Below are 229,703 nucleotides of genomic sequence, written 5' to 3' on the forward strand. Positions count from 1 at the left end.
ATCCGGCGGATAACCGATGCCCTCCGCAAGATTCGCCGGATCGAAGCCGGAGGTATCACACGTCTCGTCCGCTTCGATCGCGGTGATCACGATCGTTCCGAGCCGTACGGCTTCCCGGCTGTCCTCATCCGGCCACCGGATCGTGACATCCTGCGTCGGGTCATCGGGACGGCCGAGCAGCGCCATCAGGCTGAACCGGATATCGCGCGTCGCGATCCTTGCTTTGAGATCGTCGTGCAGGACGTCGGCCGAGATCGTCCTGGCCTTGCCCTCGATCGTCGCAAGCTCGCCGCCGACCGGGACGACCTTGAATTTGATGAACTGCGTCTCGCCCTTCGAATTCGTTGCGGGGAAGGCATGGACGGCCCAGTAGGTCGTGCCGGCAAAACTTGGGGGAGGCGGATGCGCGGCGATGTAGTTCGCCTGACGCAGCGTTTCGGGATTGGCGGTGGAGAAGGTCTTGATCTTCTCCAGGTCCGGCCTGCCGTCGCGACCAGGCATGCGCGAGGTGAGGAATGCCAGCATTTGATCGAGCGTCCTCGCATAATGAACCGGAGCGCTCTGTGTGAGGATGTCGGAGCGATGCTCGTCGTTGCCGAGCCTGAAGCTGAAGCCGCGCAGTGTGAGATCCTTGGTCTCGGATTCGCGAGGACCGCCGTCCACCGAAAAGCGCGCCAGCACGCGCGATGGTGTTGTGAAGCTCCGCGACTTCGTGACCTCGTCGGCCCGATCCGAAGGGATGTAGGTCCCGCGGACGCAGCGGCCTTTGGCAAAGCTCGCGCGTGCCTTGGGTGGATTGCCCAGAACGGCTTTCTGAGCCTCGACAATGGAGGCGGGGGTGGCGGTGCCGCTCGGGAACAGGGACATGGCTTGGTCTTGGATTTGCTACCCTCAACCGTTAGCGGCGTGGATGCTTCGCCGCTCCAGAGCGATTGCTGTGCTTGCAGCGCGATTGCTGTCATCTTGCGCGGTCCAAGGCACTGAACGCGGCGTCGGCGGATCGCCGGCGATGGAATATCTCAGCAAAATTAATGGCTTGAGTTAAAAACTTTCCACGGCCCATGATGGATCGGGGCGGGTGCTAAGGCGGCGTGTGCACGGGCAGCAAAGTCCATTGAAAGCACGGCCGGTCGTTCTTCGGAGTGATCCGTCATCCGCTGAGGCGTGGGCAACCTCGGAGGGGGGCAGTGCCAACCGTCCTGCACCAATGAGACGTGCCTCGGACTGCAATCCGAGCCTGAGCGGGCGCCGACGATTGACAGCCAATTATTACATGTCTAAAAATATGCAAATCCATATAATTCATGAGATGCCTGAATGGACACGCATCCGCTCAAGCTCAAGGTCAGATCGTATGCCGCGGAGACGCCGTTCATACGGAGCCTTGTGTTTGGCGTGGAGGACGGCGTCGCGCCAGGATGGCAGGCGGGTGCACACGTCCGCGTAGCGCTCCCGAATGGAGGCGACCGGCCGTACTCGCTGATGGCTTTGCCGGGCCTTCCCGAGGGTACGCTGGCGCTTGGGGTGCTGCGCGAGGAGGTTTCGACCGGCGGCTCGCAGTTCATGCACGCGCTGAAGATCGGCGATGTCGTGAAGGCAACGGCGCCGGTCAACAATTTTCATCTGCATGAGGGAGCGGCGCCCGCGCTGCTGTTCGCCGGCGGCATCGGTGTCACGCCGATCCTGTCGATGGCGGCGAATCTCGCGGCCCGAGGAAGCCCGTATCGCTTGCACTATGCGGGCCGCACGCAAGGCCTGCTCGCGTTCCTGCCGCACCTGCAGGAGATATGCGCCAAGGGGCTATCCATTCACTACGACAGCGACGAGTCCCGTCTGGACATTGCAGCGGCGCTCGGCGATGTCGCCGCAAACGCCCATATCTACGTCTGCGGCCCCGCCGGCATGATCGAAGCGGTGAAGGCGGCTGCGCTCGGCAGGGGCATTCCGGCAGACCGCATCCACTACGAACTCTTCAAGGCCGAGCAATCGTCCTCGCCCGACTTGCCGTTCGAGGTCGAGCTCAAATCGACCGGGCAGGTCGTCAGCGTCGCGGCAGGTCAGACCATCATCCAGGCGCTGGAGGCCGCGGGTCTCGACGTGCTCTACGACTGCCAGCGCGGCGATTGCGGCATCTGCCAGTGCGGCGTGATCGAAGGGGTGCCCGACCATCGCGACGTCATCCTCAGCGACGACGAGAGGGCGTCCAACAAGGTCATGCAGATCTGCGTGTCACGCGCGAAGTCGGAACGTCTGGTGCTGGATCTCTAGGGGAGGCGAGGGACGTCATGGCGAAATACGGACAGAATGCCGGCGCGATCGCGGCGCTGGTGCGCGAGGCCGAGGTGCACCGCGACGTCTATGTCGACGCCGAGATCTTCGAGCTCGAGATGGAGCACCTGTTCCCGAACAGCTGGATCTATGTCGGGCACGCGAGCCAGTTGGGAAAGCCCGGCGATTTCATCACCGCCAATATCGGCCGTCAGCCGGTGCTGGCGAGCCGCCACACCGACGGCTCCATCCACGTCTTCTACAACCGCTGTCCGCACAAGGGTGTGAAGATCGCCTCCGAGCCCTGCGGCAACACCGGAAAGTTCTTCCGCTGCCCCTATCACGCCTGGTCGTTCAAGACCGACGGCTCGCTGCTCGCGATCCCCCTGAAGAAGGGCTACGAGGGCACCGGCTTTGGCGACACGCAAGCGAATGAGGGGCTGTCGAAGGTCAGGAACGTCGTGATCTATCGCGACTTCATCTTCGCCCGCCTGAGCGACGACGGCGTGTCCTTCGAGGATTATTTCGGCGAGAGCCTCTCGACCATCGACAACATGGTCGACCGCTCGCCGGAGGGGAAGCTCGCAGTCCAGGCGACGCCGATCCGCTACATGCACACCTGCAATTGGAAGATGCTGGTCGAGAACCAGACCGACACCTGCCATCCGATGGTGGCGCATGAGAGCTCGGCCGGCACCGCGGTCAAGGTCTGGAAGCGCGAGCAGGGCTCCTCCACGGAGACACCGATGGCGGTGCAGCTCTACGGTCCCTTCATGAGCCCGTACGAGTTCTACGAGCAGAGCGGCATCAGGATCTGGCCGAACGGCCATGGCCATACCGGCGTCGCCAACTCCATCCATTCCAACTATTCGGACATCGAAGGCTATGTCGGCCAGATGGTCGCGGCCTATGGCGAGGAGCGGGCGCACGAGATCCTCGGCGAGGTCAGGCACAACACCGTGTATTTCCCGAACATCATGGTCAAGGGCGCCGTGCAGATCCTGCGCAATTTCATCCCGATTGCGGTCGACAAGACGCTGGTCGAAAGCTGGGTCTATCGCCTGGTCGGCGCGCCGGACAAGCTCTACGAGCGGGCGCTGATGTACAACCGCTTCATCAACGCGCCGACCTCGATCGTCGGGCACGACGATCTCGAAATGTACGAGCGGGCGCAGGAAGGGCTGAAGTCCAACGGCAATCAATGGGTCAATCTGCGGCGGCTCTACGAGAGCGATGAAGAGCAGGGCGTCACGGTCGTGATCAACGGCACGTCCGAGCGGCAGATGCGAAACCAGTTCCACGCCTGGGCGAAATTCATGACCATGGACATGGACAAGCGTGTCGAGGCCGCGGAATGATCGACGAGAAGGCCATCACCGACTTCATCTATCTGGAAGCCGAGTTGCTCGACACGATGCAGTGGCAGGCCTGGCTTGATCTGTTTCACCCGGAGGGTCGCTACTGGATGCCGCTCGAATGGCAGCAGCAGGATCCGGTGCTCCAGCCCTCGTTGATGTACGAGGATCTGCTGCTCCTGAAGGTGCGCGTCGAGCGGCTGGCCGGCGAGCGGACCTTCAGCCAGAAGCCGAAGAGCCGTTGCCATCATCTTCTCCAGGCACCGCGGATCGTGGCGTGCGACCCGGCTGCAGGCGTCTACAAGGCGCGAACGTCCTATATCTATACCGAGACCCGCGGTGATCTGCTGGAGCGCTATTCGGGATGGGCGTCGCACGAATTCGTAGAGGTCGGCGATGCCCTGAAGATCAAGCTCAAGCGGGTCGATCTCGTCAATTTCGACGCGCCGTTCGGCAACATCCAGCTTTTCATGTGAGTACGCCTTGACCGCTGCGACCACAGTCTACGCCCGCTTTCGCGAGACCGCCCTTCGCCGGGAGGAGGCAGGCTTCCTCAATGTGCTGCCGGAGACCGCCGATATCTATGGCATCGCGGCAGGCGAGATTTCCTACCGGGCCATGCTCGATCGGGTCGAGCGCTGGCGCTCGGCCTTTGCAAGCCGTGGCTATGGCGAGGGCCACAGGGTCGGGCTGCTGCTCCAGAACCGGCCGGTGTTCGTCGAGCTGTGGTTCGCGTTCAACGGGCTCGGCGTCTCCGTGGTGCCGATCAATCCCGATTTGCGGCTCAGCGAGCTCGAATACATCATTGCGCATTCCGAGATGAATGCGGCGTTCGTCCTCGCCGAGCGGCGCGACGAGGTCGAGACCGCGGCGCGCCAGGCCGGCCGGCCGATCCCGGTCGTGACTGATCAGGACGACGTTCCCGTACCCTTCGGAGCTGCGCGGCCTTCGACCGCTGGAAACGAGGCGAGCGAATGCGCGCTGCTTTACACGTCTGGAACCACGGGACAGCCCAAGGGCTGCGTGCTCACCAACACATATTTCCTGCATTCCGGAAACTGGTATCGCGATGTCGGCGAGCTGATCGATCTCAAGCCCGACTGTGAGCGCATGATCACGCCGCTGCCGCTGTTTCACATGAATGCGATGGCGGTGTCGCTGATGGCGATGCTGTCGGTCGGCGGCAGCCTCACCATGCTCGATCGCTTCCATCCGCGCACCTGGTGGGCGTCCGTCCGTGACAGCCGCGCGACCTGTCTGCACTATCTCGGCGTGATGCCCTCGATGCTGATGAGTGCGCCGCAATCGGAGCAGGATCGCGCGCACACCGTACGCTTCGGCTTCGGCGCCGGCGTCGACAAGCTCCTGCATGCGCCGTTCGAGGAGCGCTTCGGCTTTCCGCTGCTGGAGGCCTGGGCGATGACCGAGACGGGAAGCGGCGGCGTCATCGCCGCCAATGTCGAGCCGCGCAAGATCGGCACGAGCTGTTTCGGACGCCCGGCCCCCGAGGTCGACATTCGTATCGTCGACGAGAGCGGCAACGACGCGCCGGTCGGGACGCCGGGCGAGCTCCTGGTGCGGCGCGCAGGCGCGGACCCGCGTTACGGTTTCTTCCGTGAGTACCTGAAGAACGAGCCCGCCACCGCCGAGGCGTGGGCCGGCGGGTGGCTGCACACCGGCGATATCGTGTCGCGCGATGCGGACGGCGACCTCCATTTCGTCGACCGCAAGAAGAACGTGATCCGCCGTTCCGGCGAGAACATTGCCGCAGTCGAGGTCGAGTCCGTCCTCAACCGCCATCCTGCGATCCGGCAGGCCGCGGTCGCCGCGACGCCCGATCAGGTGCGCGGCGACGAGGTTGCGGCGGTCATCATCGCCGAGGAGGCCGGTGCCGACCGCGCGCTCGCCGACGAGATCGTGCGCTGGAGCCTGGAGCAGATGGCCTATTACAAGGCGCCGGGCTGGATCTGTTTCGTCGACAGCCTGCCGCTGACTGCGACGGAGAAGATCCAGCGCGGCGGCCTGAAGGACTTCGTCGCCAGGCTAATGTCTGACGGTGCGTTCTTTGACCTTCGCGACCTCAAGCGGCGGCAGGTTTGATCATGAGCAAGATCCGCACCACACTCATCACCGGCGGCAATTCGGGGATCGGCGAGGCGCTGGCGAAGAAGCTTGTCGAGAGCGGGCAGCGCGTGGTCTCGGTCGGGCTGGAGAAGCCGGACTGGACGCATGATCTGCTCGCGGCCTATCGCGCTGATCTCGCCGATATTGAGGAGACACGCGCGATCGCGCAGGAGATCTGCCGCGATCACGCCGTCGATCGCCTCGTGCACAATGCCGGCGTGATCCTGCCGAACCTGCTGCCCGATGCGAAGCCGGAAGACATTTTGATGCTGGCGCAGCTGCACCTGGGCGCGCCGATGCTGCTGACCCAGGCGGCGCTGGAGGGGATGCGTGCGCGCCGCTTCGGCCGCATCGTGTTCGTCAGCTCGCGGGCCGCGATGGGCGCTGCGACGCGGTCGGCCTATTCCGCGACCAAGGCCGGCGTGCATGGCATGGCGCGGACCTGGGCGCTGGAGCTCGCCGCGAGCGGTATCACCGTGAATGTCGTCGCACCAGGGCCGATCCTGACCGACAATTTCTGGGGCATCATTCCCAAGGGCTCCGAGCAGCAGGAGCGGATGGCGCGCAACGTGCCGGTCGGGCGGCTCGGCTCGCGCGAGGATGTCGCGCACGCGATCAGTTTCTTCCTCGACGAGCGCTCGGACTTCGTTACCGGCCAGGTGCTCTATGTCTGCGGCGGCACCAGCCTGGTCGGCCTTGGGCCGTAGAGCATGATCCAGACCCGAAGGGCCGCGTTAGCGCAAAGTGTGAAGCGGTTTTCCGAAAAGATCATGCTCCAAACAAACAGAGTCAGATCTGGTTCTGGCGGATATTCTCGACCATCTTGGCCAGCACGCGCGCGCAGACCTCGATGTCGTCGGGCTCGATGCCTTCGATCAGCTTGTCGTAGTTGCTCGCCATGATCGGCCAGATCTTGCGCAGCAGCGCCTCGCCGTCCGGCGTCAGACCCACGACGCGGCGGCGCTGGTCTTCCTCCGCGATCTCGCGCTTGACGAGGCCCGATGACACCATGGACTCGACCATGCGGCTCGCGGTGGATTGCTCGGTCACCGCGAGAACGGCGACCTCGTTGACGGTGAGGGTCTTGTAGATGAACAGGACCGACAGCGTCCGGAACACGACATTGTTGATGCCGTGGTCGCTCAGGTCGCGGTTCTGATCGAGATTCCAGCGATTGGCGAGCCGGTTGAACAGATACGGGATGTAGGTTTGCAGCTGGTCCCTCGTCCTCGGCGGACCCGACTTCCATCTGCTCTTGGATTCTCTGGCCATTATCTCTTGCGACTTTGCTTCTTGCTCTCGGTATGAAGTTTTGAAGAAAGGGATTTCAGTACGGACAGCGCACCGTCCAGCTCCCGGGCCGAAACATTCTCGAGCCGTTTGCCGAGATGCTTCTTGTGAACATCGGCTGCTCTCCTGAACAGCGCCTCGCCCTTCGGCGTCAGGCGCACGATGAAGGACCGCCGGTCCTCGCTCGACATTTCCCTGCTGATGAGGTCGTCCGCGAGAAGGCGCTGCACCAGCCCCGAGACATTGCCGCCGGTGACTTTCAGATTTTGCGACAGCTGCCCGAGCGCGAGGCCATCCCGGTAGCGATCGAGCTGGGCCAGCACGTCGAATTTTGCGAGCGACAGGCCGAACTCGGAGTTCAGCATCGAATTCAGGGACGCGAACAGCTCGCCATGCAGCGACAGCAATTGGAGCCAGAGCCGGGTTTCGATCTGCCCAGGGACGGGAACAATGTTCTCTTTGAGTGCTGCCGGCATTGCATGACCATCGAGTACAAGGTGTCTCGTCGATTGGAGGGATTATCGCGGGTCTTTCGCTCCGATTAACAATTTGAGAATCGTAGTCAAGTCGCCTGATCCTGACGTCTTGTGGGTCGAACGGCAATCCACTCCCGCGTCGCCCTCCGATGGAATCATGCAAAAGTCTTGATGGTCTGGATCACGCCGTCGAGCTCCTTGCCGGCGCTGTCCTTCAGCGCGGCCTCCCGCAGGCGGCGCGCCCAATCGGCGGCATCCTCGCGTCGTTCGACCAGCTTGATCGCCGCCAGTGTCCTGTCGAATTTCGACAGCCCGCGGCTGTGGGTATCGGAATAGCCCTTCACGAGGCGTCGGCATTGCAGGATCTCGACACCGAGCTGGTAGTTGGCGGCGACCGCGTCGGTTGCGGCCTTGAGCCATCCGTCCCGATGCGCGGTCTCGACGGCGTGACGCAGCGAGCGGCGTCGCAGGCCGCGTAGCCCGGCCACGACGTAGAGCGTCAGGAACCAGGGCAGCGAGTAGGTCCGCACCCGGCGTCCCCGGTTGACGCGGCGATCGAGCCAGCCGAGGAGGCGCGGCCGCGCGCCGAGCCAGCGGCTGAAGCCCGCGGGCAGCACGCCCATGACCTCCTCCATGCGCGGATGCATGAACTCGGTGGTCTGGAGCACCTGTCCCTCGGACATCTCGAGCTCGCTCTCGATGCGCGCGCGGCGACCGGCGCGTGTCTTCAGGTCGGCCACGCGGATGACGTCGTCATAGGTCATGGCGTTGGCGAGATACTTCGCCGCCACCTCCGTGAAGGCATAGGCGCGCGCACCACCGCCGGCGCTTCTGTCGGCCGTGTGCAGCGTCCTGAGAATGTCGAGATACTCGGCGCCATAGGCGACGTCCTGGAAGTCGACGACCTTCCTGAGGCCCGCGCGGGCCATGGTGAGCGCAGGCTCGGGCAGCTCCTGCTTCAATCTGGCGATGAGCCGGGCAAGATCTGGATCGGGCATTGCGGGAGAGGGGACGTGATCGGCCTGTTTGGCTTGCGCAGGCGCAGCGGCGTCGGCAGGACCGGTCTTGACCCGGTCAAACGCGGCCTCAAACGTCTCCACGCTAGCCTTGGCGCCTTTCCCACCTGCGCGGATCACATCGAGATAGCTATCGCGGCTGAACGGCAGCACACCGGCCGCCGCGAGCGCACCGAACATCGCGGCCGAGATGACGCTGCCATGCGCGATCGCCAGCGCGTTCAGATCGAAGATGATCTCGGTCTTGGCGGCAACCCCGATGGCGCCGGTGACGGCGCCGCCGTCGGCGATGCCGTTGCCCGGTGCGATCTTCTCGCCGATCGCAAACGACCGGTGGTTCGACGCGATCAACGTGGTGCGATCCGGCGTCACGAGGCCGCGCAGGATCGATCGGCCGGCCTCCATGAACTCCGCCGCCATCACCACGTCGACGTCGCCGGGCGTCGGCATCAACGACAGGATCGGCTTGCGGCCGTCGAGCGGCGGCATCGTCTCGATATAGTAGATCGTGGCGCCGGTGCGCTGGGCGACGCCGGGCACCGAGGTCGATTGCGCGACCCAGCCATGGTTCTCGGCCAGCTGAACGATCCAGTCGGTCAGCACGCCGCCACCCTGGCCACCCATCGCGACGATCGCGATGGAGATCGGCCGCTCGGTTGCCTCGCCGCCGGCGGGGAGGGCCAGCCGGACCGTCTCGTCTCTCATGCCAACGCCTCGAGCGCCGGACGCCGGCGATCACGCCGCCGTTGCAACCAGCCGATCACGGCCATCGCTATCTTGGATTTGAACCTGTCCCAGCCGGTCGGATTGTGAATGACGTCCGCGCGATAGAACGAGGGACAGAGCACGGCGGCCTCGGAGACCTCGCCGCAATTGCCGCAGCCGACGCAGGAATTGTCGATCGCCGCAACGGGGTCGTCGCGCAAGGGGTCGTCCAGCTGCTTCACCGACAGCGACGGGCAGCCCGAGAGCCGAATGCACGCATGGTCGCCGGTGCACACGTCCTCATCGACGCCGAAGCGTTCCTTGACGATGCGCACTCCGTCCTTGATCGCCTTGTTCATCTGCGGCTTCACGCGGCGCTGCTTGTTCAGCATGCATTCGGAGGACGCGACGATGACCTTGGGGCCTTCCTCCTTGGTCGTCAGCGCTTCCTTCAGCGTGTCACGCATCTTGCCGACATCATAGGTGCGGTCGAGCTGACGCACCCACTGGCCGCCGATGCCCTTCACGGCCTTGACGATCGAATTGTTGGTGTCGCGCCGCTTGTTGGTCGCGCGCGAGGAAAGGATGTCCTGACCGCCGGTCGCCGAGGTGTAGTAATTGTCGACGATGACGAAAACGCCGTCGTGCTTGTTGAACACGGCATTGCCGATGCCGCTGGTCAGTCCGTTGTGCCAGAAGCCGCCGTCGCCCATCACCGCGATCGAGCGTTTGTCGGCCTTGACGTTGAAGGCCGAGGTCGAGGCCGGGCCAAGGCCGAAGCCCATGGTGGTCGCGCCGATATTGAAGGGCGGCAGGATCGAGAACAGATGGCAGCCGATGTCGGCCGAGACATGATGCTGGCCGAGCTCCTCCTCGACGAGCTTCATGGCGGCGAAGATCGGCCGCTCCGGGCAGCCGGTGCAGAGCCCGGGCGGGCGCGCCGGCACGACCTGCTTCAGCTTCTCGACTGCGGGGTGATTGAGCACGGGAACGGCGTCCGGCGCCGGCGGCCGGTTGCCGAGCAGCCGCGGCTCGGTCTTCTCCAGGAAGTCCCTGACGCCGCCGAGCAGAACCTGCGCGGTGTAGTCGCCGCCCATCGGCAGCACGTCCTTGCCATGGATGCGCGCCTGGATGTCCCTGCGGCGCAGCACGGTGTTGATCGCCTGCTCCAGATATTCCGGCTGGCCTTCCTCGACGATCAGGACGGCGTCCTTGTCGACGCAGAACTCCGCGACCTCGGTGTCGATCACGGGGTAGGTGACGTTCATGACGTAGAGCGGGACCTGCGTGTTGCCGTAGGCATCCGACAGCCCGAGATATTGAAGCGCGCGGATCACGTTGTTGTACATGCCGCCCTGCATGATGATGCCGACCTTGCCCTGCTTCGGCCCCATCCATTCATTCAGCTTGTTGTCCCGGATGAAGCCGATCGCGGCGGGCATCCGCGTCTTGATCTTCTCCTGCTCGTGCTCATAGGCCGCCGGCGGCAGCACGATGCGGTTGACGTCGCGCCTGGGGTTGTTGAGCGCATCCTTAATGGTGTGCGCCGGCTTGACGTTGTCCTTGCAGGCGAAGCTGCCGTGCATGTGGCAGGCGCGGACGCGAACCTCGAGCATCACGGGCGTGTTCGAGAATTCCGAGAGCTCAAAGCCCTTCTCGATCAGATTGACGATGCATTCATGATCGGGGCGCGGGTCCAGCAGCCACATCTGCGATTTCATCGCGAAGGCGTGGGTCCGCTCCTGCATGATGGAGGAGCCTTCGCCGTAGTCCTCGCCGACGATGATCATGGTGCCGCCGGTGACGCCGCCCGAGGCGAGATTGGCGAGCGCGTCGGAGGCGACGTTGGTGCCGACCGTCGACTTCCACGCGACCGCGCCGCGCAGGGGATACATCACCGAGGCCGACAGCATCGCCGCCGCGGCCGCTTCGTTGGCGGAGCTCTGGAACACGACGCCGAGATCGTCGAGCACGTCCTTGGCGTCGGCGAGCACGTCCATCAGGTGCGAGATCGGTGAGCCCTGGTAGCCGCCGACATAGGCGACGCCGGATTGCAGCAGCGCCTTGGTGATGGCGAGGATGCCTTCGCCGCGGAACGTATCGCCATCGCCGAGCCGGAGATCCTCGACTTCGCGAGCAAAAGACCGTTCAGCCATTGCACCCTCCAGAAATATGCGATAGCATACGTTTACATGTGAAGTAAGTCAACGCCGCGCCATGCTATCACGCTTGCGGACCTCTGCTCCGGCAAGGCGATCATGAGCCAGCGACAGGGTAGGGCCAATGCTGAAGCTGCCTCGCTTTAGAGCTGCCGCCGTCCAGGCTTCACCTGTCTATCTCAACCCGGGCGCGACGGCCGACAAGGCGGCTTCACTGGTCCGTGAAGCCGCAGCCAATGGCGCGAAGCTCGTCGCGTTCCCCGAAGTGTTCGTTCCCGGCTATCCCTACTGGAACTGGATCACCGATCCCGTCACCGGCAGCGCATGGTTCGAGAAGCTCGCCAAGGCATCGGTGCTGGTGCCGGGTCCGGAGGTCGATGTCGTCAGGAAAGCCGCGCGCGATACCGGATGCCACGTCGTGCTCGGCGTGAACGAGCGCAGCCCGGTGTCGCTGGGCGCGATCTACAATACCCTGGTTTTCATCGGGCCGGACGGCGCGGTGCTTGGCAAGCACCGCAAGCTGGTGCCGACCTGGGCGGAGAAACTGACCTGGACCGGCGGTGACGGATCGAGCCTGCGCGTCTATGATACCGAGATCGGGCGTCTCGGCGGGCTCGCCTGCGGCGAGAACACCAACACGCTCGCGCGCTTTGCGCTGTTGGGTCAGGGTGAGCTCGTGCATGTCGCCAGCTACATCTCGCTTCCGGTCGCGCCCCCCGACTACGACATGGCGGAGGCGATCAAGTTGCGCGCGATCGCCCATTCCTTTGAGGGCAAGATTTTTACGATCGTCTCCTGCTCGACCGTGTCGGAGGAGATCATCACGGCGATGGAAACGGTCGTCCCCGACGCGCGTGCGCGCCTGCAGCGGAAGTCGAGCGCGTTCTCCGGAATTATCGGACCTGACGGCCGCGTGGTCGGCGATCCCCTGATCGACGACGAAGGCATCGTGTACGCCGACATCGATCTCGACCGCTGCATCCAGCCGAAGCAGATGCATGACATCGTCGGGCACTACAACCGGTTCGATATATTCGATTTGCGGGTCAACCGTCGCCCTCTGGCGCCGCTGGACCTCGCGGACAGTGAGGTCGATGCCGCGGGGCAGGGCGGCTTCACGCCGATCCCGCTGAGATCGGAATAATGGGGGACACGCTGACTTGAAGCATGCTGCTAATATATCCACACCGTCGTGGCCGGGCTTGTCCCGGCCATCCACGACCTTTCGTGCGGCACAAAGAACGTGGATGCCCGGGACAAGCCCGGGCATGACGAGCTTGGTCACCATGTTCTAGCTGAAGCTACAAATCAGGACTTGGAGGATAGGATGCGCGAGAACGTCGTCGGCCGGGCCAATGTCGAAGATACCCCCGAGCTCAAGGCCTATTACAAGGACCTCGAAAAGTACGAAGCCGGCGCGCTGTGGACGGTCGCCAACAAGATCGAGCCGTGGGCGCCGCAATCGGCGTCCGTTCCCGTGCTCTGGCGCTACAACGATCTGCGCGAGCATGTGCTGCGCTCGGTCGAGCTGGTCTCGCCGGAGAAGGCGGGGCGGCGGGTGATCTACCTCAACAATCCCGGCCGCCGCGATGTGTCGGCCGCGGTCGGCTGGCTCTATTCGGGATTGCAGGTGATGCATCCCGGCGAAGTCGCAACCGCGCACGCGCACTCGGCTTCAGCCCTGCGCTTCATCATGGAAGGGGCGGGTGCCTACACCATCGTCGATGGGCACAAGATGACGCTGGGGGCGCGGGATTTCGTGCTCACGCCGAACGGCACCTGGCACGAGCATGGCGTCGAAGGCAACGGCTCGGTGTGCATCTGGCAGGACGGCCTGGACATCCCGCTGGTCAACGCGCTGGAGGCGAATTTTTTCGCGGTCCATCCCAAGGTGCAGCAGGAAGACTCCGGCTATCCCGTGGACGACATGACCAAGACCTGGGGCAATCCCGGGCTTCGGCCGGCGGATTCGAAATGGTCGAAGGGCTATTCCCCGATGTTCAAATACGAGTGGGAGCCGACCTACGAGTCCTTGCGCAAATACGCCGCCGCGACCGACGGTTCGCCCTATGACGGCATTCTCATGAACTACGTCAATCCGATCTCCGGCGGACACGTGATGCAGACGATCGGCGCGAGCATGCAGCTGCTGCGGCCGGGCGAGAAGACCAAATCGCACCGGCACACCGGCAGCTTCATCTACCAGGTCGCCAAGGGGCGCGGTTATTCGATCATCGCCGGCAAGCGCTTCGAGTGGCAGGAGCGGGACATTTTCTGCGTTCCCTCCTGGGCCTGGCATGAGCACGGCAATGCCTCGGGCAGCGAGGACGCCTGCCTGTTCTGCTTCAACGATCTGCCCGTCATCGAGAGTCTCGGCTTCTACCGGGAAGAGGCCTATGGCGACAACGCCGGCCATCAGCCGGTTGCCGCCTGACGTCCCCCGCAGAATTCAACCGAAAGAGCCGGATAAAGCTTCATGCGCCTAGTTACCTACACCTTGGGCTCCAGCGGTGCCCGCCTCGGGGTTCTCGTTGACGGATTGGTCGTGGACGTCGAGCACCTCGGTGCGTCGCATGGCTTTGCATGGCCGAGCGACATGCTGTCGTTCATCGACAACAGCGTGACATTGCTGCCGGCGCTCAGGGAATGCCTGGACAATGCCAATGGACGCTTGCCGGCCGGCGCCGCCGTTCCAGTCGAGGATGTGAAGCTGCAGGCCCCGATTCCGCGGCCCCGCAAGAACATCTTTGGCATCGGGCTGAACTACCGCGCGCATGTGGCGGAGTCCGCCAAGAGCCTGGACACGGACAAGGATCTGCCGAAGCAGCCGGTCGTGTTCTCCAAGCCGCCGACGTCGGTGATCGGCCCCGGCGGCGCGATCCAGCACAATGCGAAGATGACGCAGCAGCTCGACTGGGAAGTCGAGCTCGCCGTCATCATCGGCAAGACCGCGACCCGCATCGCGACCGACAAGGCGATGGACCACGTCTTCGGCTATTCGGTGATGATCGACATCTCCGCGCGAGACAATCGCCGCGCCGGGCAGTGGATCTTCTCCAAGGGCATGGACACCTACGCGCCGCTCGGCCCCTGCATCGTGACTGCGGACGAAATTCCCGACCCGCATGACCTCCGGCTGTGGCTGACCAAGAACGGGGTCATGAAGCAGGACTCCAACACCAAATACATGATCTTCGACATTCCGGTCCTGATATCGGATATTTCATCGGGCATGACGCTGGAGCCGGGCGACATCATCGCAACGGGAACGCCGGAAGGCGTCGGCGCCGGCATGAGCCCGCAGGAATGGCTGTGGCCGGGCGACGTGGTGGAAGCGGGGATCGACGGCGTCGGTGTCATCAGGCATCCGGTCGTTGCGATCTGATGACGTCGTTCTCGTTCGATCGCGAGCTCAGGTTCGGAGACTGCGATCCCTCGGGGATCGCGTACTTCCCGTCCTACCTGAACATCCTCAACGGCGTCGTCGAGGACTTCTGGGCGAGGATCGGCTTTCCATGGCCGGAATTGATCACGGTCCGGAAGATCGGGACGCCCACGGTGCATCTGTCCTGCGACTTTTCCCGGCCATCGATGTTCGGCGATCGCCTGACGTTCAACTTGCATATCGGCCGCGTCGGCGGATCGTCGCTCCATCTGGAGCATGTCGTCTCGGGCGCGAACGGCATGCGCTGGCGCGCGCGCCAGATCCTGGCCGCGACGTCGCTGGTGGATCACCATGCGATCCCGTGGCCGGATGACATTCGCGCCGCGCTGATGGCGCATGTGAGCGCGGGCGAGGGCGCTGAGGCAACGCCCGCATGATCTCGCTGTTCATGACATTCTCCGATCCGGCAGGCGGACGGCGAATCCATCCCGACGAGGTTGACGCCGTGGCGGAGCTGGTCGAATCGATCCCTGACATGACCGAGGGCTTGCTCTTCACGACGCTCGAACAGTCGGTCGATCATCCCTACAAGGCCGATGGCTCCGGCCCGGTGTTTGCGTTTCAACTCCGGTTTCCGGACCTGCTTGCCTGCGAGGCGGCGATGGACCGCGGCGGCATCCTTGCCGGTCTCGCGACGGGGGCCGGACTAGCGGGCCTCACCGGCTTGGACGTCACGCACCAGGTCATGCTGACGCGCGCGTTTCCCGTCGACGTCGCCGAACATCCGGCAGGCACGACCACTCCGTGCAGCTACCTCGTGCACTATCCCGGCCCGGCGGAGGACATGAACGCCTGGAACCTGCATTATCTCGAGCATCATCCGTCGATCATGCGAACCTTCCCTGATGTTCGCCAGATCGAGATCTACACCCGGATCGATTGGGTCGACCGGCTGCCGTCGCAGCGCGTCGAGCACATGCAGCGCAACAAGCTGGTGTTCGACAGCCCGCAAGCCCTCGCGCACGCGCTCGGCTCCGACGTGATCAAGCGCATGCGCGCGGACTTCGTCCAGTTCCCGCCATTCGCAGGCGGCAACAAGCATTTCCCGATGCTGACGCGGGTGGTTAGGTCTAGGCCTCAGAGAGCCGCCTGACGACGACCCGATTGCACTGCGGCTTCGGGCCAAAAGCCCCATCCCCGCCAAATGCGGTTTGTCCTTATCGGGCCTCCGGGCGGCGTCCGAGACCGTATCGCGTCGTATCAGCGCCGACATCCTGATGCTAGATTTCACAACGGCGGGGAGCACCTGCTTCCTGCTTCAGACCGAACAGGAGGACGACATGCCTGATAGCGTCTACAAGGTCATTGAACTGATCGGTACCAGCAGCGACTCATGGGAGAAGGCGGCCGCCAATGCTGTCCAGCAAGCCGCAAAATCTCTCCGAGATCTTCGCATTGCAGAGGTCGTCAAACTCGATGTGCAACTGGATGAGAAGGGAAACGTAGAGGCCTATCGCGCCAAGCTCAACGTCTCGTTCAAATTCGAGGGTACCTGAGCCTCGGCACCTCGCCCCCGCTTGCGGGGCGAGGTTGGCTCACTGGAGAAAGGCGCGCGGCCATCCGGGAAGCAGCGCCGTGGTCCAACTGGGGGCCGGTATGCTTTGATGCGTGGGGCGGGAACTGCAACGCTTGGTGACCTCATGTACATCGTCATTCGCAAGTACACCAAGGTTCGTTCGGTTGCGGACGCCGCTCGCCGCGCCAAGAGCGGCGTCGGTCAGATCCTGAGGCAAACGCACGGATTCAGATCTTACTACGTGCTGGATGGGGGCGACGGCGTCGGTGTCGCTGTGATGATATTCGAGGACCGCGAAAGCGCCAATGCAGCGAACGCCAGGATAATGGAGTTTATTCAGGCAAGTCTGCATGACCTCGATCTCGGGGATCCCGAAATCACTGCCGGCGAAGTGTTGGTAAATATAGAGCCTGATGCGTCCTCGGCATGAAGTATTCGTAAACGCCGCCAGTTGTGTCGGGTGCCGTCTCCTGCCGCTGCTGTCGATCTGATCGCCGTCGCGTAGGAGCGATCGCGCCTTGGACATCCGGATGTCGTCGGTCAGGAATATTCGACTGCGCATCCTTTTCGAGGAGTAACAACAACATGAGGCAACACGATTTCGAAGCATTTTTCATCACAGCGACCGTCTGGACGCCGCTCGTAGCTACGGGCACCGCGATGCCGCCCCGAGATCCTGATGAAGACGAGGAGGACGACGAAGACGACGAAGACGACGAAGACGAGGATGAAGCCGACGAACCGGCAGTCGTACGCGAGCCGGATGAAGACTAGGCCGTGAACCTATAAAATCGGCCGACGATGCGGCGAGGGGCAAATCCGGTTTGCCCCTGTAGGGACCCAGTGCGTGCGGCAGTGCAATATGTCGCGATGGGCCCACGAGACGACTTTGAAGCACCGTCGACCGTCGTGACGCGGCTCTCCACTGCAGACTTTCAACGTACTGCTTCCCTGCACGCCAAAACCTGATCCGACACTTCCGATTCAAGCCGGCGCCCGGGACGCACAGGCCCATCCGCACTGCCTCAATTGCACACTTCCATCAGTGCATGCGATCTGCCGTCGCCGGACGGCGTGCCCGCGCCGCCCTGGGCGAGCCTGCACCCGGGTCGAACCGGCCGGCATCCCGCAGCGTTGCAAACCATCTGGCCGGTGGCCTGCGGTCTGGCCGGAGCGGACTCGACCTGCTTGCGCTGCTCGTCCCGCCGCTTGGCGTCCTCACGCGCGGTTGCCGGTTTCTTCTCCGGGGTCTTTTCGCATTCATTGTCATCGTTGACGCGGAAGCCGACCCGGCAGGTGATCTTGACGCATTGGTCGACGTCGGCCTTGAAGCCATGTTCGCAGACCAGCGGGCAGACTCGGCCCTGCCTGGCCTTGATCGCGTCGAGGACGTCGAGATTGGCGAGCTTGGCGTCGAACCTGGTCCCTGCATTCTTGTTGAACGCCGTCAGCGACCGCTGCGAGGCTGCGTTCCATTCGCCCTCCGCGGCTGCCGAGAGACAGCCCACGCGGCGCAGCTCCAGTTGCACCAGCTTTGTCACCTCCTGGGGCGATAGCACGGGCTGACTGGGGGGCGACGCGAACGCGGCGACGGCCTGAGGGCTGTCGGCGGGCTTGTCGACGGCTTGCTTGTCGGTCGTCTTGTCTGCGACGGCTTTGGCCTCGGCCGCCGCCTTGTCGGCAGCGAGCTTGTCGGCCAGCGCCTTCTCCGCGGCCTGCTTGTCCGCGGCCGCTTTCGCGGCGGCGGCTTCGGCGTCCTTACGTCGCTGCTCGGCCGCGGCCGCCTTGGCGTCCTCGGCCTGTTTTGCCTTCTCGGCGGCCAGCCGAGCACCCTCCGCCGCTTTCGCCGCCGCGGCCGCCTTCTGTTGCTCCGCAGCCCTGGCACGCTCGGCCGCAAGCCGCGACTTCTCTTCTTCAGCCTGCCGGGCCTTGTCAGCCGCAGCGACGCGCGCGTCCTCGGCGGCGAGCCGTTTTAACTGTCCCTGCGCGAGGCTGGCGTAAAAGCCATCAGGGTATTGCGCGAGGAAGGCGGTCCAGACGTCGCGCGTTCCGATCTGCAGCGCCAGCTCATAGTCGCGGCGGACCGCATCCTGTGGGCTTGCCTGCGGCCCCGTAACGGTCGGCTTTGCCGGGATCAGTGCCACGTCCTCGCCACCGAGCGAGCCGTAGACGTAGGGCTCCTGCCTGTAGCTCGTGGTCTTCAGGACGTCATCGCGCACGAACCCGAACGCCTTGCGCAAGTCGAGACCGGGGGTCGGCAACCGCTCGACGAGCGCTGCCGCGAACGGGCTGTTTTTGGAATCTCCGTCCGAAGCCGTCGACCCCGCTTTCGCGGCAAAAGCGATCATCGTGTTCGGGCTCGTCGGCTCGACCTTGGCAAGGCCGCGTCCGATCGCGCGCGCCGCGACTGTGCGTTTCATGGTCTTGGCGAAGGGATTGTCGCGGCAGGCGTCAAGGATGACGAGCCGAAGCTGCTTGGCGGGCTCGACGGACGCCAGCACACGGTCGAGCGCAAATGCCTCGTCATAGACGTCTGTATCGACCTCGAGAACAGCATCGGTCGGGATGAGGTAGTTGTTGCCGTCGAGCTCGATGCCGTGGCCGGCGTAGTAGATCACGGCGATCTCGGCATCCCGCGTCCTAATGCCAAACTCTCGCAGCGCCTTGCGCATCTCGGGAGCACTGAGATCGACTTTGACGTCCACGCTGTCGAACCCGGCCCTCCTCAGCATGCCGCCGACTAGGGCGGCGTCGTTCGCGGGATTGGTGAGCCTCGCGACGCTCTTGTAGGCGGAGTTGCCAATCACCAGCGCGACGCGGCGCTCGGCATGGGCCGAACCGCAGGTAAGCCACAGGAAAAAGACCAATGAAAAAAAACGAAACGCTCCCATCGTAGCCCCGAATAACATGTGTGCAGCGTATGCAGAGACTGCAAAAAGGCAAGTATAGGCTCTGTGACATTGGTCACTCTGGATTTCGGCATGACGGCTTTGGGGTCATTTTCGAAAGTTTGGGCAGGATGGTCGGTTGGTTGATGTCCGCTTCCGCCCATAAGCGCCGCAGCGGGGGGCTGAGCCAGGGAGCGTTGCGCTCGGCCAGGCCGCCGTGATTCAAACTCCGAAACTGGGACTCGAATCATGCGCTACGAACTCGCCGACTATGAATGGACTGCCATTAAGCCGATGCTGCCGAACAAGCCGCGTGGCGTTCCTCGGGTAAGCGACCGTCGTGTCCTCAACGGAATCTTCTGGGTCTTGCGATCAGGGTAATGGTCTGCCGGTGCGGCTGGCGTTGAGTCCCGGGGAGGCCCACGACGTTCGGCTTGCCGGAAAATTTCTGTCTCGTCTGAAATCCGGGTCAATGCTGCTTGCCGACCGTGGCTATGATGCTGACTGGATTAGGGAGCTTGCCATGAGTAAGGGCGCGTGGGCCAACATCCCGCCGAGAAGCAATCGCAGCGATCCAATCTGCTTCAGCCCATGTCTCTACCGCGCTCGCAATCTTGTCGAGCGGTTCTTCAACAGGATCAAACAATGTCGTCGGGTGGCGACCCGCTACGACAGGCTTGCCGCCAACTACGTTGCGTTCGTTCAACTCGCGTCAATCAGACTATGGCTGCGTCTTTATGAGTCCATGAGTCCGCGTCGTAGGCCGTGAACCCATAAAGCGAGGAGGACCGGTGCTGCATGATGCCGAGTATTCGACGAGCCTTGTGCATATCGTGTCAGAGCGATAGCAGTGGGTGTGGAAATCTCGCTCCTGCGAATTAAGGCACTTGAGCCAACGTAAGGACGCTCAATCATGCTCACTGTCTATGGCGAAGGTCGTGGGTTCCGGGTCGTTTGGCTGCTCGAGGAATTGGGAGTGGCTTATCGGCTGCGCCCGGTCGATCTGTTCGCTGTCGAGAATGATCCCGATTTTCTTGCGATCAACCCCGCCGGCTTTATCCCGGCGCTGCAGGACGGCGAGATGATCATGGTCGAGTCGATCGCGATCCTCGAATACCTGCTCGCCCGCCACGGCCCGAGCCCGCTCGCCGTCGCCCCGGATGATCCGGCTTTCGCCGCCTATCTGCAATTCCTCCATTTGGGAGAGGCTGGGCTCGCTGGACCAATGAACGCCGTCATCGTCGGCCGCGCATTCGCCCCCGAAGCGGAACGAAACGCCCGGGTCACATGCTGGTCACTGGAGACCTTTCATAGCCGGCTGGGATTGGTCATCCAGCGTCTCGCAAGTCGTCCATTTCTCGCCGGAGACCGGTTCACTGCTGCTGACATTTCAGTGAGCTACGCTCTCCTGCTTGGTCTGCGAACTGGCAACTATACCCCGGGTTTAGTCGAGCGTGCCTATCTCGCCCGCACGACGACACGCCCCGCCTACGCCCGAGCGATGGAAATCTGCCAAGCCACCAAAGCCTGGGCGGAGCGATCACCGGCGTTGTAGAGCCAAGTCGTGACTCCATAGAAGGGATTCCCACGAGCGGCCTGGACTAGCCAGTGCCGGCCAGTCCGCGCTATAATCTCGCATGGGCTGGGATGCGAAAGACGTAGCGCTGCTCAAAAGGCTCTGGGCCGCAGGACAGAGCGCGGCACAGATTGCGCGCCGTCTCGGGTATAGCCGTAACGCGGTCTGCGGGATGCTAACCCGTTCGGGCTTGAAGCGTGGCCACAAGCCGCCAACAGCAAGACCCAAGATCAGGCCGCCCCCGAAGCCAAGGCCGGCGTCGTCGGCCGCCTTCGTACGTCGAGTAGAGAAGAAGGTGTCGCGGAGCACCGCAGAGAAGCAGCAGCCCAAGGAATTGAGCAAGCAGCAGCTGTACGCCATTCTAGCTGAGGCGGTCAGGAACACTGGCTAAGAGCTAACCACGAAGGGCGTTACGCTCCGCGTCCTACTGCAGCGTGCGCTTGAAGAAGACGACGATGTCGTGATTGAAGCGCTCATGAAACGCAGCGCGGTCGAAGCCCGGCTTGCTTGTGCAGATTGCCGGCCTGCGGGTTGCCAGTTCCGCAGAGCACGGCTTCAGAAAGTCGTAGTGCCCGGCGTCAGCCACGACGTGCGTCTCGGGTGGCGTCGGCAAAGCGAGCCGAACGGCTTCCGCATAATAGGGGTGTGGTAGCACTTGATCATCCTCGGCCCGCCAGAGCTGCACCGGCTGGCGGACCGCCGCCAGACCGTTGGTCCCGAAGGCAAAACCGAGAGCGGGCGCGGCGGAGACCACCGCCTTGATTCGCGGATCGTGGGTCCAGACGATATCGGTATCCGGCAGCAACGGGTGCTCTTCCATGATCTGACAATCTTCGAAGGCGGGATGCGCCTTGCAGTGACTCGGAAGGGTCCGAAGGTCCGGCTCGCCGCCGGCGGCCGCTAGCACCGTCAAGCCGCCAGCCGAGAAGCCGAACGCGCCAACGCGATTGGCGTCGAGGCGCCCGTGGTCGCTCCACGCGCCCAGCATGTAATCCGTGAGCAGCTTCAGTTGCCGTGGCCGTTCCCAGATTGCGGTAGGACGGCTTTGGTCGCGCCAGCTATCGCCATTGTGCGTAAGAGCGGCGACGACGAACCCTGCATTGGCCAGGGCCGTGGCGGTGTCGAGGTGCCCGGCATAGGAGCCTCCGTGACCGTGCGATATGACCACCAGCGGCAGACCGGCGCCCTCAACCGGCGCGTCGCGGGCGATCATCTGTTGGTCGGTCTCGACCGCCTCCAGCTTCGGGGTCATCGTGGTCGGATACCAGACGCCCACTTCGATAGGTGGGCCTTGCGGATCGTCGATGCTGAAATGCCGGAACCCGACCGCGGCGTCGGCCGGGCCGGCGGTGACTGCGATGAGTACGGCGAAAAAATATGTAATCGTGTAGCGCATGGGAACCTCTCGGCGAGTGGGACGCCAAGGATCCAGCAAACGGCACAGGCCTGCGCCAGCAATTGTTCGCCAACGGGCGAATGGGTTCGCCGGCGGGCAAACCGCCACTATAATGACCTTATGAGTGAAGCGCGCCGGAGTGACTTTCTGCGGGATTGGGCCGTTGACCTCGCGATCGCGAGCGTCTGCGCCATCTTTTTCGGCCTGATCGGACCGTTTGGTAGCTATCTGAACGGACCGACCTGGCAGCGCGTAGTGTTTCAACTCGCCTGCTTCTTACCCGGAATCCTCCTTTTCGGATCGCTCATCCGGGTGGTCCTGCGGCTCCGCCTGAACCCGGCAATGACCTGGATGTCGATCTTCCTCGGCGTCGTCATCCTGAACGCGCCATTCCAGATCTGGGTCGTGTCGATCGCCGTATCGATATGGCCCTTCCTGAAAATCTTGCGACCGCTCGATTGGTACTTGCAGGGGCTGATCACCGCCTTGCCGATTGTGCTGGGTTTCACCCTTCTCATGCAGGCCCGGTTACATCGCCGGCAACAGGCCAAGGAAGCCGGCGAAGCGCCGCCAACTGCTTTCGGGCTACTCGGTGCGCCACCTTCCGCGGTGCTTTGCCTGCAGATGGAGGACCACTATGTACGCGTCCATACCGCCGGCAACTCTCGCCTTGTCCTGGCAACGCTCAACCAGGCGATGATGGCGCTCGAAAATGCCGATGGCCTGCAGGTACATCGCTCCTGGTGGGTCGCGAGGAAGGCGGTTGTGCGGGCCGTTACCGAGGGCCGCAATCTGCGACTGCAACTCGCCAATGGAATCACGGCCCCCGTAGCCCGGTCAGCCGTCGCCATCGTGCGGGAGGCGGGCTGGTTGACGAACGAGAGTTCGACGGGGGGCCGCAGCACCGAAACAGAAATATTGCCCCTATGACGGAGGCCATGTCCGTTGTGGGGTCAAACGCTGACGGTCGGCGCCAGCGTGGCAAGGTCGGTTAAGGGCCAATAACGGAAGTGAGCGGCTACACTGCTTTGATCGCAGATGCGTGATCGGGCGGAGGCGAGAGTTGCGGTCAACCACGTGTCCGACCACATTAACGCCGTCGAGCCCGCAGCATGTCCAAAGGTGACGCCCGCGTGACTTTATTTGGCCGAAATCAGGAATTGACATCTCGGCCGACGCCGTCCGGCGAAAGTAGCTCCAACAAATACGGAGCCGCCGGGCTGCAAGCCTCATCCGCCACGCGAGGTTGGTCAAATCTCAAGGCAGAGCTTCGCAGCCACCGCGGTACGGTTGCCTGGAATAGGCCCCAGCCCGATGCCGAGATCTGCGTCGATGTGCGCGGTAGTCGGTCCGTTGTCACGCGTCGGCTGGACGGGGCCATGGACTCGACCATTTCCGAACGCGGCACGATCTGGTTTCGTCCGGCCGGCGTGTAGGAAGGCCTGATCGACATGTCTGAGCCGGTGCCTGCGATTTTGCACCTTTACTTGCCGCCCAGTTTGTTCTTGTCGCATGATTTGGGTGAAGGGTTCGACGCGACGGCGATCGATTCACTCCGCCACAAGGGCGGCTTCCGCGATCCACTGCTTGCCGAGATTGCCTTTGCCATCATGCTCGAACTGGAACACGAGACTTCCGCGGGCAGGCTGCTCGCCGAAACCCTGGCGTTGAGCCTGGTGGCAAGATTGATCCAGAACCACGCCGCGTCGCGGTCCGGCCTGGTCACGCCGGCCGCAGGGGAGGGGCTCGACCGACGCAGATTGACGCGAGTGCTCGACTATATCGAAGCCAATTTGGAGGGCGATCTGACGGTAGCGCGGCTGGCCTCGGTTGCCTGCCTGAGCGAGTTTTATTTCGCGCGCGCGTTCAAGGCCGCCATCGGCAAATCGCCGCATCGGCATGTCAGTGCAAAGCGCCTCGAACGCGCCAAGGATCTGCTCTGCGATGCGGACCGGGCCTTGGTCGATATCGCCCTCGCGCTCAGGTTTTCGTGCCAGGCCAATTTCACCCGCGCGTTCCGGCAAGCCACGGGCCAGACGCCGGCGCAATATCGGCGAAATCTGCTGGCCTGACTTTGTTACCGATGTAACGATCTGCATCCACCAACGGCAGGAAATGACAATAGCTGAGCAGGCGATGCAAAGCGGCATTGCCTCGATCAGGGTAACTGTTCGCCCATCCATGCACTTTGCGTGAAGGAGAGCGAATATGACTTCCGAACGGAAGGTTGCCATCATTACCGGAGCATCGCGCGGTATTGGCGGGGGATTGCTCGAGGCCTACCGTGATATCGGCTATCACGTCGTTGCCAGTTCTCGTTCGATCGGCAGGAGCGACGATCCGTCGATGCTCGCGGTCGATGGCGATATCGCCAGCGCAAAGACGACCGATCGCATCGTGGAACTGGCCATCGAGCGCTTCGGACGGATCGATACGCTCATCAACAATGCCGGCCTGTTCATTGCGAAGCCCTTTACCGAGTATTCTGAGGCCGACTTCGCCACGATGGTCGGGGTCAATCTCGCGGGCTTTTTCAATCTGACGCAGCGGGTGGCGGCGAAGATGTTGCTCGCAGGCTCGGGCCACATCGTCAATATCACGGCCACGATCGCCGAGCAGCCGATGGCGTCCCTGGCGGCGGCGCTCGCGGCGCTAACCAAAGGCGGGCTCAACGCGATCACCCGCTCGCTCGCGATCGAGTACGCAAGCCGGAATATCCGCGTGAATGCCATATCGCCCGGTGCGATCGCGACCCCAATGCATGCGCCGGAGGCGCATGGCTTCCTCGCAAGCTTGCAGCCGATGGGCCGCATGGGCGAGATCCAGGAGGTCGTCGACGCCGTGATGTATCTCGAGCGAGCGGCTTTCGTCACCGGCGAGATCATGCATGTCGATGGCGGCGCGTCCGCCGGCCACTGGTAGGAGGTGTGCGATGTGGTCTAACCGACGTCTTGTTGAATTGTTCAAGATCGAGCATCCGATTGTGCTGGCACCGATGGCCGGATTGGGCACGGTAGACCTTGCCGCCGCGGTCTCGAATGCCGGCGGCATGGGCTCGATCGGCTGCTCTGTCTTGACGCCTGAGCTCATCGCAAAGACCGTTGCCGAGCTACGGCGACTGACGAAGAAACCAATCAATCTCAACTTCTTCTGCCACGATGCGGCAAAGGCGGACGCCGCTCGCGAGCGTGCCTGGCATGAGAAGCTTTCGTCGTATCATCGCGAACTGGGCATCGACCCCGCAACGGTTGCACCGCGCCTCGATCTCGCTCCGTTCGGCGATGCCGCGTCCGCCGTAGTCGAACAGGTCCGGCCGGAGGTGGTAAGCTTTCATTTCGGTTTGCCCGAGCCCGGATTGGTCGATCGGGTCAAGGCAGCCGGCTGCAAGGTGATCTCATCGGCGACGACAGTTGACGAAGCATGCTGGCTCGAAAAGCATGGTGCCGATGCGATCATCGCTCAGGGGTACGAAGCCGGAGGACATCGAGGCTTGTTCCTCGATTCTGACAGCGAGCGCGCGATAGCCTCACAGGCCGGCACGTTCGCCCTTGTGCCACAAGTCGCTGACGCCGTCAGCGTGCCCGTGATCGCAGCCGGCGGGATCGGGGATGGGCGAGGGATCGCAGCGGCGTTCGCACTCGGGGCCGCCGGCGTGCAGGTTGGAACCGCCTTTCTGCTTTGTGCCGAGTCGGCAACGCCCCCGCTCCATCGCGAGGCCCTGCGAAATGCGCGGTTGAACCAGACTGTCGTGACAAACGTGTTCTCCGGGCGACCGGCGAGGGTTCTGGTCAATCGCCTTGTCGCCGAGATCGGTCCCTGGTCGGACGCGGCGCCGGACTTTCCGCTGCCCATGGGCGAACTGTCGCCGCTGCGTGCTGCGGCTGAGCAGAATGGAAGCTCCGATTTCTCGCCACTCTGGTCAGGTCAGGCGGCGGCGCTTGCCCGCGAGATGCCTGCCAAAATGTTGATGGACATCCTCGTGCGGGAAGCCACCAAGTCTGGAGGCAGCTGATGTCCGGCTTTAGGATACCAACCAAAGTCCGAATTGGGTCGAAGTCCGGCGTGGTTCGCTGCGGATCGGCGCGCCGGGATGACCCTGCGAAGCTGACCTGACGTCGAGGAGCGCTGTCGGTAGGGATGGGCCAGCAGCGGACATTGCGGCTGGCTTTCGGCCACCGTTCGAACGCCCGGCCGGTCTGCTTTGGGGACGCGCTAGACGCGCGGGCGCGGTAGCGAGGTCGGGCCGAATCGATTGTCGCCGGGCCGTCCGGGAAATGCACTCAGGATTGCCGCCAATAAAAGGTAAGGAAGCCAATACGGAATGCTGAGCGCGTGGACGAGGAGAGGAATTGCGAGGATTGTGAGCGCCCACCAACCCGAGATGTTGAAGTCATGTAGTCGCTTCACAAAGATTGCAGCGAGCGGCCAGAGCGAGATAAAGAGGACAGCCGGGACGATGGGCCAGTCGAGCGGAGGGTTGACGCTATAGTATTGGGGTCCTGAATCAGTGAGCTTCCTCGCAATGCGCACGACGAGCATGTCGACTAGCACAAGTCCCAAAAGTCCCAATCGAAATTCCTGCGGACCGATGCGCCCTTTCATGGATAAGAAATACCAAATGAAAGCTGAATGCATGCGCCTCCGAGATCATCCTGTCCGATAGCTGTAGTGCAACGCTTAAGCAGCATAGGCTATTCAGCCCAACACTATCCCAATAGATAACCTAAAATTGTGTGCACGGGCGGACAATCGCCGACAGTCACAACAGGATCAGCTTGGGTCGATTAAGGGCCAGGAGCGGGCATGGTGGATGGCTGGAACTGGACGCCGTCCGTCCGGGATCGAGGTTACGAGCTCAGGCGACCAGCACGGCTGATCCTTCCTGCTCATCGTTCACTCCTATTTCTACGCACGCATCTGAAACCGACATGGTTGGTCGAGGTATCGACAGCTTCGGCATGACGAGCCGCGGGCCGGTCGCCACGGCAGTTGTGAGCTCTCGTGTCGCGCCACCTTTGGCCTCCGCATGGGTACCAGTTCGCTTGTAAGGCGGGGTTCGTCGTTTCCGAGCGATTGCGGCTGCGGCATGAATCAATCTCTCTCAGTTGTATTGACCGAAACCCGAAAGTGGGGCCCTAGGGCTGCCGCGCGCTAACCGGATAGTTCGACGGCCCCTTGCCCACTGCCCAGATCAACGTTTAAGCTGATTTCCTGGAGCGGTTCCCTGATCTGATGCTGAGATTTTCTTAGGATTACTCAACCGGCGGGCAAGCCGTGATGGCGGAGCAAAGCCTACGAGCCGTCTATGAGTCGAACGGGTGGGAGATCGATCTTACCCAGCGTGAGTTGCGGTCCCGAGGTGTTTCCGTTCCGATCGGGAACCGTGCATTCGAGATTCTGGAGATTCTGGTTCAGTCGGGCGGCGAGCTTGTCAACAAGCGCGACCTTATAGATCAGGTGTGGCCGGTTGCGACGGTCGAAGAAAACACGCTCCAGATTCATATATCCGCCATTCGCAAGGCGCTCGGCGCAGATCGCGAGTTGTTGAAGACGGTGTCCGGCCGCGGCTATCACCTGCGCGGCATCTGGACCATGCGGCCAGCAACCGGACGGGGACATCCACTCTACCTAAAGGAAAATGCGTCGGCGCAGCCGTTAGCGTCGACCAACCTGCCGCAGCCCGTTTCGGCGTTGATCGGCCGTACCGCCGAGGTCGAGAAAATCTCGAAGCTCGTCCGTGCCGGCCGGCTCGTCACCCTGACTGGGGCGGGGGGGATCGGCAAGACACGGCTCGCGCTCGCGGTCGCCCGTGAACTGCTGCCGCATTTTCCAGAGGGCGTGTGGCTGGTCGAGTTCTCGCCGCTCGCTGATCCCAGTCTGGTTCCCATAGCGCTCGCTGCCGCGATCGGGCTCAAGTTCGGTGGAGGTGAAATTTCGACGCAGCGCGTGGCGCTGGCACTGGCAGCGCGGCGCTTGTTGGTGGTGTTGGACACCTGCGAGCATGTGATCGACGCCGCAGCGAGGATGGCTGAGGGCGTGCTGCGAGCCGGATCCTCGGCTCAGATCATCGCAACCAGCCGCGAGCCGCTCCGGGCCGAGGGAGAGCAGGTCTACTGGGTGCAGCCGCTCTCGATTCCGACGGAGGACGCGGACGATCTCCTGGAATACGGCGCCGTCAGACTATTCATCGAACGTGCACGAGCAACCGGGCCAGGGGCGGTTCTGGATGGCCATCGGGCAAAGATGATCGCGGCGATCTGCCGGCGTCTTGATGGCATACCGCTCGCGATTGAAATGGCGGCGGCACGTGTCACGGCACTCGGTGTCGAAGAACTCGCCGCTCACCTTGACGATCGCTTTCAGCTGCTGACCGGAGGGCGGACGGCGCTGCCGCGGCACCAAACTCTGCGGGCGACCTTCGATTGGAGCTACGAGCTACTGACTGAGCCTGAGCTGGTGCTCCTCCGCCGGCTCGCGGTCTTCGCCGGCGCCATCGACCTGGAGGCGATCTGCGCGGTGGTAACGGGCGCCGGGATCGCTTTGCCGGACGTGGTCGATGGAATTTCCAGCCTGGTTTCGAAGTCGCTGGTTGTGGCGGAAATCGATGCCACCACGGCGCGCTACCGCTTATTGGATACGACCCATACGTATGCCCTCGAAAAGCTTGGCGAGAGCGGGGAACGGGAACGGCTCGCGCGCCGCCATGCCGAATATTACCGGGACTTGTTCGAGCGCACTGAAGCGGAGCTGGAGATGCGCCCCACAGTCGACTGGATGGGCGACTACGGACGGCACATCGACAACCTGCGCGCAGCGCTGGGTTGGGCCTTTTCACCCAGCGGTGACGTGCAGGTTGGCGCGGGGCTGACCGCGGCCGCAGTGCCCCTGTGCGTCCATTCGTCGTTGCTGGAGGAATGCCGCGGCCGCGTGGAGCGGGCGATCGCCGCCCTTGGGGCTGCCGTCAATGGCGACGCGCGCCTCGAGATGAAGCTGCATACCGCGCTCGGTACGACCCTGATATTTGTCACCGACGCGAAAATTCCCGCGCTCGGCGAAGCCTGGACAAAAGCGCTGGAGCTTGCAGAGAGGCTTGACGATGTCGAGCACCAATTGCGGTCGCTGTTAGGCCTGTCGTTCTTTCACCGGGTTGCCGGCCGACTTCGCGCCTCCTTGACCGCCGCGCAACGATTCTGTGCCCTTGCGGCAAGCCGGTCAAATTCCAACGATCGGCTGATTGGTGAGCGATTGATCGGCATCTCGCAGCAATGCCTCGGCGATCAACCGAGCGCGCGGTATCACCTCGAACGCATGCTCGCGCACTATGTTCCTCCCGTCCAAACGTCGCGGATCAGCCGTTTCCGGAGCAACCAGCGGGTGACCGCCGGCGCCTTTCTGGGCCGGACTCTATGGCTGCAGGGATTTCCGGATCGCGCAATGCGCGTCACCGAAACATACCTGCACGAGGCAGCTGCCAGCAGACACGTCAACTCGGTGTGTTACATCGTCGCCAACGCAGCATGCCCGATCGCGCTGTGGAGCGGCCATATGGATGTCGCAGACCATTACGTGACCAGGCTGATCGACCTTTCGACCAGGCATTCGCTGATGCGCTATGTTGCCTTTGCCCGCAGCCATCAAGGACTGCTTGCGATCAAGCGCGGAGATACCGCCGGCGGATTGCCGCTGCTGCGGTCAGGCATCGACGAACTCGGCGACGAAGTCAACGCATCGCATCGCTATTTCCTGTTCGTTGGTGAGATGGCGGAAGGCTTGGGGCGCGTCGGGCAAGTGGGCGAAGGACTTTCGGTGGTGCACGATGCGATCGCGCGCGCAGAAGAGACCGAAGAACGCTTGAGCATCGCCGAGCTGCTGCGCATCAAGGGCGAACTGCTGCTGTTGCAAGGTGCGCCCGGTGCTGCGGCAACGGCCGAGGATCAGTTTTACCTGGCGATGAAGTCGGCGTGCCTGCAAGGCGCTCTGTCCTGGGAACTACGCGGCGCCACAAGCTTGGCACAGTTGCTTCGCGATCAGGGCCGACCGGCTGAAGCGAAGGCGCTGCTACAACCGATTTATGACCGGTTTACCGAAGGCCTCGACACCGCCGACCTTAAGCGAGCAAAAGGTCTCTTGCGTCATCTCAGTTAAGCCAATCTCCGTTCTTTGGGGAGCGCAGGTCGGCGTCAGCGCCAGGCCCAGCATGCTCACTCCCATCAGAAGGGGACAACGACAACCGAGCGGCGCAACGTCCGCTTTGCCCCCGAAAGACGACAGTGAAGCCGGCATTGTCGTATGTCGGCTGCGGGCCGAAAGTCGACTTCAGCGACCTTCTTCGGCAGATTCAAGGCAACATGCGGGCTAATGCTCCGCAGCAGACAGGCGCTGCCATTGGACCCAGTCCGGCCGCGGATTTTAGGACGAAGGCGTGGGTCACTAGACGTGATCGCCCCGTCCGCCGAAAATAGAGCAGCTATGGTGTGAAACGCGGGTCGGTTGAGAGCGCCGATCGAGCGAGCACATCCCTTGGCGCGCTTAACAGCTCGCTTACATTTCCCTCACTGGCGGCTTATTCTTGGGGTTTCAGAGGTGGCTCCTGAGAGGGAATGCAGCTTGCGGTTTCTTTTTGAGGATTACGCATTGGATACCGACAGGCGCGAGCTGCAGCGCGCAACGGACGTGGTTGTTGTCGCACCCCAAGTGTTCGATCTGCTTGAATACCTGATCCGAAACAGAGAGCGCGTCGTCAGCAAGGACGACCTCATCAACGCCATTTGGAAGGGGCGCATCGTCGCGGATGCTGCTCTGACGACTCGCCTGAATGCCGCCCGGAGCGCAATCGGCGACACGGGCGAGAAACAGCAGTTGATCAAGACATTGCCGCGCAAAGGTTTTCGCTTCGTTGGAGCAGTGCAGGAAGCCCGGAGGCCCGCAAACGAGACGGTTGGCTCAGCCGAGCGAATCGGCGACACGCCGCCGCGTCTATCCATCGTCGTGCTACCCTTCGCGAACCTGAGCGGTGATCGTGAGCAGGACTATTTCGTGGATGGTATAACCGAGAGTTTGACTACGGACTTGTCGCGCATCAGTGGTTCATTTGTAATCGCGCAGAACAGCGCCGTCTCATACAAGGGTAGAGCAGTCGATGTAGGGCAAATCGGCCGCGAGTTAAACGTTCGCTATGTGCTGGAAGGCTCAGTGCAACGCAGCGGCAAGCGGCTTCGGATGAACGTGCAATTGATCGATGCCAAGAGCGGCCAGCATCTTTGGGCCGAGCGCTTCGAGAAGCCTGTCGTCGACCTGTTCGACATGCAGGACGAAATCGTATCGAGGCTCGCCAATACACTAGGTGCCCAGCTCATCGAGGCCGAGGCGCGCCGAGCCGAGCGTACGCCGCATCCCGACGCGATGGACTTGTATTTCCAAGGCCGGGCCTGGTTGATGAAGGGGATTAGCCTTGAATGCGTGACGCAAGCGCGGAGCTTCTTCGAACGCTCTCTGGAGTTCGACCCCGGCAACGTCGAAGCAATGATCGGCCTGGCAAGTGTTGATACGACAATTGCAGCCAGCTTTACGACGGATGATGGGCCTGCGCGGCTTGCAGCGGCCGAGGCGATGGCGAATAGGGCATTGTCCATCAGGCCCAACCGCACTTCGGCCCACTTGGCTCGGGGTTGGGTCCAGGTCTTTACGAACCGGGCCGCCCAAGGCATCCGTGAATTCGAGCATGCGTTGGCGCTGGAGTCGAATAGGGCCAACGCTCATGCTGCCCTTGGTTTTGCCAAATTCTATATGGGGCGCGGTGCCGAGACCGAAGGCCATATACTCGAGGCTCTACGTCTCTCCCCTCGCGACATTGAAGCCTACCAGTGGACGTGTTTTGTGGGCGTGGCCAAGTTGCAGCTTGGCTCGGACGTCGAAGCCGTCAGTTGGCTACGACGAAGCACTGAGGCGAACCGCAACTTTCCTCTCGCTCATGTGTTGCTCGCCGCTGCGTTGGGCCTGGCCGGCGCGCTCGATGAGGCGCGAACTGCTGCAAGAACAGGACTTGCGCTCAACTCAGGTTTCACCATCCGTCGCTTTCTCGCTGCTCAACAAAGCGACAACTTGATTTTCCTTGCTGGGGTCGAGCGCGTCTGTGAAGGCCTGCGCCTCGCTGGCGCGCCGGAAGGGTGATGAGCGATTCGGGTCGGAAGTCGACTTCAGCGCGCTTCTGCCCTACGTCGTCTTTGGGTCAAGGTGCGAAGAATTCGGCCTGAGCAAAACTAGACCGCTTCCACCCACGAAGCGGACCTCAACAAGACGGTTCGCCACTTCGCTGACGGGCCAGCAGCGGTGCATAGGGCGCCGGAGGGCGATGCCCCAGGGTCGGCACCGGCTGATCTGTGCTAGGCTTCTTCAACACATGGTCGGTTTTGGCGGAGGCGATTGTGAGGCGACGTGAGTTCATCGCGCTCCTCGGCGGCGCGGCGGCAATCCGACCACTCGGCGCGCATGCGGAGCGTCCGCCAGAGCGCATCCTCTATTTCACATACTCCGCCGGCTACCGGCATGATGTCATACCGCTTTCTAAGGTAATCCTGACCCAGCTCGGAAGCAATTCGGGTGTCTTTGAAGTCACTGCAACGGAAGACACGTCTGAATTTTCTACCGAAAACCTCGAGCGCTACGCAGCGGTGATGTTCTACACGTCAGGAGAACTTCCGATGAGCGACGCGCAAAAGAGAGCTCTTCTCAACTTTGTGCGTTCCGGCCGCGGGTTCCTTGGCGTTCATTCGGCGACGGACACATTCTACACTTGGCCGGACTATCTCGATCTGGTCGGCGGCTACTTTAATGGTCATCCCTGGCATCAGGCCGTGAAGATCGAGGTGGTTGATCCTGGCGATCCCCTGGTGGCTTTTCTCGGGAATTCGTTGCAAGTCGAGGACGAGATCTACCAAATCAGCGACTTCGACTATCGTGGATCACGCGTGCTCCTGCGCCTCGACCCAAACTCGGTGGACCTTGGCAAGACCGGCGTACATCAACGATTCTATGGCTGGCCTCTCATCTGGACCCGCTTCTATGGCGAAGGACGAGTATTTTATTCGGCGCTAGGCCACGAGCCGTCAGTTTGGCAGGACGCCCGCTACCAGCGAATCCTCACGAACGCTATCCTCTGGTGTATGCGAAGGTCGCCCTAGTATGGCGCCGCGGCACTTCGCATTTGCGCCACCGCCGGATTGGTTGGCTGGTGTCCGTGCCAGAGGTTCGGACCGTCCTGGTCTGCGACTTCCGCTCCGGGTCAAATTGCGAAGAACTCAGAGTGAGCAAGATCGGTCCGCTCCACCCCACCAAGCGGACCTCGATGAAAGGTGTCGTCACTTCGCTGATGGGCCATAACCGGTCGTGAGCAGCCGCGGCAACTCTGGGTCGTTATTCGATCACCTCGTCGGCGCGGGCGAGCAGCATGTCGGGCACCGTAAGACCGAGTGTCTTTGCAGTCCTTAGATTGATGACGAGGTCGAGCCGGGTCGGGAACTCAAAGGGTAGATCGGCCACGGGGGTGCCTTTGAGTACCTTGTACACGTAGGTCGCCGCGCGGTAATTGCATGCCCGAAGATCAATTCCATAGCTGATGAGCCCGCCCGCATCCACGAGTTCGCGGTATCCATAAAGGGTCGGGAGCCGAGTTGCCGCTGCGGCAGCGGCGATCTGAGCCCGATCCAAGAGTAAGAAGTTCGCCTGCAGAACGATGACGACGTCAACGCGCTCCGCTTCAAACCTTCTGAACGTGGGTTCTACATCCTCGGTTCTCTGAACATCCGCACCGACGATCTTGATTTCAAGTTTCGCGGCGGTGGCGTTGATTTCGTCCCACTGCGGAGCTGCTTTGATGTCGCTCGTGTCATTTACAATTCCAACTTTTTGCGCGCCGGGAACGATTTGCCGCGCGATCTCAAGCTGCTTTGCAGGCAGCCCACGCACGTAGGGCATGATGCCGGTCAGGTTGCCAGTTGGACGGCGAAGATCGTTTTCCGACAATCCAAACGCGGTCAGGTTTCCCAACGCTGCAACAACGATCGGGATGGTTGATGTTGCCTGCTTGGCGGCAAGCGCATTGGCGCTGGCGGCGGCAAATATGACATCGGGGCTGAGCTGAACCACCTCCCTCGCTACCTCCGGTAACTTCTCGGTAGACGCGGCAAGTCGGAACGCTATGTCGAAATCGCGCTCCTCGATGTATCCGAGTTCTTGCAGCCCCCTCAAGAACGATGGCCAGGCTCCGTAACCTTTGCGCTGAGCTGGCGTACCCGATCCAAATGTGCCGATAACGGGCCGTTTCCTCGGAGTCTGGGCTCGTGCGACATACGGCCACGCAATCGCTGCGCCGCCAAATAGCGTGACGAACTCGCGCCGTCTCATGTGTCCACTCCGGGCCCAGGAGAGGGAGACTTGTCGCGACAAATCATAGCACGCTGCGAGGGGCGGGGCTACTTTCATGACGTCTGTTGGGTAGCTGTTGAGGTCTGTCTCGGGTCAAAATGCGAAGAGCTCAGAGTGAGCAAAGTCAGTCCGCTCTACCCCACCAAGGTCAGCTATGGGCCAGAAGCGGAAGTCAGTTCGCGAAGAGCTTCAGCCAGACTCGGCTCCGACCTTGAGAGGGCTGTTCTGACGTGCTTGATAAAATGGGCGTATTTTCTGCTGCTCTGGTCGCCGTCTATAGCGACCACTGGACGCCGGTTGCGGCGATTCGGCGGATCCTGCTCCGGATGAAATCCTGGTTGAACTACGTGCTTTGGGGATAGCCCTGTGATCCGCGGCGTGCCGAGCAACTTGAACGGTGATCGCATGGAGATGGTAGCATTCGTTCGTCGACCGGGATGGGGTCTGCTTTTCGGCGCGCTCGCCGTAATGGCATGGCCAGCGATGGCGTGCGCCCAGACGCCGTCCGCATCGACGGCTGACAACACCGGCCTCGACTTCTTCCGTCCACCGCCGAACCTGTTCCAGTTGCAGTACGAATACCGGACGGCCCCCGGAAGCACCCGCGACGTCACGACCGACACGCTCAACCTCCGCTACGACCACGCGTTCTATCTGTCCCCGACATGGACGGTGGTGACGCGGACCGATCTGCCACTGCTCGCCAGGAACACAATCAACTCGAGTAATCCCAACGGCGACTACCTGTACGGCATCGGCGACGCCGATATTCAGGCCGCGGTCATCCACGACCTCGACACGCGCTGGGCGGTCGGCTTCGGCCTGCGGCTGATCGCGCCGACCGGTGCGGATCCTCTTGGATCGGGGAAGTGGCGCACGATGCCGATCGTGGGCTTCCGCATGGCGCTGCCCGAGATCAGCAAGTCGAGCTATTTCGAGCCGATCTTTCGCTACGACGTCAGCGTGGCCGGCGATCCGACCAGGCGGAACATCAGCAACCTGCAATTCGGTCCTACCTTGAATATCGGACTTCCGGAGCGCTGGTTCGTGACCTTCTTCCCGAGCCAGGATATCCGTTACAATTTCGGCGACCCGATCACAGGACAAACCGGGCGCTTGTTCCTGCCGTTCGACGTGCGGGTTGGAAAGAAGATCTCCGATCAGATCGCAGCCTCCGTCGAGGTCGGTGTTCCCATCGTCAAGGACTACCCCGTCTACAACTTCAAGGGCCAGTTTCGCCTCAACGTCACATGGTAATTCTGAGCCGTTAAGTCTTCGTCGCGGCGGAGTCCGCTTCGGGTCACAAGCCGACATCAAGCAGATGGCCACGATAGGTCTGCCATCAGTCAATAGCGGTCCTCGGCGAGGCCGGACGTAATATGCACTTTGTGCCAAAATGCGGATTCAAGATGGAGCGCAACTGATGTTCGATTTGTCGCGCCAATTAGAGCATGATTGATTAGCCTTTGCTGTGGCCCAAGATGTGGGCGCGCAAGCGGCGCCATTTCATCGGGTGATGGTATGCTCCACCGTTCCCAATTGTCGCGGGCGGGCTTTAGCTTGCTGATCCCCTCGTAACTTTGATGTCCGAGTTGGCGATGGAAGCCATCGGCCATCCATGGGCAGCGACGATGGCATTGTGCCACTGTTTTGCCCGACGGATCAAGTTGAGTTCGTAAAATCCGTAAGTGCCGGCGATCAAGCCATTGATATCGCTGTCACCGGCTACTGTGCATGGGGTTGTTTTCGAGTATTTTTGTTGTGCGGCTCGCCGGGCCTGATCCGGACCGGCGCTAGTGTCCACCGAGATAGGCCGTGATCAGCCGGGGATCGTGGATGAGATCCTTGGCCGGGCCCGACTGCACGACCTCGCCAGTCTCGAGCACATAGCCGTAATCGGCCGTCTCGAGCGCGGCGCGGGCGTTCTGCTCGACCAGCAGGATGGACACGCCGAGATCGCGCAGCGACGCGATGGTGCGAAAGATCTCGCGCACGATCAGCGGCGCGAGGCCGAGGCTCGGCTCGTCCAGCATGAGCAGTTTCGGCTTGGCCATCAGTGCGCGGCCGAGCGCGAGCATCTGGCGCTCGCCGCCGGAGAGCGTGCCTGCCGCCTGGCGCTGCCGCTCCTTCAGGCGGGGGAAGCGATCATAGACCTCGTCCAGTGTCTTCTGGACGCCCGAGCGGTCGCGCAGGCTGTAGGAGCCGAGCAGGAGATTGTCGGCGACCGTCATGTCGGAGAACAGCTCGCGCTTCTCCGGCACGAGGCACAGCCGGCGCTCGACGCGATCTTCGACCGACATCCTGCCGATGTCGTGACCCTGGAAGACCATGCGGCCGCGCGAGGCCAGCAGGCCGATGGCCGCCATCAGCAGCGTGGTCTTGCCTGCACCGTTCGGGCCGATGACGGTGACGATCTGACCTTCCTCGACCGACAGCGACACGTTGCGGACCGCTTCGACATTGTCGTAGCAGACCGTCACATCCGTCATGGACAGCATCTCGCTCACGCGACGCCTCCGAGATAGGCTTCCTGGACCCGTTCGTCGCTGCGGATCGCGGCTGGCGCGCCTTCGCAGAGTTTTGAGCCGAAATCGAGCACCACGATGCGGTCGACCAGCGACATCACGAACTCCATGTCATGCTCGACGATCAGGATCGTCAGATGGTCCGCCCGCAGAGAGCGAAGCAGTTCTGCGAGCCGCAGCTTCTCCTGACGGCGAAGGCCGGCGGCCGGCTCGTCCAGCACCAGCAGCGCCGGGTCGGCGGCGAGCGCACGTGCGATCTCAAGGATGCGCTGGTTGCCGAGCGGCAGATTGCCTGCGAGCTCGAACGGCTTGTCGCCAAGCCCGACGCGTTCGAGCTTCATCATGGCCTCGTGCCGGGCGCTGGCCTCCTCGCGCTGGTTGAAGCGGAAGGCGCCGGCGAGCAGGCCGCTGCGCGTGCGGGCATAGGTGCCGAGCATCACGTTTTCCAGCAGGCTCATGCGCGGCCTCAGCTTCACATGCTGGAAGGTTCGCGCGACGCCGGCCTTGGCGATGCGGGACTGCGCGTCATGCGTGATCGGGCGGCCCGCAAAGACGATCTCACCCTTGTTGACCCGGAGCGCTCCGGTCAGGCAGTTGAACATCGTGCTCTTGCCGGCGCCGTTGGGGCCGATGACGGCAAGGATTTCGCCGGCGCGGACCTCGAAGCTGACATTGTTGACGGCGACGAGGCCGCCGAACCGGCGCTCGACACCATCCACTTTCAGAAGCAGCTCCCCGGGCGTCGGTTGCGCGCGACGGGGCAGGGGCGGCGCCGGTTCAGGTCGCTCGCGCCTCGCCTTGGGCAGATAGCGGGCGACGAAGGGAACGATGCCCTGCCGGGCCCATTGCAGGAACAGGATGAACAGTGCGGAGAAGGCGACGATCTCGAGCTGGCCGGAGGCACCCTTGGCGATCAGCGGCAGATAGTCCTGTACGCTGTTCTTGAGCAGCGTGACGACCGCGGCCCCCACGACGCCGCCGAGAAGGCTGCCGGCGCCGCCGACCATCGACATCATCAGATATTCGATGCCCATGCCGGCATCGAACGGACCCGGGCTGATGAAGCGGCTCATATGCGCATAGAGCCAGCCGGAGAGCGAGGCCAGGAAGGCCGCGATCACGAAGGTCACGAGCTTGATGCGGAAAGCGTTGATGCCGAGGCTCTCGACCAGCGTATTGCCGCCGCGGAGCGCGCGCATGGCGCGGCCGAGCCGGGAGTCCAGCAGGTTGTAGCCGAGGAAGAGCACCGCGGCGACGATGCCCCAGATCAGGAAATAGATCTGGGCGCTCGTGACCAGCGCAATCGAACCAAAGCTGATCGGCGGGATCGACGAGATGCCGTTGAAGCGGCCGAGCCCCTCGACATTGCCGAACAGGAAGCCGATCGCGAGGCCCCAGGCGACGGTCGAGAGCGACAGGAAATGGCCCTGAAGCCGCAGGGTGACGACGCCGAGAACCGTTGCGACGCCGCAGGTCAGCACCACGCCGAACAGGAGGCCGAGCCACGGGGAGTACCCGTTCAACGCAGAGACCCACGCGGTTGCATAGGCCGCGACGCCGACGAACGCCGCCTGTCCGAACGACACGATGCCGCCGACGCCGGTGAGGAGTGCAAGACCAATGGCGACCAGCGAATAGATGCCGATATAGTTCATCAGCGTGATGCTGAACGGACTGAGCACGAAGGGAGCCACCGCGAGACACAGCACGGCGAGGATGGCGGCAAGCTGAATGTGGAGGCGCGTCATTCCTCGATCTCCTCCTCGGAATGCAGCGAGGCGAGGGATCGCCAGATCAGGATCGGGATCAGCAGCGAAAAGACGATGACGTCCTTGAGCGCGCTGCTCTCGAAGGAGGCGAAGCTTTCGAGGATGCCGACGCCGACGGCGCCGATCGCCGCACCGGGATAGCTGGTCATGCCGCCGACGATGGCGCCGACAAAGGCCTTGAGGCCGATCAGGAAGCCGGAATCGTAGAACACGGTGTTCACCGGCGCGATCAGGATTCCCGACACGCCGGCCATCAGCGACCCCAGCAGATAGGCGATCGTGCCGGCGCGTGCGGGGCGTATTCCCATCAGCCGGGAGCCGGTCCGGTTCACGGCCGTGGCGCGCAGCGATTTTCCGACCAGCGTGAAGTCGAAGAAGAGGTAGAGCAGGCCGCTGAAAACGAGTGCCGCGATCACGATCAGCATGGTCTGGCCCGAGATCAGCACGCCCGCGAACTCGGTCGAGAGCGAGGTCAGCGGCTCGGTTCGAACGCCTTCGGGCCCGAAGAACAACAGGCCAAGGCCGACCAGCGCGAAATGCAGCGCCACGGACACCGTCAGCAACAGCAGCACGGTGCCGTCAGCGATGGGACGGAAGACGATCCGGTCCAGAAGCGGGGAGATCGGCGTGATCAGCATCAGCGCCAGCACGAGCCTGACGGCAAGCGGCGGGTCCAGGCGCATGACAAGCCAGGCTGCACCGACCACGGCGAGCGGAAGCAGGAGATAGAAGGACAGCGCGCGGGGCAGCAGCCGGAGTTCGCCGGAGCGCACCAGCGAGATGATCTCGATCAGGGTCGCAAGACAGGCCAGGATCACGACCAGCGCTCCCGTGCCCGGAAAGCGCTTCGCGTCGAGGGCAGCCAGCGTCAGCGCGGTGAAGGCCGCGATGTCGCCGAAGGGAATGAAGATGACCCGCGTCACCGTGAAGATCAGGACGGTCCCGATCGCCACCAGGGCGTAGACGGCCCCGGTGGCGATCCCGTCGATCGCGAGAATGGCTGCAATGTCGCTCGTCATTGAGACGTCGTTGCTCCCTGTGATGCCGGGGCCATTGATCCGGTTATGGCGCGTACTTCCAGGCGCCGCCGGTCAGGCGCACCACGACGAGCGAGCGCTCGTCGACGCCGGTGACCGCACCGGGCTTGAAATTGTAGATAGCATGCACGCCCGGCAGCTCCTTGGTGCTGAGGATCGCGTCCCGCAGCGCCGTGCGGAATTCCGCCGTTCCGGGCTTGGCGGTCTTCAGCGCGCGCTCGGCAGCGTTAGCGAAAATCAGCCAGGCGTCGAAGGAATAGGCGGAGAAGCCGTCGGTGGTCGGGATGTTATGGGTCTTCTGGTAGACGCTGCGGAAATCCAGCGCAATCTTCTTGGCGAAGTGCTCGTCGGGCAGCTGCTCGGCGACGATCACGGGACCCGCGGAGACCTGAATGCCTTCGGCCGCCTTGCCGCCGACGTTGACGAAGTCCGGATTGACGAGTGCAACGGTGCCGTAGGTGTTGCCCTTGAAGCCCCGCTCGGCGAGCGTGAGAAGGGGCAGCGCGCCTTGCGTACCCGAGCCGCCGTCCAGCACGGCGTCGGGACGTGCGGCCATCACCTTGAGAATCTGCGCGGTGACCGAGGTGTCGGTGCGGGCATAGCGCTCGTTGGTCTGAATCTTGATGTCGCCAGCGGCTTCGGCGGCCTTGGCGCCGTTGTAGACGAGGTCGCCCCAGGCGTCGGAGAAGCCGACATAGCCGATGTTCTTCATGCCGTCGCGCTTCATGCGATCGGCGACGATCTTGACGAGGAGAGAGGCCGGCTGCGGCACCGACACCACCCACTGCTCCGGCGTGTCCGGCAGCTTGCCGATCGGCGAGACCGCGATCATCGGCACTTTCAGTTCGCTCGCCACCGCCGCCATGGCGATGGTCGAGGGCGCGGTGGCCGTGCCGATCAGGAGGTCCACCTTCTCTTCTTCCACCAGCTTGCGCGCATTGCGGGTCGCGGCCGACGGGTCGGAGCCGTCGTCGAGCTGGATCAGACGAATGGTCTCGCCGTTGATGGTCTTCTTGTATTCATAGGCGGCATTGATGCCGCGCCCATAGGGGATTCCGATCGACGAGCCGTTGCCGCTTAGCGAGGTGACGAAGCCGATGGTGATGTCGGCCTGCGCAGCCGGCGCTGCGAAGAGTCCGGCGACAAGTGCGAGTAGGCTCAGAGTCTTGCGCATACGCGTTCTCCTCCGTTGGTGCTGGATAGGAATGCCTCGAAGCTGCCGTGCGGGGACCCCGAACGACGAATGAACCGATTGAAAGCATTGCTGCAGCGCCGAAACCCGGGCGCGACCGAAGAGGGTTTGCTCGGCCGGATCTCAGCGGCCATGGCGCTGGTTGCCGCTCGAACGACAGGCCCATCGGCAGATGCGGGCGGGACTTTCCCGAAGCAACGAAAGGCCGTTGGCCCGGCCGCGATGCGCGGTCGGCGATGCTGTTGCTGCCGGCTGTTCGAGCACGGCGACTGTCCACACGATCGAGTCTCTCAAAATCGGTGCCCTGCAACATCATTGTCATGGCCACCGGTCACTGACCGGCGAGGAATTACTTAAAGCCTAAAGTATTGTTGGTGGAGCCGTCAACACGTGTCACGGCTCTGTCAGAAAAAATGTTGTTGCATACAATTTCGCCAGAGTGCGGCGCCTCAGTGCCGATCGAGCGTACAAAATGGCCGGGCTCCCCTTGCGGTGGCGGTGGCCGTCGGCGGCGACGCCGAGCGCATTTGACGCGTGAATTAGTTTATGATTGAAATATATTTATCGGCCGTCGACGACCGATCCTCCGATCACCGCCTGAGGAGAAGGACGATGCGCATCTTCTGGCAGAGCTTCGTTGATGCGAGCGTGAACGCGCCCTACATGGCGCGGCTGTCGGAATACCTCAACAACATCGCCGCATCGGGCACGACAGTTCACGTCGAGGGCATTTCGCCGCCCGACCGGGAGTTCGGACGGCTCGCGGAATTGCGCTGCGCCGTCCAGGCGATCGACAACGGCATCGCAGCCGAGGAGGGCGGGTTCGACGCCTTCGTGATGGGACATTTCCAGGATCCCGGACTCTACGAGTTGCGTTCGACGCTCGACATTCCCGTGATCGGGACCGGCGAGGCGACGTTGCTGGCGGCCTCTCAGCTCGGCCGGAGACTCGGCCTTGTGACGCTCGATCCCGTCTTCGAGGTCTGGCACTACGAGCAGGCCGAGCGTTATGGCCTCGGCGATCGCGTGGTCCATGTGACCGGCCTTGGCTGCAAGCCGGCGGATTTCGCGGATGCCTTTGACGGAGATCAGGCCGCGCAAGCCCGCATGATCAAGGACTTTGTCGCCTGCGCACGTCCGCTGGTCGAGCACGGCGCCGATGTCGTGATCCCCGCCGGTGTGCTGCCGGGCCTTCTGATCGGAAGGGAGCATGGCCTGAAGGTCGGGCACGCGCCGGTGGTCAATTGCGCGGCGGTGGCGCTGAAAAGTGCCGAGATGTGGGTGCAGCTCCGGCAGCTCAATGGCACCGAGCCCAGCCGCGGGCCGAGCTTCAAGCGGGCCAGCGCCCAGGCGCGCGACGATTTCCGCGCACTGCTTGCTCGCAACAGCCGCTAGGACTGGAGAATGAATGATGATGACTCCCGAAAAGATCCTGTACGAGACCGAGGTGACGGCGACCGGCGGCCGGGACGGCAAGGCCGCCAGCGCCGACGGCCTGTTGTCGGTATCGCTGTCCGTGCCGAAATCGCTGGGCGGTCCCGGGGGCGAGGGCACTAATCCCGAACAGCTCTTTGCGGCCGGCTACGCCGCGTGCTTTCTCGGTGCGGTCAAGCTTGTCGCGCGCACCCGGAAGGTCGTCCCATCCGCTGAGCCGTCAGTGACCGCGAAGGTTGCGATGGGTCCGGTTCCCGTCGGATATGCGCTCGCCGTCGAACTGAAGGTCGATCTGCCCGGCGTCGAGACATCAGTGGCCGAGGAGGTCGTCGCGGGCGCGCATGAGCGCTGCCCCTATTCGAACGCAACCCGCGGCAATATTGCCGTGAGGCTGACGGTCATCTGAGACAGTGAACGAGGCGGGCGGTTGGTGACCAATACCTTGCGCACACCGTACGACGGCGTCGTGATTGCGGCGCCCGTCACGATTCCCTATGTGCGCTACTCCATCGAGAGTGCGCAGTGGTGGATCGGGCGGGCACTGAGTACGCTCGTTGCGCAGGCCGGCATCAAGGCTTCCGACATCGACGGTCTGTGCGTCTCCAGCTTCACCATGGGCACCGACAGCGGGATCGGGCTGACGCAGCATTTCGGGCTCTGCGTGCGATGGCTGGATACGATTCCGCTCGGTGGCGCCAGCGCCATCGCAGGCTTGCGAAAGGCGGCGCGCGCGGTTCAGGCGCGCGACGCCGACATCGTGGCGTGCATCGCCGGCGATACCAACCATGTCGATTCCTTCCGGCTGACGCTGGAGAACTTTTCGCGGTTCAACCAGGACGCCGTCTATCCCTACGGTGCGGGCGGCGCCAATGCGAGCTTCGCGCTGATTGCCCGCAACTACATGCGGACCTTCGGCGTCACGCGTGAGGATGTCGGCAGGATCGCCGTGGCCCAGCGCGCCAATGCCCTGCGCAACCCGCATGCGCTGATGAAGACGCCGCTGACGATGGAGCAATATCTGGCGGCCCGGCCGATCTCCGATCCCATCCATCTCTTCGATTGCGTGATGCCATGCGCCGGCGCCGAGGCCTTCCTGGTGATGCGGGATGAGACCGCGGCTTCGCTCGGGCTGACAGCCGCACGGCTGCTTTCGACGATCGAGCGGCACAATGCCTTTGCCGACGATCCGATGCAGGTCCGCGGCGGCTGGGCAATGGACGTCGGCGAGCTCTATGCGATGGCCGGCGTGAAGCCCGACGATCTCGATATCGTGCAGACCTATGACGACTACCCCGTCATCACGATGATGCAGTTCGAGGATCTCGGATTCTGCAACAAGGGGGAGGGGGCCGAGTTCGTGCGCCAGCACGATCTCACCATCGACGGCGACTTTCCCCACAATACGTCGGGCGGACAGCTCTCGGCCGGACAGGCCGGCGCCGCCGGCGCCTATCTCGGTCTCGTCGAGGGACTTCGACAGGTTCTCGGGACTGCAGGCCCCACCCAGGTCGGGAATGCGAGCCTCGCCTTGGCCTCGGGGTTCGGTATGATCAACTATGACCGTGGTCTCGCCTCGGGCGCCGCGATCTTTGCAGGGCCGTCGCGATGATAGAGCCGATCAAGCCGCCCCGGCGCAAAAACCCGCTGCTGCGGACGCGGCTGCCTGCTTCGCCGCCGCGACCGCGCAGCAGGACGTCGCATGGGTTCACGCGGGCAGCCGCCGAGGGCCGCTTCATGCTGCAACGCTGTGACGCCTGCGGTTCTTTTGCTTATCCGGCGCGGGAGGCCTGTCCGTCTTGCCTGTCGGCCGGCCTCGCATTCGTCGCCGCGCCGCGTCGGGGCATGCTGCTTGCCGAGACGACGGCACGCGTGCCGAGCGATGTCTATTTCCGCGAACGGGCGCCGTGGCGGATCGGCCTCGTCAAGATGGATTGCGGTCCGACGATTGTCTCGCATCTTCATGCCGACTGCGTGGAGGGCGCAGCGGTCCGCATGTCGTTTCAACTCGACAAGAGCGGCCAGGCAGTGGCCTTTGCCCATCCCGAGGGGGAGACTCCCAATATGGCCGACGACAAGCAATGGCGGGAAATGACGGCCGATCCGAAATTCCGGCGGGTGCTGGTCACCAACGGTCGGAGCGTGATCGGTCAGGAGGCCGTCGCCGCCTTGAAGGCCGCGGGCGCCAAGACGGTGTTCGTCGGCGTTGCCGAACCGTGGCGGCCTTTCGCCGGCGAGCAGCTGCTGCGCGGTCAGGACGGAATCGAGATCGTGACCCTTGACACCGCCGACGAGAAATCTGCTGCCGATCTCGCGGCCGACATCGGCGGCAAGGTCGATATCCTCGTCAACACGACGGAATATGTGCGGCCGGGCGGCCTGCTCGACCGCAGGGGCACGAGCATCGCGCGCGACGAGATCGACCAGGCCTATCTCGGCTTCATCAACCTCGCGCAGGCCTTCGGCCCCGCCATGCGGATGCGGGGCGCCGATGGCATCAACAACAGTGCCGCGTGGGTCAACATTCTCTCGGTCCATGCGCTGGCGAACTGGCCTGCCTTTGGCGCCTACTCGGCCTCGCAAGCGGCGTGCCTGTCGCTCTCGCACTGCCTCCGCGCCGAGCTCAGGCCCGGCGGCGTCAGGGTGATGAATCTGTTCACCGGGCCCGTCGACACCGAGTGGTTCCAGACCGTACCGCCGCCGAAGGTCGCGCCGCGCGCAATCGCGCAGGCGATCGTGTCGGGGCTGAGAGGCGGGCTCGAGGAGATGTATGTGGGAGATGTCGCCGAAGAGATCCGGCAACGTCTCGCGGCCAATCCGAAAGCGCTCGAGCGCGAGCTCGACAGGTGAGATCGGGATTTCAACCAAGCCGGAGGACGTGACGATGCAGAGCAATAATCTCCTGGAGCTGGCGGGTGCGATTTCTTCCGGCGCGGTGCGCGTCGTCGATCTGACATTTACGCTCAGTCCGGATTTTCCGGTCATCGTGCTGCCGCCCGAGTTCGGCCAGGCCGCGCCGGTCCGTATCCAGGAAATCTCGCGATACGATGGTCGCGGCCCGGCCTGGTACTGGAACAACGTCACGTTCGGCGAACACACCGGCACGCATTTCGACGCGCCGATCCACTGGTTCACCGGCAAGAACCTGCCGAACAATGCCGTCGACACCATGCCGGCCAAGGACATGATCGCGCCGGCCTGTGTGATCGACTGCTCCGCGCAGGCGGCGCAGGATCCCGATTTCCTGCTGACGGTCCCGCTCGTCGAGGCCTGGGAAGCAAAGCACGGCCGGATCCCCGAGCGGAACTGGGTGCTGCTCAGGACCGACTGGTCGAAGAAGGGCTGGCGCGACTATTCCAATCTCAGGGATGACGGTGCACACACGCCGGGCCCCAACGCGGCCGTCATGAAGTGGCTGGTGGAAGAGCGCGGCGTCATCGGGTTCGGCACCGAGACCATCGGCACGGATGCGGGGCAGGCCGGTCATTTCGAGCCGCCTTATCCAGCGCATCATTTCCTGCACGGCGCCGGCCGCTACGGCCTGCAATGCCTGTGCAACCTGGATCAGCTTCCGGCCACCGGGGCGGTCATCGTGGCCTCGCCGCTGAAGATCCAGAACGGCTCCGGCAGTCCGCTTCGCGTCATCGCGCTGGTTGCGTCAGCCTGAATCCAATCCATGGCGCTTGCCAATCGGAACAAGACATCCTCACGAAAGACAGGTGCCATGAACTTGATCAAGAGCCTGCTGGCTTCCACTGCATTGCTTCTCGCCGTCCCGCAACTTGCGCAGGCCGAGATCCTCGTCGGCTTCGTCACCGGTCTCAGCGGGCCGGTATCTTCGATCGGCATCCCGAATGCGAAGGGCATCGCCGCGGGAGAGGCCTATGTCGGTGAGATCGGCGGCGAGAAGGTCCGCGTCATCCAACTCGACGACGCTTCCGATGCCACCGCCTCGGCGCGCAACGCTCGCAAGCTCGTCGAGCAGGAGAAGGTCGATATCCTGATCGGGACGTCGGGTGCGCCGCAGACCCTGGCGATGGCGACCGCCGCGATTGAGATGAAAGTGCCGATGATCGCGGTGTCACCGATCGCGCCGGTGCCGCCGGGCGACGGCGGCCCCTGGGTCGTCCAGACGCCGCAGCCGACGCCGCTTCTCGTGCAAGGCATCGTCGACCACATGAAGGCGAAGGGCCTGAAGACCGTCGCGTTCATCGGCTTCTCCGATGCGTTCGGCGACCTCATGTACAACTCGCTCGAGCAGAGTGTGAAGACGACCGACATCAAGATCATTGCCAACGAACGCTACGCCAGATCGGATTCTTCGGTCACGGCTCAGGTGCTGCGCGCACTCGCCGCACGTCCCGACGCCATCATGCTCGGCGGCACTGGAACGCCCGGCGCGCTGCCGGTCATCGCCTTGTCCGAGCGCGGATATAAAGGGCCGCTATACGGCAATCATGGGCTGATCAGCGCCGATTTCCTGCGTCTCGCCGGCAAGGCCGCCAACGGCATCATCTGCCCGACTGGACCCGTGACCGCGGCGGAGCAGCTTCCGTCCAGCAATCCGATCCAGAAGGTGGCCCTGGATTTTCGCTCTGCCTTCGAGAAGGCGAACGGCGAGGCGCCGACGGATTCATTCTCGTCCTATTCCTTCGACGGCTGGCTCGTCTTCGCCGATGCCGCCAAGCGCGCGATGGCAACCGGTGCCAAGCCCGGTTCGCCGGAATTCCGCACCGCGCTTCGTCAGGCACTGTTCACGACCAAGGAGGTCGTCGGGACGCAGGGCGTCTATACCTATACGCCGGCGGATCGGCACGGCGTCGACGATCGCTCGCGCGTCCTGGTCCAGATCGAGAACGGCAAATACAAGCTGTTGCCCTGAGACGGGAGCATGATCGTGACGGAGAACGCGCCGGTGAATATCAGCGACGCGGTCGGCCGGGAGAACGTGACGCCGGCCTGGGCGTGTGCAGTGACGTCGTTTCCGCCGTCGGACCGCATCCTCTCAACGATCCTCACGCGGCAGGCCGAGCGCTACGGCGAGCGCGTGCTGCTTGTCGCTGGTGAGACGCGCTGGAGCTTTGCGCAGACCGCGGCGATCGCGGCTGCGTCGGCCCAGGCGCTCGTCGACGCCGGGATCAGGCCGGGCGATCGGGTTGCGCTGATGTGTTCGAACCGTCCGGAGTTCCTGCAGGTCTATCTCGGCTGTGCATGGCTTGGCGCCATCGCGGTCCCGATCAATACCGCGCTACGCGGCTTCCAGCTCTCCCACATCTTCCGAAACTCGCGTCCTGCGCTCCTCGTCGTCGAGGCTCAGTTCGTCGACGCGATCGAGAGTGTCGAGGCGGGTGTCGAGCTGCCGCCCCGGACCTGGATCGTCGGAGCTGCCGCCGGTGCGATCGATGCCGGGCTTTCCTCGGTACCGTTGCCGGCGCTGGGAGCCGCGGCCCCGGCGGGTGCCGTGCGTCCTGGCGATACCGTTGCGATCCTCTACACGTCGGGCACGACGGGGCCAGCGAAGGGTGTGTGCTGTCCGCAGGCACAGCTGTTCTGGTGGGGCATTTATTCGGCGCGGGCGCTTGGCATCCGCGAGGGCGATGTGCTGTTCACGACATTGCCGCTGTTCCACACAAACGCGCTCAATGCGTTCTATCAGGCGCTCCTGAACGGCTGCACCTACGTGTTGGAGCCGAAATTCTCCGCCTCCGGCTTCTGGGCCGCCGCGCAACGACACAATGCGACGGTCGGCTATCTGCTCGGCGCGATGGCCTCGATGCTGCTGGCGCAGCCGAAGAATGCGAACGATTCGGCGCATCGTCTTCGCGTCGCGCTTGGCGGCGGCGTGCCGCCACAAATCCACAGTCCGTTCCTTCAGCGGTTTGGCGTGCCGCTGGTCGATGGCTACGGGTCGACCGAGACCAACTTCGTGTTCGCGGGCACGATCCCGTCGGATCGTCCGGGAACGATGGGCTATCTGGCCGACGGAATCGAGGCACGGATCGTCGATGAAAACGATTCAGCGCTTCCTGACGGACAGGCCGGCGAGCTCGTGCTTCGCGCCGGAGAACCCTTTGCGTTCGCCGCCGGCTATTTCGGCATGCCGGAGAAGACGGTCGAGGCCTGGCGGAATCTGTGGTTCCACTCAGGCGATCGGGTCGTTCGGGATGCTGACGGCCATTATCGCTTCATCGACCGTATGAAGGATTCGATCCGCAGGCGTGGCGAGAACGTATCCTCGTGGGAGGTCGAGCAGACCATCCAGTCCCATCCCGCGGTCGCCGCCTGCGCGATCTACCCGCTGCCGTCCGAGTTGGGAGAGGACGAGGTTGCGGCTGCGATCCTGCTGGAGCCGGGCCAATCGCTGGATCCCGTCGACATCGTCAGGCATTGCGAGGGCCAGATCGCCTATTTCGCCATCCCGCGCTATGTGCGCATTCTGAGCCAGATGCCGTTGACTGAGAACGGCAAGATCAAGAAGGGCGTGCTGCGTGAGGCGGGCGTCACCGCGGATACGTGGGATCGCGAGGCGGCCGGAGTGAGGTTGCGACGCTGACGTCGCGTCTCTTCAGGGTTTTTGCAGGGCGTCCTTGACGGCGCCCTTGAGGTCGTCGAGTTCGCCGATCAATCCGTCGAACCGGTCCGCCGGGAAATCCGCTAGCAGCTCGGCAAGCCACGCGCCGTGGCTTTTGGCCATTCGCCTGAAGGTCTTGCGGCCTTCGACCGTCATGCAGACAATCTGCACGCGGCGGTCGAGGTTCGACGGCGTGCGCGTGATGTATCCGTCCTCGACCAGGCGGTCCACGATCGGCGTGAGGTTCCCGGCCGAGACCATCAGGCGCTTGGGCAGCTCTCCCAGCACAAGCCCGCTCGGTTCGCGGTCGAGCTGAGCGAGCACATCGAAGCGGGGCATCGTGAAATCGAACTCGTCGCGAAACCGGCGCCGCAGCTCGCCTTCGATCAGGGTCGTGCAGGCGAGCAGCCGGAGCCAGACCCGCGTTTGAGCCCTATACTCGGCGTCCTGATCCGTCCCATTCTTCGAAACAGGCGTGGACTCCTTCGCGAGTGCCAATCGAATCTCCCGGGCTTGGTGGCCTGACGAAAGCCGGCGCAGCTGTCCATGGTCACTGGCAAGATAGTTCGTGCCAAAAGTAAATTCAAGGCCGCGCCCCAGCGGCTCGGAATCGGTGCTGCCGTGTGTCCAATTTACAATGAATCGACAGATCGACGCCGCAAAGACGAGCCCGGCCGAGGTCTTTTCAGAACTGCCTTGACAAGATGTGCGCCGAAGAAATATTTTATGCTTAAAATAATTTGGGTGAAAGCTCGGCACACGGCGCGACGCGCGAAAGCGAGGGATCATGCGCATAGTCTGTATCGGCGGCGGCCCGGCCGGTCTCTATCTGGGCCTGCTGATGAAGCGCCGGCACCCGGAGCACGTCATCACGGTCGTCGAGCGCAACAAGCCCTACGATACGTTCGGCTGGGGCGTCGTGTTCTCGGATGCCATGATGTCCGCGATGCGCCTTGCCGACCCCGAAAGCGCGGCCGAGATCGAGGACGCCTTCAATCACTGGGACGACATCGAGCTCGTCTTCAAGGGGACGCGCCAGCGCACGACGGGCCATGGCTTCATCGGTATCGGGCGCAAGCATCTGCTCAATATTCTTCAGCGGCGCTGCGAGGCGCTGGGCGTCGAGCTCGTCTTCGAGCGCGAGGTCGAGTCCGATCTCGAATTTCCCGATGCCGACCTGATCGTCGCCTGTGACGGCGTCAATTCCAGGATCCGCGCTCGCTATGCCGAGCAATTCCAGCCCGACATGGTGATCCGGCCCAACCGCTTCATCTGGCTCGGCACCAAGAAGGCGTTCGACGCCTTTACATTCGATTTTCAGAGAACCGAGCACGGCTGGTTTCAGGCCCACATCTACAAATTCGATGCCGAGACCTCGACCTTCATCGTCGAGACCACGGAAGAAGCCTACCAGGCCCACGGGCTCGACAAGCTCGATCAGCAGGGCTCGATCGAGTTTTGCGAAAAGATCTTTGCCGAGACGCTCGATGGCGCGAAGCTCCTGACCAACGCCCGCCATCTGCGCGGCTCGGCCTGGCTCAATTTCAGCCGCCTGATCTGCGGCAAATGGAGCGTGTTCAACGGCAAGTCTCATGTCGTGCTGATGGGGGATGCCGCGCACACCGCGCATTTCGCCATCGGATCGGGCACCAAGCTCGCGCTCGACGACGCCATCGAGCTCGCCAACCAGTTCGATCGCCATGGCCACGGTCGCTCCGGCATCGAAACCGTGCTGGACGCGTACGAGGAGGTGCGCCGCGTCGATGTCGCGCGCATCCAGAACGCTGCACGCAACGCCATGGAATGGTTCGAGGTGGTTGGCCGGCGCTATGCCGACACGCTCGAGCCGCCGCAATTCTTCTATTCGATGCTGACGCGCTCGCAGCGCATCAGCCACGAGAACCTTCGGCTGCGGGATCGTGCCTGGCTCGAAGGCTTCGAGCGCTGGTTCGCCGCGCGGTCGGGTATCGCGATCAAGGATGGCGAGCGGGTGCCGCCACCGATGCTGACACCGCACCGTGTGCGGGGACTGGCCCTTGCGAACCGGATCATGGTCTCGCCGATGGCGATGTATTCGGCGCAGGACGGGCTCATCAACGACTTCCACGTCGCCCATCTCGGCGCGCGTGCCATGGGCGGCGCCGCGCTGGTCTTTGCCGAGATGACCTGCGTCTCGCCGGATGCGCGGATCACGCCGGGCTGCCTCGGGCTCTGGAACGATGCGCAAGCGGCGCAATGGCGCCGCCTGGTCGAACTCGTCCATGGCGTCGGGCATGCCAAGGTGGGGATTCAGCTCGGTCACGCCGGCCGCAAGGGCTCAACCAGGGTGCCCTGGGAAGGGATCGATCAACCCCTTGAATCTGGAGAGTGGCCGCTGATCTCGGCCTCGGCGTTGCCGTATCTGCCCCACAGCCAGCTGCCGCGGGCGATGGACCGCGGCGACATGGACCGCGTGCGTGACGATTTTGTCGCCGCGACACATCGTGCCGCTGCCGCCGGCGTCGAATGGCTCGAACTCCATTGCGCGCACGGTTATCTGCTGTCGAGCTTCCTCTCGCCCTTGACCAATCGGCGTACGGACGAATACGGCGGCAGCCATGAAAACCGCGCGCGCTTTCCGCTGGAGGTGTTCGAGGCGATGCGCGCAGCGTGGCCGTCCGATCGGCCGATGTCGGTGCGCCTGTCCTGCCATGACTGGACCGACGGCGGCAACATTCCTGCCGACGCGGCGATCTTCGCTGCGATGTTCAAGGAGGCCGGAGCGGATCTGATCGATTGTTCGTCGGGGCAGGTCTGGAAGGACGAGCGGCCGATCTATGGACGCCTGTTCCAGACGCCGTTCGCCGACTTGATCCGCAACGAGGTCGGCATCGAGACCATCGCAGTCGGTGCGATCTCCGAGGCCGATCACGCCAATTCGATTCTCGCGGCCGGCCGCGCCGATCTCTGCGCCATCGCGCGGCCGCATCTTGCCGACCCGGCCTGGACGCTGCACGAAGCCGCGCGCATCGGCATCACCAAGGTCGAGTGGCCGAAGCAGTATCTGTCCGCCAAGGGACAATACGAAACCAATCTGGCGCGCGCGGCGGCTGCGGCCGGGCAATGAGCGGAGGAGGGTTCAGATGAACTCCACGGCGAAAGTGATCCGGCGCGAATGGCTCGACTGGCCGTTTTTCGAGCCGCGTCATCATTCGGTCGGCGAGGCACTCGACCGCTTCGTGCAGTCGGGGGCTCTCGACACAATCGATCACACTGATGTCGATGACGCCTGCCGCAAGCTCGTGCGCGCGATGGGCGAGGCGGGGGTGCTCGATTGCGCCGTCGCGGCGCCCGACGGCGATGCGACGACGATCGATTCCCGCTCGATCTGCCTGTCGCGGGAGTCGCTAGCCTATGCCGATGGTCTCGCCGATTTCGCCTTCGCCATGCAGGGACTGGGCTCCGGCGCAATCGCGCTCGGCGGCTCGGCGGACCTGCGCAAGGCCGTGCTGCCGAAAGTTCGCGCCGGCGAATGGCTGGCGGCCTTCGCGCTGTCCGAGAAGGAGGCGGGATCGGACGTCGCGGCGATGTCCTGCATGGCGCGGGCCGACGGCAATGACTACGTCATCGACGGCGAGAAGACCTGGATCTCCAACGGCGGTATTGCCGACGTCTACACGCTGTTTGCGCGAACGGGCGAGGCGCCGGGCGCCCGCGGCATCTCGGCCTTTGTCGTCTTCCCGGATGATCCCGGCTTCAGCATCGCCGACCGCATCGACGTCATCGCGCCGCATCCGCTGGCGACGCTGCGCTTTACCAATTGCCGGATTCCGGCGAGCCGTCGCCTCGGCGCGCCGGGCGGCGGGTTCAAGCTCGCGATGCAGACCCTCGATATCTTCCGCGCGTCTGTAGCCGCCGCGGCCCTTGGCTTTGCGCGGCGTGCACTGGACGAAGCGCTGTCGCATGCGCGCAGCCGGCATATGTTCGGTGCGACGCTGGGGGATCTGCAATTGACCCAGGCCGCGCTCGGCGACATGGCGACGGAGACTGACGCCGCCGCGCTCCTGACCTACCGCGCGGCCTGGCGCCGCGACGTCCAGAAGCTTCCCACGACGCGCGAAGCTGCGATGGCGAAGCTGACAGCAACCGAGACCGCGCAGCGCGTCATCGACCGCGCTGTCCAGATGTTCGGCGGCCGCGGCGTGCGCAAGGGTGAGATCGTCGAAAGCCTCTACCGCGAAATCCGCGCGCTGCGCATCTACGAGGGCGCGACCGAGGTCCAGAAACTGATTGTCGCGCGCGATCTCTTGAAGCCGCGCTGAGAGGATTGAGAGCTCCGCATGAGTACGATGAGAAAGTCAGAAGGCCCCGCGGCGAGCGGTCTGCAAGTGCTTCAGCCCGGCGGCTGGCCGCAGCCGAAGGGGTACGCGAACGGCATGATGGCCGAAGGACGTCTCGTTGTGACGGGTGGTGTCGTCGGCTGGGACGTCGCCGGGCAGTTTGCCGATGGATTTGTCGCGCAGGTTCGGCAGACGCTCGAAAACATCGTTGCGATCCTGGCGGAGGGCGGCGCCCGGCCGGACCATCTCGTGCGCCTGACATGGTATGTCGTCGACATGGATGAATACACCACGAATCTGAAGGCGCTCGGCAAGGCCTATCGCGAGGTGGTCGGCACCCACTACCCCAGCATGGCGCTCGTGCAGGTGGTGCGCTTGGTCGAGCCATCCGCGCGCGTCGAGATCGAAGCGACTGCCGTCGTCCCGCGCTGACGAGGGCATGCGCGAAGGTGCTGCCGCCCATCGCGCGGGCTCATGGGCCGCTACGCGACCGGAATGAACGCATATCCTTGCTCTTCTTCGACCACTCTGCCGATGCCTGGTCGACCTAGGTGAGCGCCGGCCAGCCACGTCTGCGCATTTGCTGCATCCTGGAGCAACTTGATCCGGCTAGCCCGCGCCATGGCTTCGTCATCGTCATATGCCCAGGTAAGCTCCGGACGGGAAAACTGTGCGGCGGGAACGTGGATAAGGTCGCCGCAGAATAAGACATCGTCCTCGTCAGTGTTGAGGAGATAACCCATATGGCCGCGAGCATGCCCAGGTATATCCACCGCCAGTAAATGATCGGCCAGCCGATCTCCTCCGTTAACTGGGGCAAGGAGCGAACGAAACTGCTCCAGCACCGGCTCGGCAAGAAACTCCTCAACGGCGTCTTCCCCTATCACAATCTTCCTCAGGCCATTAAACGCGCGTTGCCCGTCAGGCATCAGGAGACCATTGATGTGGTCGCCATGAGCATGAGTGAGGGCGATCATCGTGACCGATGACGCGTCGATGCCTGCCTCCGCCATCGCCTCCACGAGGTGACCCATGGACGGGTCCCAACTCGCGCACGCTCCACAATCGATCAAGACGCGATCCATGCCGGAGCGATCGAATAGGAAGCAGTTGACTGATAATCGAACCAGCGAAGCGTCCCGCTGAGGCGGTTCGGTCTGTCTGCCTACTTTGTCGCTTGGATATTTGAGGGATTCGGCGGGGAGGTCCACATATCCATCAGAGAGTGACCAAATCCTCCATGATCCCGACGCGCAGCCCAAGGTGTTGGCGCTTTGTGACAGAGCTTTCACGGACAACCTGACAAGCGTTTGATTCATTCTCTCAAAACGACACCGAAGCCGTCAGATTTTCGAAGTCATCACTTTCTGAGCGATCTTCCAAGTTCCGTCGACCTTCAAGCACGACAACATGTCGGTGAAGTAGCGCGGCGAAATTTGCAATTTCAGCTTCAAAAGCGCGAGCTCTCCCTCAACGTCAATTGAGAGGATCTGATCTTGGCGCTCCAGGCCCTGCTGTTTCGGAGCTTTCAAATTGCGGACAGCTGCCAGCCACGTCGCAATTGGCGTCACGCTCACGTTGCCGTCGTCGCCGACCTTGGTCACGGAACTCGAGGGATGGAATATAGACGCGAATTTGTCGGCATCCATCTCATAGGCACTGTCCAAATAGGTCTGCGCCAGGGAGCGCAAGGCACGATTATCGGTATCCATAGGCCTGTTATCCATAACGCTTGGAACGGGAAGAAACTGCGCGTGGCTGGAAAGTTTCGTCTCCGGCCGAAACCTGCAGAAGGTTGCCTCAAGTCTTCCTTGCTGACCGAACCTAGGACAAAGTATCTTATGAGGGTAGGCGTGTTGAATAACATGGGCTTATGAGGAATATTCATAAATTATGAGAAACGAGCTGAACGAACTCGCCACGTTTGCAATCGTCGCCAGAGAGCGAAGCTTTACGCGGGCTGCGGCAAAGATTGGTGTATCTCAGTCTGCCCTGAGCCACACGATCCGGGGACTTGAGCAACGGCTCGAGCTGCAGCTTCTTGCTCGAACGACCAAGAGTGTCGCGCCGACCGCCGCAGGGGCAGCTCTCTTGAAGGAATTGTCTCCGGCACTCGAGCAGATTGCTCGTGCCATCAACGAAGCCCGAAACGTTCGGCACCGGCCTGCAGGGCGGCTTCGAATTGTAATGTCCCGGTCGGCGGCCGTGATGGTATTGTTGCCGCGGCTCACGGCATTCGCGGAAGCCTACCCCGATATCGTTCTTGACGTTGTTACCGTCACTGGCCCCGTCGACCTCGTTGCGGGTGAGTTCGACGCCGGGATTCAACTTGGCGAGTACATTCAGAAAGACATGATCGCGGTGCGGGTCACCCAGGAATTGCGATTGGCGGTGGTCGGATCGCCTGGCTATTTTTCATCACGAAGCATTCCTCGGAAGCCCAAGGATCTAAATGACCATCGATGCATAAGCCTGCGTCTTCCGGGTGGTCCATACAGATGGGAATTCGAGAAGGGACGAAAGGCGGTCACGGTCGGCGTGAATGGCCCGCTCATCATCGATGATACCCACCTAGTGATTCAGGCGGCACTCGCCGGCGCCGGCCTGGGACTCGCATTCGAAGAGCAGGTCGCAGAGCATGTTGCGAAACGCCGCCTTGTTCGCGTGCTGGAAGATTGGACGCCGCCAATTCCCGGCTTCTTCATGTATTACCCCAGTCGTCAGCATCAGCCGGCTGCGCTGTCTGCACTAACGAACGCGCTACGAGCCTCCTAACCATAGTTGGACGCGACGATGGCGACAACGACCGTCGTGATCTTTCAGGCGGCTTGCCTCGGGCTTTTGCGGTGGCTTAGGTACCGAACGGCCAATTTGATGAAATTGCGCACGACCATCGACGTCTCATCCTCTCGGAACACCAAAAACACATCGGCCGAGGGTGGTGAAGGTCTGATGGGCCGGAATACAATGTCGGCCGTCGTGAAGCGCGCAATGGACTGGGGCACCAGTGCCACGCCGAAGCCCGCCACGATCAGGCTCGGAATCGACTGGGCGTCGACGACCTGCTGGGATACCCGCGGCAAAAAGCCGGCATCGACGCAGCATTTCTGGATGTAGCGTGCGAACTCGGAGCTATTGGGGTCGAGGACGATGTGATCCTCCGATGCTAGTTCGCTAAGCGCAACCCGCTTGCGCCCGGCCAACGGGTGCGCGTGCGGCAGTGCGAGGACCACCTCTTCCCGCCAAGCAAGCTTGCTGGTCAGGCCGTGTTCGGTCGGAACGCTGCGAATGAGACAAATGTTGGTCGTGCGGTTGAGGAGTGCTGCGATCTGCAATGCAGGCGCCTGCTCATGCACCGTGGTTTTCACCGACGGAGCAACCTTTCGGTAGGCGGCAAGCAGCTCCGCCAACCGACCGCGCAGGATGGAGCCGGTCGCACCAACGTCAAGCGTGCCGATAAGGCCAGCGCCGATCGACTGAACTTCGTCTTCCGCGAGCTTGATTTGCTGGAGAATGGCGCGACCTCGGCCCAGCAGGGCTTCACCGGCCTTAGTCAGTTCGACCCTGCGGCTGGTCCTGTGGAGGAGCTGCGTCTTGAGCTCGGCTTCCAGCGTCTGGATGTGCTGGCTCAGCGGTGGCTGGGAAAGGTTCAGTCGCCGAGCGGCGAGGGTGAAGCTGCGCTCTTCGGCGACGGCGATGAAATATCGGAGCTGGCGGAGATCCATTTGGAAAACCTATCAATCGTGTCGTTCTATATATTGGACTTGAGATCCGCGATGGTCAACGAATGCCCGACGGAGCCCTCTGCGAGCCGGGCGCGGTCCGCGATCACGGCAAGCGCGCTCCTTTGTGCGTACGACGACACGTCACCACCAAACAACAAGATAGGCGGAGGCCTGAAGGCCCACCAAGCCGCGCCAGTCGAAGACCAGCCAAGCGAGGAAAAGCCGTGCCCAAGATCTTCAAGTCACTCTTCTTCCAGGTAGTCATCGCGCTAATTCTGGGCATCGCCCTCGGCGTGGCTAATCCCGACCTCGCCCTTCAGATGAAGCCGCTCGGTGACGGCTTCATCAAGCTGATCAAGATGCTGGTGCCTGTGATCGTGTTCTGCGTCGTCGTGCACGGTATCGCCGCGGCGGGAGACCTGTCGAAGGTTGGAAGGGTTGGCATCCGCTCCCTCCTGTATTTCGAGATCGTCACCACCGTCGCACTGGTGTTCGGCATTGGGCTTGCCTACTATTTCGAGCCGGGCGCAGGAATGAACATCGACCCGAAGACGCTCGACGCCAAGGTCCTTAGCGGGTTCAGCCAGTCCGCGGCTCAGGTCGCGGGAGGCGGCGTCTCCGAATTCCTGATGAAGCTCATCCCCTCGACGATCGTGGGGGCCTTCAGCTCCGGCGACGTCCTGCAGGTGCTGATCGTCTCGATCATGTTCGGCTGCGCCGTGTCCTTGTGCGGCGAGCGAGCGAAGCCGGTCGTCGAGTTTATCGAGCGCGTGAACGAGATCATCTTCAAGATGATGAATTTCGTCGTCCGGCTCGCGCCGCTCGGCGTCTTCGGTGCGATCGCCTTCACCGTCGGCAAGTACGGTGTTGGTTCGCTCAAGCAACTAGGTGGGCTCGTCGGCCTGTTCTACCTAGCCGTGGTCCTGTTTGTGATCGTGGTGCTCGGCGCAATCATGCGACTGTCCGGCTTCAGCCTGTTCAAGTTGCTCGCCTACTTGCGCGAAGAGTTGATGATCGTTCTCGGCACCGCCGCAGGTGACAGCGTTCTGCCGCAAACCATGCGAAAGCTCGAGCAGCTCGGCATCAAGCGGTCGACGGTCGGTCTGGTCATACCGACCGGATACTCGTTCAATCTGGACGCGTTCTCCATCTACTTGACGCTGGCCGCAGTCTTCATCGCACAGGCGACCAACACGCCGCTTGCGACAGGCGATCTCTTGGCCATCCTTGGCATCGCGTTGCTCACCTCGAAGGGCGCGCACGGCGTTCCGGGCTCGGCCATCGTCGTGCTCGCCGCGACGCTTGCCGCTATCCCGGCTATTCCGGCGATTGGTCTTGTGCTCATCCTGTCGGTCGACTGGTTCATCGGCATTGCCCGCGCCCTCGGCAATTATGTCGGAAACTGCGTCGCCACCGTCGTCGTCGCGTCCTGGGAAGGCGACATCGACAGGGCAAAGGCGCACCGTATCCTGAACGGCGAGACTGATCCCTCAAGTGAGGGGCTGGTCGATGCCGTCGGCGGAGATGAGCCCGTCCCGAGTGCACAGACGGCGTGAAACGCGAGTGTTCGTTGGAATGTAGCGATGCTGACGCTTTCGATTGAGCCTCTAACGAGGAAGGCATTTGCGCCGTTTGGCGATGTCGTCGATACGGATGGGTTGACACCCCTGCTGATCAACGAAGGCTATGCCCGGCGCTTCAACGATCTCGCCACTATCGATGTCACCGCGGAAGGCGGACAGATCAACATCAGTTGGTTTGTCGCCTCCACCCGGCCTGCGCCGATCGCGATCCGGCTGATGGAGCGCCATCCGCTTGGAAGTCAATTGTTCATGCCCTTGAACCGAAAGGACTGGCTGATCGTCGTCTGCACGGATCCGCATATCGCCTCGACCTATCGGGGCTTCGCTGCAACGGGACACCAGGGCGTGAACTATGCCCGCAACTGCTGGCACCATCCGCTGCTTGTTCTGGAAGACTCCAGTCCGTTCTTCGTCGTCGACCGGAAGGGCGGGGGCAACAATCTTGAGGAATATTGGCTGGAAAAGATGATGCAGCTCGATCTTGCGCCGGACAACGTTCTCGGAAAATGAGGCGCGGCAAGCAGAGCCGCGCAATGACATACCACACGGGAAACCTATAGAGGCCACGACGATGACATCGCGAACCTATTACGTGCCGCAGGGCGGCCATCCGGCCCAGACGGAGCTCTTGAGCGGCCGGGCGGTCTTCACGAACGCATATGCGGTCATACCCGGAGGTGTGCAGCGCGATATCGTCGTCAGCCATCTGCCACATTGGGATAACACGCGTGTCTGGGTGCTGGCGCGACCGCTCTCCGGATTCGCCGAGACATTTTCCCATTATCTTATGGAGGTGGCACCGGGTGGGGGAAGCGAGTTGCCGGAGCCGGACAAGGATGCCGAAGGCGCGCTGTTCGTCGCGGGTGGCAAATTGAGCCTCGAGGTGGCGGACAAGGAGCGGGAGCTGCGGCCCGGGGGCTTTGCCTATCTTCCGCCCGGCCGCGGCTGGAGCATTCGCAATCGCAGCTCGAGCCCAGCTCATTTTCATTGGATCCGCAAGCTGTATCAGGGCGTACCGGGCCTTGCTCACCCCGACATCATCGTGACCAACGAGGACTCGGTCGCACCGACGCTAATGCCAGATGCGGATGGGAGATGGAGGACCACACGCTTCATCGATCCGGCCGATATCCGATATGACATGCACATCAATATTGTCACGTTCGAGCCGGGCGCATCGATTCCCTTCACAGAGACCCATGTCATGGAGCACGGTCTTTACGTTTTGGAGGGCAAGGCCGTCTACCGGCTCAACCAGGACTGGGTCGAGGTCGAGGCAGGAGATTTTATGTGGCTGCGGGCGTTCTGTCCGCAGGCGTGCTACGCCGGGGGCCCAGGTCGGTTCCGTTATCTCCTCTATAAGGATGTCAATCGACACATGGATCTGCGGCCCTTCACGGCAGCGTCGGTTCGGCGTTGACGCAGCGACGTCGGGATCGATCTTTTGGAGGCGCTTTTTGGCGAGCTATCGCGGACGGATCATCCGGACGATGCTGATAATTGCACAAAAGCTCGGGGTTACATCGGCTCGATGCCGATCTTCTTGATGACCGCGGCCCATTTCGTCGTTTCCGATGTCATGAAATCCTTCAGGCCTTGTGGGTCCATCACCATGGGCTCGGCGCCTTGCTCGACGAAGAGGGCGCGCACCTTCGGATCGTTCACGGCTTCCGCCATTGCCGCATAGAGCCTGTCGAGCACGGCCTTGCCTGTGCTCGCGGGCGCGAGCAGAGCAAGCCAAGCGGCGCTCTCGTAATTCTTGAGGCCCGCCTCCGCCGCGGTCGGCACATCCGGCAGCGCGGTCATGCGCTTGTCGCTGGCCACCGCGAGCGGGCGTGCATCGCCGCTCTTGATCAGGCTGATGACGTTCGGCAAGAGCTGGAAGCCAAGCGGGACCTGGCCCGCGATGAAGTCCGGCGTGTAGGCGGCGATATTGCGATAGGGAACGTGCGTGATCTCGGTGCCCGTGAGCTGCTCGAAATAGGCGGCCGCCAGATGCTGCGACGAGCCGACGCCGACCGTTCCGTAGTTCAGCTCCCGCGGATGCGCCTTGGCATAGTCGATCAGCTCGTTCAGCGATTTCGGTGGCAGCCTCGAATTGATCACGATGACATTCGGCAGCGTCGCGAACAGGCCGATCGGGACGAGATCCTTCTGCGGATCGTAGGGCAGCTCCTTGTACAGCGATTTGTTCGCGGCCAGCGGGCCGGAGGTGCTCATAAGCAGCGTGTAGCCGTCGGGTGCTGCATGCGCCGCAGCCGCGGTGCCGATGTTGCCGCCGGCGCCGGGGCGGTTGTCGACCACGAAGGCCTGCCCGAGTGACATGGACATGCGGTTGAGCAGGATGCGGGTGATGACGTCGCTGGCGCTGCCGCCGGCGAAGGGCACAAGCACCTGGACCGGGCGGGTCGGATAGTCTTGCGCGTTTGCATGCCGCAATCCCGTTGCTGCGAGCAGGGCGCCACCACCGAGCGAGAGCAGCGATCTCCGGTCAGGACGAAATCCCTCGCTCTGCTGGTGAGCGCCATCTGTGATCTTGCTGCGACCGAACCGTGCCATCTCGGACTGAATCTCCCGACTGTGTCTTGTTCTGCGAGCCCAGGGAGCGTCCGTGACGGGAGTCGTCGGGGATGAGCGCCAGGTCGCGTTTTTCTGCGCCTGGACCGTAGTTAGCAGGCCGCTACGACCGTCATGCCTGCACGTCTCAAAACTTACCAACCCGTCTCATTTTGCAGTGGGCGCGACATCTTGTCCGAGCAAGAATTCTGCACTCAAGAGATCGCTTTCCGCCGCGTCTTGCTGCGCGCCTTGCGGGGCGATGAGGTTGTGCTGCCAATGAAAGGCTCCACAAACTCTCTCGCCACGGCGGCCGCTTGCGCAAGATCGTGGCTGATGACGTCGAGCACCGCCTTGGCCGCGACCGACACCGCTCGCCGCGGGTGATGCACCCAGGCAATCGAGCGCACGATCCGTTGCTGGTCGAAGCGATGCGCCCGGATGGCGCCGCTCGCGAGCGATTGCCGGAGCGCGATGGTCGGCAGCACCGTTGCGAAGTCGGTGGTCGCGATCACGTCGCAGAGCGCGGGCAGGGTGTCGAGCTCGAGCCGTGGCCGCAGGTCGACGCCGACGGCGGCGGCGTGCTCGTCCAGGATCAGCCGCAGGCCGTGGCGCTTCGAGGGCAGCACCAGATCGAAATTCGCGATGTGATCGAACCGCAGCTTTGCGGGTGGCTTGATCGGACCGTCCTTGCGGCAGGCGAACACCATCTCCTCGTCCATGACATGATGTGCGGCGAGCGGCGTCTTCCGGCGCGGCACGTTGATCAGCGCGAAATCGAGCTGGCCTGTGTTGACCCAGTCGACCAGCGTCTCGGTATAGCCCTCGCAGACGGACAGCGTGATATCGGGATAACGACTGGCGACCGTCGCGGACGAACTGGCCATAGTGCTCTGCGCCACCGACGTGATGAGCCCGACCGAGACCCGCCCCGAAATGCGCCCGCCCAGCTGCGCCATCTCCTGCCGCGCGTGCTCGGCGTCGCGCACGATCGGAGCGGTCAGCCGCACCAGCGCCTCGCCGGCGCTGGTCAGATTCATGCCATGGACGCTGCGGTCGAACAGCTTCTGGCCGAGCTCGGCCTCGAGCTTGGCGATCTGCATGCTCAGCGCCGGCTGCACGATGTTGAGCTGACGCGCGGCGCGGGTGACGTTCTTTTCCTCCGCCAGGCACAGGAAATATTGCATCTGCCTGAGTTCCACGGGGCCTGTCCTTCGTTCTTGCTCGCGGACATCATCACAGGTGATGGATGATATAATCAATCATTATTTGTAGTGATGGGTGGGATTGCCTAGTCTCGTGGCGGACCGCGGGGCCTCGAGGGTCGGGCCGTCTGGGAGCGAAATCAGACATATGCAGGACGCCACACCCAAACGGATGATCATCGGCATTTCCGGCGCCTCCGGCGTCACCTATGGCGTGCGCCTGCTGCAGCTCCTGCGCAATGCCGGCGTCGAGACGCATCTGGTGATGTCGAAGACGGCCGAGCTGACCTTTGCCTATGAGACCGATTTGAAGATCGCGGCGGTGAGGGAGCTCGCCAATGTCTGCCATGCGATCGACGACATGGCCTCGGCGATTTCGAGCGGCTCGTTCCGCACCGCCGGCATGATCGTGGCGCCGTGCTCGATGCGCTCGATGTCCGAGATCGCCTCGGGCGTGACCACGACGCTGCTCGCCCGCGCTGCCGACGTCGTGCTCAAGGAGCGCCGACGCCTGGTGCTGATGGTGCGCGAGACGCCGCTGCACACCGGGCATCTCAGGACGATGACGGCCCTGTCGGAGATGGGCGCGATCATCGCCCCGCCCGTGCCGGCCTTCTACGCAAAACCCGAGAACCTCGACGACATGGTCGAGCACACCGTCGGCCGTGTGCTCGACCTGTTCGACATCGATATCGGCGTTGTGCGCCGCTGGGGCGAGGACGGGGCGCTCAAGCGCCGCTCGCCGCCGCTGCGCAAGATCGCGCCTTGACTTAGAGACCAAGGAAAGATCCGTCATATGCGAATGGAAAATGTTGCGAGGAGAGGCGCGAACGCGCCCGCCGATCTGCGCGCCTGGCTCGCGTTTCTCGCCGAGCGCGGCAAGCTCGCGATCGCCCGCGAGGGCATCGGGTTGGCCGACGAGCTCGCCGCCGTCGCCAAGCGGCTGGAGCGCGATAGCGCGGTGCTGTTTCCGCGTCCCGACGGACATGAGATCCCGGTCGTCGCCAACCTCTTTGCCGGCCGCGACTGGGTCGCCGATTCCATCGGCGTCACCGAGGACCAGTTGCTGCCACGGTTCCTGGCTGCCGCAAGCCATCCGCTGCCGACGCATGAGGTCGCGAGCGGACCGGTGCAGGACGTCGTCCACGAGGACGTCGACCTGCTGCGCCAGCTTCCGGTGCCCAAGCACAATGAGCGCGACAGCGGGCCCTACATCACGGCCGGCCTGCTGATCGCGCGCAACCCGAAGACCGGTGTACAGAACGTCTCGATCCACCGCTGCCAGATCAGCAGCAAGAACCGCATCGGCGTGCTGCTGCTGCCGCGGCACACCTTCTCCTACTACCGCCTCGCGGAAGAGCTGGGCCAGGCGCTGGAGATCGCGATCGTGATCGGCGCCCATCCCGCCTTGATGCTGGCATCCCAGGCGATCGCCGCGCTTGACGAGGACGAGATGGCGATTGCGGGGGCGCTGCTCGGAGCGCCCGTCGACGTCGTGAAGTGTCGCACCAATTCAGTCCGCGTGCCCGCCCACGCGGAGATCGTCATCGAGGGACGCATTCTTCAGGGCGTGCGCGAGCCGGAAGGTCCGTTCGGCGAATTCCCCCAATATTATGGTCCGCGCGCCGATCGCGAGGTGATCGAGGTCGACGCGATCACGCATCGTGCGAAACCGATCTTCCATACCATCGTGGGCGGCGGTTTCGAGCACCTGATCCTCGGCGGCGTGCCGCGCGAGGCGACGCTGCTCCAGCATCTGCGCCGCAGTTTTCCTGGCGTGATCGACGTTCGCCTGACGCGCGGCGGCACCTGCCGCTACCACCTCGCGATCAAGATCGACAAGGCCAACGACGGCGAGCCCAAGAACATCATGATGTGCGCCTTCGGCGCCCATTACGACATCAAGCAGGTGGTCGTGGTGGACAAGGACGTCGACATCTCCTCGTCCGAGGAAATCGAATGGGCGGTGGCGACGCGCTTCCAGGCCGACCGCGACCTCATGGTCGTCGCCGGCGCGCTCGGCTCGAAGCTCGATCCGACCACCGACAACGGCATCAGCGCCAAGATGGGTCTCGATGCGACCGCGCCGGTCAGCGCGCCCGAGCTCGCCTTCAAGCGCATTCGCGTCAAGGGCGAGGAGGAGGTCGATCTCGCCACCGCCTTGCAGGCCGAGCCCGGCGCTGCCGTCGCGCGGTTTCTTTCGGAGACGTGCGCATGAGCGGATTACCGCTCGGAAGCAACTTGCGTCGGTTTGCGCCATTGGAATATGAAGCGGGTGCTGCTTATGGTGCCGCGCCAATGAAGCAATCATTTTGCAGCGCAACGCTGCCGGGAGGAAGGAACTGATGTCGACGGCCCTGCGCATCGCTCATGGCGCTTTCGGCAGGGTCGCTCTGCTCGACATGGACCGTTCGCTGGTCCGCCACGCCCATCATCACTGCCACGTCCTGCTCAAGGTCGAGGGCGCAGACACCCAGTTTCTGGTCGGCGAACAGGTCACGCCGCTGACGGATACGGCCGCCGTCCTCGTCGACGGCTGGAAGCCGCACGCCTATGTGCACGACGCCAACCGTCCGCGCACGCTGATCATGGCGCTCTATATCGAGCCGGAATGGCTGAAGGAGTTCCGTCCCGGCTGGGCGGCCAGCGGTGCGCCGGGCTTCTTCGAGCGGCCGTCGGGCGAGGTGTCGCCGCGCATCCGTCAGCTCACGCTGCATCTGGCGGCCGAAATGATGGCGAATCCGGATGCGGTGCGGACCCACGAGCAGACGCTCTCGGATCTCATGATCGCGGTGATCGAGCGCTTCACGCCCTGGCGCAGCTTCCCGACCTCGATCCGCGGCATGAGCGCGGTGAGTTGCGATTGGCGCATCCGCCGCGCGATGGATGCGATGCGTGTGCACGATTCCTATGCCAACGTCGATCAGTTCGTGAAGGGCGCAGGCCTCTCGCGCGCGCAGTTCTTCCGCCTGTTCGAGACCTCGCTCGGCGTCTCGCCAAAGCTCTATCTCAACGTCGTCCGTATGGAGCGCGCGCTCGATGCTGTCATGCGCGAGGACACCCCGCTCGGCGAGCTCAGCGAGCGCTTTGGCTTTCCGGAGCCGGCGCATTTCACGCGTTTCTTCCGGGATCATGCCGGCGTCAGTCCGCGCGAGTTTCGCAACGTCTCGCGTCTCGCGGGTTGAGTCTTGCAGGCTGATATTGCGCTGCACGCTCTCGAATGAGACGATTTGGTAAGTCGTGAGAGCGGGCGGTATGGCCCGCGCCCCCTCTGTCCTGACAAACGTCATCGTCGCGTCAAAGAACGCGTCGGGAGGTATGCCGGGACATGTTGCAGGCGGTCAAATCCGCAAATCCGGGAAGTGGCGACGAGCCGTGGGTCGGGCGTTCGATCGAGCGCGTCGAGGATGCCGCACTGCTCAGCGGCCGCGGCCGCTTCATCGACGATCTCGGTGTCCAGCCCGGCACGCTACACGCGACGATCTTGCGCTCGCCGCATGCGCATGCCGATATTCTTTCGATCGACGTTGAAGCCGCGAAGCGTCTGCCGGGCGTTGCCGCGGTTTTGACCGGCAGCGACGTCAAGGCCGTCACGACGAGCCTCGTCGTCGGCGTGAAGGCGCCGGTGGAGTGTTGGCCGATCGCGATGGACCGCGTGCGCTATGTCGGCGAACCGGTCGCTCTGGTCGTCGCAGCTGACCGTGCGCGCGCCGAGGATGCGGCCGAGCTGATCAACGTCGAATATCGCCCGCGGGCTGCTGTCGTCGATCCGCTCGGGACGCTCGTATCAGGCGCGCCGGTACTGCACGAAGGCTTTCCCGGCAATCTCGCCAGTGACCGCCATTTCCGCTACGGCGATCCTGAAAAGGCCTTTGAGGAGGCGCCGCATCGCTTCTCGATCGACATCCGCTATCCCCGCAATTCCTGCACGCCGATCGAGACCTATGGCGTCGTCGCCTCGCACGATGCCGGCGAGGATGCCTATGAGGTTCTCGCCAATTTCCAAGGGCCGTTCAGTATCCACACGGTGATTGCGCGCGCGCTGAAAGTGCCGGGCAACCGGCTGCGGCTGCGTACGCCGCCGGATTCCGGCGGCAGCTTTGGCGTCAAGCAGGGCGTGTTTCCCTACATCGTGCTGATCGCCGCCGCCGCGCGCGTCACGGGCCGGCCGGTGAAGTGGATCGAGGACCGGCTCGAGCATCTCACCGCGTCGGTGTCAGCGACCAATCGCGCGACCACGTTGTCGGCGGCGGTCGCGGCGGACGGAAAGATCCTCGCGCTCGATTGGGACCAGGTCGAGGATTGCGGCGCTCATCTGCGCGCGCCCGAGCCCGCCACGCTCTATCGCATGCACGGCAATCTGACCGGCGCCTACGACATCCGCCATGTCAACATCCGCAACCGCGTCGTCGTCACCAACAAGACACCGACCGGTCTCAACCGGGGCTTTGGTGGCCCGCAGGTCTATTTCGCACTGGAGCGCCTGGTGCAGCGGATCGCGATCGGCCTCGGCCTCGATCCGCTCGATGTCATCAAGCGCAATCTGATCGACGCCAGCGCGTTTCCCTATCGCACGGCGACCGGTGCCTTGCTCGATTCCGGCAACTACCAGGAAGCCGTCGCGCTCGCAGTCGAGCAGGGCAGGCTCGCTGAGCTCAAGGCGAAGCGGGACGAGGCGCGAGCGCAGGGGCGCCTCTACGGGATCGGCTTCACCGCGGTGGTCGAGCCCAGCGTCTCCAACATGGGCTACATCACGACCGTGCTGACGGCGGCCGAGCGCCGCAAGGCAGGTCCCAAGAACGGCGCGCAGGCAACCGCGACCGTCGGCCTTGATCCGGTCGGCAGCGTCACGGTCCACGTCGCCTCGGTGCCGCAGGGGCAGGGTCATCGCACGGTGCTGTCGCAGGTCGTCGCCGACGTCTTCGGGCTTCAGCCCAGGGATATCCGCGTCAACACCGAGATCGACACCGCCAAGGACGCCTGGTCGATCGCGTCGGGCAATTACGCCAGCCGTTTTGCGGCGGCGGTGGCGGGCACCGCGAAGATCGCCGCCGAGCGCGTCGCCGGCAGGCTCGCCCGCATCGCCGCCAGCCAGTTGAACGTCGAAGCCGCCGACATCGTGTTTGCAAAAGGTTTCGTCGCCTCCAGGCACAATCCGGAGAACCGGATTGCGTTCTCGCGTGTCGCCGCCCTCAGCCATTGGTCGCCGGGCTCGCTGCCTGACGATGCCGGCCAGACCATTCGCGAGACTGTGTTCTGGACGCCGCCGGAGCTCATGCCGCCTGATGATGAGGACCGCATCAACTCCTCGCTCTGCCACGGCTTCATCTTCGACTTCTGCGGTGTCGAGATCGATCCGACGACGCTGGAGACGCGGATCGATCGCTACGTCACCATGCACGATTGCGGCACCATTTTGCATCCCGGCATGGTCAACGGCCAGATCCGTGGCGGCTTCACGCAGGCGCTCGGCGCCGCGCTCTTCGAGGAATATGCCTACGCCGAGGACGGCAGCTTCCTGACGGGAACGCTCGCCGATTATCTGCTGCCGACCACGACAGAGGTGCCGGAGCCGCAGATCATCCACATGGAGACGCCGTCGCCGTTCACGCCACTCGGCGCCAAGGGCGTCGGCGAAGGCAATTGCATGTCGACGCCGGCCTGCATCGCCAATGCGGTCGCGGATGCGCTCGGCGTTGCCGACATCACGCTGCCGCTGGTGCCGGCACGGCTTGCAGAGCTGGTGCGCGGTGCCGAACCGCCGCCTCCAGCCGGCGGCGCGATTGCTACGCCAGCGCGTGAAGGTGACCGGCGATTGCGCGGTGAGGGCGCGGCTTCGGTGAAGGGCGCGCCCGAGCAGGTCTGGGCGATGCTGCTCGATCCCGCCACGCTGCAATCCGTCATTCCTGGCTGCCAGCGCGTCGACAAGATCACCGACACGCATTTCCGCGCCGACGTCACGCTCGGCATTGGCCCGGTCAGCGGGCGTTATCGCGCCGATGTCGAGCTGTTCGATCTAGATCCGCCACGCGCGGTCACCCTGCGTGGGGGCGCCACCGGCGCGCTCGGCTTCGGCAATGCCGAGGGACGTATCACGCTCGCGCCCGACGGCAACGGCGGCACAAAGCTGACCTACAGCTACGACGCCGCGATCGGCGGCAAGGTGGCGAGCATCGGCGGTCGCCTGCTCGACGGCGCCACGCGCGTCATCATCGGCCAGTTCTTCACCGCACTGGCCCGCAAGGCTGGCGGTGGTGGTGCGGAGGGCGGCTTCTCGCTGTTCGCGCTGCTGGCAAAGGTGGCGAGCCTGTTCGGGGGGCGCCGATGAAACCGCCCGCATTCGACTATCTCCGTGCCGAGACCGTCGGCGACGTCCTCGAAGGCCTCGCGCAGCAGGGCGGCGATGCCCGTGTGCTCGCTGGCGGGCAATCGCTGATGGCGATGCTCAACATGCGCCTCGCCAAGCCAAAGCTGCTGATCGACATCATGCGCCTTAAGGAGCTGCGCCAGATCGGGCGGAAGGGCGATGCCGTCACCATCGGCGCCGGTGTACGCCAGGCTGATCTCCTGGCGTGGCCTGACCTTGCCGCGGCGCTGCCGCTGGTCGCGCTGGCGCTGCCATGGGTCGGGCACATGCAGACCCGCAGCCGCGGCACGATCTGCGGCTCGCTCGCGCATGCCGATCCCAGCGCCGAGATGCCGCTGACGCTGGTTGCGCTCGGCGGCGAAGTGGTCTTGCGCAGTGCCAAACGCCGCCGCCGTGTGTCAGCAAAAGACTTCTTTGCCGGCATGATGCTGACCGCGCGGGCGGACGATGAGCTGATCGAGGGCATCTCGCTCCCGGTGGCCCGTGAAGGCCGCTTCGCCTTTCGCGAGGTCGCACGCCGTCATGGCGATTTCGCCATCGTCGCCTGCGCCGCGATGAAGACGCCGACGGGCGTGCGTCTCGCCGTTGGCGGCGTCGCCGACGTTCCGACCGCGCGCGACTGGCCGCGGCTGGAGGGCAGCGCGCTCGACGATGCCCTCAATGCTTTCGCCTACGAGCTTGGTGCCCGCGACGACGTCCATGCCACCGCGCGCTACCGGCGCGACCTCGTGCGCATGATCGGTCGCGATCTGATCGGCGAGGTGCTGCAATGACGCGTCTCAAGGCTGATCGGCGCCATGCCGTCCGTTTCTCGCTGAACGGCAAGCCGGTCGAGGGCGAAGCCGAGCCGCGCATGCTGCTGTCCGACTTCCTGCGCCACCAGCTGGGCGCGACCGGCACCCATGTCGGCTGCGAGCACGGTGTCTGCGGCGCCTGCACTGTTGTCGTCGACGGCATGCTGACGCGGTCGTGCCTCACGCTGGCCGCGCAGGTCGATGGCTGCGAGCTCAGGACCGTCGAAGGCCTTGCGCCATCGGCGGACCGGCTCGGCGTGCTGCAGCAGGCGTTCCGCCGCAACCACGCGCTCCAATGCGGCTTCTGCACCGCCGGCATCTTGATGTCGCTCGACCACTACCTCGCCAGGAACCCGGCGCCGACCGAAGGGGAGATCCGCGACCTCCTCAGCGGGCATATCTGCCGCTGCACCGGCTACACACCGATCATCCAGGCGGCGCTCGAAGCCGCCGCCGAACTCGCTTCATCCAAAAAAGAGACGTCCGATGCTTGATCTCGCCAGCAGCTTCATCGCCAGCGCCGCGCGCGATCCCCATGCGATTGCGGTTGTCGACGGCGATCTCCGCCTGACCTACCGCCAATGGTACGGCAAGATCTCCGCACTGGTGGCATCGTTCGACCGCCTCGGCCTCAAGCCCGGCGATCACGTCGTCACGTTGCTGCAAAACCGCTGGGAAGCCGCGACGCTGCACTGGGCCTGCCAGTTCGCAGGGCTCGTGATCACGCCGATCAACTGGCGCGCCAAGGCCGACGAGCTCGATTACTGCATCGAGAACGCCGAGGCTTGTGCGATCGTCTATCAGGATATCTCTGCGGAGACGGTGCAGGGCTCGGGGTTGGCAGGCAAGCTGCTGCGCGTGTCCGTCGATCCCGGGACTGGGGAGGCCACCAGCTTTGCCGATCTGATCAAGGACAGCACGCCGGACGCCGAGCCGCGCGTCGGCATCGATGCCTGGTCGATCATGCTCTACACGTCAGGCACGACCTCGCGGCCGAAGGGCGTGCCGCGGCGGCATCGGGCCGAACGTGCTGCCGCGATCGCTCATGTCGCGCAAAATCTCTACGGCCGCGGCGAGCGCACGCTCGGCGTGATGCCGCTCTACCACACCATGGGCGTCCGCTCGCTGCTGGCGATGTCGCTGATCGGCGGAACCTTCATCTGCCTGCCTCGCTATGACAGCCGTCAGGCCTTGGCGCTGATCGAGAAGGAGGAGATCACCAACCTCTACCTGGTGCCGACGCTCTATCATGACCTCGTTCATCACGAGGCCTTCGCCAAAACCGATGTATCCAGCGTGCGCAAGCTCGGCTTTGCCGGCGCTTCGATGACAGACGGCCTTCTCAAGAAGCTGAACGAGGCGTTCAAGCCGGAGCTGTTCGTCAATCACTACGGCAGCTCGGAGATCTACACCTTTACGATCGACCAGAATGCCACGGCCAAGCCCGGCTCGGCCGGCAAGGCCGGGCTGAACCAGCACGTCAAGGTCGTGCGCATCGGCGCGAAGTCGGTCGCGGAGCTTGCTGCGGTCGGCGAGGAGGGCGAGATCATCGCGACGCTCGCCGGCGACGAGGCCTTCGAGGGCTACTGGCGCCGCCCCGAGGCCGACGCCAAGTCGCTGCGCGAGGGCTGGTACTTTACCGGCGATACCGGTTTCGTCGATCCCGACGGCGATCTGTTCGTCACCGGCCGGGTCGACGACATGATCATCACCGGCGGCGAGAACGTCTCGCCGGTCGAGATCGAGAGCTGCCTGTCGCTGCATCCCGCCGTTGACGAGGTCGCGGTGGTCGGCGTCGCCGACGACAAGTGGGGCAAGGTCGTCGCCGCCTTCGTCAAGCGCAATCGCCCTGTGTCGGACGTCGAGCTGGAGCAGTTCTGCCGGACCACGGGCCTTGCCAATTTCAAGCGGCCTCGGCGCTACGTTTTCGTCGACGCCATTCCCAAATCGCCGGTCGGCAAATTGCTGCGGCGACTGCTCGTCGCCGGTGAATACGAAGCCGAGCGCCTGCCGCCGTCAGACGCCGCCTGATCATCAATCATCAACAGAAGGAAGCACAGATGCCGTCACCCTATACATTTTCCGATCCCCGGCTTGCCAAGCTCGACGGGTTCAAGGTCGAGATCGACGAGGCGCATGAGCGCGCCGACATCATCCTGGGCCGTCCACCCTACAACGTCGTGGCGATGCCGCAGCGGGACCAGCTGCGGCTGACCTTCGAGACGCTCGACGAGGATCCGCGTGTCCGCGTGATCGTGGTGCGCGGCGAGGGTGAGCATTTCTCCAGCGGCGGCAATATCGGCGGCTTCATGGAGGCGAGCCCCGAGCACGTCTCCAAGCTCGCCTGGAACATCGCCGCGCCCGCGCGCTGCGCCAAGCCCGTGATCGTTGCCAACCGCGGCTATTGCTTCGGCGTCGGCTTCGAGCTGTCGCTGGCCTGCGACTTCCGCATCGCCTCCGAGACCACCCAATATGCGTTGCCGGAACAGAAGCTCGGCCAGATCCCGGGCTCGGGCGGCTCGGCCCGCCTGCAGAAGATGGTCGGCATCACCCGCACCAAGGACATCGTGATGCGTTCCAAGCGCATCTCGGCCAAGCAGGCCTATGACTGGGGCATCGCCACCGAATGCGTGCCGGATGCCGAGCTGGAGAAGGCGACCGACAAGCTGGTCGACGAGCTCCGCACCTTCTCGCCGCTGGCGCAGCGCACGGCGAAGAAGCTCCTCAACGACACCGAGGATTCGACGCTCGCCATCGCGATCGAGCTCGAAGGCCATTGCTACAGCCGCCTTCGCCAATCCGAAGACTTCAAGGAAGGCGTCGAAGCCTTCAACGCCAAGCGTCCGCCGAAATTCACCGGCCGCTGATACGCGACAGAACCGCCGCGGTTCGCAATGACGCGAACCGCGGCTCTATCAAAACGGGGGAGGTAAAACAACATGGCTGAGATGGATATGCCGGTCGCGGGCGCGCAGGCGTCGGCGGATAACAAGCAGATGGTCAATGCGATCATCGCATCGGTGCTCGGATGGGCGCTCGATTTGTTCGATTTGTTCATTCTGCTCTACGTGGCGCCGGTCGTCGGCGCGCTGTTCTTTCCGTCAAGCAATGCGGCGCTGTCGCTCGCCGCGGTCTACGGCTCGTTCGCCGTGACGCTGCTAATGCGGCCGCTCGGCTCGGCGGTGTTCGGGCACTATGCGGACGTGCACGGCCGCAAGCAGGCCATGCTGATCGCCATCATCGGCGTTGGCATCAGCACGGCAGCCTTCGGCCTGCTGCCGACCATCGCCCAGGTTGGAATTCTCGCGCCGATCATCTTCCTGATCCTGCGCCTGGTGCAGGGCATCTTCGTCGGCGGCGTGGTGGCCTCTACGCACACCATCGGCACGGAATCGGTGCCGGCGCAGTGGCGCGGCGCGATGTCGGGCCTGGTCGGCGGCGGTGGCGCCGGCATCGGTGCGCTGCTCGCGTCCTTCATCTTCCTGATCACGTCCTCGATCTTCCCCGGCGATGCCTTCGCGGTATGGGGCTGGCGCTTCATGTTCTTCTCGGGGCTGCTGAGCTCGCTGCTCGGCTGGTTCATCTTCCGCAACCTCGAGGAGTCGCCTTACTTCAAGGAGCTCAAGCGCCAGCAGGGTAACAAGCAGGCCAAGGTCTCGAAGGCGCCGGTCAAGGACGTGTTCTCCGGCGAATATCGTGGCGTGCTGCTGGTCAACCTTCTCATCACCTTCGGCGGTGGTGCCGGCTATTACCTGACCTCGGGCTATCTGCCGAGCTTCCTGAAGGTCATCAACGCGGTCCCGAACCAGACCTCGTCGCTGATTCTGATGGGGGCTAGCGTCTCGGCGTTCTTCTCGGCCGTGCTGGTCGGCGCGCTGAGCGACCGCATCGGCCGCAAGAAGACGTTCCTGCTGATCGGTGTGCTGGCGGCCGTGTTGTTGCCGCTGTGCTACCTCAATCTCGCGGCGACCAAGGACACGACGCAAATCACGCTCTATGCGCTCGCCATCGCCTTCATCGGCAATGCCGGCTATGCGCCGGTGCTGATCTTCCTCAACGAGCGTTTCCCGACCGCGTTGCGCGCGAGCGGCACGGGCCTGTCCTGGAACATCGGCTTTGCGCTGGGCGGCATGATGCCGACCTTCGTCTCGCTGGTGAGCGGCAGCCCCGCGGAGATCCCGATGTCGCTGGCCTACTTCGCGGTCGGCGTGTTCGTGATCTATCTGATTGGTGCGGTCGTCATTCCCGAGACCAAGGGTGACTTCCGCTGAGCCAAATCGGCGCGGCCGCATTCGTGGTCGCGCCGATCCATCGAATTGCGCGATGAGACGGGAATGGATGGGCTGCATTTCGACGACGTGATCGTCGGTGGCGGGTCGGCGGGCTGCGTGCTCGCCAATCGGCTTTCCGCAGACGGAAGCCGCCGTGTGCTTCTGATCGAAGCCGGGATGGACACGCCGCCCGAGGCGACGCCGCCGGAAATCCTCGACAGCTATCCGATGACGCTGTTCTTCGGCGACAAATACATCTGGCCGGGCCTGTCAGCGGCCGCCGGCCGCAATGCCGAGGGCAAGCCGGTCGTCCGCGCCTACGAGCAGGGCCGGGTGATGGGCGGCGGATCCAGCATCAACGTGCAATCGGCCAATCGCGGCCTGCCGCGCGATTATGACGAGTGGCGCGATCTCGGCGCGCGCGGCTGGGGCTGGGCGGATGTGCTGCCGTACTTCCTCAAGCTCGAAACGGACCTGGATTTCGACGGCCCGCTGCATGGCAAGCACGGCCCGATCCCGATCCGCCGCATCGCGCGCGAGGCAATGCCGCCGTTTGGCCACGCCGTCGGCGAAGCGTTGTCGGCGACAGGCCTGCCGTTCCGAAAGGACCAGAACGGCGAGTTCGAGGACGGCATCTTTCCGCCAGCCTTCTCCAATCGCAACGACCGGCGCGTCTCGACCGCAGCCGGATATCTCGACGCAGCAACGCGCGCGCGGCCGAACCTGACCATCTGGGCGGACAGCGAGGTCGAACAACTCCAGCTCGATGGCCGCCGCGCGACGGGCGTGGTGGTCGCGCGGGGTGGTCATAAGCTCACCATTGGCGCCGGCCGCGTCATTCTCACCGCAGGCGCGGTGCAATCGCCGACGATCCTGATGCGGGCGGGCATCGGCCCGGGCGCGGCGCTGCGAGCGCTGGGCATTCCCGTGGCGATCGATCTCCCCGGCGTCGGCAGCAATCTGCGCGATCATCCCGCGTTGACCTTCTGTCAATATTTGTCGCGGCGGTTGCGGTTGCCGCTTGCCCGGCGGCGTCCCAATTTCGCGGCGATGCGCTTCTCGTCCGAACATCCCGGCTGCGACGCCTCCGACATGTACATCACGGCCTCGGCGCGCGGCGGGTGGCATGCGCTGGGCACGCGGCTTGGTCTCTACTTTCTCTGGTGCAACCGGCCGAATTCGAGCGGCTCGCTCACGTTGGCGAGCCGCGACCCGAAAACCTATCCTGTTGTCGATTTCAACCTGCTGTCCGACCGACGCGATCTCGAACGGATGGTCGCGGCCGTCCGGCTGCTCGCAAAGCTTGTCGTTCATCCCGCGCTCAACCCGGAGGCGGACGATTTCTTCCCGGCCTCCTTTTCTCCGCGTATCAAGCGGCTGAGCCGGTACGGCACCGTCAATCGCATCGTTGCGTCCATCCTCGGGCCGATGCTCGACATTCCTGCGGGCCTCAGGGCGCTTCTGATCCGGCTCGTGCTGCTCAACGGCACGGCCTTCCAAGCGACGCTTGCCGACGACCGTGCCCTCGAAGCCTTCGTACGGCAAAGCGTGTTCGGAGTCTGGCATCCAGTGGGGACATGCCGCGTGGGCGATCCCGCCGACCGGATGGCGGTGGTCGATCCCGGGGGCAGAGTGATCGGCAGTGAGAACATTTTTGTGGCGGATGCCTCGATCATGCCGCGGCTGCCGACGGCCAATACCAACATCCCCGTGATCATGGCGGCCGAGAAGATCAGCGATGCCCTGCTGTCGCGAAATTAGGCTTTGTGCTGCGCCAGCGCGGAAACGCCCTCCTGCGTTAAGTATTCGAGTTCCACGAGGTCACCCCATTGGATTCGACTCCTGAACAGGAAGCGTCGCGACGACCGACTGCGGCATCGAGCGGCTCACGTTAGACCAGGCTCGATCTTCGCTGCTGCTAGCCGAAAGTGGCCCGTGATGGATTGGAGCAAGGGTTAGATTGTCTCAATCAGCTAAAGGGCGGCCTGTGCATGACGTGTGCACCGCGAGATCAAGAAAAATCTTGCGCAGGCCGACGTGAGCAGGCGTTTTGAAGCAGGCGGGTTGGTGGCGGAAAGCGCAGCTTCTTTGTACTCACGCAGCTAACTACGACCTATTCGATCAATGACTCGACGTCCTGGGATGAGACCAACTGGCTCTTAATCAGCGAGTCCCAGGTTCGAGCCTTGGCCGCGTCGCGCGCGAGCCTCGCAGAGGCGCCAGGGCTCCAGAGACAAATCCTTTTGTCTTGCCGAAGCGCGTCGTCCTCTTGTTGCAAGACACCCGTCATCTTTGAAAGGACTATCTTGCCTCAAACGCCTAGCATATCCGGACCGTTGCCATCCTGAACTGCGTGACATGAACACTCCCCGAATTGAAAGCCAGCGCGCCTCCACCAGCGTGCGATCGCCGATCATCGTCAATCAGCTTGGCCCGGACATTCGTGCCGCGCTGGTCGATCACTGGTCGCGTCCGCTGATCATCGACCATCCCGCCGACCGCGCGCCGTGGGAGGTTGCCCCCGAGGCGGACGTGCTGCTGACACGGCCGCTGGCCGGATGGCACAAGGCGCCTGCGGACAAGCCGGCCGGCTGGCCGGTCGGGCTGCGCTGGATCCAAACCGCTTCGACTGGCGTGGATTTCTTTCCGGCATGGCTGCTCGACGGTCCCGTGGTCACGGTCGGCCGCGGCATCTCGGCCGATCCGATCGCGGAATATGTGCTTGCGGCGATCCTCGGTTTCGAAAAGCGCATCCATGACATCCGGCCACGCAACCGCGAGCAATGGAAGATCACGCAGCTGGGCTCGCTCAGCGGCAAGACGATCGGCATTGCGGGCTTCGGCGCCATCGGCCGCGCCGTCGCCGAGCGGGTCAAGCCGTTCGGCGTCAACATCAGGGTTCTGCGACGGTCGGCCTGGCCATATGTCCTTCCAGGCATCCAGCCGGTCGACGGCATCGAGCAACTGGTCGAGGTCTCGGATCATCTCGTCCTTGCTCTGCCGGCGACGACGAAGACGGCGCACCTGATCAATTCCGACGTGCTGGCACGCGCCAAAAAATCGCTGCACCTGATCAACGTGGCGCGCGGCCGTATCGTCAATCAGAACGCCCTGTTGCAGGCGCTCGACGCGGGGCGGATTGCCGGCGCCACGCTCGATGTCACGGATCCGGAGCCGCCGTTGGATGGCGATCCGATCTATGACCATCCCAAGGTCATCCTGACCCCGCATGTTTCTTGGACGGGAGGAGCGGACATCAAGCGGCTGGCCGATAAGACGCTGGTCAACCTCGACGCCTACGCCCATGGCGTGGCGCTGGCCGACGTCTTCGACAAGACTCTCGAATACTAAAAAGGAAAGGCAACAATGAACAAGGTCGTCGAGAAGCCCAAGAAGTACTCTCTGGTCGAGCGCACGCCGGCCGCGACGTTCGAGGAGGAGCGGCTGCACCGCAAACAGCGGCTTGCCGCGACATTCCGCCTGTTCTCGCGCTATGGCTTCGATCAGGGTCTCGCAGGGCATGTCACCGTGCGCGATCCGGAGTTCCCCGAGCGGTTCTGGATCAATCCGCTGTCGAAGCATTTCAGTCAGATCAAGGTCTCCGACCTTCAACTCGTCGACCATGACGGCAACATCCTGATCGGCGACAAGCCGATCAACCAGGCCGGCTTCGTCATTCATTCGGCGATCCATGCGGCGCATCCGGAAGTGATCGCCGCCGCCCACACCCATTCGACTTACGGCAAGGCCTGGTCGGCGCTCGGACGCCTGCTCGATCCGCTGACCCAGGACTCCTGCGCCTTCTACGAGGACCACGTGCTGTTCGATCCGTTCTCCGGCGTCGTGCTGGAGACGGAAGAGGGCCGCAAGATCGCGCAGGCGCTGGGATCGAAGAAGGCGGCCATCTTGCAGAACCACGGCCTGCTCACGGTCGGACCGACCATCGAGGCTGCCGCCTGGTGGTACATCGCCATGGACAATGCTGCGCGCGCCCAGCTGCTTGCGGAAGCCGCCGGAACGCCAAAGCCGATCCCGCACGAGATCGCCAGCCTGACCTCGCGGCAGGTCGGTACGCACAAGGGCGGTTATTTCAGCTTCCAGCCCCTGTGGGACTGGATCACCGAGGCCGAGCCGGACCTGTTCAACTAGGATCATGGCCTCCGGGCGGGGCAGTTGCCCGGCTCGCCGGAATTGCGTCACGCCGTGACATCGTGAGATATAGCGGCAGGCGGCTTGTCACGCTTGTGCAGGCTGCCGCAGCAACGGTGAGGAGCAGGGCGACATGGTCAATGGTCTGCCGAGCGAAGTTGAAGTCATCACATTGTTCGTCGATGACATTGCGTCGTCGAAAGCGTTTTACGCCAAGGTTTTCACATCCGAGACGGTCTGGGAGGATGCGGTTTCATCCGTGCTTCGATTTGGTAGGCTCCTGGTCAATCTTCTCGACGCGTCTCAGGCACCGCCGCTTGTCGAGCCTCTGCGTGTCGCGCAGTCCTCCGCAGGGGCGCGCGCACTCCTGACGATCAGGGTCGTCGACGTCGATCAGGTCTGCTCGGCCCTGCGGGAGATTGGCGTCGATCTGCTCAATGGCCCGATCGACCGTCCGTGGGGGCGACGAACTGCGTCCTTTGCCGACCCCTCAGGCCATGTCTGGGAGATCGCGCAGGTGATTGAGCCGAAATAGCAGCCTGCTGCCGGCCCGCCGATCGCTACAGCGTCCTGCAGACGCGATTGCCCAGTTCGATGAACCAGCGCAACGCCGGATTGGCCATGGCGCGGCGCGTGTGGAGAAGGTCGATGGTGAATGGCTCCACATCGTAGGGAATCGGAACGACAGATACGCCGGCGGCTGTCGCGAAGCGGCGCGCGACGCGCTCGGCCATGGTTGCCACGAGATCGGTGCCGGCGACGGCGAACGGCACCGCGACGACATGGGCGAGCGTGATCGCGGTCCGGCGCTTGCGTCCGTGCCGGCTCAGCATCGTGTCGATTGCGCCGGGAAGCCCGTCGCCGCCGGCGGAGGAGAACAGCACGTGCGGAAGCCGCGTGTAATCGTCCTTGGTGAGACGGGCTTTCAGTTTGGCGCGTTTGGCGTCGCGAATGCAGACGAAGCTCTCCGTGAAAAGCGTGGATCGGATGATGCGCGGGGAAGCGGGAAGATGGCCACCTATCAGCGCGTCGACATCGCCGTGTTCCAGGCTTGCGACACTCGCGGCCGGATCAATGATGGGGCGCACCACGAGATCGATACCAGGCGCCTCCCGCCGCAACGCCTCAACCAGTCGCGGCACCACGACGAGGTCGCCATAGTCGGTCGCCGCAATAGACAGGCGATGGCGGGCTGTTGCCGGATTGAAGGCTGAAGTGGGTTCGAGCACGCCCCGGATCTGCCCCAGAGCGTCCCTGATCGGCCGCGCCAGCGCCAGCGCCTTCGCCGTCGGCTGCATGGCGGAGGCCGACCGCACGAAAAGCTCATCGCCAAACAGCGCGCGCAGCCGCGTCAGCGTGCTGCTCATGGAAGGTTGTGCCAGGCCGATGCGTTGGCCGGCGCGGGTCACGTGGCGTTCCTCCATCAGCGCCTCGAAGGCGACCAGGAGGTTGAGGTCGACGGAAGCCAAATTCATTTGAGCGATGATAGATATGGTAATAATCGATTTCAAGGATGATGCGGGGTGTGGTCTCCTGGCGGAGACGACATCATTGGGCGCGGCGCATGCGATCCTCACTCCTGCACTTCATCCCGCGCGGACCGACATTGCTGGCGCTTGGCGTCCTGCTTGGACTGGCTTTTCCGGCTCTTGCGGACCTCGCGCGCCCCCTGATGCCAGCCACGATCTTCCTGATCGTGCTGGGAACGCTGTTGCGGATCGACAGTCAGGCCGTCGTCGCAACGCTGCGACGGCCATCGCTTTCCGTGCTCTTGCCGGCCGTCGTCATGGTGGCCTGTCCGCTCGTGATCGGTGTTGCCGGTCGCGCCTTGAACCTTGGTTCGGAGATCGCGCTTGCAGCCGTGCTCGCCGTCTCGGCGCCGCCATCGAGCGGAACGGCAGCGGTGGCGCGCATGCTCGGGCTCGACGGGGCGGTGCCGCTCGTGGTGACGGTGTTGTCCATGGTGCTGGCTCCGGTCACCGTGCCGTTTCTCGCAGGCTGGTTCGGCGGACTTGAGATCAGCGCGCTCGAGCTCGCGCTTCGCCTGGCACTGTTGATCGGCGGCGCCGAAGGAGTGGCTTTCCTGGTTCGCCGGCATGCAGCCCCGGTGCTGGCGGCCCATGGCGGGATGGTCGACGGGATCATCGTCGCGGCGCTCCTCGTCTTTGCGGTGGCGACGATGGCTGACATTCGCGCGCAGATCGCGGCGGATGTGCAGGCCGCCACGCTCTGCCTCGGGCTTGCTTTCGCTTGCAATATCGCCCTTCAAGCAGCTGGTGTCATGCTGCTGCCGGGCAATTTGGGCCAGCGGCTGACCGTCGGGCTCATTCTCGGCAATCGCAATGTCGGCCTGGTCTGGTCGGCGCTGGGTGCTGCCGCCTCGCCACGCATGGCTCTATACTTCGCGGCGACGCAATTTCCGATCTACCTCCTGCCGCGCCTGATCGAGACAATGATCGGCCGGGACACAAGAAAGGCCAAGCCGTGACCACGCCCCGTCTTACCCGCGAACATGCCTTGCATTTTGCCAACATCGCGCTCGGCCATGTCGGGCGCGAATATCCCAATAACGTTGACCACGCGCTGGCTGAAGCGGCGGATGCCCGCACGCCGAGCCAATTGCATCCGATCTTCTATGGCAGCTATGACTGGCATTCCTGCGTCCACAGCTACTGGATGCTGGCGCGACTGCTGCGCCGGTTTCCCGATTTCGCGGCGGCGGCTGACATTCGCGCCCTCTTCGACGCGCAGTTCGTGTCCGACAAGGTTGCTGCTGAGTGCGCCTATTTTGCTCGTCCAACCGCTCGCGGCTTCAAGCGGCCATATGGCTGGGCCTGGCTCCTGAAGCTCGCGACTGAACTGGCGCTCCACCCTGACGATCGCTGGAGCCGCAATCTCGCGCCGCTGGCCGAAATCATCGCGCAACGCTTTCGCGACTTCCTGCCGTTGGCGTTCTATCCCGTACGCGTCGGCACCCATTTCAATACGGCGTTTGGCCTGCGGATGGCGGCAGACTACGCCGGCATCAAAAAGGATGAAGCGCTCGCCAGCTTGCTGCACGAGACTGGCCAGCGCTGGTATGGTGAGGACAGCAACTGCCCCGCCTGGGGTGAGCCGAGCGGCGACGACTTCCAGTCCTCGGCTCTTGTCGAGGCCGAATGCATGCGGCGCCTGTTGCCTCCGGACGCGTTCCTGCCCTGGTTCGATCGCTTTCTGCCGCGGCTGGTCGAACGACAGCCGGCAACGCTGTTCAAGCCTGCGACGGTCACCGATCGCACCGACGGCAAGATCGCTCATCTCGACGGACTCAATCTCAGCCGCGCCTGGTGCTGGCGTTCTCTCGGCGACGCCTTGCCGGCAGGCGACCCCCGCCGCGTCGTTGCTCATGAAACGGCGCGCGAGCATCTGGCCGCAGGCCTCCCCTATATCGCCGGTCACTACATGGGAGAGCACTGGCTCGCGAGCTTTGCCGTGCTTGCACTTGATGATGAGAACTGAGCGGGCAGGGGCCTTCCGCGGCTTCCTCGATCTGCGGTCATGATCAACCGAAGGCGCGCGTGCGCATGTGTGCGACATCGTCGCCACCCGACGGGATCGACGCCAGCAGCGACCTCGTATAGGGCTGCTGAGGGTTGTCGAAGATGTCGGCGACGGTCCCGTGTTCGACGATGCGTCCCCGATGCATCACGGAGATGGTGTGGGCGAGCTGACGCACCAGCGCCAGGTCATGAGACACGAACACGTAGGTCAGGCCCAGATTAGCCTGTAGCGAGAGCAGGACTTCGACGATGCCGGCCTGGACGCTGACGTCGAGCGCGGAGGTGGGTTCGTCGAGCACGATCACGTCGGGCTTGAGCACCAGCGACCGGGCGATGGCCACGCGCTGGCGCTGGCCACCTGACAGGGCTCCGGGCTTGCGGGAGAGCAGGTGCTCGCCAAGTCCGACATCGGCCAACGCTTCGCGGACGCGCTCATCCCGTTCCTTTCGCGTTCCGATCTTGAATCGGTCGAGCAGCTCGCGCACGAGCCGCTCGATCGTCCAGGTCGGATCGAGCGAAGTGAAGGGGTTCTGGTAGACCAACTGAAGGTGGCGCCACACCGTCCGCAGTGCCTCGGGCGAGCGGCCGGTGATTTGTTCGCCTGCGACCGAGATGCTCCCGGTGTCGGGTCCCTCCAGTCCAAGCAGCAGCCGGACCGTCGTGGTCTTGCCCGAGCCCGACTCGCCGACCAGCGCGTGCGTGGTGCCGGCAGGGACGCTGAACGACAAATCGTCGACGGCCGTCATCGCCTTGCCGTCGACTGTGAAGGTCTTCGTGACGGCGCTGACCTCGATCTTCGGTGCCTGGCCGGTCTTGAGGGAACGGAAGCCGGTGTCGCGCAGTGCGGCGTAACGGTCGGGGTTGAGGGCCGGGACATCCGCGCGCAGCTTCTTTGCGTAGGCCGACGCCGGCGAGGAGAAGACGGAAGCGGTCCGGCCAGCCTCCTGGATGACGCCGTCCTTGAGCACCACGAGCGAGTCCGCTCGCTCGGCGGCGATCGCAAGGTCGTGCGTGATGAGCAGCAGGCTGATCTTGAGATCGTGCTGCAGCCGCGTGAGCAGGTCGAGGATCCGCTTCTGGATCGTGACGTCGAGCGCGGAGGTCGGCTCGTCCGCGACCAGTAGTGCCGGCCGTGGCAGGATCGCAAGGCCGATCAGCACGCGCTGGAGCATGCCGCCGGACAGCTGGTGCGGGTAGGAGTCGTAGACACGCAGGGGGTTGTCGAGCCCAACCTGGGCGAGCGTCTCCAGGATGAGCTGCTTGCGGATCGCCTTGTCGGGCTCGTCGAGCAGCGCAGCCGCCTCCTGCGCCTGGGCACCGATTGTCCGCACCGGGTTGAGTGAGTTGGCAGGGTCCTGCGGGACGAACCCGATGGCTCGTCCCCGCAGCGGCCGGAAGCCGCGCTCGGAAATCCCCAGCACCTCCTGGCCGTCGAACGCGACGCGGCCGGTGGCGTGCCCGCCGCTGGGGAGCAGCCGCAGCACCGCGCGGGCGATCGTCGACTTGCCGGACCCGGACTCCCCGATGAGGGCGAGGCTCTCGCCGCGGCCGAGTTCAAAGCTCACGTTGGTCACGACCTCGTGCGGCCCGTAGGAGACCGACAGGCCGTCGACCCGGAGCTGCGGAATCGACCGCAGCGGCGTCGGCGCGACGCGCTCGGCGCGGGTGAACCTGGCGGTCAGTCTGTCTTGCGGAGCCATCGGCTGATCCTGTTTGCGGAGAGGACGGTCGCGATCGTGACGAAGGCGGGGGCGTACACCAGCCACGGCCATTTGAGGTAGTCCTTGCCGATCGAGATCAGCAGGCCCCAGTCGGAGGCGGGCGGCGGATCGCCGTAGCCGAGGAAAGCAAGGCTGGCGATCACCAGGATGGACAGGCCGAACTGCAGCACCGCGAGCGGGAGCACCGAGCGAGATGCATTCGGCAGCACGTGCCGCAACAGAATGTGCCAGCGCGAGCCGCCCATCAGGAACGACGCCTCGACGAAAACGGCCTGTCGGGTCTTGATCACTTCCGAGCGCATCACCCGCGCGAACACGGCGACCGCCGAGACGCCGGTCGCAACCGCAGCGTTCGTGGTGTCGAAACCGATCGCGGTGACGACGATGACCGCCAGCAGGAAGTTCGGGATCGCCAGCAGCACATCCACCAGGCGGGCAAGCACGACGTCTATCCAGCCGCCGAGGAAGCCGGCCAGGAGGCCGATGAGCCCGCCGGCAACCGCGGCGATGACGACCGCGATGAGCGCGCTCGTCACCGAGGAGGCCGTGCCATAGACGACCCGGGTAAAGAGGTCGCGGCCGAGGTGATCGGTGCCGAACCAGTGTGCTGCGCGGGGGCTGAGCAGCTTGTCAGCGGGGACACCGCTGACGGGATCATGACTCGTGAACAAGCTTGGCGCGAGCGACCAGGCGATTACGATCGCGATGACCGCGAATGCGAGCGCGACGGTCGGCGGCACCCGAAGGGCTGTCAGCCGGCTGATCGCCGCGACGCGCGAGGCAGGCGAGACGGAGGCGACAGTCATGGCGTCACCGCCTGGGAAAGATTTGTGGAGCTCTCGTCGGCGGTGGTCGGGCGGACCTTGCGACCGCTGATCAGCTTCACGCGCGGGTCTAGCAGCGGGTAGACGAGGTCGGCGATCAGGTTGACGAGCACGAACACCACTGCCGCCAGCGAGACGACCGCTTGCAGGACTGGCAGGTCCTGCGTGCTCACCGAACGCTGCACCAGGCTGCCGATACCGGTCCGTCCGAATACGGTCTCGGTGATCAGCGAACCGCCGAGCAGTTCGCCGATGCCAAGTGCGATGACGGTGATGACCGGGAGCGAAGACGGCTTGAGCAGGTGCTTGGCAAAGAGGCGCATCTGCCCGAGCCCACGGCTGCGCGCAACGGCGGCGTATTCCTGCTCGGACTCGTTGTCGAGGTTCGCGATCAGCACCTCGGTGATCCGTGCGGAGATGGGGATGCCGAGCGCGACCGCGGCGAAGAAGGTCGCCCAGAAACTGTCCGGCGCGATCACGCGAAAGAACCCAAGCTGGAAGCCGAAGATGTGGATCAGCACCAGGCCGATCACGAAGTTCGGCACCGACAGGAACAACGATGGGAAGCCACGCAGCCAGCCCTGGCCGAACCGGTTCGGAAGGAACTGGGTGCCGTAGGCGATCGTAGCCGCCAGCAGCAGCGCGATGGCGAAAGCTGCGGATGCAAGGATCAGTGTCGAAGGGAGAACCTCGGCGATCAGGGTTGTCACAGGCCGGTTGGATCGCATCGACAGGCCGAGGTCGCCGGTCACGAAGTTGGACAAGGACGCCCAGAGCTGGATCGGAATCGGCCGGTCCAGGCCTTGGGCAGCGATGATCTCCTTGATCTGATCCTCGCTGAATCCATTCTGCGGGTCGCGCAGCACGTTGGTGATGGGGTCACCAGGCAGAATACTGACGACGACGAAGGTGAAGACGTAAGCCAGCAGGATAACGACGACGGCCTGGGCGAAGCGCTTCGCGGCATAGGACAGGTAGGCGCTTCTCATGCCGGTCGCCTCCTCACGCTGCTTGTTTGCACTGCGGATTACTCGCCGATCGTTGCCGTGTAATAGCTGGCGTAGGCGATGCCGTTGTAGACCTCCCCCTTGAGCTTCGGGGACTGCACGTAGATCCGCTGGACGATCTGCGTGCGCGGTATGAAATAGCCCTGCTCGAGAACGTAGGTCTGCAACTCGTCGAGCAGCGGATTGCGAATGTCGAAAGAGGCAGCGCCGGCGATCTTGTCGCGCAGTTCATTGAGCTTCTTGTCGCTGTCGTCGAGATTGAACCAGTTCTCGCCGTTATTGGCGTCGGTGAGGATGCTGGCCACCGTGCCGGCGTCGATGAAGCTGCGCGTCACCTCGTAGGCCGGCACGGCCGGGCCGCCGAACCGGACCTTCTCGCCGAACGTCACGACGTCGTAGGCGCGAATGGTGACCTTCCAGCCAAGCTTGCCGAGTTGCTGGGCGATGAGCTCGTCGATCGACTTTGCCGTCGCAAGATAGGGGTTGGAGTGGAGCGTGAGCGACAGCTGCCTGCCGTCCTTGGTCCGGATGCCGCCAGCACCCTTGATCCAGCCGGCTTCGTCGAGAAGCTTCTCCGCCTTGCCGGGGTTGTAGGCCAGGAGCTCGCTATGGTCGGTTGCACCCGGCACGTTGCTCTGGATGAAGGACGTCGCCGGCTTCCAGTCAGGCGTATAGACGGTGTCGATGATCTCCTTCCGGTTGATGCCGGCTTGAAGAGCCTGGCGCACTTTCACGTCATTGTACGGCTCCAGCTTGGTGTTGATCGCGAGGCCGTTGACGAAACCGAGATAGCGCGGGGTCGCGACCGTGAAGCCCGCTTCCTTGAGCGATTTCAGTTCCTGCGGTGAGGGGCTGTAGGCGACATCGGCCTGTCCCGACTGGACAGCGGCGACCCGCAGCGACGGCTCGGTCACGAGTTTGTAGGTGATCGAGTTGAGGTAGGCCGGACCGGTGTGGCCGACGGCTGCCGGCCCCCAATTGTAGTCCTTGCGCTTGACCAGCTTGACGAAGTCGCCCTCTTTCCAGGAAGCGACCACATACGGGCCGCTGCCGGATGTCTTGGCCAGATCAGCCTGCTGCGCGGCGGGCTGCGCGATCGTCTTCGGGGAGATGAGGATCGAGCCGTGATAGCCGAGAGTCGGGATAAACCCGAGCGTCGGCGCCTTGAAGACAACCTTCACGGTAGTTGCATCGACCGCCTCGGCGTGGTCGTAAGTCTTCGGGAAGAGGCCAATCGGATTGATCCCCTCGTTCCGCCGGCCGGCGTGCCAGATGTCGAGATTGGCGACCACGGCTGACGCGTCGAGCGGTGTTCCGTCGGAGAAGGTCACACCCTTCTTGAGGTGCAGGGTGAACTGTGTGGCCTCGCCGTTCTGCTCCCAGCTTTCGGCGATCCAGGGGCTGACCTTGCCGTCAGCATCGACATAGACGAGCTTGTCGGTCACGTGGCCCCAGATGTGGCCCTGGAAGCTGGAGATCGCACTGTTGTTCGGAATCCAGGTGCTGCCGAGCGAGTCGATGAGGAAAGTGATGTCGCCGCCGTTCGGTGGAGCGCCGGCACTTCGCGCCGGAGAGAGGCCCGCCATTGCCGTCACGGCGACGGCTGTTACCACGGAGGTCGCGACCAACAGCCGACGTCGGGTGAGCAAGAGCGAAAAGAAGCGCGCAGACATGGATGGCCCCTGATGATTGGTGGCGTCGGTCGGAGCACCCATTCATAGAGATGCTTGGGCACGGTCGACATTTCTGCGTAGGAGAGGCGAAACGAACGGACCTGGCCATTCCAAATTTAGCTGGAGATGGACAACAAATGCCTCGGGATCGGGGCGATGTGAGTGACGATTATCTTGTTGTCAGCGCGAACGCACTCGACCGAGGTCGTCTTGCGGCCAAATATCCGTCGATTGCCGCTCTTGGTCGCATGTCAATTCGAGTCCGGCGTCGAAACGATCTTCTCGAGCTCGTCAACTCTCGCGGTGTGTCACCGGCTTGAAAGGACATTCCGCAAGACCCCGCGCGGAGTAGAGTGGCATTGATGCCGGCGCGCGAAGAATGAATTTTTCTACCATCGAAATGCGCGCTGCAGTCTGCGGAAGGTCCAGTGAGACGGAGCAAGCCAGTGATATAGCCTACGATTGCTCGGCGGTCCGCGATATACAGCCGACCACCGCGCTCACGGGGGCTGGTGATGATGCCGCGGTCTTTCGCAAAGGATGCGCGCCAGCGCTGTCCAAGCGAGATCGGCTTTTCGCGGCGTGTTCGAGTACTTGTCTCGCCAGCTCTTGAACTCGCCACGGATCCGTCGGTCGGCGAGGGCAGCGATCGGCAGGTCGCCAGATTCGTCTTCGATCAGCTTACGTATCGCGGCGGGTCTCTTCTCTGCCGGAGCGCGCGACAGGGCGCGGCGCCGCAAGGCATGAATTCGGGGCTGCTGTAGATGCCGTTGGAGTCCGCTTTTGGGGTAAGACCGGAAGTGGCGTTTCGGGGCCGTCGGGGCAGCTTTTGACCCAAAGCCGACATTCAACGTCTGGAGTGATTTCCAGCTTCTGTCTGATCTTCGGATGCTAGGCGGGGAAGTCGCGGAACTCCTTGACGAGATTGAACGGAATTTTCCACCCGGCGCCGCCCCCGCGCATGAGCATCTTGATGTCTTCCGCCCTGTTTTCTTTTCCGGTTTTCGGATCGGTCTCCAGCGTGTGTCCTTGGCTGTCCCAAGGTTTGCTCGCGCTCTTCGAGTAGTAGCCGAGAAAATGGCCGGATTCATGGGCAGACGTGTTAGGCCCGCGTTGCGAGCTGATGAAGGCAAGGTCCAGCCCTCGAGCAAACGAGCCATTGGCGGGGCCGCCATTGGACCAAACCTTATCGACGCAGAAAATGGTTAGATGGGCGCCCTGAACTTTGTGCTTGACGAAGAAGCCCTTCAGTTTTTCGACGTCGATCACTTCGGGAAAGCTCGCTAGGCTCGCATCCTTCATGCCAGTCGCATTGGCGATCTCCTGTTTGACGGCAGCCTGCGAGCCGTCGATGACCAGCCAGTCGCTTGGCACCCTCTCGAAGCGGATGTTGGCCTGCGGCCTCCATATATTGTTCATCGTCAGCAGTTCATCTTGCTCGCTGCAGGGCTTCTTGGCGTGAAACGCCGGAGCGCCGCCACCCCCCGGAACCATGACATTGCGGAACGCCACCTTGATCTTGATTTCCGGCAGCACGACGACATGGAGCTTGGCTTCGATCTTCCGGCCAGCCGACCGGGCGACCACCTCCAGGCCGGGAAAGCCGATCGGCTTGATCCGGCCATTGATTTCGAAAAACCGTGCATCGCCATTGAAGGTGGCGGGAAGTGATGCCGCCCTGAGCTGCGGATCGATATCGGGTTTGGAGAAGGTGTCTTTGGCCTGCATTACGCGTCTAAGGGTATCGGCGCCATCGATCTCCTTGATCCCGAGGGCATGGGCGTTGGAATCGACTTTGAGCTTTCTTCCGGGATCGATCAGCGCCACGATGCCGGAGCCGCCGAACGGCACCACCATGCCCGGCGGGCTGCGGCGCTCATCGATGCCGGAGCGGCGGAAAACCTCTTGAAAGGCGGCCATGTCTGGTTCTCCTGTCTTAGTTCGGTCCGTCAACGCGAAATTTTGCGCGCGGAAATGGAAATGAGAGCCTCGTTCGGCGGCGGGAACACAATCTGGCCGGCCCCCGCGGCGAGATGCAGAAAATTTCGGTGGCGAAGTTTCATGGCCAGTCCCTCCGCAACAATTGGGCACGGACGACAATAGGCGTAGCCTACTCCGCTTTCCGGAGAACGCGGAAGGCCAATCAATGCCTGCTAGTGGCCTTTAGCTGACCTCCTGCGCGATGCTGCGCATCGCCCCGGGACTGCTGAGGGCGCCCGCACCTCGCCTTTGAACTTCCCCGACCGCTCACGTCACTACTAGTCATAGCCGTGGTGGGAGCCGACGCTCTCTCCGGTGCTCAGCTTTGGGCAGGCCACGCCAACAGCGGGAGAAATTGCCATGGGACGCGCGCCGCAGCCACTGCCGCAATACACCCCGCCGGGCCCGGTGGAACAGATGCCGAATATGGCGACGCAACCGCAGTGCTCGCCGCTTGCCAAGGTTCACAGCGCCGCCGTCTTTCCCTACGTGGCCAATGAAGTCGCGACGTCCCGCACCGAGGTCGGCCATCTCGGCGTGGACGTCAGTCTGGTCCCGCCGGCCGGCATCTGCCAATATCTCATCATCTGGGATTTCGGCGTCGACTGGCGGCATCTCAAGAACATCGCCAAGCGCGATCCGCTGTTGGCAGCGCAACTCATCCGATTCGAGACCGACAAGTCGTTGCAGTTCCAGATCGTCGGATACAGCGACAGCACCGGCGGCGAACGGAACAACGTCTTCCTGCGCACGGGCCGGGCCAAGAACGTCTTTCACCTGTTCGGCCCAAGCGCCCGCTCGCGCGTCTTCTCCGTCAAGCCCGCTTCACTCTACGAGTATCTGAAGGACAACACGACCGTGATGAACAGGGCCGCCAATCGCGCTGTGGTCGTCGAAATCTTCGGCGGCGGCGGCGGGACGATCTAGCCACCTTCCACAACGCGAACGGAGGGTCGGGCGGCTCCTATTAGTGCAGTACAGCGTTTCAGCGCTTGCGGGGCCTAGCCGGACCACTATTGCTCGACCACGCAAGGGAGGTAGGTCATGCCACTGACCGAAGGCGACGTCCTGGACACACTCAGTGACTCGGTAGCGCTTGGCATCGAGTTCTACGTCGACAAGATCCATATCAAGGGCGAATACTTGACGACAGTCCGCGATCACATTCGTGCCGGCAATATATTGGTGAAGGGCGGCACTCAGGATCTCGCCTTCTACGATCAAGCTACGGATGTTCTGTTGACGCAAAAGAAGTCGCCGCCCGCAAATGATAGCGATCGGGCGCTGCTCCTGCATGAGTGCGTCCACGCCATGATCGACGTCTATGATCCTGACGGCGCTGTTACGCGCCACATGGGCGAACTGGCGGCCTACCTCACTCAAACCACATATAGCGTTCGCAAGAATCCGTCGTCTAACCGCAACGGCACGGCCCCCTGGGACAAATTCTGGGGCGACCTCTATGCCACGGTGCGCGCCAATAGGCTCGACACCAGCGTGGGCAACGGCGTCCGGATCCCGTCGGCGACGCTCGAAAATCTGCGTCGGCAACTCGCAGCGCTGCCTTTTGTGAACTATGGAAATTTCTCAAAAGAAGCGACGGGCGTATCGGATGGGCTGACCCGCAGGAACTTATTTCTGTCGAGCGATGAACCCGTGTCCATGCGATCATCGAGCGTTTCCCACGAAACTTATGTTGATCCGAGCGATGACTATTTGATGCGTACCCTGATGGAGGCCTACGCGAGCGCCGATGTTAGAGGCTATGGCAGCCGCTTGCGCCGGCTACGTCGTGATTTTCTCTATTGCTCGCTGTCTCGCGCCCATGAGCTCCGGAAAAGGTTTTTGGTGCGGAAGCGTGGAGACCGGCTCTCCGAACTGTTTCACGATCGCCTGTCGCATGGGGGCCGCGCAATTCTTCTCCGTGTGCTTGCGCTGCGAAGTTGATGCAGCGGATTCTAGTCCAGGTGCCTTGCGCGCAGATCTTGAAGGTCCTTTTTTAATGCCACAAGATCCAGCCCGCGAGGAAAAGTGAGGCGTCCAGAGCGGATCACGAGCCGGACGTACGGATAGCGGTCCTCGGCAAGCATCGGAGAACTGATTTTGTATTTGTGCCAATCTTCAACGATGTGTGCCTGTTGCTCGACGTTGTATGAGTCCCAGGAATCGCCCGGCGTGTACTCGTAGCCGGAACCGATTGTCTGCGCCCAAAAGGAGCGCGCCATCGTCCAGTTTGAATCGTTGAACGCCTGCCACACATGGGTCATTTCGTGCACGAAGAGGTCGCAAATGCGACCGAAGTCGTCGCACAAGAGACCGAAGGTGGGGCTGGGTGATGCCAGGTTACTGAACGCGACACTGCCAAGATTGATGGCATACCGCATGCTCGGCACCATGGGATTGCTTCCCCTGAAGAACGGTCCATCGTTCGTCCACGGTCTTCCGCCTGCTCCCAGGCCATTGGTAATCGCAATTGTCTCCCACGGCGGCAGCGTCGGGCCAAAAACGTTGCGCGCGAAATCCCGTTCGCTCACGTCCAGTACGCGCGCGAAGTCGGGTCGGCTTCCTTCACATTCCGGCGGGGTCGGAGCCGCTGGGGTGGGCGCAACCGGTGGAGTGGGCGCAATTGGCGGGGGAGGCGGCGTACCTGGCGGCAAATAGATGAATCCCCCTCGCCATCCACCTCTCCCGCCGGTCGTACCGGAGGAAAACGCGAAATTCTGGCGATCGGGCGACATCGCGCGGCAGCCTACATACTCGGCCAGGTACCAGTTCACCTGCCGTGTGGCTTGTTGGAAATCGCGCTGCTTGACGAGCTTGATGCCCGGAAAATTGAATTCGATGAGGTCCCAGGGGTCGATGCCGATCCGCTTGGCGAGGGATATCCAGGTCTCGCCTGTCGTCACCGCATGCCGGATTCCCGCGGGCGGTACATAGCTTTCGACGACAGGCTTCAGAGGCCTTTCCTGGTTCGGCACTGTAAGACCTCCCCTGCTGATTCCTGCGGAACCACGCGTTCTCGCCACCAATACTTATTCGTCGCCACTACCTCGAGGCGGTTCGATGGTTCCATTCATTCGGTCACCAACTGGCAGTGGCAAATCGAAGAGCCTCATTCGTAGGTTGGAGGCGTAGACACGGAGCAATGTCGAACGAGCGGTGTCCGCTTTAGCGCCGGCCTTTTGACTTCGAGCCGAGCAGATCATGCGTGCCGCTGATGCTCACGGTTCCGGAGCACTCGAAACCGCCGAAAATTCCGCAGGAGCCGGTGACCGTAACGCGCAGGTCTTTGCGCTGGTACATGTCGACCGAAATGCCCACGCGCGAAAAGTCGTTCGCGCTGTTCGGCAGGATCAGATCGATGTGCTCTGCGGCCCATTGCGGTATATGCTTGTTGCTCTTCCAGAACAGCTCATTGCCGGCGTGGTGCACGAAGTTCGGCCCGACCGTAAGCGCGCCGTCCACGCCCTCGAACACGAAGCCCGTTTCGTCGATGTGCACGTTCACCCGATCAGGTGCCACGGCGAAATGCAGCGAGGTGATGTCCTGGGGCTGCGGGTCCTTCCCGAATTGCGAGCTGTAGGCGTCGCTCCATTGTCCGCGGTCGCGTCCGAGCCCGAAGCCGTGGCGGCCCGGGAGATCCCGCGTTGAGAGCGGCCTGTCCGACAGCTTTGGGCGCCAGATCTCCCGAAACCCCTTGCCGATCGTTGCCGCCATCGACAGATCGAGGGCCCAATGCGACGCTTTCTCCGGGCTTTGTCCTTCGGCGAAGGCGTCGAATCCGTCCGTCGTCTTGGCAATGCGCAGCTTCTTGATCAGCTCTTCCCAGTCCTTGGGCAGGAAGGTGACGCCGTCGAGCGTGGTCGTCGCGGCAGCGACGCCATACTTCTCGAGTTGGTGTCGGATGTAGGGCTTCTCGTCATAAAGGCGCACATCGGGGTTGGGGCCGGCAAAGTAATTCTTCAAATCGATCTGCGGCCGCAGCATGGTCAGTCGCGCCGCGATCTTCCGGTAAGTGTCGGTCGTCGTCGGATCAGTCGTCGTCATGGAACGCCCTCCGAGGCAATCCTCGCCTCGGATTGGTCTCACCCGAACGGGTTCGGGTTCAATGCCGGCTCGTTCGATGAAGCTGCCGCCCGGCCCAGGTCATTCGAATTCCTGTCGCGCCAGCGCAGTGACCGTTTGAACCTGCCGACCGGAAACGGCGACCACCATCCGTGGGGTAGTGCGAACAACGAGGACGATCAAATGTCACTGCGGAGCAGGGTGTTGGACGTACTCAATGGCCCGGCGGTCGCACGCATTCGTTTCCGATTTCCGATCCGCGGCAGCCACGTGACGATTGCACCGCAAACGTTCCATCACGTCGCCCGTGCGATCCGGTTGGGGCGGGTCACCGTCAGACCTCCGACGGATCTCGCGGCAGGCGTTGCTGCTCAATATAACGATGTCGCGAGAACCAGGGCGGACGGCACGGCGGTTGCGGCGAACACGCTGGAGGTCGTGTCGGCAGCGGGGCGGATGGACGAGGCCTATATCGTCCATGAGAGCCTGCATGCAGCCTACGATCTGTTGCGTACCGGCCTTGACGCCAATGCCGAAGAGGCGTCCGCGTATGTCTGCACGGCGCTCTATTGCCGCATGACTGGCCTCCCGCGGCCGCGCTGGGCCAACGGCCCGATTTACGCCAATGCCGCCGAGGTCGCCAAAACGTTGCTGTCGCAATACCAAAAGGGTGATCCTGGAATTCCCTGGGTCGGCGAGAGTGAATGGCGGATGCTGCGCACCGGTGTAGGTTTTCATCCGGTCTATACCAGCGGACCCGCGGGTATTCTCACTGGATGGCTGCTCGGCCAACAGTACACCCACGATGGTTGAGTGCTGGGGACCGCGTCCGCTTCAGGAAATGGCAGAGCTTCGAGCTCTTTTCCGCCACTCCCTCCATCGTGGTCGATGCACTTGAGCGCGTCACGCGACCAGCAGGCCCAGCTTGCCGACCATCGCAAGCGAGCGTTGAACGCTTTCTCGCGTTGACAGCAATAACGGCTCGGCAGCCTTCCCGGCACTATCCTTCTGGTCTACCTGGATGGTCGGGCCGAATTTTTCGGCCATTTCGGCCGTGATCTGGTCGATGGTCCGCGCTCCGTCGAGCAATTGCAGGAAATCCCTGGTCCGGTCGTCCTCCAACTGCACCGTTTGGTGGAGGAGGTTGGTGACGAGCGGACCTGTCTGCGCTTGTCTTCGCGCGAGCAGGCTCGCCTGCGGATGCTCGGTAGCTTCCTTCAACAAAAAGGGACGCGACAGCAGGAACGAAACCTCGCCGCTGCAAGCCAGGATAAACATCGCCTCAGTCAACACCTTTTGGTCATCATCTGCCTGCCGGTCGCCCAGCAGCGCGCGGGCCCCATCGAGCAGCTCGTCAAATGATAATGCTCGCGGCCAGGCCCGGCCGAGACATAGATACGCAGCCTTCAAGAGCGGATTGGTTACCGTGACCCTGCTGCCGTCCTGGTTCTCGAATTCCATCGCGGAATCGTCGATCACGCAGGCGTCGGGGTCGACCGGGTTGATCGTGCTCAGCAAATGGAATCTTGTGACGAAATCGAGGTCGATCTGGCGGGATAGCGAAATGCTGTCGTGGCAGAGCAAGGTGCGCCGAAAGCCGTTGCCGTCGATAAAGTCCTGATATTGATCGCGCGCCATGAACTCGCTCTCCGGGAAGCGCTGCAGCGTTGCGCGAACCTCCTCGGAATAGCCGGCAAGATAGCGTCGTGAAAAATCAGCGTCGCCCAGATATTGCAAGCCATGGCAGCTTGCGTCCTCGGCGACCTCATGCAGCAGGAAGGCCTCGGCGCCATCATCGAGATCGTCGTGAAATAAAAGCTCGTCGGGGGACTTGAGGACACGGTTGTACTGGTCGCGCATAATTGCGCCGTGCACCGAGTTGGCCTTCGAGCCGTCGCTCAGGAACTTCAGGATCGCGCGGGCCTGTCCTACCTTCTCCTTCATGCCCGTGAGGCGGCGGGTGTGATACCGCATCATGTCGCGGACCATGTCGCGAAGATGCGAGAACGGGTGCGCGTTGTAGCTGACGTAGCAGACCCCGCGCGGAGCCAGGTTCTGCTTGAAGATTATCATCATCTTCTCGCGCACCGCCGGCGGCACCCAGGAATACACGCCGTGTGCGATGATGTAGTCGAACTCCCCGAAGCCTGCGTCGACATTCATGATGTCGCAATGGAGGAGCTTGATGTTGCTCAGGCCCAATGTGGCGATATTTCGCTGGCCGCGCTCGATCGTCACGCCGCTCAGGTCGACACCGACGAATTCGCTGCTTGGATATTGAAAGGCCATCGGCAACAGGTTGCCGCCAACGCCGCAGCCAAGCTCCAGCACCCGGCAACGCTCGATCGGCGCTGACTGCATGCCGTAAACGGCAGCAATGGTAGCAAGATGGTTCGGATGAGTGAGCCCGTAGACGTGGCCGGGGTAGTAGACCTCGTCGTATGGCGTGGGACCAGTGTTCGGGTGGCGATGCTCGGTTTGAATGTTCATCGTCCTCAATTCCACGAATATGCGAACTTGTCGTTCTCGATCGAGACCCGCGCTTGCTTGATTTCTTCCTTGGCAAGCGACTTGCTGAGGAACTCGCGCGACAGCTCCGGGAGCAGGGTGTTGGTGATGATGTTGTCAATCATTCGCCCACCGGAATCCGGGTCGTTGCAACGTGACACAATGTGCTCCACGACCGCGTCATCGTAGTCGAAGGACGCGTTATGATTGTCGCGGAGGCGTCGTCCGATCCGGTCGAGCTGTAACCGAACTATCCCGGCGAGCATCTCGTCGGATAGCGGGAAGTACGGTATCGAGACGATGCGTCCGAGCAGCGCTGCGGGAAACACCTTCAGCAGTTCCGGCCTCAGCAACTTGGCGAGCTCTTCCGGCTCGCTGCGATACCGTGGATCGCGCGAGAGGCCCATGATCAGATCGGTGCCGACGTTGGTGGTAAGGATGATCAAGGTGTTCTTGAAGTCGATCCGCCGCCCGTTGCCGTCCTCCATGGTTCCCTTGTCGAACACCTGAAAGAAGATCTCGTGGACGTCGGGATGAGCCTTCTCCACCTCGTCGAGCAGGATGACGCTGTAGGGCTTGCGCCGGACGGCCTCGGTGAGGCGTCCACCTTCGCCATAGCCGACATAGCCGGGAGGTGCACCCTTCAAGGTCGAGACGGTGTGCGCTTCTTGGAACTCCGACATGTTGATCGTGATCATGTTCTGCTCGCCGCCGTAAAGGGTCTCGGCAAGCGCCAGGGCGGTTTCAGTCTTGCCCACGCCGGATGGACCAGCCAGCATGAACACGCCGATCGGCTTCGACGGGTTGTCCAGTTTGGCGCGGCTGGTCTCGATTCGCTTGGCGATCATCGTCAGCCCATGAGACTGTCCGACGACGCGGCGGTTGAGGATCTCCGGTAGCTTCAGCACGGTTTCGATCTCGTCGCGCACCATCCGGCCGACCGGGATGCCAGTCCAGTCAGAGACAACGGACGCTACCGACTGCTGGTCGACATGGGCGTAGACCATCCGCTTTTCCGGATTGATGCGCTCAAGCGTGTCGAACTTGCCGCGCAGCTCCGCGCGCCTGGCAGCCGTATCGTCGCCTTCCTTGGGTTCGGACAGGATCTCTCGAATGCTGCGGATGTCCTTGACGAGCTCCTGCTCTGCGGCCCAATCGGCTTCGAGGTTCGTCAGCTTGACCTTCAGTGCCGCGATGTCGTTGTCGATCACTACGATGCGCTCGTCGTCCTCGATCCCAAGATCGCTGTCGCTGACGAGTGCCGATCTCTCAGCTTCACGGGCGGTAATCGCAACGCGTGCATCCTCGATCAGGGCCGGAGTCGCGCTCTGGCTGATCGCCACGCGCGCCGAGGCGGTGTCAAGCAGGCTGACCGCCTTGTCCGGCAACTGTCGTGAAGGAATGTAGCGGTGGGACAGGTTGACCGCTGCGACGATCGCGGCATCCGAGATGCGAACGCCGTGGTGCTTTTCCATCGGACCGAGAAGTCCGCGCAGCATGATGCAGCAGGTCTCCACTTCCGGTTCATGGATCTGGATCGGCTGGAAGCGTCGTGTGAGCGCGGGGTCTTTCTCGATATACTGGCGATATTCCGCCCATGTGGTGGCGGCAATCGTGCGCAGCGTGCCACGGGCGAGGGGAGGTTTCAGGAGATTGGCCGCATCACCGGTGCCGGCCGCGCCGCCGGCGCCGATCAATGTGTGGGCTTCATCGATGAACAGGATGATGGGGGTGGGTGAGCTCTGGACCTCGTCGATCACCGAGCGCAAGCGCTGCTCAAACTCACCCTTCATGGAAGCACCGGCCTGCATCAGGCCGATGTCGAGCGCACAAAGCCTTACACCGCGGAGCGGTGGCGGCACGTCGCCGGCGGCGATACGCTGCGCGAAGCCCTCGACAACTGCGGTCTTGCCGACGCCAGCCTCGCCGGTGAGGATTGGATTGTTCTGCCGCCGTCGCATCAACACGTCGATCAGTTGGCGGATTTCTTCGTCCCGGCCAAGGATCGGATCCATCTCACCCGATTTGGCCTTGGCGGTGAGATCCTGGGAGAACCGGTCGAGCGGCGTCGTCCCCTTGGGACCGGCTTGAGCCGCGCCTTCCGTGCCTGCGCCGACCAGGCCCGAACCGTCCATCGGCCGCATGGTTTCCTCGTCGGAGCCGGCCCAGACGTTGCGGCGCTCCGCGGCGAGTGCGTCGACGTTGACCTTGGCGAATTCCTGCGAGAGGTTGTTCAGCGTGCGACGAATATCGTTCGATTTCAGGCCCGCCACGAGCAGATGACCGGTGCGGATCTGGGTCTCGCCAAAGAAGAGCGTGGCATAATGCCAGCCCCGATCGAGCAGGTCGATGACCGGATTGGCGACGCCCGGCATGTCGGTTTCGTTCTTACGAAAGCCATTGATCACGCCGGCAAGGTCCGACAACAAGCGCGCCCGGTCGAGCTTGTAATGATCGACCGAGAGGCTGAGATCGTTGCGTTCCTGCTGCAGGATATGAAATAGCCAGTGCGCTAGCTCGACGTTGCGATTGCCGGCGCTCTTTGCGTGGCGCAGGGCCTGTATGAAGGCGTCATAGCCGGCCCGGTTCAGCTTGCCCGTTACAGCCTCAATGCTGATGTCGGTCACGGCGGATCCTCCTGCTTAATCGATCCGCGGATGCCTGGCATCAAGCGGAAATTTCATCGAATCCCATAGCTTTAGGCAATCGGCGCTACGGATAGGTTCAAATCGACGGGGCATCGGCTGTGGCGGCCCGACGGGCGCCCAAGCGCTCACTGAGCTGAAAGCGGGCATCGCGGCGATATTCTTCCGTGGAAGTCCAGTTCGGCGAGACCCAGGTGGTCCATCCAAGTCGTCCGCTCTGTCCGAGCCTGACCGGGACGACCTCTCCCGCCGGAATGGCGAGCTCCACCTCCCATTCCAATTCGTCGCCGATATAGAGGAACATGGCGTCCGCCAGAGGCTCCGACAAGTTGCGCGCTTCGGTCGGCAAGAACTGTTCGTACTGGGTGAAATTCTTGACAAAGACTCGCACCCTGATCTTGTCCTCGACGCTGAATACGCGTGAGCCCAGAAGAGCGTCCCGGCCGAGCCCGGCATGGGTTCCGCCGAGCCGGCTGCAATGACTTGGGTCGAATGACAGCCAAGTGCCGACAAATTCGTCGATCTCGACTTTGACGTCGAACAGCCCCTGCAGGAACCGCGTCAACCGTGACGCACACTTCGCTCTGGGGGAGATCAGTCCGGCAAAGCTGAGCTTCGCCATGTCCGGTACGGTGTCTCGATCAGCGAAAACGTCGGAGCCGAGGCCGGCGAAGGAGCCGACATAGGCGATGAAGCGATCATCCGCCGGGCGGTCGTGCTGAGCGATCGGCCGCGCATCGGCCCAAGCGCGAAAGAAGAGTTGCAGAAAGCGTCCGTTGAGCAGATCGAGAAAGCGCGGGAAGGCGTCATCCCGCATCAGCCACCAACTGAGGCTTTCGTCGGTGGTGGCAAGCGGCAGCGCGCCCTGCGGCCCCAGGAGACCGAGAAATTTGACGAGTATCCTGAGCCGGCCGCCCGGGTCGTCGACGGCCGCAAGGTTGGAGGCGGGGAACTCCAGATAAGGCACTTGGCCGAGGTCGATATACTCCTCGCGGCGTGCAGCACTGTCACCGATCCGCGGTCGATCCGAGTTGGCACGCTCGAGCTGACGCAGCGTATTGAAGAAATCGAACCGCCAGGGCTCCGCCTTCATCTGGTCGATCAGCGTCATAGAGGTCTCCGCGTGCCCATGCGCGGCGGCCAACGCATGATCTCGCCGCGCTCCGGCGTCGAGACGACCGTCTGTGTGAAGGTATTGAAGCCCGAATAGTCGGCGAAGAAGCGCTCCAGCACGGCTCCGAGCAAGAACACGCCGCTGCCCTCGAATGCCTTCTCGTCGAGCGTGATGGTAATCTCCAGACCGCGCGCTGCGCCGCTGCCGGTGCGCTCGCGCACCCGCCGTACGACGGGTCGGCTTTCTATGCTGCGCACGCCGCGGATCTTGCGTTCCGTGGCGTCGTCGAACTGGTCGGCGAACAAGGACAGCATTTCGCGCAGGGCTCCGGCATTCTTGCCGCCACCGCGCTCGACGAGGCCAAGATAGTTCAGGCTCAGCATGTTGATCAGCCGCCAGCTGACGATTCCGCTGTTCGCGATCTCGCTGCGGCTGCGCATCTGGGTCACGATCGGTTCGCGTGGTCGGGTGGGACCAGCGACGCACATCAGATCAAGGGAAGTATCGTCCAGCAGGCGGAAGTCGGCGCCGCCCTGGCCGACCGGCAAGTGTTCCGTGAGATGCCGGTTGGAGCACAACGCCCGGACGCTGAGTTCGGCGACCGCGCCTTCGCCGCTAAGTTCACCGGGCTCCAGCAGAGACAGGAACATGTCCGTCCCGGTGTAGTCCGAGGATGCACCATACGTCTTTTCTCCCACTGTGCGGCGCCGGGGCAACCGTCGAACGGTGAAATAAAGCCCCTCGACCGATCCGCTGGTCCGGTCGACGGCGGCCGAATACAGCGGGCGCACCGGCCGCTTGTCCTTGTCGGCCGGAAAGTGCGCGTAGACTTCGAGCACCTGGTGCGGTTCGTATTCCAGATAGCGGCTGCGATCGGGCACCACATGGTACTCGTGCGTATTCGACTTGACGGGGATGCGATCGCTCGTCTTCTCGAACAGGTTGATCGCCGGCGCGGTATAGAGCCTGAAGGTATCGGGACGCACCGCGGCGGCAAGCCGTGAATTGTGTTCATCGAAAGCGAAGACGATATCGATCGATTTGCTGCGCAGCCGTGGCATCACGCTGCGAAGTCCCGTCAGGTTGAAGCCGAGGAATTTGCGTGGAAACATGAAATATTCCCGCAGCAGCTCCGAGCCGCGAAAGACCCGGTTGTCGTTGGGAAACAGCGACTCGTTCTCGTCGAAACCAATCTGCTGCACGCAGTCATGGGGCGCACGAGTCACCACCGGATCGCCGAAATCATCGAGATGCCGGAAGTAGACGCCCCTGCAGTTCGAGATCAATTGCTCGTAAAGCGCAATGGCGTCGGATTCCGCGCCTGAAAGGTAGATCGGAAGTTCGCTCGTGCGGCAGCCTGCAAACCAGGTTTCCGGCTTGGCCCTAGCCTCTGCGTCCGGCAGCTCCTCATCGAGCCGGGCCGCGGTACGGTGGGTCAACGACAGCCTGAGCCCGGCGATGACGTCGCCGCCGACGGGAATCCCGAGCGCCTGCAGCGCGCCTGCCGTCGAGAAGTATTCGGCGCCAGCGACGTCAAATGGCCAAAGAGCGATATCGCGACAAAGTCGAAATCGGCAGGAAAGACTTCGTTCTCTCTCGCGATAGGTGGCATCGAAATAGGCGCCGCGCGCGATCTTCTTGCCATCGCGTAGCGCTGGGTCGGCATAGGGGGGGCGTGCCGTGACCAGCATGGCCGACGGAGTCGGGGCAAGGTAATTCGGAACGAGTTGCTCGAGCAGGTTTGCAGTGAATTCCGGGAATTCGTGCTTGAGCTTGAGCTGAACGCGAGCGGCGAGAAACGCGGCACCTTCCAGCAATCCTGTGATCATGGGATCCGAGCGATCCCGGATCAGCCCACCGAGGCGTTCTGCGATGCCGGGATACTCCTCGGCGAAATCCCCGGCCTGCTCGTAGAGCAGTGACAGTTCACGATTGTAAAAATCCAGGAATTCGCGATTCATGCTAAAGTCGGTTGATCTGGATATCGCCGCTGTCGAGGTCGACGTCGGCGACGAACTCCACGGGGACGTTGAGCGGCTCGGCCTTCAGGTCGGCGTGAACGATGAAGCGCAGCTTGAGTTGCTCGGGGCCGACCGAGCCGTCGCGCCGGACCCGGATGGTGTTGCGATCGAGCCTCGGTTCATAAGTCGTGAGCGTCGCGCGCAATGCGTCGGTGAGCTCGTCGTCGGCGACCTCGTCGATCGAACGGTGGGCAATATCAGGGAAGCCGAAGTTCAGGATTGAGGTTCGGACGCAATCGCGGCCGTTCAGATCCAGGGTCGACTCAAGGGCAATGGTATTGAGGAGCGTTTCGAGGTCATGGGAGACCTCGCGCCGGAGCAACGTTTCCGAGATTGGAAATCGGCCCGCGCTCCTGCGCCCTGCAATGACCCGCTCGCCAGACTCATCGCGTAGATTGAGCTTCTTGCGTGCGTCGCGCGCTTCATGGGCTGAGCGAAATGCCAGCATCAATGGGGGAGAGAGCCGATCCTTCTTTGGTGCAATGGTCATTCACGGTCCCCATGACGCCCAATTCGCGTGCAATCCCGGGGGCGCTCGTTGGCGTCCGACTTGACGTCGCCCAGCAGGCTTTCGGGCCCGCAACCGGGCCGGACGAGAGGTGCGATCAAAATCGCACCGCTTGGCGCCGGTTCGCAACCGGCGCCAGGCGAGGGGCCGACAATCAGGCCCATTCCTTGTTGGCAGGAACATCCCAGCCAAAGGTGGGCGAAGCTCCGGCGCCACCCTTCTCCGTCTGGGTCTTGTAGATCATCTTGACCTTCGCGAAGTTCAGACTCACGTTTTCGGTAAGGCGATCTTCACCGTGCGATCCGCCTGTCGATACGCTAGTGACGAGAACCTGCTTCATCTCGATCTTGAGATATTCCAGTGGGTTTTCGCCGGCCTTGCGAACCGTCAGGATCGCGCTGTCGATATGCTTGCCGTTTGCGCAGACCTTGAAAAGTTCCGGCGTGGCTTTGTCAACGAAGTGCGTGAAGTGAAGATCCTGCACGCTGACCTTGCCGGCGCCGCCGCCCGATCCGCTGTGGAAGGTACCGGTCTGGCTCTCGCCAAACGACCAGCTCAAAATATCGATTTCGTCTTTGTGCTTGTCGTCCAGCGACTCGCCCTTGATCGGATCGAGTTTCAGGAAGATGTCGACAGCCATAGCATGGTCCTCTCAAATTTCTGTGTGTACGGTTGCGATGCTGCAGCGTCAGGAGCTGGGTCCTGGCAGGCGTGAAACCAGACTGAGGCCGACATCCATCGCTTCCAATTGAAAGTGCGGACGAAGAAAGAAGCGCGCGTTGTAATATCCCGGGTTCTCCTCGTTTGCTATGACCTCTACCTTCGCAGCGGCCAGCGGCTTGCGCGCTTTCTGAGCTTCTGACGATAGGGCTGGGTTGGCATCAACGTACTCGTTGATCCAGGTTTGTAGCCAGACCGTCAGCTCATCCTTCTCCTTCATGGATCCGATCTTGTCGCGAACCATGCACTTCAGATAGTGCGCAAAGCGAGACACTGCGAACATGTAGGGCAGACGTGACGACAGGTTGTCGGACGCGGTTGCATCCACGCCCTTCTCGCCGAAATACTTCTTCGGCTTGTAAAGCGACTGGGCGCCGATGAAGGCGGCCTTGTCGGTGTTCTTGCGATGGATCAGCGGGATGAGGCCCGCCTTTGCGAGTTCGTGCTCGCGGCGATCGCTGATGGCGATCTCGGTCGGGCACTTCAGATCGACGCCACCGTCGTCGGTCGGGAATGTGTGCGTCGGCAGATTGATGACCTCGCCGCCGGATTGCACACCGCGGATGCGCGTGCACCAGCCGAACTCCTTGAAGGCGCGGTTGATGTTGACCGCCATCGCATAGGCGGCGTTGATCCAGCCGTATTTGTCGCCGGTGTGCCCGTCTGTCTCCTCCTCGAAGGCGAACTCCTCCACGGGCTCCGATTTCGCGCCGTAGGGGAGGCGACCCAACGCGCGCGGCATGCACAGGCCGAGATAACGCGAGTCGTCCTGGTCGCGCAGTCCCTTCCATGCGGCATATTCCGGCGTGTCGAACACCTTGCCGATATCGCGAGGGTTGGACAATTCGGTCCACGAGTCCATTCCCATCAGCGTCGGCTCGGCGCCGCTGAAGAAGGGGGCGTGTGCGGCGCCGGCGATCTTGCTGAGATCGCGCAGCAACTGTACGTCGGTGGGGAGGTGGCTGAAATAGTAGTCGCCGATAAGGCAGCCGAACGGCTCGCCGCCCAACTGGCCGAACTCGTATTCGTAGATCTGCTTGAACAACGGACTCTGGTCCCAGCGCGCATCGGGGTAAAGCCGCAGATTGCGATACAGCTCGTTCTTCGAGACGTTCATTACCCGGATCTTGAGGTTGGCGTCGGTCTCCGAGTTGAAGACGAGGTAGTGGAGGCCCCGCCAGGTACTTTCGATCGCCTGGAATTCGGGTGCGTGAATGATCTCGTTCATCTGCGCGGTCAGCTTCTGGTCGATCCGCGCGATCATCTCCTCGATAGTGTCGAGCACGTCCGACTTGATGACGCTCGAGTCCTTCAACGCCTCTTGAACGAGCGTCGATACCGCGTTGTCGACCTCGGTCGCTGCGCGTTCGGTGCGCGGTTTGAAGCTTTGCTTCAGCAGAGTGGCAAACTCGTCAGCTTCGACGGTCTTGACCTGGGTGGTGCTCTCTTTGTGAACAGCTTCTTTTGCCATGGTCCCCGTTCCTTCCTTAGCTCTCGGTGCCAGGTTCGGTCGACTGGCTGATCGCGCGTTCCCGAAGCGCTGCCATCAGTTGAGGATCGGCCAGAAGCTTTTTCAGCTGGTCCTCGGCGGCTACCTTGCCATCCATGTAGCGCAGCAGGTTGGCAAGTTGTTCGCGCGCCTCGAGCAGCTTGGCTGTAGCCGGCACCTGGCGGGCGACGGCCACGGGAGTGAAGTCGGCCATCTTGTTGAAGCGCAGATTGACCGAAAGTTTTTCGTCTGATCCGTCGCTGAGACGATTGGTGACGCGCGCCGTCACGCCGGGCTGGATCGCCGCCATGCGGCTGTCGAAATTGTCCATGTCGAACTCGAGGAATTTGCGCTCCTCGACCTTCGTCTTCTCGACGCCGGGGTTATTGCCGGAAAGGTCAGAGAGGACGCCCATGACGAACGGCAGCTCGATCAGCCGCTCGGCGTCGTAAGGATCTTCGTATGTGATGTGCACGCGTGGTGCGCGGTTTCGACGAATGAATTTTTGACCGCTATCTGTAGCCATGGTTCCCTCACTACGAAATCGCTTCAGACGTCGAATTGCGCGACGCAGATTGGCTAGGGCGCTTCAAGTTGCTGCGGTCGGCAAACATCCTTGTGTCCATTTAGTGCCCTCGAGCGAAAGCTGGGTTCAATGCGATCTGTCGATTGTTTTAAGGGCTCCCTCAGGAAGAACATCATCCAAAAGGCTGAGAAAATCTCGTTGCGCGAGGTCGCGCGCGCGATCTGCCAAAAAGGGGATGGGGCTGGACGGCTCTGCGGTTCGGAAAAACGACGCCACCTTGGTCAGGAGGCCCAAGGCTTGCGCTCTGCTTTCCACTGAAAATACAATATCTTGAGTGTTGTTCTCGGCCGTCGATGAAAGCGACGTGGCGAGTTCCGCCATCCGTTCGATCGGCAGGTCGAAGACTTTGTCGCGCCCGATGTTGATCACAGCGCTCTCCACGTGCGCAGGCACCAGCATCCGCATGACTTCAATAAATGACTTGCCGACCATCTCCTGCGCTTGACGCACCAGCAACAGTGCCGGGTTGGATGGTTCCATTCGGGCAAAATAGTCTGCCGCCGCTGCAAGCGCTGCAGATGCCTGTGCGGATGAAGTCACCACCCCGGTCGTGTCTGACGGCGCCTGTGTATCGACAGGACCGACATCTTCCGCAGTTTCGGCGATCGCGGCCGGATCGCGCAACGCGACAAGACCCGCAAGCCAGGCAGCCATGCCGTTAACCAAGCCAGAGAGCCTGTCGAGGCTGATCGGTTGCCCCGCGTTCAACTTTTCGTGCCAGGTTTGCTTGATACCCGCGATTTCAGCAGCGACCGCGGAGCACCGCCCGCTGGTTGCCTTGAGAGTGTCGAGATCTGTCTCGCTGACGATGCGCTCGATGGCCGCCAGATCAGGCCCGTCGGCGTCGGCGTCGCCGGCGGGAATTTCTCCCTGGGCGATTTGATAGGCACGGTAGTTGAGGTTGCCGTGTCTGCGGTTCTCGATCAGTGGAAGGAACTGGAGCGGGTTGATCACGGTCGGGAATACGTCGATTGCCTCGACTGTGACGGCGCGAAGTGCGTAGTCGCCGTCCTCGCCCTTCGGATGCACCGCTTCCCACCGCTCGCGCAGCAGCAGGTTGGTCGCCTTCAGGCAGCAGAGAAAGCCGTCGAGATCGCGGTTGAGGATTGAAAACTTGGCCAGCAGCAGGTTCAGGCGTAGATCGCGGGTACGCGCCAGAATGGGCTGCGCGGCGGCAAACTGGCCGGCAAAATCGACTGCCTTGGGATCGAAGCGTCCACGCTCCCCGTTGGCGTTGACGACCTCGAAGAACGACATCGGTAGCAGCGATTCCGCACCTGCGAAGAAGTTCAGATATTGGACGTCCCCGATGGCGTCGAGATCCGGCCCGCAGGGATCGTCAGCGGCAATGGGCTGCGTCAGGGAGGCGACATCAAGCATACGAGGACCGTCCATCTGCTCGTTCACGGCCGCGCTGCCGAGCCCGTGGCGACTAGGGGACCGCGCGGGGGCGCATGATCCGATTCTATACCTATGGGTCAGATGCCTGCCGACCTTGGTTCATTCCCGAAGATCATGCCATTTTCGCGTGAACCGGCAAGCTCTTGGAGCCGACTACTTGATGGCCCGGGGTGGTTCCTTGACGGCCGTTGTGGAACGTCAGGAAGCCCAGCCCTGGGGCGGGCTTGCCGGCACAGCCGGTGGCGCGCAGGATTTTCGTCGTTCTTGCATAGCGTCTGATCAGCTTTTTGCAGCGGGTCATTCGATCGAAGGAGGGAGTTTAAGCCCACATGGGCCAGCTTACTCAGGATACCCGCCTCTGCGAACTCAAGACGCCTCTTGGCAAGGACGTTTTGGTTTTTGCCGGATTCGAAGGCTCGGAAGGTCTCAGCGAACTGTTCGAGTATCGCATCGAGTGTCTCAGTGAGGATGCCGACCTCGACTTCGACCGCGCTATCGGTCAGCAGTGCACGCTGACCATAAAGCTGCATGAAAAGGAGCGCGAGTTCAGTGGCATTCTGACGGAGGCCCAGTGGCTCGGGGTGAAGAACGACTATTTCAGCTACCGGATCGTGCTGAGGCCCTGGTTATGGCTGTTGTCGCGGACCACCGATTGCCGGATCTTTCAGGACAAGAAGGCGCCCGACATCATCAAAGAGGTCTTCAACGAACGCGGCTTCACCGACTATGAATCCAAACTGACCGAAGAGGGTTCTTGTCCGAAGCTCGAATATTGCGTTCAGTACCGCGAGACCGACATGAACTTCGTGTGCCGGCTGATGGAGCAGCACGGCATCTACTACTTCTTCAAGCATGAGGGCGGCAAGCACACGCTGGTGTTGGCGGACTCCAAATCGTCGCACAGTCCGATCAATGGTCTTGCTACGATTCCCTACATCCCGCTGGCGGGTGCCGACCGGCGAGGCGAGCAGCACATCTATGAATGGGTATCGGAGCGACGGTTTCGTACCGGCAAGATCGAACTCAACGATTACAACTATCAGAAGCCCAACGCTCAGATGATCAGCGACGCCAAGGGCTCCGAGCAATACACTCGGTCGGAGATGGAGTTTTACGACTATCCCGGGAAGTTCAAGGAGAAATCCGACGGCGAGCGCTACGCGAAGATCCAGCTCCAGGCAGAGCAAGCGATGGATCGGCGCCGCCGCGGCAATGGCGACGCCGTCAACCTGTTCCCCGGTGGGCTGACGAAGCTCGAAAAGCACTCCAAGGACTCGCAGAACGTCGAATACCTCTTGGTGCGAGCTGTGCATTCGTTCTCGATCGAATCCTATCGCACCGGCGGTCCGAGCGACGCAGGGCAACACGTCTATTTCGGCAGCTACGAGTTCTTGCCGAGTGATCGGCCGTTTCGAGCGCTGATGATGACGCCGAAGCCAAGAATCAACGGTATCCAGACGGCCAAGGTGGTGACCAAAGACGATAATTCGAGCGAGGAAATCGACGTCGAGTCCCTGGGCGAAATCTATGTCCGCTTTTTCTGGGATCGGAAGAAGAAGCGGTCGTGCCGGTTGCGCGTGGCTCAGGTTTGGTCTGGCAAGCGCTGGGGCGGTCAGATCATCCCGCGCGTCGGACAGGAAGTCGTTATCGAATTCCTGGAGGGGGATCCGGACCGGCCCCTGGTGATCGGCACCGTGTACAACGACGAATACAAGCTGCCCTACGATCTGCCGTCGAAGAAGACGATTGCGGGATTGAAGTCGGACTCCACCAAGGGTGGCGGCGGCTTCAACGAGTGGAACTTCGAGGACAAGAAGGGATCCGAGAAGATCACGGTGCATGCCGAGAAGGACCACGACGTAACGGTCCGCGACACCGAGACACGTACCATCGGCGAAGCTGCATTTGGCGGCGACACGCGCAACACCACGCTCAAGAACGGCAATGATAAACTCGATATCCAGTTGGGTGGTCAGCACATCACTTTGGCCATGGACCAGTCTGTCAATGCAGGCATCAGCATCACGCTCATGGCCAATGCCAACATCACCCTACAGGTGGGTCCTAGTCAGATCATTCTGACCCCGGCGGGTATCGTCATCAACGCGCCGACGATCGCCATGACGGCGCAGGCCGGCATGGCGCTTGCTGCCGGTGGTCCGCTGGTCGCCCACGGCACTCCAACCCTTGTTGGTTGACGGTCATGGGACAAGTTCGGTTCGGTACGGTTCAGGATCTGTTTCAGGCCTATCCCTTGGCGCGCTATGATGTCGGCAAAGCCGACGCTGACAAGCCTTCGCTGGACTTCCTTCAGGAGGCCGCCGATGCGCGGAATTGGCACCCGGCCGTGTCTTACTGTGCCTATCTGCTTCCCAGGCGCGTAGCAGTTGCCTGGGGATGTCGCTCTCTGCGACTGATGTTCGACCATTTCGACGCCGGCGATACCAGGTCGCTGAATATTGTGGAGACCTGGGTCCGGCAACCGGACGAGCAGTCCCGGAACAAGGCGCTGGCTGTCGGCAATGCCAATGATCCTGAGCAGCCGGCGACATGGCTGGCGCTGGCGGCCGGCTGGTCCGGCGGAAGCGTGGTTCCCCCGGAATTTGCGCCCGTGGAAGCCAAGCCGGATCAGGCCGCGCGGGCGGTGCGTGCAGCACTGCTGATCGGCCTCTGCCGGCTCCCCCGTGACTCCCGGGACCGGATAATGACGTCATGCCTAGAGGATGGTATTCAATTGGCTCGCGGCGAACCGCGCCCTCCACGCTAATGAGACGATGTGATGGTGCTTCGCTTTAATATCGAGAACGAACCGAACCTTCCGGATGGCGGACCTGTGTCGTTTACGGTCACCGGCAGGCGTTCAGTCGATATTGGCCGGGACCGTCACCTCGACTGGACGCTGCCGGACCCGGCGCGGACGATTTCCGGAAAGCATTGCGAGGTGCACTTTCGCGACGGCGGCTATTGGCTGCACGACGTTTCGACCAACGGCACCTTTCTCAATGGTGCCGACCAGCGCATGCGGGGGCCGCACCGCTTGCGCGACGGTGACCGACTCACGATCGGCCACTACATCATCGGAGTTTCGCTCGAGAATGAGGCTGGCGGGCGCAGCCCAAGCCATGAGGCGCAACTGCGCGAACCCTCGGTCCAGCAGCATGCCGACTACGGAGAGCTTTGGGCAGCCGATCGTGACAGTCCGCCGCCGATCGATCCGCAACTGTTGAAGAAGCCACGCGAGGCTGCGCGGCCCGTCAATCCGGGGTTCCTGGATTGGGCGGCGAGCGTCCCGGCACCGGGTGTAGACCCGTTCCGACGGTCACGGCCGGCGTCTCCGTACCAACCGTCCGAGCAGGACGACGACATGAACTGGGCAGCCGGTCCAGCCAACGCGCCGAAACCGCAAGTCGAGCGTCCGCCCATCATGCCGACCCCACGCCGGCCGTCGGTATGGATCGATGATGAACCAGCCGCCGCCCAGCCGCCAGCATCGCCATCGCGCCCGGCGCAAGCGGCAGACGAGGACCATGTCACGGCCAAGCCAGTCGGCGGTACCGAGTTCGCGCGACTGGTGGCGCGCGCTGCAGGATTGCCGGACAATTTCTTTGCCAGCAAGTCCGATGCCGAACTCGCCGAACAGCTTGGCGTCATCTTGCGTATGACCGTGGATAATCTGATGGCGCTGCTGCAGGCGCGGACCCAAGCCAAGCAGCTGACCCGTAGCACCAGCCAAACCACCGTCCAAGCCCTCGAAAATAATCCGCTGAAGTTCTCGCCGACCTCGGAAGAAGCGATGCGCATTCTCTTTGGGCCGCCGACGCGCAGCTACCTCGACGCACAGCGCGCCTTTGCACAGGGCTTCAGTGATCTCAAGTCACATCAGTTGAAGACCTATATGGCGATGCAGCACGCTGTCCATGAGCTGATTGCGGGCATAGATCCGACGCTGATGGCGCGCGAGCTCGAACTTCAGCGTGGGGCAAGCTCCTGGCTTGGCACGAACAAGGGGAAACTCTGGGACGAGTTCTTGACGCGCTGGAAGGCGCATCTTGGCCGCGACAACAGCGCGCCGATCGAAACCTTTATGTTGCATTTTTCGGACTATTACGACCGCGGTGACAAGCCCGGTTCAAAGTAAACTATCGGCGACCACGCGGCTGCCGACAATTTCTAAGTGGATGTAGGAATGTCTTGGTACAGCAAAGTTTTCTGGTCGGAAGGTCTGTTTCTGCGGCCGCATCATCTGCAGCAGAACGACCGCTACATCGAACACTTGCTGGAAAAGCGCGTTCGCTACACGACACCATACCCGTGGGGCTTTGCCCAGCTGGAGATCGACAAGGATCTTACCGAACAGAGCAAGTTCGCGGTGCGCAATGCGTCCGGCGTCATGCCGGACGGTACGCCGTTCGATATCCCTGCGGACAGCCAAATTCCCGAAGCGATCGATGTGCCGGAGACGGCCGCAGGCCAGATCGTCTGGCTGATGATGCCGGTCGCGGCGCCAAACACCCGCGAGGTCGACGAGGATCGCGCCGACAGCGCCAGTCGGTATGTTCGTACTTCGGAAACCTTCATTGACTCGACCTCTGCGCTACGCATCGAGGAAGAGATCGACATCGCTTATCCGCGGATGTCGTTTGAACTGCGCAAGAGCAGCAAGCCCGGATACATGGGCCTCGGCATCGCGCGCATTCTCGAGGTGCGCGACAAGAACATCCTATTCGACGATAAATTCGTGCCGCCGATGCTGATCTGCGCCGCGCATCCGATCATCGATGGCTGGCTCAACCGCATCATCGGCTGGGTTGAGACTAAACTCGACGAGCTGGCACGTTACGCGGTCGATCCGTCATCCGGCGGTGGGTTGCAGAGCGTCGACTATCTGGTCCTGCAAGTGCTGAACCGTACCATTCCCGTCCTGACTCATTTCCAGCGCTCCGGCAGCGTGCACCCGGAGCGCCTGTACGAGGAATTGCTGAGATTCGCGGGTGAACTTGCGACATTTTCTACGGCGGAACGGCGGGCGCGCAACTATCCGGCTTACGATCACGACGATCTCGAGAACGTCTTCACACCCTTGGTGAGCGACATCCAGGACTTCTTGAGCGCGCGATTGGGCCGGCGGGCGATCCGCCTGGAGATCATCGAGCGCGCCCAGAATGCGTTCGTGTCGCCGATCCGCGATCGAGCGCTATTCCGAAATGCGACCCTGGTGCTGGAGGTTGCCGCACGGCGGCCGCTCGTGGAGATCCAGAACGATTTCCCGCACCTGTTCAAGGTCGGGCCGAACACCAAGATGAACGAGATCGTGCACGCAAACTTGCCGGGCCTGACCTTGGCGCATTTGCCGACGCCGCCGCCGCATATCCGGGCCATCACGGATCACGTCTATTTCTATCTCGACCGCAAGTCGCCGCTGTGGCCCGAGTTCAGCACGGCGGCCTCGATCGGAATGCATTTCTCCGGCGACTGGCCGGAGCTTGAGCTGTATCTTTGGGCCATCCTGGAAGACAGGCCATGAGCGACAGGGACAAGCCGGTTAATCCTTTCGGTCGGGGCGAACGGACGATCATCCGTCCCAACCCCGGCGGGAAGTTGCCGCCGGCGCCGACCTCTCACCCTCCGCCGGGCGAGGGGCCTGCGGCACGTCCAGGCTATTCGCCATCACCGGTACCCTCTCCCGGCGCGCCGGCGTCACCGCCATCGTTTTCTCCTGTCCCGCAGGGCTCGAACTACGCATCCGCACCGGCCAGCCATCCCGCCGAGGAATGGATATCGACACCCGCGCAAGCCCAGGCGCAGCAGCCCATGCTACCGCCAGGACCGCCATTGCGCGTCGACGATCTCGTCGCGCCAAATGCCAATCCAGTGATGCGCGCTGCGGGCCCGTTGCTGCAGCTGCTTGGTCGGTTGCGGGTGGCGCTCATGCGCGCGTCATTCGCAAGTTTGATGGAGCAGGTTGCAGACGCGATCAAGTTCTTCGAGAAGGACATCCGTTCCGCGGGCATATCCGAGCACCAGGCCAACACAGCGAAATACATCCTGTGTGCCACTGCCGACGATATCGTGCAGCACATCCCGACCGAGGAGCGCCACGTCTGGACGCAATATTCGATGCTGAGCCGGTTCTTCGGCGAGCGTATCGGCGGCGTCCGTTTTTTCGAAATTCTCGACCATTTGAAGGTTGATCCACTGGTCAACTATCCGGTCCTCGAACTTCAGCACGCCTGCCTTGCGCTTGGTTTTCAGGGCATTCACCGGACGTCAGCGGGCGGACTTGCGAACCTGCAGCTGATCCAGCGCAACCTCTATGAATTGCTGCGCCGGGTCCGGCCGAAGACGATGAGCGACCTGTCGCCCAACTGGCGCGGGCAGGCGCTGGCGGGGCGCCGGCAGCGTCTGCGTGTTCCGGTCTGGCTCGTCGCGGCTGTCGTCGCCGCGCTGCTGACCGGGTCCTATTTCGTCCTGCGGACGCTCCTCGCTGGTCGGGCAGAGAATGCTGCCGAGGTGGCGCTCGCGCTCCATCCGGCCGGCCCGATCGAGCTCAAGCGCCAGGTCGTTGCACCACCCCCGCCGCCGCCGCCTCCACCACCGCCGGATCGCATCACCCAGTTGCAACGCATCCGCAATGCGCTCGCGAAGGAGAACACCGCCTGTGCCATGACGGCGGACCAGACTCCGAGCTTCATCGTGATCAGGGTTTGCGATCTGGCCTTGTTTGCATCGGGCCAGGCGACCATCCTCGACGGTTTCAAGCCGATCGCACTCCGCGTCGCAGCAACCCTCGAGAAGGAGCCGGGACGGATCCGGGTCGTCGGCCATACCGACAGTTCGCCGATCCGCACAGTCCGCTTCCCGACAAATTTCGAGTTGTCGGTCGAGCGCGCCAAGGCGGTTGCCGCGGCACTGAAGCCTGGCTTGACCGATGGTTCGCGCGTCGACGTCGAGGGCAAAGGAGCAGATGCGCCAATCGCCAGCAACACGACACCCGAGGGACGCGCCAAGAACCGGCGCGTCGAGATCTTTATCGAACGCAGCGAATAGGCAGATACCGCCGGGTCAGGTGGTTTGCGACAGGTACGGTTAGATGCTTGCCAAGGACATTCTTCGCATCGTTCTCTACGGAGTAGGGCTCAGCTCGCTCGGAGCGGTGATCTATCTCGCCGGTCCCTTCATCGCGTTCGGCGACTGGCGGCCGCTGGAGAACCATATCGTCCGGCAGATCGCTATTCTGCTGCTCACCACGGTCGTGGCAGGCATCGTTGGCCTCAATCTGTTCAAGCGGCGCAAGAGTGCCAAGGAGATTGCCGATGGCATCGCTGGTGCGGACCAGCCTGTCAGCGATGAACCGGTGCTCAAGGAGCGCATGAAGGATGCGCTCGCGACGCTGAAGACCGCCAGCGGCAACAAGTCGGGCTATCTCTACGATCTGCCGTGGTACGTCATCATCGGTCCGCCCGGCGCCGGCAAGACCACGGCGCTGGTCAATTCCGGGCTCAAATTTCCGCTCGCGCGCGGGGCGACGCCCGCAGCGATCGCGGGGGTCGGCGGTACGCGCTACTGCGATTGGTGGTTTACCGAGGAGGCGGTGCTGATCGATACCGCCGGCCGCTACACCACCCAGGACTCCAACAGCAAGGCCGACAAGGACAGCTGGCTGGCATTCCTGGACATCCTGAAGAAAAGCCGGTCGCGTCAGCCGATCAACGGCGTCCTTGTCGCCATCAGCATCGAAGACATCCTGACGCTGCCGAAGCAGGAACTCGCACTTCACGCCGATGCCATCAGGATGCGCCTGCTCGAGTTGCATCAGAGGCTCAAGGTCAGCTTCCCGGTCTACGCGCTATTTACCAAAGCCGATCTCGTTGCCGGCTTCACCGAGTATTTCGCCTATCTCGGGGAGGCCGGCCGCCGCCAGGTCTGGGGTGCCACGTTCCAGACCGCAGACAAGACCCAGAATCTGGTGGGGCAGATCCCGGTCGAGTTCGACCGTCTGCTGGAGCGCCTGAGCGAGGAGACGCTCGACCGTCTGCAGGACGAGCCGACGCCCCAGCACCGCGTGCAATTGTTCGGCTTTCCGGCACAGATGGCGCGGCTCAAGCCCCAGATCCACGACTTCCTCAACCAGATCTTCGAGCCGACGCGCTATCACGTGAACGCGAACCTGCGCGGTTTCTACTTCACCTCGGGTACGCAGCAGGGCACGCCGATCGACCAATTGATCGGGTCGCTGGCACGTACGTTCGGCGCTGAGGAGGTCGGTTCCGGATCCTATTCGGGCACGGGCAAGAGCTTCTTCCTCGCCGACTTGATTTCCAAGGTCATCATCGGCGAGGCCGACTGGGTATCGACCGACCGTGCCGCGGTGCGCCGCGCGCTGATCCTGAAAACCGCGGCCCTGTCGTTGATCGGCCTGGTCTCGATCGGACTGATCGCAGCTTGGCTGATGAGCTACAAGCGGAACTCCGATTTGATCGAGCAAAGCCTGCAGGCGGATAGCGAGTATGCGGCCGCCGGCGCGCCACTTATCAAGCAGACGCTGATTGCCGATCATGATCTCGACAAGGTGCTGCCGCTACTCTACCGGCTGCGCAACGCCCCGGCAGGCTACGGATCGCGCGGCGAGTCGGTGCCTCTGTCGGCTCGCTACGGGCTCAGTCAGCACGCCCGGTTGCTGTCGCCTTCGAAGGCGGCCTATCATACGGCGCTTGAGCGCATGTTCCGGCCGCGCCTGCTGTATCGCCTCGAGGAGCAGCTCAATGCGCGCATCAACGAACCTGCCTTCGTCTACGAGGCGCTCAAGGTCTATCTGATGGTCGGCGGCCTGCAGTCGCCGGACCGCGAGCTGATCCGCTCCTGGATGCAACGTGACTGGGCGGACAACCTCTATCCTGGCGCCACCAACGCGGAAGGGCGGCGTCTGCTCGACGAGAACCTCGTGGCAATGTTCGACCTCGAGACCGAGCAGCAGCCGCTGGTCGAACTCGACGGCCGGTTGATCAAGCAGGCCCAGAGCTCCTTGGCGCGCCTGAGCGTGTCGCAACGTGCCTACGAGTTTCTGAAATCGGAGGCTCGCGCATCGACAGCTGGCGACTGGATCGCTAGCCGCCATGGCGGACCCGACATGGGTGTCGTGTTCGAAACCACGACGGGGCAGCCTTTGGACGCCGTGCGGGTACCTGAGTTCTTCACGTATAACGGCTTCCATCAGAAGTTCGTTGCCCGGCTGTCCGGATTGTCTGAGCGGATGAAGCGGGAGCGATGGGTTTTGGGTGATGCAGGCCAGCAGTCGGCCATCGACCAGCAGTACGACAATCTGGCCGGCGATCTGCTCAACATCTATTCCAACGATTTCGTGACGACCTGGCGAACGGCGCTCGGGAGCCTGCGCCTGAAGAAGTTGCTCGCCGACAAGCCGAAATACGAGGTGCTGCGGGCGCTTTCGGCGCCGACCTCGCCGATGCGGCAAATTCTGGAATCGGTGCGCGACGAGACGATGCTGACCAAGGAACGGGCGAAGCCGGCGAACGCTTCGGCGCCAGCTGCCGCACCGGCTCCGGCACTCTTCACGAATGCCCAGGATGGACCGCCTGGCGCGACGATCGAGGCACAGTTCAAACCTTACCACGCGGCGCTCGAAGGCGAGAGCACCCGCCGGCCGATCGACTCGACCGTCGCGAACCTGAACGACATCGCGCAGAACCTGACGTTGATCATCGAGAATCCCCAACTGACGGCACAGGCCACGGCTGCGCTTCAGACCCAGGTCGCAGCGCTTCGCAACAATGCCTCGCGCATGCCGCCGCCATTCTCCGACATGCTGCGCGCAGCAGCCGCGGAGTTCGAAGGCAGCATCGCAGCTTCAACCGCCGGGCAAATCCTGCAAACGTTGCGCGATCAGGTCACGCCGGTCTGCCAACAGACTGTGACCAACCGCTACCCGTTTGTCCGCAGCAGCGGCCAGGAAGTCCCGCTGGCGGATTTTGCCAAATTGTTCAGTCCGAATGGCGTTATGGACAAGTTCTTCACCCAGTACCTGGCACCTTATGCCGACACGTCGCGGTCGGACTGGGCTTGGCGCAAGGAGAGCCCCGTTGGTCGGTCGTTCTCGCCTGACACGCTCAAACAATTCCAGAATGCGGCTTATATCCGGGATGCGTTCTTCCAGACGGGCGGCGGTGTGCCCGCCGTTTCTTTCGCGATCCGGCCTCCTGGGGCACCGGGGCCAGGCGTGACCGTTAAGACCGAGATCGGCGGCACCACGATTGCGAGCCCAACCATTCCGGGACCGGCCACTTCGTCCTTGTTCGGCGGTCCGCAATCGACGCCACCGCCACCGCCACAGAGCAACTCGCCAACGACCGTCCTATGGCCGGGCCCAGCGCCGCGAACGGCAATTTCAGTCAGTAACGACACCGGCGCGCCATCCGTGCTTGAGCGCATTGGTCCCTGGTCGCTATTTCGGATGCTGGAGGCGGGGTCTTTGGTTGTGAAAGCGGAAACGGCCAGCGCGACTTTCATCGTCGCGGGGCGCGAGCTCAACTATCAAATTTCGACTGGGTCGTTGCGCAACCCGCTGAACCTGTCAGTGCTGCGCGAGTTTCGTTGCCCGACCGGGATATGACCATGCGTTGCGGGCTATTCGGCAAAATCGGCGCCAAGCGCGATTTCATTGCGATCGCGACCCCGCGCAGCTTCCTGGAAGCCTGGGAGCCGTGGGTACAGGCCGCGCTGTCAGCGAGTCGCCACCAGCTTGGCCCAGGATGGCAGCAGGCCTTTCTGACCGCTCCGGTCTGGCGGTTTTGGCTCGGCGCCGCGATCTGCGGCACGACAGTGGCGGGTGCGATCATGCCCTCGCTCGACGGGGTGGGGCGATACTATCCCTTGACCCTGCATGCGGTGACCGGCGAGGCCGCCTCGCTGCCGCCGCCGAGCGTTGATCCGCAGGACGAATGGTTCGGGCAAGTGGAGGCGTTCATGCTTTCGACCTTGGATCGGGCCGCAACCTTCGAGCAGATCTCCGAGGCATTGGATCGGCTTGCGGTGCCACGACTGCAGGAGACCATCGCTGGCGATCCGCCGATCACGTCGCTTGGTACTGCGACAATGGGAAGGGCTTCGGCGGTCGACGCCTTCGCGGGGTCGTTTGCAACACTTTGCGCCGCCAACCCACAGGTCTACGCCGCGGCTAGCTTCTGGTGGACCGCCGGAGGGGAAGGCTTTCCGCCAATGGCGCTGAGTTGCCGCGGATTACCAGATCCGTTTCACTACACCACGCTGCTGACCGGTGATCTCGGCCTCGCGGCATCCGGGAATGGATGACACGCGATGGCGCATATTCCATCCTTGTTCGATGTTGGTAGCGTCACCCACGCCGGACGGGTGCGGGAGCGGAACGAGGATTCATGTTTGGTACGAACCGACGTTGGCCTCTGGGCGGTCGCCGACGGTATGGGTGGTCACGAGGCCGGCGATCTCGCCAGTCGCATCGTAGTGCAGTCGCTTGACGCGATCGGCACGCCAGAATCAGCCGTAGACCTGCTGGCGGAATGCGAGGAGCGGCTGTTCAGCGCAAACCAGCAGATACTGGCGCTAAGTCGTGAACGACAGGGTGCCACCGTCGGGACCACAGCGGCGGTTCTGCTCGTTCGTGATAACTACTATGCCTGCATATGGGCGGGTGACAGCCGGGTCTACCTGATCAGTCGTGGCGCAATTAGCCAAGTGTCGCATGATCACAGCGAACTGGAGGAACTGATCGCCGAAGGTGCGCTGTCGCGCGAAGACGTGAATGATTGGCCGAGCAATGCCATTACTCGTGCCGTCGGTGTCGCCGATGATCCGGAATTTGAGGTGGTGACAGGCCCCGCTGAGCCGGAGGATATCTTCGTGATCTGCAGCGATGGCCTGACCAGGCACGTGCAGGACGACGAGATCCTGCAGCACGCGGCTACGCGACGCGCCCAGGCGGCTTGCGATGACATGCTCGCACTGGCTCTTGATCGTGGCGGGCTTGATAACGTGACGATTGTGATCGTGCGCCTGCTGACGCCACGATCTCAGGAGGCGACAAGATCTCCGCTCAATCGGGAGCCGCAACCATGACCCCGAACGATCCGTTCCGATCGTCCTATCACGGCGTGCCGCCCGGCACGCGTCTCAACGGCATTTACGAGATCGAAGCCGTGATCGGCGCGGGCGGCATGGGTGAGGTCTACAAATGCCGTGAGATCCAGACTGGATCGCCTGTTGCGGTGAAAATGCTGCTGCCCGACATGGTTGACAACGAGGCGGCGCTCGCGCTGTTCCGTCGAGAGGCCGCCGCACTCCACAATCTTCCGCATGACGCGATCGTTCGCTACTTCCTGTTTACCGTGGAGCCGGTGCTGCAGCGACCTTATCTCGCGATGGAATTCGTGAATGGCCGCTCGCTCTCGAACATGCTCGATGATGGGCCGTTGACCTTCGAGGCGCTGCTCAAGCTGATGCAGCGCGTCGCATCGGGACTGGACGCCGCCCACGAGCACGGCATCATCCATCGTGACGTTTCTCCGGACAACATCATCGTTCCGCTCGACGACGTCAGGCGGGCCAAGATCATCGACTTCGGCATCGCCCGGTCGACCCAGATGGGCGACAAGACCATCATCGGCTCGGGCTTCGCTGGCAAGGACAATTACGCATCGCCGGAACAGGTTGGGTTGTACGGCAATGACGTGACTGCGAAATCCGATGTCTACAGCTTCGGTCTTGTGCTGTTCCATGCGCTGACCGGACAGAAACTCGACATGGGCGGCAGCCAGTTTCAACTGGTGGAGAAGCGGCGGCGTGTGCCCGATCTCGGCGCGGTGGATATGCGAATCCGGCCTTTGCTGGAGCGGATGCTGCAGCCCGATCCGGCATTGCGCCCGACCATGGGGGAGGTCGCCAGCTGGACGCCAACCGGTTCGGCCCAGACTCCGGCCACGCCGTTATATGGCTTCGATCCACTACGGCGGCCGGAAAGCGTGGCGCCGGCGTCGCAGGACAGGATGCCGTCGACCGCGCGGAGCGCGCGCGGCCTCTGGCTGGGGGCGGGCGTGGCGGCATTGTTGCTGCTGGTCGGCGGTGGCGGATATGCCTTCTACAAGCTGGTCTGGTCAGCGCCCGGCACCGCGGTCTTGCCGCCACCTCCGAAACTCGCTGGAACAATCGTGCCGCCTAAGGTCGAGCCCGCTGGACCACAGCCCGGACGCCAAGAGACAGAGAAGTTGTCCGCGCCACCGACGGCAACGCCGTCTCCGGCACTCGATGGGCTGGGGCGAGCTGAGCGCATCCGCAAATACGTGGCCCAATATTCTGGCGGTGACTGCTTCTTTGTCTTGCCGATTGCTGTGAGCCCAAATGCGGCTGTCATCGAAGGGTTCGGTGCCTCGACCGCCCCGTTCGAAACCTTCGACAAAGCGTTTCGGCGTGAGCAGGGTTTCGAAGCTTCGGTCGGCGTCAGGCAAGTGACCCAGGCGCAATGCCCAGCCGTCAAGTTCTTGAGTCAGGTCGGGAGCGATCAGGCGCGAATGCCACGCATCACCCTGTCAGCGACAGAGCTGAAGGGCGGTGAAACCCTCAATGGGACCATTGAGAACTTTGCCAACCGCGTGGTGGAGTTGCTCATGGTGTCGGATCGCGGCGAAGTCCAGAGCCTCTCTTACCTTCTGAAGCCGGGCATCGACTCACTTTCGTTTACGCTCCCGACAGCGCGCGCGAGCGGTCCGCAATTGCTGTTGGTCGTGGCGGTTCCGCAGGTTCTGGACTCATTGCGCCAGCCGCGACCGATGGCTGCCGACACGTTCTTTCTGCAGGCGCTAAGCGAGGCTCAGCGCAACAAGGTGACTGTGATCGCGGCCGCGCGCTACGTGCTGCTCACCAATTGACCGGCACGCTCAGAACGTTCCGATCACCAGGATTTTCAGGTCGGCATCCGGCTTGAAGTCGCTTGCCGTATATTCAAGCACGTTTCCAGTAGCAGACGATGCCTTTAGCCGCCCAGGACAGAAGCTCACCAAACGGTCGCTGCCGCCTGGGTCGATAGTCAGTTTGAATGAGCGGATCGGCCCGGCCCAGTTCGCGCCGGTCTTGAGCACATACGATATGCGCCGCTCCTGCAGTTTCGCGCTGTTGGTCTGGTTACTGCCCGCGCGCTTGTCGAGTTCGGCGAGGAACGTATCCTGGACGCAGTATTCTTTCCTGTAACGCGCGACTTCCTGAGCGAGTGCGCCGCTGCGGCGCAGGCTCGAGCGCAGGATGGTGTCGGGACTGGAGCCGACGCTCGGGCGGTACTGGTGTTCGACCAAGACGGTGCGCATGGGCGGAAACACCTGCTGGCGCACAGCCGAGGTCTTGATCACCCAACCCGGCGCATACTGCTGCCGACCGTTGTCGCTCATTCCGGCAGGCATCAGAAGTCCGTCGTCCACGAGCCGGGCCCGGGTCGCCTCGGGCAGGTCGGTCACCCGGATTTCGCGGCTACCAATCGGCAGCAGCGGCAATTTGAGTTCGCGGAGCAGGGCACTGACATCCCTGTTGCCGACCATGGCGCGCTGATCGACGGTCAGCGGCGCCGGGCTGCCGTCTACCTTGGTCTCGAAGTCGACGAAGTTGATTGGATCATTTGACGGCAGTGCGATGTTCTCAGCCTCCGACAGGTCGATGTCGGGCAGCGGAAAGGCAACGGTAAGCGTGACCGGCTTGGCGGTGACGTTGGCGAATTGGTAGCGAACGCTAATCCTGTCGAGCGCGATACGAAGGTTCTCGCTCTCCATGGCCACGTCATTGGTGCGTACGAACTGGAGCCCGCCGATCGACAATTCCGCAGCCGAGTCGTTGGCGCGTGCCGGCCAGCCCGTCGCAACCAGCAGCGCGACCATCAAGGCCCGTACCCAGAACGTTGGTCGCGGGGAGGGTCCGTTCGGCAAGCTAGTCTCGATGCGGCGTCGCAGCATAGGCTGGTTCCATCCGATGCGGGTCAATCGATCGGCTGATAAAGATCGCCCCACTCGGACTTCCAGACCCCGTCTGGATCGCACACTACGAGTGCGAGCTTTACGTCGTTTGCCAGCCGGATCGCGCCGCGAAAAGCATCCTGAGCCGGCAACTGCGCGCTGACCTGGTCGGTGGTCAGCCGTCCCCCGCTCGCGGCGGCCGGCAGCACGATCGATCCAGAGATGCCGTCATTGTCGCGTTTCAGGACAAGCGTGATCGCGTCGGGTTGGACTTCGCTCACCTGCTCAAATCTATTCCGAGCCATGTTTTGCACCGCAAGCTGAAGAAAATTCGGACTATCACCGTCCAGTGATAGATTGAACGTGATTGAGATTGCTCACCACTAATTGACGCGCCGCATCAACGGCATCTCGGATTAGTCGATCCGACGCGGCGATCGGTTCGGGGTACATTGAGGCGAACATGCTTCGTCCAAATCGTTGGATCTGGGTCTTCATCGTTGGCGCTGGCATTCTTGGAACCAAGGCGCACGCCGACGATACTGTCGTACGCAGCTTTGCCGGCGGTTCGGCTGCTTCCATGGTCGGCATCGTCCCGGCCAGCGAGGACGTGGAACTCGGGGGGCCGCAAGCACTCAGCGCCGACGGGCAGGGCAACCTGTTTGTGCTCGATCAGATCAACGGTCGCATTCTCCAGTTTGATCCGAAACAGCCAAGCTCAGATCCTGACGTCCTCAAGATGCCGAAAGACGTCCAGCCGACCGATCTCGTGGTCCACAACGACGACATCATGGTTTGGGACGGCGGTGTACGGACGCTGAAGGCGGCGCCGGGGCAATCCACGCGCGGTCTCGGCGGTGATGTGATCGAGCTTGAAGAGGTGTCGAGCCGCGGCGCGGACGACCAGGTCGCCGTCTCGGCTTTCGCCCAGATGGGATCGCAGGCGCCCGGCAGCGCGGCCGACCTGCTCGACCAGAACACCCGCGCGGCCATCGTCAAGACGACGCGGCAGCCCGACCGGCAATATGTTGCTAGTCGAAGCAAGGGCTCGGTGATCGCCGACATCATTCCGGACAAGGGCAATGCCAGCGTACGGGTCGAAATCCAGACCATGGTCACCAACGAGACGATCGGCCAGCTCGGCCTGCGGGTGCGCAACCAGCTCGGCACGGTAGAGTTTCTCGAGATTGACAACAGTGACCGCTTCTATGTGTTAGCGGAGGACGTTCCGCCATCGGGAAAGAATGCCTCCACATTCGTCGCACGCTATGCCGCGAACGGACGTCTCGAAGGAATCTATGAGCTTCCTTTGGAAAACACGCCGCTGACCCGGCGGTTCGTCACGGTTTCGGGCGATGGCGATGTCTATTTCCTGCGGACCAAGCCGGATGGTATTGAAGTGGTTGGTGTCGGCTTCCGGCCCCTGACCAACGCTTCGATTATCGACGTGCGGCCGTCGCGAACGGCGGCCGCGCCGGCACCGCAATCCGGCGTCAAATTTGACGCGTCGGCCGCCGTGAGACCGTCCAATCGCCAGCGGGCGATCGAGACAGCGTTTGCGTTCGAGGGCATCCAGTGGAAGCTGACGCAGGCGAATTACGGCAACGATCCCGACAGCCAATGCAGCGGCTTCAGCCGTGTTCGTCGGCCGTGGTATCTGCAGGGAAAGGTGAACCAGGAGGTCCGCGGCGTACCCTATTGCTGGGGCTGCCACGGTTCGCTCGCGAACTTCCGGCAGCGGATCGAGAGCGGAACGCTGGCTGGCAATGTGTGCACTCGCAATGCGCCACGGCCGGATGTGGCTGGCGTCGACTGTTCGGCATTCGTCAGCGCCACGTGGGGGCTCTCTGTCCACTACACGACTGCCGCTATCCCCGCGATCGCAGCGCCCGTGGCAAATCCCTGGGACCTGAGGCCCGGCGATGCACTGAACAAGCCGGGCTCGCATGTGATGTTGTTCCTGCGATTCACGCCGGATCGCAAGGCCGAGGTGATGGAATCCTCGACCGGTGGCTGCAACGGCCGCGTCTGCCGCAACGTCTACCCGTTGGCGAGCCTGCTTTCGCGCGGCTACGTTCCGGTCCGCTTTCGAGCCTTCGCGGACGATCAGACGGCAGTTTCAGCGAGCGCCTATCAGGAGACCGAACAATCGCCGGCGGGCCGCAAAACGGCAAGCAAAAGGCGCTGAACCCAGTGTGTCGCCAGAGCTACAAAATGGGTAGGCATGATGTCGAGGTGGACCACGATGCGGATGCCCAGAGGATTTGATTGCGGGATCAGGCGGCTATGCGCCACCGTCGGGCTCGCTGCGTTGATCGGACTGATAACCCCTCACGCATATGCGGCAGGAGGATTGTCGATCAGCAATCCAGACGGGGCGGCGGTGCGCGCGCTCGTGATCGGGATCGACGACTACCAGCGCGTGCGCAAATTGAAGGGCGCGGTCGCTGATGCCACTGACATCGTGACCAGCTTGAAGTCCATGGGGGTTGCCGACGTCGTCGAACTGACTAACGCCCAGGCCGACAGGGCAAGCGTCCTGCGCGAGATCAGTGCACTGGTGGAGCGGACCAAGAACAACGACCTCATCTTTCTGTCGATCGCCGGTCATGGCACCCAGGAACCGGAGCGCGTCAAGGGCTCGGAGCCGGACGGAATGGAAAACGTGTTCTTGCTGCCGGGCTTTGAAACTACGCCAACCGGGTCGGTTGAACGGGTTCTAGGCAGTGAGTTCAACCATTTCATCCGGCAGTTCGAGCTGCGCGGGGCGAGGGTGATCTTCGTGGCTGATACCTGCCACGGTGGCGGTATGGTGCGCGATATCGATCCGCGTGCCGCTGAGATGAGCTTTCGGCAGGTCCCGCGCTACACGTTGCTGGTCGACGAACTGAAGCCAGTGTCGGACAGCAACGATCCGAAGTCAGAACTCGATCTTGACCACACGGCGTTCCTGGCTGCGGTGGACCGCTACACCAAGGCGCCGGAAGTCCGCATCCCTGGCATCGATGGCCTGCGTGGGGCTCTCAGCTATGCGGTCGCGCGGGCGGTGGAAGGGAGCGCAGACATCAATCACGATGGGAAGGTGACGCTCAAGGAGCTATTTAGCAATGTTCGACAGGTGGTCTATCAGCTCTCGGACCAGCGCCAGAACATCGTGACCATATCATCGCCGCCTCAGACGCCGGATACCGACGTCGCCTTCGAATTGACGCGCGGTGTCGTGCTGATTCAGGGGCCGGCCGCGAGAGCTGCCTCTGGTCCGGCCGGATCCGGGGTGCCCGTCGAGGGACAGGCGCCCGCGCCACCGGCTGTCACGGCCAAGGCACCAACCATTCCGACCCTTGCCGCGGCGGCGACCAAGGAACTTCCGACCGGCGACGCGCCGGGTCCCCTCCGCCTCGCTGCACCAATCCGGCTGGCGGCGCTCGACGGCAAGACGAGCTATTTTGTAAGCGTGAAGCCAAAAGATGTTCCCGTGCAGGCGGTTCAACCGACGGACAATCCCGACCTGATCTGGGATCCCGTGTCGCACGACGTGATCGCGTGGGGCGACGTGGTCGCCTACGGGATCGACGTTGCAAACCTGCCGACGGTAGTCGACCGGACAGCGGCAATTCGTGAACTGAAACGCATTGCGACCCGGTCGCCGCAGATCATGCGCATCTGGCCAGACGATCGCCAACAGCGTGCTGGCCAGACTGTCGAAGTTGATCTGTCTGATGTGGGGTCAAGAGCGGTGCTGCTGTTCAATGTGTCCGGCGATGGCACCATCCAATTGTTGTATCCGGTGGGTTCTGATGCGGCGCTGGCCCGATCGGCGAGTTTGCGCCTACCGCTCAGGGTTGGCGAGCCGTTCGGTGCGGAACAGATCGTTGCGGTGACCTCGCAGCAACGCATGGTAGATCTCGAGACAGCCCTAATGCAGTTCAACCGGCGTCGCGCCTCGGGGCAAGTGATCAAGAGTCTCGAGCGTTACTTGCCCGCAGACGCGCGAATCGCCTCGATCGGCTTCTTCAGTGCTCCCTGACTCCTAGGGGAGCAGGCCATGCCGTCATCGCAGCCGATCCGCCAGTCGCGACCATGGCTCGCATTCCTGCTGCTACTGGCCGGTAGCGGAGCTGCGCCCGCAGCACCATTGCCGACGGCGTCGTTGCATGGCGGCACGACGTACGGACGTTGGCTTTGGCCTGTACAAGCGGTGCGCGGGCAGACCAATACCGCGAGTGTGTCCCTTCAGATCCTGCCGAGCCAGACCGTCAACGTCGGCGGCAAGGTCTCGTTCGGCGTCACCGCCAGGAAGACTGGATATCTCATTTTGGTCGACGTCGACGCGGAAGGGCGGATGTCCCAGATCTTTCCGACTCCCGAGCTATTGGCGCAGTCGAACGAACGCGACATCAATCTCGTCAAGCCGGGTGTCGAATTTGTTGTTCCTGCCCCGGCGGCGCGACAGCGTGGTTTTGAATATGTCGTCGCACCGCCGACGGGGTCCGCAGTGATGATCGCCATCCTGAGCGAGCGACGCGTGCAATTGCTCGATTTGCCGGACTTGCCCCGCAAGTTAGAAGGTCACGCCGACGCGTTGAGCTATCTGTCGGCCTGGACCAGCGAGCTGCGCGTGCCGGACAACAGCAGCGGAAAGCTGGTGACGAACAATTGGTCGTTCGACGTCAAATCTTATTCCATCAAGTGAGTCCTGTGAAGCTTGGGCTATAGCTTGCTCAGTCGGCTGAAGAAGCCACCCCGGGCGATCATGTAATGAATGTCCTTTGGAAAGGGAAAAGCGCTGCGAACGTTGGAAATTGCGTGCTGGAGGAATTCCCCGCGCTGCGGCGCCGGCTTATGCCGCGGCTGGTCCGCGACCTGCGGGATCATGAAGCGATCCACGAAAGCCGGGTCAAGATCGTTGACCCTGACCATCTGGCCAAATGCCGGAAATAGGTCGTAATGACCCAAGCTTACGCTGAGGTTCTTGAGGGCAGGGCGCTGAGGCTGAGTTTGATTGCCATCGGTCGTCGCCAGCCCACGCCCGATCAGGTCCAGCTTCACCGATTGCGGCAGAGTTGATGGACCATACACGATCTCGAGCGCCCGGCCGCTCTGTCCGGACAGCCATTGGTACCAGAAGGTCGCATCATCGGGCCGCGCATTGGCACCGTAGAGGCAGTCAAATCCCCAACAGGCCGTCAGCTTGCCTTGATACTTTCCGAGGCTCCCGACGAGATTGCGCATGCCGTTACCGCCGCCGGAGTGGCATGCGATGATGAGCTTGCCGATCTGGAGCTGAGGAATGGACGTCGAGGAGAGACCCAGGAACCTGGCAAGAGCTCCAAGGATCTCCTCGAGATAGCGCTCGCCCCAGTTCGCGGTTGCCAGGTCAGACACGCTGTAGTTTCCGGCAAAGGTGTCGCCAACGGCATATTCGTAGCCCAGGAACGGCGCGATAAGCACTACGTCCTTGCCGGAATCTCGGACCTGTTCGCGCAGCCGCGCTGGATCGTTGTGGAAGAGGAATTCATGGTTTTTGACATAGAAGCCGTGAAGCCAGATGACGACGTCAAACTTGGTGGCAGATGTTGGGTGCTTTGGCGGAAGATAAACCGCCGTCGGTTTCATGCCGGGTGCCTGCCGCTTCGTGAAGAGCGTCACCCCGGGAAAGGCGTTGGCGTCCTTTTGCTCAAGCTCACACGCAACCACGCAGGTCGCTCCGCTTCGGCCAATCCAGGCACGGACCTGGATGACCCAGTGTTAAGCTCTGCCGCCCGTCACACCTTTTCGACACCAGATCCGCGCGGCCTCCTGGCCCTCCATGACGCCGTGGCAGCCTTGCGCGTTGCTAGTTGCAGGACTCGACATTACCCACGTTGCCCCCGGGGCCGCCGCCGCCACGGTATTCGAGGTGGCAGCCGCTTCTAACCTGACGGCACAGAGATTGATCGCAAACGACCTGACCACCGCCGCCGCCGGACCTCGCAGTCGCTTGTCGCCGCGGAACGTCGGCTGCCGGCGCCGGCCTCTCGCGGGCCGAACGATCCGCACGTGACGGACGCTCGTCCGTGTTGCGCTTTGCAACCGGTTTCTTCCCGCGTCGCTTCTCGCATTCATTGTCGTCGTTGAGAAACGAACCCTCGGCACAGGTGATCCTGCTGCACTGGTCACCGTCGGCCTTGTAGCCATGATCACAGATCAGGGGACAGACCCGGGACGGCTTGAGCTTGATTGCGTCAAGCGCGTCGAGACTTGCGAGCTTGGCGTCGAATTTGGTTCCCGCGTGCTGGTTGAAAAGAGCCAACGAGCGCTGTGAGGCCGCATTCCATTGGCCATTGACGGCGCCGGTGAAGCAGCCGACGCGGCTCAATTCGCCTTGTAAGGACTGGGCGAGATCTACGGACTTGGCGATGTCGGCCTTTGTGATATCGGTCTGGCGCGGCTCGTCGCTCAGCGCGGCAAGCTTGGGCGTCTTGCTGTCCTCAGCGGGCGCAGCGGCCGCAGGGTTATCCGCGACGGTACTCTCAGCGGCCGGCTTATTCCCGGAGAGTGCAGCAACGATTGTAGATTCGGATGCAGTACGTTTCCGTTCCGCCTCGGCGGCCTGCTCCTGCGCCGCTTGCTTCGTCTTCTCGGCCGCAATCCGGGCCTCTTCCGCAGCCTTCAGATCCGCGGCCGCCTTCTCCTGGTCGGCACGCTGGGCGCCCTGGGACAACAGGCGAGCCCGCTGCTGCTCGGCCTGCTGCGCTTTCGCCGTGGCCGCGACGCGTGCGTCCTCGGCGTCGAGCTGATTGAGCTGCAGCTTGGCCAGATTTGAGTAGTATCCGTCCGGATGCTGGGTCAGGAACGCGTTCAGAGCAGGCTTGTTGCGGAGCTGCAAGGCCAATTCGTAATCACGACGAATTTCCGACTGGGGGTTGGCTGCCTGTATCGGCTCCTCGGCCTTGGTAGCCGGAACAAGCGCAACGTCTTCGCCGCCGAGCGAGCCGTAGACATAGGGCTCCTGTCGGTTGCCCGTGGCTTGCAAGACATCGTCGCGGACGAAGCCGAAAGCCCTTCGCAAGTCGAGCCCCGGCTTTGCGATGTACTTCACGAGAGCCGTCGCGTACGGACTATTCTGGCTGTTGCCATCGAGTGCGGTTAGTCCCGCTTTCGCGGCAAACGCGATCAGCGTGTTGGAGACGGTGGGTTCGACCCTGGCCAGCCCGCGGCTGATCGATCGCGAGGCAACTGTACGTTTCATCGAGTCGGCAAACGGATTGTTGCGGCACGCGTCGACGATCACCACGCGTAGTTGCCTCGCAGGCTCGATCGCCAGCAGGACTCGGTCGAGCGAGAATGCTTCGTCATAGATGTCCGTGTCACGTTCTAGTCTGGCATCGGTCGGGATCAAATAGTTTGTCCCGTCGATCTCGATACCGTGGCCAGCGTAGTACACCAGGGCTATGTCGGCATTGCGGGCCTGATCGGCGAATTCTCTCAGGGCCCGCCGCATATCGGTCGCGGCGAGGTTAAGTCTTGAGTCAACCACATCGAAACCTGCTCCCTTCAAGGTTGCGGTGATCGCCGCAGCGTCGTTGGCCGGGTTTGGGAGCAGAGGGGCGTTTTGATAGTTGGCATTGCCGACCACCAAAGCCACGCGCTTTGTCGCCCAGGCTGGCTGAGAGGCCAGGAACAGCGAAGCGGCGAGAAGAAGCAAAACTCGAAGGTGCCTGTACACTCTCATGGCGAACACCCAACCTATGCCCGTAGAATGGTGACGTCGCGAAGTTCGTACGCTACTGGCGGCTGCCTATCTGCATACAGTACCAATCTCGAGCCCGATCCATTCCCTATGTGTTGTTTCGAAATGCGGACGCGTTCAAAAGGCATGGAAGATATTGCGCCGGGCGTTGCGCGCCGATTCATGTGGATGATAGGCGCCCGCCAGTGCTTTGCTGAGGGCGCGATCGTAATATAAGATGTTGATATAAAACAGTTATTTTTCTTGGATGCTGCTCGTGGCAACGCGGCACAAGGCCTCTGGCGTGGTTCAAACTTGAGTTCCGCTGAGCCGCACATCGAGGAGACGTGAAGCGCGGTGTCAGGCGTGCGGATCGATCGCCTTGGTCGAGAGCTCCGGCCCGGCCTGACGAGTTCGCCGCCCGAGTCTCGCGGGGATTAGACCTGCAGGGATCAGAAAAGGCGTTGCCGCGGCATAGACGTCATATTCAGGGAAGGCCAGTCTTAGAATCCGCTCTTCGTTGATCATTCGTCGGCACTGAATCATCGCAACCGCGATGGCGATGAGCACGGCAAGTGGTGAAAGGACCTGAAGTGTAACACCGACCAACGCAATCCCCTCACATAGGTAGAGGGGATGCCGGACGACTCGATAAGGCCCTTCCGTCACAAGGCGCCTCGCCTCCGGTAGAATGCTGAAGGATTTGCCCAACCAGCGGAGTACCACGATAGAAAGCGAGATCCCCACCAGGATCAACGTCGTGGACAGAGCCGACCAGATTGGGCCGAGCTCTGCCTTCGGAAGAAAAGCGAGTGCGACGGTCGGAAATGCGCCCAGCAAGGCCGAGACCCGCATCTCAACGCCCTTCGACTTCATTGTCGGGACCAGCCGGGTCATGGTTGTCAGTGCAACGAGTCCGAGGAACAGGACGTTGGCAATACTGGCTGCGATCATCAGCAAGTTGTCCACGCTGCCCAACGGAAGGCGATGGATGCTGGCGGCGCCAATGAGAGCAGACCCGCCATAGACGATCACGATGGCCGCCCTGGAGGTCCAGTCCAGCCAGGGATTGACGCCGCCGGCGATCCGGTTCCTGGCTGTCCCCTCCTGGCCGACCTTCGCGTCAGTCACAGCAGTGATCTCGCTCGCTCAAAATCTGCCTCACTAGACGCCAGGCCTCCGGAGAGGTCAATTGGCTGGCCACATCTCCGAGCGCGGCCACACCAGCCAGTCCCATGCGGTTCCACATTCCGCGGACCTTCCGGATCGTCGAGTTGTCATTGAACCGATTCTGTCGCGGCGACACGAATAATGAAGCGCATAATTAAACAGTAGTACTGCCATGGATTTGCACGGATTCGTGAGTTTGCGCCGAATCTTGTTCCTTCTTCCTGTGCTGCTGCTCTTCTTCTGTCAGCCGGCATGGGCGGGGAATCGCGTCGCACTTGTCATTGGCAATTCTGCCTACAAAAACGCGGCGCCACTTTCGAATCCAGTCAATGACGCTGCGATTGTCGAGGCGACACTAACGAACGCAGGCTTTGACGTTGTGCAAACCCGCCGGGATCTTCAGGCGATCGAGATGCGGCGAACGCAGCGCGATTTTGCCGATCAGGCTCGCGACGCAGATGTGGCCGTCATCTACTACGCCGGTCATGGCATGGAGATCGAAGGTACGAACTATCTGATCCCGGTCGACGCCACCCTCGAGCGCGATACGGATGTGTACGATGAGGCGTTTTCGCTCGATCGCGTCATGCTGGCCATTGAACCGGCAAGGCAGCTGCGACTTGTGATCCTCGACGCTTGCCGCAACAATCCTTTCTCCGAAAAGATGAAACGGACGGTCGGCTCGCGGTCCATCAGCCGGGGCCTTGCCCGAATTGAGCCGGCGACGGCGAATACTCTGGTTGCCTTTGCCGCCAAGGCTGGCTCGACAGCGTCGGACGGCAACAGCAAGAACAGTCCCTACGCTGCCGCATTGGTCAAATATATCGGGACTCCGGGTCTGGATTTGCGCAGAGTGTTCGGCTTCGTTCGCGACGACGTCATGAAAGCGACGGGCAACCGGCAGGAGCCCTATGTTTACGGCACGCTTGGCGGCGACGATGTGCCGCTGGTGCCCGCCAGGGAAACGGCCAAGTCGCCAACCAGGGAACCAGCCGGAGAACCAGCCAAGGAGGCCGCGAAGGAAGCGGCCCCATCGCCAACGCTGCGATCCGAAATACGGCGCGACTACGAGCTCGCGCTGCAGGTTGGCAACAAGGATGCACTGAACTTCTTCATCGTCCAGTATCCGGATGGTTACTACGCAAGTCTCGCAAAGCTTCAGCTCGCCAAAATCGATGCGGAGGAGAAGCGTGTTGCTGCGGCCGAAAAGGCGCGTCAGGCCGAGCAGGAGCAGGCGCGCCTCGTCAACGAGGGCGCACAACAGATGCAACTTGCCAAGGCTGCGTCGGATCTGAAAGCAGCGCAGGAAGCTCGGGCGGCCGCCGAGACTGCCAAGGAAACCGCGCAGCATCAGGCTGCTCAAGCGGAACAAAGGCGTGTCGCGGCTGAAACGGCAGCTGCTGCGAAGAACGCTGCGCCATCAGCAACAGGGCAGCCGCAAGAGGCGAGGGCAAACACGGACACAAAAGTGGCCGCGCTCCCCAATCCACAGGCTCCCGCGCCGCCGCCTTCGCCAACCGAGCTGGTAAAATCGGTGCAAACCGAATTGCGCCGGGTCGGCTGCCTCACGGGATCGGCCAGTGGGGAGTGGGATGCGGCGTCGCGGCGCTCGCTTGAGTTGTTCAATCAAAGCGCCGGCACCAAGTTCGATACCAAGACCGCGAGCGCCGATGCGCTCGATGCGATCAAGCTCAAGCCGGCTCGGGTTTGTCCCTTGATTTGCGGATCCGGCCTCAAGCGCGACGGCGATCGCTGTGTCAAGATTACCTGCGCTGCGGGTTACTTTCTGAATGGCGACGATGAATGCGAGAAGCGCAAGGTCCGTCAGGCCCCGTCCGCAAGACTTGAACGAAGGGAGAGGGAGGCTGCTCCTGCAAGACCCGCAAGACCCGAGGCCAGCGCAAGCAACAAGCCGGAAGGCGGCGGAATGCCATTCATGTTCTTCCTGCCCTGAAGATTTCAGCCGATATCGTGTAGCGCCGTGTTCAAGCATGCCGTTCGAGTCTGTATCGACCATTCTCAACGTAAGCCCGGCCCCAGTCTTTCCTTGCGGAGACCTTCGGGTCTTCGCGACACATTTTTCCAGCTGGATTGGCCGACCCGCGCACCAGATTCACATGCTCGTCAGACCTGATTCACGTTCAGTCGACGAGGCGGGCGAAACGTGGCTCGTTAGTCGCCGTTGTGGCTAGCAAGGGTCAAACAAGCCGCTCATGCGATTGCTGCCGCGAAAGTGCATAGGAACGCAAAGTGCGCTTATGTGATTGCCCTCTGGCCGGCAGCTATTGCGGTTGCTGAGGACCGGCAGCGTCTTTCCGGGTGTGACTATCTTCGGAAGACGGCGCAGGGAGACACGATCGCAATTTCGGACTTCGGAGAAGCTGATGCCTATTCCGTTGAGGATTTACATCACGCCATTTGCCGACAGGGGGGTCGTTGAGCCCGGGCAATGGAGCAGCGACACGGCCAAGAAGGCGCTCGACGTGGTCAATACGATCTGGTCAAAGGCCAAGATCGCGTTCGTGATCAGCGATTGCTTGATGGAGAAGCCGCTCGACATGGCGAAGAGCGCGCGCAGCAATGATCAGCGATTGCTGGGTGTTCTTGCCTCTCGGCACGATCCGGACAATGCCATCCACATCTACCTCGTCAATTCGATTGAAAATCTATCCGCCGGCGGAAGCTCATACCCCAATAGCGAACCCGAGCCGGCAAGCTTCGTCCAGTGGTATGGCAATGACCACGCCAATGGACGCGCCTGGGCTCACGAGCTTGGCCATCTGATGAGCCTCGATCACGTCGAGATCGACTATTCCAATGAGAAGCAGGCGGCGCAACGCGTCAAGAACCTCATGACGAAAGGATTGAGCGCCGGCTCCGACTTGACTGGCCAGCAGATCGATGCAGCCAAGGGCTCAAAGCTGGTCAAGCGATTTGGCGGATAAGTCGTCGGCCGGCCGCCGGCGGCGGAGGTTGGTGGCGCTGTACCGACTGCAACGTCCGAGGCGGCGCTTCAAATTCTAAGGCGAGCCGAAAGGGGCGGACCTCCGATCACCGTTACGAGAGATGTGAAGCCGCACACATCCGGAACTCGGATGAAGCGCTAATCAGGCCTTCAGCTTTCGCAAACCACGGAGATTCCCGTGAAACGTCTGACAATTTGCGGACTGATCGCCGTTTCGTCGCTCGTTGCCGCAACGACTGTGCTGCAATCACACAAATGGCCGATCATCGGGACGGTCGGAGCGGCCCGAATCGCCGGGGTGCCGGAGTCTCAAAGCGGCGGGCACGTAGACAAACTTCCGGTCCAGGAATTCGATGATCGATCGCTGGTGTTTCCGCGTGAGACAAAGCCGCAGCAATAGGCGTGCTGGCATGCCCGCGCGGGCGTCGATCGGCTGAAGAGGCAGTATCCTTGACCCGTCAAGGGCCCATCAGGTTGGGCTGCATGCTGGAGAGGTCGCTCAGCAGCCCCAGGGACTTGAGCAGTGCGTGGTGCTGGTCGACTTCCAGTATCGCCAGCAGCAGGGTCAGCACGACCGCGACAAAGATGAGCAGGGGTGAAGCTTCCTTGCTCGTCTTGGCCACCGGATCGTGGGCCGACGAAAGCAAGGCACGCAGACCTCGCAGATGCGAAACCATCAGCAGATACGTTTTGGATCGTATTTGCATGACCAAGGCCCTCGCAGCCTCAAATGCAATCTAGAACTTGGTCCGCCGCCGTTCAATCTGGCGTGTCAATGTGCCCCATGGAACTGGGTAGAGCGCTATTCGTTGAGCTGGATCAAATGCAATCGAGGTACCTCATGCGTCGATTCGCGTTCATCGTCTGCGTAGCGGCGTGGTCCAGCTGCGGGTTGGCGCTCGCACAAACGGATCAACGCCCCGAGAAGCCGGGCACTGTTGGCACGGGGCGAACTGCTCCCGAGGATAAGGGCCAGCTGCAGCCGCAAGGCTGGACCGGTCCGGTCGAGACGCGATCGGGTGGCGCGCCCGCCGAAAGCCCGCAAGGCCAGAGCCCGCCCGGCATGCAAGCTGCTCCGGAGGGATCGAGCAAGACCGTCGTCGCGCCGGACAAATGACGCGTTTGTGCGAAGCGCAAATTCAGGCAGAATGGGACGTGGCGTGGGTCTGGCGTTGCCTCGGATTCGCTGATGAATTCCTTCCTTCTCGCCTCGCTCACTCTGATCGCCTCGCTCGTCATCCCGGTGCAGACAGCTCGCGCGCAAATGATGGGCCACGGCGGGGCGGTACGGGCGATGGCGGTTTCGGCCGATGGGAAGAGCCTGCTGTCCGGCGGGTTCGACACCGCCGCCATCAGATGGTCCCTCGCACGCGAATCCGCGGAACAGGTGTTGCGGTTTCATTCTGACGCGGTGAACGCGGTTGGATTCCTTCCCGACCGGCGGATGGTGACCGCCGGGGCGGACGCGCGCATCGCGATCTGGACAGCCGGCCGGCAGCAGCCGGACATGGTGTTGCTGGGACATGACGCGCCCGTTGTCGCGTTCGCGGTCTCGCCCGACGGCGCGATGATCGCCTCTGCATCCTGGGATCACTCGGTGCGGCTTTGGTCACTCATCGACGGCGCGCAGCGGGTGCTTGAAGGTCATTCGCAGAACGTCAACGGCGTTGCTTTCGCGCCCGACGGCAAGTCGCTCGTCAGCGTGGGCTACGACCTTGCGCTGCGGATCTGGCATTTGCCCGATGCGAGTGGCGAAACGATCGTACTGCCGGCTCCCCTGAATGCCGTCGTCATCGCCAGTGACGGTGAAATCGTCACCGGGGCGGCGGACGGCAAGCTGCACCTCTTGAGTGCTGGCGGCAAGGATCGCGGCGAGGTTGCCGCCGGCACCGCGCCGGTCGTGGCTCTCGCCATATCCGGCGATGGCACACTGATCGCGGCTGCCTGTGTGGATGGCGTGGTGACAATCATCGATCGCAAGACGCGTGCTGTGTTGCGCGCGCTGGTGAGATCGGCAGTGCCGGTCTGGTCGGTTGCGTTCCTGCCCGATAGCGAGATCCTGCTGACCGGCGGCGCCGACGGAAAGATCCGGCGCTGGAATGTGCGCACCGGCGAACCCATCGGCTCCAATCTGCTGGGCACGCCAACCGATCCGCTGGCGGCCTATGCCGGCGATCCCGGCGCGGAAGTGTTTCGCGCCTGCGTGGCCTGTCACACGCTGTCGGAGAAGGACACACAGCGCGCGGGCCCGACATTGGCGGGATTATACGGCCGGAAGATCGCGTCGCTGCCCAGTTATCGCTTTTCGGATGCACTCAAGACGATGGACATCGTCTGGACGCCCGACACGGTCGCAAAACTGTTCGAGATCGGTCCAAATGCCTACACGCCCGGCACCAAGATGCCCGAGCAGCGCATCGGCTCCGCGGAAGATCGCCGGGCACTCACCGATTTCCTGGGGCGCGCGACCGCGAAATAGTCGAACAACGCTCTAGTTCTTGTTATCTCTTTCGCGCAAATAGTCGTCCGTCGTGCGCGGTGGGGCGCGTTCGGGGACGCCAGCGAACGGATCGAACTGCTGCTCGCTCATGGTGATGACACGGCAGTCGGCGCACATCCTGAGCGCGTCAACGCGCTTGTCGCCGGCTGGATACATCCAGTGCCGGCCTTCGAGCTTTGCCGCGATGCGATCGATCGTGCTCTTGACGCCAAACGGCTTGCCGCAACGGACGCATAGGGCAGGCTCTTCCTCCTTGATCACCAGCGCGGGCGCGCGGGAGGCGCGGAAATCGATCTGCGGGGTCAGTTTGATCACCTTTTCGGGGCAGGTGCTTTGGCACAAGCCGCATTGCACGCAGGCATCTTCCAGGAATTTGAGCATCGGACGTTCCGGATCGTCGCGCAACGCGCCAGTCGGACAGACCGAGACGCAGGACAGGCACAGCGTGCAGCCCTCGGTGTTGACGCTGATGGCGCCGAGCGGCGCGCCCTCGGGCAGTGCAATCACGTCGGTCGGGCTCGGGGCCACGCGGTGCAGCTCGCTCAGGCCAAATCGGAGCAGATCGCGCCGCTTGCCCACGGTCCTGAATGTTGCGGGCTGACTGACGGTCGCGAGCGGCTCGATCGCCTGCAACGCTTCGCTCAGCTTATCGGGGTCGTCCGTCTCTATCGTCGCGACGCGGCGGCCGGAAAATCCGAGGCCGGCGAGAATGGCGTCCGCCATGGCGATGGTCTGCGACAGCCCGGTCAAATCGTGCAGGGGCTTCGCCCGCAGCAGGAAACGCACGGCGGACGCGCCATGGGCAAACGCCGCCACGACGGCTTCGAGGCCGAGCTGCGTCACTTCGTTGACGGTGAAAGGCAGCACATTCGCCGGCAGACCGTCGCCATGGCGGGCCAGCGCATCGATCAGCGAGCTGCCGTGCTGGCTGTCGTGAAACAACAGCACGGGCCGGTCGCCGCCGGCCTCGCGATAGGTCAGCAGCATCGCGCGGAGCCGGTGCAGCTGCGTGTCGGCGGGCGGCAGGACATAAGAGGCCGCGCCGGTCGGGCAGGCCGCAGCGCACTGGCCGCATCCGGCGCAGACTTCCGCATTCACGCTGACATGATCGCCGGCCGGCGTGATCGCACTCGTGGGGCACAAATCCAGGCAGCGGTGGCAGCCGGTGCGGTTCGAACGCGAATGCGCACAGAGCTCGGCAGTGAAGTTGACGTATTTCGGCTTGTCAAAGCTTCCAACGAGATCACGTGCCTTCAGCACCGCGCGAAGCACGGCGGCGGGATCGGCAGGATCGGCGCGCAGGTAGCCGTCCCTGAGATCGTGGGCGGGAATTAGCGGCGCGCCGCCGGATAGATCCAGCACGAGATCGCAGCGCGAGATCGCACCGTTGCGTGGCGCCTCGAACACGAAGCGATCGCGTGAGGAAGGGCGCGGCCGGGCGTAGTCGTCGATCACGAGTTCGAACGCGCCGAAATGGCCCTTCGCGTTGCCGATCGTTCCCTTCACGATCGGAAAGGTCGTCGCCGCGGGCGGCGCGATGTCCTGCGGCTGCTTCAGCATGACCGTCACGTCGAGATGGTCGGCGAGCAGCCGGCCCGCCTCGATTGCCGCCTCATCGCGCCCATAGATCAGGATGACGCCGTCGCTCGACAGCGTGACGAGCGGATAGTCCGGGACGGCGACGGAGGCTGCCGCAAGCAGCGCCGCCATCTTTGCACCCGCTTGCGCGCCGTCGCGCGACCAGCCTGCCGTTTCACGGATGTTGGCGAAGGTGATCCCGTCAGGCCGCTCGCCGGCCTCGTCGGTGAACTGCGCCGCCTGCTGCGTGCAGGCCACGGTCAGCGGACCATTTGCCTTTGCGGCGCTGCGGAAGTGATCGATCTCCGCGCCGCAGAGATGGCGAAAGGTCTTGATGTCGCAGTTGGGGCATCCACGCCGGATCGTGGCCGTGTCGAGGCGCATCGTGTCTTCGCACGAGCAGATCAGGACGGTCTTCGCTGGTTGCTCCAGGTTAAGCCCTCCGTCGGTGCGGCGCGGAGGACGGACTCGCGCCGACCCATCACCTCATATAGCATTGTCCACGGGTAAAAAAAGGAAGTGGAGGACGGCCTATGCCGTCGACCTCGACCACCCACGTTTCCCTGGCGGAACCTATCCAGTTGCCGCCGCCGTTCACGCTCGTCCGGCTGCGCGAGTGCGGAGATGCCTTTGCCCAAGCTTGCCGCATTGCACCCGAGGGCGGCGCCGGTACGCTGGTTTACGTCGGACGGTTCGACCTTGCCGAGTTCGCCGTGGTGCTCGAACCGGGGGAACCCCTGCGCAGCGCGCGGCGCGCCTTCTATGGCGGCATGGTCGCGCTCACCGACGCCCTGCGCGCCTACGCACCGCCCAACAAGACCGTGACGATCGACTGGCCTGATGCGGTCAGGATTGACGGCGGGCTGGTGGGCGGCGGGCGGATGGGATGGCCGTCGTCGGCCAGCGAGGACGAGCCGCCCGCATGGCTTGTGTTCGGCGCCATGATCCGCACCGTCGCAATGACTGACCAGGGGCCCGGCGTTCACCCGCTGACATCCGCACTGGATCAGGAGGGATTTGGCGAGGCGGGTGCCGTGCAGGTGATGGAAAGCTTTGCGCGCCACCTGATGCGGGCGCTCGACAGCTGGCAGGTCGACGGCTTCGAGCGCATCGCGCGCGACTATCTTGGCCGGGTGCCATGCGAGCGGCAGAGGCTTCAGCGGATCGACGATCACGGTGATCTCCTGACACGCCGCGTCGGCGCGGACGGGATTGAGCGAAGAGGGCTCGTGAAGGCGCTTGGCACGCCCGGCTGGTTCGATCCGACGCACGGAGGGCCGCGTCTGTGAAGCTGCTGCGGACCATTGCGCTCGATCCGTCCGACACATTCGTGTTCGACGTGCCGGCCGAGCCAGGCGAGTGGGCCGTCTCCGGCGCCTTCCGCTTCTGCGATCAGGATCCGGCGGCGCTCAGCGGAAAGGCACGCACTGCCTTCCGCAGCGGCTTTCTCGGCGTGCAATCCTGGGGCTGGTCGACGCTGGTGCAGATCGTGCCGGCGACGGAGGCTGATTGCCGGACGCTGACCGATCTCCTTGCCAGGCAACTGGTCGACCGCTTCGGCGCCCCGGACGTGGCAACCGCGCGGACATCAGCGGAAGAGGAGGTTGCTTTCACGCAAACGCTTTGCACACATCCGATCAGCTCGCTCATTGCCGTGCACCGCACCGCTGATGACGGCGAGATCCGCGAGTCCTTCCGGAGGCTGCAATTGCGGGAAGGGCAGGGACACGGCAAGGCATTCTCCTTCATGGAAGTCGAGGATGACACCGAGCCCGACGGCGGTCTCAATCTCGCGGAGCTGGGCCGGGAGCTGCGACGCCCATGAACGATTCGACGAACGATTTCTGGATCGCCTGCGGCCACCATTTGCTCGATCGCGACGCGAGCGGCGGGCTATGCGTCACCGACGAATTCCTGAAGGCCTATTTCGCCCGTCCCGAGCTGATGCCGCCGGACGATGCCTGCCCCGTCGAGCGCCGGCTGCACCGCGAGCTGCTGGCAAATCCGCGCTTGCCGGTGGGCGCAGAGGACGTTGCCGGGATTATTGACGCGGACGCCCGGGAAAACTGGCGGTTCGTGCTGGCCTTTCGCGATCTCCTGTTGCGGCATCCGACGCTGGAAGCGGCCTATCTCGCAAGTGTCCGCTCAGGCATGAGTGAGCTGCCGCCGCTGTTCGTCAACCAGCTCGTGCACGTGATCCTGCGCAACGCGCTCGATGGCTGTGACGACCCCTTCGTGTTGCGCGCCGCGGAACTGTTCTTCCGCGCGCAGCGGATTCTGCCGCACGAGCAGGCCCTGCTGCTCGGAGATGACGAGGTCGTCGGCGGGCGAAACCCGACGCCGGTGCTCTCGCTGATGTCGATGCTGGGCGCAATGCATGATGCCGAGGTCGATGTCATGAGCGAGGAGACCACCGAAGGCTATTGGCAGCGCAGCGACCGGTTCGACATGGCATTCGACCTCACCGCGGGCGGCCGCGGGCCGCCTGCGGTGGCGCAGGCCATGACGCGCTGGATCTCCCATCTGCTCGGGATCGACGTCGCCATCGAACCCTTGCGCGCGATAAACGATGCGCACCTCACCTGGTATGTCGGGCTCGATGCCGATGCCACGGGGCTCGGCGACCGTCTCTGGCATGGCGAGGAACTTGACGAGCGCAGCGCAGGCCGCGTGCTCGCGCTGTTCCGGCTGACGTTTGCGGACGCCAGCCAGGCGATGGCGGACGTGCGCGGCGAGCCCGTCTATCTCATGCTGGCGATGACCAATGACCGGAAGCTCCGCATGAAGCCGCAGAATCTGCTGACCGGCTTGCCGATCAAACATCTGGAGATGGTGACGTGAGCGCCGCCGCACTGCCATTGGTGCGCATTCCCGTCGGAATCGTCGTCGAGCGGCGCAAGGCGGACTCGCCATGGGTCGACTTTGTCTGGCGCGGCGTGGCCGTGCTGCCGGACGAGCCGGAGACAAGACCCTGGACAGTCCTGCGCGAGGAGGAGGGGACGACCTTGTTCTACGCGGGCAGTGCCACGGTCGATCTCTATCCATCCGAGACGGCGCGCTATCACGACAATCTCGCATCAGGCAGTCCGAGCATCTGGATCGTTCTGGCGCCCGCGGAGGGCGCCTGGCCCTATACGGTGGCCACCGCCACCGCGGATCCCGCGGAAGGCGAGGGGTTCACCGAGGCCGGCGCCAATCTGGTCGAAGCGGTACCCATGCCCGAGATGCTGCGCGAGGCGATTGAAAGTTTCATCGCCGAGCACCACGTCGAGCGCGAGTTCTTCAAGCGCAAGCGACGGCAGGCTGATCCCGAGGCGTTGGCGCGCCGTCAGCATGAAGGCGGGCACGAATGAGCGAGGACCGATTTCTGGAGCGCTGGTCCCGCCGCAAGCAGGAGGCAAAGGCAAACGCCGCGCCTCCCGAGACGGCAATGCCTAACGACGTGCAAGCGACGCCGCCGCCGGCGGCCACAGAAGATGATCCCGACCTTGATCTGTCGAGCCTGCCCTCGATCGACCAGATCACATCGGCAACCGACATCACCGCCTTCCTGCGCAAGGGGATTCCGCAGGAATTGACGCGTGCGGCGCTTCGTCGCGCCTGGAGCGCCGACCCCGCCATTCGCGACTTCGTCGGGCTCGCCGAGAACGCCTGGGACTTCAACGACCCGAACGCGATGCCCGGCTTTGGACCGCTGGACTGTTCCCAAGAAGAACTGGCCGCACTGGTCGACCGTATCGTTGGCGGCGTGCGCAAGGCGGCTCAATCCCTACCGGATGCATCTGTCGAACCCAAGGATTCTGCACCGGAATTGCAGCAGGTGGAAACTTCGATGATTACGGATGCGGAAGACAGATCTGCGGCGACGGAGTCCGCGCCCGCTGCTGTTGCATCGCAACCGACGTTGGCTGAGGACGTCGCGCGTGACACCGCTCCGGTGAAGCGCCGCACGCATGGCGGCGCGCTGCCGTCCTAGATGCCCAACCAAAGGCTATAGTGTCAGGCTATGGGCAAACGTTGACCACCCACGGAACCAGGACTACGATTCGCTAGTTCTTTGTAACAAAAGCAATAATCAGGCAGACGGGGACTCTGGATGGGAGGTCCACGTGCGTGACGAAGGGCTTGATCGCGCCATTGACGCCGTAGGCGGCGTTGCCCAGCTTGCGCGCAAAATTGGCATCAGCCAGCCGTCGGTTTCGAACTGGGTCAAGGTGCCTGCGCAACGGGTGATTGCAGTCGAAGCCGCAACCGGCGTGTCGCGCAATCAATTGCGGCCCGATCTTTATCGCGAGAGCTCCTTATCCGAGCCGATCGACCCCATCGATGCGGCACGCGCGCAGGAATACGCATTCCTTGCCATGCTTCTGTCCGCAGCTCCATCAAAGCAGCTGCTCGATCAACTCGCCGCATTGAACGCAGATACGACGCCGCTCGGACGCGCGCACGCAGTGCTCGCGGACGCCGCCGCTCGCGCGGTCCCGGCCCGGATCGAACGCGAATATTTCGATCTGTTCGTGGGCCTCGGCCGTGGCGAACTGCTGCCCTATGCGTCCTATTACCTGACCGGGTTTCTCAACGAGCGGCCGCTGTCGCGCCTGCGCGCTGACCTCGCGGCGCTCGGGATCGAGCGCGTCGAAAACAATTTCGAGCCCGAGGATCACGCAGCGATCCTGTGCGAGATCATGTCTGGCTTCGCAAGCGGGCAGTTCGAGGCGACCGCGGATGCGCAGCGCGCCTTCTTCGAGACGCACGTCGTGTCCTGGATGGGCCGGCTGTTCGCCGACATGGAGAGAGCAGAGGGCGCCGATTTCTATCGCGCGGTCGGGGTACTCGGTCGCCTGTTCATCGAGATTGAGACTGATGCATTCACGTTCGCCAACTGACCAGCGTGCGCTGGTCCGGGAGGAAAGCGATGAGGGACGAAAAGGAAAAGAAAGTCGCTGTCGGGCGCCGCGATGTCCTTCGCAAGATCGGCATCGGCACGCTCAGTGCCGGTGCGACGCTCGCGACCCCGCTGGTCGGACCTGCGCAGGCCGATAGCGAGACCAACGATGAGAAGCGCAAGGCGCGCTACACGGAATCCGACCATGTAAAGACGTACTATCGCGTCAATCGCTATCCCAGTTGAAACAGGGAGGCAGCCGTGCTTATCAAGAGAACACAGCGTTCCGGCTCCGACCATCGCGGCTCCGTCGCGGAAGGCCTCGCGCGTCAATCCGGTGGTCTTGATCGCCGCAGCTTCCTGCGCAAATCCGGTCTTGCGGGCGGCGCGCTCGCCGCGCTCGGCACCATCCCTATCGGCAGCGTGCGCAAGGCGGAAGCTGCCACCGCGGGTCCGCTCGCCGCGGGCGCCACCGTCCGCAAGAGCATCTGCACGCATTGCTCGGTCGGATGCACCGTGACGGCGGAGGTGCTGAACGAGGTCTGGATCGGCCAGGAGCCGAGCTGGGAATCGCCGATCAATCGCGGATCGCATTGTGCCAAGGGTGCATCTGTACGCGAGCTCGTGCACAGCGACCGGCGGCTGCGCTACCCGATGAAGCTCGTGGGCGGGCAGTGGACGCGCGTCTCCTGGGAGACCGCGATCAATGAGATCGGCGACAAGTGCCAGGACATTCGCGAGAAGTCGGGGCCGGATTCCGTCTACTGGCTGGGATCGGCCAAGATGACCAATGAAGGCGCCTATCTGTTCCGCAAGCTTGGCGCGTTCTGGGGAACCAACAACACCGATCATCAGGCGCGGATCTGTCATTCGACGACCGTCACCGGCGTGGCCAACACCTGGGGCTACGGTGCGATGACCAACAGCTATAACGACATTCGCAACGCCAAGACCCAGGTCGTGCTGGGCGGCAATCCGGCGGAGGCGCATCCCGTGTCGCTGCAGCATCTGCTCGAGGGCAAGGAGCTGCAAAAGGCCAACTTCATCGTCATCGATCCCCGCATGACGCGGACCGCGGCGCATGCGACCGAATATGTGCGGATGCGGCCGGGCACCGACATACCCGTGCTCTACGGCATGATGTGGCACATCCTCCAGAACGGCTGGGAGGACAAGGAATTCATCCAGCAGCGCGTCTATGGTTTCGACGATCTGCGCAAGGAGGTGGAGAAGTGGAATCCGGAGGAAGTCGAGCGCGTCAGTGGCATTCCCGGCGAACAGCTCAAGCGCGTCGCCAAGATGTTTGCCACCGAGAAGCCGTCAACACTGATCTGGGCCATGGGCCAGACGCAGAAGACCGTCGGCACCGCCAACGTGCGCGCGAGCTGCATCCTGCTTCTGATGACCGGCAATGTCGGCGGACAGGGCATGGGCGCCAACATCTTCCGTGGCCACGACAACGTGCAGGGAGCGACCGATGTCGGGCTGGATATCGTCACGCTGCCATTCTACTACGGCCTCGCCGAAGGCGCATGGAAGCACTGGTCGCGGGTCTGGGAGGTCGAATACGAATACCTGAAGTCGCGCTTCGACACCAAGCAGATCATGGAAACCCCCGGCATTCCGCTCACCCGTTGGTTCGACGCGGTGACGCTGCCGAAAGATCAGGTCGCGCAGAAAGACAATGTGCGGGCGGTGTTCGTTCAGGGACACGCCAGCAACAGCATCACCCGCATTCCGGAATCTCTCAACGGCCTGAAGGCGCTCGAGCTGCTTGTCATCGCCGACCCGCATCCGACGACCTGGGCCTCGCTCTCGGTCGAAGCGGGACGCAAGGACGGGGTCTACATCCTTCCGGTCGCCACGCAATTCGAGTGCAAGGGCTCGCGTGTCGCTTCGAACCGGTCGCTGCAGTGGGGCGAGCAGATCGTCAAGCCGGTGTTCGAATCCAAGGACGATCTCGAAGTCATCTACCTGATGGCCAAGAAGCTCGGCTTCGCCGACAAGATGTTCAAGAACATCAAGGTCGAGAACAATCTGCCCGAGGCCGAGGATGTCCTGCGCGAGATGAACCGCGGCAGCTGGTCGACCGGCTATTGCGGCCAATCGCCCGAGCGGCTCAAGGCGCACATGAAGAACCAGGCCAAGTTCGACATGCTGACCATGCGCGCGCCGAAAGACGAGCCGGAAATCGGTGGCGACTATTATGGCCTGCCGTGGCCGTGCTGGGGCTCGCCGGAAGTCAGGCATCCGGGCACGCCGCTGCTCTACAACACCAATCTCCACGTGATGGATGGTGGCGGAACTTTCCGGCCGCGCTTCGGCGTCGAGCGCGAGGAGAAGCTGCCGGACGGGACCACGCGGAAGGTCAGCCTGCTGGCGGACAAGTCCTCCTCCAAGGACTCGGAGATCCAGGACGGTTATCCCGAATTCACATTGGCGAGCCTGAAGAAGCTCGGCTGGGATACCGATCTCACCGAAGCGGAGATGGCCACGATCAACAAGATCAATCCCGCCACCCCCGATGCCGTGTCGTGGTCGCTCGATCTCTCCGGCGGCATCCAGCGGGTTGCGCTCAAGCACGGCTGTGTGCCCTACGGCAACGGCAAGGCGCGCATGAACGCGTTCGGCCTGCCGGACCCGATTCCGGTGCATCGCGAGCCGATCTACACGCCGCGCGTCGACCTCGTCGCAAAATATCCGACGTTGCCCGATGCCAAGCAGTTCCGCATGCCCAATATCGGTTTCTCCATCCAGAAAGCTGCGGTGGAGAAGGGAATCGCAAAACAGTTTCCGCTCATTCTGTCGTCGGGCCGTCTGGTTGAATATGAGGGCGGCGGTGAGGAGACCCGTACCAATCCGTGGCTTGCCGAACTGCAGCAGGACATGTTCATCGAGATCAGTCCTGCCGATGCCGCCGATCGCGGCATCAAGGACGGCGGCTGGGTCTGGGTCACCGGCGCCGAGAGTAGCTCGAGGGCGAGAATGAAAGCGCTGGTGACGGAGCGGGTCGGCAAGGGCGTTGCCTGGATGCCGTTCCACTTCGGCGGCTGGCTCGGGGGCAAAGATCTGCGCAGCGCCTATCCGAAGGGCACCGATCCCATCGTGCTCGGCGAAAGCGCGAACACCATCACCACCTATGGCTACGATCCTGCCACGGGCATGCAGGAGCCCAAGGTCACCCTCTGCCAGATTGCTGCGGCATAAGGAGCAACGACGATGGCCCGTATGAAATTCCTCTGCGACGCCGACCGTTGCATCGAGTGCAACGCCTGCGTGACCGCGTGCAAGAACGAGCACGAGGTCCCCTGGGGCATCAACCGGCGCCGTGTAGTCACCATCAACGACGGCAAGCCCGGCGAGCGTTCGGTTTCGATGGCCTGCATGCACTGCACCGATGCGCCCTGCGCGGCGGTGTGTCCGGTGAACTGCTTCTACACCACCGCCGATGGCGTCGTGCTGCACTCCAAGGACCTCTGCATCGGCTGCGGCTATTGCTTCTACGCCTGTCCGTTCGGGGCGCCGCAATATCCGAAGGTCGGCAACTTCGGCTCGCGCGGCAAGATGGACAAATGCACCTTCTGCGCCGGCGGTCCTGAGGCCGACGGCAGCAAGGCGGAATATGAGAAATACGGCGCGAACCGCCTTGCCGAAGGCAAGCTGCCGCTGTGCGCCGAGATGTGCTCGACCAAGTCGCTATTGGCCGGCGACGGCGAGATCATCGCGCAAATCTACAAGGAGCGTGTGATGAAGCGCGGCTACGGCTCGGGTGCATGGGGTTGGAAGACGGCCTATCGCGAGACGATCGAGTCCTGACGCAAGCCGCGGTGACGCGCGCAAGACCGGGAGGAGCTCATGGCGTCGTTTGGAAGGTTCATTCGCTTAGGCGTCGGCGCGTGCTCATTGCTTTTGCTGGTCATCGTGGCGCCGGCACCGTCGAGCGCCCAGCAGGTCAATCCAACCGCGAGCTCGGTCAAGGAACAGCAGCTTCTGCAGGAGCTGAACCGGATCCAGGGCCGCGTCAGTATCCCGGACCAGCGGTCCGGTGTTCTCGAGCAGCCGCAGGGGCGCGAATGGCGTGACTTCCGCAATGTCACGCTACGGTGGATTGGTGGCGTGGCGATCATCGGTATGCTGGCGCTGCTCGTGATCTTTTACCTCACGCGCGGCATGGTCCGGCTGGAAAGCGGCCGATCGGGGCGCACCATCGTGCGCTTCAACATGTTTGAGCGGTTCGTGCACTGGATGACCGCGACCTGCTTCATCATTCTGGCGATCTCTGGCCTGAACATCACCTTCGGCCGGCCGCTGCTGCTGCCGCTGATCGGATTCGAGGCGTTCTCGGAATGGTCGCAATGGGCGAAGTATGCCCACAATTATTTGAGCTTCCCGTTCACCATTGGAGTCGTGCTGATCTTTCTGATGTGGCTTGGCGGCAATATCCCGAGCAAGCTGGATGTGGAGTGGATCAAGCGGGGAGGCGGTCTCATCGGGCATGATCACCCGCCGGCCCGTCGCTTCAACGCGGGCCAAAAGGGGATCTACTGGATCGTCGTGATTGGCGGCGGTCTCGTCGCTGCGACCGGCTATCTCCTCATGTTCCCGTTCTACACCACGGGGATTGAGGGCATGCAGATGGCCCAGATCGTTCACTCCATCGTTTCGGTGTTGTTCGTCGCGGCGATGCTCGCGCACATCTACATCGGCACGATCGGTATGGAAGGCGCGTTCGAGGCGATGGGATCAGGCGAAGTTGACGTCAATTGGGCGCGCGAGCATCACAGCCTATGGCTGGACGAGGAAGCGGCGCGCACAGGGCAGCCGCGCCATGCGGCCTCTGCGGCGGAGTAGCGGCGGAAAGCGGCCCCTGGCTGCTCCCTAGAGACGCACGCCCGTTGTCGCAAAGGCCTGTGCGACGGGCTCCTGGATGCCGCTGAGCATCGCAGCCGAGGCTGCGGCGATCACGACAGCCGCCACGCAGGCGAGCAAGAAAGCTTTCATCCGAATCCTCCACAAATTCTATATGGTGCACGCGACCCTTAGCACGTCGCGCGCGGGCCTCGCGCACGACAGGAGATGTGACAGTCTGCGGGCGGTCGCAGCAGCCAACCGCCGGCGCCGATCGGACGGCAGGCGTGAGTTATACTCGCATTGCGAGCTGAGTATAACCGAGGCGCCTAATGACCCGAATGCTCAAAGATGTTCTGAGCGCTCTGGGTGCTCCGTGCACAGTTGCGTAGCCGTCGGTAAGGTCGCGCGGCATAGCCACACCCAAGTCAAGTGTTTGCTCCAGCACGTGCTCACTGGTCGATGTCAAAGCGATCAAGCCTACATCATCACCTGGACATGGTGATCACCCTTGTTCCGTCGACGCTCTTTCAACCAGCTTGTCTGCAACAGCGATCTTCTCGTGACGCGCTCTTTTAGAACAAACTTGCAGTCGGCCGCGCGGACGACCCGTCAAACGGCGCTTGCAATGTTTAGTAAATCGTGCAGTACTAAACAAATCGAGCCTGCCGGGCCTCTAGAATCCGGGTGGCGCGAGGAAACGCCAGTTTAGTTATTCAGCTCGTTACGGACTGTGTCGCTCTGCTCGAAGCATTCGAGCGGGTTGGAAAGCCGCGCCATGTCGATGGCCGGCCCACTCGGAGGGAACGTGTAATGAAACGGACAATGAAGACGCTTGTTGTGGCATGCGGGGCTGTTGCCGCCGCGTTTGGCGTCGGAGCGGGGACCACGCCCGCGCAGGCGCAAGGCAAAACCATCACGCTGTGTTGGGCCGCATGGGATCCGGCGAACGCGCTGGTCGAATTGTCGAAGGACTTCACCGCCAAGTCGGGCATCGGCATGAAGTTCGAATTCGTGCCCTGGACCAATTACGCCGATCGCTTCCTCAACGAGCTCAATTCGCACGGCTCGCTGTGCGACCTCATCATCGGCGATTCCCAATGGATCGGCGGCGCCGCGGAGAACGGCCAATACGTCAAGCTCAACGATTTCTTCAAAAAGGAAGGAATCAGCATGGACGACTACATGCCGGCAACGGTGGTCGGTTATTCCGAGTGGCCGAAGAACACGCCGAACTATTGGGCGCTGCCGGCGATGGGCGATGCGGTGGGCTGGACCTACCGCAAGGACTGGTTTGCGCGGCCGGACGTGCAGAAGGATTTCAAGGCCAGGTACAACCGTGATCTCGCCGTTCCGAAAACGCTCGATGAACTCCGCGACATCGCGCAGTTCTTCCAGGGCCGCGAGATCGACGGCAAGAAGGTCTATGGGGCCTCGATCTATACCGAGCGTGGCTCGGAAGGCATCACCATGGGCGTCTCGAATTACCTCTACGACTATGGCTTCAAATACGACGATCCGAAGAAGCCTTATGCGATGGACGGGTTCGTGAACTCGCCCGGCGCCGTCAAGGGGCTTGAGGCCTACAAGGATCTCTACAAGTGTTGCACGCCTCCCGGCGCCTCCAATTCCTACATGTCGGAGGGGCTTGATGCCTTCAAGTCCGGCCAGGTCGCGCTGCAGATGAATTTCTTCGCCTTCTTCCCGGGCCTCTACAAGGACCCGAATGTCGGCGGCGACAAGATCGGCTTCTTCGTCAATCCAGCCGGTCCCGCCGGGCAGGCGACGCAACTCGGCGGCCAGGGCATCTCGGTGGTCTCCTACTCCAAGAACCAGGCCGAGGCGCTGCAATACATCAAGTGGTTCTCCGGCGGCGACGTCCAGAAGAAGTGGTGGGCGCTCGGCGGCTATTCCTGCGCCAAGTCCGTGCTGAACGATCCGAGCTTCCCGGCCAGCGCGCCCTTCGCCAAGGAGTTCCTGCAGTCGATGGGAATGGTCGTCGACTTCTGGGCCGAGCCTTCCTACGCCCAGCTGCTGCAGGCCGAGCAGAAGCGCGTGCATGACTATGTGGTGGCCGACAAGGGCACCGCGCAGGAAGCGCTCGATGGACTGGTGAAGGACTGGAAGGCGATCTTCAAGGAAGAAGGCAAGAAGTTCTGAAGTAGCTTGCCCGGAGCGCGTGCGCTCGCGCTCCGGGCTTTCCTTCGATGACCGGAACCGTCGCATCGTCGACGCCCCGGTGCCAGGATCGGTCGCTGCAATGAATGAATTGAGTGCCTCTTCGCGGATGACCTATCGGGCCGTCATGGTCCGGCCAGGCATGGCGCGTCGTATCAGGGGCCTGTCGGACAAGACGCTCGCCTGGCTCTTCATCACGCCCACGATCGTGCTGCTGCTGGCGATCAATATCTTCCCGCTGCTCTGGACGATCTATCTGTCGTTCACGAACTACCGCGCTAATCGCGCCAACGTGCCGACGGTCTGGCTGGGGGCCGACTGGTATCAGTCGATCCTGACCGACCCGGACATCTGGGCCGCGATGCAGGTGACGGCGCATTTCGTGATCTGGACGGTGGTGATCGAGACCGTCCTCGGATTTGGCCTTGCCTACCTCATCGACAAGAAGTTCCGCGGTCACGGGATATGGACCACGATCATCCTGCTGCCGATGATGCTGTCGCCCGCCGTCGTCGGCAATTTCTGGACGTTCCTCTACCAGCCGCAGATCGGCTTGTTCAATTACGTCGTCGCCTTCTTCACCGGTCGCGCGGCCTCGTCCTTCCAGATGCTGGGCGACGTCACGCTGAGCCCCTGGGCCATCGTCATCGTCGATGCCTGGATGTGGACGCCCTATGTGATGCTGATTTGTCTGGCAGGCCTGCGCTCGATCCCGGACTACATCTATGAGGCGGCGGAGGTCGACCGCGCGTCGAAATGGCGGCAGTTCTGGTCGATCACGCTGCCGATGGCGCTGCCGTTCATCATGCTGGCGGTGCTGTTCCGCGGCATCGAGAATTTCAAGATGTTCGACATGGTCAATCTGCTCACCGGTGGTGGGCCAGGATCGACCACGGAAGTCGCCTCGATCACGCTCAAGCGTGCGGCATTCGAGAGCTGGCGCACCGGCTATTCTTCGGCCTTCGCGATCATCCTGTTCGTGACGGTCTTCGGCCTCGCCAACATCTATGTGAAAGCGCTGAACAAGGTGAAAAGCCGATGACCTCCGCCACCGCAGCCCATTCGGTCGTCGAGCCGTCGGCAACGACGCGGCGCTTTGCCGGCTCGCTCGTCGTGCTCTATGCCGTCATCACCATGATCCCGTTGGTCTGGATCATGCTCACCGCGTTCAAATCGCCGGACGATGCGATCTCCTATCCGCCAAAAGTGATGTTCAAGCCCTCGCTCGAAGGGTTCTGCAACCTCTTCACGACCCGCTCGCGCCAGACGCCGGAGTTCATCCGCTCATTGGGGCCGCCGCAGGGGCTTTGCGACAGCATCGCGCGCAGCCGCAACATGGTGGTCGCCGGTCCCTCGAATTACGTGCCGCGCTTCATCAATTCGCTGATCATCGCGTTCGGCTCGACCGTGCTCGCCGTCGCGCTCGGCACCTTGTCGGCCTACGGCTTCTCGCGCTTCCGCGTGCCCCTGAAGGACGATTTGCTGTTCTTCATCCTGTCGACCAGGATGATGCCGCCGATCGCGGTCGCGATCCCGGTCTATTTGATGTACCGCACCATCGGATTGTCGGACACGCGACTCGGAATGATCCTGCTCTACACCTCGGTCAACGTCTCGCTCGCGGTCTGGCTGCTCAAGGGCTTCATTGACGAAATCCCGCGCGAGTACGAGGAGGCGGCGATGATCGACGGTTACACCCGCTTCCAGGCCTTCGTGAAGGTGGTGCTGCCGCAGGCCACGACGGGGATCGCGGCGACGGCGATCTTCTGCCTGATCTTCGCCTGGAACGAATACGCCTTTGCGGTGCTTCTCACCTCGGGCAACGCGCAGACGGCGCCGCCCTTCATTCCGATCATCATCGGCGAGGGCGGGCAGGACTGGCCTGCGGTGGCTGCCGGCACAACGCTGTTCCTGGTGCCGATCGTGGTGTTCACGGTGCTTCTGCGCAAGCATCTGCTGCGCGGCATTACCTTTGGAGCCGTCCGCAAATGAGTATCGAGGCCACCCCATCCATCGCGCGTCGCGGTTTTTCAGATCACGTTCTGCGCCGTGGTCCGTTAGAGGCTGCGGCGACCACGATCATCGCCGCCGGTGTCATCATGCTGATGCAGCCGTTCTCCCTGACGCTGTATTCCTGGTCGTTTGCGACGACCCTGATCGGCACGGTGATGTTCACCATCGTGTCGAAGGTTCGGGAGTAGGGCGCGATGGCACAGATCAGGGTCGAGTCGCTCGACAAGTCCTTCGGTGCGTTTCATGCGGTCAAGTCCGCGAGCTTCACGGTCGAGGACGGCCAGTTCCTCTGCCTGCTGGGACCGTCCGGCTGCGGCAAGACCACGACGCTCCGCATGATCGCCGGCCTGGAGCTGCCGACATCAGGCACCATCCGGCTCGATGGCGAAGACGTGACGATGAACCGCGCATCGGCGCGCGACATCGCCTTCGTGTTCCAGCTCTTCGCGCTCTATCCGCACATGAATGTCCGGCGCAACATCGGCTTTCCCCTGAAATGCGAGGGGATCAGTGCGGCCGAGCGCGACCGGCGGGTCGTCGAAGCCGCGCGTATCCTGCGGATCTCCCATCTCCTCGACCGCTCGGTGTCGGGCCTTGCCGGCGGCGACCGTCAGCGCGTCGCGCTGGGGCGGGCGATCGTGCGCAAGCCGAAGTGTTTTCTGATGGATGAGCCGCTCGGTGCGCTCGATACCGAGATGCGGGAGGCCATGATTCATGAGCTGCGTGCCCTGCACGACCGCCTGGGCGCAACGACCGTCTATGTTACGCATGACCAGCTCGAGGCCATGGCGATGGCCGACAGGATCGCGGTGATGAACAATGGCGTCGTCGAGCAGGTCGCAAGCCCGCGCGACATTTATGATCGGCCGGCTTCACTGTTCGTCGCGGACTTCATCGGATCGCCGCCCATGAACTTTCTGCCGTTCCGTAGTGGCCTGCAGACCGGCGCAGAGGCGATCAGGCTCGGCGAGCGTGACGTTGCAATTCCGGCTGCGCGCGAGGCGATGGCGGAAAGCGAGCTCGTGCTCGGGGTACGGCCCGAGCATGTGCGGTTCACCGATCGCGGCATGGTCCGCGGCGAGGTCTATGGCACAGAATATCTGGGAACGACGCAGATCGTGACCGTGACGACGCACTACGGCGCGCTCAAGGCCCGTTCACCCAGCAGCAGATCGTATCGGACTGGCGAGACTGTCGGGCTCGACTTCCGGCCCGATACGCTGTCGATCTTCGACAAGGCGTCGGGCCGGGCTATTCGCACCGCACTGCATGAGGGAGGTGCGCATGGCTGAGGTCGAGATCAATGCCGTCTCCAAGGCCTTCGGCAAGACGCAAGCCTTGAACGATCTGTCGCTGACCATCGGCGATGGCGAGTTCGTCGCATTGCTCGGGCCGACCGGCGCCGGCAAGACGACGGCGCTGCGCTTGATTGCCGGATTGGAGCGGCCGGACAGCGGTTCGATCCGCATCGACGGGCGCGACGTGACCGGCGATGCACCGGCGGACCGCGACGTCGCCTTTGTGTTCCAGCAATATTCGCTGTATCCGCATCTGACCGTGTTCGAGAACATGGCCTTTGCGTTGCGCGCGCCGACCCGCCGCGTGCCCGAAGCCGATATCCGCGCGAAGGTGCAGGAGGTGGCGCGTCTGCTTCATATCGAGACCAAGCTGGACAACAAGGCGACGCAGCTGTCGGGCGGGCAGATGCAGCGCGTCGCGATCGGTCGCGCCCTGGTCCGTTCGCCCTCGATCTATCTGATGGACGAGCCGCTCTCCTCGCTGGATGCCAAGCTGCGCGGCGAACTGCGCCTCGAGCTCAAGCGGATCCAGGTCGATCTCGGCGCGACGATTCTCTATGTCACCCACGACCAGACCGAGGCGATGACCATGGCGTCGCGCATCGGCGTGATCGAAGGCGGGCGGCTGATGCAGATCGGATCGCCGCGCGAGATCTACGAGAACCCGATCAATGCGCATGTCGCAGCAAGGCTGGGCCAGCCGACGATCAATCTGCTGCCGGCCGCCCTGTTCGGCGGCGGGCCTGCCGGGGCCGAGACAATCGGCGCGCGGACCGAGCACCTGACGATCGCGCGCGGCGGTGGCGACGTGTCGGCGACCGTCAAGCGGGTCGAACATCTCGGCGATCAGAGCCATCTCCATCTCGACCTCGCCGGCCGGCCGGTTGTGACCTTGGCGGACCCCGAGGCTGGCTTTGGAGCTGGGGATGTGGTGTCGCTCCGTTTGAACAGGCCGCTGTTTTTCGATGCGAAGGGCGGGAGGGTAGCGGCATGAGCCTCGATCGGGTAGCCAGGGAAAGACTGGTGCGAGCGCTGGCAGGATCAGTGATTGAACACGCGGACGAACTGACGAGCCTCGACCAGGCGATTGGCGATGGGGATCACGGGCTGAACATGAAGCGCGGTTTCGAGGCCGTGCTGGCGACATTGCCGGGCCTTGCCGACAAGTCGCTCCCGGAGATGCTGAAGGCGATCGGAACGACCCTGGTCATGAAGGTCGGCGGCGCTTCAGGGCCGCTGGTGGGAACTTTCTTCATGGAACTGGGCAAGGCACTTCCGGAGCAGCCGAGCCGGGCCGATCTCGTCGCAGCGACAGAGAAGGCGATCGAAGCCGTCAAGGCGCGGGGCCGTTCGGAGGCAGGGCAGAAGACGCTGCTGGATGTCCTGGTGCCGGTGCACGCCGTTCTGGCGGAAGGCGGCGATGCCAAGGCGATCGCGGCGGAGGCTGTGCAAGCGGCCGATCGCACCACGCCGATGCAGGCGATCCGCGGCCGCGCGTCGTTTCTTGGGGAACGTTCCATCGGTCATATGGACCCGGGCTCGCGCTCGGCGTCCCTTCTGATCGGCGCAGCAGTTGAGACACTGGAGTTCGAGGTCAATACATGAGCAGTTTACGTCCCGGCAATGTCGGAATTGTCATCGTGTCGCATTCACCGAAGATCGCGGAAGGCGCGGCCGATATGGTGCGCCAGATGGTCGGAGATGCGGTGCCGCTGGCCTGGACCGGTGGCGATGTCGATGGTGGGCTCGGTACGAACGTTGCAGGAATCCTCGAGGCGATCGAGACGGCCTGGTCACCGGCAGGCGTCGCGATCCTTGTCGATCTCGGCGGTGCCGAGACCAATTCGGAGATGGCGGTGGAGATGCTCCCCGAAGATCGGCGCGCGCGCGTCCTGGTTTGTAATGCCCCGGTGGTCGAGGGGGCTGTGATCGCTGCGACCGAGTCTTCAGGCGGCTCGCCGCTGGCCGCCGTCAAGCGCAGCGCGGAGGAATTCTATGCATGATGCCAACGCCAACCTGGCGGCCCAGACGTTTGTGCCGCTGACCGCTTCCGCGGTCCTCGTCAATCCGGTCGGCCTGCACGCGCGGCCATCGGTGAAGCTCACGCAATTGGCGAAAGGCTTTACCGCAAAGATCGAAATCGCGCTCGCCGCAGACGGGCCTTGGACGGACGCCAAGAGCCCGGTGAAGGTGATGCGTGTGAAGGCGCCGCAAGGCGCAACGCTGTATTTCCGTATTGCTGGTCCTGACGGCGAGGCAGCGCTCGCCGCCATGCTGGCGCTGGTGCATGACGGCTTCAGCGAGGCCTGAGGTCGTGGGCGAGATCCACCTCACCGGTCATCCCGCTTCGCCTGGCCTCGCCATCGGTCCGGTCGCCGTGCTGACGAGTGCAGTGGCGAGCAGGGCGGCGAAGGGTGATCCCGCTCAGGAGGCCGCAGCGCTGAAGGCGGCGATCGAGGGGGCCGCAGTGGAGCTCGCCGAGCTGATCGCGACGATTCATGGCGAGGCCGCGGAGATACTGGAGTTCCAGGTCGCGATGCTCGGCGACGATGCGCTTGCGGAAAGTGCCTATGAAGCCGTTGCGGCCGGTACGGCGGCCGATGAGGCTTGGCGCGCGGCACTCGACGCGGAGATCGCCGGCTATCGCGCGGCGGATGAGGAATACTTCCGGGCCCGTGCCGCGGATCTGGTCGACATTCGTGACCGCGTACTCGCGGGTCTGAATGGCGCGGATACGGTCGCAAAGATCTCCGGCGATTCCGTCGTCATGGGTGATGACATTTCGCCGTCGACGTTCCTTGCCGTCGACTGGACCCGTGGCGGCGCTATCGCCCTAGCTAGTGGATCGCCGTCGTCGCATGTTGCGATGCTCGCGCGATCGCGCGGCGCCCCCATGGTAGTTGGACTAGGGCCGTTGCCATGGAACGGACAGCCGCCGTCATTGGCGCTGGTCGACGGCGACACCGGCACCGTGATCTTTGATCCCAAGCCCGAAACGCGCCACCTGTTCGAGCACCGCATGGCGGCCGCGAATGCCGCGCAGATCGCTGCCGACGCCGGCCGCCTCAGACCGGCGCTGACGGCCGATGGCCGGCGCATCGCCGTCCTGCTCAATGTTGCCGCGCCCGAAGATCTTGCGGGCCTCGATCCCGCCATCTGCGACGGCATCGGACTCGTGCGCACGGAGTTTCTGTTCGAGGGATCGAGAGGCTTGCCCGACGAAGATGCGCAATATGCGGTCTATCGGCGCATCCTCGAATGGGCCGCAGGACGGCCGGTGACGATCCGCACCCTCGATGCCGGCGGCGACAAGCCGATTGCCGGCTTGACGGTCGATGGCGAGCGCAATCCATTCCTGGGCCTGCGCGGGATCCGCCTCTCGCTCGCGCGACCGGAGGTGTTTCGCGTGCAGTTGCGGGCGCTGTGCCGTGCGGCCGTCCATGGGACGCTGAAGGTGATGCTGCCGATGATCGCGGTCCCCGCGGAGCTCGACCGTGCCAACGTCATGCTGGATGCGGAGTTTGCGGCGCTCAGGGCGGAGGGGATCGCTTGCGCCCGGCCGCCGCTCGGCATCATGGTCGAGGTCCCCGCGGCAGCGCTATGCGCGGAAGATTTCGGCGCGGCATTCTATTCCATCGGGTCGAACGACCTGACCCAATATACGATGGCTGCGGCGCGCGACATCGGCGCTGTCGCCGACCTCAACGACGCCGGACATCCGGCGGTGCTGGCGCTGATCGCACGCACCGTCGAGGCCGGACGCAGCCGCGGCGTCGAGGTCTCGCTCTGCGGCGATGCCGCGGCCGATACGCGTTTGACGAAAGCGTTGCTGGCGACCGGGTTGACGACGCTCTCGGTCTCGCCGATTGCGGTGGCGCGGCTCAAGGCCACTATCGCCGGGGTGACCGCATGAGCGACGATGCAGGCGAAGACACAAGCCGTCCGGGCGACAGCAACGTCGCGGATTACAAGCTCATCCTGCGGCGGGCTCTCGACAACCGGCCGTCCGGGACGCGGTTGAAGCTCGCGGCCGCGCTCGGCAAGAACCGTTCCTTCGTCAGCCAGATCACCAATCCGGCGTATCTGGTGCCGATCCCGGCAAAGCATGTCTCGATTATCTTCGAGGTCTGCCATCTCGCAGGTGCCGAGCGTGCGGCTTTCCTCGAAGCCTACGGGCGCGCACATCCGGGGCGGCTACGCGGAGCCCACCGCGAGGCGCGCACCCGTGTCGTTACAGTGACGGTGCCTGATCTCGGTGACGACAAGAAGAATCGCGCGCTCGAGCAGCTCATCGTCGATTTCGCTGCTCAGCTCGCGCGCTACGCCGAAAGCATCGGCTGACGAATTCGGACTGCAGAAAAGATAACCGGGAGGACGCCATGAAAAAGCTGATCAACAGCGCCGACACGGTGCTCGAAGAGAGTCTCGACGGGTTGGCGGCAGCCCATGCCGATATCCTGCTGCTCGGTGCCGAGCGGAAGTTCGTGCGCCGCCGTACCCTGAAGCCGGGCAAGGTCGCGCTCATCTCGGGCGGCGGCTCCGGCCATGAACCGCTCCATGCGGGGTTCGTCGGCGTCGGCATGCTCGATGCCGCGTGTCCGGGCCAGGTCTTCACGTCGCCGACGCCGGATCAGATGATCGAGGCGGCGGAGGCCGTCGATACCGGGGCAGGCGTGCTCTTCATCGTCAAGAACTACGAGGGCGATATGATGAATTTCACCATGGCGGCCGAGATGGCTGGGCGTGAGGTTGCGAGTGTGGTGACGAACGACGATGTTGCGGTCGAGAAATCGACCTACACGACCGGCCGCCGTGGAGTCGCGGGGACGCTCATCGTGGAAAAGATGGTCGGCGCGGCGGCCGAAAAGGGTACGCCGCTCGCCGCTCTCAAGACGCTCGGCGATGATGTCAATCGGCGCACACGCTCGATGGGCGTTGCGCTCCTGCCGTGCACCGTTCCGGCGGCGGGCCGGCCGAACTTCACCCTGGCCGACGACGAAATGGAAATGGGTGTCGGCATCCATGGCGAGCCGGGTCGCCGCAGGGTGCCGTTGGCATCTGCCGATGACATTGCTGCTGAGATGCTCAACGCGATCCTGAGTGATCTCGCACCGAGCAGAGGCAGCGAAGTCCTGCTTTTGGTCAACGGGTTCGGCGCAACGCCGCTGATCGAACTTTACCTGGTGGCTAACAGCGCCAAGCGCATTCTGGACGGGGCGGGAATCACGGCGACACGTTTCCTGACCGGTTCTTATGTGACGTCCCTCGACATGGCCGGTGCCTCGATCACTGTCTCCGTGCTCGACAGTCGGTCAAAGGAATTGTGGGATGCCCAAGTGCATACCGCGGCGCTACGCTGGGGTATCTGATGGACGGAAACGCAAGGTCAATCTTGCACGATGATAGGATAATCCTGAGGGCTCGCTATGCGGCCGTCGGCCATCAGTAGAGTGTAGAACACTTTCTCCAAAGTTGATGGCAGGGCGTTTTGCTCAAACCGGACCGTCATTGGCGTGACGCCCTGTTCGCTGCTGTCTTGGCTCAACGTGGTCCATGATGGATCCATGTCGAAACGCTTTGTGGCGTTGGCGGCGATGAAGTCTTGCAGTGCAGGCGAGACCTCTACGTCGGCGTTGGCCGCGCGCTGCGCGGGCGCGTCGGCGACCTCGGAAGTCGCATCCCGCGACCTTCCCTCGACGGGATTGAAGGATACAATTCGGACCGGATAGGCATACTGGCCGGACAGGAGATTTTGCAGGATCGTCTCGAGGTCGGTGTCAGCCTCATCCGTCTCGCGCCCATGGAGGTTCAAATGGGCAGGTCGCTCTACTTGGCCCTGCTGTCTGGTCTCAGACTATGAGTGCACCGGGCGTCACCAGCCAAGTAGATCCGAATTCCCGATAATCGGCGGCAGTTTCCACTTTCCCGTGAAGATCGGGATGCGTTTCTCGTCGAATGGCAAAATGCTCCCCGGCAGTCTTCGGTTCCGCAATGAAGCTCAACTGAGACCTGCCGCATAAGTCACCTTGCCGCGCGGTGAAAAACCGCGCGACGATGGGTAGCATTGCTTTTTTGATCACAGAGTTCGTTGCTCTTGGAGAGCAGATCTTATCGATCGTGGGTGCGCTCTCGCGAGAGGCCAGCACATGATTGAGCTTTGGAACAAGTGGTACGGGACCTTGGCCTCTGTCGAGGCGCTGGCAGCCGTCGTCGTTATTGCCGTGGTGACCGCTGGCATTCTTACGCTAATTGAGAGCCAGCGGCATAGGACAAAACATTGATGGGGAGGCGCCGGAAAACGGTCAGCTAGACCAGAGTATTTCAGCTGGTGAGTGGCGTTAAAAATGCTCCTATGCAGGAGGATCAAAATGATCCTTTCTCGTGCAAGTTGGACAAACAGGAATGCTCCTTGGCGGGAAGCATTTTGCACATGCTCGGTGTTGAGCATACTAGTCGCAGCTCCCGCATTCTTGATGATACTCCTGCTGGATTCCCAGCTCGTCTTACCAGCGCTCAGTATTCTATTTTTCTCAGACGCGATGATCACTGCGCTCTTGGCTTGGGCAAAGTCGGGAAATGCGACATTAGAAAATATAACGCTATGGGATGTTGCCGGGGCATTGACCATGTTGGGTTGTGCCGCAGCGATTCTTGGCGAACCAGATCAAGTGGCACTGCTTTTCGAGCAACCGGTCGGACAACATTCGGACGCGGCTCCAGGTGATAGCACTAGCCCCTGATAACCGGCGACGTTAGGGCCCCGTTTCCTGGTGGCAGGTATCGGTTAACCGATCCGATAGACGTATACGATCTCGCTTGCAGCTGCCCATTCCCCTGCACCGGGGACATGACCCGTGCTTGATTATTTCGGTACAGATGTCCTTGGCGTGCTCTTGCAGATCGTTCTGATCGACCTGGTGCTCGCTGGCGATAACGCCATCGTCATTGGTCTTGCTTCAGCCGGACTTCCTGAGGCGCAACGAGGCAAGGCGATTTTCATCGGTATTGTTGCCGCGACGATACTGCGCCTCTTACTCGCCGGGTTGGCGACGCAAATCCTCCAGATCGTCGGCCTCCTGCTCGCTGGCGGGATCCTGTTGTTGTGGGTATGTTGGAAAATGTGGCGAGAGTTGCGCACATCTTCCACAGGGCCAACAGGTGCGATGGAGGCCGCAGTTGCAGGCAGCAAACCTCGCAAAACACTCGCTCAAGCGAGTTGGCAGATTGTGGTGGCCGACGTTTCCATGTCTCTCGACAACGTTCTGGCCGTGGCAGGGGCAGCACGCGAGCATCCAATAATCTTGATTTTCGGCCTGGGGCTTTCCATCGCGATGATGGGCGTGGCCGCTTCTTTCATTGCCCGTCTTCTGCAAACGCATCGATGGATTGCTTACGTCGGCCTAGCCGTCATCCTCTATGTGGCGGGTGAGATGGTCTTTCGCGGGACGTTGGATGTCATCAAGGTTGCGTCGTTATGAGGTGCTGCTTCACCCTAGGTGTCCTAAGTCGGCAGGCAGAATTCGAACGCGGTACGCATAGGCCGGAGATAGGGTGTGCAGCCCGCTGAAGAAAGGGCCGCCTTTGTGGGGCGGCCCTGTCCAAAAGTCTATCAACGCCGGTCAAAAAATAGGTTCGAGCAAAGCCAGCCCCGGGAAATGAAAACAACTAGGGATACAAACGCCGCGCCCGGTTGAGGGACATGGAAGCAGCGGAGCGCGCGATGAATCCAGGGGCGGGGAATGTCCACCGGCGCCCCGCCTTGATCTGGTGCATCGTGGCGGTCCCGACGTCTCCGCTCCTCTCCAGCCCCGACGGCGCTTGGGGCCGCTCACATCGGTGCGGTAGAGCACCTCAGTGTCGCCAGCAGTCCTTGTTGACCGCCACCCGAAAGCCTTTCGTGCATTGGCTATATCACGCCGCGGCCTTGTGCGGGACGCTGCTTTCGAGATAGCGCGACTGCGCCTGAAGCTGCATGAGGTCGGGATCGACCCTATGCCTCCCTCCGTCGTGTCGTGATCCAGGAATCCGGCTTTGGCAGGCCGAGTGGCGTGTAGAAGTAGCTGACCATCAGCGCTGGCACGCCGCGACTTGCAATCTCAACGAGCTTGGCACCTTCCGGGCTTTCAATGAGATCCATCGTGTTGTGCGCGAGTCCCTTGTTTGTTACGTGCAATACGGCCACTAGCGCTTTTTCGGCTTCAGCCCGATCCCCTTCATACCGGCTCAATGCAATTTCCGGTTCGACTTTCTTCAAAGGGCCGGCGGCGTTGCGGAAGTGCTCGACTCCAACGTCAGTCTTACGTCGCTCCTTTTGTCCGAGCGATCCCTTGCTCTCGCACAGCCCTAAGAACTCAAGCAGGGCGCGGCAATGCACCAGTCCCACCTCCATGATTGGGTTCGTGATTGCATTCAGGTTGCCCTCGATCATCAATTTGCCGTCGATGTAGACGGCTATTGGTGGCTCTTCTCTCAAATTCGATGTCAGTTCCAATGCCCAGTTGAGCATGGCGACCGACTGCATCCGATGCGCCAACAGATGCATCATTCTCTGGTCGTCGATCACCAAGACCGCCCCTTGCTAGTGACGCCAATTCCAACGAAATAAGCGGAAATAGGCATTGCTGCACTTAGCTCCATTGAAATCACTGAGGATTTTTGGTGGAAAACGTAATGTGAAAGAAAGTGCAGCGAATGTGATAGGACAGGCTTTGGCTGTAACGAATTGGAATAATTGGCGTTTTAGCGTGGCCCCCATGATGGATTGGAGCGAGAGTTCAAGTTTTTCAATGCGATAGAAGGCGGCGTGTGCACGATCTGTGCACCGGGAGCTCAAGGAAAATCTTGCGACAACCAATGTGGAGAGGCCGTCCTAAAGTGGAGTGGCCGCTTCCGCGTTGCGCTTGTGCGCTACCGCCTAACGACCTCGCCAAGCCCGATCCCCCGCTACGTAACCTTCGCATCCGCGCCGAGTGCGCGCTGTTGCTTATCCGAAAAGAAGGGGATTCACTCGACTTGCCTTCACCCGTTCACGGTTGGCGCTTCGTTCCATACGTGGCAGTTGCTCAAGTGCGTGGCCCTGCCAACACTGATCGGGGCAGGGACACGGCTATCGATCGGCAATGACGAGAGTGATCTCGTAAAGGCGCTTCGGGAAAGCACGCAACAAACGACCAATCGTGACACGCGGATGTAGGAAACACGCGGCTCGCATAGAGATGTCGTTCCTCCTAGAGGAGAGGGTGGGGAGCGAAAATTCTTTGGGAAGCATGCCTGCTGAGACGGGTTCCCATACCTGTCCGTTTGCCGCAGCTTCTTCGAGACGCGCTCCCATAATGATCGTCATCCGAGCGTTCCGCGCGAAATCCCTCGCTTGGCTCGTCGAACGGCGGAGGCGCGGCTGACGCCCGTGTTAGGAAATCACTCCTATCCAAGTACAGGCGTTGTGGCGCGTTCCGATGCTGTCCAGTTGCTGACAGGAAGTGCTTGCGTCGGGCAGAGCTTGGATGAATGCTTTAGAGATGATCGAGGTCAAGCCTCTGACGCAGCGGACGAACGAACGCGAAGGAATTGAATTCGGGTCATTCCGCCTGATCGTGTCCCGCAGGTTGCTTTTGAAGCACAACAAGCCGGTCACGCTCGGAAGCCGTGCGCTCGACATACTGGCGGTCCTGGTCGAGCGTGCTGGAGAAGTCGTCAGCCATAAGGAACTGCTCCAGCGGGTATGGTCGGATCTCGTCGTTGAGGAGGCCAACATCCGCGTCCATATCGCGGCCTTGCGCAGGATCTTGGGCGATGGACTCATCACCACCGTAGCCGGCCGAGGTTATTGCCTTGTCGCATCGATCAGGCACGTCGATGGAGCGGGGCCAGCGACGAACGTTCCGATAAGGCGCCTTCAGAGCCGGCAACTTCCTCCCAAGTTGCTGCGGATGATTGGCCGGGACGGCGTGCTCGAAACCTTGCATCGAATGATCCAATCCCGGCGTTTTGTCACAATTGTCGGCCCCGGCGGCGTCGGGAAATCCACTGTGGCGGTCGCTCTCGCATATCAATTCGCCGGCGATTTTGAAGACGCGACGTCGTTTGTGGATCTCAGCACTCTTCGCGACAGTGCGTTCGTCGTATCGGCGATCGCCTCCGTCGTCGGCTGTGTGGTGGAGACTCAGGATTCGCTGCCCCGACTGCTGGCATTCCTCGCCGACAGGCGGATTCTTATCGTCCTCGACAACTGCGAGCATGTCATCGACAGCGTGGCGGCGCTCACGGAAGGACTTTTCCGGGAAGCGCCACTGGTCCACATCATCGCCACCAGCCGCGAAGCACTGCGGGTCCACGGCGAGAACGTCTATCCCCTGCAATCGCTCGACGGTCCGTCGACCGAGCCGATCCCCAGCGCAGCCGAGGCACGCACCTATCCCGCAGTCCAGCTCTTCATCGACCGGTCGATTGCGGCCGGTTACCGACAGGAACTGACGGAAAAGGATGTGCTGATCGCCGCGGAGATTTGTCGTCAACTCGACGGAATTCCGCTGGCGCTCGAACTCGCCGCCAGCAAGGCCGCCACTTACGGTATCGGCGGACTCGCGCAACGGGTTGGCGATCGGCTGATGTTGCTGTGGAAAGGGCGGCGCGGCGTGCCACGGCACGAGACTCTCGCCGCAATGCTCGACTGGAGCTACGATCTGCTGACGGAGCCCGAGAGATCGGTGCTCCGCTCGCTTTCGGTCTTCGTCGAGGCGTTCACCCTCGATATGGCACAGGCGGTCGCGTCCGGTTCGGATCCGGAAGATATTCAGACCCTGGATATCGTTGCGAGCCTGGTCGACAAATCGTTGATTTCGGTATCGAGGAGCGGCCAGGCCGTCTCATATCGGCTGCTTGACACGACGCGCACTCATGCCGCGGTCAAGCTGAGGGAATGCGGAGACGAGAGCGTCATCCTGAGACGACACGCATCGTACTTCGCCGCGATGCTTGCGGACGCGCGGATCGGGGATTGGACTGAGGCCGATCTGGAGATTTACGCCCGCTACATCGGTGACGTCAGAGCTGCGCTTGAATGGAGTTTCTCCGACGCCGGGGACCGGGCGATTTTCTCGGCAATCGGGGTGGCTGCCGTGCCGCTGTTCCTTGCAGTTTCGCTGCCGGGCGAGTGCCGCCGGTGGTGTTTGCGAACGCTTGCCGCGTTATCCGACGATGTTCGCGGCACGAAGCTCGAGATGGAGTTGCAGCTCGCATTGGCGACGTCGTCGCAGCACGCTCACAACGATACGTCGGAGGTGTTGTGCGCGCTGGAGCGGGGGCTCGTGCTTGCCGATTCCCTCGGTGATGCCGCGTACCAGCTGGAGTTGCTCGCGGGGCTCAATGTCTACGGGACCCGGTTTGCCGACGCTGGCCCTCCGTTGGCGGCCGCGAAGCGGTACGCCTCCATTGCGACGACGCGTGGCAACGCAGGAGAGAGGGTAACCGCCGAGTGGATGCTCGGATCGAGTTATCATCTGATCGGAGACCAGGCATCTGCATTGCAGAATTACGAAAGAGGTCACGCGCGCGCGAAGGCGTCCGGCCTCGGCGAGATCCGTTGCTTTGGTTACGATCACCGGGCGAGGGCTCTGGTCGGGTATGCGCGGACGCTCTGGCTTTGCGGGCATCCCGATCAGGCCATTCAATTCGCGCGGGAAGGAATCGAGCTTGTCGAGCGAGAGCCACGGCCTGCATCGTTCGACGTCTGCCTGGTTCTTGCCTTTGCGATTCCGATGTTTCTGTGGCGGGGAGATTTCCAGGTTGCGGAGAAGTACATCGAGCAGCTCATCGCTCATGCCAACAGATACTCGCTGAAGTCGTATCAGGCCGCTGGTCTGGGCATGCACGGCGAGCTCATGATGATGCGCGGGGAAACGGAGCCCGCGGTCGAAGCTCTTCGCGCTGCGCTGCCGGTCCTGCAATCGGAGCGGCGGTTCTTCTTTGTCTCCGCATGCTCGCGCGCTCTGGCGCAGGCGCTAATGCTCACCGGACGTGCCGCGGAAGCACCGATCGTCATCGATGCGGTGCTTGGCGATGCCGCGGCCGGGGGCGGTCACTTCGAGCTGCCGGAATTGATGCGGACCCGAAGTGAGGCGTTGTTGGCGGCATCGTCGGACAACTGGCCGGAAGCGGAGGCGACGCTCGAAGCCGCGCTCGAGCTGGCGCGGCGGCAGTCGGCAATCGGCTGGGAGTTGCGTTCGGCGATGATGCTTAGCCGTCAGTGGCGCGATCGAGGTCGCAATACGGAGGCGCAAACCCTGCTTGCTGGCACTCTTGGCAGATTCACCGAAGGATTCGAGACGTTGGATCTGTGCGAGGCGGCACGTCAGCTGCGCGAGTTTAACGGATAAGTGTCCTACGGCGAGGGAGCCGCGGGCGCCATCCGTGCTCTGTCGAAGCGTCCGGAACTCGTCACCGGAAGCCGGTTGATCCAGGCTGTCTTGAACCGGGTTCACGGTCATTCTGCAGCAATTTCACTTCCACCACGCCATGGCTCGCCACTATCACAACGAACTCGCTCCAGGCCTCGGCGCCCACGCCTAGTCGCAACGATTTGCACGGGCTTACAACGATATACTCGTCCGCCCACGCAGGAGGTGCAGAGTCAGGAAATGATCACCAAGCCTAGCATAGTTGTTTTTGCCGCGGGGAATACCATGCATGACGCCGACGGTCCGACCGACTCCGAGACCGGTGCTCCGCCTTGCGCTCAGCGCTGTGGTCGTCAGGCCGAGAGCATGGATCTTTCGGATTTCGAGGTCATGCTTTTGGCGATCGCGAGTCACGATCTCCGACAGCCGTTGCAAATCCTGCAAAGCGCGCATGAGCGGCTGGGACTAGGGCCCCGGACCAAGTCCGAACAGCATCTCCTCGAGATCGGCCAGACGGCAATAGATCAGTTGAAGAGCCAATTGGATCAACTGGTCGAAGCCGTCCGCCTGCACGAGCGCGCCAGGCATATGCGGCTGTCGCCGATCAGGCTGGCTCCATTGCTGCGCGAAGTTCAACGGGAGAATGAGGTCATCGCCGCCGAAAAGGCCGTGGCGATCAGCGTGGTGCCAAGCAGTTCGCTGGTCATCAGCGATGCGTCGCTGATGAGGACAATTCTGAGAAACTTGATCGGTAACGCGGTGAAATACACGCCGCAGGGCGGCCGCATTCTTGTGGGTTGCCGACGACGCGGCACGGGAATTCGGATCGACGTGATCGATACGGGGATCGGGATGACCAACGACCAGGTATCGGTAATTTTCGAAGCGTTCACACGGCTTGAGTCGAGCCAGGCCGACGGATTTGGCATCGGCCTCTTCATCGTCAGGCGTGCATGCGCCATTCTCGGCCATCGCATCGACGTCAGTTCGGCGCCGTCGCGCGGGACCCGGTTCTCGATCCTGGCCGAGAGAGCCTGAGCCGAAGGTTTGACGAGCGTTCGACCCCGCATCTGTCGGCTGGCCGCATCCCGCTGCCTGTCTCATTTGTCAGACGGCTCGCCGCGGCCGGCGCCGGCGTTGCTCTCGCTAGCCAGCCCAGCGCGACTGCCGGATCATGGTGCAAAAATTGATGCGATGGAAATGAGGGTCCTTGTCCGCGAGGACGTCGGCCTTGACGTTGCCGAACGTCGTTTGAGGCTTGTGCTTGATGCCGTCGTAGAAGGCCTGAATGATATCTTCCTTGAAATGGGGCGTGCGCGGATGCGCTGAGACGACGGCGCGGCGCTGGATGTCGGAGAATTCCGCATATCCGATCCCAAGAACATCCATTTCAACGCCGGCGGTGACGAGGGCGATGACGGGGTGCATGTGCTGGGGTATCCCCGGTGTCGTATGCAGGGCGATGGCCGTCCAGACGAGAGCGATGTCAGCCTCGGCGATCTTGTGTGATCGCAGGAATTTGCGGGCGGCGTTCGCCCCGTCCACCTCGAAGCGCTCGCCGTGGCTGCAATGCTTCGGCGTCAGCCCCATGTCGTGGAACATCGCGCCAGCGTAGAGCAGTTCGGGATCGAAGACGAGGCCGCGCCGCAGACCTGCGAGCACGCCGAAATGGTAAACGCGGCTGGAGTGATTGAACAGCAGCTCGGATTCCGTGTCGCGAACGAGCTCCCGGATTTCCTTGCACAGCCTGGTGTCGGGTATGTTGATGTCGTCAATCGATTGCATGGATCTGCTCCTTGAGGTTTCCGCGAGCCGTGGAACCGCCGCCGAGCCAGCGCACCGGAAGCATGGCTGCGTAACGTCATTGATCTTGGTGCGTTCGAATTTTCGTGGGAAGTGAAACGACTTCAACCTCACGATGAGCGATCTTCATGCCGAAGCGATGGATCGACCACGGCGCTTGACCAGATCGGAGCGGGTGGGCATCGCAGGCGCGGTTGTGCCTGCCCACATGCAAGTTTGTGAAGCGGTGCATTGACAGACCATGATGGCTGGCACGTGATGCACGAGGGCGGTGCGATCGGTCGGCCAGAGCGATTTCCTATTAATGGAGCAGCCGTCTCCTGGGGATAGACTGAGGTGGTCCATTTGTCGCAGGAACACAGTCAGGTTGATGTCATCGAGTTCGGGCCGTACCGGCTTTTCCCCTCGAAGCGGCTACTTCTTGCGGGACAGAGTCCGGTGGAGCTCGGAAGCCGGGCTTTCGACATTCTTAACCTTCTGCTCCAGCGTCGCGGTGAGGTCGTCAGTCGACGGGAGATCCTCGACCGCGTCTGGCCTGGCCTGACGGTCGACGAGGCTAATCTTCGCGTCCAGATGAGTGACCTTCGTCGTGTTTTGCGGTCGAGCGGCGACGATGTCCCTTACATCAGGAATGTTCAGGGGAGAGGCTATGTCTTCGTCGCGCCTGCCGCGCAGGCAGTTCCAGCGCCGGAACACGGCGCAGAGTCCGGTCCTCTCATGCGCGACGGTGTCCGACTGCCGAAGCGGCCGCAGCATCTGGTCGGCCGCCGCGATGCCATTGACGCGCTCGTTGCGCAGACCTTGGCCTGCCGCTTCGTGACCATCGTCGGTCCGGGCGGAATCGGCAAGACGACGCTGGCGGTCGAACTCGGCCACCGGCTCACCGGCGAGTTCGGCAGCGAAATCTCGTATGTTGATCTCGGCGCGCTCAAGGCTCCCGATCTGGTTCTGTCCAGCATCGCTGCCGCGCTAGCCTACACGGTTCATACCGGCGACCTGCTGACCGCCCTGGCGTCATTTGTGGCGGATCGCCGGCTCCTCCTCATTGTCGATTGCTGCGAGCACGTGATCGAAGACGTCGCGGAAATCGCGGCTACGCTGTTTCAGCGGGCACCGAATCTTCACCTCATCGCCACGAGCCGCGAAGTCCTGCGGGCCGACGGAGAAACCGTCTACTTCACCGAGCCGCTCGAGCTTCCGGCGGAAGGAGAGGATATGACCGTAGGCGATGTTCTCCGCGCTCCGTCCGCCGAGCTGCTGATGGAGCGCGCCGCCGCAAGCGGGTGTGCCGGAAGCCTTGACGACATTCATGCGCCGGCGTTGGCCGAGATCTGTCGACGGCTCGACGGCAATCCGCTCGCCATCGAGCTGGCGGCAAGCCGGCTGGTCACCTACGGATTTGCCGGCGTCCTCGAAGGGCTTCGTGGCCGTGCCGTCCTGCACTGGCTAGGCCGGCGTCATGGATCGAGGCACCGTACGCTCGAAGCGACTCTCGACTGGAGCTTCCAGTTGCTCTCGGACGTCGAGCGGCGCGTGATGGTCCGACTCTCGGTTCTGATCGGTCCGTTTTCGATGCAGGCGACTCGTGCTCTTGCGGTCGATGAAATCGACGACGAGTGGACCGTGGCCCGAGCTCTCGAAGAGCTCACCGATAAATCCCTGATTTCGATCCTTCCGGCCGACGACACCCGCCTGTACCGGATGCCGGATATTACGCGCTTCTATGCGGAAGTGAAGCTCGCGGAGAGCGGCGAGCGCCAGGAGGTGCTGCGCCGGCACGCGCGCTTCTGTGTGGATGCCTCGTGTCGCGCTGACGCCGTACCGCGTCATTTGATCGAACAATCGGATCTGAAGAGCGATCTTCACGTCGGAAATGTCCGCGCTGCGCTGGAATGGTGTTTCTCTGATTTGGGGGACCGGCAGCTCGGCGTCTCGCTCGCGGCGTTTTCATCGCGGATGCTGCTTGATCGGTCGATGCTGCGAGAATGCCTCCGATGGTGCGAGCTGGCAGTTGCCTCGATCGACGAAGCGAAGCCGTCGTCGATCGCAACGCTGCGGCTCTACGAAGCGCTCTCGTTGTGCCGAATGTATCTGACGGCCAATGACGACCAGGTGGACCAGACGATCAGGCGGGCGCTTGATTTGGCCGTTGCGCTGGAGGAGCGGGAATCGGAGCTGCATCTCCTCGCGGGCCTCAATCTTTTCCTTACCCGACGAGCGGACTATACCGGGGCGCTGGCTGCGGCGGAGCGCTTCGCGGAGCTGGCGCAAACCTCGCAGGACGCCGTCGAGATCGCAGCCTCGGAGTGGATGCTGGGGTCGACTCATAATCTCATCGGTCACCAGCAGCTCGGGTTGGAGCTGATTGCAAGGGGTATTGCGCGCGCGGAAGCGCTGGGCATCGGCAAGACCTTCTATTTCGGCTTCGACAACAAGGGCAGAAGCACTATCGGACGTGTCTGGACGTCGTGGCTATGCGGCCTGCCGGATACGGCACTGCGCCGGGCGGCGGAGGTCATCGAGGCGTCAGGCGGAGAGAGCCATCCCGTCTCGGCCTGCATCGCCTATCTCTACACGACGATCGTCGTGCTCTGGGCGCGTGAGCTGGACTGGGTGGAGAGACTGACCGAAGCCCTGATCGTCGTCGCCGGCAGGCACCAGCTGAAACCCTATCGAACCGGTGGGATGGCGCTGAAGGGTGAATTGCTGGTGGCCAGAGGGGAGGTCGCAGCGGGTGTTGCCGTCCTCAAGGGCGTGCTCGATCCGCTTCGGGCGGAGCAGTTGACGATCATGCGGATGCCGGCTATGCGCGCCTACGCCGAAGGTCTTGCTCGTTTGGGCGACGTCGAGCAGGCGCAGACCGTGATCGCGGATCTCGTCGAACAGGCTCAGGCGAGGCCGACCTATTTGCTGCCCGAGCTGTTGCGAACCCAGGGCGACATCATGCTTGCGGGGTGTCCCGAGGACGGCACGCGCGCCGAGGAATGTTACCGGAAAGCGCTCGCGCAAGCCAAAACCGACGGCGCGCTAGGCTGGGAGCTGCGCGCAGCGCTTTCGCTTGCGCGACTATGGCGACGGTCCGAGCGTGCGGCCGACGCGGCGGAATTGCTCCAGCGAACCCTGTCCAAATTTACCGAGGGTTTCGAGACGGTCGATCTCGTGGACGCAAGGCAGATGATCGAGTCCCTTCCGAACGTGAATGACGGCAAATCATCATGCGGAAGCGATCGCGAGCGTGCGATTCGGAAAAAGCTGGCGCCGTGAAGCTGGGCGATCGACGGGAGTTTTTTGCTGCGGCAGTGGCGGCGAGTTGTGACTCGCCTGAACTGGGCTCGGGATCAGACGTATTGCGGCATTGAATTGTGTTAGCGCTGCCTCGTCCAAGCAGACCTTAACAGCGATTTTCATGAATTAACCGGAGGTCGCGGGCGGGATGAACTAGCTTGAATTGGCGAGTAGCAGCCAACCACGAGTTTCGCCATGTCCACGCTTATCAATCGGCTCGATCTGAACCTCCTGCGCGTCTTTGACGCCGTCATGGAGGAGCGCAGCGTGTTGCGCGCCGGTCAGAGGATCTGTGTCAGTCAATCGGCCGTCAGTCATGCGCTAAGCCGGCTACGCGAGATGATCGGTGACGACTTGTTCGTGCGGACGACGACGGGCATGCAACCGACGGCGCGTGCGCTCCAGATGGCGCCCCTGATCCGAGAGGCCTGGAAATCGATCGAGTGCGCAATCGAACTGCCCAAATTCGACCCGTGCAGTTCGACCAGGCGCTTCACCGTCGCGGTAAGCGATTTCGTGACCACAGTCGTTGTACCCGATCTACTCGGGCTCCTGAAGCAAGAGGCCCCGCAGGTCGATCTCGCCCTCCGGTCGGACAACATCCTCGATCTGATCGAGCAGCTCGATTTCGGTCATATCGATGTCGCCGTGGGAAGTTTCTCCGAAATACCGGACCGGTTCAGGTCAAGACCGCTGTTCTCGTGCGACGATGTCCTCGTGGCGCACCGGTTGCGGCGGCTTGGCCGGATTACACACGACACGCTGGCGACGCTGACGATGGCCACCGTGTCGACACACGGCGGCGGAGGAGGTGACGGGTTCGTTTCTGCACATGGGCTGGGCCGGCGTTCCGAGATGTTCGACCGAATGGCTCTGGAGAGGGCGTTCCGCGGATCGAAGCGCAAGCCGCGCCTTGCACTGTCCTTGCCGCACTTCCTGGCGCTTCCTGCGCTGCTGGAAGATAGCGAATTGGTTGCGATCGTGCCGCGGCCGCTGGCTGCGCGGCTTGCCCGTGTGCACCCGCTGTCGATGCACGAGCTGCCCTATGAGACCGCGGCGATGGATGTCGCCGTGCTGTGGTCCGAACGCAGTTTCGGCGATGCCGCGCAGGATTGGCTGCGCGGGATGTTGACGCAGGCCACCGCATCTCTTCGTCCGGCGACAGTCGGTACCGAGAGTCCGACGTTATGCCCGCCGCCGGCGTCGCTGCGGCGCATTGCAGCCGACGCGTGAGCGGAGTGGGCGTCCACCTGCATCGTGCTCATCCGGTCCGTGCAGGAGTTTCACTTCCGCGAGCGCTGGGATCAGCTCATACGAACGCCAGGAGGGGGAAGATCGTGAATGGAGACGCGACCATGAGCACCGCACAGGAACGTCGCAATCCGGCGACAGTCGTCGCAAACTGGTCCGATCTCGGCCCGAGCGCGGTGCACGAGATCAGCGCCGCCTTCACGAATCTGCTTGCGGACGTCTTCGCGCTCTATCTCAAGACGAAGAACTTTCACTGGCACATGTCGGGTCCGCATTTCCGCGACTATCACCTGCTGCTGGACGAGCAGGCCGACCAGATCTTCGCCATGACCGACGCCATCGCGGAGCGGGTCCGGAAGATCGGTGGGCGGGCCCTTCAGTCGATCGGCGACGTCGCGCGTCGGCAACGGCTTGGGGATGCCGATGGGCGCGACATGCTCGCCGGGAAAATGTTGGAAGAGGTGCGCGCCGACAATCTTCGGCTTCTCGCCTTCATGCGCGAGGCGCATGCCTTGTGCGACCGTCACGAAGATGTGGCCTCCGCGAGCGTGCTGGAGAACCGGATCGATGAAACCGAGCAGCGGCTCTGGTTCCTGTACGAAGCCACGCGCGATTGATCGTGCGATCTCGAAATAATGACGGAGGCGTCAAAGCCATGATCAAGCTCCGCCGCAGGGACCTTCTGGCCGGAACGGCCGTACTGCTCTGGACCGCAAGGACAGCCGGCGCTGCGACGATCGCCGGGCGCTTACCCTGGGCGCCGAACGCGGGAAACCCGCCACCGCGCACCAGGCTCGGGCCGTGGGAGTTCTTCAGCGGCGATGAGGGCCGCACCATCGAAGCGCTCGCGGATTGCATCATCCCGCCGGATGCGGAGACGCCTGGCGGCACGGCTGCCGGCTGCGCTGTCTTCATTGACCGGCAACTGACCGGCCCGTATGGCCGGCAGGAAGGCCTCTATCTTCGCCCGCCGTTTCAGGCCGGCGCCAAGACCCAGGGACATCAGTCCGAGGCAGGACCGGCTCAAGATTATCGGGCGGGCCTCGCCGCGTTCGATCGGGCATGCATGTCGCGGCGCAGTGGGAGGCGGTTCGCCGAGCTGTCCGGCGACGACAGGATCGTCGTCCTGAAGGCTCTGGAGGCAGGCTCCTTCAAGCTCGACGGCGTCGACGGCAAGTCGTTCTTCGCGCAGGTCGTCAAGGACGTCCAGATGGGCTTCTTTGCGGACCCGATCTATGGCGGCAATCGCGACATGGCGGGGTGGAAGATGATCGGCTATCCCGGCGCACGCTACAACTATCTCGATTGGGTCAACCGCCACAATGAGCGTTTCCCGCTGCCGCCCGTCGGCATGACCGGCAACGCGCAATGGACGAGGTCGTAACATGGCCCGAAGACTTCCTAGAAAAGACGCGGTGATCGTCGGCTTCGGCTGGACCGGTGCGATCATGGCCAATGAGCTCACCGACGAAGGCCTCGACGTCATTGCGTTCGAGCGTGGTCCGTGGCGCGATGCGCCGACTGATTTTCCTCCGGGCTACATGCAGGACGAGCTACGCTATCGCGTTCGTCACGAGCTGTTTCTTCGGCCGGATCAGCTGACATTCACCTTCCGCAACAGGATGGGCCAAACGGCCCTGCCGATCCGAAGCTGGGGCGCCTTCATGCCGCCGAACGGGGTCGGTGGTGGCGGCGTGCACTGGAACGGCGAGATGTGGCGCTTTCTGCCGTCCGACTTCGTCTTGAAGACGCATCTGACCGAACGTTATGGCGCGGCGTTCCTGCCTGAAGACATGACGATCCAGGATTGGGGCGTCACCTATGACGAACTCGAACCGCATTACGACCGCTTCGAGTATCTGTGCGGGACTTCGGGCACAGCCGGAAACCTGCGCGGCCAGGTCCAAGAGGGCGGCAATCCGTTCGAGGGACCGCGATCGCGGCCGTATCCGACGCCGGCGCAGCCGCAGCCGTTCAGCCATACGCTGTTCGGAAAGGCCGCGCGCGAGCTGGGCTACAAGCCATTTCCCCAACCTTCGGGTAACCTTTCGCAGGCCTATACCAACCCGCTGGGCCTTCGCCTGGGTCCATGCACCTATTGCGGCTTCTGCGAATGGTTCGGCTGCAGCAATTATTCGAAAGCCAGCCCGCAAACCACCATCCTGCCATATCTGATCCGCAAGTCGAACTTCACCCTTCGCGACAAATCCGAGGTGATCCGCATCAATGTCGACCGCTCCGGTCAGCGCGCAACTGGCGTGACTTTCGTCGATTCCAGCGGCGAGGAGTGGGAGCAGCAGGCCGATCTCGTGATCCTGTCGGCCTATTCGATGTTCAACGTCCAGCTCCTGCTGCATTCGCAGATCGGGCAGCCCTACGATCCCGTGACGAACACCGGCGTGGTAGGGCGCAACTACACTCACCAGACGATTTCGTCCGTGAACGGCTTTTTCGACAACAAGAGGTTCAATTTCAACCCGTTCATCGGCTCGGGATCGATCGGAATGTGCATCGACGAGTTCAACGGTGACAATTTCGATCACGGACCGCACGGCTTCGTCGGCGGCGGTTATGTCGGCCAGGTTCAGACCGGCGCGCGACCGATCGAAAGCACGCTGGTGCCACCGGGAACGCCGAGTTGGGGCGCCGAGTGGAAGAAGGCGGTGAAGGACAATTATCTCAGCACGGTGAAGCCGGGCACCGGCGTGCACGGCAGCTTCTATTCGTATCGCGACATCTATCTGGATCTCGACCCCGCCTACAAGGACCGCTTCGGACGTCCGCTGATGCGGATCACGATGGATCTGAAGGACAACGAGATCAAGCAGAACAAGTTTCTCACGGATAAGTTCGCCGGGATCATCAAGGCAATGGGCGCCGACAAGCTGGCGATCCTGTATCGCGCCGGGCCGTACGACATCACGACCTATCAGACGACGCATCTGAACGGCGGGGCCATCATGGGGACCGATCCGAAGACGAGCGTCCTCAATCGCTATCTGCAGAGCTGGGACGTTCCAAACCTGTTCGTGATGGGCGCGAGTGCGTTCCCGCAGAATACTGGCTACAACCCGACGCTCACGGTGGGTGCGCTGGCCTATTGGTCGGCGGCGGCCATTCGCAACCAGTATCTCAAGAATCCTGGGAGGCTGGTCGATGCCTAGGGTCCTCCGCATGCGTGCGCTGGCCTGCGTCGCGCTCCTTTCACACTTCGCGATCGGCAGCGCCAAAGCCGGCTCGCCCGACCCGCAGGAGTTCCCCCAGATCGAGCGCGGCCGATATCTGTCGGTCCTGTCTGACTGCGGCGGCTGTCACACCGTTCCGGGTGGCAAGCCGTTTGCGGGCGGGCGGGCGATCGAGACGCCTTTTGGCAATATCGTCTCGCCCAACGTCACGCCGGATCTCGAGACCGGGATCGGAGCCTGGAGTGACGAGCAGTTCGACGCCGCAGTGAGAAAGGGTATTGGGCGAACCGGAGCCCACCTTTATCCGGCGATGCCTTACAATGCGTACACCAGGATGTCGCGCGACGATGTGATGGCGATCCGTGCTTATCTCAATTCGCTGGAGCCGGTCCGGCAGACGCGCGATGCCAATACGTTGCCGTTCCCGTTCAACATCCGCTCCGTCATGGTCGTTTGGAACGCGCTCTATTTCCGCGCTGGCGAATACAAGCCGGATCTCGCCAAATCCGCCGAATGGAATCGCGGCAAGTTCATCGTTGACGGTCCGGCGCATTGCGGCGCGTGCCACACGCCGAAGACGCGACTCGGAGGCGATCGAACCGACCAGTATATGCAAGGCGCAAATCTGCAGGGATGGTCCGCGCCTGATATCACCAATGCCAAGGGTACCGGACTGGGCAATTGGACGGACGGCGACATCGCGCTGTATCTGAAGTCCGGGCATAACCGCATCACCGCGGCGACGGGGCCGATGGCGGAGGCCGTCGAGCTGTCGACCTCGAAGATGACCGATCGCGACAGGATCGCAATCGCGACCTACCTGAAGTCGGTGCCTGGGCAGGAGAATGCATCGGGACCGGCTCCGATCGATACGAAGGTGATGGCGGCCGGCGGCGCGATCTACCGGGATCAATGCTCCGCCTGCCACGCGATCGACGGCAAGGGCGTGCCCCATCTTTTCCCATCCCTCGCGGACTCCTCCATGGTGCGTGCGCTAGATTCGACGACAGGCATCCGGATGGTGCTTCGCGGCGCACGCAGCGTCGGCACCAAGGACGAGCCCACGGCGCCTGGCATGCCGTCCTATGCCTGGCAGCTCGACGATCGCCAGGTCGCCGATGTGCTGAGCTTCGTCAGGAACAGTTGGGGCGGCGCAGCTGCCCCCGTCGATCCAGGCGACGTCGCGCGCGTGCGTTCCCAAACCGCGATGCGCAACGATTGAGCTCCGTCGTCGCGATGTCGATGAGCAGCAGCCCCAAGGCCGTGCAGCAGGACCCGCTTCGTGACGTCGAGCCGATCGATGCACGCGTCGTGCACTGGTTCGATTTCATCTGCCCGTTCTGCTACGTCAGCCAGGACCGAGACGAACTCGTTGCGGCACGCGGCCTCGATATCGTGGACCTGCCTCTGAGAGCTCATCCTGAAATTTCGCTCGCGGGTGTCCGTGTCGGGCCCCGCCGGGGGCCTATGTATCGCCACATCGAGGCCGAAGCTCGCGCAGCCGGCCTCGTGCTCAACTGGCCGTCCCGACTTCCGAGCAGCAGCGTTGCGTTGGGGGCGGCGGAGTGGGCGCGCCGCATCCGTCCCGCGATCTCGCGCGAGTTCAACCGGTCCCTGTTCGAGGCGCACTTCGTCCTGAACCAGGATATCGGAGACGAAGCCACCATTCTGCGTCACGCGGCGCTCCTTGGCCTCGATCCCGCGCTCCTTGCCGCAGCTCTCGCGGACGGATCGACTGCGGGCTGGATTCGCGAGTCCGAGTCTGCAGCCCATCGGCATGGCGTGCGTGGGACGCCCGCCTGGCTTTACCGCGGCAGGCTGCTGGAGGGGGCCCGCTCGGCTGCGGAGTTCTTCCGCTTTCTCGAGGCGGACTAACAATTCGCACCGGTCCGCTACAGCTGTAACCGGACGCCTCGTCGCCTGTAACCGGCCCGTCATCGCTCCACGTCACGATGATTTCGCCGCCCCTGAGTGACGGCCTCGAATGATCGGTCTTGCTTTTCTAGTTGTGTACGTCCCGTGTCTGATCTGGCTTCTGATGGCTGTGGCGAAAGCGCGAAGGCGCGCTCTTCGCTGGGGCGTGGGCAGCGTGCCTGAACTTCTTCTCATGGCGATGTCGCTCCTGAGCAGCGCCGTGGTGGCTGGAATGATCCGGTACCGTGCGCGCGGAATCAGTCTTCCCGTGCCGCTCGTCGAGACCGCCCCCGATCGCTCATCGGCGGTTTCGAAGTGCCTTTGGTTCAAGATGGGTCTGAAGAGGATTTGCTTCCATCCGGCATGCGCGAACCTATGGTCCGGCCGCATGTGATCAGAGCGATCAACAATCCTGCTGAAATCAAGGAGATACCAGCGTGAGCATCAAAGCCGTTGCCAAGCCTGCCAGGACACTTCTCGGCCCGAAGGATCACGCCCTGATCCTGATCGACCATCAGTCGCAGATGGCGTTCAATACCAAGTCGATCGACATCACCAACCTCCGCGCCAATACTGGGATCCTGGCTCGCACCGCGGATGGGTTCAACGTTCCGACGATCATCTCGACGATCTCCAGAGAGACATTCGCAGGGCCGTTGTTCGATGAAATCACGCAAGCGCTTCCGAATGCGGAGATCACCGACCGCACGACCTCCAACGCGTGGGAGGACGAGAACTTCATCGCGCGCGTCAATGCGCTCAAGAAGGATCGCCTCGTCATCTGCGGCTTGTGGACGTCGGTGTGCTGTAACGGACCGGTGCTGTCGGCGCTGGATCAGGGCTTTGAAGTCTATGTGGTTGCCGATGCCTGTGGTGACTGCTCTGTTGAAGCGCACGAGCGGGCGATGGAGCGCATGATCCAGGCCGGGGCGCGGCCGATCACGGCCCTGACTTACCTTCTGGAGCTGCAGCGCGACTGGGCCCGGCTGGAGACCTACGACCTGACCACCGGGATCGCGAAGCAATACGGCGGTGCCTTCGGTGTCGGCATCGAGTACGTCAAGGCAATGTTCGAAGCTCACTAGAGGGCGTCCGGGTTGCCCTCAAAATGGGGATCTCCGGCAGCCGCGGGCGGCTCCGGGACATCATTACGGAACGATTGCGAAGGCCCGGGCCGGGAAGCCAAGGCCTTCCTTGACCTTCGGCCAGGTGACGACGATCAGTGCGCCCTTGACCGGCACTTGATCGAGGTTTGCCATGACCTCGATCTGATAGTGCCCGCTCTTGAGGATATACGTCTCTGACTCCATCTTGTCGGTCGTGTCGGTATCCATGGACTCGTGACCGGTCGCGGTCACATGCCGCTGCTCATAGAGGAACTTGATCGTCTCGAGCTTCCAGGCTGGAAACGGTGTCCGCTTGAACCGCTCGGGATTGCTCTCCCAATCCTTGGACATGTCGGTACGGAGTGCGACGAAAGCACCCTCGGGCACGCGGCCGTGCCTGCGTTCCCAAGCATGCAGATCCTCGAGCGAGAACGCGTGATTAGGATCCTTGGCGAGATAGGGCGTATCGTCTAGCACGATCAGCGGCAGGATCATCTGCTTCAGTGGAATCTTGTCCATCGTCGTCCCATGATCGTCGAAATGCGCGGGCGGGTCGACGTGTGTGCCGTATTGCCCGACCATCTCGTAGTAGGTGGTTCGAAAGCCGTCGTTTGCGATGGTGTAGGGCCGCTTGGTCGCCGGGTCGATTGCTGGTGTCATCCTGGCTTGGCCGAAGCCGGACCAGACGGGCGTATCCGGTCCAATGCTGTGGGTGAGATCGACGAAACGCGCTTTCGAGATCGACATGTAGACGTCGTTGAGTGTGGCTCCGGTCGCAGCGACGCTCGACGCGGAGAAGAGGTACACGCCGGCTAGCAGACGGAGGAGTGTGGCGCGGGAGTCATGATGCATGGTCAGTCCGGACGTTCGAGTCGAGGGAAGCCCAAGATGGCTCAGCGCCCTGTTGCGGGTTGGCACGGAGGATGCCAATCCCAGGGCGCGGTCGCGAATGATCCTACATGTGCAGCGAGATCGCAACGCGGGCGATCGGAGTCGTCTGTCGTGCGCGCATTGGCCTCGGAAGCGGGCGTGCGGTTGCATGGTGGAGATGCGCTGGCGCCGGCGCGGGCAGGAACGGGTCGCGCCGGCAGTAGCCGCCTCGTCCGGACGCTCCGTCATCGCATTGCTCCATCGTTTCATAGCTGCAATTCCACATGTCGGAGGAAGAGTCTCTGCGGCAATATTCCAGGGCAATTGCCGATTGCGGAATCATCGCCACGAGCAGCGCGGAGAGCAGTCCGATCAATGGCCTTGCGGTGCGGGCGCTTGGAGTCTTGGTCATGCCGTTGCCTTCCTGAGTGGGATGTCACGCCTGGCGTCACGGTTCGTGGCGGCGCGGTTTGCGCGGCGTGCAGTTTCGATCATTGACCCCGTTGATCGCGTCCGGAAGTGAAACGATTTCATCTTCGGCTTGCGCATGGTTCCGCTGCATCCCGTTCATCCGAGCAATGAAATCGTTTCACTTCCGCTTTGGATACGAAGCTGGCCAGATGCGGTTCAACGTCGATCCGCGCTGGCGCGGTCGGCTGGCTTGTCGGCAACACGATCATGCTGCCGACTGATTGTGTCACCATAACCAAATGAGGCTGTAAATGAACGACCGCGCGCGTCCTCTCTCTCACGCCACGGGAGCTCCCGTCGCGGACAACATCAACATCATGACGGCTGGCCCGCGCGGACCGGCCTTGCTGGAGAGCATCTGGCTGATCGAGAAGCTGGCGCATTTCGATCGGGAGGTGATTCCGGAGCGGCGGATGCATGCCAAGGGATGGGGTGCTCATGGCACCTTCACCGTCACCCACGACATCACGCGCTACACCAAGGCTACGATATTCTCGCAGGTCGGCAAGACGACACCGATGTTCGCCCGTTTCTCGACGGTGGCAGGAGAGCGTGGCGCGGCAGATGCGGAGAGAGACATCCGCGGCTTCGCCCTCAAGTTCTACACGGAAGAGGGCAATTGGGACATTGTCGGCAACAATACGCCGGTGTTCTTCTTCCGCGATCCGCTTCGTTTCTCGGATCTCAACCACGCGATCAAGCGCGATCCACGCTCGGGATTGCGGTCAGCGGACAATAACTGGGACTTCTGGTCGCTGCTTCCCGAATCACTGCACCAGGTCACGATCGTCATGTCGGATCGCGGCATCCCCAGAAGCTTCCGTCACATGCACGGATTCGGAAGTCACACCTTCTCGATGATCAATGCCGCGAACGAACGGGTCTGGGTCAAATTTCATTTTCGCACGCAGCAGGGCATCGCGAACCTGACGGATCGGGAAGCCACGGATCTGGTCGGCCGCGACCGCGAGAGCCACGGTCGCGATCTGTTCGAAGCTATCGAGCGTGGCGACTTTCCGCGCTGGACGCTTTTCATCCAGGTGATGACCGAGACGCAGGTCAGATCCATCCGCTTCAATCCGTTCGACCTCACCAAGGTATGGCCGAAGGGCGAGTATCCTCTGATCGAGGTGGGGGTCATGGAGCTCAATCGCTATCCCGACAACTATTTCGCCGAGATCGAGCAGGCTGCATTTTCGCCTGCCAATGTGGTGCCGGGAATCGGCTTCTCGCCCGACAAGATGCTGCAAGGGCGCCTGTTCTCATACGGCGATGCCCAGCGCTATCGGCTCGGGGTCAACTTCAATCATATTCCGGTCAACGCACCGAAGTGTCCGTTCATGAGCTATCATCGCGACGGCACCATGCGCACCGACGGCAATCTCGGCGCCACGCCGACCTATTGGCCTAACAGCAAGGGGGTGTGGACCGACCGCGACGTGAGCCTGATCGAACCAGCGCTGCAGATCGAGGGCGAAGCGACCTATTGGGATCACAGGGTCGACGACGATCACTATGAGCAGCCGGGAAATCTGTTTCGGCGGATGAGCCCTGCAAAGCGTCAATTTCTTTTCGAAAACACGGCCCGTGCCATGGGTGACGCTCGTGCCGAGGTCAAGCAGCGCCATATCGCCAACTGCGCGAAAGCGGATCCTGCCTATGGCGCGGGTGTCGCGCGGGCGCTTGGCCTGGAAGCTGAGGTCTAAGCTGCAGGGCAGAACGGGGTCGCTCCGCCCGCCCAATGAAAGCAGTCTCGGCCACATAACGGTTCTTGCGGCGGACTTGAATGCGCCAGTTTCCCGATCCCAATTGAGTGAATGTCGCCACGCATGTGTACCCCGGCTTGCCGGTGCACTATGTGTGCACCGAGATGTCAAAACGGGTACAGAGGTCTGCAATTTCGGCTAGCTTGGAGTGCACAAGTTTCTTCTTCCATCCCACTGAGAGGGTAGGATAAAATATTGAAATATAAAGACTATCGCTTTTCCGTGGCGCCGATAATGGATCGGAGCGAGAGTCAAGTTTTCCAAGTGGTTAGAAGGTGGCGTGTGCACCGGGAGGTCCAGGAAAATCTCATCAGGACCAAGATGAGCAGACCTTTTGAGATACACGTGGGCAGCCTCGGATCGGCGGACGACTACAAGCCGACATTTCCGATGGCGGCGAAGAGGGCTGCTTCGTACTATTCGTCGGTCTGCGCCACAATGGACAATCGAGTCGACCCTGACGACGCTGCGAAGGGCTTCGCGACCGGAGGTACAGAATCGCTTGTTCAGTCAGCTCCGCGATTTGCGGTCAGTCGCTGGCGATATCGCTCGGCATCCCAATTCACCAAGGCGGACTCATTGTCCCGCGTTAGAAAGCGGACTTGCGCAGTGAGAGGCAAGCGGCAGGTCACTAGGGCGAGACAGCTCAGCATCGCCTCGGCGCCGTCGCTTGCATCCTCGCGAGCGACGCACCCGAGGCCTGGAATGAGCAGCGCGACCGGGTGTGGCAGCCCGTCGGCCCGTACTCGTGATGCAGGGGCGCGAAAGTCTTCAACCCGTTCCAGAACGGGTAAGCCCGAACCGAGGAAGACCACATGATCCGGATAAAGCGAACCGCTGGTCGCAATCGCGCGGCTGAAAGGATCGATTGCAATGCTATGGCATTGCGGGTCCTTTGGCAGGCGATACGCCGTGCCGGCGCAGATTGAGCGAAGCGCATCTTCATCTGAGGTAGTTGCGGAGCGCGGCGCAAGCGCAAGGCGGCTCTCGACCTCGTCGACCAGAGCCTCTGCGCCGGCGCAGCTCTCGGCACCGACCACCAGCCCATGATTACCAAGGATAAGCACATCCGCTTTGTCCTGCCTCAGCGTATGATTCACGACGCTGGCGAGCGGCAGTCCCGGATGGTGATAGTCGAGCCAGCGCCAGGCTAGTCCTTCCAGTCGTCTGGTAAACTCCTCCCGCGCATCGGTCCGCACCGCCCAGGCGATGGTATTGACCGAATGGACATGCAACACGACCGTGTGCGGCATGAGCGCGTGGAGCGAGGTCTCGATCGAGGCCCGCAATGTCGTGCCGGCGTCGGGCGCGAGCGGCACCCGTTCATCGCCCTGCGCGAGCGCCGCGCGCGCAGCGCTGAGCGCGACCGGCACGAAGATATTCTTTTCCTCGGCATCTGCGAGCCAAGTGCCTGACGCCACCCAGAGCAGATCGTCGTGCTTGATTGAGGAGTTGCCGCCGGCGCCTTGCACCAACAGGATGTTGCGGCCGACGCGCGCCGACGTGCGGCGCAGCTCGTGGAGCAAGGCAGGTTGCTGTTGCATAGCGTGCCCCTCACCAGGCAAGATGGTTCATCGTCCAGTGCGGCATCGGAACGTCCGCGTCGACCGATCTATGCAAGGCGAGGACCCCGTCCGAAGAATTCCGCGTCGCAATGCGGTGCACGCCCGATCTTAGCAGCAGTGTCAGCATGCCCGCCCTGCGGGCGCCGGCGACGTCGTGATCGAGGCTGTCGTCGATCATCAGCACGCGAGCCGGGTCCGGTTGGCGCAGCCGTTCGAGCGCCGCCGCAAAGATCGGCGCATGCGGCTTACCGACATAGGCCACGCGACCGCCCAGCGTTTCGTAGAAGCGCGCCAATGCGCCGGGCGCGGGGATCAATCCGGTGGCACCGAACATGGCCAGGTCGGGATTGGCGCACAGCATCGGCAGTCCGCGCGCCGTAGCATCCATCAGGCGCGCGCGCCCGCTCGGGTTCGGCAACGGCGTCGTCGAGGCCTGCGAGCAGGATAAAATCGGCCTGTTCAACATCGGTCGCGACGCTGAGGTCGAGCCCGTCAATGATCGAGTGATCGCCACCGCGCGTGACGAGGAAGCACGATTGACCGAGATCCTTGAATGGCGCGCGCGCGCGTTCCCGCAAGCCCGTCCAGGTCACTTCGCCCGAGGTCAGGATGCCGTCATAGGCCGTTGGCGGCAGGCCGAGTCTTGCAAGCCGCTCTTCGTTGCTGCCCGCGCGCTTGCCCGAGTTCGACAGAACCAGCACGCGCTTGCCGGCCGCCTTCAGCCGTGCGACGCAGTCGCGCGCCGCCGTAAACACCGCGCCGCCCTCGTGCAGCGTGCCCCATTGATCGAGCAGCACGTGATCGAACCGGTCGGCGATCGGGCCGAGCGCGTCGATTTCGATGGCGCCAGGTCTCATGATGGACCGCCCTGCATGGCGAGCCGCGCCGCGCCATAGCTTGCTTCGGTTTGCCCAGCCGTGGTCACGGGAACGCCGAGTGCGCGGCGCCTGATCTCGGTCCAGGCTTCATTCACTGCGCCGCCGCCAATGCTGATGACGCGACGTAGTGGCGGTGCGCCGAGCCGCGCGAGTTGCTGATAGGCTAGCGCTTCGATCGATGCGACGCCTTCGAGCAGAGCCTGGAAGAAGCGATGATCTTCCGCCGGGCGCGGCGTGATCCGTGCGGCCATCGTCGGATCGGCAATCGGAAAGCGCTCGCCGGGTTTCGGCAGCGGATAGTAGTCCAGCCCGGTCGGTTCCTCCGGCCTCAGTTGCGGCGTCAGCCGCTCCAGGTCGGCAGCCGAAAAATGCGCAAGCAGCGCGCCGCCGCCGGAATTGGAGGCGCCGCCGGCAAGCCAGCGCTCGCCGAGCCGGTGTGAATAGACGCCCTGATCGGCAGCAAAGATCGGCTGCGTCGCAAGCAGCTTGACCACCAGCGTCGTGCCGAGCGAGGTCACGGCATCGCCGGGCGCATCGGCGCGCGTGGCGATGAAGGCGGCGACGCCATCGGTGGTGCCGGCCGCAATGCGAGCTGAGCCCGACAGGCCAAGCTCCGCGGCGATGTTCGAGTCGATCTCGGCGAACGGCGTCCCCGGCACCAGCACACGTGGCAGCATCGTGCGGGAGACGCCGAGTTGTTCGAGCCAGGCCGGCCAGGTGCGCGTGACGGGATCGTAGCCGAGTTTCAGGGCATTGTTCTCGTCGCTGACGCCGTGCTCGCCGGCAAGCCGGCCGGCGATCCAGTCGGCCTGATGCACGGCAAGGCGCGCTTTGCTGGCTTTAGCCTTGCTCGACAGATGCAGCAGCTTCGCAAGCGCGCTGCTCGCGCCGTGCGCGCCGCTTTCCTTCGGTGCGATCGATGCGATGCGGCCGGCTTCCTTCGCCGCGCGGGCATCGTTGTACATCAGTCCCGGCGTGCAGGGCCGTCCGTCAGCATCGATCAGCAGCAGCGTGCCTGACGTGCCGTCGACACAGATGCGTTCGATGGCATCGAGATCGATGCTGCGGCCGAGCTTGGTGATTGTGACCACCGTCGCATGCCACCAGCATTCCGGATCCTGATCAATCGCATTGCCGTCCTATGAGGACCTGCCGCCATCGACGCCGCGGCTTGGACCGCCGTCGCCCGGGGACATCGGGCGGGCCTTTGCCGAGAACGAGAAGAAGGCCGGCGTCGCGTCGGACACGAGCTTCCGGACTAATCCCGAGGAAGACGCCGAACGGGCTGAGCGGATCCGCCAGACGCGGATCGCTCAGCAGGCAAAGGAGTCAGGCTTGTTCGTCCGCCTGTCAGAGAAGCAGGACAAGCGCAAGCAGACAAGCACGGCCACGACAGACACGCCGGCTGCTTCTCCGTCCGCCTTTCGGCCTTCAACGCCCGATACAGGGCCGTCCGCTGCGGAACTTGCAAAGACGGCGCAGGCGATACTTGACCGATCCAGCGAGATCATCCCCTCGTCGCAAGCGCGAAAGCTGGCCTTCGCGGGGGCGAAAGCCGACACGGAGACCACCAATCCGCACGCCCTCAAACCGGCACCGTCCACCTATGCCGTGATGGCGGGATCGATCATCCCGGCAAGCCTCGTCACGGGACTGAATTCGGACCTGCCTGGGGCGACTATCGGCCAGGTCACCGAGAACGTCTATGACACGGTGACGGGCGAGCATCTCCTTATCCCGCAGGGGACGCGGCTCGTGGGCAAATACGATAGCGTCGTGGCGTTTGGTCAGAAGCGGGCGCTGGTCATATGGAGCCGGCTCATCCTGCCGAACGGCAATTCGATCGTGATCGAGAACCTCCCGGCGACAGACGTTGCAGGCTACGCCGGGCTCGAAGACCAAGTGGATTTCCATACTTGGCAGTTGCTCAAGGGGGTAGCTTTGGCGACCCTGATCGGGGTGGGGACACAGCTTTCGATCGGAAACGACGAGAGCGATCTCGTGAAGGCGCTGCGGGAAAGCACACAGCAAACGACCAATCGTGCGGGGCAGCGCCTGGTGGAACGCGAACTCGACGTGCAGCCGACAATCACGGTGCGGCCGGGCTGGCCGCTGCGGGTGATTGCTTCAAAAGATCTGTTGCTGAAGCCCTACCAGGACATTCGGACGGCGGCCAAAGCGAGATAGTGCCGATGAAGCCTTCGAAACTGCCCGACCGCACCCCTGTAAAGCTCAGCACCACGCTAACTCCGACCCTTGCGGCACGGCTTCGCGACTACGCCGATTTTTACGCAGAGACCTACGGTACGCGGGAGGAGGTGGCCGATCTCGTACCGTTTATGCTCGAGGCGTTTCTTGATGGCGATGCGGATTTTAGGCGAGCCAGTCGGTCAGGAGGCGCGAAGGACCCGACGATTGGTACGCCCCGACGTCTCAATAATCAGTCTACCGAATGAGCCGGGAGCCCCAGCAGAAGCAAGGAACCGGCCTACCAGCCCGCTAGATGCGGTAATGGGCCCGGCTCCGAGCAAGGGGTCATGATGGTGGCTGTCCCCCGATAGATGATGAAACGGGGTCACGATTTGAGTCGGCCCCAAGCATCTGGAGACGGAGGACAGCCGTGGACAATTATGCCGGAATCGACGTGTCATTGGAACTGTCGAGCGTGTGTGTTGTGGACGCCCAGGGTAAGATCCTGAGGGAAGCAAAGGTCGCAAGCGAGCCCGGCGCCTTAGTTGAGCTTTTTGAGGCGCTCGGCTTTGCAGTGAAGCGGATCGGGCTGGAGGCTGGGCCGCTGTCGCAATGGCTGCATGCGGGCCTGAGAGGTGCAGGATTCGAAACAGTTCTGCTGGAAACGCGGCACGTGAAGGCCGCGTTGTCTGCAATGACGGTTAAGACGGATCGGAAGGATGCCCGCGGGATCGCCCAGTTGATCCGGATGGGGTGGTATCGATCGGTACACGTAAAGTCGGTTGACGCGCAAGAGATCCGGGCACTCCTGATCGCACGCAAACAGCTTCTCGGGCGGCTCATCGATGTAGAACTAAGTATCCGAGGGATTTTGCGCGGCTTCGGTCTGAAGGTTGGTCCGGTGACGCGAAGGAATTTCGAAGCGCGGATTCGAGAGCTGGTTGCGGGCCAGGCGACATTGGAGCGCATTGCCGATGCGATGCTTTCGGCGCGATCGACCCTGAAGGCAGAATACGGAAGGCTACACAAGGCTGTGCTGGCAGCTGTGCGTGACGATGCGGTCTGTCGCCGGCTGATGACAGTGCCAGGCGTTGGTCCCCTAGTGGCTATTACCTACAAATCGGCGATTGATGATCCTAAGCGCATTGCAAAGTCAAAGGCAGCAGGCGCGCTGTTCGGGCTCACACCAAAGAAATATCAATCGGGAGAAAAGGACGTCACGGGCGGAATCACGCTGGCCGGCGATGAGACGGTGCGGACGGTCTTGTATGAAGCCGCCAACGTTCTGCTATCGCGTATCACACGGTTCTCGAAACTCAAGCGCTGGGGGATGGACGTCGCCAAACGGCGAGGCTCGAAGCGCGCAAAAGTCGCCCTGGCACGTAAGCTCGCAGTGATCTTGCATCGGATCTGGGTCGACGGCACAACTTACCGATGGGCTGAAGCGGGGCCGATAGCGGCATAGAACAGGCGGAGGAAATTAAGAACGCAACCGGGCTGAACTGAAGCCCAATGCCCGAAGTCCCGTCGCCGGGACGGTGGATCCGGTGAAGCCGTTACACGCCCAGTGGCCGTCGTCTGACGAACCACGCGTATCTAGATAGGCTCACCGCTCCCTCTGACAGCATGATGTGGCGGCCAGGCGTCGACCACGGACAGAAGCATGAGCTCGGCGGCGTGACGTTCACTCGGGAGGCTTGACATCATCGGGCCCATTACAGAAGGGCGTGTACCCATAAACCCGATCAGCCCGCGCGGAGGTAGGGCCCGCGTCCGTTTAGTCTTCAAGACCGGACATGGCCAGTTCGCCCTAGCTAGTCCGCTAAGAGCCAACAGGGGAAGCAGCCGCGGCTTGACCGTTCACTGAACAAGCACGTCCTGATGGCGTCCGGCGCGGCCAAGCCTGGAATGCCTCAGCGACACGATTAGCGGAAAAGCCGCCGCCGGGTTGAGCGCGGCGACGGCTTCTTCTTTACGCGCTCAGACGGCCGCGACCACCCGCCGCGTCGCACGAAGGAAACGGTTAGCGGGCGCTGCGACGCCATCAATTGGATGACGCTCCTGTTTGCGCAATTCATCGACTAGACGTTCGAGGTAGGGCGGCAGAGGCGAGGCTTCACGAGATAAGTTCTGTTGCAATCTGTCACCCACCTCGTCACAGATCGACCGGGCAGTCTTATGATCGATGTGGTCCGATACTCGACTGGTCGGTTCCATATCGCGACCTTTCGGTTAGACCCCACGATTAACTTAAGTTACAGGGATGCGAAAATGTTTCGCGCATCTTCGAAGAATGCCGATGGTTCCATTTACTGGAACGAAGACGAGTTAGTGAAACTCTTGGGGCGCGACTTTCAACACGTTCAGAATGTCCGTTCCGGGTCAAAAGCGTCGGTCTGGCGCTCAGCGCCAAACTTCCGGTCTGCTCCCATCAACCGACGTGTAGCTGCATCGCGTCGACGGAAGCGATGGGCCACAGGCGGACAGCGAGCGTCCGATGCCGGGGCGCGCGCAAATCACGCCACGCAAATGACAGACTGTCCGCTAATCTTTCGCCTTGAGGATATGTGCGTGCATGGTCTTGCGGTCGGCCTCCGTCAACTGCGTCGGCGCGAGCTTGATAGTCACCTTTGCGATTTTGCCGGTGAAGCGGAACGGGACCTGATAGTCGTTGTCGTCCACGCCTGAGCGGGTATCGACTCCCACATCGAAGGTCTCATCAAGCGCCATGAAGAACGGGATGGTGTGCGGGATCTGTTTATTGGCGACGTCGCTACCGTCCACTTTCAACACGCCGGTACCGCTCTTGCCGGCACCTGGTCCATCGTAGGTGAAGTCGAACACGATGGTGTGCTTGCCGGGTGTGAGCGCCTGCTGGCCCTCCCAGCGGAACCGCACTAGATCCACGAAGTTGTAAGTGAACACCGGCTTGCCCTTCAACAAGTAGAGGCCGTACCCGCCGAAGCGGCCGCCCAATGTCGCGATCATCCCATCGCCGCCGCCTTGCGGAACCTCCACCTCGGCGGTGATAGTATAGGACCGGTTGAGGATGCTTGGTGCGTCACTGACGTCAAGGCCGGACGTCACACCCGAATAGGTGAAGACGTTACGCCCGGCAGTCGCGCTCGGCCGTGGCGTCAGCAGGCGCTGGATGACCGTGTTGTCCAACGGAAAGACGTTGTACTTCGACGCTTCGATCAGGAACAGTTCCTGCATCGCCCGCAGCTTGTCCGGCATCTTGGCCGCGAGGTCGTTCGCCTCCGAATAGTCTTCGGCGATGTTGTAGAGCTCCCGTTTGTAGCCATTGACCACGTCGGGCATCTTTGCCAGGCCCATCAGCCACGGCGGGGCCGGTGGCGTCGTCGCGGCGATCCAACCGTCATGGTAGATTGCGCGGTTGCCAAACATCTCGAAATATTGCGTCGTTCGCGCGGAGGGAGCGTTGGCGTTCGCCTTGTCGAACGTGTATGTCATGCTGACACCTTCGATCGGCTTCTGCCCAATGCCGTCGACCATTGCCGGAGCCGGGATGCCTGTGGCTTCGAGAATGGTCGGCACGATATCGATCATGTGGTGGAACTGGGTGCGCAGTCCACCAGCGTCCTTGATGCGGTTGGGCCAGGCAATCACCATTCCTTGGCGAGTGCCGCCAAAGTGCGACGCCACCTGCTTGGTCCATTTGAAGGGCGTATCGAACGCCCAGGACCATGCCACCGACATGTGCGGGTAGGTCTTGTCAGAGCCCCAGATGTCGTAGAATTTCATTTGCTCAGGGACCGGAACCGGGATGCCCTGGTACGAGGTCATCACGTTCGGCGTGCCGATCGTGGAGCCCTCCGCGCTCGTGCCGTTGTCACCGGTGATGTAGATGATGAGCGTGTTGTCGAGCTTGCCTAGATCCTCGACGGCCTGGATCACGCGGCCGATCTCATCGTCGACATAGGCGGCGTAACCAGCGAACACCTCGGCCTGGCGCGCGAACAGCTTCTTGCTTTCGGCGTCGAGGGTTTCCCACTTCGCAAGGTCGTCCGGCCACGGCGTGAGCTGCGTATTTGCCGGGACGACGCCGAGCCGCTTCTGGTTGGCGAAAATCTGTTCGCGTAGCGCGTTCCAACCCATGTCGAACTTGCCCTTGAACTTGGCGCTCCATTCCGCCTTGGGCTGGTGCGGCGCGTGGGTGGCACCGGGCACGTAATAGAGGAAGAACGGCTTGTCGGGCGCGGACGCATTGAGCTTGTTCACGTAGTCAATGGCATCGTCCGCCATGTCGGTGATGAGGTTGTAGCCGGGCTTGCCGATCCAGGGGAAAACTTGGGTGGTGTTGCGGAAGAGGTAGGGCGTCCACTGGTCGCTCTCGCCGCCCATAAAGCCATAGAAGTAGTCGAACCCCATACCGACCGGCCACTGATCGAAAGGACCGGCGACATTGATCCGATAACTGGGCGTATTGTGGTTCTTGCCAAACCACGATGTGGCATAGCCGTTCTGCTGCAAGATCGTGCCGATGGTAGCGTTCTCAGGCCCTATGATGGAATCATAGCCGGGATAGCCGGTGGCCTGCTCGGCCACTACGCCAAAGCCGGTCGAGTGATGGTTGCGGCCGGTAATCAGCGCCGCGCGCGTGGGTGAGCAGAGCGCGGTGGAGTGGAACTGAGTGTAACGCAGGCCCATGCTCGCAATCCGATCCAGCGCGGGCGTCGGAATGACGCCGCCGAAAGTGCCGGAGACGCCGTAGCCAGCATCATCGGTCATGATCAGAAGCACGTTGGGAGCCCCTGGGGCGGGACAACATTGGGCGGCCAGTAGGGCTTCGACTGCGCGGCGTCGAGGCCGATCGTCCCGCCGAATTTTGGCGGTGGGTTCGGCAAGTAGTTTCCGTCGATCGTCGTCGTCGCGCTGGGAGAACCCGGCGTGCCGGTGGTCTGCTGCGCCATCGAAGGCACCATCGTGAGCACGGTCAACGTAGCTGCGGAGAACAACAGTGCGGACGATTTCATGACCGATCCTCCCTACAGGGGCGCAGTTGGGCCAAGCGCACACTATGGTTGCACAAAATGGGCGCAGCTTGGTGTTGACGTAGATCAAAGGTTGGTCTGCTTGTGGGTCACAAGCCGCCGATCACGCTCAATGTGGCAGACTTCCGCTTTGCGTTCGTAAGCCGACGTTTATGATGGGGTGGACGCCCCGCCCGACGGCATCGATGTGCCAAAGTGGAGGTGTTGAGCACCACTTAAGGGAGGCGTCCGTGTCAGAGGTTATCATAATCGGTCTGGATATCGCCAAGCATGTTTTCCACGCTCATGGAGCAGACGGGAAAGGGCGAGCTATATTCAGCAAACGGATCAGCCGAGGAAAGCTGCTGGATTTCTTTGCAGCCCAGGCGAGTTGCACGGTAGCTCTGGAGGCATGTGGCGGAGCCCATCACTGGGCCCGGCAGCTCGCCCAGCTTGGCCATGAAGTTCGGCTGATCCCTCCCGCCTACGTAAAGCCGTTTGTGAAGCGTCAAAAGAATGACGCGATCGATGCCGAGGCGATCTGCGAAGCAGCGCAGCGGCCGAGCATGCGGTTCGTGGCCGTGAAGAGCGAACAGCAACAGGCGGCGGGTCTGGTGTTTCGGACCCGTGACCTGTTAGTGCGGCAGCGAACGCAGCTCATCAACGCGATCCGGGGACACCTCACTGAATATGGATGGGTCGCACCTAAGGGGCCGTCGCACGTGACGATGCTTACCGACCTGATCGAGGAAGAAGAGATGGCCAGCTCGCTCCCCAAAGCGGCCCACGCCATGTTCCGATTGATGTTGGACCTGCTGACCGACCTCAATGGCAAGGTCGCGGACCTCGACCAGGAAATCGCGCGACGTGCTCGCGAGGACGAAGTATCGCGCCGGCTAATGACCGTTCCCGGCATTGGCCCAATCTCCGCCACCGCGATCGCCGCTCTAGCACCGCCGGCCGAGACCTTTGCCAAAGGCCGTGACTTCGCCGCTTGGTTGGGTCTCACGCCTCTTCAAAGATCGACAGGCGGCAAGCAGAAGCTCGGTGCGACATCCAAGATGGGCGAACGCACGCTCAGGCGCCTCCTCATCATCGGCAGCAGCGCGGTCGTGCAACAGGCAAGCAAACGCGGCGCGCCAAGGGGTTCGTGGCTCGAACAGATGCTGGCTCGCAAACCGCGCATGCTGGTGACCATCGCGCTCGCCAACAAGATGGCGCGGATCGTCTGGGCGCTACTTGTAAAGCAGGAAAATTACAGGGCTCCGGTCGCAGCCAAGGCGTGATCTTGGTGGGCCTGAGGTCGTCAGAGGTGTAGTCGGTCGAAGGAGGGTATGGTGCAACAGTCGGCGAGACGGGGCCGGAAGAACCAGATGTACTCATCGTGCCTAGAGCACGCATTTATGATTTGGTTCCGGTCCGCGAACTCCCATACAGGCCCGCAGCTCCATCGCTGCATCAGAGGCCGGACAGATGGCAGCATCCGACTACGTGCCAATCTTCCTCAAAAACCGCTTGCATCTGGCGGGGCGTCCACAGATGAGTACACGCCTTAGATGGGGGTGCTGTGATGGCGCCAATTACTGACTCCTATAAGTCGTTCGGATCAGGGTTGTACGCGACGATTTTTCCGCCTCTCTATCGGATCATCGGCCGAGAACCTGATGTTCGAGAGAACGGCAGCCACATCAACATCAACGAGACGATCGATAACAGCGTATTTCAGCGTTGGCGCGCGGATCCAACGTATCGCCCAACCAATCTTGTCGAGTGGGCCCAGCGCAAGAAGGTTGATCCCGCCCAATTGCAAACGTCCGTGCGCACTGACGATCCTTACGTGGTCGTGCCCGACCAATAGGCGACTGTGTTCGATGGTTTGGTGGTGCTGGGACTTTGCAACGAATCCAATTAGTCAGCCGATTGATGAGAAAGCCATCCAGTTCGCGTGATAAGGAAATTGCACAAAGCTTATCAGTTGGTCGGACTGTTCCATCGCATTCGATCGACGCTACCGTCTCGCTAACGTTGGGGACCTCTAGGAGGCTGCTAGCGTCTCAATGAATTCTTCCATCGACGGCTGCTGCGCGTATTGCAGCTTAAGCAAATCTTCAACCTTTAGATTGGTATAGCGCTGGAGCTGCCGCCAATCCTTGTGGCCGGTGACAAGTGCTACCTTCTCGATTGGAAGTCCTGCCTCGAACAGGCGGCTCGTTCCCTCGTGCCGCAGGTCGTGAAAGTGGAGGTCGTCGATCTTGAGTTCATCGCATGCCCGGGTGAATGCTGCGCTGACGGATCTATGGTTATGGGGAAAAATCCGTCCATAGCCTCGAGTCACAATCCGCTGCTGAAGCACGACCTCCCACGCGTCATAGCCCGTTAGATTGAGCAAAGGTACTTTCTGATCATGTCCGTCCTTATTCCTCGGATTCTTTCTGTCTTGAATGACCACCAATCGTTTCTTCATATCAACCCGCGGCCACTCGGGTTTGCAGATCTCTTCTTGGCGCAAAGTCGTTGCCACGGCGTATCTGACGATCCGTCCCATCGGTATGAATTGCCGAGGGTTCGTCTCAAAGTATTCGATTAGTTCGTCGAGTTCGTCTTGTGTGGGTCGTCGGTCACGCTCTTTTCCCTTTCCAACCAGATTGAGGTGGTTTAACGCAACGCGTGCGAGGCGGGCTTCTTCGGCTGAAACCTCGATACCGTGCACCGCAGCGGCATGCGTGATGATTGTTCGGATGAAAGATAAGTCTATAGCCAGCGTTGCGGGACCAGCGCCTTCCTTGGCGCGTTTCCTTCCGAACTCGATCAGGCGTTCTCGATTGAGCGCGGGAAGTTTAACGCTGCCGAGCGCAGTCTTGAGCGCCGCCATCACGGCAGCTTTCGACCGGCGAGGGGGCTTTCCAACTTCGTGCATGTCTTCATCGTGCAGGTCGATCAAATCGCCAAACGTGCGCACGTTCCGCGCGGCGCGTGGCTTGGACGATCCGTTGCGGTCGATGTTGCGCTCCATCTCGAGCGCCCATTCTTCGCCGTCCTTGCGACGTCGGAACGTCTCGGCCACATAACGGGTCTTGCGGCGGACCTGGACGCGCCAGTTTCCAGATGCCATTTGTGTGAAGGTCGCCACGCGTGTGCACTCCGGCTTTCGTGTGCACTATGTGTGCACTGAGAGGTCAAAACGGGTACAAACGTGTGCAATTTCGTCTAGTTTGGAGTGCACACGTTCGCGGTTCATCCCATTGAAGAGTAAGATAAACTATTGAAATATCAAGGCTATCGCTTTTCCGTGGCACCCATGATGGATTGGACCGATCGGCATTGCTGGGTGTTCCACCGGCACCTGACGCGACGGGCGCTGCTCTATACGGAGATGCTGACGACTGGCGCCATCATTCATGGTGACCGGGAGCGGCTGCTTGGGTTCGATGCGGTCGAGCACAAGGTTGCGCTTCAGCTCGGCGGTTCGGATCCGCGCGAACTCGCGCTGGCCGCGCGGATCGGCGAGGGGTTCGGTTATGACGAGATCAACCTCAATGTCGGCTGCCCGTCCGATCGCGTGAAGGATGGGCGCTTCGGCGCGTGTCTCATGGCGGAGCCGGAGTTGGTGGCGAGGTGCGTCGATGCGATGAAGCGCGCGGTCACCGTTCCTGTCACGGTGAAATGTCGCATCGGCATCGACGACCAGGATCCGGAAGTCGCGCTCGATACGCTTGCGCGCGGAGTGGTTGCGTCCGGCTGCGACGCGCTGATCGTGCATGCCAGAAAAGCCTGGCTGAACGGTCTGTCGCCGAAAGAGAACCGCGACATTCCGCCGCTCGACTATGATCGCGTCTATCGTCTCAAGCGCGCGATGCCTGACCTGCCTGTCATCATCAACGGCGGCATCCCAGGCATCGACGAGGCGAAAGCGCATCTCGAGCACGTCGACGGCGTGATGCTCGGCCGCGCCGCCTATCAGGAGCCATGGCGGCTGCTCTCCGTCGATCAAGAAATCTTCGGCGAAGCGGCGCCGCATGCGGCGATGCAGGACGCGCTCGAAGCGATGATGCCCTATATCGAGCAGCAGCTTGCGCGGGGCGCGCGGTTGCATGCGATCACGCGGCATTTCGTCGGGGCGTTCCACGCCGTGCCCGGCGCGCGCGCCTTCCGCCGCCATCTTGCCGAGCAGGGGGTGAAGCCGGGCGCCGGTGTGGACGTGCTGCGCGATGCGATCGCGCGTGTCGGTGCGCGCGCTCCGGCGGAGGCCGCGGCCTAGCCCAAGCAGGTGAAGAGCCGGATCGTGAAAATCCGGCTCTTTCGGGCTGCCTCAGCGGAACAGATCGAAATGATAGTTCACGCCGACGCGGAAGGTGTGGAATTTCGCGGCGTTCCAGTCCGGCAGATCGTCGTGCTTGAACTCGGTGTAGAGATATTCGGCCTTGGCCGACCATTTCGGCAGGAACGCCCATTCGACGCCGCCGCCCGCGGTCCAGCCCATCTTCATCTTGTTGATCGGCCCGTCCTTCAACTCGCCGGTGGCAAGGCCCGCGGTCCCGAAGAACAGCAGCCGTGAATCCATCGTCGCGATGCCGGCGCGGGCGCGGCCGGTCATGTACCAGGGGATGCTCACCGCGGCGCTGTTGAGCGCGTCGTGGTTCTTGATGTCGCCGCCCTCGAAGTCATTCTCGATGCCGACCACGAACATCGGCGAGAGCTGGTAGTTGTAGCCGATCTGCACGCCGCCGACGGCGCCCTTGACCTTGCCGCCGCTGATGCCGACGAGATTATTGAACGCTTCGTCGCCGCTCTCTGCGTAGCCGGCGTTGAAGCCCGCATAGAGACCTGTCCACGAATACACCGGCTGCGGCGCCGTATAGGCGGAGGAGGGCGCGGCGTAGCGCGGCGACAGGTCGGCAGCGCAGGCGCTGCTCGCGGCGAACACCGCGGCAAAGGGCAGGGCGCGCATCGTGCGGCGTAAGGCGGCTCTGGCAGTCATGACTCTCAATCTCCCACTTGGCCGCGCCTCACGGAGCAGCCTTGTCCAACCCCGATCCGGGAATGGGATTGTTATAAACCGACTAGACGGTTTGTAAATAGAGGAAATGCCACACCCGCACGCTTTCGCGGGCGCACTGCCTAATGTCGCGGGCCAGGATGGATCGCAGCTCTCGTGGACGGTCTAGTCGACCGCGGTGCGCGAGCGGCGGTGACCGCTCAGAAGCTCGGGGTAGCCGGTGAGCATCAGCTTGTCGGCGCGCACGCCCCAGCTCTCGAGGCGGTCGAGGAAACTCATGCCGAGCAGATTGGTCTTCATCTGCCCGCGCTGCACGACGAGGGCCGGCACCGACTTTTCGACGAGGTGGCCGACCGAGAGACGGTCGAGCGTAAGGCGGGCTGCCTTGGTGTGGCCGCCTGCGGTTTCGAGATCGACGTCGTATTCGAGCATCTCGAGAGGCAGTCCGATCGCTTTCGCGGTTTCCCAGGTCAGTACCACGGAGGTCGCACCGGTATCGATCACCATCGGTGCGGCGACGCCGTTGATCTTCGCACGCAGCGCGAATTCGCCGCCCTGGCCGCGCTGGATCTGCACGGCCGGGGCCGGGGAGGCGATCTGCGCGCGAAACATGTGCGAGACCTTGTTGCTCGCGCGCGCGATCCGGTCGGGATCGCCATAGGCGACGACGGCACCGGCCGTGCCGGCGAGCATCATGAGAACGAGCAGGAAGCGCATCATTGCGCGCCTCCAAGGCGACGCAGGGCGGTCAGGCGCGTTTCGGCGATCCCGCGATCGGCTGCAAACCCGCGTCCGCCATGCGCGCCGGCAAAAGCGCCATCACCGCGAGCCGTTCCGTGCTCTCCATGGCGTGCCAGCGCGCGATCTCCGGCAAGGTCCGGCCGCAGCCGAAGCACAGCCTGGTCTTGGGATCGATCATGCAGACGGCGACGCACGGCGTTTCTTTGCTCATGTGGCCATAGTGGGGGATCGTCGGGCATGTCTGCAAGCATCTCGTTAAGAGCCCGTACCTGCGCTCATGATCGGCTTGTGGCGCGGCCGGCGCTTCTCGTCGGGCACCGCGGAACTGTCCGGCTGGAGCGGCGGAGAATCGTCCGACATCGGCGCCAGCGCACTCATCACGCGCTCCGGCGGGAACGTGACGATCACCTCGGTGCCGATGCGCAGCTTCGATTTCAGCGTGAATGTGCCGCCATGCAGGTCGATCAGGTTCTTGGCGATGGGCAGGCCGAGCCCTGCGCCCTGTTCGGCCGACTTGATCGAGTTGGAGCCCTGGCCGAACGATGCGAGCACGATCGGGATCTCGTCCTCGGGGATGCCGGAGCCGGAATCCTTCACCGAGAGATATTGCCCGCCCGAAGCGGTCCAGCCGGCCTTGAGCCAGATCTCGCCGCCTTGCGGGGTGAACTTGATCGAGTTGGAGAGCAGGTTGAGCACGACCTGGCGGATCGCCCGCTCGTCGGCCCAGAGCCGCGGCATGGCCTGCTCGAACACCTCGTGGATGGTGATGCCGCGGCTCGAGGCGCGCAGCTTCATCAAATGATGGCAGTCGGCGACGATGCCGACCAGCGACACCGCTTCCTCGTTGAGCTCGTAGCGGCCAGCCTCGATCCGCGACAGATCGAGGATCTCGTTGATGAGGTTCAGGAGGTGCACGCCGGAATTATGGATGTCCGCCGAGTACTCCTTGTAGACCGGCACCGCGTGGGCGCCAAAAATTTCGCTCTTCATCACCTCGGAGAAGCCGAGGATCGCGTTCAGCGGCGTGCGCAGCTCGTGGCTCATCTGCGCGAGGAAGCGTGATTTTGCGACGTTGGCGGATTCGGCGCGGTGGCGCGCTTCGTCCGAGATCGCCTTGGCCTGTTCGAGCTCGCCGATCAGCGCGTCCTTCTCGGCGCGTGCCTCGAGCGTGGCGAAGGTCGAGGAGTGCAGGCGGTGCGCCAGCAGCACGAAATAGCCTTCGGCTGCGAGCGCGAGCGCCGCCAGGATGTAATTGTCGAGCGCGCCGGTGATTGCAAAGCTCAGCGCCATCGCGACCGCGACCGGCGCCGTGGCGGCAAGGGCGGCGATCGGCAGATTGGCGGCCAGCATGCTCGACACTGCGATCACCAGCAGCATCAGGAACATCATCAGCGTTTCCGTGACCATGTCGAGCACGGGATGGATCAGGATCGCCATCCAGCACAGGCCATAGAGGAGGTCGAGCACGACGAAGTGCGTCCGCCATGCGCGCGTCGCCGCGGGCGAGGAGGCCTCAGCCAGGAAACGGTGGCAGCTGCGGATCATCGCGGCGTGGATGCAGAGCATGCCGGCGGTCCAGGCCGCGGCCGGGATCGGCTGCATCCACAGCCCGAACAGCACGCCGGTGGCGACCACCAGCAGCATCACGACATAGGAGGCCGACAGCCGCGTCTGCGCATATTGGCGCAGCATCTCGGCGTCGAAAGCCGGCCGGGTTCCGCTGGTCGACGTTAACTTGTCGCGCGCCTCGCGTACCCGCTGCGACGCAGCCCGTCGGCTGCTCGCCGATGGCGCGCTCACCGGCTCGGCCGGAAGCTGCACGACCTCTGGCTTTTCAGCGGGTTTACTCATCGAACAACAACATTCCTGCCTGCGCAAAGGCGGGCCTTCTGCATTGTCTATCTCTGGCAAGAAATCCTTAAGAGGTGACTTAAGGAGCTAAAGAATTACGTTAACCCGGCGTTAATTTTGAACGCGTGCGGTGCCGGTCAGTGCAGCGCCGCATGCTGGGCGACGTAGACCACCGCGCCCGCCAGATAGCCCGCGAGCGCGGGGATGGCGATGCGGCGGGCGTACCAGAGGAACTCGATCCGCTCGAGCCCCATGGCGGCGACGCCCGCGGCCGAGCCGATGATCAGGATCGAGCCGCCGGTGCCGGCACAATAGGCGATGAACTCCCAGAGGAAGCTGTCGGGCGGGTAGTGGCCGAGGTCGTACATGCCCATGGTCGCCGCCACCAGCGGCACGTTGTCGATCACGGCGCTGAGCAGGCCGAGCACGACGACGATGACGTCCTGGCGGCCGATCGTCGCCTCCAGCCAGCGCGCCAGCATCGACAGGAGGCCCGCATGTTCGAGGCAGGCGACCGCCAGCAGGATGCCGAGGAAGAACACGATCGAGCTCATGTCGATGCGCGTCAGCGCATGCGCGAGCGTCAGCGGCCGGCGAACATGCTCGTCCTTGTCGCGGTGAACGACCTCGCCGACCAACCAGACGATGCCGAGCCCGAGCAGCACGCCCATGAAGGGCGGCAGATGCGTGACCGCCTTGAAGGCGGGCACGGCGATCAATACGCCGAGCCCGAGATAGAACATCAGATTGCGCTCGAACGACCCGACGAGCTGAACTCCGTCGTCCTTGGGCGGCGGCGCGATGGTCTTGCCCTTCACCAGAAGGCTGATGAAGGCGAGCGGCACGAGCAGATTGACCAGCGAGGGCAGGAACACCGAGCCCATGATCTTCAGCGGCGTGATCTGCCCGCCGATCCACAGCATGGTCGTGGTGACGTCGCCGATCACGGTCCAGGCGCCGCCGGCATTGGCGGCGATGACGATGAGGGAGGCGAACAGCAGGCGGTCGTCGCGCCTGGCGATCAGCCGCTGGATCAGCGAGACCATCACGATGGTGGTGGTCAGATTGTCCAGGATCGCGCTGAGGAAGAAGGTCACGAAGCCGATCAGCCACATCAGGCGGACCTGGCTCGTCGTGCTGATGCGGGAGGTGATGACCTCGAACCCGTCGTGGGCGTCGACCACCTCGACGATGGTCATCGCGCCGATCAGGAAGAACACGATCTGGGCGGTGGAAGCGACGGATTCGTCGATCTGCCGGCCGACCATGGCGTGGTCGCCGATCGTGGCCGCGTAGATCGCCCAGAGCAGCCCGGCGCCGATCAGCGCCGTGGCACTCTTGTTGATCCGGAGTGGGTGTTCGAGCGCGATCGCCGCATAGGCCAGAACGAAGATGACGGTGATCGCGATCAGCAAGGCGGGATCAGTTCGTCAGGTGTCAGCGATTAAGGCGCGCGAGCAGGCTCGACGTATCCCAGCGCTTGCCGCCCATCTTCTCGACCTCGGCGTAGAACTGGTCGACCAGCGCGGTGACCGGCAGATTGGCGCCGTTGCGGCGGGCTTCGGCCAGCGAGATCGAGAGGTCCTTGCGCATCCATTCGACCGCAAAGCCGAAATCGTACTTGTCCTCGTTCATGGTCTTGTAGCGGTTCTCCATCTGCCAGGACTGCGCGGCTCCTTTCGAGATGGTTTCGATCACGGCCGCGACGTCGAGGCCACTCTTCTTGGCGAAGTGGATACCCTCGGAGAGGCCCTGGACCAGGCCCGCGATGCAGATCTGGTTGACCATCTTCGTCAACTGGCCGGAGCCGGCGGGCCCGAGCAGCTTGCACATCCGCGCATAGGCGCCTGTGATGACCGGCTCGGCGCCGGAATAGGCGTCCTGCGCGCCGCCGCACATCACCGTCAGCACGCCGTTCTCGGCGCCGGCCTGGCCGCCCGAGACGGGAGCATCGACGAACTTGAAGCCGGCCTTGGTCGCGGCAGCGTCGAGCTCGCGTGCGACCTCGGCGGAGGCGGTGGTGTGGTCGACGAAGGTCGCGCCCTTCGTCATGCCGGCGAACGCGCCGTCGGGGCCGATCGTGACCGCGCGCAGATCATTGTCGTTGCCGACGCAGCACATCACGAAATCCTGGCCCTCGGCCGCGGCCTTCGGGGTCGCCGCGGTCTTGCCGCCGAACTTGTCCGCCCATTCCTTCGCCTTGGCCGCGGTGCGGTTATAGACGGTGACCTCATGGCCCCCTTTTTTCACGAGGTGGCCGGCCATGGGGAAGCCCATCACGCCGAGACCGAGGAAAGCGACTTTAGCCATGTGTGGTACCTTGTCCGTAGTTTGGGTTTTACGGTTTTTGCCGGGCGAGGGGCGCCGGTTCCGCCCGTTGCGGCGGATTGGAGGCGCACCATAAACCCTTGAGGCCGGAGGGCAACGGCTTCGTTTGGCGGCCCCCTGTGCTAAGATGGCGGGACCAAAAATTTCAAGAACAGGGAGCGAAAGCATGGGTGTGGGTTTGGGCGCTGTGAGCGTTGGTGTCCTCGATCATTTCAACATCCGGACCCGGAATCTGGCCGAGACGGTCCGCTTCTATGAGGACGTGCTGGGCCTGGAAAAGGGCGCCCGGCCCGATTTCGCCTTCCCGGGGGCCTGGATGTACAGCGAGGGCAAGGCGGTGGTGCACCTCGTCGATATTTCCCCGACCTCGGAGCCACAAAAGCCGGATTCCGGCGTTGTCCACCATGTCGCCTTCGTCAGCCGCGGGTTCGACGGCATGAAGCAGCGGTTGACGTCCAAGGGCATGAAATTCGACTCCCGCCAGGTGCCCGGCGGCGACCTCTGGCAGATCTTCGTCCACGACCCCAACGGGGTCATGATCGAGCTCAATTACGAGGCCGCTGTGGAGCAGGGGGCTGCCCCCGCGGAGATGGCTGACGATATCGGCAGGCAGTAGCCTTTTGGCCGTTTCCGCTCTAATGGGGCATCCTCAAGCCTTGAGCATGATCTTATCGGAAAACCGCTCCACACTTTTCCGGATCATGCTCTGTTCAGGAGATGCGCTTTGAGCGTGACGCAGCAACAGGTTCTCGACAGCCTCGCCAGGATCAAGTCGCCCCGCGGGGTCGCGCTCACCAATGCCAATGTGCTGAGCGCGATCAGCGCGGCCGACGGCAAGGTGTTCTTCTCGATCAACGTCGATGCCGCCGAGGCGCGGGCCTGGGAATCCGTCCGGGCCGAAGCCGAGGCCGCGGTGCGCGCCATTTCCGGCGTCACCACCGTGATGGTGGCGCTGACCGCCGAGCGCAAGCCGGGTGCCGCACCGCCTCCGCCGCCAACGCCAAGCCGCGGCACGCCGGGCGTGCAGCCGGTCCATGCCCACAAGCCGCCGCAGGGCGGCCAATCGCCAATGGCGCGGCAGTCCGAGATTCCGGGTGTCGCTGCCGTGATCGCGGTTGCCTCGGGCAAGGGCGGCGTCGGCAAGTCGACCACCGCGCTCAACCTGGCGCTGGGCCTGCGCGACCTCGGCCTCAAGGTCGGGCTGCTCGATGCCGACATCTACGGCCCCTCGGTGCCGCGGCTGACGGGCCTGCACGAGAAGCCGGAGCTGGACGGCGAGCGCAAGATGATTCCGCTCAGGCGTTTTGGCCTCGCCATCATGTCGATCGGCTTCCTGGTGGAGGAAGAGACCGCGATGATCTGGCGAGGTCCCATGGTGATGTCGGCGGTAACGCAGATGCTGCGCGACGTCGCATGGGGGAGCCTCGACGTGCTCGTGGTCGACATGCCGCCGGGCACTGGCGATGCCCAGCTCACGCTGGCGCAGAACGTGCCGCTCAAGGGCGCCGTGATCGTCTCAACCCCGCAGGACCTGTCCCTGATCGATGCACGGCGGGGGCTTGCGATGTTCAGGAAGGTCAACGTGCCCGTGCTCGGCATCGTCGAGAACATGAGCTACTTCCAGTGCCCGCATTGCGGCACGAAATCGGATATTTTCGGCCATGGCGGCGCGCGCCACGAGGCCGAGAAGCTCGGGGTACCGTTCCTGGGCGAGATCCCCCTGCACATGGCGATTCGCGCCACTTCGGATGCCGGCAATCCCGTGGTCGACAGCGAGCCGGACGGTCCTCATGCGGCGATCTATCGCGCCATTGCGGGGCAGGTCCGGGACCAGCTCAAAGGCGTGATCGCCGCGGCCTGAGCCGGTCTTTTGGGGACATGCGACTTTCGTAGAGCCCCGTCATGCCATTGTCGCGTTCCGAAAGCGGGGCTTCCGTGTTAAAGGCCACGGCTGTCAAGCCCCTTCGGTTCGACGCGACCCAAACGCGTCGCCGGAACGAGCGGCGACAACGAGGAAGTTTAGGGGAAACGCCCCAACAAGGAGAGACCTGAAGATGAAGCGTCGTGATTTCCTGAAAGTGTCGGCAGCAGGCGCGGCGGCGACCGCCGCGGTGGCCTCGCCGGCGATCGCGCAGTCCATGCCCGAGATCAAGTGGCGCCTGACGTCGAGCTTCCCGAAGTCGCTCGATACCATCTATGGCGGTGGCGAGCAGCTGGCGAAGTACGTCGCCGAGATGACCGACAACAAGTTCCAGATCCAGGTGTTCGCCGCCGGCGAAATCGTCCCCGGCCTCCAGGCGCTCGACGCGACCTCGAACGGCACGGTCGAGATGTGCCACACCGTCTCCTACTACTATGTCGGCAAGGACCCGACCTGGGCGATCTACGCCTCGGTGCCGTTCGGCCTCAACGCACGCCAGCAGAACTCCTGGTGGTACCAGGGCGGCGGCGAGCAACTCGGCAACGAGTTCTTCAAGAAGTCGAACGTGATCGGTCAGCCCTGCGGCAACACCGGCACCCAGATGGGCGGCTGGTTCCGCAAGGAGATCAAGACCGTTGCGGACCTCTCCGGCCTCAAGATGCGCATCGGCGGCATCGCCGGCCAGGTGCTCCAGAAGGTCGGCGTCGTGCCGCAGCAGCTCGCCGGCGGCGACATCTATCCGGCACTGGAGAAGGGCACCATCGACGCCGCCGAGTGGGTCGGCCCCTACGATGACGAGAAGCTCGGCTTCGCCAAGGTCGCCAAGTACTACTACTATCCGGGCTTCTGGGAAGGCGGCCCGACCGTCCACGCCTTCACCAACCTGGACAAGTGGAATTCGCTGCCGAAGAACTACCAGGCGATCCTCACCAACGCGATGGCCAACGCCAACAGCTGGATGGCCGCGCGCTACGACATGCAGAACCCGGCGGCACTGAAGCGTCTGGTCGCCGGCGGCACCCAGCTTCGTCCCTTCACCAACGAAGTGCTAGAGGCCTGCCTCAAGTCGACCAACGAGCTGTGGGGCGAGATCTCGGCCAAGAACCCCGACTTCAAGAAGTCGATCGACGCCATGCAGGCCTACCGCTCCGACGAATATCTGTGGTGGCAGGTCGCCGAATACACCTACGACAGCTTCATGATCCGCTCGCGCACCCGCGGCTGATCTTTCGAAACGACGCAAGACGACAGAGCCCGGCCTCGTTCGCGAGGCCGGGCTTTTTCATTGCCGCCAGCGGCCGCCCAAACAAAAATATGAAAAACAACCCCATGCACAGTAGAAGCGGGGTGAGGGCAGGCTGCCCTGTGAATGCTGCCAACCATTTGGACCGTCGGGGTAAGTCAGCAGCAAGGGGCAATCGTCGCGCGGCCGGGGCCAACGCGGCGATTTTGCCTGATCGCGGCAGCTGGAATGACATCGTCATTTGGCGCGCGTCTGTTCCCACATCGTCATTGCGAGGAGCCCTTGCGACGAAGCAATCCAGACCGTGACCGCGGAGGGGTGCTGGATTGCTTCCGCCTTCGCCGAGGCTTCGGCAGACAAGCCGCTACGCTCGCAATGACGAGTGGATGGAGTTGGGGCTCGACCCAGCAACGAACCCGTTTGACACGTCGGGCAAAACAGTGGCAAAAAGCTAACATCGTATAATCCGAAATTGGCGCTACGGTGCCGATCCCGTGAGGTGACGATGAGCTTCGATCCCGATGAGGTTCAACGCGCGCTGCGCAAGGCATGGTCGTTGTCGACTTTCAGGCAATGGACGCCGGACAATCCGGCGGCCGGGCAGTGCAACGTCACGGCGCTGCTCGTTCACGAACTCTTCGGCGGCGAGCTGCTGAAGACGCCTCTGCCGGCCGGGGACCATTTTTACAATCGGATCGGAGGCCGGAGGTATGACTTCACTGCGAGCCAGTTCGATCACCCAATCGCTTACATGGACTTGCCTGCAAATCGGGCCGACGCAGAGCCAGGAGCAACAAACGACGAACTGGCTGAACTCAAGGCCGCTTTTCAGGAGCACCGTGCCAAGTCAGGTTAGGAGCGATCCAGTCTTCCAAGAGGCGCCCGTGGATATGTTCGACTGCGGTCCGGCGATGACGCGCCATTGTCGGACCGCAGGTGGTAAGGCGGCGAGTTACTTCGCCTCCTTCAGCTTCTCCATGACTTCGTCCAGATTGAAGCTGGCCGCCTTCTGCCGCTGCGGGTAATCGCGGAACGTTGTCAGGAACTGGCCCACGTAATCCTGCGCCGGTACGAGCAGGAACACGTGATCGAACAACCAGTCGTAGTACGTGTTCGAGGTAATGTCCGCGCGCTCATAGGGATCGGTTCGGAGATTGAAGATCTTTGGAACGCGCAGGCTGGTAAAGGGATTGGCCCAGAGCAGAAACTGCCCGTTGGCGCGCTGCTCCATGAACACGACCTTCCAGTTGTCGTATCGCAATCCGACCAGTTGCTGATCGTCGTTGACATAGAGGAACGAGTCTCGCGGGCTCTTCGCGGTCTGTCCGGTCAAATACGGGACGAGATTGTAGCCATCGAGATGCACTTTGTAGGTGATGTCGCCAATCTTGTATCCGGCGCGCAGCTTTTCGCTCACCTGCGGTTCGCCGGCAACCCCGAGAATGGTCGGAAGCATGTCGTGATGAGCGGTGATTTCGTTCGACACCTGGCCTGCCTTGATCTTGCCCGGCCATCGGAGGATCGCCGGCACCCGATAGGCTCCTTCCCAGTTCGTGTTCTTTTCGCTGCGGAATGGCGTCATACCTGCATCCGGCCAGGTGTTCATGTGCGGACCGTTATCGGTCGAGTACATGACGAAGGTGTCCTGGGCGATGCCGAGGTCGTCCAGCGTCTTGAGCACCGTTCCCACGTTCTTGTCGTGATCCATCATTGCGTCGTGGTACGAACTCTGCCAGCGGCCGGCCTGGCCGAGGCTTTCCGGCTTCGTGTGCGTACGCGTGTGCATGTGGGTGAAGTTCACCCAGACGAAGAATGGTTTGTTCGCATTCTTTTGCCTCTTGATGAAGTCCGCGGCTCGATCCGCGATGTCGTCGTCGACGGTCTCCATCCGTTTCTTCGTCAGCGGGCCGGTGTCTTTGCATACTTGCTTGCCAACCTTGCCGAAGCGCGGATCAACCGTCGCATCGTCCTTGTCGGATGCCTTACAGTCCAAAACGCCCCGCGGCCCATACTTGGCTTTGAAGGCGGGGTCCTTGGGGTAGTCGGGCAGTTCCGGCTCTTCTTCCGCGTTCAAGTGGTAGAGATTGCCGTAGAATTCGTCGAAGCCATGAATCGTTGGCAGGAATTCGTTGCGGTCGCCCAGATGGTTCTTGCCGAACTGGCCAGTGGCATAGCCCATTGGCTTGAGCAACTCGGCCACGGTGGGATCTTCTTTCTGCAGCCCAAGGGTGGCGCCAGGCAGCCCGACCTTGGTCATTCCAGTCCGCAAGCCGGACTGGCCCGTGAGAAACGAGGCGCGCCCCGCGGTACAACTCTGCTCCGCGTAATAGTCCGTGAACATCACGCCCTCGTTTGCGAGGCGGTCGATATTGGGCGTTTGATAACCCATCATCCCCCGTGAATACGCGCTGACATTCGACTGCCCGATGTCATCGCCCCAGATGACAACGATGTTGGGCCTTTGCTGCTGTTGTGCCACCACCGGTACGGAGGTCATGGCTGCAACGGATATAGTCGTAAGCAAGAACATGGCCTTGGTGATCTTCATGATGAAAGCCTCTCGCTGATACAACGACACTGATCGCGACGTATCGGACGATTCCAGTCAGGCCGGCCGGTCAGCCGAGTTCAATGCGCGAGAGCTTGCAGTCGGTTGAGTGGAGAGCGCTACTCAGCGAGTGCATTGGCAGGCCGGAAACTGCACGAGCGGCGGCGTATTGCCCAAGAAGATGAATAGAACCACTCGCGTCAGGGCCGGGCAGGACCAGACATGCGCAGCCATGCTGCCGCTGCGGTGGCACTGTGCGGCCGCCAGGAGCGAACTTCGACGCCTTCCTCGCGCAGGAACGCGGCCAGCCAAGCTGCCTGGCGGTTCAAACGAGGTTGGTGAACGATAGCGACGCGGGCGATCATTTTTCGAGCCCTGCACCAGCCGATTACATCATTAGCGGTCGGGACTGAGAACGCCCAGCGATCAATCTCGAGCCAATCGAGATACATTCGAGTTCCGCCCATTGAGCCGGAATCGGCAATCGTTGCCGCCAGGTCGATGAATTCCCGGTTTGTCACTGCTCCGCGAAAATGGACTGTGACAACACCGTCTTCCAGTGTGGAATCGATATCGATCATGGCGCGTGGGCCGCGACATTTTGTACCGCTGAGTTGCTGACCAAGAGTCCACTCGATAGCCCGCTTGCGCTACTCTGTTACTGCAGCGTTCGGCCCGATTGTGCCGAGCCTATCAGTTTGCGGGACGCAGGGGTGAAACCATGCGGTACGAGCCGTTAAGCCGATTTCCGGCCCTTCGCACCCGCGACGTCGACGAACTCCGCCAACGCCTATCTGGCCTCTTTTCGGTATGGTCGATGGACTTGGGGCGCGGTGGCCAAAGGACTTTTGAGGGATGTCTCAACCATCGACAAATGCAAGATGTCGGCGTGACTTACGCCCGGTATGGCTCCCCATTGGCGGTTTGTCTTTCGCACGGTGATACCTACCTTCAAGGCTTTCCAGTTCGCGGTCGCGGCTCCGTTGTTAATGACGGGATGGAGGGTGAAATTTCGCCTGGCTGTGGAGCCGTCTGCGGACCGAACGCAGACATGCGGATCAAGTACTCATCCGATTTTGAGCACCTGATCCTCCGCATCAAACCGCAAAGGTTGGTCAAGACGCTGAGTGAACTGATCGGTCGACCGGTCGACCCACTGCGGATGGCGACCAACATCAGACCCGTTCCGGCAATGGCGGTTGCTCAACGTCGCCTGGTTGAGTTTGTGGCGTTCGAATTAGACCGTGTCGATGCTTCGCTTCCCGATCTTGTATTGGCTGAGCTCGAACAGACCCTTGTCGTCTCTTACCTTAATTGCAATCTCCACAATTATAGTCATCTGCTGGTGCGAGATCCGGTCCGCCCGGTCGCGCCCTGGCAGGTGCGTCTCGCGGAGGAATATATCGAGCAGAACTGGGATCAGCCGGTCACAGTTGAAGCGCTCGCCCATGTCGCAAACGCCGCGATCCGGAGTCTGTTCTTTACATTCAAGAAGAGCCGCGGAGTGTCACCGATGGCCTTCGTGAGGCAGGTTCGGCTGCGACATGCGAAGGAAATGCTCATGCATGCGACGCCCGAGACGACTGTGACCTCGGTAGCCTACACTTGTGGATTTAGTAATCTGGGACACTTTGCGAAATATTATCATACTGCCTTTGGCGAGCACCCCTCGGAAACTCTGCGAACGGCGCGCAAATAATTACCTCCCGAAATGGATCAGGGCGTTATCGCAAACTCGTCAACTTACGAGCCGCTACTCGTTGGTTGCCGGCCCTACAGCTGCGGACCAGACAGTCTAACCTCTCGCTCGGCACGGAAGACATTGCCATACAGGTTGCTGATCCATTGTCTTCCGCTCGAGGTTACGTTCAGATAACGGATCGCCGTCTGGACTTGCGGCGCGACCTTGGTCCAGTAGAACTGCGGATATTTGTGCACCACGTCCGCGGGGGTGGCGTATCCGAGCGATTTGTTGAGCCCTATCTCTTCGAATTCGTAGAAGAGCGCATTCGATTTCTTCATGTAGTTGGGATCGCCGAGCTGACCGATCAGATCAGCGGCACGCAGCAGCAAACCTTCCTCCTCGTCCAGGTCATCCTTGAGTTCGCTCGTTGGTGCGTCTGTGTAGGGAAAGCGGGTATATTCGATGGCTTGGGCAACGCGCGCGGCGTCGATCTGGTCGACTGCGTCGAGACGCTCCACCGCGAACAATTTTGAGCGGTCGACGTGATAGGGCGCAAGCGCTGCATCGGAGGAGCCGATCGGTAACTCAACCGTTCGGCCGGTACCATCAACAACATAGGCGCCCTCCTGGTCTCCGTAGATTACGCCTCGAACGTAGCCGATGTCGTGGATCAGACAGGCCAGGATAAAGTGAGCGTAATCGCTCGCCGTCGTTTGCCTCAGAAGTGAGCGGCCGATCAGGATGTCGTGCCCCACCAGCGTGACCAAGAGGGTGTGCTCTACGTTGTGGTATAATGCATCGCTGTTGCCGATACATTCCAGTGCCAGCTTCGCTGCGTAGGGGAGCAATTCCGGCAAGCGGGCATGCGACGAGCCGAAGCGGCCTTGTGTCTCCGTGATGAGGAACGCGCCGAGCGCCTGGGACGTCAGTTCTGGAATTGTTATCATGAGCAAGGTCCTCACGTTCGTCGACGAACCTGCAGTAAGCCTCTGCAGGATCAGGAGGGAGAGGAGGCCACTGGAAGAATACGACGCCTGCCTGGAAGTTGCTAAGCGCCAGCGAAGTGAAGGTGACGTCGCCGCCTCAAAGCGGCTGAACAGGACGTGAGGCCAAAGGAGGGGGCGATGTTTGACCTAGATCAACGGTGTGGCAGCGAGGCCGAGGGACGCCTGCCGGATAGCGACGTCCGCTTAGGGGTAAGAAGCCGCCATCACGCCGATCTTGGCGGAACGTCCGTTTAGGGGGCCAACAGGAGACGTTGAGCCGTTCCCTGCAATCAAGACTGTTGCTATAATTCTGCGCCAGCCGGAAAGTCCCGGCAAGCGTGGGGTCGTCAATGCAGCCAGACACCCAGTACGCCAAGAGCGGCGACGTTCACATCGCTTATCAAGTGTTCGGCGAGGGGCCGCTCAACGTCGTCTTCGCTCCGCCGGCCTTTACCAACGTCGAGCACTGGTGGGACGAACCGGAGGTAGGTCGTTGGCTGCTGCGCCTGGCGAGCTACGCTAGGGTGGTGATGTTCGACAAGCGCGGCACCGGCCTGTCGGATCGGGGCGCTGACTTCCCGGGTCTGGACCAGCGTATGGACGACTTGCGGGCGGTCATGGACAGCACCGGCATGGACGAGGCGGCGCTTCTCGGTATTTCCGAGGGCGGCACGATGTCGGCGCTGTTCGCCGCGACCTATCCCAGTCGCTGCCGCGCGCTGGTGCTCTGCAACGCCTATCCTGCAACGACATTTGTTGTCCCGACGCTGGAACAAGTTCTTGACTATATTGACCGTAACTGGGGCAGCGGCGGCAGCGTGGCAAGATTTGCGCCTTCCCGTGTGAACGATGCCGCGTTCAAACGCTGGTGGGCTAAGAACGAGCGCGTGTCCAATAGCCCTGCTGGCGCCGCCGCGTACGCGCGCATGAACCGTCTGATTGACGTCAGCGACATCGTCTCGACGATCCAGGTCCCGACCCTCGTCATCCACCGGACGGGGGACAGCAACGTCAGGGTCGAGGGCGGCCGGTTTCTCGCCACGCATATTCCAGGCGCCCGCTATCTCGAGTTCGCGGGGGTCGACCACCTTCCCTTCGTCGGCGACAATGCCGACGACATCGCCGATGCGATCGAGGAGTTTCTGACCGGCTCGCGTGCGCCTGTCGCGGTCGACCGCGTGCTTGCCACGGTGCTCTTCACCGACATCGTCGGCTCGACCGAGAAAGCCGCCGCGCTCGGCGACCTTCGCTGGCGCGACCTCCTTGACACCCATCACACCGCGATACGGCGCTCCCTCTCACGCTTCCGCGGCCATGAAATCAAGACGACCGGCGACGGCGTTCTTGCCACTTTCGACGGTCCGGCACGCGGCGTGCGCTGCGCTTGTGCCATCGCCGACGAGCTCAGGCCGCTGGGCATTGAGGTCCGCGCCGGCCTTCATACCGGCGAGTGCGAGGTCATAGGCGAAGATATCGGCGGCATTGCCGTTCACATCGGAGCGCGCGTGGCGGCGCTCGCCACAGCGAGCGAGGTGTTGGTGTCGGGCACGGTCAAGGATCTGGTGGCGGGTTCCGGCTTGCGTTTTTGTGACCGTGGCAATCATTTGCTCAAGGGGGTCCCCGGAGATTGGCGCATCTTTGCAGTCGAACGGTAGATGCGGCAGCTCTAACCAGTTCGGATTGGCGCCCCTCCAATGGGCCAATGGTGGAAGTCGTCCTGCGATTTTCACCGCTGGCCGTAACGGAGATGTCGGCGCATCCCGCATCGAGATGCGAGCCATTAGCTGCCTCCATTTACATCGCCGGATCCGATCTCATCCACTTTAGCTTATGGCACGATGTGATCCAAAGCAGAGTCCGCAAGCGAGCTATCGGCGCTATCCCTGGGGAGGGGGACACCCGTATGCTCCGGATTCGAATGAACTCCACCCGACGGCGGAGCGACATGTTATTCTGGACCATTGTATTTATGTGATTATCAGGAGACCGGATCATGATTCCGCAGGATCGGTTTCGCGGCCTCTTTCATAAATATCTGCTCGCGCTTTTCGTGGCTGTCGCGATCCCACTTGCGTTCAACGGGGTTATTGAGGCGTGGTTCGGCTATCGCGATCAGCGCGCGAGGCTCGACCAGTGGCTTAGCCTCCAGTCCGCATCCGCGGCCGCCGAAATACACGATTTCATCTACGGCATCACAAGTCAGCTTGGCTGGCTGGTTCAGCTTCCATGGAGTGACGAGTTCGACGAACGCCGGCGGACCGACGCGTTGCGCCTGCTTCGACAAGCGCCCGCCATCGTCAGTCTCACACTCCTCGACGGCAATGGCCTGGAGCGTCTCTACATCTCGCGGATCGGCCTCAATCGTGTCGAGAGCCGTACGGACCGATCAGCTGATCCCGCCTTGGTTGGTGCCCGCGCAGCTCAGATCTGGTTCAGCGACGTCAGCTACAATCGAGGCTCCGAACCGTACTTGACGGTTGGGATGACCGGCAACCGACCGGCGGTCGGCGCAGTCATAGCCGAAGTGAACCTCAAGCTGATTTGGGACGTGATCTCGGCGATCAAGGTCGGAAGGACCGGCTCCGCCTTCGTCCTGGACCGATCGGGTCGCCTGATCGCCCATCCCGACATCAGCCTCGTGCTCCGCGGGGCGGAGGAAGCAACCTCCAAACCATTTCGGGCTGTGCGGGACGCGATAGGGCCGAAAGCGGGCTTCGCAACCAGCCGGGATGCACAAGGACACTATGTTGCTGCCAGCGCGGCTCCCGTACAGGGCCCCGACTGGACAGTCGTGGTCGTGCAGCCGCTATCCGAAGCTTATGCGCCGATCTATTCCGCCCTGTGGCGGACGGCAATGCTCCTCGCAATCAGCACCATGCTCGCAGGGATACTTGCCTATGCATTGGCGCACCGGATGACGGAGCCGATCAAGCTGCTCGAGGAGGGCACGGAGAGGATTGGCGCCGGGTCCTTTGACCACCGCATTTCAATCCACACCGGGGACGAGTTCCAGCGTCTTGCAAACAGTTTCAACAGAATGGCGTCCGAGCTGGCGCTGGCGCAGCAGCACCAGGAGCGCATCGCCAAGCTCAAGCGGTTCCTTGCCCCCCAGGTCGCCGATCTCGTCGATCGAGCCGGCGATGACAGCGTGCTGGACGGCCGCCGTACGGAAGTCGTCGTTGTCTTCTGCGATTTGAGGGGGTTCACCGCGTTTTCGGCAGGCGCCGCGCCCGAGGACGTCATGAGCGTACTGGCGGAGTATTATGAAAGCCTCGGCAGGGTCATCGCGAAATTCGAGGCAACGCTGATCAATTTCTCCGGCGACGGACTGATGGTGCTGGTGAACGCACCCGTCCCGGTCGAAGAGCCTGCATTGAGAGCCATCGATCTCGCCGTCGACATGCAGACGAACGTGCAAGTCCTCATCGCCGGCTGGCGATCGCGTGGCTATCACGTTGGTTTCGGAATCGGCCTTGCCAGCGGGCCGGCGACTGTCGGCCGGATCGGATACGAGGACCGGCTCGACTACACCGCCATTGGGAGCGTCGTGAATCTTGCGGCCCGACTGTGCGCATCTGCCGCAGACAAGGAAATCCTGATCGACGCCAAAGTCGCCGCCGACGTCAAGGGCAGGCGGCCCGTTGAGGATCTCGGGGGCCGCGAAATCAAAGGATTTGACGAAGCTATTCCGGTCTTCGGAATATCCTTTGATGCTCTCTCGCCGAGTGGCCGCGGGATGCCTGGCACAATCCGCTAGAGACTGTTCGAGTATCCGGGGCTATGCTCCGGCAAATGGCTGACGGCAGCGGGTCCGTAGGCATGAGGTGCGCCAACCCTGGAGCAGCAACGCTACCCAGACGCGCCAGACGGCGCGATTTTCTTCTTTGGATGGCAGGCGCCGCGACGTGGACGACCGTCTCGTATGGGCAGAAGCCCTCCATGCCGGTCATCGGCTATCTTTGCCCGGAGTCACCCGAGCTCTTTGGCAGTCGACTTGGGGCTTTCCGACAGGGACTGGAGGAAGCCGGCTTCGTCGAGGGTCGCAATGTGGCGATCGACTTTCAGTGGGCCAACGGACAATATTCTCGATTGCCTGCCCTGGCTGCTGAATTGGTCGCCAGAAATGTAGACCTGATCGTGGCTCCTGGTGGGGCTCCCGTGGCACTTGCCGCGAAGGCTACGGGTACGACCAAGACCATCGTGTTCGAGATGGGCGGCGACCCCGTTCAGCTGCGCGTGGTGGACAGCCTGTCGCGGCCCGGCGGAAATATCACGGGAGTATCGAGCCTGAGCGTCGATGTGTCGCCAAAGCGGCTTGAGCTGATGCGCGACCTGTTGCCCACGGCGACCAGATTGGCGGTGGTCGCCAACCCGACAAGTCCGACCGCACCATCACAATTGCAGAAGCTTCAGGCGGCCGCGGAAGCCCTGCGGGTTCAACTGCAGATCTATAGCGCAAGCAAGGAGGATGAATTTGAATCGATGTTCGCCACCGTTGCCAGGGACGGGCCAGGCGGAGTTGTGTTTACCTCCGACCCCTATTTTGCATTTCGCAGTGCTCGGCTGGCGGCTCTCGCGATGAAATATCAATTGCCCGCAATCACGCAGACCCGAGACTTTCCCGTGGCTGGAGGTTTGATGAGCTACGGAGGAGATTTCATGCAGTCGCACCGTCGCGCGGGTATCTATGCCGGACGCATTCTGTCGGGCGTGAAGCCTTCTGACCTTCCAGTTCAGCTCGTCACGAAGGTGGAGCTCGTTGTCAATTTGAAGGCAGCGAAACTGCTCGGCCATCCGTTCTCCGCAGCAGTCATTGCCGGCGCAGACGAGGTGATCGAGTAAATGTGCGTGTACGCGAGCTCGGTCTTGCCGGCTCTTGCGCCCGCCAGGGGAGGGCGCGCGACGCAGCGAAAGAGACGAGTTTCAGTGCTTGTCAGACCGCCGGGGGAAGCGGTGTCCGGCCGGATTTGCCAACGCGATGCTTCGCCATCTCCCGCCATCGCTGAAAGGTCACGTACAGCAACGGCACCAGGAAAATGCCGATCGAGCTTGCCGCGAGCATGCCGCCGAACACCGCGGTGCCGACCGCGCGGCGGCTAATTTCGGCTGCTCCAGTCGCGACAACCAGCGGCACCAGGCCGAGAATGAATGCGATCGAGGTCATCATCACTGCTCGGAACCGCATTTGTGATCCCAGCACCGCCGCATCTTCCACCGATCGACCGGCTTCACGCTGCTCCTTTGCGAATTCCACGATCAGGATTCCGTTCTTGGCAGCGAGCGCGATCAACACGACGAGCCCGATCTGGCCGTAAAGGTCGAGATTGAGCCCGGCGATCTTGATCGCCGCATAGGAGCCGAGAACACCCACCACGACGGCCAGCAGGACGGGGACAGGAATGGTCCAACTCTCATAGAGCGCCACCAGGAACAGATATGCGAACAGCACTGCCAGTCCGAGGATGACGCCAGTTTGGCCCGACGCCGCCTGCTCCTGATAGGCCGTGCCGGTCCATTCGAAGGAATAGCCCGCCGGCAATGTGGACCTGGAGAGTTCCTCCATCGCAGCGATCGCCGTGCCCGAGGAAACGCCGGCCGCAGGTCCGCCATTGATGGTGACCGAACGGTAGTTGTTGTAACGCGTGATCACCTGCGGCCCGGTCACGATCCTGATATTCGCGATGGAGCGAATTGGCACCATTTCGCCAGTGCTGTTGCGAACGTAGATTTGCCAGATGTCTGAAATGTCACCGCGATTGGCCGCTTCGCCTTGCACATTGACCTGCCAGGTACGGCCAAACAGGTTGAAGTTGTTGACATAGAACCCGCCGAGGGTTGCCTGTAACGCCGTGAACACGTCACTCATGTTGAGGCCAAGGGCCTGAGCCTTTGCACGGTCGATATCAAGATAGATCGATGGATTGGTCGCGGTGAAGGTCGAGAAGACCCGCGTCAGCCGCGGATCGCGGTTCGCCACGCTGATCAAGCCACTCACCACGCTGCCGACCGCCGCAGGATCTTGTCCCTCGAGCGCCTCGAGCTGATATTCGAACCCGCCTGAGGTCGATAGACCGATAATCGGCGGCAGATTGAATGGCAGAATGTTGGCCTCGCGGATTTGCGCGCCGGCGTTGAACGTCCGCCGGATAGTCGCCTGCACCGAATCCGAGGCCGCCGTGCGATCCGCGAATGGCTTCATCCGTGCGACGATGAAGGCCGAATTCGGCTGGTTGCCACCATCGAGCAGCGAAAAGCCGATGATCGAGAGCACGTGTTGGATTGCGGGAATCTGCTTGAGCAACGTCTCGACCTGCTTAGTCACCTCGCTGGTACGCGCAACCGACGCCGCGTCGGGCAGTTGCACCGCTATGAAGAACGCGCCCTGGTCCTCCTCGGGCAGAAACCCGGTCGGCGTGATGCGCGACACGCCAAAAATTCCGCCCGTGAACACCAGGACCGCGACAAGCGACAACAGCGCCATGCGCAGCAGGCGGCGGACGATGCTGGCATAGCGGTCGCGAACCCAATCGATTCCGCCGAGCACGCGCGCCATGATGCCGCGCCGCGGCCCGCTATGGCGCAAGAACACCGCACAGAGCGCCGGAGACAACGTGAGCGCGTTCAGCGCCGAGATCACCATCGCCGCGCTGATCGTGACCGCGAACTGGCGAAACAACGTTCCCGAGATTCCCGGGATGAACGCGATCGGCACGAACACCGATAACAGTACCAGCGAGATCGCAATGATCGGCGCGGTGATCTGCGCCATCGCCTTTTTTGTCGCCTCGGCGGGCGAAAGATCCGGCTCCTCCTCCATCACGCGTTCGACATTCTCGACAACAACGATCGCATCATCAACCACGATGCCGATAGCGAGCACCATCGCGAGAAGGGAGACCGTGTTGGCGGAGTAGCCTAGCGCCAAGAGGACCGCGAAGGCACCGATCAAGCTGACGGGAACCGCGACCGCCGGAATCACGGTCGCGCGCAAATTGCCGAGGAATACGTAGACCACGATCACGACGAGCAGGAAGGCTTCGCCCAGCGTCTTCAGCACTTCCTTGATGGTGTCCGTGACAAAGGTCGTCGAATCGTATTGCACAAGGTGTGTCAATCCGGGTGGAAACCGCTCCGACAGTCTGGCGAGCGTAGCTTGCACGGCTCTCGCCGTCGTCACCGCGTTTGCGCCAGGGGCGAGATAGATGCCCATGGGTACGCCGGCCTGCCCGTCGATCCGAGACTCGCTGTCCATATTTTGCGCGCCGATCTCGACGCGGGCGACGTCCTTGATCCGCAATACCGAGCCGTCCGGATTGGCGCGCAACAGGATATCGCCAAACTGCGTCGAGGTGGTCAGCCGACCTTGCGTCTGCACGTTGAACTGGAACTGCTGATCGTCGCTGATCGGGCGGGCCCCGATGCGGCCGACCGGTGCCTGCACGCTCTGTGCGCGGATCGCCGCGATCACGTCCGACGGCGTCAGATTGAGGCTGGTAAGGCGCTGCGTATCGAACCAGATGCGCATAGAGTAATTCAGCTTGGCGAACAGCGTCGCTTGGCCGACGCCGGGTGTGCGAGAAATCGCATCGAGGACGTTGATGATGGCATAGTTTGTGATGAACAGCGGATCCTGCTCGCCGTTCTTGCTGTAGAGCACGATAAACTGCAGCACCGCCGAGGAGCGCTTCTGTACCGTCAGTCCTTGCGCCTGTACTTCGGTCGGCAGTTGCGCGAGAGCGCTCTGCACGCGGTTATTGACGTTTACGGTATTGATGTCGGGATTGGTGCCGAGCGCGAACGAGACAGTCAGCGTATAGCTGCCGTCATTGCCGCTGGTCGACTTCATGTAGAGCATCTTGTCGACGCCGACGACCTGGGCCTCAAGCGGTTGGGCGACGCTCGATTCCACCACCTCGGCGGACGCGCCCGGAAAGTTGGCGCTGACGGTAACCTGCGGGGGCACGATGTCCGGGAACTGTGCCACCGGGATCTGCAAGAGCGCAAGCGCACCCGCGATTGTGATGACAAAGGCGATCACAATGGCCAGGCGTGGACGATCTACGAAGATCGACGAAATCATGGGGCTGCGCCCGTCGGTTTCGGGCCGATCCCGCCGCCGCTTTTCTGGCTGCTGCCACTAACCGCGCTCGCGTTCATGCTCGACTGCAGCAGCGCGCTCGCGGGTCCCGGCGCCACGGGCCGGCCGGGCTGCACCCGTTGTAGGCCCTCGACGATCACCTTTTGGCCTGGCGAAAGTCCACTTGTCACGGATGCAACCGTCGGCGTTGATTGCCCAAGCTGAATTCGCTGCTGTTCGGCTTTGTTGTCGGCGCCGAGAACAAAAACATACTCACCTTGCTGATCCGAGAGAACGGCTGAACGCGGGATCGCCACCACATCGACCGGCTGCACGCCTTCGAGCAGCACAGTGACGAACTCACCGTCGGTAAGCTCGCGAACGGTCAGGCGGCCGCCGGACAGATGCGGCAAGGGTGGATTGGGAATCGTGCCCCGCAGCGTGATCGTGTCGGTGTTCTGGGCGACCGTGTTATTGACAAAATTGAGCTTGCCTACCTGATCATACAGACGGCCGTCCGTCAGCCGAAGGCGAATAACAACTGCGTTGAAGCCGCCCCGTGGGGCGTAGCGTTCGCGTAGATCCAGCGCTTCGCGGAGCGACACCGGAAACGTGACATACATCGGGTCCTGACTGACGATGGTTGTCAGCACGCCCGAACCCGGGCTGACAACGTTGCCGTCAGTGACGGAGGTGCGTCCAATCATGCCGTCGATCGGCGAGCGAATTTCGGTGTAGTCGAGATTGATCTGCGATAGGTCGACCTGCGCCTGCGCCGCCTGCACTTGCGCTTCCAGGCTCTGCTGGTTGGCGATTGCGGCGTCATAGGTGGATTGTTGGCCGGCCGGTCCGCCCAGCAGCGTCCTCGCCCGCTCGGTTGTCAGCTTGGCGTTGACCAAGGTTGCCTGGAGCTGCGCGACCTGCGCCTGCTTCGACTTGAGGTCGGCTTCAAAGGGACCGCGCTCGAGCTTGTAGAGCAGATCGCCGGTCTTGACCTCGGCGCCTTCCACGAAATCGCGCTGCTCCAGAAAGGCGGTGACGCGCGCGACGACGCTGACGCGATTGGTCGCTTCGATACGTCCCAGAAACTCGCTGGATTGGATGACGGGCCGCTTGACCGCTTCCATCACGCCGACGGCCGGAGGTCCCGCTGGGCCGACCTGGGCGTCGGCGCTTGCGATCGTTCCGAAACCGATGGCCCCCAGCATGACGGCGCTTACCAGCGTGCCGCTCACTGTTTTATCAAGGTGCATGCCCTTGTGCGCCTTCCACTTTTCAGGTCTCGATCTGCTGTCGTGGCGGTAGAACGCAATCACATTCATAGCAGGACCGTGGCAGGACGTCGACGACGGGCGATTTCTCACTTCTGACCAGTCAGGCGTCGCGTCCACGATGGGACGGAACCGTGCCCGGGCTGACGGCAAGAACTTGCCCTAAACCAAGGCCCCGCGGCCGAGAGAAACGACCTCGGCCGCCATTTTGAGTGGCGGGTCCGCTGCGGGGCAGAAGCGGCAATGTTTATTCAATCGCGCGATTTCTGCTCGCTCCCCAGCCGACATCCGCTGCCCTATGAGTACGCGTCCTAATCAGCTTACACTAACCTGACAGGAGAGACCGGCCGGCCTGCCGGGCGTTTTTTCGCTGGCCGAGGCGCCTCGAATGGTGGAAGAGAGCGAAGATGCGGCGCGAGCCGTGATTGCACCGGAACCTCCGGCGGGACTGCGATGCGCCTTCTGATCGTCGAGGACAATGTCGAGCTGTCGCGGCTCGTTGCCGCCGGGCTGTCGGCCGCCGGCTTCCAGAGCGACATCGTGAGCACCGCGGCCGAGGCGCGCGAGGCGGTCAGCAGCGTCAGCTACGCTGCGATGATCCTCGACCTCGGCCTGCCCGACGGCGACGGCCTGTCGGTGCTGCGCGAGCTGCGCCGGCAGATGGAGCCGCTGCCGGTGCTGGTGCTGACCGCGCGCGGCGGCCTGCAGGATCGCGTCAGCGGCCTGCGCAGCGGCGCCGACGACTACCTGGCAAAGCCGTTCGCGATGGAGGAGCTGGTGGCGCGGCTGGAGGCGATCCTGCGCCGGCCCGGCCAGCTGCTCGGCCGCTCGCTGCGCCTCGCCAATCTCGTCTACGACACCGAAAGCCGCCAGATTTTCGTCGACGACCAGCCGCGGATCATCTCCGCGCGCGAGACCTCGGTGCTGGAAATCCTGCTGCGCCGGCAGGGGCGGGTGGTGCCGAAGAAGAATGTCGAGGACCACATCTTCGGGCTCGAAGGCGAGGTCGCCTCCAACGCGGTCGAGGTCTACGTCTCGCGGCTGCGCAAGCAGCTCACCGAACACGGCGCCAAGGTCGTGATCCACACCATCCGCGGCGTCGGCTATCTCTTGTCCGAGGAGAAATAGCGTGGCGGCCGCCGGGGCCTATGGCAGATCGCCGACATTCAAATCGTTGATCTGGCGCATCGTGTTCATGCACATCGTGGCGGTCGCGATGGTCGCGATCTTCCTGCCGCTGGTGCTGTTCTGGCTGCTCAATTCCGAAGTCGACCAGCTGCACCGCGAAGCCATGCGGGCGCAGGCCGAGGTGCTGGCCGAGCGCATCGTCGCGGCGCCGGACGGCCTGCTGACGTTCAACCTGCCCGACAGCCTGCGGGGCCTCTATTCGGAAGCCTACGGCCGCTATCTCTACGACATCCGCGATGCCGAGGGCCGTTTGCTGTTTTCGTCCCGCCGCAAGACGGGAGCTGCCGTGTCGGCGCCGCCGACACTTTCCGAGACGATTTCCGGCGCCGGCGTCACCCGCATCATCGACGGCAAGATCGTGCGCATCCGCGTGGCCGAGGATCTGGCGCATCGCGACGTCATCATCGACGACATCATCTCGAACTTCTTCCGCCGGGTCGGGTGGATCACCATTCCGATCCTGCTGATCCTGCTCGCCGCCGATATCATCATCTTCCGCCGCGCCATCGCGCCGTTGTGGAAGGCCTCGGAGGAGGCCAGCAATATCGGCCCGGCGCGCACCGACATCCGCCTGCCGACGGAGCAGATCCCGCGCGAGATCATGCCGCTGGTCATCGCCGTCAACCAGGCGCTCGACCGCCTCGAGGACGGTTTTCGGGTGCAGCGGCAGTTCACGGCGGATGCCGCGCATCAATTGCGGACGCCGCTCACGATCCTCCGCACGCGGATCGAGACGCTGGGCGATGGCGCCGCAAGGCAGGCGCTGCACGACGACATCGAAGGCATGAGCCGCATCGTCGCCCAGCTGCTGGAGATCGCCGAACTCGACACCCTGGTGCTCGATCCCGGCGAGACCGCGGATCTGCGCGCCGTCTGCGCCGAGGTGGTCGGCTCCATCGCGCCGTTCGCGATCGCACAGCACAAGGACATCGCGCTGAAGGGCGCCGACGCGCCGGTGCTGATCCACGGCAATGCGGAGATGCTCCAGCGTGCGATCTTCAACCTCGCCGAAAACGCCATCAAATTCACAGCGAAGGATACCTCCGTCGATGTCGAGGTGCGCGAGGACGGCTCGGTGCGCGTGCGCGATTGCGGCCCCGGCATCGCGGAGACCGAGCGCGACCTGATCTTCCAGCGCTTCTGGCGCGCCGACCGCCAGCGCAGCGACGGCGCGGGCCTCGGGCTCTCGATCGTGCGCGGGGTCGCGGACGATCATGCCGCGACGGTGGCGGTGGAAAATCTGCCGGGCGGCGGCGCGGAGTTCACGCTGCGGTTTCGGCTGGCGGAGGGAGCCGTTGCTGCTCCCTCCCTTGGTCAAGGCTGATCGTCGAGCCCCGCGAGGGGCGGGCTATTTCAGCTTGCCGGTGGACAGGTCCATGATCATGCGCGTGGCCAGATAAAGCCGCGGCACGATGCTGTTGATCTGCACATATTCGGCATCGTTGGAGTGCGCGCCGAAGCCGGACAGGCCCATGCCTTCCACCACGGCGCCGCTGGTCTTGAGCGCGGCAAATGCGGCGTCGGTGCCGCCGCCGGTCGCCTTCTCGTCGACCTTGAGGGACAGTCCGATCTCCCCATAGATCGTCTTGCCGTAGGCCGCGACGCGGCGCGAGGCGTCGTTGGCCTCCAGCGGCGGGCGGCGCACCTCGAATTTCAGCTCGACCCTGGAGTCGGGCAGCAGGCGATTCTTGATCTTCTCCTGCAACGCCTTCTGCAGCTCGTCGAAATCGGCGACCTTGAGCGCACGCGCATCGGCCTGGGCCGAGGCGTCGGCCGGGATCACGTTGCGGTTGGTGCCGGCCTTCGAGACCGTCCAGTTCAGCTTCAGGCCCTGCTCGGGCTTGGACAGGTCCTTCATCTGCAGCACCTGGTGCGAGAGCTCGTACAGCGCGTTGACGCCGCCCTCGGGCCGCGCGCCGGCGTGCGAGGACTTGCCATGCACCGTGAGATAGGCCGAGCCGATGCCGCTGGTGGCAAGGCGCAGCGTGCCGTCGGTGCCGCCGCCTTCGAACGAGAACACCACGTCCTGATCCGCAGCGAATTTGGTGATGGTGCTGCGCCAGCCGGGCGAGGAGATCTCCTCGTCGCCATTGGTGAGCACCGTGAGGGTGCCGTAATCCCTGAAGTTGAGTTTCTGGAGCATCGCCACGGTATGGAGAATGAGCGCGACGCCCTGCTTGTCGTCGGCAATGCCAAGGCCGTAGGCCTTGTCGCCGTCGACGCGGAACGGCTGGTCCTTCAGCATGCCCTTCAGGTACACCGTGTCCATGTGGGCGATCAGCATGATCTTCTTGCTGCCAGTGCCCTTGAACACGGCGTGCACGGCCGGGCCGATCGTCTCGGGCGTGTCGTCGAGGCGATAGACGTCGGTGGGGTGCAAAATCTCCACCGTCCCGCCGAGCTGCTTGAGCTGGCCGGCAACGCGCTCGGCGATCTGGTTCAGGCCGTCGATGTCCTTGCTGCCGGATTCGATGCTAACGAGATCGCGCAGCGTGTCGAGCAGCGGCTGCTGCTCCTTTTGCGCCAGCGCATGGACATCGGTCATCGGTTCCGCATGCGCAAACGTTGCGGCACATGCCAGCCAGAGCGATGCGATCAAGGGGGTGAGCGACGGAGCTGGGAGCGATCGGGACATGCGCGGCGGTCCATCAATTGGAGGATGGCCCGGTATGCCCGTGTTTCCGGCGCTTGTCACGCGCGCGGACCCGGCGGCAATTCCTCCGCTGCTTCCCAGCAATGCGCCACTGTTCGCACAGAACAGCGAGCGCGCCATTGCCTGGTCGGGTCGGCGAGAAGTGCCTGCCAACTATGTGCGCCTGACGTTCGTACATAGATCATCGTTCCCATCGCGCACGCCTCGAAATTTCCCGCCCTCGCAGCTCGCTCTCAGATTGTAAAGCCGACTAGAGGAGTAATCCGTATTCACCTTTGGAGGTATTGGCGAACCGCCGCCTGAGCTCCAAGCTCATCCGATTGCATCGGCGTGCTCGTCGCCAAACTCCCGTGAGAGGCCGCAATGACCCTGATCCCATTTCGACCCCGGCGTGACCCATGCGGGCCCCTTGGAAAGGGAATTGCGAGATGAATACGAAGCAGGCCGCCGCTCAGCTATCGCGCGCCAAAAACGCGCTGCAATTAATCAAGCGCTGCATCAAGGACGGTGACGAGCACCAAGCGCTCAATCATGCGAGCGTCGCGCTCGACGCACTGTCACAGATCGAAGGCGATACCCTATCCGACGACATCGTGATCCATTGGGACGATCGCGGAAACTACAACCGGTACAAAGTCGCCTGCGACGCGCAGGACGCCGGCAACCCGCGCGCTCTCGCCCGCGAATTCGTCAAGGTCGTGGAGCACGCCAGCGAAGAAACCCAATCGACAGAGGTGACCTGGCACGATGACGCTGTGACGCTGTTTGTTCATAAGCTGGAAAGGTCGTGCAACTCAGAACGTCGCTTTAGCGAAGTTTACGCCAACTGCAAAAAGAAGATGGAGGCGCACTACGATGCGCCGAACGTGGTGACATTCTCACGGAACTGATCAGCGTGACCGTTGACGCTGGCCCCCACGATCACTGCAATGAATGCGGCGAGATTGCAAATAAGAGAGCACGAGTAAGTTAACGCCCTTCCTTCTCCCGCATCCGCCTTCGCCAAGGCTTCGGCGGACATGAGGGGAGAAGAAAGAAAGCGCGGCCGCTACTTCTGCGGCGGTCCCAGATCCAGCGGCGGCAGGTCGATCTGCGGCACCTCGATCTTGACCTTGTCGAGGTCGACGTTGAGCGGCTTGTCGAGCAGGCCCGTCACCGTGACCGGGAAGATGATCACGAGCAGCACCATGATCATCTGCAGGCCGATCCAGGGGATCGCGCCCCAATAGATGTCGGAGCTCTTCACTTCCTTCGGCGCCACGCCGCGCAGATAGAACAGCGCGAAGCCGAACGGCGGATGCAGGAACGAGGTCTGCATGTTCACGCACAGCATCACGCCGAACCAGATCAGCGCCGCGTCCGGTCCCACCACCGGCGCGAGGACCTTCTGCGCGATCGGCGCGATCATCGGCAGGATGATGAAGGCGATCTCGAAGAAGTCGAGGAAGAATGCCAGGAAGAAGATGAAGAGGTTGATGAAGATCAGGAAGCCCCACACGCCGCCGGGCAGCGAGGTCAGGAGATGCTCTAGCCAGACGCCGCCGGAGACGCCGAGGAACACCACCGAGAAGCAGGTCGAGCCGATCAGGATGAAGGTGACCATGCAGGTGAGGCGCATGGTGGACTCGTAGCCCTGCTTGATCAGGTCGCGCAGGTCGGGGATGCGCGCGGCCTGGATGCAGATCCAGGTCACCGCGAGATAGGTCACCGCGAATGCGAGCTTGAAGATCAGGTTCTCACTGTACAGCATCGCGACGATGGTGCCGATGCCGGCGGCGATCACGCCTGTTATCAGCACCTTGCGGTCATTCGAGGAGAAGTCCTTGTGGTGGATCGCGGCGAGCACGATGGCGCCGACCGCGCCCATGGCGCCGGCTTCGGTCGGGGTCGCGAGGCCCATCATCATGGTGCCGAGCACGACGAAGATCAGCACGGCCGAGGGGATGATGCCCATCAGGCACTTCTTCCACAGCGCCCAGCCGGTCAGCGTGCGCGCTTCCAGCGGCACCGGAGGCACGTGGCCCGGCTTGATCAGGCCGAGAACGAAGGTGTAGCCGGCGAACAGCATGATCTGGAACACCGAGGGGCCCCAGGCGCCGAGATACATGTCGCCGACCGACTTGCCGAGCTGGTCGGCGAGCACGATCAGCACCAGCGAGGGCGGCACCAGCTGCGTGATCGTGCCGGAGGCCGCGAGCACGCCGGTGATGTAGCGCATGTTGTAGCCGTAGCGGATCATCACCGGCATCGAGATCAGCGCCATGGCAATGACCTGCGCCGCCACCGTGCCGGTGATGGCGCCGAGGATGAAACCGACGATGATGACGGAATAGCCGAGGCCGCCGCGGACCGGGCCGAACAGCTGGCCCATCGAGTCCAGCATATCTTCGGCTAGTCCACATCTCTCTAATATAGCGCCCATGAAGGTGAAGAACGGGATCGCGAGCAGCAGCTCGTTGGAGAGCACGCTACCGAACACCCGTCCGGGAATCGCCTGGAGGAAGTTGAGGTCGAAGAATCCGAGATGGATGGCGAGGAAGCCGAAGGAGAGGCCGACCGCCGCGAGCGTGAACGCGACGGGGAAGCCGATCAGCATCGCCAGAACCAGGCCGCCGAACATCAGCGGCGGCATCATTTCCAGCGTAATCATTGGGTCGGCCTCTCGTACTTGGCGTCGATCGTCACATAGCCCTGGAGAGCCGCGATACGCTTGATGACTTCGGAAACACCTTGGAGCGCCAGCAAGACGAAGCCGGCGGGGATCACGAACTTGATGGGCCAGCGGATCAGGCCGCCGGCATTGCCCGACATCTCGCCGACGTTATAGGCCTGCATGAAGAACGGCCAGGACAGATAGGCGAGCAGGAGGCAGGAGGGGATCAGGAAGCAGAGCGTGCCGATCATGTCGAGCCAGAGCTGGCCGCGTTCCGAGAGCGTGAGGTAGAAGATCTCGACGCGGACATGCTCATTGCGCTTGAAGGTGTAGGACGCGCCGAACATCACCAGGATGGCGAACATGTACCATTGCAGCTCCAGCCAGCCGTTCGAGGAGTTGCTGAAGGCATAGCGGATCATGGCATTGGCCGCGCTGACCAGGCACGCCAGCAGCACCAGGATGTTACAGACGTACCCAATCTTTTCATTGAGGGCGTCGATGGCGTTGCTCACCGCCAGCAATGGACGCATCTTACTTTCTCTCCGTCGCCGTCGCGGCCTAACACTTTACGGGAGGCTTCAGCACGCATCGCCTGGCCGGCGTGCGAAAAGCACGCGACCGTACGGATGAAATTCCGGAGCGATTGCGGCGTCAGTCCTCCCCTCGTGCCTTGCCGTCTTGACCGCGACCGCCAAAGGGGCGGGGCCGGCTTATTGCTGCCGGGCAAGCAAAGGCGGCTGCACCAAACCAGCGGGCTTGTGCGCCGTCAATCGGAAAATGGGCAAATTGACGCCGAGTCAAAAGCTTATGGCGGGGAGGCGCGAATCCCTCAGCCGCCGGTGACGCTCATGTGCCTGGAGACGCTGGGGCGGTCGTGGCGGCGGTCGATGATGAAATCGTGGCCCTTGGGCTTCAGCCCGATGGCACGGTCGATCGCATCCGCAAGCAGCATGTCGTCGTCAGATGCACGCAGAGGTTTGCGCAAATCTGAAGCATCCTCGTGGCCGAGGCAGGTGTGCAGCGTGCCCGTGCAGGTGATGCGCACCCGGTTGCAGGATTCGCAGAAATTATGGGTCATCGGCGTGATGAAGCCGAGCTTGCCGCCGGTCTCGGCAACGCTGACATAGCGCGCCGGCCCGCCGGTGCTCTCGGCCAGATCGGTCAACGTGAATTGCTGGGCGAGCCGCGCGCGCACCAGCGACAGCGGCAGGTACTGGTCGATACGGCCCGAGCCGATCTCGCCCATCGGCATGACCTCGATCAGCGTCAGCCCCATGCCCTTGCCGTGCGCCCAGCGCATCAGGTCGGGAAGCTCGTCCTCGTTGAGGTTCTTCAGCGCCACCGCGTTGATCTTCACGCCAAGCCCAGCGGCGCGCGCGGCTTCGATGCCCTCCAGCACCTTGTCGATCTCGCCCCAGCGGGTGACCTCGCGAAATTTCTTGGGATCGAGCGTGTCGAGCGAGACGTTGATGCGGCGGACGCCGCAATCGGCGAGCTCCCGGGCGTGTTTCGCAAGCTGGGTGCCGTTGGTGGTCAGGGTCAGCTCGCTCAGGGCACCGCTCGAAAGGTGGCGGGACAGCGAGCGCACCAGCGTCATCACGTTGCGGCGGACCAGCGGTTCGCCGCCGGTGAGCCGCAGCTTCCTCACGCCCTTGGCGATGAAGGCCGAGCAGAGCCGGTCGAGCTCTTCCAGCGTCAGCAGGTCCGCCTTGGGCAGGAACGTCATGTCTTCGGACATGCAATAGAAGCAGCGCAGATCGCAGCGGTCGGTGACGGATACGCGCAAATACGAGATGGTCCGCCCGAACGGATCGGTCATCGCGCTCGACAGCGCGTCCCGGGGGCTCGCGGAAAGTCCGTTCATACCAACTGCCTTGTCACTTACGGCGACGGGCGCACCTTTGCTTCAGCGGTGCTTGGAAGCAATCTAAGCATTGGACGCGGTTAGGACAATCGGGTGGTATACGTAAGTCAGCGCTTCCCGGCGTTCGGGTCGGGGAACGGCGAGCCTGCATCCGGCGCGGTCTCGACTGGAGCTGCGGCAGGCGCGGCTGCGACGGCTTTCGGCTTCTTGGGCCGGTGCGGCTTGCGGACCGGCTTTGGCGGGGCGGCCGGCTGAAGCTCGGCGAACACCGGACTAGGATCGGTGGTGACCGAGGCGGGTGTGGTGAAATCCCCGGGATTCTTGATCACGTTCACCGGCACGCTGGCTGGCTGGAACTTGGGCAGCGCGAAAGCGACCGTGAAGGGAGCGTCAGGGGCGGGAACCGAGACGGAGCAGGGGGTCTTGCAGCCCGCACCCAGCGAGGTCGTGGCGTCAGCCCCCGGAGGATTGGATTCGAGCCGGACCTGGACGGTCGGCGGCGCCGATTTGAACATGTCCCAAGACATCGAGGAGCAGCCACCAAGGCTCGCTCCCGTTAGCGCAATCGCGATGACACGACGCATGACCACCCACTTTAACTGCGACGAACCGCCACATCCCCGGGCGAACCTACGAGCGTCGTTCCAAGCAAGCAACCGGCGCGCTGCGCATAGATAATAGATGGTTAACGCAGAGTTCCGTGGAATATGCCAGTTATCTCAGTGGCTTGTGGTTTCTAGGCGGTCATCAGGCTGTGGACTGCGGCCGGCAGATCGCGCATGTGATGGATCAGCCGGTCCGGCTTCAGCTCGGCGATCGGCACGTCCGTATAGCCGAAGCTGACCCCGATCACGGGCACCCCGGCGCGCCGGGCCACGCCGACGTCGGTTCCGGCATCGCCGACCATGATGCTGGCTTTGACCGCTCCGCCGGCGCGCGCCACGGTCTCGCGGAAAATGGTCGGATCGGGCTTCTGGACGCCAAAGGTGTCCGCGCCGCAGATCGCGGCAAATCGGCGGGTGAGGTCGAGCTGGTCCAACAGCCGCTTCGACAGCCATTCCAGCTTGTTGGTGCAGACCGCCAGCCGGTGGCCCTGGGCCGTAAACTGGTCGAGCGCGGCCTCGAGCCCCTCGAACGGGCGGGATTCGACCGCGATGTGGTCGGCGTAATAGGCGATGAAATCCGCCGTCATCCGGTCCATGTCAGCCGGCGTGACCATGCGGCCCTCGGCCTCCAGCCCTCGTTCGATCAGCTTGCGGGCGCCGGCGCCGATCATGTTGCGGGCCGAGGCCATCGGCACGGGCGGCAGCCCTTCGCGGTCGAGCACGAAATTCAGCGCGGTGATCAGGTCGGGCGCCGTATCCACAAGCGTGCCGTCGAGATCGAAGACGAGGGTGTAAGGGGAGGTCATGGTCCCAGCGCTATCGGGCCAGCCGGATCGGCGCAAGGGCCGAAGCCATAAGTTCACCTTATAAGATCGGCCCAGAGGCCTGTTCCGGCGGGAAAAACGAGGCTACATAGGCCGCCGCAAGCAACCTATCGGCGGCACACTCTCAATTCAGGGGCGGGCGCATCGTGAACATGGACCAGTTGAAGCGGCAGGCTGCGGCGCGCGCCCTCGAGGAGGTGCGTGACGGCATGCAGCTCGGGCTCGGCACCGGCTCGACCGCCAAGCATTTCGTCGAGCTGCTCGGCGAGCGCGTGCAGGCCGGGCTCAAGGTGATCGGCGTGCCGACCTCGGAGGCGACGCGCCTCGATGCGCTGCGCTGCGGCGTGCCGCTGACCACGCTCGACGAGATCGACCATCTCGACCTCACCGTCGATGGCGCCGACGAGATCGATCCCGACTTCAACCTGATCAAGGGCGGCGGCGGGGCGCTGCTGCGCGAGAAGATCGTGGCGGCCGCCTCGGATCGCATGATCGTGATTGCCGACGACAGCAAATGGGTGCCGACGCTCGGCAAGTTTCCGTTGCCGGTCGAGGTCATCCCGTTCGGGCTCGGGGCGACGCGCCGCGCGATCGAAAAGGCATTTGCCGCATGCGGCGTTTCCGGGCAAATGGCGGTCCGCGAGGCCAAGGATGGCCACGTTTTCGTCACCGATGGCGGCCACTGGATCGTCGATGCCCAGCTCGGACGCATCAAAGATCCGCCCAGCCTCGCCAAGGCGTTGAGCGCGATCCCCGGCGTGGTCGAGCATGGGTTGTTCATCGGCTTGGCCAGCTCGGCCGTTTTGGCTGGCGGCGAGGGAATTCGCGTGATGGAACGGCGCAAGCCGAAAGGAGACCAGGAATGAAGAGCGTTTTGAAATTGTTGCCGGCCGTGACCCTCGCTGCGGGATTGGCCTTCCCGGCCATGGCGCAGCAGCCGGCTCCGGCCCAGCCCAAGGCCGCAGCCGCGCCGGCCCAGCCGAAGGCCTCGCCGGCGGCGATCGCGGCGGCCAAGGAGATCCTGCAGATCAAGAACGCCACCGTGATGTATCAAGGCGCCGTGCCGGGCATGGTCGAGAAGACCAAGATCACGCTGATCCAGCAGAACCTCAACTACCAGAAGGACCTCAACGAGGTCGCCCAGGTCGTCGCCCAGCAGCTCCAGGGTCGCCAGAACGAGATCGGCGAGGGCATGGCGCAGATCTATGCCAGCGAGTTCACCGAGCAGGAGCTGAAGGATCTCGTCACCTTCTACAAGTCGCCGCTAGGCAAAAAGCTGATCGACGCCGAGCCGCGCGCCATCGGTCTGAGCATGGCCTTCATGAACTCTTGGGCCCAGAACTTCTCCGAGACCGTGATGGGCAACTTTCGCGCCGAGATGCGCAAGCGTGGCAAGGAAATCTGACAGTACCTATCTGATCAAAAATCCCTAAAGCGCGTCATCGCGCTTTAGGCTGTTATTTGCGTATGATCCTATCGGAGAACCGCTGCACACTTCTCCGGATCATGCGCTGAAAGAAGAGGTCGGAGTGGACAATGGCTGAATTCGACGTCGACCTCTTTGTCATCGGTGGCGGCTCGGGCGGCGTGCGTGCCGCCCGCATCGCGGCCGGTCACGGTGCGCGCGTGATGATCGCGGAAGAGTACCGCATGGGCGGGACATGCGTGATCCGCGGCTGCGTGCCGAAGAAGCTGTTCGTGATCGGCTCGCATGTCCGTCACGAGCTGGAAGATGCCGCCGGTTTCGGCTGGACCGTTCCGCCCGCGACCTTCGACTGGCCGACGCTGATCGCCAACAAGAACAAGGAGATCGCGCGGCTGGAAGCGGCCTACACGACGAATGTCGAGAAGTCGGGCGCGCAGGTCGTCAAGAGCCGCGCGGTGATCGAGGACAAGCACACCATCCGCCTGCTCGAGAACGACCGGAAGATCACCGCAAAATACATCCTGATCGCCACCGGCGGCGCGCCCAACCACGGCGCCGCGATTCCAGGCATCGAGCACGTGATCTCCTCCAACGAGGCGTTTCACCTCAAGAAGCTGCCGAAGCGGATCGTGATCCAGGGCGGCGGCTACATCGCGCTGGAATTCGCCGGCATCTTCGCCGGCTACGGCTCCGACGTCACCGTGATCTATCGCGGCGACAACATCCTGCGCGGTTTCGACGAGGACGTTCGCGCCCACGTCCGCAGCGAGATGGAAAAACAGGGCATCACCATTCTCACCGGCTGCACGGTGGCGAAGGTCGATCGGCACCGCGAGGAATTCACCACGCATCTGTCGAACGGCTCGAGCCTCGCTTCCGACCAGGTGATGTTCGCGATCGGCCGCCATCCGTCGGTCGCCAATCTCGGCCTGGAGAAGGCCGGCGTCGCCATCAACCCCAAGAATGGCGGCATCGCGGTGGACCATTTCTCGAAGAGCTCGGTGGACAGCATCTATGCGATCGGCGACGTCACCCACCGGCACAATCTGACGCCGGTTGCGATCCGCGAGGGGCATGCGTTTGCCGACACCGTATTCGGCAAGCGCGAG

At 62.7% G+C, this 229,703-nt stretch carries 197 protein-coding genes and 5 pseudogenes (2 of these 202 cut by a window edge); 128 read left to right on the plus strand and 74 right to left on the minus strand.

The annotated features are described in order from the left end of the window. Positions 1–867, minus strand: the 5' portion of a protein-coding gene (locus tag ACKWRH_RS16100) for a catalase (protein ID WP_445221365.1). Its footprint begins 57 nt before the window's first position; only the first 867 of its 924 coding nucleotides appear in the window; its start codon is at positions 865–867; the stop codon falls past the left edge of the window. A 450-nt stretch (positions 868–1,317) separates the two neighbouring features. Here ACKWRH_RS16100 and ACKWRH_RS16105 point away from each other — a divergent pair, with 450 nt between their 5' ends. From ACKWRH_RS16105 to ACKWRH_RS16125, 5 genes are read left to right on the plus strand one after another with little or no spacing between them, the layout of a single operon-like run. After that, the gene (locus ACKWRH_RS16105) at positions 1,318–2,268 is read left to right on the plus strand and encodes a PDR/VanB family oxidoreductase (protein WP_445221366.1); all 951 of its coding nucleotides are present in this window, start codon (positions 1,318–1,320) and stop codon (positions 2,266–2,268) included. Between the two features lie 17 nt (positions 2,269–2,285). Next, the gene (locus tag ACKWRH_RS16110) at positions 2,286–3,626 is read left to right on the plus strand and encodes a Rieske 2Fe-2S domain-containing protein (protein WP_445221367.1); all 1,341 of its coding nucleotides are present in this window, start codon (positions 2,286–2,288) and stop codon (positions 3,624–3,626) included. Next, entirely contained in the window at positions 3,623–4,099 is a 477-nt protein-coding gene (locus ACKWRH_RS16115) for an aromatic-ring-hydroxylating dioxygenase subunit beta (protein ID WP_014496307.1), read from the plus strand. Before ACKWRH_RS16110 ends, ACKWRH_RS16115 begins: the two co-directional genes overlap by 4 nt. Before the next feature lie 7 nt (positions 4,100–4,106). Then, a complete protein-coding gene (locus tag ACKWRH_RS16120) occupies positions 4,107–5,723 on the plus strand; it encodes an ATP-dependent acyl-CoA ligase (protein WP_445221368.1) in 1,617 nt (538 codons plus the stop codon). 2 nt (positions 5,724–5,725) lie between these two features. Then, entirely contained in the window at positions 5,726–6,454 is a 729-nt protein-coding gene (locus ACKWRH_RS16125) for an SDR family NAD(P)-dependent oxidoreductase (protein WP_445221369.1), read from the plus strand. A gap of 82 nt (positions 6,455–6,536) precedes the next feature. Here the strand turns inward: ACKWRH_RS16125 and ACKWRH_RS16130 are convergent, their stop codons facing one another. The 4 genes from ACKWRH_RS16130 to ACKWRH_RS16145 all read right to left on the minus strand — a co-directional run bounded on the left by ACKWRH_RS16130 (position 6,537) and on the right by ACKWRH_RS16145 (position 11,390). Next, entirely contained in the window at positions 6,537–7,019 is a 483-nt protein-coding gene (locus ACKWRH_RS16130; RefSeq protein ID WP_063984247.1) for a MarR family winged helix-turn-helix transcriptional regulator, read from the minus strand. After that, positions 7,019–7,513 (minus strand): MarR family winged helix-turn-helix transcriptional regulator, encoded by a 495-nt coding sequence (locus ACKWRH_RS16135; RefSeq protein WP_445221370.1) that lies wholly within the window; start codon positions 7,511–7,513, stop codon positions 7,019–7,021. Before ACKWRH_RS16135 ends, ACKWRH_RS16130 begins: the two co-directional genes overlap by 1 nt. A gap of 155 nt (positions 7,514–7,668) precedes the next feature. Further along, positions 7,669–9,234 (minus strand): indolepyruvate oxidoreductase subunit beta family protein, encoded by a 1,566-nt coding sequence (locus ACKWRH_RS16140; protein ID WP_445221371.1) that lies wholly within the window; start codon positions 9,232–9,234, stop codon positions 7,669–7,671. After that, positions 9,231–11,390 (minus strand): thiamine pyrophosphate-dependent enzyme, encoded by a 2,160-nt coding sequence (locus ACKWRH_RS16145; protein ID WP_445221372.1) that lies wholly within the window; start codon positions 11,388–11,390, stop codon positions 9,231–9,233. The genes ACKWRH_RS16140 and ACKWRH_RS16145 overlap by 4 nt, the downstream gene beginning before the upstream one ends. A 127-nt stretch (positions 11,391–11,517) precedes the next feature. Between ACKWRH_RS16145 and ACKWRH_RS16150 the strand changes: the two genes are divergently transcribed. The 8 genes from ACKWRH_RS16150 (at position 11,518) to ACKWRH_RS16185 (ending at position 17,128) form a co-directional block, all read left to right on the plus strand. Then, the gene (locus tag ACKWRH_RS16150; RefSeq protein ID WP_445221373.1) at positions 11,518–12,537 is read left to right on the plus strand and encodes a carbon-nitrogen hydrolase family protein; all 1,020 of its coding nucleotides are present in this window, start codon (positions 11,518–11,520) and stop codon (positions 12,535–12,537) included. A 183-nt stretch (positions 12,538–12,720) separates the two neighbouring features. Next, a complete protein-coding gene (locus tag ACKWRH_RS16155) occupies positions 12,721–13,827 on the plus strand; it encodes a cupin domain-containing protein (protein ID WP_038955778.1) in 1,107 nt (368 codons plus the stop codon). 42 nt (positions 13,828–13,869) lie between these two features. Continuing rightward, entirely contained in the window at positions 13,870–14,778 is a 909-nt protein-coding gene (locus tag ACKWRH_RS16160; protein ID WP_445221374.1) for a fumarylacetoacetate hydrolase family protein, read from the plus strand. Then, positions 14,778–15,215, plus strand: a complete 438-nt coding sequence (locus tag ACKWRH_RS16165; RefSeq protein WP_445221375.1) for an acyl-CoA thioesterase — start codon at positions 14,778–14,780, stop codon at positions 15,213–15,215. Before ACKWRH_RS16160 ends, ACKWRH_RS16165 begins: the two co-directional genes overlap by 1 nt. Next, complete coding sequence (locus tag ACKWRH_RS16170; RefSeq protein WP_445221376.1) at positions 15,212–15,931, plus strand: hypothetical protein; 720 nt, start codon at positions 15,212–15,214, stop codon at positions 15,929–15,931. Before ACKWRH_RS16165 ends, ACKWRH_RS16170 begins: the two co-directional genes overlap by 4 nt. Before the next feature lie 187 nt (positions 15,932–16,118). Continuing rightward, entirely contained in the window at positions 16,119–16,334 is a 216-nt protein-coding gene (locus ACKWRH_RS16175; RefSeq protein WP_445221377.1) for a dodecin family protein, read from the plus strand. A gap of 144 nt (positions 16,335–16,478) precedes the next feature. Beyond that, positions 16,479–16,784 carry a hypothetical protein gene (locus ACKWRH_RS16180; RefSeq protein WP_445221378.1) on the plus strand — a complete coding sequence of 102 codons (306 nt, stop codon included), beginning with the start codon at positions 16,479–16,481 and terminating at the stop codon, positions 16,782–16,784. A 155-nt stretch (positions 16,785–16,939) separates the two neighbouring features. After that, a complete protein-coding gene (locus tag ACKWRH_RS16185; RefSeq protein WP_445221379.1) occupies positions 16,940–17,128 on the plus strand; it encodes a hypothetical protein in 189 nt (62 codons plus the stop codon). A gap of 251 nt (positions 17,129–17,379) precedes the next feature. Here ACKWRH_RS16185 and ACKWRH_RS16190 read toward each other — a convergent pair whose 3' ends face one another. Continuing rightward, on the minus strand, positions 17,380–19,245 hold the full coding sequence (locus ACKWRH_RS16190; protein WP_445221380.1) for a caspase family protein: 1,866 nt from the start codon (positions 19,243–19,245) through the stop codon (positions 17,380–17,382). Positions 19,246–19,491: 246 nt separating this feature from the next. Between ACKWRH_RS16190 and ACKWRH_RS16195 the strand changes: the two are divergent. The 3 genes and pseudogenes from ACKWRH_RS16195 to ACKWRH_RS16205 all read left to right on the plus strand — a co-directional run bounded on the left by ACKWRH_RS16195 (position 19,492) and on the right by ACKWRH_RS16205 (position 21,209). Beyond that, positions 19,492–20,011 (plus strand): annotated as a pseudogene (locus tag ACKWRH_RS16195) (IS5 family transposase). Between the two features lie 144 nt (positions 20,012–20,155). Beyond that, complete coding sequence (locus ACKWRH_RS16200) at positions 20,156–20,797, plus strand: glutathione S-transferase family protein (protein ID WP_445221381.1); 642 nt, start codon at positions 20,156–20,158, stop codon at positions 20,795–20,797. A gap of 82 nt (positions 20,798–20,879) precedes the next feature. Further along, positions 20,880–21,209, plus strand: a complete 330-nt coding sequence (locus ACKWRH_RS16205; RefSeq protein ID WP_445221382.1) for a GcrA family cell cycle regulator — start codon at positions 20,880–20,882, stop codon at positions 21,207–21,209. Between the two features lie 33 nt (positions 21,210–21,242). On the opposite strand, the gene ACKWRH_RS16210 is transcribed toward ACKWRH_RS16205, so the two are convergent. Further along, positions 21,243–22,214, minus strand: a complete 972-nt coding sequence (locus ACKWRH_RS16210) for an alpha/beta hydrolase family protein (RefSeq protein WP_445221383.1) — start codon at positions 22,212–22,214, stop codon at positions 21,243–21,245. A gap of 120 nt (positions 22,215–22,334) precedes the next feature. Here ACKWRH_RS16210 and ACKWRH_RS16215 point away from each other — a divergent pair, with 120 nt between their 5' ends. From ACKWRH_RS16215 to ACKWRH_RS16230, 4 genes are all read left to right on the plus strand, one after another. Next, a complete protein-coding gene (locus ACKWRH_RS16215) occupies positions 22,335–23,144 on the plus strand; it encodes a LytTR family DNA-binding domain-containing protein (RefSeq protein WP_445221384.1) in 810 nt (269 codons plus the stop codon). Between the two features lie 521 nt (positions 23,145–23,665). Then, complete coding sequence (locus tag ACKWRH_RS16220; RefSeq protein WP_445221385.1) at positions 23,666–24,286, plus strand: helix-turn-helix domain-containing protein; 621 nt, start codon at positions 23,666–23,668, stop codon at positions 24,284–24,286. Between the two features lie 136 nt (positions 24,287–24,422). Next, positions 24,423–25,136: an SDR family NAD(P)-dependent oxidoreductase gene (locus ACKWRH_RS16225; RefSeq protein ID WP_445221386.1), complete on the plus strand. Its 714-nt coding sequence runs from the start codon at positions 24,423–24,425 to the stop codon at positions 25,134–25,136. A gap of 10 nt (positions 25,137–25,146) precedes the next feature. After that, positions 25,147–26,226: an NAD(P)H-dependent flavin oxidoreductase gene (locus tag ACKWRH_RS16230; protein WP_445222414.1), complete on the plus strand. Its 1,080-nt coding sequence runs from the start codon at positions 25,147–25,149 to the stop codon at positions 26,224–26,226. Between the two features lie 200 nt (positions 26,227–26,426). Here the strand turns inward: ACKWRH_RS16230 and ACKWRH_RS16235 are convergent, their stop codons facing one another. Both ACKWRH_RS16235 and ACKWRH_RS16240 read right to left on the minus strand, forming a co-directional pair. After that, positions 26,427–26,849, minus strand: coding sequence for a DUF805 domain-containing protein (locus ACKWRH_RS16235; protein WP_445221387.1), 423 nt, complete (start codon positions 26,847–26,849; stop codon positions 26,427–26,429). Between the two features lie 251 nt (positions 26,850–27,100). Beyond that, a pseudogene (locus ACKWRH_RS16240) lies at positions 27,101–27,202 on the minus strand (formylglycine-generating enzyme family protein); the annotation flags it as partial. 289 nt (positions 27,203–27,491) lie between these two features. Between ACKWRH_RS16240 and ACKWRH_RS16245 the strand changes: the two are divergent. From ACKWRH_RS16245 to ACKWRH_RS16255, 3 genes are all read left to right on the plus strand, one after another. Next, positions 27,492–30,359, plus strand: coding sequence for an ATP-binding protein (locus tag ACKWRH_RS16245; protein ID WP_445221388.1), 2,868 nt, complete (start codon positions 27,492–27,494; stop codon positions 30,357–30,359). Between the two features lie 462 nt (positions 30,360–30,821). Further along, entirely contained in the window at positions 30,822–32,384 is a 1,563-nt protein-coding gene (locus ACKWRH_RS16250) for a winged helix-turn-helix domain-containing protein (protein WP_445221389.1), read from the plus strand. 254 nt (positions 32,385–32,638) lie between these two features. Beyond that, entirely contained in the window at positions 32,639–33,394 is a 756-nt protein-coding gene (locus tag ACKWRH_RS16255) for a ThuA domain-containing protein (RefSeq protein ID WP_445221390.1), read from the plus strand. A 232-nt stretch (positions 33,395–33,626) separates the two neighbouring features. Here the strand turns inward: ACKWRH_RS16255 and ACKWRH_RS16260 are convergent, their stop codons facing one another. Then, positions 33,627–34,616 carry an ABC transporter substrate-binding protein gene (locus tag ACKWRH_RS16260; protein WP_445221391.1) on the minus strand — a complete coding sequence of 330 codons (990 nt, stop codon included), beginning with the start codon at positions 34,614–34,616 and terminating at the stop codon, positions 33,627–33,629. Between the two features lie 387 nt (positions 34,617–35,003). Between ACKWRH_RS16260 and ACKWRH_RS16265 the strand changes: the two genes are divergently transcribed. Further along, the gene (locus ACKWRH_RS16265) at positions 35,004–35,894 is read left to right on the plus strand and encodes a transporter (RefSeq protein WP_445221392.1); all 891 of its coding nucleotides are present in this window, start codon (positions 35,004–35,006) and stop codon (positions 35,892–35,894) included. Positions 35,895–36,430: 536 nt separating this feature from the next. Here the strand turns inward: ACKWRH_RS16265 and ACKWRH_RS16270 are convergent. The 4 genes from ACKWRH_RS16270 to ACKWRH_RS16285 are packed head-to-tail and all read right to left on the minus strand — an operon-like array spanning position 36,431 to position 41,142. Then, positions 36,431–37,144: an ABC transporter ATP-binding protein gene (locus ACKWRH_RS16270; RefSeq protein ID WP_014496276.1), complete on the minus strand. Its 714-nt coding sequence runs from the start codon at positions 37,142–37,144 to the stop codon at positions 36,431–36,433. Beyond that, positions 37,141–38,910 carry a branched-chain amino acid ABC transporter ATP-binding protein/permease gene (locus ACKWRH_RS16275; protein ID WP_445221393.1) on the minus strand — a complete coding sequence of 590 codons (1,770 nt, stop codon included), beginning with the start codon at positions 38,908–38,910 and terminating at the stop codon, positions 37,141–37,143. Before ACKWRH_RS16275 ends, ACKWRH_RS16270 begins: the two co-directional genes overlap by 4 nt. Beyond that, a complete protein-coding gene (locus ACKWRH_RS16280; protein WP_014496274.1) occupies positions 38,907–39,950 on the minus strand; it encodes a branched-chain amino acid ABC transporter permease in 1,044 nt (347 codons plus the stop codon). The genes ACKWRH_RS16275 and ACKWRH_RS16280 overlap by 4 nt, the downstream gene beginning before the upstream one ends. Positions 39,951–39,993: 43 nt before the next feature. Further along, positions 39,994–41,142: an ABC transporter substrate-binding protein gene (locus tag ACKWRH_RS16285; RefSeq protein WP_445221394.1), complete on the minus strand. Its 1,149-nt coding sequence runs from the start codon at positions 41,140–41,142 to the stop codon at positions 39,994–39,996. A 630-nt stretch (positions 41,143–41,772) separates the two neighbouring features. On the opposite strand from ACKWRH_RS16285, the gene ACKWRH_RS16290 reads away from it, so the two are divergent. From ACKWRH_RS16290 to ACKWRH_RS16320, 7 genes are all read left to right on the plus strand, one after another. Next, positions 41,773–42,555, plus strand: a complete 783-nt coding sequence (locus ACKWRH_RS16290) for an aspartate/glutamate racemase family protein (protein ID WP_282518390.1) — start codon at positions 41,773–41,775, stop codon at positions 42,553–42,555. A gap of 16 nt (positions 42,556–42,571) precedes the next feature. Next, the gene (locus ACKWRH_RS16295) at positions 42,572–43,000 is read left to right on the plus strand and encodes an organic hydroperoxide resistance protein (RefSeq protein WP_445222415.1); all 429 of its coding nucleotides are present in this window, start codon (positions 42,572–42,574) and stop codon (positions 42,998–43,000) included. A 24-nt stretch (positions 43,001–43,024) separates the two neighbouring features. After that, positions 43,025–44,203 (plus strand): thiolase family protein, encoded by a 1,179-nt coding sequence (locus ACKWRH_RS16300; RefSeq protein ID WP_166352002.1) that lies wholly within the window; start codon positions 43,025–43,027, stop codon positions 44,201–44,203. A gap of 125 nt (positions 44,204–44,328) precedes the next feature. Further along, positions 44,329–45,441 carry an SDR family NAD(P)-dependent oxidoreductase gene (locus tag ACKWRH_RS16305; protein WP_445221395.1) on the plus strand — a complete coding sequence of 371 codons (1,113 nt, stop codon included), beginning with the start codon at positions 44,329–44,331 and terminating at the stop codon, positions 45,439–45,441. Positions 45,442–45,475: 34 nt separating this feature from the next. Next, positions 45,476–46,258, plus strand: a complete 783-nt coding sequence (locus tag ACKWRH_RS16310) for a cyclase family protein (protein WP_445221396.1) — start codon at positions 45,476–45,478, stop codon at positions 46,256–46,258. A 57-nt stretch (positions 46,259–46,315) separates the two neighbouring features. Beyond that, entirely contained in the window at positions 46,316–47,473 is a 1,158-nt protein-coding gene (locus ACKWRH_RS16315; protein ID WP_445221397.1) for an ABC transporter substrate-binding protein, read from the plus strand. A gap of 9 nt (positions 47,474–47,482) precedes the next feature. Next, positions 47,483–49,144, plus strand: a complete 1,662-nt coding sequence (locus ACKWRH_RS16320; RefSeq protein WP_445221398.1) for an ATP-dependent acyl-CoA ligase — start codon at positions 47,483–47,485, stop codon at positions 49,142–49,144. A 12-nt stretch (positions 49,145–49,156) separates the two neighbouring features. Here ACKWRH_RS16320 and ACKWRH_RS16325 read toward each other — a convergent pair whose 3' ends face one another. Further along, the gene (locus ACKWRH_RS16325; RefSeq protein ID WP_445221399.1) at positions 49,157–49,660 is read right to left on the minus strand and encodes a MarR family winged helix-turn-helix transcriptional regulator; all 504 of its coding nucleotides are present in this window, start codon (positions 49,658–49,660) and stop codon (positions 49,157–49,159) included. Positions 49,661–49,949: 289 nt separating this feature from the next. Between ACKWRH_RS16325 and ACKWRH_RS16330 the strand changes: the two genes are divergently transcribed. Genes ACKWRH_RS16330 through ACKWRH_RS16340 form a run of 3 tightly spaced genes read left to right on the plus strand, consistent with a single transcriptional unit; the run spans position 49,950 to position 53,913 of the window. Next, positions 49,950–52,268 carry a bifunctional salicylyl-CoA 5-hydroxylase/oxidoreductase gene (locus ACKWRH_RS16330; RefSeq protein ID WP_445221400.1) on the plus strand — a complete coding sequence of 773 codons (2,319 nt, stop codon included), beginning with the start codon at positions 49,950–49,952 and terminating at the stop codon, positions 52,266–52,268. A 16-nt stretch (positions 52,269–52,284) separates the two neighbouring features. Then, on the plus strand, positions 52,285–53,463 hold the full coding sequence (locus ACKWRH_RS16335) for an acyl-CoA dehydrogenase family protein (RefSeq protein WP_445221401.1): 1,179 nt from the start codon (positions 52,285–52,287) through the stop codon (positions 53,461–53,463). 18 nt (positions 53,464–53,481) lie between these two features. Further along, positions 53,482–53,913: a RidA family protein gene (locus tag ACKWRH_RS16340; RefSeq protein WP_445221402.1), complete on the plus strand. Its 432-nt coding sequence runs from the start codon at positions 53,482–53,484 to the stop codon at positions 53,911–53,913. A gap of 50 nt (positions 53,914–53,963) precedes the next feature. Here ACKWRH_RS16340 and ACKWRH_RS16345 read toward each other — a convergent pair whose 3' ends face one another. Beyond that, positions 53,964–54,800 carry an MBL fold metallo-hydrolase gene (locus ACKWRH_RS16345; RefSeq protein WP_445221403.1) on the minus strand — a complete coding sequence of 279 codons (837 nt, stop codon included), beginning with the start codon at positions 54,798–54,800 and terminating at the stop codon, positions 53,964–53,966. Between the two features lie 24 nt (positions 54,801–54,824). Further along, positions 54,825–55,193, minus strand: coding sequence for a nuclear transport factor 2 family protein (locus ACKWRH_RS16350; RefSeq protein ID WP_445221404.1), 369 nt, complete (start codon positions 55,191–55,193; stop codon positions 54,825–54,827). 181 nt (positions 55,194–55,374) lie between these two features. Between ACKWRH_RS16350 and ACKWRH_RS16355 the strand changes: the two genes are divergently transcribed. Next, positions 55,375–56,256, plus strand: a complete 882-nt coding sequence (locus ACKWRH_RS16355; RefSeq protein ID WP_404979506.1) for a LysR substrate-binding domain-containing protein — start codon at positions 55,375–55,377, stop codon at positions 56,254–56,256. Positions 56,257–56,300: 44 nt separating this feature from the next. Here ACKWRH_RS16355 and ACKWRH_RS16360 read toward each other — a convergent pair whose 3' ends face one another. Beyond that, positions 56,301–57,206, minus strand: coding sequence for a LysR substrate-binding domain-containing protein (locus ACKWRH_RS16360; protein ID WP_445221405.1), 906 nt, complete (start codon positions 57,204–57,206; stop codon positions 56,301–56,303). Between the two features lie 224 nt (positions 57,207–57,430). Here ACKWRH_RS16360 and dctA point away from each other — a divergent pair, with 224 nt between their 5' ends. The 3 genes from dctA to ACKWRH_RS16375 all read left to right on the plus strand — a co-directional run bounded on the left by dctA (position 57,431) and on the right by ACKWRH_RS16375 (position 60,209). Further along, complete coding sequence (gene dctA / locus ACKWRH_RS16365) at positions 57,431–58,762, plus strand: C4-dicarboxylate transporter DctA (protein WP_445221406.1); 1,332 nt, start codon at positions 57,431–57,433, stop codon at positions 58,760–58,762. Positions 58,763–58,789: 27 nt separating this feature from the next. Then, on the plus strand, positions 58,790–59,299 hold the full coding sequence (locus ACKWRH_RS16370) for an ureidoglycolate lyase (protein WP_445221407.1): 510 nt from the start codon (positions 58,790–58,792) through the stop codon (positions 59,297–59,299). A 61-nt stretch (positions 59,300–59,360) separates the two neighbouring features. Beyond that, positions 59,361–60,209, plus strand: coding sequence for a bifunctional allantoicase/(S)-ureidoglycine aminohydrolase (locus ACKWRH_RS16375; RefSeq protein ID WP_445221408.1), 849 nt, complete (start codon positions 59,361–59,363; stop codon positions 60,207–60,209). Between the two features lie 98 nt (positions 60,210–60,307). Here ACKWRH_RS16375 and ACKWRH_RS16380 read toward each other — a convergent pair whose 3' ends face one another. Both ACKWRH_RS16380 and ACKWRH_RS16385 read right to left on the minus strand, forming a co-directional pair. Next, the gene (locus ACKWRH_RS16380; RefSeq protein ID WP_445221409.1) at positions 60,308–61,348 is read right to left on the minus strand and encodes a Bug family tripartite tricarboxylate transporter substrate binding protein; all 1,041 of its coding nucleotides are present in this window, start codon (positions 61,346–61,348) and stop codon (positions 60,308–60,310) included. 212 nt (positions 61,349–61,560) lie between these two features. Beyond that, positions 61,561–62,532: a LysR family transcriptional regulator gene (locus tag ACKWRH_RS16385; protein ID WP_445222416.1), complete on the minus strand. Its 972-nt coding sequence runs from the start codon at positions 62,530–62,532 to the stop codon at positions 61,561–61,563. 166 nt (positions 62,533–62,698) lie between these two features. Between ACKWRH_RS16385 and ACKWRH_RS16390 the strand changes: the two genes are divergently transcribed. From ACKWRH_RS16390 to ACKWRH_RS16450, 13 genes are all read left to right on the plus strand, one after another. Then, positions 62,699–63,319 (plus strand): UbiX family flavin prenyltransferase, encoded by a 621-nt coding sequence (locus ACKWRH_RS16390; protein WP_445221410.1) that lies wholly within the window; start codon positions 62,699–62,701, stop codon positions 63,317–63,319. A 27-nt stretch (positions 63,320–63,346) separates the two neighbouring features. Further along, positions 63,347–64,768 (plus strand): UbiD family decarboxylase, encoded by a 1,422-nt coding sequence (locus ACKWRH_RS16395; protein ID WP_445221411.1) that lies wholly within the window; start codon positions 63,347–63,349, stop codon positions 64,766–64,768. A gap of 127 nt (positions 64,769–64,895) precedes the next feature. Continuing rightward, positions 64,896–65,735: a helix-turn-helix transcriptional regulator gene (locus ACKWRH_RS16400; RefSeq protein ID WP_445221412.1), complete on the plus strand. Its 840-nt coding sequence runs from the start codon at positions 64,896–64,898 to the stop codon at positions 65,733–65,735. A 143-nt stretch (positions 65,736–65,878) separates the two neighbouring features. Beyond that, positions 65,879–68,878: a xanthine dehydrogenase family protein molybdopterin-binding subunit gene (locus ACKWRH_RS16405; RefSeq protein WP_445221413.1), complete on the plus strand. Its 3,000-nt coding sequence runs from the start codon at positions 65,879–65,881 to the stop codon at positions 68,876–68,878. After that, positions 68,875–69,690, plus strand: coding sequence for an FAD binding domain-containing protein (locus tag ACKWRH_RS16410; protein ID WP_445221414.1), 816 nt, complete (start codon positions 68,875–68,877; stop codon positions 69,688–69,690). The genes ACKWRH_RS16405 and ACKWRH_RS16410 overlap by 4 nt, the downstream gene beginning before the upstream one ends. After that, entirely contained in the window at positions 69,687–70,205 is a 519-nt protein-coding gene (locus ACKWRH_RS16415) for a (2Fe-2S)-binding protein (protein ID WP_445221415.1), read from the plus strand. The genes ACKWRH_RS16410 and ACKWRH_RS16415 overlap by 4 nt, the downstream gene beginning before the upstream one ends. Further along, positions 70,198–71,742, plus strand: coding sequence for an AMP-binding protein (locus ACKWRH_RS16420; protein WP_445221416.1), 1,545 nt, complete (start codon positions 70,198–70,200; stop codon positions 71,740–71,742). The genes ACKWRH_RS16415 and ACKWRH_RS16420 overlap by 8 nt, the downstream gene beginning before the upstream one ends. A gap of 29 nt (positions 71,743–71,771) precedes the next feature. Further along, positions 71,772–72,578: an enoyl-CoA hydratase/isomerase family protein gene (locus tag ACKWRH_RS16425; RefSeq protein WP_445221417.1), complete on the plus strand. Its 807-nt coding sequence runs from the start codon at positions 71,772–71,774 to the stop codon at positions 72,576–72,578. Between the two features lie 72 nt (positions 72,579–72,650). Continuing rightward, positions 72,651–73,982 carry an MFS transporter gene (locus ACKWRH_RS16430; protein WP_445221418.1) on the plus strand — a complete coding sequence of 444 codons (1,332 nt, stop codon included), beginning with the start codon at positions 72,651–72,653 and terminating at the stop codon, positions 73,980–73,982. 63 nt (positions 73,983–74,045) lie between these two features. Further along, the gene (locus ACKWRH_RS16435; protein WP_445221419.1) at positions 74,046–75,743 is read left to right on the plus strand and encodes a GMC family oxidoreductase; all 1,698 of its coding nucleotides are present in this window, start codon (positions 74,046–74,048) and stop codon (positions 75,741–75,743) included. A gap of 597 nt (positions 75,744–76,340) precedes the next feature. Continuing rightward, positions 76,341–77,333 (plus strand): NAD(P)-dependent oxidoreductase, encoded by a 993-nt coding sequence (locus ACKWRH_RS16440; RefSeq protein ID WP_445221420.1) that lies wholly within the window; start codon positions 76,341–76,343, stop codon positions 77,331–77,333. A 15-nt stretch (positions 77,334–77,348) separates the two neighbouring features. Then, positions 77,349–78,131 carry a class II aldolase/adducin family protein gene (locus ACKWRH_RS16445; protein WP_445221421.1) on the plus strand — a complete coding sequence of 261 codons (783 nt, stop codon included), beginning with the start codon at positions 77,349–77,351 and terminating at the stop codon, positions 78,129–78,131. Positions 78,132–78,264: 133 nt separating this feature from the next. After that, positions 78,265–78,666 carry a VOC family protein gene (locus ACKWRH_RS16450; RefSeq protein ID WP_445221422.1) on the plus strand — a complete coding sequence of 134 codons (402 nt, stop codon included), beginning with the start codon at positions 78,265–78,267 and terminating at the stop codon, positions 78,664–78,666. Positions 78,667–78,691: 25 nt separating this feature from the next. Here ACKWRH_RS16450 and ACKWRH_RS16455 read toward each other — a convergent pair whose 3' ends face one another. Then, entirely contained in the window at positions 78,692–79,606 is a 915-nt protein-coding gene (locus ACKWRH_RS16455; RefSeq protein WP_445221423.1) for a LysR family transcriptional regulator, read from the minus strand. An 89-nt stretch (positions 79,607–79,695) separates the two neighbouring features. Between ACKWRH_RS16455 and ACKWRH_RS16460 the strand changes: the two genes are divergently transcribed. Continuing rightward, a complete protein-coding gene (locus tag ACKWRH_RS16460; protein ID WP_445221424.1) occupies positions 79,696–80,619 on the plus strand; it encodes a hypothetical protein in 924 nt (307 codons plus the stop codon). Beyond that, on the plus strand, positions 80,616–81,629 hold the full coding sequence (locus tag ACKWRH_RS16465; protein ID WP_445221425.1) for a DUF2891 domain-containing protein: 1,014 nt from the start codon (positions 80,616–80,618) through the stop codon (positions 81,627–81,629). Before ACKWRH_RS16460 ends, ACKWRH_RS16465 begins: the two co-directional genes overlap by 4 nt. A 43-nt stretch (positions 81,630–81,672) precedes the next feature. Here ACKWRH_RS16465 and ACKWRH_RS16470 read toward each other — a convergent pair whose 3' ends face one another. The 5 genes from ACKWRH_RS16470 to ACKWRH_RS16490 all read right to left on the minus strand — a co-directional run bounded on the left by ACKWRH_RS16470 (position 81,673) and on the right by ACKWRH_RS16490 (position 88,815). Continuing rightward, entirely contained in the window at positions 81,673–83,370 is a 1,698-nt protein-coding gene (locus tag ACKWRH_RS16470) for an ABC transporter ATP-binding protein (protein WP_445221426.1), read from the minus strand. After that, on the minus strand, positions 83,349–84,197 hold the full coding sequence (locus tag ACKWRH_RS16475) for an ABC transporter permease (RefSeq protein WP_445221427.1): 849 nt from the start codon (positions 84,195–84,197) through the stop codon (positions 83,349–83,351). Before ACKWRH_RS16475 ends, ACKWRH_RS16470 begins: the two co-directional genes overlap by 22 nt. Next, positions 84,194–85,204, minus strand: coding sequence for an ABC transporter permease (locus ACKWRH_RS16480; RefSeq protein ID WP_445221428.1), 1,011 nt, complete (start codon positions 85,202–85,204; stop codon positions 84,194–84,196). Before ACKWRH_RS16480 ends, ACKWRH_RS16475 begins: the two co-directional genes overlap by 4 nt. 38 nt (positions 85,205–85,242) lie before the next feature. Next, positions 85,243–86,895 carry an ABC transporter substrate-binding protein gene (locus tag ACKWRH_RS16485; protein ID WP_445221429.1) on the minus strand — a complete coding sequence of 551 codons (1,653 nt, stop codon included), beginning with the start codon at positions 86,893–86,895 and terminating at the stop codon, positions 85,243–85,245. An 891-nt stretch (positions 86,896–87,786) separates the two neighbouring features. Continuing rightward, positions 87,787–88,815 (minus strand): hypothetical protein, encoded by a 1,029-nt coding sequence (locus ACKWRH_RS16490; RefSeq protein ID WP_445221430.1) that lies wholly within the window; start codon positions 88,813–88,815, stop codon positions 87,787–87,789. 420 nt (positions 88,816–89,235) lie between these two features. Between ACKWRH_RS16490 and ACKWRH_RS16495 the strand changes: the two genes are divergently transcribed. Further along, positions 89,236–89,802 (plus strand): hypothetical protein, encoded by a 567-nt coding sequence (locus tag ACKWRH_RS16495; RefSeq protein ID WP_445221431.1) that lies wholly within the window; start codon positions 89,236–89,238, stop codon positions 89,800–89,802. Between the two features lie 117 nt (positions 89,803–89,919). After that, on the plus strand, positions 89,920–90,822 hold the full coding sequence (locus tag ACKWRH_RS16500) for a hypothetical protein (protein WP_445221432.1): 903 nt from the start codon (positions 89,920–89,922) through the stop codon (positions 90,820–90,822). 11 nt (positions 90,823–90,833) lie between these two features. On the opposite strand, the gene ACKWRH_RS16505 is transcribed toward ACKWRH_RS16500, so the two are convergent. Continuing rightward, the gene (locus ACKWRH_RS16505) at positions 90,834–91,853 is read right to left on the minus strand and encodes a hypothetical protein (protein ID WP_445221433.1); all 1,020 of its coding nucleotides are present in this window, start codon (positions 91,851–91,853) and stop codon (positions 90,834–90,836) included. A 190-nt stretch (positions 91,854–92,043) separates the two neighbouring features. Next, the gene (locus ACKWRH_RS16510; protein WP_167770483.1) at positions 92,044–92,922 is read right to left on the minus strand and encodes a hypothetical protein; all 879 of its coding nucleotides are present in this window, start codon (positions 92,920–92,922) and stop codon (positions 92,044–92,046) included. Positions 92,923–93,057: 135 nt separating this feature from the next. On the opposite strand from ACKWRH_RS16510, the gene ACKWRH_RS16515 reads away from it, so the two are divergent. Further along, positions 93,058–93,753 carry a hypothetical protein gene (locus ACKWRH_RS16515; protein ID WP_445221434.1) on the plus strand — a complete coding sequence of 232 codons (696 nt, stop codon included), beginning with the start codon at positions 93,058–93,060 and terminating at the stop codon, positions 93,751–93,753. Positions 93,754–93,843: 90 nt separating this feature from the next. Here ACKWRH_RS16515 and ACKWRH_RS16520 read toward each other — a convergent pair whose 3' ends face one another. From ACKWRH_RS16520 to ACKWRH_RS16560, 9 genes are all read right to left on the minus strand, one after another. After that, entirely contained in the window at positions 93,844–95,430 is a 1,587-nt protein-coding gene (locus ACKWRH_RS16520) for a methyltransferase regulatory domain-containing protein (RefSeq protein WP_445222417.1), read from the minus strand. 5 nt (positions 95,431–95,435) lie between these two features. After that, complete coding sequence (tssH, locus tag ACKWRH_RS16525; protein ID WP_445221435.1) at positions 95,436–98,075, minus strand: type VI secretion system ATPase TssH; 2,640 nt, start codon at positions 98,073–98,075, stop codon at positions 95,436–95,438. A 97-nt stretch (positions 98,076–98,172) separates the two neighbouring features. Next, a complete protein-coding gene (gene tssG, locus ACKWRH_RS16530) occupies positions 98,173–99,237 on the minus strand; it encodes a type VI secretion system baseplate subunit TssG (protein WP_445221436.1) in 1,065 nt (354 codons plus the stop codon). Further along, complete coding sequence (tssF, locus tag ACKWRH_RS16535; protein ID WP_445221437.1) at positions 99,201–101,168, minus strand: type VI secretion system baseplate subunit TssF; 1,968 nt, start codon at positions 101,166–101,168, stop codon at positions 99,201–99,203. Before tssF ends, tssG begins: the two co-directional genes overlap by 37 nt. A 1-nt stretch (position 101,169) precedes the next feature. Further along, on the minus strand, positions 101,170–101,718 hold the full coding sequence (gene tssE, locus ACKWRH_RS16540; protein WP_282523567.1) for a type VI secretion system baseplate subunit TssE: 549 nt from the start codon (positions 101,716–101,718) through the stop codon (positions 101,170–101,172). A gap of 172 nt (positions 101,719–101,890) precedes the next feature. Next, entirely contained in the window at positions 101,891–102,376 is a 486-nt protein-coding gene (locus tag ACKWRH_RS16545; RefSeq protein ID WP_014493489.1) for an Hcp family type VI secretion system effector, read from the minus strand. 48 nt (positions 102,377–102,424) lie between these two features. Then, positions 102,425–103,927: a type VI secretion system contractile sheath large subunit gene (gene tssC / locus ACKWRH_RS16550; protein ID WP_028150765.1), complete on the minus strand. Its 1,503-nt coding sequence runs from the start codon at positions 103,925–103,927 to the stop codon at positions 102,425–102,427. A gap of 16 nt (positions 103,928–103,943) precedes the next feature. Next, complete coding sequence (tssB, locus tag ACKWRH_RS16555) at positions 103,944–104,471, minus strand: type VI secretion system contractile sheath small subunit (protein WP_208088023.1); 528 nt, start codon at positions 104,469–104,471, stop codon at positions 103,944–103,946. Positions 104,472–104,597: 126 nt separating this feature from the next. Continuing rightward, positions 104,598–105,911: a type VI secretion system protein TssA gene (locus ACKWRH_RS16560; RefSeq protein WP_445222418.1), complete on the minus strand. Its 1,314-nt coding sequence runs from the start codon at positions 105,909–105,911 to the stop codon at positions 104,598–104,600. Between the two features lie 350 nt (positions 105,912–106,261). Here ACKWRH_RS16560 and ACKWRH_RS16565 point away from each other — a divergent pair, with 350 nt between their 5' ends. The 9 genes from ACKWRH_RS16565 to ACKWRH_RS16605 are packed head-to-tail and all read left to right on the plus strand — an operon-like array spanning position 106,262 to position 119,845. Beyond that, positions 106,262–108,130, plus strand: a complete 1,869-nt coding sequence (locus ACKWRH_RS16565; RefSeq protein WP_445221438.1) for a type VI secretion system Vgr family protein — start codon at positions 106,262–106,264, stop codon at positions 108,128–108,130. Positions 108,131–108,135: 5 nt separating this feature from the next. Next, on the plus strand, positions 108,136–108,699 hold the full coding sequence (locus ACKWRH_RS16570) for a DUF6931 family protein (RefSeq protein WP_445221439.1): 564 nt from the start codon (positions 108,136–108,138) through the stop codon (positions 108,697–108,699). 12 nt (positions 108,700–108,711) lie between these two features. After that, complete coding sequence (gene tagH, locus ACKWRH_RS16575) at positions 108,712–110,070, plus strand: type VI secretion system-associated FHA domain protein TagH (RefSeq protein ID WP_445222419.1); 1,359 nt, start codon at positions 108,712–108,714, stop codon at positions 110,068–110,070. 48 nt (positions 110,071–110,118) lie between these two features. Next, positions 110,119–111,456 (plus strand): type VI secretion system baseplate subunit TssK, encoded by a 1,338-nt coding sequence (gene tssK / locus ACKWRH_RS16580; RefSeq protein WP_445221440.1) that lies wholly within the window; start codon positions 110,119–110,121, stop codon positions 111,454–111,456. Continuing rightward, positions 111,453–112,979: a type VI secretion system protein TssL, long form gene (tssL, locus tag ACKWRH_RS16585; protein ID WP_445221441.1), complete on the plus strand. Its 1,527-nt coding sequence runs from the start codon at positions 111,453–111,455 to the stop codon at positions 112,977–112,979. The genes tssK and tssL overlap by 4 nt, the downstream gene beginning before the upstream one ends. Before the next feature lie 43 nt (positions 112,980–113,022). Continuing rightward, a complete protein-coding gene (gene tssM, locus ACKWRH_RS16590; RefSeq protein ID WP_445221442.1) occupies positions 113,023–116,559 on the plus strand; it encodes a type VI secretion system membrane subunit TssM in 3,537 nt (1,178 codons plus the stop codon). Continuing rightward, positions 116,556–117,257, plus strand: a complete 702-nt coding sequence (gene tagF / locus ACKWRH_RS16595; RefSeq protein ID WP_445222420.1) for a type VI secretion system-associated protein TagF — start codon at positions 116,556–116,558, stop codon at positions 117,255–117,257. The genes tssM and tagF overlap by 4 nt, the downstream gene beginning before the upstream one ends. A gap of 6 nt (positions 117,258–117,263) precedes the next feature. Then, positions 117,264–118,040 carry a PP2C family protein-serine/threonine phosphatase gene (locus ACKWRH_RS16600; RefSeq protein ID WP_445221443.1) on the plus strand — a complete coding sequence of 259 codons (777 nt, stop codon included), beginning with the start codon at positions 117,264–117,266 and terminating at the stop codon, positions 118,038–118,040. Further along, on the plus strand, positions 118,037–119,845 hold the full coding sequence (locus tag ACKWRH_RS16605) for a serine/threonine-protein kinase (RefSeq protein WP_445221444.1): 1,809 nt from the start codon (positions 118,037–118,039) through the stop codon (positions 119,843–119,845). The genes ACKWRH_RS16600 and ACKWRH_RS16605 overlap by 4 nt, the downstream gene beginning before the upstream one ends. 9 nt (positions 119,846–119,854) lie before the next feature. On the opposite strand, the gene ACKWRH_RS16610 is transcribed toward ACKWRH_RS16605, so the two are convergent. Then, positions 119,855–120,838 carry a DUF4424 domain-containing protein gene (locus ACKWRH_RS16610; RefSeq protein WP_445221445.1) on the minus strand — a complete coding sequence of 328 codons (984 nt, stop codon included), beginning with the start codon at positions 120,836–120,838 and terminating at the stop codon, positions 119,855–119,857. Positions 120,839–120,936: 98 nt separating this feature from the next. Beyond that, positions 120,937–121,194, minus strand: coding sequence for a hypothetical protein (locus ACKWRH_RS16615; protein WP_224580849.1), 258 nt, complete (start codon positions 121,192–121,194; stop codon positions 120,937–120,939). A gap of 182 nt (positions 121,195–121,376) precedes the next feature. Between ACKWRH_RS16615 and ACKWRH_RS16620 the strand changes: the two genes are divergently transcribed. The 3 genes from ACKWRH_RS16620 (at position 121,377) to ACKWRH_RS16630 (ending at position 125,606) form a co-directional block, all read left to right on the plus strand. Continuing rightward, the gene (locus ACKWRH_RS16620) at positions 121,377–123,101 is read left to right on the plus strand and encodes a hypothetical protein (protein WP_445221446.1); all 1,725 of its coding nucleotides are present in this window, start codon (positions 121,377–121,379) and stop codon (positions 123,099–123,101) included. A 57-nt stretch (positions 123,102–123,158) separates the two neighbouring features. Next, positions 123,159–124,940, plus strand: a complete 1,782-nt coding sequence (locus tag ACKWRH_RS16625) for a caspase family protein (RefSeq protein WP_445221447.1) — start codon at positions 123,159–123,161, stop codon at positions 124,938–124,940. 123 nt (positions 124,941–125,063) lie between these two features. After that, on the plus strand, positions 125,064–125,606 hold the full coding sequence (locus ACKWRH_RS16630) for a DUF4384 domain-containing protein (RefSeq protein WP_445221448.1): 543 nt from the start codon (positions 125,064–125,066) through the stop codon (positions 125,604–125,606). 17 nt (positions 125,607–125,623) lie between these two features. Here ACKWRH_RS16630 and ACKWRH_RS16635 read toward each other — a convergent pair whose 3' ends face one another. The 3 genes from ACKWRH_RS16635 to ACKWRH_RS16645 form a co-directional block, all read right to left on the minus strand. Continuing rightward, positions 125,624–126,610, minus strand: a complete 987-nt coding sequence (locus tag ACKWRH_RS16635; RefSeq protein ID WP_445221449.1) for a hypothetical protein — start codon at positions 126,608–126,610, stop codon at positions 125,624–125,626. Positions 126,611–126,749: 139 nt separating this feature from the next. Beyond that, complete coding sequence (locus ACKWRH_RS16640; protein ID WP_445221450.1) at positions 126,750–128,627, minus strand: caspase family protein; 1,878 nt, start codon at positions 128,625–128,627, stop codon at positions 126,750–126,752. A gap of 357 nt (positions 128,628–128,984) precedes the next feature. After that, positions 128,985–129,755 (minus strand): methyltransferase family protein, encoded by a 771-nt coding sequence (locus ACKWRH_RS16645; protein WP_445221451.1) that lies wholly within the window; start codon positions 129,753–129,755, stop codon positions 128,985–128,987. Between the two features lie 211 nt (positions 129,756–129,966). Here ACKWRH_RS16645 and ACKWRH_RS16650 point away from each other — a divergent pair, with 211 nt between their 5' ends. The 3 genes from ACKWRH_RS16650 (at position 129,967) to ACKWRH_RS16660 (ending at position 133,159) form a co-directional block, all read left to right on the plus strand. Then, on the plus strand, positions 129,967–131,748 hold the full coding sequence (locus tag ACKWRH_RS16650) for a caspase family protein (protein ID WP_445221452.1): 1,782 nt from the start codon (positions 129,967–129,969) through the stop codon (positions 131,746–131,748). Positions 131,749–132,178: 430 nt separating this feature from the next. After that, positions 132,179–132,739 (plus strand): hypothetical protein, encoded by a 561-nt coding sequence (locus tag ACKWRH_RS16655; protein ID WP_028150783.1) that lies wholly within the window; start codon positions 132,179–132,181, stop codon positions 132,737–132,739. A gap of 198 nt (positions 132,740–132,937) precedes the next feature. After that, positions 132,938–133,159: a hypothetical protein gene (locus ACKWRH_RS16660; RefSeq protein ID WP_445221453.1), complete on the plus strand. Its 222-nt coding sequence runs from the start codon at positions 132,938–132,940 to the stop codon at positions 133,157–133,159. A gap of 58 nt (positions 133,160–133,217) precedes the next feature. Here ACKWRH_RS16660 and ACKWRH_RS16665 read toward each other — a convergent pair whose 3' ends face one another. Beyond that, positions 133,218–133,466: a hypothetical protein gene (locus ACKWRH_RS16665; RefSeq protein WP_445221454.1), complete on the minus strand. Its 249-nt coding sequence runs from the start codon at positions 133,464–133,466 to the stop codon at positions 133,218–133,220. A 134-nt stretch (positions 133,467–133,600) separates the two neighbouring features. On the opposite strand from ACKWRH_RS16665, the gene ACKWRH_RS16670 reads away from it, so the two are divergent. Then, positions 133,601–133,876 (plus strand): hypothetical protein, encoded by a 276-nt coding sequence (locus ACKWRH_RS16670; RefSeq protein ID WP_445221455.1) that lies wholly within the window; start codon positions 133,601–133,603, stop codon positions 133,874–133,876. Between the two features lie 72 nt (positions 133,877–133,948). Further along, positions 133,949–135,238 (plus strand): c-type cytochrome, encoded by a 1,290-nt coding sequence (locus ACKWRH_RS16675; RefSeq protein WP_445221456.1) that lies wholly within the window; start codon positions 133,949–133,951, stop codon positions 135,236–135,238. 12 nt (positions 135,239–135,250) lie between these two features. On the opposite strand, the gene ACKWRH_RS16680 is transcribed toward ACKWRH_RS16675, so the two are convergent. After that, positions 135,251–137,221: a 4Fe-4S binding protein gene (locus ACKWRH_RS16680; RefSeq protein ID WP_445221457.1), complete on the minus strand. Its 1,971-nt coding sequence runs from the start codon at positions 137,219–137,221 to the stop codon at positions 135,251–135,253. Between the two features lie 149 nt (positions 137,222–137,370). Here ACKWRH_RS16680 and ACKWRH_RS16685 point away from each other — a divergent pair, with 149 nt between their 5' ends. The 10 genes from ACKWRH_RS16685 to ACKWRH_RS16730 all read left to right on the plus strand — a co-directional run bounded on the left by ACKWRH_RS16685 (position 137,371) and on the right by ACKWRH_RS16730 (position 146,573). After that, positions 137,371–138,126, plus strand: coding sequence for a biotin/lipoate--protein ligase family protein (locus ACKWRH_RS16685; protein ID WP_445221458.1), 756 nt, complete (start codon positions 137,371–137,373; stop codon positions 138,124–138,126). Further along, entirely contained in the window at positions 138,123–138,662 is a 540-nt protein-coding gene (locus ACKWRH_RS16690) for a DUF6505 family protein (RefSeq protein WP_445221459.1), read from the plus strand. The genes ACKWRH_RS16685 and ACKWRH_RS16690 overlap by 4 nt, the downstream gene beginning before the upstream one ends. Continuing rightward, the gene (locus tag ACKWRH_RS16695; protein WP_445221460.1) at positions 138,659–139,678 is read left to right on the plus strand and encodes a DUF6352 family protein; all 1,020 of its coding nucleotides are present in this window, start codon (positions 138,659–138,661) and stop codon (positions 139,676–139,678) included. Before ACKWRH_RS16690 ends, ACKWRH_RS16695 begins: the two co-directional genes overlap by 4 nt. Then, complete coding sequence (locus tag ACKWRH_RS16700) at positions 139,675–140,190, plus strand: DUF3305 domain-containing protein (protein ID WP_445221461.1); 516 nt, start codon at positions 139,675–139,677, stop codon at positions 140,188–140,190. Before ACKWRH_RS16695 ends, ACKWRH_RS16700 begins: the two co-directional genes overlap by 4 nt. Continuing rightward, positions 140,187–140,813, plus strand: coding sequence for a DUF3306 domain-containing protein (locus tag ACKWRH_RS16705; protein WP_445221462.1), 627 nt, complete (start codon positions 140,187–140,189; stop codon positions 140,811–140,813). Before ACKWRH_RS16700 ends, ACKWRH_RS16705 begins: the two co-directional genes overlap by 4 nt. A gap of 133 nt (positions 140,814–140,946) precedes the next feature. Continuing rightward, positions 140,947–141,723 (plus strand): Cro/CI family transcriptional regulator, encoded by a 777-nt coding sequence (locus tag ACKWRH_RS16710; protein WP_445222421.1) that lies wholly within the window; start codon positions 140,947–140,949, stop codon positions 141,721–141,723. A gap of 29 nt (positions 141,724–141,752) precedes the next feature. After that, positions 141,753–141,968: a twin-arginine translocation signal domain-containing protein gene (locus tag ACKWRH_RS16715; RefSeq protein WP_445221463.1), complete on the plus strand. Its 216-nt coding sequence runs from the start codon at positions 141,753–141,755 to the stop codon at positions 141,966–141,968. A gap of 15 nt (positions 141,969–141,983) precedes the next feature. Further along, a complete protein-coding gene (locus ACKWRH_RS16720; protein WP_445221464.1) occupies positions 141,984–144,929 on the plus strand; it encodes a formate dehydrogenase subunit alpha in 2,946 nt (981 codons plus the stop codon). A gap of 12 nt (positions 144,930–144,941) precedes the next feature. Then, positions 144,942–145,538 (plus strand): formate dehydrogenase FDH3 subunit beta, encoded by a 597-nt coding sequence (gene fdh3B, locus ACKWRH_RS16725; RefSeq protein WP_247312286.1) that lies wholly within the window; start codon positions 144,942–144,944, stop codon positions 145,536–145,538. A gap of 39 nt (positions 145,539–145,577) precedes the next feature. Further along, positions 145,578–146,573, plus strand: a complete 996-nt coding sequence (locus ACKWRH_RS16730) for a formate dehydrogenase subunit gamma (RefSeq protein ID WP_445221465.1) — start codon at positions 145,578–145,580, stop codon at positions 146,571–146,573. A 27-nt stretch (positions 146,574–146,600) separates the two neighbouring features. Here the strand turns inward: ACKWRH_RS16730 and ACKWRH_RS16735 are convergent, their stop codons facing one another. Continuing rightward, positions 146,601–146,723: a hypothetical protein gene (locus ACKWRH_RS16735; RefSeq protein WP_445221466.1), complete on the minus strand. Its 123-nt coding sequence runs from the start codon at positions 146,721–146,723 to the stop codon at positions 146,601–146,603. A gap of 672 nt (positions 146,724–147,395) precedes the next feature. Here ACKWRH_RS16735 and ACKWRH_RS16740 point away from each other — a divergent pair. The 12 genes from ACKWRH_RS16740 to dhaK all read left to right on the plus strand — a co-directional run bounded on the left by ACKWRH_RS16740 (position 147,396) and on the right by dhaK (position 157,428). Further along, the gene (locus ACKWRH_RS16740) at positions 147,396–148,730 is read left to right on the plus strand and encodes an ABC transporter substrate-binding protein (protein ID WP_445221467.1); all 1,335 of its coding nucleotides are present in this window, start codon (positions 147,396–147,398) and stop codon (positions 148,728–148,730) included. Positions 148,731–148,830: 100 nt separating this feature from the next. Continuing rightward, complete coding sequence (locus ACKWRH_RS16745; RefSeq protein ID WP_445221468.1) at positions 148,831–149,790, plus strand: carbohydrate ABC transporter permease; 960 nt, start codon at positions 148,831–148,833, stop codon at positions 149,788–149,790. Beyond that, positions 149,787–150,740: a carbohydrate ABC transporter permease gene (locus ACKWRH_RS16750; RefSeq protein ID WP_445221469.1), complete on the plus strand. Its 954-nt coding sequence runs from the start codon at positions 149,787–149,789 to the stop codon at positions 150,738–150,740. Before ACKWRH_RS16745 ends, ACKWRH_RS16750 begins: the two co-directional genes overlap by 4 nt. Continuing rightward, the gene (locus ACKWRH_RS16755) at positions 150,737–150,949 is read left to right on the plus strand and encodes a hypothetical protein (RefSeq protein ID WP_445221470.1); all 213 of its coding nucleotides are present in this window, start codon (positions 150,737–150,739) and stop codon (positions 150,947–150,949) included. The genes ACKWRH_RS16750 and ACKWRH_RS16755 overlap by 4 nt, the downstream gene beginning before the upstream one ends. Before the next feature lie 6 nt (positions 150,950–150,955). Beyond that, entirely contained in the window at positions 150,956–152,053 is a 1,098-nt protein-coding gene (locus ACKWRH_RS16760) for an ABC transporter ATP-binding protein (protein WP_445221471.1), read from the plus strand. After that, positions 152,046–153,053 carry an ABC transporter ATP-binding protein gene (locus ACKWRH_RS16765; protein ID WP_445221472.1) on the plus strand — a complete coding sequence of 336 codons (1,008 nt, stop codon included), beginning with the start codon at positions 152,046–152,048 and terminating at the stop codon, positions 153,051–153,053. The genes ACKWRH_RS16760 and ACKWRH_RS16765 overlap by 8 nt, the downstream gene beginning before the upstream one ends. Beyond that, the gene (gene dhaL, locus ACKWRH_RS16770; protein WP_445221473.1) at positions 153,050–153,664 is read left to right on the plus strand and encodes a dihydroxyacetone kinase subunit DhaL; all 615 of its coding nucleotides are present in this window, start codon (positions 153,050–153,052) and stop codon (positions 153,662–153,664) included. The genes ACKWRH_RS16765 and dhaL overlap by 4 nt, the downstream gene beginning before the upstream one ends. After that, the gene (dhaM, locus tag ACKWRH_RS16775; protein ID WP_129267357.1) at positions 153,661–154,062 is read left to right on the plus strand and encodes a dihydroxyacetone kinase phosphoryl donor subunit DhaM; all 402 of its coding nucleotides are present in this window, start codon (positions 153,661–153,663) and stop codon (positions 154,060–154,062) included. Before dhaL ends, dhaM begins: the two co-directional genes overlap by 4 nt. Further along, positions 154,055–154,369, plus strand: coding sequence for an HPr family phosphocarrier protein (locus tag ACKWRH_RS16780; protein WP_445221474.1), 315 nt, complete (start codon positions 154,055–154,057; stop codon positions 154,367–154,369). Before dhaM ends, ACKWRH_RS16780 begins: the two co-directional genes overlap by 8 nt. Beyond that, positions 154,347–155,972: a phosphoenolpyruvate--protein phosphotransferase gene (ptsP, locus tag ACKWRH_RS16785; RefSeq protein ID WP_445221475.1), complete on the plus strand. Its 1,626-nt coding sequence runs from the start codon at positions 154,347–154,349 to the stop codon at positions 155,970–155,972. The genes ACKWRH_RS16780 and ptsP overlap by 23 nt, the downstream gene beginning before the upstream one ends. Next, positions 155,969–156,400 (plus strand): hypothetical protein, encoded by a 432-nt coding sequence (locus ACKWRH_RS16790; protein WP_445221476.1) that lies wholly within the window; start codon positions 155,969–155,971, stop codon positions 156,398–156,400. Before ptsP ends, ACKWRH_RS16790 begins: the two co-directional genes overlap by 4 nt. 38 nt (positions 156,401–156,438) lie before the next feature. Beyond that, a complete protein-coding gene (gene dhaK / locus ACKWRH_RS16795; RefSeq protein ID WP_445221477.1) occupies positions 156,439–157,428 on the plus strand; it encodes a dihydroxyacetone kinase subunit DhaK in 990 nt (329 codons plus the stop codon). Positions 157,429–157,628: 200 nt separating this feature from the next. Here the strand turns inward: dhaK and ACKWRH_RS16800 are convergent. After that, a pseudogene (locus ACKWRH_RS16800) lies at positions 157,629–157,856 on the minus strand (hypothetical protein); the annotation flags it as partial. 1,057 nt (positions 157,857–158,913) lie between these two features. On the opposite strand from ACKWRH_RS16800, the gene ACKWRH_RS16805 reads away from it, so the two are divergent. Beyond that, positions 158,914–159,537, plus strand: a complete 624-nt coding sequence (locus ACKWRH_RS16805) for a TerC family protein (protein ID WP_445221478.1) — start codon at positions 158,914–158,916, stop codon at positions 159,535–159,537. A gap of 512 nt (positions 159,538–160,049) precedes the next feature. Here ACKWRH_RS16805 and ACKWRH_RS16810 read toward each other — a convergent pair. Next, on the minus strand, positions 160,050–160,622 hold the full coding sequence (locus ACKWRH_RS16810; protein ID WP_445221479.1) for a hypothetical protein: 573 nt from the start codon (positions 160,620–160,622) through the stop codon (positions 160,050–160,052). 955 nt (positions 160,623–161,577) lie between these two features. Here ACKWRH_RS16810 and ACKWRH_RS16815 point away from each other — a divergent pair. Together ACKWRH_RS16815 and ACKWRH_RS16820 are read left to right on the plus strand one after the other, a co-directional pair. Beyond that, positions 161,578–164,433 carry an ATP-binding protein gene (locus ACKWRH_RS16815; RefSeq protein WP_445221480.1) on the plus strand — a complete coding sequence of 952 codons (2,856 nt, stop codon included), beginning with the start codon at positions 161,578–161,580 and terminating at the stop codon, positions 164,431–164,433. A 306-nt stretch (positions 164,434–164,739) separates the two neighbouring features. Next, positions 164,740–165,492, plus strand: coding sequence for a sensor histidine kinase (locus ACKWRH_RS16820; RefSeq protein WP_445221481.1), 753 nt, complete (start codon positions 164,740–164,742; stop codon positions 165,490–165,492). A 108-nt stretch (positions 165,493–165,600) separates the two neighbouring features. On the opposite strand, the gene ACKWRH_RS16825 is transcribed toward ACKWRH_RS16820, so the two are convergent. Continuing rightward, positions 165,601–166,239, minus strand: a complete 639-nt coding sequence (locus ACKWRH_RS16825) for an HD domain-containing protein (protein WP_445221482.1) — start codon at positions 166,237–166,239, stop codon at positions 165,601–165,603. A 354-nt stretch (positions 166,240–166,593) separates the two neighbouring features. Between ACKWRH_RS16825 and ACKWRH_RS16830 the strand changes: the two genes are divergently transcribed. From ACKWRH_RS16830 to ACKWRH_RS16865, 8 genes are all read left to right on the plus strand, one after another. Next, positions 166,594–169,521, plus strand: coding sequence for an ATP-binding protein (locus ACKWRH_RS16830; RefSeq protein WP_445221483.1), 2,928 nt, complete (start codon positions 166,594–166,596; stop codon positions 169,519–169,521). Positions 169,522–169,737: 216 nt separating this feature from the next. Continuing rightward, positions 169,738–170,775, plus strand: a complete 1,038-nt coding sequence (locus tag ACKWRH_RS16835) for a LysR family transcriptional regulator (protein WP_445221484.1) — start codon at positions 169,738–169,740, stop codon at positions 170,773–170,775. Positions 170,776–170,897: 122 nt separating this feature from the next. Next, entirely contained in the window at positions 170,898–171,410 is a 513-nt protein-coding gene (locus tag ACKWRH_RS16840; RefSeq protein ID WP_445221485.1) for a Dps family protein, read from the plus strand. Positions 171,411–171,448: 38 nt separating this feature from the next. After that, complete coding sequence (locus ACKWRH_RS16845) at positions 171,449–172,177, plus strand: gluconate 2-dehydrogenase subunit 3 family protein (RefSeq protein ID WP_445221486.1); 729 nt, start codon at positions 171,449–171,451, stop codon at positions 172,175–172,177. A gap of 1 nt (position 172,178) precedes the next feature. Beyond that, positions 172,179–173,957 (plus strand): GMC family oxidoreductase, encoded by a 1,779-nt coding sequence (locus ACKWRH_RS16850; protein ID WP_445221487.1) that lies wholly within the window; start codon positions 172,179–172,181, stop codon positions 173,955–173,957. Next, positions 173,950–175,200 (plus strand): c-type cytochrome, encoded by a 1,251-nt coding sequence (locus ACKWRH_RS16855; protein ID WP_445221488.1) that lies wholly within the window; start codon positions 173,950–173,952, stop codon positions 175,198–175,200. Before ACKWRH_RS16850 ends, ACKWRH_RS16855 begins: the two co-directional genes overlap by 8 nt. Before the next feature lie 20 nt (positions 175,201–175,220). Next, on the plus strand, positions 175,221–175,853 hold the full coding sequence (locus tag ACKWRH_RS16860; RefSeq protein ID WP_445221489.1) for a DsbA family oxidoreductase: 633 nt from the start codon (positions 175,221–175,223) through the stop codon (positions 175,851–175,853). Between the two features lie 482 nt (positions 175,854–176,335). Next, positions 176,336–176,977, plus strand: a complete 642-nt coding sequence (locus tag ACKWRH_RS16865) for a hydrolase (protein WP_445222422.1) — start codon at positions 176,336–176,338, stop codon at positions 176,975–176,977. Between the two features lie 63 nt (positions 176,978–177,040). Here ACKWRH_RS16865 and ACKWRH_RS16870 read toward each other — a convergent pair whose 3' ends face one another. Both ACKWRH_RS16870 and ACKWRH_RS16875 read right to left on the minus strand, forming a co-directional pair. Next, positions 177,041–177,850 carry a cyclase family protein gene (locus ACKWRH_RS16870; RefSeq protein ID WP_445221490.1) on the minus strand — a complete coding sequence of 270 codons (810 nt, stop codon included), beginning with the start codon at positions 177,848–177,850 and terminating at the stop codon, positions 177,041–177,043. A gap of 103 nt (positions 177,851–177,953) precedes the next feature. After that, positions 177,954–178,280, minus strand: a complete 327-nt coding sequence (locus ACKWRH_RS16875) for a DUF3551 domain-containing protein (RefSeq protein ID WP_445221491.1) — start codon at positions 178,278–178,280, stop codon at positions 177,954–177,956. A gap of 310 nt (positions 178,281–178,590) precedes the next feature. Here ACKWRH_RS16875 and ACKWRH_RS16880 point away from each other — a divergent pair, with 310 nt between their 5' ends. Further along, complete coding sequence (locus ACKWRH_RS16880; protein ID WP_445221492.1) at positions 178,591–180,045, plus strand: catalase; 1,455 nt, start codon at positions 178,591–178,593, stop codon at positions 180,043–180,045. Between the two features lie 566 nt (positions 180,046–180,611). On the opposite strand, the gene ACKWRH_RS16885 is transcribed toward ACKWRH_RS16880, so the two are convergent. From ACKWRH_RS16885 to ACKWRH_RS16900, 4 genes and pseudogenes are all read right to left on the minus strand, one after another. Beyond that, on the minus strand, positions 180,612–181,649 hold the full coding sequence (locus ACKWRH_RS16885; protein ID WP_445222423.1) for a class II aldolase/adducin family protein: 1,038 nt from the start codon (positions 181,647–181,649) through the stop codon (positions 180,612–180,614). Positions 181,650–181,659: 10 nt separating this feature from the next. Then, on the minus strand, positions 181,660–182,031 hold the full coding sequence (locus ACKWRH_RS16890; protein ID WP_445221493.1) for an HAD-IA family hydrolase: 372 nt from the start codon (positions 182,029–182,031) through the stop codon (positions 181,660–181,662). Continuing rightward, a complete protein-coding gene (locus tag ACKWRH_RS16895) occupies positions 181,916–182,527 on the minus strand; it encodes a hypothetical protein (protein WP_445221494.1) in 612 nt (203 codons plus the stop codon). Before ACKWRH_RS16895 ends, ACKWRH_RS16890 begins: the two co-directional genes overlap by 116 nt. After that, positions 182,524–183,687 (minus strand): annotated as a pseudogene (locus ACKWRH_RS16900) (FGGY-family carbohydrate kinase); the annotation flags it as partial. The pseudogene ACKWRH_RS16900 and the gene ACKWRH_RS16895, both read right to left, overlap by 4 nt. 196 nt (positions 183,688–183,883) lie before the next feature. On the opposite strand from ACKWRH_RS16900, the gene ACKWRH_RS16905 reads away from it, so the two are divergent. From ACKWRH_RS16905 to ACKWRH_RS16915, 3 genes are all read left to right on the plus strand, one after another. Then, entirely contained in the window at positions 183,884–184,735 is an 852-nt protein-coding gene (locus tag ACKWRH_RS16905) for a TrbI/VirB10 family protein (RefSeq protein WP_445221495.1), read from the plus strand. A gap of 5 nt (positions 184,736–184,740) precedes the next feature. Further along, positions 184,741–185,004 (plus strand): DUF2274 domain-containing protein, encoded by a 264-nt coding sequence (locus tag ACKWRH_RS16910; protein ID WP_445221496.1) that lies wholly within the window; start codon positions 184,741–184,743, stop codon positions 185,002–185,004. A 164-nt stretch (positions 185,005–185,168) separates the two neighbouring features. After that, positions 185,169–186,203: an IS110 family transposase gene (locus tag ACKWRH_RS16915; protein ID WP_445216185.1), complete on the plus strand. Its 1,035-nt coding sequence runs from the start codon at positions 185,169–185,171 to the stop codon at positions 186,201–186,203. 1,079 nt (positions 186,204–187,282) lie between these two features. On the opposite strand, the pseudogene ACKWRH_RS16920 reads toward ACKWRH_RS16915, so the two are convergent. Continuing rightward, a pseudogene (locus ACKWRH_RS16920) lies at positions 187,283–189,684 on the minus strand (arylsulfatase). Between the two features lie 299 nt (positions 189,685–189,983). Between ACKWRH_RS16920 and ACKWRH_RS16925 the strand changes: the two are divergent. Together ACKWRH_RS16925 and ACKWRH_RS16930 are read left to right on the plus strand one after the other, a co-directional pair. After that, on the plus strand, positions 189,984–191,018 hold the full coding sequence (locus ACKWRH_RS16925; RefSeq protein ID WP_445219645.1) for an IS110 family transposase: 1,035 nt from the start codon (positions 189,984–189,986) through the stop codon (positions 191,016–191,018). A 284-nt stretch (positions 191,019–191,302) separates the two neighbouring features. Beyond that, on the plus strand, positions 191,303–191,590 hold the full coding sequence (locus ACKWRH_RS16930) for a hypothetical protein (protein ID WP_445221497.1): 288 nt from the start codon (positions 191,303–191,305) through the stop codon (positions 191,588–191,590). A 177-nt stretch (positions 191,591–191,767) separates the two neighbouring features. Here ACKWRH_RS16930 and ACKWRH_RS16935 read toward each other — a convergent pair whose 3' ends face one another. Next, positions 191,768–192,862, minus strand: coding sequence for a site-specific integrase (locus ACKWRH_RS16935; RefSeq protein ID WP_445221498.1), 1,095 nt, complete (start codon positions 192,860–192,862; stop codon positions 191,768–191,770). 132 nt (positions 192,863–192,994) lie between these two features. Here ACKWRH_RS16935 and dusA point away from each other — a divergent pair, with 132 nt between their 5' ends. Continuing rightward, positions 192,995–193,990, plus strand: coding sequence for a tRNA dihydrouridine(20/20a) synthase DusA (dusA, locus tag ACKWRH_RS16940; protein ID WP_445221499.1), 996 nt, complete (start codon positions 192,995–192,997; stop codon positions 193,988–193,990). Between the two features lie 51 nt (positions 193,991–194,041). On the opposite strand, the gene ACKWRH_RS16945 is transcribed toward dusA, so the two are convergent. From ACKWRH_RS16945 to ACKWRH_RS16970, 6 genes are all read right to left on the minus strand, one after another. Then, positions 194,042–194,710 (minus strand): outer membrane protein, encoded by a 669-nt coding sequence (locus ACKWRH_RS16945; protein WP_445221500.1) that lies wholly within the window; start codon positions 194,708–194,710, stop codon positions 194,042–194,044. Between the two features lie 183 nt (positions 194,711–194,893). After that, entirely contained in the window at positions 194,894–195,448 is a 555-nt protein-coding gene (locus ACKWRH_RS16950) for a TIGR02281 family clan AA aspartic protease (RefSeq protein ID WP_445221501.1), read from the minus strand. 28 nt (positions 195,449–195,476) lie between these two features. After that, positions 195,477–195,680, minus strand: coding sequence for a DUF1289 domain-containing protein (locus ACKWRH_RS16955; RefSeq protein WP_028146760.1), 204 nt, complete (start codon positions 195,678–195,680; stop codon positions 195,477–195,479). A 44-nt stretch (positions 195,681–195,724) separates the two neighbouring features. Further along, positions 195,725–197,320 (minus strand): sensor histidine kinase, encoded by a 1,596-nt coding sequence (locus ACKWRH_RS16960; RefSeq protein WP_028159846.1) that lies wholly within the window; start codon positions 197,318–197,320, stop codon positions 195,725–195,727. Positions 197,321–197,457: 137 nt separating this feature from the next. Next, a complete protein-coding gene (gene nhaD / locus ACKWRH_RS16965; RefSeq protein ID WP_445221502.1) occupies positions 197,458–198,735 on the minus strand; it encodes a sodium:proton antiporter NhaD in 1,278 nt (425 codons plus the stop codon). A 22-nt stretch (positions 198,736–198,757) separates the two neighbouring features. Continuing rightward, on the minus strand, positions 198,758–199,630 hold the full coding sequence (locus ACKWRH_RS16970) for an NAD(P)-dependent oxidoreductase (protein ID WP_445221503.1): 873 nt from the start codon (positions 199,628–199,630) through the stop codon (positions 198,758–198,760). Between the two features lie 196 nt (positions 199,631–199,826). On the opposite strand from ACKWRH_RS16970, the gene ACKWRH_RS16975 reads away from it, so the two are divergent. The 4 genes from ACKWRH_RS16975 (at position 199,827) to ACKWRH_RS16990 (ending at position 203,668) form a co-directional block, all read left to right on the plus strand. Next, positions 199,827–200,264, plus strand: coding sequence for a VOC family protein (locus ACKWRH_RS16975; protein ID WP_445222424.1), 438 nt, complete (start codon positions 199,827–199,829; stop codon positions 200,262–200,264). Positions 200,265–200,372: 108 nt separating this feature from the next. Then, positions 200,373–201,509, plus strand: coding sequence for an Mrp/NBP35 family ATP-binding protein (locus ACKWRH_RS16980; RefSeq protein ID WP_445221504.1), 1,137 nt, complete (start codon positions 200,373–200,375; stop codon positions 201,507–201,509). A gap of 193 nt (positions 201,510–201,702) precedes the next feature. Beyond that, entirely contained in the window at positions 201,703–202,794 is a 1,092-nt protein-coding gene (locus tag ACKWRH_RS16985) for a TRAP transporter substrate-binding protein (protein ID WP_014496209.1), read from the plus strand. 523 nt (positions 202,795–203,317) lie between these two features. Next, positions 203,318–203,668, plus strand: coding sequence for a YunG family protein (locus tag ACKWRH_RS16990; RefSeq protein WP_445221505.1), 351 nt, complete (start codon positions 203,318–203,320; stop codon positions 203,666–203,668). A gap of 96 nt (positions 203,669–203,764) precedes the next feature. Here ACKWRH_RS16990 and ACKWRH_RS16995 read toward each other — a convergent pair whose 3' ends face one another. After that, positions 203,765–205,360 (minus strand): arylsulfatase, encoded by a 1,596-nt coding sequence (locus ACKWRH_RS16995; RefSeq protein ID WP_445221506.1) that lies wholly within the window; start codon positions 205,358–205,360, stop codon positions 203,765–203,767. A gap of 200 nt (positions 205,361–205,560) precedes the next feature. Next, entirely contained in the window at positions 205,561–205,941 is a 381-nt protein-coding gene (locus ACKWRH_RS17000) for an STAS/SEC14 domain-containing protein (protein WP_445221507.1), read from the minus strand. A gap of 140 nt (positions 205,942–206,081) precedes the next feature. Between ACKWRH_RS17000 and ACKWRH_RS17005 the strand changes: the two genes are divergently transcribed. Continuing rightward, positions 206,082–207,059 carry an AraC family transcriptional regulator gene (locus ACKWRH_RS17005; RefSeq protein WP_445221508.1) on the plus strand — a complete coding sequence of 326 codons (978 nt, stop codon included), beginning with the start codon at positions 206,082–206,084 and terminating at the stop codon, positions 207,057–207,059. A 74-nt stretch (positions 207,060–207,133) separates the two neighbouring features. On the opposite strand, the gene ACKWRH_RS17010 is transcribed toward ACKWRH_RS17005, so the two are convergent. Next, the gene (locus ACKWRH_RS17010; protein WP_445221509.1) at positions 207,134–207,991 is read right to left on the minus strand and encodes a metal-dependent phosphohydrolase; all 858 of its coding nucleotides are present in this window, start codon (positions 207,989–207,991) and stop codon (positions 207,134–207,136) included. Here ACKWRH_RS17010 and ACKWRH_RS17015 point away from each other — a divergent pair. The 4 genes from ACKWRH_RS17015 to ACKWRH_RS17030 all read left to right on the plus strand — a co-directional run bounded on the left by ACKWRH_RS17015 (position 207,990) and on the right by ACKWRH_RS17030 (position 212,872). After that, the gene (locus ACKWRH_RS17015; RefSeq protein ID WP_445221510.1) at positions 207,990–208,151 is read left to right on the plus strand and encodes a hypothetical protein; all 162 of its coding nucleotides are present in this window, start codon (positions 207,990–207,992) and stop codon (positions 208,149–208,151) included. The genes ACKWRH_RS17010 and ACKWRH_RS17015 overlap by 2 nt on opposite strands. A gap of 229 nt (positions 208,152–208,380) precedes the next feature. Beyond that, on the plus strand, positions 208,381–209,685 hold the full coding sequence (locus ACKWRH_RS17020; protein WP_445221511.1) for an adenylate/guanylate cyclase domain-containing protein: 1,305 nt from the start codon (positions 208,381–208,383) through the stop codon (positions 209,683–209,685). Between the two features lie 338 nt (positions 209,686–210,023). Continuing rightward, positions 210,024–211,787, plus strand: coding sequence for an adenylate/guanylate cyclase domain-containing protein (locus tag ACKWRH_RS17025; protein WP_445221512.1), 1,764 nt, complete (start codon positions 210,024–210,026; stop codon positions 211,785–211,787). A gap of 131 nt (positions 211,788–211,918) precedes the next feature. After that, complete coding sequence (locus ACKWRH_RS17030) at positions 211,919–212,872, plus strand: ABC transporter substrate-binding protein (RefSeq protein WP_445221513.1); 954 nt, start codon at positions 211,919–211,921, stop codon at positions 212,870–212,872. A 91-nt stretch (positions 212,873–212,963) separates the two neighbouring features. Here ACKWRH_RS17030 and ACKWRH_RS17035 read toward each other — a convergent pair whose 3' ends face one another. Together ACKWRH_RS17035 and ACKWRH_RS17040 are read right to left on the minus strand one after the other, a co-directional pair. Beyond that, the gene (locus ACKWRH_RS17035) at positions 212,964–216,110 is read right to left on the minus strand and encodes an efflux RND transporter permease subunit (protein WP_445221514.1); all 3,147 of its coding nucleotides are present in this window, start codon (positions 216,108–216,110) and stop codon (positions 212,964–212,966) included. Continuing rightward, positions 216,107–217,315, minus strand: coding sequence for an efflux RND transporter periplasmic adaptor subunit (locus tag ACKWRH_RS17040; RefSeq protein ID WP_445222425.1), 1,209 nt, complete (start codon positions 217,313–217,315; stop codon positions 216,107–216,109). The genes ACKWRH_RS17035 and ACKWRH_RS17040 overlap by 4 nt, the downstream gene beginning before the upstream one ends. Positions 217,316–217,831: 516 nt before the next feature. Here ACKWRH_RS17040 and ACKWRH_RS17045 point away from each other — a divergent pair. Beyond that, positions 217,832–218,506 (plus strand): response regulator transcription factor, encoded by a 675-nt coding sequence (locus ACKWRH_RS17045; protein WP_445221515.1) that lies wholly within the window; start codon positions 217,832–217,834, stop codon positions 218,504–218,506. 67 nt (positions 218,507–218,573) lie between these two features. Beyond that, positions 218,574–219,890: a sensor histidine kinase gene (locus ACKWRH_RS17050; protein WP_445222426.1), complete on the plus strand. Its 1,317-nt coding sequence runs from the start codon at positions 218,574–218,576 to the stop codon at positions 219,888–219,890. A gap of 24 nt (positions 219,891–219,914) precedes the next feature. Here ACKWRH_RS17050 and ACKWRH_RS17055 read toward each other — a convergent pair whose 3' ends face one another. Both ACKWRH_RS17055 and ACKWRH_RS17060 read right to left on the minus strand, forming a co-directional pair. Beyond that, positions 219,915–221,201, minus strand: a complete 1,287-nt coding sequence (locus ACKWRH_RS17055) for a M20/M25/M40 family metallo-hydrolase (RefSeq protein ID WP_445221516.1) — start codon at positions 221,199–221,201, stop codon at positions 219,915–219,917. A 56-nt stretch (positions 221,202–221,257) separates the two neighbouring features. Continuing rightward, positions 221,258–221,413 carry a DUF6946 family protein gene (locus tag ACKWRH_RS17060; RefSeq protein ID WP_445221517.1) on the minus strand — a complete coding sequence of 52 codons (156 nt, stop codon included), beginning with the start codon at positions 221,411–221,413 and terminating at the stop codon, positions 221,258–221,260. A 234-nt stretch (positions 221,414–221,647) separates the two neighbouring features. Between ACKWRH_RS17060 and ACKWRH_RS17065 the strand changes: the two genes are divergently transcribed. Beyond that, positions 221,648–222,109, plus strand: a complete 462-nt coding sequence (locus tag ACKWRH_RS17065) for a hypothetical protein (RefSeq protein WP_445221518.1) — start codon at positions 221,648–221,650, stop codon at positions 222,107–222,109. A 158-nt stretch (positions 222,110–222,267) separates the two neighbouring features. Here the strand turns inward: ACKWRH_RS17065 and ACKWRH_RS17070 are convergent, their stop codons facing one another. The 5 genes from ACKWRH_RS17070 to ACKWRH_RS17090 all read right to left on the minus strand — a co-directional run bounded on the left by ACKWRH_RS17070 (position 222,268) and on the right by ACKWRH_RS17090 (position 227,150). Then, complete coding sequence (locus tag ACKWRH_RS17070; protein ID WP_445221519.1) at positions 222,268–223,869, minus strand: TRAP transporter large permease; 1,602 nt, start codon at positions 223,867–223,869, stop codon at positions 222,268–222,270. Then, positions 223,866–224,405, minus strand: coding sequence for a TRAP transporter small permease subunit (locus ACKWRH_RS17075; RefSeq protein WP_014496195.1), 540 nt, complete (start codon positions 224,403–224,405; stop codon positions 223,866–223,868). Before ACKWRH_RS17075 ends, ACKWRH_RS17070 begins: the two co-directional genes overlap by 4 nt. A 299-nt stretch (positions 224,406–224,704) precedes the next feature. Continuing rightward, on the minus strand, positions 224,705–225,739 hold the full coding sequence (gene moaA / locus ACKWRH_RS17080) for a GTP 3',8-cyclase MoaA (protein ID WP_445221520.1): 1,035 nt from the start codon (positions 225,737–225,739) through the stop codon (positions 224,705–224,707). Positions 225,740–225,846: 107 nt separating this feature from the next. Next, complete coding sequence (locus tag ACKWRH_RS17085; protein WP_445221521.1) at positions 225,847–226,323, minus strand: hypothetical protein; 477 nt, start codon at positions 226,321–226,323, stop codon at positions 225,847–225,849. Between the two features lie 152 nt (positions 226,324–226,475). Next, a complete protein-coding gene (locus ACKWRH_RS17090; RefSeq protein ID WP_445221522.1) occupies positions 226,476–227,150 on the minus strand; it encodes an HAD-IA family hydrolase in 675 nt (224 codons plus the stop codon). A gap of 164 nt (positions 227,151–227,314) precedes the next feature. Between ACKWRH_RS17090 and rpiA the strand changes: the two genes are divergently transcribed. From rpiA to gor, 3 genes are all read left to right on the plus strand, one after another. Next, a complete protein-coding gene (gene rpiA, locus ACKWRH_RS17095; protein WP_445221523.1) occupies positions 227,315–228,034 on the plus strand; it encodes a ribose-5-phosphate isomerase RpiA in 720 nt (239 codons plus the stop codon). Beyond that, complete coding sequence (locus tag ACKWRH_RS17100; protein WP_445221524.1) at positions 228,031–228,573, plus strand: DUF2059 domain-containing protein; 543 nt, start codon at positions 228,031–228,033, stop codon at positions 228,571–228,573. Before rpiA ends, ACKWRH_RS17100 begins: the two co-directional genes overlap by 4 nt. Before the next feature lie 131 nt (positions 228,574–228,704). After that, positions 228,705–229,703, plus strand: partial view of a glutathione-disulfide reductase gene (gor, locus tag ACKWRH_RS17105; protein ID WP_445221525.1) — the 5' portion only. Its footprint extends 390 nt past the window's final position; only the first 999 of its 1,389 coding nucleotides appear in the window; it begins with the start codon at positions 228,705–228,707; the stop codon falls past the right edge of the window.

It is taken from the genome of Bradyrhizobium sp. Pa8 (genome assembly GCF_052588265.1).

What these genes read in the sequence shown, in the direction of transcription:
- ACKWRH_RS16105 (WP_445221366.1), top strand. Translation starts at nt 1,318, where the DNA reads ATGGACACGCATCCGCTCAAGCTCAAGGTCAGATCGTATGCCGCGGAG.
- ACKWRH_RS16110 (WP_445221367.1), top strand. Translation starts at nt 2,286, where the DNA reads ATGGCGAAATACGGACAGAATGCCGGCGCGATCGCGGCGCTGGTGCGC.
- ACKWRH_RS16115 (WP_014496307.1), top strand. Translation starts at nt 3,623, where the DNA reads ATGATCGACGAGAAGGCCATCACCGACTTCATCTATCTGGAAGCCGAG.
- ACKWRH_RS16125 (WP_445221369.1), top strand. Translation starts at nt 5,726, where the DNA reads ATGAGCAAGATCCGCACCACACTCATCACCGGCGGCAATTCGGGGATC.
- ACKWRH_RS16130 (WP_063984247.1), bottom strand. Translation starts at nt 7,019, where the DNA reads ATGGCCAGAGAATCCAAGAGCAGATGGAAGTCGGGTCCGCCGAGGACG.
- ACKWRH_RS16135 (WP_445221370.1), bottom strand. Translation starts at nt 7,513, where the DNA reads ATGCCGGCAGCACTCAAAGAGAACATTGTTCCCGTCCCTGGGCAGATC.
- ACKWRH_RS16140 (WP_445221371.1), bottom strand. Translation starts at nt 9,234, where the DNA reads ATGAGAGACGAGACGGTCCGGCTGGCCCTCCCCGCCGGCGGCGAGGCA.
- ACKWRH_RS16145 (WP_445221372.1), bottom strand. Translation starts at nt 11,390, where the DNA reads ATGGCTGAACGGTCTTTTGCTCGCGAAGTCGAGGATCTCCGGCTCGGC.
- ACKWRH_RS16150 (WP_445221373.1), top strand. Translation starts at nt 11,518, where the DNA reads ATGCTGAAGCTGCCTCGCTTTAGAGCTGCCGCCGTCCAGGCTTCACCT.
- ACKWRH_RS16155 (WP_038955778.1), top strand. Translation starts at nt 12,721, where the DNA reads ATGCGCGAGAACGTCGTCGGCCGGGCCAATGTCGAAGATACCCCCGAG.
- ACKWRH_RS16160 (WP_445221374.1), top strand. Translation starts at nt 13,870, where the DNA reads ATGCGCCTAGTTACCTACACCTTGGGCTCCAGCGGTGCCCGCCTCGGG.
- ACKWRH_RS16165 (WP_445221375.1), top strand. Translation starts at nt 14,778, where the DNA reads ATGACGTCGTTCTCGTTCGATCGCGAGCTCAGGTTCGGAGACTGCGAT.
- ACKWRH_RS16170 (WP_445221376.1), top strand. Translation starts at nt 15,212, where the DNA reads ATGATCTCGCTGTTCATGACATTCTCCGATCCGGCAGGCGGACGGCGA.
- ACKWRH_RS16175 (WP_445221377.1), top strand. Translation starts at nt 16,119, where the DNA reads ATGCCTGATAGCGTCTACAAGGTCATTGAACTGATCGGTACCAGCAGC.
- ACKWRH_RS16180 (WP_445221378.1), top strand. Translation starts at nt 16,479, where the DNA reads ATGTACATCGTCATTCGCAAGTACACCAAGGTTCGTTCGGTTGCGGAC.
- ACKWRH_RS16185 (WP_445221379.1), top strand. Translation starts at nt 16,940, where the DNA reads ATGAGGCAACACGATTTCGAAGCATTTTTCATCACAGCGACCGTCTGG.
- ACKWRH_RS16190 (WP_445221380.1), bottom strand. Translation starts at nt 19,245, where the DNA reads ATGGGAGCGTTTCGTTTTTTTTCATTGGTCTTTTTCCTGTGGCTTACC.
- ACKWRH_RS16200 (WP_445221381.1), top strand. Translation starts at nt 20,156, where the DNA reads ATGCTCACTGTCTATGGCGAAGGTCGTGGGTTCCGGGTCGTTTGGCTG.
- ACKWRH_RS16205 (WP_445221382.1), top strand. Translation starts at nt 20,880, where the DNA reads ATGGGCTGGGATGCGAAAGACGTAGCGCTGCTCAAAAGGCTCTGGGCC.
- ACKWRH_RS16210 (WP_445221383.1), bottom strand. Translation starts at nt 22,214, where the DNA reads ATGCGCTACACGATTACATATTTTTTCGCCGTACTCATCGCAGTCACC.
- ACKWRH_RS16215 (WP_445221384.1), top strand. Translation starts at nt 22,335, where the DNA reads ATGAGTGAAGCGCGCCGGAGTGACTTTCTGCGGGATTGGGCCGTTGAC.
- ACKWRH_RS16220 (WP_445221385.1), top strand. Translation starts at nt 23,666, where the DNA reads ATGTCTGAGCCGGTGCCTGCGATTTTGCACCTTTACTTGCCGCCCAGT.
- ACKWRH_RS16225 (WP_445221386.1), top strand. Translation starts at nt 24,423, where the DNA reads ATGACTTCCGAACGGAAGGTTGCCATCATTACCGGAGCATCGCGCGGT.
- ACKWRH_RS16230 (WP_445222414.1), top strand. Translation starts at nt 25,147, where the DNA reads ATGTGGTCTAACCGACGTCTTGTTGAATTGTTCAAGATCGAGCATCCG.
- ACKWRH_RS16235 (WP_445221387.1), bottom strand. Translation starts at nt 26,849, where the DNA reads ATGCATTCAGCTTTCATTTGGTATTTCTTATCCATGAAAGGGCGCATC.
- ACKWRH_RS16245 (WP_445221388.1), top strand. Translation starts at nt 27,492, where the DNA reads ATGGCGGAGCAAAGCCTACGAGCCGTCTATGAGTCGAACGGGTGGGAG.
- ACKWRH_RS16260 (WP_445221391.1), bottom strand. Translation starts at nt 34,616, where the DNA reads ATGAGACGGCGCGAGTTCGTCACGCTATTTGGCGGCGCAGCGATTGCG.
- ACKWRH_RS16275 (WP_445221393.1), bottom strand. Translation starts at nt 38,910, where the DNA reads ATGACGCGCCTCCACATTCAGCTTGCCGCCATCCTCGCCGTGCTGTGT.
- ACKWRH_RS16280 (WP_014496274.1), bottom strand. Translation starts at nt 39,950, where the DNA reads ATGACGAGCGACATTGCAGCCATTCTCGCGATCGACGGGATCGCCACC.
- ACKWRH_RS16285 (WP_445221394.1), bottom strand. Translation starts at nt 41,142, where the DNA reads ATGCGCAAGACTCTGAGCCTACTCGCACTTGTCGCCGGACTCTTCGCA.
- ACKWRH_RS16290 (WP_282518390.1), top strand. Translation starts at nt 41,773, where the DNA reads ATGCGCATCTTCTGGCAGAGCTTCGTTGATGCGAGCGTGAACGCGCCC.
- ACKWRH_RS16295 (WP_445222415.1), top strand. Translation starts at nt 42,572, where the DNA reads ATGATGACTCCCGAAAAGATCCTGTACGAGACCGAGGTGACGGCGACC.
- ACKWRH_RS16305 (WP_445221395.1), top strand. Translation starts at nt 44,329, where the DNA reads ATGCTGCAACGCTGTGACGCCTGCGGTTCTTTTGCTTATCCGGCGCGG.
- ACKWRH_RS16310 (WP_445221396.1), top strand. Translation starts at nt 45,476, where the DNA reads ATGCAGAGCAATAATCTCCTGGAGCTGGCGGGTGCGATTTCTTCCGGC.
- ACKWRH_RS16315 (WP_445221397.1), top strand. Translation starts at nt 46,316, where the DNA reads ATGAACTTGATCAAGAGCCTGCTGGCTTCCACTGCATTGCTTCTCGCC.
- ACKWRH_RS16320 (WP_445221398.1), top strand. Translation starts at nt 47,483, where the DNA reads ATGATCGTGACGGAGAACGCGCCGGTGAATATCAGCGACGCGGTCGGC.
- ACKWRH_RS16330 (WP_445221400.1), top strand. Translation starts at nt 49,950, where the DNA reads ATGCGCATAGTCTGTATCGGCGGCGGCCCGGCCGGTCTCTATCTGGGC.
- ACKWRH_RS16335 (WP_445221401.1), top strand. Translation starts at nt 52,285, where the DNA reads ATGAACTCCACGGCGAAAGTGATCCGGCGCGAATGGCTCGACTGGCCG.
- ACKWRH_RS16340 (WP_445221402.1), top strand. Translation starts at nt 53,482, where the DNA reads ATGAGTACGATGAGAAAGTCAGAAGGCCCCGCGGCGAGCGGTCTGCAA.
- ACKWRH_RS16345 (WP_445221403.1), bottom strand. Translation starts at nt 54,800, where the DNA reads ATGAATCAAACGCTTGTCAGGTTGTCCGTGAAAGCTCTGTCACAAAGC.
- ACKWRH_RS16350 (WP_445221404.1), bottom strand. Translation starts at nt 55,193, where the DNA reads ATGGATACCGATAATCGTGCCTTGCGCTCCCTGGCGCAGACCTATTTG.
- ACKWRH_RS16355 (WP_404979506.1), top strand. Translation starts at nt 55,375, where the DNA reads ATGAGAAACGAGCTGAACGAACTCGCCACGTTTGCAATCGTCGCCAGA.
- ACKWRH_RS16360 (WP_445221405.1), bottom strand. Translation starts at nt 57,206, where the DNA reads ATGGATCTCCGCCAGCTCCGATATTTCATCGCCGTCGCCGAAGAGCGC.
- ACKWRH_RS16370 (WP_445221407.1), top strand. Translation starts at nt 58,790, where the DNA reads ATGCTGACGCTTTCGATTGAGCCTCTAACGAGGAAGGCATTTGCGCCG.
- ACKWRH_RS16375 (WP_445221408.1), top strand. Translation starts at nt 59,361, where the DNA reads ATGACATCGCGAACCTATTACGTGCCGCAGGGCGGCCATCCGGCCCAG.
- ACKWRH_RS16380 (WP_445221409.1), bottom strand. Translation starts at nt 61,348, where the DNA reads ATGGCACGGTTCGGTCGCAGCAAGATCACAGATGGCGCTCACCAGCAG.
- ACKWRH_RS16385 (WP_445222416.1), bottom strand. Translation starts at nt 62,532, where the DNA reads ATGCAATATTTCCTGTGCCTGGCGGAGGAAAAGAACGTCACCCGCGCC.
- ACKWRH_RS16390 (WP_445221410.1), top strand. Translation starts at nt 62,699, where the DNA reads ATGCAGGACGCCACACCCAAACGGATGATCATCGGCATTTCCGGCGCC.
- ACKWRH_RS16395 (WP_445221411.1), top strand. Translation starts at nt 63,347, where the DNA reads ATGCGAATGGAAAATGTTGCGAGGAGAGGCGCGAACGCGCCCGCCGAT.
- ACKWRH_RS16400 (WP_445221412.1), top strand. Translation starts at nt 64,896, where the DNA reads ATGTCGACGGCCCTGCGCATCGCTCATGGCGCTTTCGGCAGGGTCGCT.
- ACKWRH_RS16405 (WP_445221413.1), top strand. Translation starts at nt 65,879, where the DNA reads ATGTTGCAGGCGGTCAAATCCGCAAATCCGGGAAGTGGCGACGAGCCG.
- ACKWRH_RS16410 (WP_445221414.1), top strand. Translation starts at nt 68,875, where the DNA reads ATGAAACCGCCCGCATTCGACTATCTCCGTGCCGAGACCGTCGGCGAC.
- ACKWRH_RS16415 (WP_445221415.1), top strand. Translation starts at nt 69,687, where the DNA reads ATGACGCGTCTCAAGGCTGATCGGCGCCATGCCGTCCGTTTCTCGCTG.
- ACKWRH_RS16420 (WP_445221416.1), top strand. Translation starts at nt 70,198, where the DNA reads ATGCTTGATCTCGCCAGCAGCTTCATCGCCAGCGCCGCGCGCGATCCC.
- ACKWRH_RS16425 (WP_445221417.1), top strand. Translation starts at nt 71,772, where the DNA reads ATGCCGTCACCCTATACATTTTCCGATCCCCGGCTTGCCAAGCTCGAC.
- ACKWRH_RS16430 (WP_445221418.1), top strand. Translation starts at nt 72,651, where the DNA reads ATGGCTGAGATGGATATGCCGGTCGCGGGCGCGCAGGCGTCGGCGGAT.
- ACKWRH_RS16435 (WP_445221419.1), top strand. Translation starts at nt 74,046, where the DNA reads ATGGATGGGCTGCATTTCGACGACGTGATCGTCGGTGGCGGGTCGGCG.
- ACKWRH_RS16440 (WP_445221420.1), top strand. Translation starts at nt 76,341, where the DNA reads ATGAACACTCCCCGAATTGAAAGCCAGCGCGCCTCCACCAGCGTGCGA.
- ACKWRH_RS16445 (WP_445221421.1), top strand. Translation starts at nt 77,349, where the DNA reads ATGAACAAGGTCGTCGAGAAGCCCAAGAAGTACTCTCTGGTCGAGCGC.
- ACKWRH_RS16450 (WP_445221422.1), top strand. Translation starts at nt 78,265, where the DNA reads ATGGTCAATGGTCTGCCGAGCGAAGTTGAAGTCATCACATTGTTCGTC.
- ACKWRH_RS16455 (WP_445221423.1), bottom strand. Translation starts at nt 79,606, where the DNA reads ATGAATTTGGCTTCCGTCGACCTCAACCTCCTGGTCGCCTTCGAGGCG.
- ACKWRH_RS16460 (WP_445221424.1), top strand. Translation starts at nt 79,696, where the DNA reads ATGCGATCCTCACTCCTGCACTTCATCCCGCGCGGACCGACATTGCTG.
- ACKWRH_RS16470 (WP_445221426.1), bottom strand. Translation starts at nt 83,370, where the DNA reads ATGGCTCCGCAAGACAGACTGACCGCCAGGTTCACCCGCGCCGAGCGC.
- ACKWRH_RS16475 (WP_445221427.1), bottom strand. Translation starts at nt 84,197, where the DNA reads ATGACTGTCGCCTCCGTCTCGCCTGCCTCGCGCGTCGCGGCGATCAGC.
- ACKWRH_RS16480 (WP_445221428.1), bottom strand. Translation starts at nt 85,204, where the DNA reads ATGAGAAGCGCCTACCTGTCCTATGCCGCGAAGCGCTTCGCCCAGGCC.
- ACKWRH_RS16485 (WP_445221429.1), bottom strand. Translation starts at nt 86,895, where the DNA reads ATGTCTGCGCGCTTCTTTTCGCTCTTGCTCACCCGACGTCGGCTGTTG.
- ACKWRH_RS16490 (WP_445221430.1), bottom strand. Translation starts at nt 88,815, where the DNA reads ATGGCCGCCTTTCAAGAGGTTTTCCGCCGCTCCGGCATCGATGAGCGC.
- ACKWRH_RS16495 (WP_445221431.1), top strand. Translation starts at nt 89,236, where the DNA reads ATGGGACGCGCGCCGCAGCCACTGCCGCAATACACCCCGCCGGGCCCG.
- ACKWRH_RS16500 (WP_445221432.1), top strand. Translation starts at nt 89,920, where the DNA reads ATGCCACTGACCGAAGGCGACGTCCTGGACACACTCAGTGACTCGGTA.
- ACKWRH_RS16510 (WP_167770483.1), bottom strand. Translation starts at nt 92,922, where the DNA reads ATGACGACGACTGATCCGACGACGACCGACACTTACCGGAAGATCGCG.
- ACKWRH_RS16520 (WP_445222417.1), bottom strand. Translation starts at nt 95,430, where the DNA reads ATGAACATTCAAACCGAGCATCGCCACCCGAACACTGGTCCCACGCCA.
- tssF (WP_445221437.1), bottom strand. Translation starts at nt 101,168, where the DNA reads ATGAATCGCGAATTCCTGGATTTTTACAATCGTGAACTGTCACTGCTC.
- tssE (WP_282523567.1), bottom strand. Translation starts at nt 101,718, where the DNA reads ATGACCATTGCACCAAAGAAGGATCGGCTCTCTCCCCCATTGATGCTG.
- ACKWRH_RS16545 (WP_014493489.1), bottom strand. Translation starts at nt 102,376, where the DNA reads ATGGCTGTCGACATCTTCCTGAAACTCGATCCGATCAAGGGCGAGTCG.
- tssC (WP_028150765.1), bottom strand. Translation starts at nt 103,927, where the DNA reads ATGGCAAAAGAAGCTGTTCACAAAGAGAGCACCACCCAGGTCAAGACC.
- tssB (WP_208088023.1), bottom strand. Translation starts at nt 104,471, where the DNA reads ATGGCTACAGATAGCGGTCAAAAATTCATTCGTCGAAACCGCGCACCA.
- ACKWRH_RS16560 (WP_445222418.1), bottom strand. Translation starts at nt 105,911, where the DNA reads ATGCTTGATGTCGCCTCCCTGACGCAGCCCATTGCCGCTGACGATCCC.
- ACKWRH_RS16565 (WP_445221438.1), top strand. Translation starts at nt 106,262, where the DNA reads ATGGGCCAGCTTACTCAGGATACCCGCCTCTGCGAACTCAAGACGCCT.
- ACKWRH_RS16570 (WP_445221439.1), top strand. Translation starts at nt 108,136, where the DNA reads ATGGGACAAGTTCGGTTCGGTACGGTTCAGGATCTGTTTCAGGCCTAT.
- tagH (WP_445222419.1), top strand. Translation starts at nt 108,712, where the DNA reads ATGGTGCTTCGCTTTAATATCGAGAACGAACCGAACCTTCCGGATGGC.
- tssK (WP_445221440.1), top strand. Translation starts at nt 110,119, where the DNA reads ATGTCTTGGTACAGCAAAGTTTTCTGGTCGGAAGGTCTGTTTCTGCGG.
- tssL (WP_445221441.1), top strand. Translation starts at nt 111,453, where the DNA reads ATGAGCGACAGGGACAAGCCGGTTAATCCTTTCGGTCGGGGCGAACGG.
- tssM (WP_445221442.1), top strand. Translation starts at nt 113,023, where the DNA reads ATGCTTGCCAAGGACATTCTTCGCATCGTTCTCTACGGAGTAGGGCTC.
- tagF (WP_445222420.1), top strand. Translation starts at nt 116,556, where the DNA reads ATGACCATGCGTTGCGGGCTATTCGGCAAAATCGGCGCCAAGCGCGAT.
- ACKWRH_RS16600 (WP_445221443.1), top strand. Translation starts at nt 117,264, where the DNA reads ATGGCGCATATTCCATCCTTGTTCGATGTTGGTAGCGTCACCCACGCC.
- ACKWRH_RS16605 (WP_445221444.1), top strand. Translation starts at nt 118,037, where the DNA reads ATGACCCCGAACGATCCGTTCCGATCGTCCTATCACGGCGTGCCGCCC.
- ACKWRH_RS16610 (WP_445221445.1), bottom strand. Translation starts at nt 120,838, where the DNA reads ATGGTCGCGCTGCTGGTTGCGACGGGCTGGCCGGCACGCGCCAACGAC.
- ACKWRH_RS16620 (WP_445221446.1), top strand. Translation starts at nt 121,377, where the DNA reads ATGCTTCGTCCAAATCGTTGGATCTGGGTCTTCATCGTTGGCGCTGGC.
- ACKWRH_RS16625 (WP_445221447.1), top strand. Translation starts at nt 123,159, where the DNA reads ATGCGGATGCCCAGAGGATTTGATTGCGGGATCAGGCGGCTATGCGCC.
- ACKWRH_RS16640 (WP_445221450.1), bottom strand. Translation starts at nt 128,627, where the DNA reads ATGAGAGTGTACAGGCACCTTCGAGTTTTGCTTCTTCTCGCCGCTTCG.
- ACKWRH_RS16650 (WP_445221452.1), top strand. Translation starts at nt 129,967, where the DNA reads ATGGATTTGCACGGATTCGTGAGTTTGCGCCGAATCTTGTTCCTTCTT.
- ACKWRH_RS16655 (WP_028150783.1), top strand. Translation starts at nt 132,179, where the DNA reads ATGCCTATTCCGTTGAGGATTTACATCACGCCATTTGCCGACAGGGGG.
- ACKWRH_RS16665 (WP_445221454.1), bottom strand. Translation starts at nt 133,466, where the DNA reads ATGCAAATACGATCCAAAACGTATCTGCTGATGGTTTCGCATCTGCGA.
- ACKWRH_RS16670 (WP_445221455.1), top strand. Translation starts at nt 133,601, where the DNA reads ATGCGTCGATTCGCGTTCATCGTCTGCGTAGCGGCGTGGTCCAGCTGC.
- ACKWRH_RS16675 (WP_445221456.1), top strand. Translation starts at nt 133,949, where the DNA reads ATGAATTCCTTCCTTCTCGCCTCGCTCACTCTGATCGCCTCGCTCGTC.
- ACKWRH_RS16680 (WP_445221457.1), bottom strand. Translation starts at nt 137,221, where the DNA reads ATGCGCCTCGACACGGCCACGATCCGGCGTGGATGCCCCAACTGCGAC.
- ACKWRH_RS16685 (WP_445221458.1), top strand. Translation starts at nt 137,371, where the DNA reads ATGCCGTCGACCTCGACCACCCACGTTTCCCTGGCGGAACCTATCCAG.
- ACKWRH_RS16695 (WP_445221460.1), top strand. Translation starts at nt 138,659, where the DNA reads ATGAACGATTCGACGAACGATTTCTGGATCGCCTGCGGCCACCATTTG.
- ACKWRH_RS16705 (WP_445221462.1), top strand. Translation starts at nt 140,187, where the DNA reads ATGAGCGAGGACCGATTTCTGGAGCGCTGGTCCCGCCGCAAGCAGGAG.
- ACKWRH_RS16715 (WP_445221463.1), top strand. Translation starts at nt 141,753, where the DNA reads ATGAGGGACGAAAAGGAAAAGAAAGTCGCTGTCGGGCGCCGCGATGTC.
- fdh3B (WP_247312286.1), top strand. Translation starts at nt 144,942, where the DNA reads ATGGCCCGTATGAAATTCCTCTGCGACGCCGACCGTTGCATCGAGTGC.
- ACKWRH_RS16730 (WP_445221465.1), top strand. Translation starts at nt 145,578, where the DNA reads ATGGCGTCGTTTGGAAGGTTCATTCGCTTAGGCGTCGGCGCGTGCTCA.
- ACKWRH_RS16735 (WP_445221466.1), bottom strand. Translation starts at nt 146,723, where the DNA reads ATGAAAGCTTTCTTGCTCGCCTGCGTGGCGGCTGTCGTGATCGCCGCA.
- ACKWRH_RS16740 (WP_445221467.1), top strand. Translation starts at nt 147,396, where the DNA reads ATGAAGACGCTTGTTGTGGCATGCGGGGCTGTTGCCGCCGCGTTTGGC.
- ACKWRH_RS16745 (WP_445221468.1), top strand. Translation starts at nt 148,831, where the DNA reads ATGAATGAATTGAGTGCCTCTTCGCGGATGACCTATCGGGCCGTCATG.
- ACKWRH_RS16750 (WP_445221469.1), top strand. Translation starts at nt 149,787, where the DNA reads ATGACCTCCGCCACCGCAGCCCATTCGGTCGTCGAGCCGTCGGCAACG.
- ACKWRH_RS16755 (WP_445221470.1), top strand. Translation starts at nt 150,737, where the DNA reads ATGAGTATCGAGGCCACCCCATCCATCGCGCGTCGCGGTTTTTCAGAT.
- ACKWRH_RS16760 (WP_445221471.1), top strand. Translation starts at nt 150,956, where the DNA reads ATGGCACAGATCAGGGTCGAGTCGCTCGACAAGTCCTTCGGTGCGTTT.
- ACKWRH_RS16765 (WP_445221472.1), top strand. Translation starts at nt 152,046, where the DNA reads ATGGCTGAGGTCGAGATCAATGCCGTCTCCAAGGCCTTCGGCAAGACG.
- dhaL (WP_445221473.1), top strand. Translation starts at nt 153,050, where the DNA reads ATGAGCCTCGATCGGGTAGCCAGGGAAAGACTGGTGCGAGCGCTGGCA.
- dhaM (WP_129267357.1), top strand. Translation starts at nt 153,661, where the DNA reads ATGAGCAGTTTACGTCCCGGCAATGTCGGAATTGTCATCGTGTCGCAT.
- ACKWRH_RS16780 (WP_445221474.1), top strand. Translation starts at nt 154,055, where the DNA reads ATGCATGATGCCAACGCCAACCTGGCGGCCCAGACGTTTGTGCCGCTG.
- ptsP (WP_445221475.1), top strand. Translation starts at nt 154,347, where the DNA reads ATGACGGCTTCAGCGAGGCCTGAGGTCGTGGGCGAGATCCACCTCACC.
- ACKWRH_RS16790 (WP_445221476.1), top strand. Translation starts at nt 155,969, where the DNA reads ATGAGCGACGATGCAGGCGAAGACACAAGCCGTCCGGGCGACAGCAAC.
- dhaK (WP_445221477.1), top strand. Translation starts at nt 156,439, where the DNA reads ATGAAAAAGCTGATCAACAGCGCCGACACGGTGCTCGAAGAGAGTCTC.
- ACKWRH_RS16815 (WP_445221480.1), top strand. Translation starts at nt 161,578, where the DNA reads ATGATCGAGGTCAAGCCTCTGACGCAGCGGACGAACGAACGCGAAGGA.
- ACKWRH_RS16820 (WP_445221481.1), top strand. Translation starts at nt 164,740, where the DNA reads ATGCATGACGCCGACGGTCCGACCGACTCCGAGACCGGTGCTCCGCCT.
- ACKWRH_RS16825 (WP_445221482.1), bottom strand. Translation starts at nt 166,239, where the DNA reads ATGCAATCGATTGACGACATCAACATACCCGACACCAGGCTGTGCAAG.
- ACKWRH_RS16835 (WP_445221484.1), top strand. Translation starts at nt 169,738, where the DNA reads ATGTCCACGCTTATCAATCGGCTCGATCTGAACCTCCTGCGCGTCTTT.
- ACKWRH_RS16840 (WP_445221485.1), top strand. Translation starts at nt 170,898, where the DNA reads ATGAGCACCGCACAGGAACGTCGCAATCCGGCGACAGTCGTCGCAAAC.
- ACKWRH_RS16845 (WP_445221486.1), top strand. Translation starts at nt 171,449, where the DNA reads ATGATCAAGCTCCGCCGCAGGGACCTTCTGGCCGGAACGGCCGTACTG.
- ACKWRH_RS16850 (WP_445221487.1), top strand. Translation starts at nt 172,179, where the DNA reads ATGGCCCGAAGACTTCCTAGAAAAGACGCGGTGATCGTCGGCTTCGGC.
- ACKWRH_RS16855 (WP_445221488.1), top strand. Translation starts at nt 173,950, where the DNA reads ATGCCTAGGGTCCTCCGCATGCGTGCGCTGGCCTGCGTCGCGCTCCTT.
- ACKWRH_RS16860 (WP_445221489.1), top strand. Translation starts at nt 175,221, where the DNA reads ATGAGCAGCAGCCCCAAGGCCGTGCAGCAGGACCCGCTTCGTGACGTC.
- ACKWRH_RS16870 (WP_445221490.1), bottom strand. Translation starts at nt 177,850, where the DNA reads ATGCATCATGACTCCCGCGCCACACTCCTCCGTCTGCTAGCCGGCGTG.
- ACKWRH_RS16875 (WP_445221491.1), bottom strand. Translation starts at nt 178,280, where the DNA reads ATGACCAAGACTCCAAGCGCCCGCACCGCAAGGCCATTGATCGGACTG.
- ACKWRH_RS16880 (WP_445221492.1), top strand. Translation starts at nt 178,591, where the DNA reads ATGAACGACCGCGCGCGTCCTCTCTCTCACGCCACGGGAGCTCCCGTC.
- ACKWRH_RS16885 (WP_445222423.1), bottom strand. Translation starts at nt 181,649, where the DNA reads ATGCAACAGCAACCTGCCTTGCTCCACGAGCTGCGCCGCACGTCGGCG.
- ACKWRH_RS16890 (WP_445221493.1), bottom strand. Translation starts at nt 182,031, where the DNA reads ATGCTGTGCGCCAATCCCGACCTGGCCATGTTCGGTGCCACCGGATTG.
- ACKWRH_RS16895 (WP_445221494.1), bottom strand. Translation starts at nt 182,527, where the DNA reads ATGAGACCTGGCGCCATCGAAATCGACGCGCTCGGCCCGATCGCCGAC.
- ACKWRH_RS16910 (WP_445221496.1), top strand. Translation starts at nt 184,741, where the DNA reads ATGAAGCCTTCGAAACTGCCCGACCGCACCCCTGTAAAGCTCAGCACC.
- ACKWRH_RS16930 (WP_445221497.1), top strand. Translation starts at nt 191,303, where the DNA reads ATGGCGCCAATTACTGACTCCTATAAGTCGTTCGGATCAGGGTTGTAC.
- ACKWRH_RS16945 (WP_445221500.1), bottom strand. Translation starts at nt 194,710, where the DNA reads ATGACTGCCAGAGCCGCCTTACGCCGCACGATGCGCGCCCTGCCCTTT.
- ACKWRH_RS16950 (WP_445221501.1), bottom strand. Translation starts at nt 195,448, where the DNA reads ATGATGCGCTTCCTGCTCGTTCTCATGATGCTCGCCGGCACGGCCGGT.
- ACKWRH_RS16955 (WP_028146760.1), bottom strand. Translation starts at nt 195,680, where the DNA reads ATGAGCAAAGAAACGCCGTGCGTCGCCGTCTGCATGATCGATCCCAAG.
- ACKWRH_RS16960 (WP_028159846.1), bottom strand. Translation starts at nt 197,320, where the DNA reads ATGAGTAAACCCGCTGAAAAGCCAGAGGTCGTGCAGCTTCCGGCCGAG.
- ACKWRH_RS16970 (WP_445221503.1), bottom strand. Translation starts at nt 199,630, where the DNA reads ATGGCTAAAGTCGCTTTCCTCGGTCTCGGCGTGATGGGCTTCCCCATG.
- ACKWRH_RS16985 (WP_014496209.1), top strand. Translation starts at nt 201,703, where the DNA reads ATGAAGCGTCGTGATTTCCTGAAAGTGTCGGCAGCAGGCGCGGCGGCG.
- ACKWRH_RS16990 (WP_445221505.1), top strand. Translation starts at nt 203,318, where the DNA reads ATGAGCTTCGATCCCGATGAGGTTCAACGCGCGCTGCGCAAGGCATGG.
- ACKWRH_RS16995 (WP_445221506.1), bottom strand. Translation starts at nt 205,360, where the DNA reads ATGAAGATCACCAAGGCCATGTTCTTGCTTACGACTATATCCGTTGCA.
- ACKWRH_RS17000 (WP_445221507.1), bottom strand. Translation starts at nt 205,941, where the DNA reads ATGATCGATATCGATTCCACACTGGAAGACGGTGTTGTCACAGTCCAT.
- ACKWRH_RS17005 (WP_445221508.1), top strand. Translation starts at nt 206,082, where the DNA reads ATGCGGTACGAGCCGTTAAGCCGATTTCCGGCCCTTCGCACCCGCGAC.
- ACKWRH_RS17015 (WP_445221510.1), top strand. Translation starts at nt 207,990, where the DNA reads ATGAGCAAGGTCCTCACGTTCGTCGACGAACCTGCAGTAAGCCTCTGC.
- ACKWRH_RS17010 (WP_445221509.1), bottom strand. Translation starts at nt 207,991, where the DNA reads ATGATAACAATTCCAGAACTGACGTCCCAGGCGCTCGGCGCGTTCCTC.
- ACKWRH_RS17020 (WP_445221511.1), top strand. Translation starts at nt 208,381, where the DNA reads ATGCAGCCAGACACCCAGTACGCCAAGAGCGGCGACGTTCACATCGCT.
- ACKWRH_RS17025 (WP_445221512.1), top strand. Translation starts at nt 210,024, where the DNA reads ATGATTCCGCAGGATCGGTTTCGCGGCCTCTTTCATAAATATCTGCTC.
- ACKWRH_RS17030 (WP_445221513.1), top strand. Translation starts at nt 211,919, where the DNA reads ATGGCAGGCGCCGCGACGTGGACGACCGTCTCGTATGGGCAGAAGCCC.
- ACKWRH_RS17035 (WP_445221514.1), bottom strand. Translation starts at nt 216,110, where the DNA reads ATGATTTCGTCGATCTTCGTAGATCGTCCACGCCTGGCCATTGTGATC.
- ACKWRH_RS17040 (WP_445222425.1), bottom strand. Translation starts at nt 217,315, where the DNA reads ATGCTGGGGGCCATCGGTTTCGGAACGATCGCAAGCGCCGACGCCCAG.
- ACKWRH_RS17045 (WP_445221515.1), top strand. Translation starts at nt 217,832, where the DNA reads ATGCGCCTTCTGATCGTCGAGGACAATGTCGAGCTGTCGCGGCTCGTT.
- ACKWRH_RS17050 (WP_445222426.1), top strand. Translation starts at nt 218,574, where the DNA reads ATGCACATCGTGGCGGTCGCGATGGTCGCGATCTTCCTGCCGCTGGTG.
- ACKWRH_RS17055 (WP_445221516.1), bottom strand. Translation starts at nt 221,201, where the DNA reads ATGTCCCGATCGCTCCCAGCTCCGTCGCTCACCCCCTTGATCGCATCG.
- ACKWRH_RS17060 (WP_445221517.1), bottom strand. Translation starts at nt 221,413, where the DNA reads ATGGGAACGATGATCTATGTACGAACGTCAGGCGCACATAGTTGGCAG.
- ACKWRH_RS17065 (WP_445221518.1), top strand. Translation starts at nt 221,648, where the DNA reads ATGAATACGAAGCAGGCCGCCGCTCAGCTATCGCGCGCCAAAAACGCG.
- ACKWRH_RS17070 (WP_445221519.1), bottom strand. Translation starts at nt 223,869, where the DNA reads ATGATTACGCTGGAAATGATGCCGCCGCTGATGTTCGGCGGCCTGGTT.
- ACKWRH_RS17075 (WP_014496195.1), bottom strand. Translation starts at nt 224,405, where the DNA reads ATGCGTCCATTGCTGGCGGTGAGCAACGCCATCGACGCCCTCAATGAA.
- moaA (WP_445221520.1), bottom strand. Translation starts at nt 225,739, where the DNA reads ATGAACGGACTTTCCGCGAGCCCCCGGGACGCGCTGTCGAGCGCGATG.
- ACKWRH_RS17085 (WP_445221521.1), bottom strand. Translation starts at nt 226,323, where the DNA reads ATGCGTCGTGTCATCGCGATTGCGCTAACGGGAGCGAGCCTTGGTGGC.
- ACKWRH_RS17090 (WP_445221522.1), bottom strand. Translation starts at nt 227,150, where the DNA reads ATGACCTCCCCTTACACCCTCGTCTTCGATCTCGACGGCACGCTTGTG.
- ACKWRH_RS17100 (WP_445221524.1), top strand. Translation starts at nt 228,031, where the DNA reads ATGAAGAGCGTTTTGAAATTGTTGCCGGCCGTGACCCTCGCTGCGGGA.